Raw genomic sequence first — 230686 nt, forward strand, 5'->3', positions numbered from 1 at the left:
ACGCGGCGAGCATTGCCTTCATAGATCTTCTGGCGCTCTTCAACGTCGACATGCGCGGCTTCGATATAGCGCTTCGTATCGTCGAAATAGTGGCCGGTCTCCGGATCGATGCCGCGCACCGCGCCGATCATTTCGCTGGCGAACAGAATGTTGTCGACGGGGATCACACGCGTCAGCAGATCGATGCCCGGCTGATGATAGACGCAGGTATCGAAGAACACGTTGTTCAGCAAATGATCCTTCAGCAAAGGCTTCTTCATTTCCTGCGCGAGTCCGCGGAAGCGACCCCAGTGATACGGCACCGCGCCGCCGCCGTGCGGAATCACGAAACGCAGCGTCGGAAAATCGCGGAACAGATCCGACGTCAGGCATTGCATGAACGCGGTCGTATCGGCATTCAGGTAATGCGAGCCGGTCGTGTGAAAGCACGCATTGCAACTGGTGCTCACGTGAATCATCGCGGGAATGTCGTATTCGACCATCTTCTCGTAGATCGGATACCAGTAGCGATCGGACAGCGGCGGGCTGGTCCAGTGGCCGCCGGACGGATCCGGATTCAGATTGATCGCGACATTGCCGTATTGCTCGACACATTTGACGAGTTCGGGAATACAGGTCGCCACATCGACTCCGGGGCTTTGCGGCAACATCGCGGCCGGCACGAAATGCTCCGGAAACAGTTGGCTCACGCGATAGCACAACTCGTTGCAAATCGCCGCCCATGTACTCGAGACTTCAAAGTCGCCGATGTGATGCGCCATAAAACTCGCACGCGGGCTGAAGATTGTCAGGTCGAGACCGCGCTCGCGCATCAACCGCAACTGATTGCTCTCGATCGACTCGCGCAACTCGTCGTCGCTAATCTGCAATTCGGACGCCTTCGGCATCTCCGCCGGGCTCTTGATGCCTGCGATCTGGCGATTGCGCCATGTCTCCAATGCTTTCGGCGCCGTGGTGTAGTGGCCGTGAATGTCGATGATCACCGTGATTCCTCAGAAGATGGATTTAACCGGCGGCGCTACGCGAGATTCGCGCGGCGCCGTATTCCCTTTGTCAGTTTCCGTTCGCTAATGCGCGGCATTCGGATAAACGGCCGCCCCACGCTATCGACCGAAGGTACTGTTCGCGACAGGCGTGCTAAAGCACGGGTTAACCATAGGGCTGGCGCGAGTATCCGCATTTTTGCCGTTGTGCATAGCACCGGCGAAGCCGGCCTGATTCGCGTGAAGGCCCGTCGCGAAAGCACTTGCGGCAGACCGACGCGCGCTGAAAGCGGGTCTCGCGCAGGCATGCTTGCGCGCATCCTCATAAACAGAACAGATGCCCTGGGAATGAAGTCGCATAGAACGGATGCAGCGGCATCGCGCGAACGGGCTTGCGTACGCTCGAACTTGCCAGCGCAATTTCCAGGGAAATCACCAAGCCTACGCTGCATCACTTTGCATACAATGTAGCCACTCAATTCGTGATTGACGCCGTCATGACATCGAAACAGAGTGTTTTGCATACAATGCCGGCTTTGCCGGCTCGATCGCCGGACGACGTTTATCTGGCGATCAAGCAGTCGCTCGCCGATAGCCGCTATGGCGCAGGCCAATACCTGCGCGAGGAACAGTTGGCGAAAAGCCTCGGCGTCAGCCGTACTCCGGTGCGCGAAGCATTGCGGCGTCTGGGCGCCGAAGGCTGGGTCGAGATCAGGCCCAACTACGGCGTGCGAGTCAAAGCGTGGTCTTTGCAGGACGCGCGCGAGATATTCGAAGCGCGGATTCTGATCGAGCCGTTTCTGGCCGGTCGCGCCGCGTTGAACATCGGCGCCGCGGAAATCGAGCGGCTCGACGCGCTCGCCGCGCATATGACGGCCATCACGCAACGCCCTTCCACACCCGAAACGCTGGAAGCGTGGTTCGCCGCGAACGGCGAATTCCATTCGATCATCACCGCAGCCGCGGGTAACGCGCGGCTCGACCGTTCATTGACGTCGATGAAGGAAACGCCGCTGATCAAGTGGACGTTCGATTCCTACAGCGACGAACACCGCGCAAGCAGCGCGCGCCAGCATGTGGAAATCGTGCAGGCACTCGCGAATCGCAACGCCGCGTGGGCAGAAGCGATTACCCGTTGCCATATTCTCGCCGCCGAAAAGGCAGTACTCGACCGTTATCAACGAGAACACTCTTCGCCGTAACTCATCGCACTACCAGCACCACCGCACGACCGCACATTGCCGCAACACGAATAGCCGTCCCATAACGACGCAGGAGACGTGAAATGCCGAGCACCGTGAACGCGGGTCCACGACTGGACAGATTGCCTATCTCCGGTTTTCACCGGCGCATCCTCTGGCTGATTGGCGGAGGCATGTTTCTCGACTCGTTCGATATCTACCTTGCCGGCGGCGTACTCGGCGCGCTGGCAAAGAGCGGCTGGTCGACGATGCAACTGAACGCGGCGTTTCTGTCGTCGACGTTCGTGGGCATGCTATTGGGCGCATTCACCGCGGGTCTGCTCGGTGACGCGAAAGGCCGCAAATTTACCTATCAGTTCAATCTCGCGATCTTCGGCCTCGCTTCCGTTGCCGGTGCGCTCGCGCCGAACATGACGTGGCTGATCGTCTGCCGCTTCTTCATGGGCCTCGGGCTCGGCGCTGAAATCGTCGTTGGTTATGGTTCCGTCGGCGAATTCATTCCGCCGGCGGTGCGCGGCAAATGGTCCGCGTATCTGTCGCTGATCACGAACTCTGCGCTGTTCTTCTCGACGTTCATCGGCTATCTGATCATTCCGACGATCGGCTGGCGCGCGATGTTTGCAATCGTCGGCATCGGCGCGCTGATCGTGTGGGTGATTCGCAAGAGGATGCCGGAGTCGCCGCGCTGGCTCGAATCGAAAGGCCGTTATGACGAAGCCGATGCAATTCTTCGCCGGGCGGAAGCGGAATCGCAGACAGCGACAGGTCAGCCATTGCCGTCGTTCATACCGGCGTCTCCCGAATCGGCGGCTGCGACTTCTCGCTCCACTACGCTCGTCGAATTGTTCAAGGGTTCGCAGATTCGCCGCACACTGCTCGCGATTTCCGTGCAGATCGGCGTGAACGTCGTGATTTACGGCTTCATCGTCTGGGTGCCGACGTTCCTGATCAAGCAGGGGCTCGGCATGGCTTCATCGCTCGGTTATACGACGCTGATGTCACTCGGCGGTCCCGCGGGCGCGTTCCTCGGTGTGCTGATTGCCGATCGCGTCGGCCGCAAGAACGGTCTGATCGCGGTCGCCGTGATTGCCGCCGTGGTGGGCTGGGCGTACGGCAATTCGACCAATGTCGCGATGGCCACCGTACTCGGCTTCATGCTATTCACGCTGACCTACCTGATGGTGGCACTCGGCATCGCCACGTATATCCCAGAGCTGTTTGCCACCGAAAACCGCATGCGGGCAAACGGCATTGCAGGCTGCGCGGGCCGTATCGCCGGCATTCTCGCGCCGCAACTCGTGGTCGTCATGTATGCATCGGGCGGCGTCAAGAACGTGCTGTCGGTCATCGTCGGCGTGCTCGTCGTGATGGCGGCGATTCTCGCGATGTTCGGCATCGAAACGAACCGGCGCTCGCTCGAAGATATCGCGCCGCCGCCGACCGTCGATGCGGACACCGCGCTCGCCGCAGCGTCCGTCGCGCGCGAACCGCGTCGTTGATCCGACATCCAGCCGACACATGAGTCGACCTTTCATCGTCATCAAACGGAGATAGCATGAATGCACAGAACAAACGTCAGCAATTGAAGGCACGTCTCGCGCAAACGGAACTCGTTACCGCGCCCGGCATATTCGATCTGATCTCCGCGAAGATGGCCGACTCGATGCAGTTCGACTGTCTGTATATGACCGGCTTCGGTACCGTCGCGTCGTATCTCGGTCTCGCCGATGCGGGGCTCGCAACGTACACGGACATGGTCGATCGCGTCACCGCGTTTTGCGGCGCGACACATACGCCGATGATCTGCGACGGCGACACCGGCTATGGCGGTTTGCTGAATGTCGCGCACACAGTGCGCGGCTATGAACGCGCCGGCGCCGCGGGCATTCAGCTCGAAGATCAGGAGTTTCCGAAGAAGTGCGGACACACGCCGGGCCGCAAGGTGATCGCACTCGACGACATGGTGAAGAAGATCAAGGTCGCGGTCGAAACGCGTGAAGACGCGAACTTTCAGATCGTCGCGCGCACGGACTCGCGCACATCGCTCGGTCTCGACGAAGCATTGCGGCGCGGCGAAGCGTTCGCAAAAGCCGGCGCCGATGTGCTCTTTATCGAATCGCCCGAAAGCGTCGAAGAACTGGAAACGATTGCACGCACATTCGATACGCCGCTACTCGTGAATATCGTCGAAGGCGGACGCACGCCGCAACTGACGCCCGCCGAATTGCAGAAGCTCGGCTTTTCGATTGCGATTTATCCGGCGTCCGGCTTTCTCGCGGTGGCGAAAGCGCTTCAGGATGTCTACGCGCAGATCCACGCGCGGCATGGCACCGCGCATGTGCAAAACAGCATGTATCCGTTCGCGGAGATGTGCAATCTGATGGGCTTTCCCGCAGTCTGGCAGTTCGATCGCGAGCATGCCGAATGAAAGCGCTCTGACAAAATTTTACGTCTGTCGCCAAGGTGATCGCGTAGCATAGCGAGGGCATGTGCTGCGAGCGCGATGCGCTCGCATTTGTCCTCTATCTGCGGAGATCTGGAAATGAGTATTTTCGGTGACATCGTTCACAAACTGTTCGGCAAGGCCAAGCCGGACCAACCTCCCCCCGCCGCGGAACCGACGCCCGATCCGGCCGCCGCGCAAGCCGCGACACCCGACGCACCGGCTGCACCCGCACCGCTGACCGACGTCGACGTTGCCGCCGTGATGGATCAGCTCGTCAGCGAAAGCGGACAAACGCTGAACTGGCGCACGTCGATTGTCGATACGATGAAGGCGCTCGGTGTCGACAGCAGTCTCGATCACCGCAAGCAGCTCGCACAGGAATTGAAGTACAGCGGCGATATGAACGACTCGGCAAGCATGAACATCTGGCTGCACAAGCAGGTGATGCAGGCACTCGCCGCGAATGGCGGCAAGCTGCCGCCGGATCTGGCGAACTGAGCATTTGCTCTTAGGCACGGTTGTCCGGTTGAAGCGCACAACCGTGCATCAAGCGCAGCAACACACAAAAGCCGCGCGTAAAGGTAACACGAGGGCACTTAAATGCCCTCTCGCTTTGCAATTCGGAAGATACGGGAATGCGGCGGCTATTGCGCCGCAGTGAGCTTGAGTCCCGGCCGCAACGGCAGTGCGGCCTCTTGTGGACCCTTGCGTTCGTCCGACACCTGCTCGATACCTTTTCTCGTGACTTCTTCGAGAAAGGTCAGACGCGCACGGTAGTAATCAGCACGCAGTTGTGCGTCGAGCACAAGCTGTTCCGCCTGAAACAATTCCATGCGCAAGTTATTCAACGCGCGCTCGGCCTGTTTCTCGGGAGTAGGAGCATGTTGTGAAGCCCAGTTAGCAAGCCACCTCATCATGGTGAAGCCCTCCTTGGTTCAATGCTCTGCCGTGACAGGCTATCAAATTCCAGGCGGGACGTGTGTTAATTTGTCCCGGGCGTTGCTTATTGCACAAGCGACTGTATTCGAGCGCACCATTTGCATGCCATCGCGCGATACTCGCATTCGCGACTGGGCACTTCCCGATTGATATCGACCGATACCGCGAGATCGCAGAGAAGAAAAAGCCCGCACAGGGAAGGCGGGCCAAAACAACTCTCCGCTCACACGTGTCATGACCTTGACACGCCCAGAGTCTAGCTGTCGCCCGATGCGAACGTCAGTGCGTTTCCGATCAGTTCCGCGCGAATGCAACGATCGTGAACTATCGCGCTAACCTTCGTGAAGCGGCTCGACATTCTTCGCGACGGCTCTCGCGAATTGCGTGATCTGCCGGCCCTGCTCGATCAGATCCATCGCGAGCCGGAACGTCACGACATCCCCTTTATCCGCCAGTTGAAGTTTCGCGAGCACGACCTGACGCGCGGTTGCGGCGAGTTTGTCGATCGCCGGCTTTTCATCGATAACCTTCGCGACTTCCGCCGGATCGGGCTGCTCGATCGTGCGGATCGCCTGTTCGAGATTGCAGATCACCGCATCGGTGAATTGCATGGTGGCAGCATCCCGCAAGCGAAGCAGATCGATCTGTTGCGTCAGTCTTTGCTGGCCCACCGTCATCAGCGTGGTGCGAACAATACCGCTGATGCTCTCGAGGTTGCTCGCGACTTGCGTAAGGCCGACTATCTGCTGACCTTCGTCTTCCGAATGTTGCTGTTGCGACAACTGGCCGATGTAGTGAAGAATTTCGGCCGCGAGCCGGTCGGCTTCCTTGTCCTGATCCAGCAGAAGATTGATCTCTTCCATCGTGCCGTTCGACACCATCTGCGAGCCGCCGCGCACGATATCGAGTACCTGCGCGCCGAGCCGCGTCAATTCGATGCGTATGCGCTGCAATCCCAGCGCGGGCACGGTCAGCGATGCTTCGTCGAGATACAGCGCATCGCCCGCGGGCTTGGCTGCCTGCGCACGCTTCGGCACGATGAATTGCGCGAAGCGTGCGATCGGACCGGTGAACCAGATCAGGATCAGCGTGCTTGCCACACTGAAGATCGTATGGGCATTGGCCACCTGTCGCGGCGCCTCGGCCGCGAGCCGCGCGTTGCCTTGCAGCTCCGGAAAGGACGGCGAGATAAAGCGCACGAAGTCCGCCATTTGCGGAATCAGAAAAATGCCGACCACGACGCCAAACAGATTGAAGATCAGATGCACGATGCCTACCTGCACCGCTTCGGGCGGCTTGCCGATCGATGCCAGCAGCGCGGTACCACAGGTGCCCACGTTCGCGCCGAAAATCAGCGTAATGGCCGCTTCGAGCGGCATCAGACCTTGCCCGCTCAACGCAATCACGATCCCGAGCGTCGCCGCGGAGCTTTGCACGATCGCGGTGAACACCGCGCCGACGATGATGCCCATCAACGGATTGCGCATGTCCTGCATCGCGTCGATAAACGGCTGATACGTGCGCAGCGGATGAGTCGCCTGGCCCATCAGCTGGATGCCGAGAAACAGCAACCCGAGCCCCATGACCACGCGCCCGATCTGTACCAGCAATTCACGGCGGCCGAATGCATGCAGCACGAAGCCGATCGCGAGCATGAACGGAGTCAGCCGCGATACGTCGAACGCGACGATCTGCGCGGTGATGGTCGAGCCGATGTTCGCGCCCATGATCATCGGCACCGCCTGGCCCAGCGTCATCAGCCCGGCGGACACGAAGCCGACCATCAGCACCGTCGTGATGGTCGACGAATTGAGCAGCGCGGTCACCGCGGCGCCTGCCGCCATGCCGCGAAACCGGTTGGCGGTCAGCACGCCGAGCAGCGACTGTAGTTTCGCGCCGGCGATCGCCTTCAGGCCACCGGTCATGAACTCGAGGCCGAGAAGAAACAGCGCAAGGCCGCCGATCAGCAAGCCGCATATCTCGACGAGGTTCAGCCTGACCGGGTCCATCTCTGCCAGATACGAAGTCATCCTGATGTGCCTTTTTAGTGACGTGAAATGCACGGATAGAACTGCGGACGGCTCGACGCCCGGGCCGGTGCTGGCGCAACGAATGGCTGCTGCGCCTGTGTCCTGGGCAGGTACTTCAGTAGATTAAGAAAAAGCGTGCGCCCAGGCAAGGGATCGCGCAGCAAGGCCGGCATCGGATTACCGCGGGCAAACAGCTATCTGACACGTGTTAAGAAAACCCTGAGTTCGTCACCCGCCGACGCGCGTTCCATCGGCGAACACCTGCTTCCAGATCAGGATACGCACCGACTTGCGCAAGCCGGTCGGCCAGAACGGATCATCATGAACGAGCCGCTCGACCTGTTCGTGGGTGTTCGCTTCGACGAGCCATAAGCCGCCGTCCGCGGCACCATCCGCGTGACGCAGCGGGCCCGCCGCGACGATCGCCGCGGCATTGCGTTCGAGGAATTGCAGATGCGCATCCATGTGCCGCCGTCGCAATTCATCGGCGTGTTCGGCATGATCTTCGAATAGAACCGCAAATAGCATTACCGTGCTCCTGTTTCCCGTTGGTTGAGACAGTCGAGCTTAGTGCGGCATCATGCGTGTCTCAAGCCGGAAAACCGCAGCACGGGTCTGCAAAAATGCCTGCATTCGATTGGAACGATCTCCAGTATGTTCTTGCCGTCGCTCGTGACGGCTCGCTCGCCGCGGTCGCGCGGCGCCTGAAAGTCGACCCGACCACGGTCGGGCGGCGGCTGCGCGCGATCGAAGCGGCGCTCGGCGCGAAGCTGTTCGAACGCGATAGCGACGGGCAGATGCGCGCGACCGATGCGGGCCGCATCGTGATCCAGCGCACGCAAACGATCGAAGCGGAGATCGGCAATCTCGATGCGGCCGTCCGCACGCACGACGTTGCGGTACGCGGCACGGTGCGGCTCACCGCGGTGCCGGTGCTGATCAACCGGGTTCTGATGCCGGCGTTGCCGGCGCTGATCGCACGACATCCCGAACTGAACATCGAACTCGTTGCCGACCATCGCGATCTGAACCTGCCGCGTCGCGATGCGGACATCGCGGTGCGTCTCGCGAGACCGGGCAACGAGGCGGGCGAGCGGATCGTCGCGCGCAGGATCGGCATGCTGGCCTATGCGGTCTATGCCGCGGCGAATTGCGCCGACCCTCACGCATTGCCATGGCTGACCTACGAGGCCGGCATGCGCCACCTGCCTCAGGCGCAGTGGATCGCGCGCGTGGCCGACAGCGACGGCGGCCTCGCCGCGGTGGTCGCGAACGACGCCGAAGCACTGCTGCAAGGGGTTCAGGCAGGGCTCGGGCGATCGCTGCTGCCCTGCATCGTCGCGGATCGCACGCCGGGCCTCGTGCGTTTGCCGCACGATCATCACGCGCCGCCCGAGCGCGAAATCTGGACGCTCACTCATCCGGATGTGCGGCCTCTCGCGCGAATCTCCGCGGTGCTGGCGTGGCTCGACGCGATCGTCGCAACGCCTTATGCGATGTCGGCCGCGACGTAGCGAGACACAGCCAATGCGGCCCACGGCGATCGATCTTCAGACACCCTGCTCTGAAGTATTCACTTCGTATTGATGTCAACCGTTGCGCGGTCAATCAACGCTTGTGCTACCGACTCGACTTGGCAGTTAACCCGTAGGTGAAAATGCTCATCGTGCCGCCCGCTGGCGGGTGCCAATAATATCTCCATCCTCCAGACAAACCCGCTCTAATTTCACCCGAAAGAAGGAGGACTTATGGCAAATCGCATTGCCTACGTAACTGGCGGTATGGGCGGTATCGGCACCGCAATCTGTCAGCGCTTGCACAAAGAAAATTTCACGGTCATCGCGGGATGCGGCCCGAACTCGGCACGCAAAGCCCGATGGCTCGACGAACAGAAAGCGCTTGGCTACAACTTCGTTGCTTCCGAAGGTAACGTCGCGGATTGGGAATCCACGGTGAAGGCGTTCGAGAAAGTCAAAAAGGAAGTCGGCGAAATCGACGTGCTGGTCAACAACGCGGGCATCACGCGCGACGGCATGTTCCGCAAGATGTCGCACGAAGACTGGGTCGCGGTGATCGACACCAACCTGACGAGCCTGTTCAACGTGACCAAGCAGGTCATCGAGGGCATGGTCGAGCGAGGCTGGGGCCGCATCGTCAACATCTCGTCGGTCAATGGTCAGAAAGGCCAGTTCGGACAAACCAACTACTCGACCGCGAAGGCCGGCATTCACGGCTTTACGATGGCACTGGCGCAGGAAGTAGCCACCAAGAACGTGACCGTCAACACCGTGTCGCCCGGCTATATCGGCACCGACATGGTCAAGGCGATCCGCCCCGAAGTGCTGGAAAAAATCGTCGCGACAATTCCGGTGCGCCGGCTCGGCACGCCGGAAGAAATTGCGTCGATCGTCGCATGGATCTCATCGGATCAGGCGGGCTTTGCAACGGGAGCGGATTTCTCGTTGAACGGCGGTCTCCATATGGGCTAGTGCAAGCGGCGCCGCACGTCGTGCGGCGCAACTGCTTGCCGTTGCGATGCCCATCTTCAGGTTCACTGATGTCGCGGCCCGGCGCAAGCCGGCCGCGTCAGTATGCTTATGGCCAGAAAAGCGAGCCCGCGTCGCGCGACAGCCGTGAAATCGCCACGGTCAAACCCGAAGGCGATGCAGCAGCCGATCGTACCCGCGAAAGCGGGTGAAATCTCGCTCGACTATCACATGACGCTCGAGGCGCTGCGCAGCGGCGTCGGCAATCAATATCACGTCGGCAGCATGGCGCAGGCCATTTATATGGCGATGCTGCTCAATCAGCGCGGCTATGGCGTGTCGGTACCGGAACTCTTTCGCGACGCGGAAAGCGTCATCCTGCATTGCCGTCAGTCGGGTCTCGAAACCGGCACCTGTGTCGTCGACAACGATGCCTATGCGCTGCTCGGGCAGGTTCTGACGCTGTTCGATCAGCAACTCGCGGCGGTGCCGGTGCGCGAACTGGTCGCGGTCAACGCGAAGTTGAAGCAGCTTTTCACGAGCGCCAATGCCGGATATGACGGCGAGGATAATGCGCGGTAGGGAAGTCGTAGAGCAGAGCCATGGGATTGGCGTGAGTCGTGTGATTCGCGTGTGCTCGCGGTGAGCGCCTACCGTTACGACAGAAGTTGCAGATTGCGCTTACAGGTCCGGCAATACGCCATCGCCCGACCACGCGACACAGGCGCAATAGCCTGCCGATATCTGAAGCCATTGCGCATCCAGTTGCAGGATTGCATTGCCATTGCGTGCATGGTCGTCGCTCAGTGCGACGCTCGGTTCATGCTGACCATCGCCATCGCCGAGCACCGAAAACCATGTCATGCCGTCGCCGATGCCGACGCCGAGCGCCTTCAACAGCGCTTCCTTGGCGGTCCAGACCGCATAGAACGCGTCGGCGCGCAACGACACCGGTAGCGCCGATACATACGCGTTGTCGCGCGGCGCAAACACCGTCGGCGTCAGCCGCTGCCAGTCGATCCCGTTACGGGCGGCCTCGATATCGACGCCGACACGCCCTCGCGCGGCAATCGCAATCAGCGCATGGCGCCCAGAATGCGATACGTTGAAATCGAGGCATACGTCAGGCGCGCCCGGCGTATTCGACAGCGGGTTTCGCAGCGACACGATACGCGGCCGGCCCGCGGCATCCGGCTCGAAATGCAATGCGTCCGGCTTCACGCCGGTTCGTTCGGCAAGCAAGTAACGCAATACCACACGTGTGCCCGCGTGACGCAACGCGTCTTCGTGGCGCAGAAAGCGCGCGGCTTTCGCGCGCTCATCATCGGACAGCACCGCGAAAGCCGGATGCTCGAGACTCATGGCAAAGTCGAACGTAACGCAGAAGATTTCGATACCAGCGGCGCGTGCACGCGGTACATCCAGCACACGTACATCGAAATCAGGGGCAGCGGTTGCGATCATCGAATTCATTTTCAACGTGGTCATGGTGGCCAGCGGGCTCGTACCATTTACCTGAAACGATCGGGCGCGGCAAGCTCGCCGGTAAAAGCGACGCTAGCACACTGCTCGCGTTGCGCGGATAACTCCCGTCAGTAGTGTTCTATGATCTGGTCGACCGGTCCAGTGGTTGCCGTGAGTCGATAGGCGCTGACGGCGAAGCCTGTGATCGCGCGACACCTGTTACACCGTACTCAACGTCAGCCCGGAGGAAAAGCCATGCGCTTGAACATCGTCCCTGGCCGCTACCTCGCCGCGCTGCTGATCGCGCTTATCTTCGCCGCAAGCTTGCAAAGCTGCGCGACCCAGGCCACCGATAGCGTCACGCGCACGGAGCCCTATCGCGTCGAGATCCGCCGTACCGCGCTCGGCATTCCGCATCTGAAAGCGGACGATTGGGGCAGCCTCGGCTACGGTTACGGCTATGTGCAGGCGCAGGACAATCTGTGCACGATGGCCGACGGCTTCGTCACGTATCGCGGCGAACGCTCGCGCTACTTCGGCGCGAATGCGCGGCCCACCGTCGAAGCAAGCTTCGGCCAGCCCGACAATCTCGACGCGGATTTCTTTTTCCGTTTCATCACCGACGACGCGGCCGTTGCGCGCTACCGCAACAGTCAGAGCGCCGACATGCGCGCGTTGATCGACGGCTTCGTCGCCGGCTATAACCGCTACGTCGCCGACCTCGCTCGCGGCGAATTTCCGGGCGCGCATGCGGCCTGTCGCGCGGCGCCGTGGGCCGGCAAAATCACCAGCACGGATATTTACCGGCGCCAGTACGCGGCGAATCTGGCGGGCGGCGCGGCGCGCTTCGTCACCGCGATTGCGCGCGCGCAACCGCCCGCCGCGACGCCGCCGCTTTCTAACGGACTACCCGGAGAAATGCGAGGCGACGCACCGCTCGCTGACGTCGGCGGCCACGCGGGAATCGGCAGCAACGCACTCGCGTTCGGCGCGGACGCGACGCACAGCCGCAGCGCGCTGCTGCTCGCCAATCCGCATTGGCTCTGGAGCGGCCCGGATCGTTTCTATCAGGCGCAACTGACGATTCCCGGCAAGCTCAATGTAAGCGGCGTGTCGTTTCTCGGCGTGCCGCTGATCGTGATGGGTTTCAACGACAACGTTGCGTGGGCACATACCGTGTCCACCGCGAAGCGTTTCGGCCTCTTCCAGCTGACACTCGTACCGGGCGCGCCGACGCATTATCAGGTGGACGGGAAGCCTGAAGCGATGGTACCGACGCAGCTGCACGTCGAAGTGCGCGATACCGACGGCTCGCTGCATACGGTATCGCGCACGTTGTACCGTTCGCGTTTCGGCCCACTCGTCAATCTGGCGACGCTGTCGCCCGCGCTCGCGTGGAATGCACAGCAGGCATTCGCGTTACGCGATATCAATGCGGACAATGTCCGCGTACTCGAGAACTTTGTCGAATGGAATCAGGCGACGTCGCTCGACGATTTCATTCGTATCCAGAAGAACAATGCGGCGCTGCCATGGGTCAATACGATCGCGATCGGCCGCGGCGATCCGCGCGTGTGGTACGCGGATATCGGCGCGGTGCCGAACGTGCCCGACGAACTCGCGCAGCGCTGCACGCCGCCGGCGGGTCAAGCGGTAGCGCGCGCTATGCCGGGCGTGCCGTTTCTCGACGGCTCGCGCAGCGACTGTGACTGGCGCGACGAGCGTGGCGCGGCGCAACACTACGCGCTGCCGGCCGCGCAAATGCCGTCGCTGCTGCGGCGCGATTATGTCGGCAATTTCAATGACAGCTACTGGCTCAGCAATCCGGCCGCGCCGTTGACCGGCTTCGCGAAGATCGTCGGCCCGATCAACACGCCGCAATCGTTGCGCACGCGGCTCGGTCATGCGATCGCCGCGCAATTGCAGAGCGATCCCAACGGCGTCTCCGCCGAGGCGCTCGAACGCGCGGCGCTCGATAGCCGCTCGATGTCGGCGTTGCTATTCAAGCAGCCGGTACTCGACCGTCTTTGCAACAGCGAGGCGATCGCCACATTGCAAGCGACGGAGGAAATCGACGAACGGCGCGCGGCGTGCAAGGTACTCGGCGCGTGGAACGACACGGCCGCCACGACCGCGGTTGGCGCAACGTTGTGGGACGAAACCTGGCGGCGTCTGCTGACGATTCCGCCCGCACAGTTGTACGCGATACCGTTCGACGCCACGAAGCCATTGACCACGCCGGCCGGTATCGCCGCCGATCCCGCCAGGCTCGCCGCCGCGCTGCACGACGCAATCACGGCACTACGGAGCGCCGGCATCGCCATCGACGCGCCTCGCGGCGCCGCGCTCTACGTACAGCGCAACGCCGAGCGCATTGCGTTATATGGCGGCTGTGATGCGGCCGGCTACTTCACCGCTGCGTGCGCGTCGCATCCGTTCGATTCGAGCGGCTATTCGATGAACGTCAATCCGACCGGCGATACGTATCTGCAGGTCGTGTCATTCGACGACACTCAGGTAATCGCGCACACGCTGCTTGCCTCGTCCGAATCCGACGATCCCGCGTCGCCGCACTATGCGGACGCGACGCGCGATTACGCCGCTAAGCGGTGGCTGACTGTGCCGTTCTCGGAACAAGCGATTGCACGCGACTCGGAGTTGGGCGTTCGCACGCTGAGTTCAGCGGATGCAAACGCGCAATAAGCGGGTGATCAGATCAATAAGGATAGCCGCGCAACCGCCTGGCTACAGATCCAGCACGAGCAATGGAGATTTCGCGCGCGAGCAGCACGGCAGGAACTGGTCATTCGCCGCGCGTTCCTCATCGGTCAGATATGAATCCAGATGCTCGGGCTCGCCGGCAATCACTCGCGTGAGGCAGGTACCGCACACGCCCTGCTCGCACGACGTGATGACTTCGATGCCGTTGGCCGCCAGCGCCTGTACGACCGTGCATTCCGGTGGGATGTCGATCGTCGCGCCGCTGCTCGCGATACGCACCTGAAAAGCGCCGCCCGCCGCCGATTGATTAGCAGGCGCGCCGAAGAACTCGTAATGCAGCCGCTCCTGCGGCCATCCATTCGCTCGCGCGGTATCGAGCACGAAGTCCATAAAGCCGCGCGGACCGCACACATACAGATGCGTGCCGGCAGGTGCACCCTTGAGTACCTGCTCGATATCGAATGTCGAGCCGCCCGCATTATCGTCGTGATGAAACTGGACCGACTGCGCAAATCCGGCCTGGGCAATCCGCTCGACGAATGCGGTACGTTCTCTGGAGCGCGTGCAATAGTGCATCGCGAACGACTCGCCGGACGCCGCCAGTTGCTCCGCCATGCACAGAATCGGCGTCACACCGATGCCGCCCGCCAGCAGCAGATGATGACTTGCATCATGCGCCAACGCGAAATGATTGCGCGGCGCGCTGATCCGCAGGCACTCGCCTTCGCGAATCAGATCATGCACCGCCCTCGAACCACCGCGTCCCGCTTCGTCGCGCAGCACCGCGATCGTATAGCGATGCGTTTCTCGCGGATCATTGCATAGCGAGTACTGACGCACGAGACCATTCGGAAGATGCACGTCGACATGCGAACCCGCCTCGAACGCGGGCAAAGGTCCACCATCTTCGCTGCGCAATTCGAAGCTCGCGATACCAGGCGCTTCGTCGCGCCGCCGCGCGACCACTACATTCAGCACGGCCTGATTCATGTGGCCGTCCGCACCGGAATCACGCGTGACACTTCTGCCTGCGGCGCGCCCGCGGATGCGCGCTCCTGCGCGACGAGGCGATCTATCACGCGGCGCGACATCACACCACCCGCATCGATATTGAGTTTGAGCAGATTGCGCTCGGGCCATCTGAGCAGGTTCTGCTGCTGACGTTCGAGCATCTGCAGATCTTCGCTGAAAATCTTGCCCTGCCCTTCGCGAATACTTGCAGTCAGCTCGGCATCGTCGGGGCGGAAATGGCGCGCCATGCCCCAGAAATACCAGATCGACGTATCGGTTTCCGGCGTGATGAAATCGACGACAATCGACGACGCCTTTTTATCTGCCGGCGCATCGTAGCCACCGTGCCCCGCGTGCGCGACTCCGACTTCGATCAGTACATGGCTCGGCGGCGTGAAGTGGCAGATCTGCCAGCGATCGACCGGCACATCGTCGGCCAGACCGTTGCCGCGCAGCGCCATCTTCCAGAACGGCGGCGCCGCCACGTTTTCCATGAAGCGGCTCGTGCGCACCATATCGCCTTCGGCAACCGTTTTCGGTGCGGCTTCATCGATTTCTTTCTGACCGATGCTATTGGCGTGCACGTAGGTTTCGTGCGTCAGATCCATCAGGTTGTCGATCATCAACCGGTAATCGCAGTGGATGTGATACAGACCGCCGCCATAAGCCCATTCAGAACTTTCAGCCCATTCCAGATGATGCAGTTTCGCGGCATCCGCCTGCGCCGCATCGCCCGGCCACACCCAGATAAAGCCGTAACGCTCGATCACCGGGAAGCTACGGATCGCTGGAAAGCCGTTGACGCGCTGCCCCGGCATACCGGTCGCCTTGCCCTGGCATCCCATTTCGAGGCCGTGATAGCCGCATACGAGCGTGCCGTCGCGCACGAAACCCAGCGAAAGCGGTGCGCCGCGATGCGGGCAAAAGTCTTCGAGCGCAACAACCTCGTTGCTCGCGTTGCGATAGAAGACCATGGGCTCGCCGCAGATCTGCCGGCCAAGCGGTTTGTCGGCGACTTCGTCGGGCATACATGCGACGTACCACGCATTCCTGGGGAACATGTCCGTGTCACTCCTGATTGTTTGGCGCGCGTGGATATCGCAACTGCGATTGCAATTGCAATTGCGGCGTTATCCACGCGATGGGAAATTCGCATCATTCCGTACACTCATTGAGATTCAGTGTACTCAATGAACCTTTGATGATTAAATAAAGGTTTTCCCCTGGTCGAAACTTTCAATCAGATAACGCGCGTGTCATTTTCAGCGCGAACAGGCAATCGGCGTTCAGACATCTTTATGGCCACTTCAAGCGATACCAGCACTTCCCCGATCAGCATCGACCTGTATGACCAGCCTGGGCATCTGATCAGACGCGCGCATCAGATCTCCGTGTCCATGTTTCACGATCTGCTGGGACGTGAAGTGACACCGGTGCAATACGCGGTGCTCCGAATGCTGCAGGAATTGCCGGGACTCGATCAGGTCACGCTCGCGCAGCGGGTCGGCCTCGACACCTCCACCACCGCCGATATCGCGGTGCGGCTCGAAGCGAAAGGCTGGATCGTGCGCGAGGTTCTACCGCGCAGGCAGCGCCGTCTTTTGCTGACACCCGCCGGAGAACAACTGCTCGATCAACTGATACCGGGCGTTAATGCGCTGAATCACGGCTTGCTCGACGGGCTCGGAGATGAAGACGCGAAAGAACTATTGCGGCTATTGCGCAAGTTCGTGCATCTGAATAACGATCAAAGTCGCGCGCCGTTGCGCAGCGCGAATGACGATTCGGAGTCGGATTCCGGTTCGAATCCTGTTTCGCGCTGACGCGGAAATGACGCATCACTGAATCACGTCGTTTGCTGTACACGTACAGGAAATGCAGCATCCGATGTACCAAACTCGTGCGGGCGGCTCTTGATCACGCCGCAAAACCCGCCCCCAACGCGAGCCCGCCCACCAGAATCAGACTGGCTGCCCACACCGCGTCGAGATTGAACCAGCTTCGCGACACGAACCTGAGCCCCAGATACCGATACACGAGCCACGCGAGCAAGCCGCCCGCCATCATCATCGCGGCCGCATGAACGGCGGAGACCGACAGCGCCATGCGCAGACTGGCTTCGATCAGCGTGCGCGCCGCGCGATGCTGCGCGTCCAGATCGGCGGCACTGCATAGACCCAGATAGATCGGCACGAGCATCAAACCCGCGCCATGCGCGATCGCCACCGCAAACGACCACAACGCCAGACGCGACGGCGGAATTCTCGCGAGCACGCGCGGATGACGCCGCCGTATCAGCAATGCGATACCGAAGCCGATCACCAGCACACTCGCGCCGATCTGTATTTCGCGCTGCCACACGATCACGCTCGCGAGCATCGCGAACGGCAGCATCATCAGCAGGATTGCCAGCGCATGGCCGGCCGCAAGATAGACGAGCGCAGCGAGCAAAGCCGGCGCGCGGCGCTGCATCAATGCATTCGATACCGCGAGCGGCCACCCCATCGCGGGATTGAGCCCGTGATACAGGCCGCTTGCGAGTACGGCCAGCCACAGGCCGGTTTGCGCCGTCACGACGCCGGTCAAACGCCCACCGACGGGTAGCAGAATGAATCGGTCGAGCAGTCGCCGCCTTCGAGCCGGATCTGGTGCGCGCGATAGCCTTCGGGAAACTCGACCCAGTAATCGTCGGCGAGCGTGAGGCCGCCGTTCGGATCGGCATGCGCCATCACTTGCGCGCCGGGCACGCCGTCCGGATAGAACTGGTCGTCCCACGTCGAATACAGCGAGTTGGTCCAATAGACGCGCTTGCCGTCGCGGCTGATTTCCACCATTTGCGGGCCGCCCGCGAATGCATTGCCGTTGGGATGCGGCGTGCGCCGCACGATTCCGCCGATATGCACGGAGCCCGCGAGCCTCGGCTTGCGCGGCTCGCTAACGTCGTACTGGCGCATCTCGCCGGTGCCCCAGCACGCGACATAGAGGAATTTGTCGTCGATGGAAAGATCGATGTCGGTAACGAGCGGCGGCACCGCGCCAAAGCCCTGCAGCAGCGGTGGAAGCTGATCGGCCGGCGCGGGTTCCGGCGCGATCGTCACGGTCTTTTCGATGTGGAACTGTCCGTTCTCGCGCCACCATGTCCAGATCGAGCCTTCGAGATTGGTCGTATCGACAACCACGCCGATAAAACCATACTCGCGGCTCGGATCATGGGCCGGCCGCACTTCGAGTGCCATCTGATGATTCGCACCGAGGTCGAGTGTCTGCACGTTGCGGCGCCCGCGCAAATCCCAGAAGTGAATGCGATGGCCGTAGCGGTTCGCGAGCAGATCTTCGGGCACGATGCCGTTTTCGAATTGTGGCGGCAACGCCCATTCGCTCGACACCATATAGTCGCGCGGCAGATTCCACCAGAAGTCGTAGTGCTTCTCCTGCAAACCGCGCTCGATCTCCCAGCGGCCGAGTACTTCGAAGCTCTGACAATCCATGATGAAGATACCCGGAGGGCCGTCGGTACCATCCTTTCCCGCGCCGCCGAGCGTGCTCACGTAAATGCCTTCGGGTCCGCAGTGCACGGTGTGCGGGCGCGAATACCCGGTTTTGCGAAAGATCTCTTCCGGCTCGATGATCTTATGAATCTTCGCCTGGGTCGGATGCGGTTTCGTATCGACGATATAGATGCGCGAAGAGCGCATGCCCGGAATGATCAGATAGCGGCGTTCGAGAAACGCGTGGCCGGTCAACGGCGACAGCGCGGACGAACAGGCATTCCAGCCGAAATGATGAAATTCGTCGCCCTTGTACGGCACTGGCACCGTGTGAACGACCTGGCTATAGGTCGGCGAACCGGGCTTCACGTCGATCACCGCGAGCGCATCGGGTTGCGATGAGTCGGGGCTCAGCAGCACCGTGTACGCGTACTCTTCCGCTGGCGCATCCATCGCGAGTTTCGGCGATGCATGAAAGGTAGGATCTGGACGCATTCCCATGGCAGAACTCTCCTTGTCGACTGATCGGCAGCCCGGAAGGTACGCATGCTCCGGCGCTTCCGGCGGGCGCTACGCGCTGTGCGCGATGCGATGCCCGGCGTGGCGCACCTGTAAGCGCCGTGTAGGTTTAGATTTGTAGTTCACGGTCGCGTCGGGGGCAACCAGAAATTTTCTCGCAACGAGAGAGCGATCAGCTAAACGATCCACTAAATATAGCGTTGCGAGCGTGGATGGCCCAACGAAGCAAATCCACTACGATTATCGGCCGCTACGATAAGCACGGTGCTTTAACACCCGGTAGCGCGATAGCGCGTTACAGGTGGCCGCTTACTTGCGCGCCGAGCCGGAATCCACAGCGCGCTCGGCGGCCTTCTCGCGCAACGGCATCACGAATAGCGCGGTCACGACGCCGATGCCGACACCCAGCACCGTCTCCCACAAACGGGCGAACAATACCGGCAGCGAATGCTCGCCGCCTACCGCGAGCGTCACCAGCAGCGTAAAAGCAAACGCGCCGCAGGCGATGTCGTATCGTTCGGGCAGCGCCATCGCGTAGACGACCATCGCGATCGATGCAGCGCACCAGATCAACAATGGCGCATGAGCGACGATCGGCAGGAAGCATAACGCGAGCGGCACGCCGATCAGCGTACCGATGACGCGGCGGCGCCCCCGTTCGAGCGTGCCCGCGGCGGTGCCGCTGACCACATAGACGCACGCGGTAATCGCCCACGCCGACTCGGTCATGCCGAACAGACCGTTCAGCACGACGATCGTCAACGCGGCGCTCGCCGCCTGCACGCCCATCACGAATTCGGCCGGATAACCGCGCGGCCCTGGTGCCGGTACACTTGCCAGCGCGGCCATCAACGCGGGCTTTTCCGCCGGTCCGCTGAGCAGGCGCGGCACCACGGCGGAGACGATCGCAATCAGCGCCGCCACGACAATGGCCTCCGTGTCGAGCACACTCAGCCTGCTCGTGTACGCGGTCAGCTCGCCGATATAGATCTGCGAACCGATGCCCGCACCCAGCACGCCATAGCGCTTCAGAGCGCCGACCGCAAACGCACCGCTGATCAGAATCCATTCGCCACCGGCGTGACCCGTGGCTCCCACCTTCGGCACGCCCGGTGCCATCGGGGCAATTGATGCAAGCAAAGCGAACAGCGCCGCGCCGGCCGCGGCGGCCACGCAAAGCCACACCAGATCGCGGCTCGATTCGTAGCGCGTCGTGCGTGCTTCGGACACGCTTGCCCAGAGTGCGAAGCTGCCCGCCAGACCGCCCAGCGACACCGGTGCGGGCGCGATCGAAGCCAGATCGTGCAGCGTGCCCAACGCCACCGCAATGCCATAAGCGGTGACGAGACGCAGCCCCTTGATGCGTCGATGCGTGCCCGGATCGACCCGGTCGAACCAGTCCGCGACGAGCTTGAACGCATGATGCATAGCGTGCCCTTCGTGTTGACAACCGCCGTATCACCGCAGAGATTACGCCGGATTTGCCATCGCATGTTCACGCTCACTGAACCTGCCCAACGCTTCAGGCCAGCTGCAGTAGGTACTCAGTGCGCAGTGAGCCTGAGTGCTGGCACTTCACCCAAGTCCGCATCGCGGCGCGCGAAGTACTTCCGCATCGAGAGGACATCATTAAACGAAGCTTGTGCCTACAACCGGTGCATTCACTCCGTGGCATGACGAACGAAACAACACAGAAGCTCTGCACCACATATCGGGAAAGATCGGTGAATGTTGCGCTTCATCCGTAGCGCCAACGATTTTTTGCTTTTGCCAATACTGCGCATAGGCGCTGCTGTCACGGCATCGAGCTGACATTGCATGAACCTGAACAGTGAGGCCATCACCGCGTCAGCTTCGCGCCATCTCCAATGCGTATGCTTTGAACGATGAATAGTCAGGAACGCAAATGGACTCTTCTCCGCTTTTCATCGTCGGCTCTCCGCGCTCCGGAACGACCTTTCTGTGTTCCGTGCTGAACGTGCATCCGCTGATCCAGCTGACCAACGAATGCCGGGTCTTTGCGTTGCTCAAACACACGCTGGAGGTGAGCGCCCATCGCCCCGACCTACTCGGCGTAGCCTGCCGCGAGCGCTTTTCCGGCTTCAGCCGGCGTACGCTCGGTCCGTGGGTCGAGCGTTTCTATCGCGAAGAGCTTGGCCTCACCGCGCCGATCTGGGGAGACAAGCACCCGCCTTACGCTGATCCCACGCTGCTGTCCGGCCGCACCGGCTCGCTCGGGCGCGAGCCGCACTCAGGATCGTGTCTGCGCCTGATACGCGAGCTGCTGCCGCAGGCGCGCTTTATTCATATCCATCGCGATCCTCGTCAGGTTGCGAATTCGCTGTTGCACAAGCACTGGATCGGCTCGATCGAAGATGGGATACGCGTGTGGGAACAGTATGTGAGCGAGATCATCGAGTTCTTCAATGAGATTCCGGCGCAGCATCGGCACACCGTTTCGTATCGCTCGCTGATCGAAGATCCCCATGCGACCGCGACAGGCATCGGCCGGTTTCTCGGCATCGGAGACGCGGCGCCGATCAGCGATTTTCTGGTGTCGCAGCGCTGTTGCCCAACGCCATTCAGCGAACCGGTAACCGATATCGCCGATCTTTATCTGGTACCGGACGCTCCAGCGGGCGACGAAAAACTGCTCGCACTCGCCGGAACAGCGGCGACATATCTGGGCTATGCGGCGGCATACGCATAGCACGCCGCGCGCTTGCAAAGCACGCATTGCAACTGGAACAGAAAAGCCCGCGCTCAGAACGGCACGTCGCCTTCGATCGTCGTGCGATAAAGCTTGCGGCGCAGATGATCGGGCGTGCCGGCGGCGAGATGCATCAACGAGCGGTTATCCCAGAACACCATGTCGTGCGCGGCCCAGCGATGCCGGTACAGATGCTCGGGCCGCACGCTATGCGCGAACAGCTCCGCAAGCAACGCATGGCTTTCGTCTTCCGGCACACCGATCACGCGCGTGGTGAAATGCTCGCCGACGAATAGTGCCTTGCGCCCGGTTTCCGGATGCGTGCGCACGATCGGATGCACGACCGGCTTCACCTGTGCGATCTGCTCGGCCGACAGATTCGGGCGCCACGGGCTGCGCTTCTGCAACTCCGCATATTTCGCCAGATAGGTGTGTTCCGCGGCGCGGCCTTCGACCGCGTTGCGCAAATGCGCGGGCAACGTGTCCCACGCGAGGTGCATGTTCGCGAACAGCGTATCGCCGCCCTCGGCGGGCAATTCCTGCGCATGCAGCAACGAACCCAAGCTCGGCTTTTCCTTGTAGGACAGATCGGAATGCCAGAAGTGACCGGCGTCACCGAGACCGATCGGCTGACCGCTTTCGACGATGTTCGACACCACTAGCACCTCGGGATAGCCAGGCAGCTGAAACTGATGCAACACGTGAATCTGCAATGGGCCGAAGCGGCGGCTGAACGCGATCTGTTGATCCGGCGTGATGCGCTGATCGCGGAACACCAGCACGTGATAGTCGAGATGCGCGCGGTGGATGCGGGCAAAATCTTCGTCAGCGAGCGGCTGGCCGAGATCGAGGCCCAGCACTTCGGCACCGAGCGGCGCGTCGAGCGCGCGAATCTCGATACGCTGCGTGGTATGAGCGCGGATAGCGGCGCTGGTCGCGGGGGTAGCGGGCGTGCCGCGCGTGGTGAATACGGTAGTCGTCACAGAGAACTCTTCGTCGGGACGGTTCGGCAGGCGCTCGATGGAATCCGGGTGGCTCTCCATTCAGAGAGCGCGATCAGTCAACGAATTTACCGGTGCCCACGCGCAATGCCAACGAAGCAAACGCTATACGGTTATCTACTGAAGTAATAAACGCGGCACGGCAATGCTCCGAGGGTTGTCACACTGCTGTTACGCGCCGAACGGAAACGGCCATTTGATCTTCTTTGTGCGAGTCTCGACCGCGCGATCGGCACTTGCGCGATGCTTCAACAAACGCGTCGCGCCATATTGCAGCGACGAACAAAGCAGCAGATACACGACCCCGACGAACAGAAAAATCTGCACCGGGTACACCATCAGCCGGCTATTGATCTGATTCGCAAGAAACGTAAACTCGGGCACGCCGACGATATAAGCGAGCGACGTATCCTTGATCAGCGTCACCCATTGATTGACGAACGAAGGCGTCATAATCCGTAGCGCCTGCGGCAATTGCACGTATCGCAACGCCTGCCAGCGCGTCATGCCGAGCGACAACGCGGCCTGAGCCTGCGCGGCGCCCACCGCCGCTATGCCCGCCTGCACCGAATGAGACAGGTACGCGCCGCCGATCAGCGCGAGCGCGCAAATCACGGTTGCGAGGCCGGGCACGTTCACGTGCAACAGCATCGGCATCAGGAAGAAAGTCCAGAAGATCAGCATCAGCACCGGAATCGCGCGAAAGAAGCCGATCACGGCGGTCAGCACCAGATGCGCGGCGCCGCGCGTGATCGACAATGCGATTCCGCCCGCGAGGCCGATCGCCGCCGACAGCAACGCCGACGCGATCGACATCGCCACCGTCAACGCGGCGCCGCCGAGCGGTCCATTGGGAAAAGTGCCGAGCAGCAGATAACGAAGCGACGGCAGCCATTCGAACGCGCTCATCGCTGCCCCGCCTGCCAGACCCGCGCGCTATTGCGCGTGTAGACCGCCAGCGCCGCTTCGATCAACGCGATGATCGCGATATAGAGCACGGTCGCCGCACCGAATGCCTGAAATGTCTTGAACGTCTCGGTATCCACCTGGCGCGATACGTACGACAGCTCGGCGAAACCGATCGTCATCGCCAGCGAAGAGTTCTTCACGAGATTCATATACTGCCCCGCCAGCGGCGGCGTGGCGATACGAATCGCCTGCGGCAGGATCACATAACGGAATGCGGCGAGCGGCGTCAGACCCAATGCCGCGGCGGCCTGATGCTGCGCGCTCCTGACGCCGCGCATGCCCGCGCGAAATTCCTCGCCGACAAACGCGGTCGCATAGCAGGTGAGTCCTACCCACGCGGCGACGAATTCGAACGGCGGCCACGCAATGCTCCAGCGCCCCAGCAAGATTGCGTGAGATGCATTGAGCCATTCCATCCACGGCTGCGGCAACAGCGTCGCGGCGCCGAAATACCAGAACAGTAGTTGCACGAGCAACGGCGAATTGCGAAATGCCAGCACATACAGCGCCGCGATTCGCGCGAGCGCGCCATTGCGTGCATTACGCGCGAGCGCCAGCACGAAGCCGGCGAATGTCGCCGCGATACCCGCGCACGCCGATAACACCAGTGTCAACAGAAAGCCGTGCGCGATCCATCCGAGGTACTTCGGTTCCAGCCAGCCGTTCATGCGGTCCTTCTGTGCTTCCGGTCAGATGCGTGGGTTGCTCGATACGAGCGGCCCGCGATGTCGACACGGCAGGCCGCTTTGCTTATGGACATGTGTCGACTCAGCTCTTCTGCGGATCGCCGATCTTGAACAGACGCGGCAGCGGCGCGCGGCTCGACGGCCCGAACCAGTGGTCGTAGATCTTCGTGGCGGTGCCGTCCGCTTCGAGACCCTTCAGCGTATCGTCGACCACGTTCAGCAGACGCGTTTCGCCTTTCGGGACGCCGACGCCCTCATAGTCGTTGGAAATCGTGAACGGCGCGATCTCGTAGTTCGCCTTGTCGGGTACGTTGGCGAGCAGCGCGACGAGTTTCGGGCCGTCCTGCGTGATCGCCTGCACGTTACCGGCACGCAACGCGGCGAATGCGAACGGCGTGTCGTCATAGGCGACGATCGTGGCGCCCGGGAATTGCGCGCGCACCTGCTGCTCGTTGGTCGTGCCCTTGTCGGCGCCCACGCGCAGGCTGTTCAGTTGCTGCGGCGCCTTCAGCACGCCCTTCTTCGCGATGAACTGCGTGCCCGATGCGAAATACGGCGTGCTGAAATCGACTTCCTTCTTACGTTCGTCGGTAATCGTGAAGTTGGCGAACACGAGATCGACCTTGCCCGACTTCAGAAACGCGATGCGGTTTGCCGGGTTCGTCGGCTGGATTTCGAGCTTCACGCCCAGCTTGCCGGCGACCGCACGCGCATAGTCGACGTCGAGCCCGACGATCTGATTGCTGGTCGGATCGACGAAGCCGAACGGCGCGTTGCTGTCGAACGTGGCGACGCGCAGCACGCCTGCTTTTTTGATGTCATCGAGACGGTCGGCGTGCGCGACGCCGCTAAGCGCGAACAGCAGCCCCATGACTGCCGCGCCGGCATAGTTGATCTTCATGATTGCGCCTTTTTTATCGAATGTTTTGCGCGACTGCGTGCGCCGCATGGTCGATGCGGGCGGCGTTCATTCGCGACTACGAGGCGCGACTTTAGCAACGCGCGGCGCGGCGGCGAACCAACAAATCGTCAGGAGCTAAGCGGCAAAGCTGATATGTGGCGAGTGGGCGCGCGGGGTGGGATCAGCCGCCACGCTCAGTCGAGCGGCGCGCCTCGATGAAGGCCTCGACATAGCGCAGCGCCTGCTCGCACTGCTCGGCCGTCAGCGCGTGGATGTTGGGCGGCAAAGGATCGAAGCCCAGTTCGGTCGACACCCAGCGGATCGCCTTGGCACGAGCCTCGAACGCATTGACGCCGTCGCGGCGCACCTTGCCGGCGACCAGCGGTTCCAGCGCATCGTGCAGGCGGCTTTTCGCGTCACGTAACGCGGCATTCGCGAGACGGCCGAGCGGCACGTTGCGTCTGCTGCGCGCATGGACGCCGATCCATGCCTGACACGCAGTGCAAATCCATAGCGGGCCCTGATCCTTGCGGTAAGGATAGGATTCGTCGCCGTACCGCGCGAGCGATGCACGCGCGCCGCAGTAGTCGCACAACGGCTGCGGCAATGCCTGAACCGGCTTGCCTACGCGCATCGGCGTTGCTCGTGGGCGGATGGGAGGTGAGTCATCGTTCGAGTCTGACTGGCGAAGGGGTAACAACCAGGCAGTTTAATCGAATGCTTGCGCCGAGATGAAAATGCAACACGTGCATTCGTCACTCGGTCAATGCGTGGACGTACATGCGCGACGCTCATCGCCTCGCTCGGCACACCGCTCGCCATTTAGCCCGGCACGACCGGCGCCAGCCGTTCAGCGCCGGCCCGGCAACTGCGGACACGCAGTACGTCATCGATTAGCAACGATCTCCGCCACAACGCGCCTGCGGCGCGCGAATCCCTCCGCGGACCGTTGCCTGACCGTTTCCACCACCGCTCGCGGCGCGACATCCGGATCGCCGGCATCGAACGGCGGAGCCGGCGCATATTCGAGTTCGAGCTGGATAGCCTGCGCCTCGTCCGCGCCGGCCAATTCGGCCGCGACGGTCAAACCGAAATCGATGCCCGCCGTTACGCCGCCGCCCGTAATCAGATTGCCGTCGCGCACCACTCGCGCGCGCGTCGGAATCGCGCCGAGCGGCTCCAGCAGCGAGTGGAATGCCCAATGCGTGGTCGCGCGCCGCCCTTGCAGCAATCCGGCGGCACCGAGCAGCAACGCGCCCGTGCAAACCGACGTCACATAGCGCGCGCTCGCAGCCTGCTTGCGCACGAACTCGATCGTTGACTCGTCCTGCAGCAGATCGGTTACGCCGCTGCCGCCAGGCACGCAGATGACATCGAGCGGCGGACAGCTTTCATACGTGACGTCGGGTGTCAGCACGAGTCCGCTACTGGACACGACGGGTTCGCGCGTTTTCCAGATCAGATGCGTGGTAGCGCCCGGCAACGAAGCGAACACGTCATGCGGGCCAGTCAGATCGAGTTGCTGTACCTGAGGGAACACCAGAAAGCCGATTTGCAGTGCCATGGGCATACCTTGTCGAATGAGAAACCGATTGACACCCGCGACGGATTTCGCAAGTGGACGAATCCATTCTAGGCAGGTAGTCTTTGGCGGTACTGCCAATTGCCCCTTGTTTTCTGCCACCCACCAATCACACCGTTTTTATCGTCATGTCCAGCGAACCCCGCTCCATCGTGCTACTCGCCTTTCGCAACGTGCAGCTGCTCGATGTGAGCGGCCCGCTGCAGGTATTCGCGTCCGCCAACGAACTCGCCGCGCAACACGGCCTTGCGCCGCTGTACGCGCCGCGCGTCGTTGCCGCCGAAGCCGGCCCGGTGACTTCGTCGGCCGGCCTCGCGCTGCTCGCCGGTTCGCTGCGCGCGGCGAAAACGCCAGTCGATACGCTGATCGTGCCTGGCGGCTGCGGCGTAATCGACGCATTGACGGACAAGCGTCTGATCCGCTGGACCCAACGGCACGCACGCGGCGCGCGGCGCGTCGCCTCTGTGTGCTCAGGCGCATTTCTGCTCGCCGAGGCGGGCCTTCTGGACGGCCGGCGCGTCGTCACGCACTGGGCGCGTTGCGACGAACTCGCACAGCGTTATCCGCAACTGTGCGTGGAAACGGATCCGATCTTTATCCGCGATGGCGCGATCTGGACCTCGGCGGGCGTCACCGCGGGTATCGATCTCGCGTTGGCGTTGCTCGAGGAGGATCACGGGCGCGCGATGGCACTCGCGGTGGCGCGTGAGCTTGTGGTGTTTTTGAAGCGCCCCGGCGGGCAATCGCAATTCAGTGCGATGTTGTCGATGCAGAATGCCGATGACCGGTTTGGCGAGTTGAATGCGTGGATGGCGTCGCATCTTGCGGCTGATCTTTCGGTTTCGGCGCTTGCGCGGCGGGTGCATATGAGTGAGCGTAGTTTTATGCGGCACTACAAGATGAAGATGGGGCGCACGCCGGCGCGTGCTGTTGAGTTGTTGCGGGTGGAGGCTGCGCAGCGGTTGTTGAGTGAGACCGGCTGGTCGGTTAAAAGGATCGCTGCGCGATGTGGGTTTGGGAGTGAGGAGACGATGCGGTGTAGTTTTGGGAGGGTGTTGCGCGTGGCGCCGCAGGTTTATCGGGAGAGGTTTTCGGTTTGATTTTTTTCCGCCCCCGCCGCCGCTTCTCACCCCCTGTTAATGCAGAATCTTCGCCAGAAAGTCTTTCGCGCGATCCGACTTCGGATTCTCGAAGAATGCGTCCTTGGCATCGTCTTCGACAATGCGCCCATGGTCCATGAAGATCACCCGATGGGCGACCTTCTTCGCAAAGCCCATTTCGTGCGTCACGCACATCATCGTCATGCCGTCCTGCGCGAGTTCGACCATCACGTCGAGTACTTCGTTGATCATTTCAGGGTCGAGCGCGGAAGTCGGCTCGTCGAACAGCATCGCGATCGGGTCCATCGATAACGCACGCGCAATCGCGACCCGTTGCTGCTGCCCGCCCGATAGCTGGCCCGGATATTTGTCGGCATGCGCGCGCAGGCCAACCCGCTCCAGCAGCTTCAGACCTTTCGCCGCTGCCTCGTCTTTCGAGCGGCCCAGCACCTTGATCTGCGCGAGGTTCAAATTGTCGATGATCGACATATGCGGAAACAGTTCGAAGTGCTGGAACACCATGCCAACCTTCGACCGCAATTTGGACAGATTAGTCCGCCGATCGCCGACCGAACTGCCATTGATCGTGATCTCGCCTTGCTGAAAGGGTTCGAGACCGTTGACGGTTTTGATCAGCGTGGACTTTCCGGAACCTGAGGGACCGCAGACCACCACCACCTCGCCCTTGCTGATTTCGGTGGTGCAGTCGGTCAGCACCTTGAATTGCCCGTACCACTTCGACACATTGCTGATAGAGATCATATGAACACCTGCTTGTGGAAACAATGCGAGCGCGAAGCGTCGATGCCAGGCAATCGAGTCAGTGCCCGATTACCGTCAACACCTGTTTGATTTCCTGGAATGCCGCGAGTCCGAACGGGCCCAGTTCGCGGCCGATGCTGCTCTGCTTGTAACCACCCCATGAGGTCTGCGGAAAAATCAGTTGCGGCGTATTGATCCACACGACGCCGGCCGCCAATGCATCGGCGACTCGTTTGCCGCGCGTCGCATCACCGGTGACGACGGTCGCGACCAGTCCGAACTCGGTATCGTTGGCGGCGTCGATTGCCTGTTCTTCATCGTCGAAGCTGCGCACGCACAGCACCGGCCCAAAGATTTCCTCGCGCCACACCGCGCTATCGGCCGGCACGTCGACGAATATCGTTGGGGTCACGAAATAACCAGGACTGGTCAACGTCTCACCGCCAGTCAGCAGACGCGCGCCATCGCGCTTGCCCTGCGCGATAAAGCGTTGCACCCGCTCGTATTGCGCACGGCTCGTCAACGGCCCCATCTGCACATCCGGCGAAAACGGGTCGCCGACCACCATTCGCGTCGCGCGCTCGGCGAGCCGCGCAATCAGCGCATCGGCGATCGTTCGTTCGACCAGCACGCGCGAGGTCGCCGAGCACATCTGGCCGGCATTGAAGAATGCGCCGCCTGCGACCAGCTCGACGGCCAGATCGAGATCCGCATCCGCGAACACGACGATCGACGACTTGCCGCCGAGTTCAAGGCTCACACCCTTGATCGTTTCCGCCGCGGTCTTCATCACCTGCTCGCCGACCGCGGTGCTGCCGGTGAACGACACCTTCGCGATACGCGGATGCGCGGCGAGCCGCGCGCCGACCTCGGTACCCGTTCCGGTGACGACGTTGAACACGCCCGCAGGCAAACCGGCTTCGGCGACGATCGCGGCAAGTTGCAGCTCGGGCAGCGGTGTCACTTCGGAGGGCTTCAGCACGACCGTGCAACCGGCGGCGAGCGCGGGCGCGAGCTTCCATGCGGTCGTGACCATCGGGAAATTCCACGGCACGATCAGCGCGACGACACCCGCGGGTTCGCGGCGAATCAGCGCGCGATGCTCCGCGCTGGGAATCGCGACTTCGGCCTCACCGGTCTCGTCGAGTTGCTCCGCCAGTTCAGCGTAGTAGTTGAAGGTCGCAACGACATCGCCGATATCGATCTGTGCTTCCGCGAGCGGCTTGCCATTGTTCAGCGATTGAAGCGCAGCGAGATCTTCACGGCGCGCCTCCACGCCACGGGCGATCGCGCGCAGATACGCGGCGCGAGCCGCGCCCGTCGTGTGCTTCCAGTCGCGCAATGCTCGCGTGGCGGCATTGACCGCGCGTTCGACATCGGCGCCGCTGCCCGCCTGGACCTCTGTGATGACTTCTTCGGTGGACGGATTCACCACCGGCAAGCGGCCGCCGCCTTCGCTATCGCACCAGCGGCCATCGATATAGAGCTGCGTGATCAGCGGCTCGTCCCGACGTAACGGCATACGGGTCGTCATACCGGCACCTTCCCGAACCAGTTCGCCTCGTCGATTTCAATGACGGTCGGCACGCCGCGCAACGCTGCCTGCTGCAGCTCCGCTAGCAGACTTCCCGGTTCATCCACGCGGCTCGCCGCGCAGCCGAAGCCGCGTGCCAGCGCGATAAAGTCCGGCGTGTATATATCCACGCCGACCGGCGTGATGTCGCGCTGAACCATGTATTTGCGGATCTCGCCATAGCCGAAGTTGTTCCACAGCAGCACGATCACCGGTACGCGCGCCTCGACGGCACTCGCCAGCTCCGGCATCGTGAACTGCAAACCGCCGTCGCCGATCAGGCAGACCACCGGCCGATGCGGCGCGGCGAGCTTCGCGCCGATCGCCGCCGGCAGCCCATAACCCAAGGTGCCGAAACCGGTCGACGAATTGAACCAGGAACGCGGCGCGGCGGCGTCATGGACGAAGTTTCCGGCATAGACCGGGCTCGTCGAGTCGCCGGCGATGATCACGTCGGGCAGCGCGCGGATGATCGTGTCGATGAAATGCTTTTGCGATCGCGTCGGATCGTCGTAGCCGGCCATCAGCGCGGCCCGCACAGCCGCGACGCGTGGCGCGCCCCAGTCCGCCTGCCGCGACGTCAACGCCCGCTCGTGCAGTCGCGCCGACAGGCTGCCCAGCGCGTGCTTCGCATCGGCCACGATCGCGACGTCGGGACGAAAATTGCGCATCACCTGCTGGGCGTCGATATCGATGCGAATGAGACGGCCGCCGAGCGCAAAGCCGCCATCGAAGCCGACGTCGTAATCGGTTTCCCCCAGCTCGGTGCCGACCGCGAGCACGACATCGGCTTCGCGGATCAGCGTGCGCGTGTCGGGCAGCGACTGTGTCGAACCCAGCGACAGCGGATGCCCGCAAGGCAGCAGACCTTTCGCATTGATCGTCAGCGCGACCGGTGCCTGCAAGCGCTCGGCCAGTTCGCGCAGTTCGACCGACGCCTGCACCGCTCCGCCGCCCGCCAGAATCAACGGGCGCTGCGCGCCGCCCAGCAGATCCGCCGCGCTGGCCAGCGCGCTGGCGCTGCCGGCCGGGCGCTCCGGCAAGGCCGCCGGCGTCAGCGTCATGCCGCTTGCCGATGCAACGATTACGTCGAGCGGAATCTCGATATGCACCGGCCGCGGCCGGGCGCTTTCGAATACGGCGAATGCGCGCGCGAGAACCTGCGGAAGGTCGGCGGCGTCGAGCAGCGTGTGCGAGAACGCGGTGAAGCCCGCGAATACGTCACGTTGCGAAGGCAACTCATGCAGACGCCCGTCCCCGCTCGCCAGTTGCCGCCGTTGGTTCACGCTGGAAATCACCAGCATCGGGATGGAGTCGGCATAGGCTTGCGCCATCGCCGTGGCGATATTGGTCATGCCGGGCCCGGTGATGATGAAGCACACGCCCGGCTTGCCGGTGACCCGCGCGTAACCATCGGCCATGAAGCCGGCGCCCTGCTCGTGGCGCGGCGTGACATGCCGGATCGAAGATGCGGCAAGACCGCGATAAAGCTCGACCGTATGCACGCCGGGAATGCCGAATACGCACTGGACGCCATACCCTTCAAGCAACGTAACGAGCGCCTCGCCACAGGTTCGATCCGGCTCGGCCTGGCACGCTACTGTGTTGGCGCAGACCTCGCCAAGACGGTCTGTGATGTCGGGGAAATTCATCGGTCTTCACGCTCTCGGTTGGTTCGAATCCTGTCGCCGGATATCCGTATCGAAGTCGCCATTCCGGCCGGCATTTGCTGCCGGCGGCTGCGATCAGCGACGCGCCTGAATTCGCAAGCCGGGCGCTTCGCCACGCGCTTGCGTTGAATGAATTCTGGTGGCTGGATATCGGCCGAACAACCGATAATTTTTCATGGCCGGCATGATGAATCCGCATGTCAAAGGGAAAACCCGATCTGAATTTCGCCTGCTGACAAGGGGTTTTGCCGCTTTTGCGCGTGTGCGCGATGACGCAATCTCATGGCGATGCGTCATTGCGATCCATTATTGCGATTCATGGTAATGCGGCGCGGCCGAGCCGCCGCGCGCATCACGCGATCGAAGCCCGGCCAACCGCGCCGCTAGTCGCGACGCTTGACGCCCGGCATCACGCACAGCATCTCGTACGCGAGATTCGCGCCGAGCAGCGCGGTCGTGCCGAATGGATCATAGGGCGGCGCTACTTCGACCAGATCCGCGCCGACCAGCTGCAAACCCCAGCAGCCGCGAATGATCTCCAGCGCCTGCGATACCGTCAGGCCCGCGATCTCCGGCGTGCCGGTGCCGGGTGCGTACGCGGGATCGATTCCGTCGATGTCGAAGGTCAGATAGACCGGACCGCCATCGACACGCTGCCGCACCTCTTCCATCAGCGGTGCAAGCGAGCGGTTCCAGCATTCCTCTGCCTGCACGACGCGGAAACCCTGGTCGCGGCACCAGTCGAAGTCTTCGGCCGCGTAGCCGGTGCCGCGCAGACCGATCTGCACGACGCGTTCGCAGTCCAGCAGCCCCTCTTCGACCGCGCGGCGAAACGGCGTGCCGTGCGCGATTTTCTCGCCCATCATCGTGTCGTTGACGTCCGCATGCGCGTCGACGTGAATCAGGCCGACCTTGCCGTGCTTGCGATGGATCGCGCGCAGGATCGGCAGCGCGATCGTGTGATCGCCGCCGAGCGTGATCGGCTTGACGTCGTGTTCGAGGATCGCGTCGTACGCGGTTTCGATGCGTTTGATCGAATCGAGCAGGTTGTACGGATTGATCGCGACGTCGCCGACATCGGCCACACGCAGCGAATCGAACGGCGCGGCGCGCGTCGCCATGTTGTACGGCCGCAGCAGCACCGACTCGCTGCGAATCTGACGCGGCCCGAAGCGCGCGCCGGTGCGGTTCGAGGTGCCGAGATCGAACGGCACGCCGACAAAGCACGCATCGAGACCTTCGGCCGACGCCACGTTCGGCAAACGCATCATCGTCGCAATGCCGCCGCAGCGCGGCATCTCGTTGCCGCCCATCGGTTGAAAATAGTGCTCCGACATGTTTCATCTCCGGTTTCATTTAGATTGCCGTATCATCGAATCTCGGCATATGTCCATTTGTACGCGGTAAAAATCCAGAAATGAATCTCGAATTTCGAATGTTCACATTGATACATTGCAATGTATCGCCGCGCGCGCCGGAGCCAACGTGCAAGGGAGCCTGACCGATCTGGATCTGCGGCTGATCCGCGTGTTCCTTGCGGTGGTGGATGCCGGCGGCGTCAGCGTCGCGCAAACCACGCTGAACGTCGGTCAGCCGACCATCAGCACCCAACTGTCGACGCTCGAAACGCGTCTCGGCTACCGGCTATGCGAGCGCGGCCGCAGCGGCTTTCGGCTTACCACTCGCGGCGAGCGCTTTTACGAACTCGGCAAGAAACTGTTCGAAGCGGTGGATGAGTTCAGCGGCAATGCGCGGAACATGGACAGGAAGCTGGTCGGCACGTTGAACATCGGTCTGATCGGGCACACGCCGATTAGCCAGAATGCCCGTATCAGCGACGCGATCGCGTCGTTCAGGCAACGCGACGAAGCGGTGCGCTTTTCTATTTCGGTCAGATCGCCGGGCGAGCTGGAAGCGCAGCTTCTGAGCGGGGCCATCCAGATCGCGGTCGGCTATTTCTGGCACCGGGTACCCACGCTCGACTACGCGCCGCTTTTTACCGAGCAGCAGATTGCTTATTGCGGCAAGGGGCATCCGCTATTCGAGCGCGCCGGTCAGCTCGATCCGGCGACGGTCGCCGATTTCGAATGGGCGTGGCGCACTTATCCGTTGCCCGAAGTGCAGTTGTCCACCACACCCGCCAAGGTGACCGCGCAAGCCGACAACATGGAAGCCGTCGCGCTGCTGATTCTGTCGGGTCACCATCTCGGCTATCTGCCGCGACATTTCGCCGAGCCCTACGTGAATCAGGGCCTGCTCGCCGCACTCAACCCCGACGTGCTTCGCTATCAGGTGACGTTTCACGTCGTCACGCAGGCGCGCGGCCGGCAGAGTCCGATCGTCAAGGCGTTCCTCGAAGATCTGACCACCGCGCACCTGCCGGCGGACGACGACTCGTAGCGAGATCGCCGGCGCCGCGTTCAGATGCCGCCGATGCACATGTACTTGATCACGACGTAGTCGTCGATACCGTAGTGCGAGCCTTCACGGCCCAGCCCCGACTGCTTGACGCCGCCGAACGGCGCCACTTCGTTCGAGATCAGGCCGGTGTTGATGCCGACCATGCCGTACTCCAACGCCTCGGCGATGCGCCACACACGGCCGATATCGCGGCTGTAGAAATACGACGCGAGGCCGAACTCGGTATCGTTCGCCATTCTGATCACTTCGTCGTCCGACGAGAAACGGAACAGCGGCGCAAGCGGACCGAAGGTTTCGTCGCTGGCGACCTGCATCGACTGCGTGACATCGGCGAGCACGGTCGGCTCGAAAAAGCTGTGACCCAGCGCGTGACGCTTGCCGCCGGTGACGACGCGTGCGCCCTTGCCGAGTGCATCTTCGATATGCGACTCGACCTTCTGCACCGCGGCTTCGTTGATCAGCGGACCTTGCGTGACGCCATCTTCGACGCCGTCGCCCACTTTCAACTGCTCGACGGCGATCCGCAGTTTGTCGGCGAACGCATCGTAGACCTTGTCGTGCACATAGAAGCGATTGGTGCACACACAGGTCTGCCCGCTATTGCGATATTTCGATGCGATCGCGCCGGCGACCGCCGCGTCGAGATCCGCATCGTCGAACACGATAAAAGGCGCATTGCCGCCCAGTTCGAGCGACACCTTCTTCACGGTCGGCGCGCACTGCGCCATCAGTTGGCGCCCAAGCGGCGTCGAACCGGTGAACGACAGCTTGCGCACGATCGGATTGCCGGTCAGCTCGGCGCCGATCGCATTCGAGTCACCCGTCACGACGCTGAACACGCCGCGCGGCACGCCTGCGCGTTCGGCCAGCACCGCCATCGCGAGCGCGGACAACGGCGTCGCGCCCGCCGGCTTGACGATGATCGTGCAGCCCGCGGCCAGCGCCGGACCGACCTTGCGCGTGATCATCGCGGCGGGAAAATTCCACGGCGTGATCGCCGCGCACACGCCGACCGGCTCTTTCGTGACGACGATGCGCTTGTCGGCCGCCGGCGTCGGAATCGTGTCGCCATAGATGCGCTTGCCCTCTTCCGCGAACCATTCGAGGAAGGACGCCGCGTACTGGATCTCGCCCTTGGCTTCGGCGAGCGGCTTGCCTTGCTCGGTGGTCAGGATCTTCGCCAGATCGTCGGCGTTTTCCTGCATCAGATCGTGCCATTTGCGCAGGATCGCCGCGCGCTGCTTCGCGGTGGCCGCGCGCCATGCGGGCCACGCGGCATTGGCCGAGTCGATCGCGCGACGCGTTTCCGCGCCGCCCATGCGCGGCACCGTCGCGATGGTCTGGCCGGTCGCCGGGTTGCGCACTTCGAATGTCGCGCCGTTATCGGCGGGTTGCCATTCGCCCGCGACATACGCGAGGGTCTTCAGCAGAGTCGGGTCTTTCAGCGTCAGCGTGGTCATGTGTGGGTCAGCTAGTCGAGTTTGAGCGGATGTGTCGGACGTGTGAGGACCGCGCCGTGTGCGTCGAAGCGCACGGCGCGGGTAAGTGGCTTTTATCAGCGAGCTTGATGAGCGCGTTTGATGCGTGCGCTTTATGCCGCGACAGCGACGCTGTCCTTCAGCGCGGCTTCCAGAATCACCATTGCTTCGTCGAATACGGCGTCCGGAATCGTCAGCGGGAACAGAAAGCGCACCACGTTCGAGTAGACGCCGCACACCAGCAGCAGCAAGCCGCGCTCGAGCGCGCGTGCCTGCACCCGCTTCGTGAAGTCGGCATCCGGCTCGGCGCCGCCCGGCTTGCAGAACTCGACCGCCACCATCGCGCCGGGTCCGCGCACGTCGGCAATCTGCGGTATGTCGCTGCGCAGCGCCGCGAGTTTGGCCTTGACCCGGTCGCCCAGCACCGTGGCCCGCTCGCACAGCTTTTCTTCGTCGATGATGTCGAGCACTGCATGCGCGGACGCGAGCGCGAGCGGATTGCCCGCGTAGGTGCCGCCGAGGCCGCCGGGCGCCGCCGCATCCATCACGTCGGCGCGTCCGACCACCCCCGACAGCGGCATGCCGCCCGCGAGACTCTTGGCCATCGTCATCAGGTCGGGCACTACGTCGTAGTGATGCATCGCGAACAGCTTGCCGGTGCGCGCAAAACCCGTCTGCACTTCATCGGCGATCAGCAGGATGCCGTGCTCGTTGCACAGCTTGCGCAACGAGCGCACGAACTCGACCGGCGCCTGGTAGAAACCGCCTTCGCCCTGCACCGGTTCGAAGATGATCGCGGCCACGCGCTTCGGATCGATATCGGCCTTGAACAGATACTCGATGTGCTTCAGCGAATCCGCGGTGCTGACGCCGTGCAGCGGATTCGGGAACGGCGCATGAAACACGTCGGCCGGGAATGGGCCGAAGCCGACCTTATACGGCGCGACCTTGCCGGTCAGCGCCATGCCCATCAGCGTGCGGCCATGGAAGCCGCCGGTGAACGCGATCACGCCCGGCCGGCCCGTCGCGGCACGCGCGATCTTGATCGCGTTTTCGACGGCTTCGGCGCCGGTCGTGAAGAACGCGGTCTTCTTCGGATAGTCGCCCGGCGCGCGCTGGTTGATCTTCTCGGCCAACTCGACATACGACGCATACGGCACGATCTGATACGCGGTGTGAGTGAATCGATCGAGCTGGTCGCGAATCGCGGCGACGATCTTCGGATGACGATGGCCGGTATTGCACACCGCGATGCCGGCGGCGAAGTCGATAAACCGGCGCCCTTCGATATCCCACAGCTCGGCGTTTTCAGCGCGCGCTGCGTAGAAATCGCACATCACCCCGACACCGCGCGGCGTGGCGGCGTCCTTGCGGCTCTTCAGTTCGGCATTGTTCATCGACATCTCCTTCGCTTGCTGTTCTGGACGGACGCCGCGCCCATGGCGCGGTACATGCAGCGACTATAATGAGATTTGGCACTCAAAATCAGAGCCATTTTGATAAAAATATAGGAGCCAATGATGCGCACGAGCGTGCTCTCCGACTGGCTGGCGCAGCGCCTCGATCGCGGCAACGGTCAGCCGATTTATCGCCAGCTGCACCGGCTGCTGCAGCAGGCGATCCTGTCGCGCGAACTGCCGGCGGGCAGCAAGGTGCCGTCGTCGCGGCTGCTCGCACAGGAGCTGGGTATCGGGCGCAACACCGTCACGCAGGTGTATGAGCAACTGGTGCTCGAAGGCTATGTCAGCTCGGCGACCGGGCGCGGCACGTTCGTCGCCGACAGCGCGCCGGACGAAATCGTCGGCGCGCCCGATGCGGCTTCTGCCGGTGCGACTTTCGAACCACTGCCGCAACCGTCGACCCGAGTGCTTTCCACACGCGGCGCGCGGCTGGTTGCGGGCGCGGGCGTGTCGAAGCGTCAGTGGGGGGCGTTCATGCCGGGCGTGCCGGACGTCACGAAGTTTCCGGCGCGGGTATGGAGCCGCCTGCACAACAAGTACTGGCGGCGGCTGCGCCCCGACCTGCTGACGTACGCGCCGGGCGGCGGTCTTGCCGCGCTACGGCACGCGCTGGCCGACTATCTGCGCACGTCGCGCTCGGTACGCTGCACGCCCGAGCAGATCATCGTCACGACCGGCATTCATCAATCGATCGATCTGGCGGTGCGTCTGCTGTCCGATCCGGGCGACGTGATCTGGACCGAGGACCCGTGTTATTGGGGCGTGCGCAGCGTGCTGCACGTATCCGGTCTGCAGGCGCGGCCGATCAGCGTCGACGCCGAAGGTATCAACCCAGGCGCCGACGATCTCGCGCAGCCGCCCAAGTTGATGCTCGTCACGCCATCGCATCAGTATCCGCTTGGCATGGTGATGAGCCTCGCGCGGCGCCGCATGCTGCTCGAGTACGCGCGTCAGCACCGATGCTGGATCATCGAAGACGACTACGACAGCGAATTCCGCTATGGCAGCCGTCCGCTGGCATCGCTGCAAGGACTCGACACATCGGGCCAGGTGATTTATGTCGGCAGCTTCGGCAAGACGCTGTTCCCGGGTTTGCGCATCGGCTATCTGGTGGTCCCGGAGGAACTGGCGGAAAGCTTCGCGACCGCGAGCGCCGAGTTGTATCGCGAAGGACAGTTGCTTCAGCAAGCGATGCTGGCGGACTTCATCGCCGAGGGGCACTTCACGTCGCATATCCGCAAAATGCGCACGCTGTATGGCCAGCGACGCCAGGCTGTGCTCGACGCTGCAGCGCAACGCTATGGGGATGCACTGCCGGCGGTGGGTGGCGATGCCGGGCTGCACCTGGTGATGCAATTGCCGGAGGGCAGCGACGACCGCCTGGTGGCGAGCGCCGCGCTGGAGCGCAACATCATCGTGCGACCGTTATCGGGGTATTACGCGCAACCGTCGCTGGCGTCATCGGGGTTGCTGATTGGGTATGCGTGCGTCGCTGACGAGGATATTGGGCCGGCGTTCGGCAAACTCGGCGATGCGATCGATGCGACGTTGACGATGTTTGCCTCGTGACGTGATGTCATGTCTCTCAGGATGCGTTGTGCGCGCAGCGCAGCATATGTTGTCGTGCGCATCCATCAGATAAGTTCTCTTTTTAATTTCTGTGGTCGTTTCGCACTGCGTTGACAGTTTTTGACTCACTCGCACGGTAGCTCGCGCTAGTTTCTGGGAGATCAAAGCCAGAATAGTCATCAGAGATGAGTCCAATCGAGACAAAGACTCGACAAAGCACTGGGAGCGTCGAAGAGGAGGTCTGCTGTCTTTGCAGCATTACCTATTCGATCTACTCCAATTTCCCCCCAATGCCGTCCGCACAGGCCTTGCACGTCGAGACCGGCGAGTTCTTTCCGTTTGAAAAGGTACGTCGACTGTCCTCCGGTTACGCCATGGCCGAAGCGCTTGGCTATGCGTGGGCGTGCAATTGTCGCGGACGCTCACGCCCGCCGCCGCAAATCCTTGGTAATGCGCAAGCGATTGAGTACACACCGGATGCGGCGAATGGTGACGCGATTGAACTGGCGGGCAGCACGGGAACACCGCGCAACAATCAGGCGCAAAACAAACAGACTGACGATGTCGTCAGAATATTGCGCTTAACCCCCGGTCAATCTCGACAACTTCACGATGAAATTTCGGGCGAAGGCCTTGGCTTCCATGAAATCATGGAGCGCGCCAAAGACATGTTCAACCTGTGGTGACGCACGCAGTACGCGAAGGGAATGATTTGATGATCGACACTCGAAACGAAATCGAACGGCGTCTGTCCGTGCTGCACGGCCTGGAACTGAGCGGAGTGAACCATGCCGCTGACATGCTCACGTTGAGCTTTGGTCCGCTGCGGGAAGTCACCAACTTTAAGGGGGCGTTGAAGTATGTAGGTGTGTGGGCGCTGCACATCCAATGTGCGTGGAGACTCGAGGAAGCGGGCCGCGCCGTGGCAACGGAGGATGATCTGCGCGCGCCGGACGAGAAAGCTCAGGCTGGCACCCAACGTATGCAGGAAGTCTTGCTTGCGAATGGTCGCGCGATAGTTGAGGCAGTGATTGCGGATGACGCTGGCGGGGCGACGCTTTTCTTGTCGCGGGGTTTTTGGTTGACTGTCATCCCGGATGGGAAGGCGGACGAGGAAGACTGGCGATTCTTCGCATCCGGCGTGGATGCGGCGCATCTGGTGATTAAAGGTGGAGCAGTCGCTCCGGAATCATTTGATTAACATGGAATGATTCTGATATTGGTTTTTTCTTGATTTGATTTTTTGCCTTTTCTTGAATTGCTTTTGGTCTATTAGCGTTGCCCCTGTGCGGGGCGGCACCTACTTTCTTTGCGGCTGTGTACAGACTGGAGACATGATTGACACCCGTACGGGGACATCGTTGACACATGATGGTCAGGGTGCGGGCTGGTTCAGGTCAAGTCTGGCGACACGATGATGGGCAAACCAGAACTCGATCACGCCGTCTTCGTCGTCCGTAGGCCGGGCGGCCACGCGTAGTCCTTTGAGTGCAATCGACAGGCGCAGCGCGCGGCCCCTGAAACGCACCAGGCCATTCGAATTGACCTGCAGGACCTCGTCCGTGGCGCTGTATTGCGGCTCGGACAGCGTTGAGGGCATGCTCCGGGGGCTGGGCCGGTAACGGGAGAGCGGCGTGGCCATGGCCAGCGCTTCGTGGGGCCGCTCGTTGTTGTACACGTGACGCCATCGTTCCAGTTGCTGCTGCACGTGGGCGTGCGTGGTAAATGCATGCCTCTGCAACACCTCGGCCTTCAGCGAGCGATGAAACCGCTCGTCCTTGCCATTGGTCTGCGGGTGGTAGGGCCGGCTGTAGCTCACGTGGATACCCAGCCGGATCAGCCACACGGCCAGTTCGGTGAGTTGTCCCGGTGCGCTGGGCGAGCCCCAGGGCGCGCCGTTGTCGGTATTGATACGCGAAGGCAGCCCGTAGCAGCGGAACGCCCGCTCCAGTTCGCCCTGCACGACCTGCGTGGTGGTTCGCGCGCAGGCCGCCAGCACGACGTTAAAGCGCGAGTGATCGTCGAGCACCGTTAGCGCACTGCAACGGCCTGCCTCCAGGGTGGGGAAGTCGCCCTTGAAGTCCATCTGCCACAACGAGTTCGGGTACTCGTGTTCGAAGCGCTGCCAGTGCTGGCGCTGCGCGCGCTCCTGTTCGTCGAGCAGGCCGTGACGGCGCAGGATCTCGGTGATGGTGGCTGGCGCGGGCACCTGCGCGTGACCCAGATCGCGCAGGCGCCGCTGGATCTTGCGCCCGCCCCAGCCGTGCTCGCGGCGCAGTTCGAGCACGAGTGCGACGATCGCATCCGGTGAGCGCGTGGGGCTCTCATGCGGGCGGCGCGAGCGGTCGGCTAGCCCCTCGGGGCCATGCGCCGCGTGGCGTTGCAGCCATTTGTAGCCGGTCTGGCGGCTGATGTTGAAACGCCGGCATAGCTCACTGAAGCTCAGGGTCTGTTCGCTGGCCAGACTAACAAATTCCTCTCGGAGGCTCATGGTGTCTTTTACGTTCCAGGGCATGAATGATTCCGGGCGTTCGATTGCCCAAAAGTGTCAACCATGTCCCCGCACACCTGTCAGCGATGTCTCCAGTCTGTACACCTACTTTCTTTGCAGCACGCAAAGAAAGTAGGTGCCGCCCCGCACAGGGGCAACGCTAATAGACCAAAAGCAATTCAAGAAAAGGCAAAAAAACAAATCAGAAAAAAACAAAAAAACCATTAAAACTTATGCTTAACAATAAGCGTAGCCCCCGTATCATGCGAACGAAAAATGGCCACCCTGGCAGTCCCAGTAAAAACCCAATCATTCACAATCAAAGAAAGCCTCCTCTGAGGCGACTGCCCAATCGACAAAGTCGACCCATTCATCTGCACGATAGAAAGCTGTGGCCCCGTGGCCGAAGTAAAGTGAAGCGGATTAGCGTTCCCCTGAGTGCCGGCCGCAGGCGTAAAACCCGATCCCGTCACCCCCAGCCCCTCGCCCTTCACAGACGCAGCCTCAAACGTCACCTGCCTTCCCAATCCAGAACTATAGAAATCCTGAATCTGCGCATAAAACGGCTTCCCCTGAGTCGCCTGATATTCCATCGCATAACGCTGTTGCTGGAAATAACGTCGCGGCTCTGGAATCGGCGGCACGACCTCAACCGGCATCGGCACGATATTGGCGACCACCATCGTCTCGGGCGAGTCGCCGGTGAGCCCGCCCGCAAACGCGTAGCCACTCAGCATGAAAAGCATCGCACCGACAATCCTTTCGTTCGGGCACGTCATAAGCATGCCTCCCGTGAAGGAGTTGAAACGTCACATGACTCACCGTTTCGACCGCGCAGACTGCCATCGCCGCTTCGTTACATTCACTCATTGTAGTCAGTCATTTGCATATCGAAAGTCCGATATGCGAGGCATCTCGCATGCACGGACATGCACGCGGGCTTTCCCTGGCACCGCTCGTATCGAAGTTGGGATCGAATGACGGATAACGCTTCCTGGAAGCGTTCTCAGCAACACGAGACCGGCAAAAGCGACTGCAACGACGCGCGCGCTTGCAGTCACGCCGGCAAGTCTTGCCAGGCGTTAGCGTCGCTAACGTCGACCGTTGCAACGTCAACGTTTCGAGACTTTATTCGACTCGCGGCGACCGCCCGACCGATATAGGCGCGAGCCGCCGAAACATCGTTCGGATGCGCGCGCATCCATCGCGCAACCACGCCCATACGGCATCGGGCATGAAGCGCACGACCAGCAGCACCAGCGCGAGTAGCGCGGGACACCAGCGCCAATCGGTCGGCACCGGTTCGCGATGAGCGAAGCGCAGATCCAGCAGCGCATTACTCAATGCAGCGGGGTTCAACAGACGTCGATACGCAAGACCGGTTTGCCCGGCCACCGACGCCAGATACTGGCCTCGCAATTCGGAAAGCTCCTCATGCGATTCCGGCTGCGACGCCGCGCCGGGTGGAGTCGGCACCTGAATCACATCGTCGGCCTGCCAGTAGCCGATCCGGTTGCCGTTGGCGTCGCTCTTCGGAATCGCGGCCGGCTGATCGCCGCCCACGCCAATCAGCCAGCCCTTGATTCGCGCGGCATTGATGCCCGGCATCAGCCCGCGCGATGCCGTCAACGGCGGCGCCTCCTGGCCGTCGGTGACGAAGACGATCGCCGCGCCATCGCCGACGTCCTGCGCGACGCGCACCGCCGAATACACGCCGCCCTCGGCGATGCGGCTCCAGTTGGTCCAGCGCATGCGTCCATCGATACCATCGAGCGACACCAGCAGCGCATCGTAGTTGCCGCACACTTCGACGGGCGGCAGCAACAGCAGTGTGCGTTGCCCGGTGAATATGCTCCAGCCCACCTTCGAGCCGCACGGCAACCGCCCCAGCGTATCGCGCATCGCGGCCTGCGCGAACTTCAGGCGGCTGACCGGCGCGCCGTCCAGCGTGACGTCCTCGACGTTCATGCTTTGTGTGATATCGAAGGTGACGATGTAGTCGAACGTATCGCGCGGCAACGTCACCTTCGGCATCGCGACCGCCGCGATCAACGCGACGAGCGCGAGCGGCATCAACGCACCGCGCAGTCTTGCGAAGCCTCGCCCGCGTGTCGCGCCGCTCATGGCAGATCCATGCTCTGCGCGTCGCGCAGCGTGACGTTGTGCTGCTCCTTCACATCCGGCTGATCGAGCCCGCCGCCGCCTTCCGGCGCAAGCCACAGCGCGCGTTCGAGGTTGTAGCGCGCATCCCAGTCGCCGGGCGCCGAGCGCAGCACGAGCCGGTAACGCACCTTCGCCTCGTTGACCATCGAGATCGATCTGAGCATGCGTGCATTACCGTCACCGCTGCCTTGACGCAGATACATATTGCCGAGATCGAACAGCGCCGCGCGGCCGACATCGTCGAGCCGGCCTTCGTGGATCAGACCGTTATAGAGCCGCGCCGCCGCGTCGTAGGCACCCGCTTTCGATAGCGCGGTCGCGCGCGCCAGCCGAATCTGCGGCGCGTCGTCGTCGCTAGCATGGTCTTCATGCGACGCGGCGTGCGGCGCGTTCACCGCGGCAATCGCGCGATTGACGTCCCCCGCATGCTGCAGACGCACCCAGGCGGACACGCCCCAGGCGGCGCAGCAGATCGCGACGGTGCCGAACGTGGCGTGAATCAGTAGGCGTTTCATGCCCAGCTCCTGACCTGCAGCAGGTGCAACAGCATCAGCACGACCGACGCGAACAACGCCACCGCGAAGCAATACGGACTCAGGTCCTGGCGCGGCAAATGTTCGATGAACGTGGTCGGTGCGTTCTGCTGGCGATTGATCTCGGCGATGGCCGCCATCATGCCCTTCTCGTCCTGCGCCTGAAACAGCCGGTACGGCGTTTTCAGCGTCAGAAAATAGCGATGCAGTTCGGCTTCGGCCGAGTCTTCGTGCGCGGGCAGCCGCGCGTTCAGATCGGGACTGAAGATGCTGCTGCGCAGATAGATGAAGTAAAGCGCGACGCGGTTACGCTGCAGGCCGTCCTGAATGCGTCGCCGCACGGTTTCGTCGAGCCGCGCGCCGCCGTCGGAGACCAGCACGATCGCGCGGCGTCCCGACGAAGCGCGGCCTTCGAACTGCTCCAGCGCGGCCAGCATGCCGCGATCGAGCTGTGTGTCGGGCATGCCGCGCCCGATCGCGGTGGCGGCGACCGCCTCCTCGATCACGCGATGGTTGTAGGTGAACGGCATCGCCAGCACCGGGCTGCTGCCGAACATCATGAACGCGAGCTGGTCGTTGGGCCGTTGCTCGACGAAGCTCGTCAACGAAGCGCGCGCCACCTTGTTCTTCGATTCGCCGCGCGGCGCCTCGACGCCTGCGCTACCCATCGGCTCGTCCATGCTCGCGCTGCGGTCCATCAGAATCAGGATCTGCGCGCCGCTGCCGGTGCGCAGCACCTGCCGTTGCGAACGCCCCGGCCCGGCCAATCCGACGACGATCGCCGCGATCGCGAGTACCGCGCTGCCGCGCGCGAGCCATTTGGCCCACTGTCCGATGCGATCGACCGGCAGCCACGCGACACTCGGAAACACCAGCGTATCGCTGCGCCGCGGCAGCACCGGCAACACCGCGAGCGGCAGCAGCACCAGCAGCCACGGAAACGTGAAGTCGAACGGAATGCTCATCGCTGATGACGCCGCTCGGCCCGATACAGCGCGCGGCACAGCGCGTGTAACGGAAACTCGGCGACGCCCGGCGCGGGTTTGAAAAAGCGCTCGGCCGACACCTGATAGAAGTGTTCGAGTTGCGCGCGCAACGGTTGCAGATACGGTGCGCGCGCAAGCAGTCTGGGCAGCGAACCCGCATGCACGACCTGCCCGGCGGCTTCGTTCAACGCCTGATGCAAACAAAACCAGGCGTCGCTCGATGCGGCCGTTTGCGCATCCGGAAACCGTTGCATGCGCTGCCATGCGCGCGCGAACGGTAGCCGCGCCGACTCACGCCGGTTGCGCCAGCCCCACCAGATCGCCCATGCGACGAGCGTCGCGAGCAGCAGGCCGCACGCCCACGCAAGCTGACGGCGCAAGCCGGCGGTGTCCAGCAACGGCGGCTCGCGATCGGGCCGCAACGGCAGCAGGTCGCCGGCCGCGAACGCGTTCGGCGGTGTCAGCGGTCCGACGCTCGCGGGCCATTCGGCGATCTGCAATTGCGTGCCGGTGGCCGAACTCAGCGTCAACGCGGGCAACGTGATTTGCGTCAGCGCCTGTGGCGCGTTGACGACCTGATAGGCGATCACCATCCACCTGCGGCCTTCAGCATCGGTTTCGAGCGACACGGGCCGCCGTTCGAGCCACATGCCGGTGCGGCCGACCGAAGGCGGCGTCACGGCACCGACGTCCTTACCGTCGGCCTGCAGCAGCACGCGCTGCGTCAGCACGTCGCCGAGCACATAGCCGAACGCGCGCGGCTCCTGCACGAACGCAGGCACCGTCGCGGCGGCCGCGCTGCTTGCAGCACCCAGCGCACACATCGCGTACGCAGCACCCGACAGCAGCAACGCAAGCAATACGCGAGACGCGCGCAGCGCGTTGCCGCGCATCGGACCGCCCCGGCGCACGCACGATCTCATGCGGTCATCTCCAGAAAATAGCGCGACATGGCTTCCGGATCGAACCCGCCTTCGACATAAAACGGCCGGATGCCGCGCGCGCCGAATACCTCGCCCAGTTCATCGCGACGGCGCGCGACGCCATCACGCCAGCGCTCGCGCATCCGTTCGCGCAGCCACACCATGCGCTGCTCGCCCGACTCGGCATCGTTGACGGCCAGCAGCGGCGCATGGCGCGGTGGCGAGATTTCCGCGTCGTCCCACACGACGATCGGCACCACGCATGCATGCACCAGCATGTCGAGCACCGACGGCAGTTGCGCGAGCGGCCAGTGGAAATCGGACACGACGAACACCAACGCCTGACGGCCGGCCAGACGCGTCGCGCAGCGCCGCAGCCCTTCGATCGCGCCACGCCCGGCGGCGCGGCTCGCGCACTCGCGCAGCATCGTCGCGAGCAGATTGCCGGTGCCGCGGCCGGTGCGTGCCGGCATGAACAGATCGTCGCGCTCGCTCGCGTCGAAGGCCAGCATGCCGAGCCGGTCGCCGACGCGGAACGCGCTGTAGCCGAGCGCTTCGACGAAATCGGCGGCGACGTGCAGCTTGGTTCGGTGCGAGCCGAATTGCATCGACGCCGACACGTCGGCGATCACCACCACCTGCACCGCCACGCGCTGCAGATGAACCCGCACCAGCCATTCGTCGCGCGCCGCGCGCAGGCTCGCGCGCAGATCGAGACGGCGTGGATCCGGGTAGTCGAACAGACGCCCGTGCATCGCAAATTGCTGACCCGAGCCGAAGCTCGAACCAGGATGCGAGCCGGGCCGCGCGCCCGCGGCGCGCATCGGCAAGCGGTAGCTGAATTCGGCGATGCCGTTCATGATTTAGCGCCCCAGCTTCAGCGAGGCACGGCCACTTTCGCCGTGATCTGCGCGATCAGCGCTTCGGCCAGCTCCTGGCGGCGCAGCTCGTAGATCGGCGTGAAGAACACGCGATGGCCGAGCGCCGGCAGCAGCACCTCGTGGATGTCCTCCGGAATCAGATGCGTGCGTCCGGCCAGCCACGCGACCACGCGCGCGGCCCGCAGCAGCGCGCTCATCCCGCGCGGGCTCGCACCGGCGAGAATCAGCTGCTGCATATCGACGCCATCGAGCGTGATGCCGAAACGCAGCGGCGTTTCGGTGGCCTGCCAGATATCCAGCACGTAACGCTCGATCGCCTCGCTCGCCTGCACCTCCTGCTGGATCGACGCGCCGATACGGTTCAACTGCTCCCACGGCACGATCGACGGCGTCAGTTGCGCGAGCAAGCGGTCGACGTCATGGAACATCGTGTCGAATACCAGCATGCGGCGCGCGTCCTCGTCGGCGGGTGTCGGCATGTTCAGTTCGAACAGGAAGCGGTCGCGCGCCGCCGACGCCAACTCGAAGGTCTCTTCCTTTTCGACCTTGTTGCGATCGGCGAACACGGTCATATGCGGGAAGCGGTGCTCGCGCCCGAACGCCCACACGGAACGCTCGGCCATCGCTCGCAGCAACAGCGACTGCACCTGCGGGCGCGCGCGATTGATCTCGTTGAAGAAGAACGTGGTCAACTGCTCGCCGTGCCGCAACAACGGGCCGGGCTCGATACGCGGCTTGCCGTCGGCATCGACATAGGTGTGATAAACGAGGTCGCCCGGCATCAGATCGATCGTGCCTTCGACACGCTCGAAGTCGCCGCCGACCACGCGCGCGAACGCACGCAACACGGTGGTCTTGCCGACGCCGACGCCGCCTTCGAGCAACACGTGGCCCCGTGCGAACAACGCGACGTTGACGAGCCTCAAGGTTTGCCGCTGGCCGATCACCACCCTGGCCACTTCGGTTTCGATTTGCTGGGCGTGAGCGCGCCAGTCCTGAAGCTGTTCGCCAGAAGTCATCGCTGGGATCCCCTCCTCGTGGCTTGCGTGCGGGCCTGCTTGGGCGTGTGCATGCGTCTGTGCTGGCAGGCTATACGAATGCGTTTATGTGCTGGGCAAGCCGCGCCGCCGATACGCCGAGGACTCGCCAGCATCTGTTGAAGCACGGTTTGTGCCGGTCGCGCGAACGGGCCGGCGTGGTAGGCCGCTTGCGAATAGTTGGCAGCCTGTCACGAGATTCGGGTACACACTGTGCCATCGGTCGTGGCTATAACGCGCTTGTGCGTCACCTGTGCCTCACCTTGCGGCGACGTCATGCCGACGCCGACGCGTCATCGAGGCGAGCCCGCCTTCGCACCATCATCGACGAGCAGGCCGACGAGCGCCGTCGCGCCGCGCCGCCACGACAGGTCCGTATTGCCGCGAATATCGACCGAGCGCTGGAACAGGGTCCTGCCGCTGGCGACGTCCTGCACGCGCAGGTTCATGTTCAGAATCAGATTGCTGACCTTCTGGACCCAGCAGACGCCCACCTGTTCGACGCCCAGTTCGCTGCCGACCTGGCGGGCGCAGCCGTCGCACGAAGTGAGGTCCTGGTTCGCGCCGAGCCGCGCGATCAGGCCGGCGGCACGCTGGTTATCGGCGACGCGGTAGCGCCCGCTCGTGTCTAGCTGAGCGCGCAGCGCGTCGCTGACCATGCCGAGACGAGACGCTTGCGCGCGGTTGGTATCGGCATCGTTATAGGCGGCGTTGTCGTCGATCAGTCCGCAGTTCAGCACGGCAATCGAAACCGGCTCGGCCGATGCCGGCATCGCGCCGAACAGCAACAAAGCCGAAGCGCAAACCGCAGGTGCACCCGCGCGAAGCGGCGCACAAAACGCGAACCCGATCCGCAAAAAGTCCGCTCTCCGCATCTCGCTACCGCTCCACGCCAACCGCCGGCTTCGTGAACACCCCTGCAAACTCCGCATATTCGCGCTCCAGATGCGCGGCTGCATGCTCAAGCAGAAACTGCCGGAACATCACACTGGTCGGCGAAAGCTGCTTCGAGCGCAAATGCACGACCTGCCACGTACGTTCGATCGGCGTGCCGTTCACATCGAGCAGCGCGATCTCGCCGGTACGCAATTCGAGCTGCAACGTATGCAGCGAAATCAGGCTCACGCCCATGCCCGCCATCACCGCCTGCTTGATGGTTTCGTTGCTGCCGAGCGTGACCGTCTTGGCGGGCGTGAACAGATGCTGGCGGAACATCACCTCGGACGATATGCGCGTCCCAGAGCCCGGTTCGCGTAGCAGAAACGTATCGCCGCGCAACTCCTGCAGATCGAAGCGGCGCGCGCCGCGCAACGGATGACTGACCGGCGCGATCACCACCTGCGGATGGCTCGCCAGCGGCTCGGCGGTGGTGTCGAGTTCCGGCGGCGGGCGCCCCATGATCGCGAGATCGATTGCGTTGTCCTGCAGCAGACGCAGCAACGCATCGCGATTGCCGACGGAGAAATGCACGTCGACCTTCGGGTACAGATGCGAGTACTGCGCGAGCAGTTTCGGCGCGAAGTAGGTCGCCGAACTGACGATGCCGACGTTGATCGAGCCGCTATCGGCCTGCTTCAGCGACATCATCGCGTCTTCGGCATCCTTGATTTCGCCGAGAATGCGGCTCGCGTGATGCGTCAGCATCTCGCCCGCCTCGGTCAGCGCCAGCTTGCGCGCGACGCGCTCGAACAGGCGCAGGCCGACCGCGTCTTCGAGCTGATGAATCTGCATCGATACCGCCGGCTGCGTCAGATGCAATTCCTCGGCCGCGCGCGCGAAACTCGTGTAGCGGCTCGCGACGACGAAGATCTGCAATTGCCGCAAGGTCAGCGTGCGAACGAAATTCAGATTGACCCGGTTCGTCGCGAAGCGCGCGCTCTGCATGTGAATTAGCCGCCGCCCGCTTTCAACGGCTGGCCCTCGGCGCGTTGGCGGACGGCTTCGCCGGCGCATTGGCCGGCGGCGACAACTTGCGCACCACCGACTGGAAGCTCATCGATTCGCTATGCGCCGGATGCGCGAAGTCGTTGTTCGGCCCCGGCACGTCGGTGCGAATCTGCACGAGCTGGCCGGGCACGTCGTCGGCGAGCAGGAACGTGTAGCGCTTGCCAATGTATTGCGCAAAGCGCTCCGCATTCGGATCGTTCAGATAGGGCTGCACGACGATGCGGCGCGTGTGGACCGGCTTGCCGCCGACTTCTCCCGGCACGTTCTCGATCTGCGGCCCGGCGGCGAGCGCGAGACGCAAACGCTGCTGGAAATAGCGGCGTTGGCCGCCCGTCAGCCCCTGCATCTCGGCGATGTCGCGTTCGAGAAAATAGATGATCGCCGGATTGCATTGCAGCCCGCCGATCGGCAGATTCACGTTGCCGCTATGGTCCGATACCTGAGCGTCGCCTTTTGCGTTGTCCGGGCTCACCACCAGCACCTTGACGACGTCGGCGCTATGCGACGGCTGCTCGGAATTGATCACCGAGTAGTCGAGTTCGGTCTGCGCATCGACGCCGTGCAGATGATCGGTCAGAAAGATCAGGCGTTCGGCCGGCGTGATGTCGCTGCTGCCCTGCTCGCCCGCCGCCAGCGCAAGCGCGGGCGTCAGGCTCGACACACAGACCACGCACATCATCAGCGTCGACATCAACGCGACGCTGGCCGCGCGTACCCAGCCGCGCGCGCGCGTCATTGCGAAGAATCGCCGGCCTTCGACGCCGGCACGTCGACCGGCTTGAGCATCGGCACCTCGTAGGTGGCGAGAATGCTGTCGATCTTGTCGTGATTCGCGCCGATCCATTGATCCACCTTGTCCTTCCAGTCCTTCTCGCCGTAACGCACGCCCATCGAGATCGTGTAGTCGAAGCGGATGCCGGGCTGCGCGGGGAACGGCACGAGCCTGACCGAATCGCCGGCGCGCTTCGCGAAGTAGCCGGCGATCGGCCCCCACAGGAACACCACGTCGACGTTGCCGGCGCGCAGGTCGTGTTCGATCATCTGGCCGGGGTATTCGGCGGGGTCGCCGCTTTGCACGCGGTACGACACCGCCTGGTCGATCAGGTTGTGACCGAGCAGCCAATCCACCGCGGGGGTCTGCGTGAAGATGCCGAAGCGCAGTTTGTGCAGTTGATCCGGCGGCAGTTTCAGCAGATCGTCAGGCGTCTGGATGCTCGCGAACTCGGGGCGGTTCGGGAACACCATCGCGTAGGTCGAGCGCAGATACGGCTGCGTCGTCGACGTCATGTCGTAACCCTTCGGCACGCCGATGATCAGATCGCACCGGTAGCGCTGGGTGTTTTCCTCTTTCTCGCGCAACGTGTGACGCACGAAGCCCATGCGCTGCGGGAAGTACGTGTATTCGAGCTTGTAGCCGAAATCGCTCGCCATCTGCGCGGCGATCCGGTTTTCATAACCTTCGCCCTTGTCGTTCGACAACGGCATGTTGTTCGGGTCCGCGCACACTCTGAGCACACCGTCCGCGCCGTCGTTATTCGGCAGCGCCGGGCCATCCGCCCTGACCGCCGCGCTTGCGAGCGCCGCGCAGCACAGCGCGGCGGCGATCACGGCGACATGCATGGACATGCTTCTCTTATCGCGCATCGTAAGCCTCCGAGGTATGACGGCCTGCCGGTTTGTTATTGTGCGTCGATGGCGTGCAGATCGCCCGGCTTGATCTGTCCGTCGGAACGCCCTTTCAGATAGGCGTACAGGTTTTCCCAGTTCTTCTGCATCATCTGGCTGCTGCTGAAATCCGGCATGCCTTTATCAACCCGGCCGCCGAACACCGTGCGATGAAACTCGGTCTTGTCGAGCGTCTTGAACGCATCGATCAGCGACGGTCCGACCATCCCCTGCTGCTGCGCGCCATGGCAGCGTTCGCAGGCGAGCGCGCGCCACGTTTTCCATCCCTGTAGCGTATTGCTGTCGACCTTGTTGCCGTCGACTACCTTGAACGCGACCTGCGCAATCGAGGGATTGTTCTGCGCGTAGACGACCGGCAGCAGAACGAGCGTCGCGGGCACCGCCGCGAGCAACAGGATTGATCGGCCTTTCATGCAATTGTCTCCATAATTAGCCGTGCCCCGGTGCGTTTCGTCAACGCATCCGCCAGCGGGCACGGGTAGGTAATTCCGCGGGGTGAATCCGCGTGGCAAATCATCTGACTGGCGAAGCGCTGAAGGCGAAGCCGGTGCGCTCTCGTACCACGAGCGCGCCGGCCACGACCCTTCAGATCGCCATCATTTCAGCGAGCCGTTCAGCTCTTTTCGTTCGGAATCGCGAACACGAACAGCGTGCCGCCCAGCGCGGTGTACTTCGCCAGTTCACGATAGCCGCCGACCGCGCCCAGACCTTCGGTCGACTTTTCCAGACCGGCTGCCATGCCGATGCCGGCCCAGCCGCCGATGCCCGAGTACACGCCGACATACTGCTTGCCCTGATACTCGTAGGTGAAGACGTTGCCGATGATCCCGGACGGCGTCTTGAAGCGCCACAGTTCCTTGCCGTCGCTGATGCGAACCGCCTTCAGGTAGCCTTCGAGCGTGCCGTAGAACGCGATGCCGCCGCCGGTTGCGAGCACGCCCGACCACACCGAAAACTTCTCCGGCTTCGAGTAGACGATCTTGCCTTTGCTCGCGTCCCACGCGATGAAGTTGCCCATCGCGTTGTTCTCGTTCGGACCCGGATACATCGACAGCGTGGCGCCCACATACGGCTGACCGGACACGTAGTCGACATCGAACGGCTCATAGTCCATACAGACGTGGTTGGTCGGCACGAGGAACATCTTGCTGTTCGGATCGAACGCGGCCGGTTGCTGGTCTTTCGAGCCGAGCGCGGCCGGGCAGATGTTCTTCACGTTGTGATCGGAACCGGCTGCCTGGGTGGAATACGCGGCGTTGCGAATCGGCAGACCGCTTTGCAGATCGACGCGATCGGCCCAGTTCACCGCCGGGTCGTACTTCTGCGCAACCAGCAACTGACCGGTTTCGCGATTGAGCGTATAGCCGAAGCCGTTACGGTCGAAGTGAACGATCGCCGGCACCGTCTTGCCGTTGATGTTCAGATCGGACAGGATCATTTCGTTGACGCCGTCATAGTCCCATTCGTCGTGCGGCGTCATCTGGTAGACCCATCTGGCGGTGCCGGTATTCAGGTCGCGCGCGAAGATCGACATCGACCATTTGTTGTCGCCCGGACGTTGCGTCGGGTTCCATGTGCCCGGATTGCCAGTGCCGTAGTAGACAAGGTTCAGTTTTGGATCCCACGCATACCAGCCCCACGTGGTGCCGCCGCCGAGCTTCCACTGATCGCCCTTCCACGACTTCAGCGACGAATCCGCGCCCACCGGCACCATCTTGCCGTCGGTATACGTCATCGTCTTTTGCGGGTCGAGCAGCATTTCGTTGTCGGGGCCCGTGCTGTACGCGGTCCAGGCCGGCTTGCCGGTCTTGATGTCGTACGCGATCAGACGCCCGCGCACGCCGAACTCGCCGCCCGAAATGCCGGTCAGCACCTTGTCGCCGAATACGTGCGGCGCGTTGGTGTTGGTTTCACCCGCCTTCGGATTGCCGTTCTGCGCAGTCCACACCACTTCGCCGGTTTTCGCGTTCAACGCCACCAGCTTGGTGTCGGCCTGCTGCAGGAAGATCTTGCCGTCACCGTAGGCGAGGCCGCGGTTCACGGTATCGCAGCACATCACGGAGACCACCTGCTCGTCCTGCTTCGGCTGATACTGCCAGATGAAGGTCTGATCCTTCAGGTTGATCGCAATCACCTTGTTCGGAAACGGCGAATGGATATACATCGTGTCGCCGATCACGAGAGGCGAACCCTCGTGGCCGCGCAGCACGCCCGTCGACATCGTCCATGCGACCTGCAGCTTGCCGACGTTGTTCTCGTTGATCTGCTTGAGCGGGCTGTAGCGGTGATTCGCATAATCGCCCGCCTGGGCCGCCCAGTTGGCCGGGTTTTTCATCAGTCCATCGAGCTGCGAATCGGCCTGCGCAGCCAGAGAGCTAAAGGCTGCCGATGCGAGGATCGCGAGCCCAAGAACCACAGTGCGTAAGTTCATGTCTCCTCCAGAATTGTCCTGCTGTTCAACTCACGAATGACCCACGCTACCTCGTCGCATCGTGCGCGCCTTCTCGAGTACAGGTAACGATTCAGCGCCCTGGCCCGATTCGATGTCGGGCTCCGCGGCGCATGGAGGGCCAACGCATATTCCATGCCGGAAAGTGGCGGCGAATGCCGTGGCCGTTGCGCGAACCCGCTTGAGCGGCGCGCGCGTCGTATCACAGCCGCTCTCGCGTCGCACGTTCGCTCGCGCGCTGTGGCAACCTTGAACTGGTTGCGCCACCGAACGCGGCACATACTGTGTCACTTCGGTGATACGAATCGTGTCCTTTGCGAATCGTGCGCCGCACCACCGGTCCGCCGCTCGCGGCAACGCCTGGCACGACGGACGATTCCCGCATCCGAGGAGCGACAGTCATGGCAAAGACAGAGCAGGTCTATACGGACGACGAGGTTCAGCAGCGTCTCGTCGGTCCGTTGCAGCACTGGTATCTGGAGGACGGCTGGCTGCGGCGCAAGTACCGCACCGAGGGCTGGAAAGGCACGCTGATGGTGGTCAACACGGTCGGCCATCTGGCGGAGGCCGCGTGGCATCACCCGGATCTGACGGTGTCGTACGCGTTCGTCACGGTGAAGCTCAAGACGCATAGCGCGAAAGGCATCACCGACAAGGACTTCGCGCTCGCGACGAAGATCGAATCGGTGGTCCACTGGCAGCCCGGTCTCGAAGACGGGCCGCTCGAAGGCACGCCGTCCGACGATCAGCGCTTCCGCTATATCAAGTACGACGCGCCGAAAGCGGCAGAAGGCAGCTGAGTGGGCCGCTGAACTGCGAAGAAGCTGGGCATCTCCATGCCTCGCACACCCGGCGCCGAATCCTCGCGACGCCGCGCCGGGTATTTCTGCTTGCGCGCGCCTACGCGCCTACGCGCATGCGCGCCGAATCGCTCGACGCGCAATCGATGCGTCGCCATCCGTGATACACCGTGCGCCGGTGCCGCGATGAAACAGCGCGTGACACAGTGCACCTCCGGCGTCACATAGCGTCCATTCGCGCCCGCAACAGCGAAGCACGCCGCCCGGCATGCAACGCGTGCCGCGCCAGGCGCCAGCGGCCCGATCCCCTCGCCAGCCCCCGCGCCACGCGGTTGGTACGGCTTCTGCTTGAACACCCCCGAGCGTACTGCCGCGTTGGCCCGCGCCGCATTCCCGGACGCCCGGCGTCCTGAGCATTGCGGCGCGCATCGAGCCACACGCAGCGACTCCGACGGACCCGCAAGGACGACACTTAAGGACACGTGAGATGCCGCTTCAGCTCCGCCGCCTCCCGCCGCGCACCGCCGTCACGATCGACGCACCCGCGCGCCTGCATCTGGGTTTTCTCGATCCGAACGCATCGCTGGGCCGCGCGTTCGGCAGCCTCGGACTGGTGATCGACGCACACAGCACACGGATCGAAGCACGCATCGCCGAGCGCGAGCAAATCAACGGCGCGGCCAACGATGCCGAACGCGAACGCATCGCGCTATGTGTCGCGCGCCTGCAGGCCGCTTACGGACCCACGACGCTCGCCATCGACGTGCTCCATGCGCCGCGCGCTCACACCGGCCTCGGCTCCGGCACGCAACTGGCGCTGGCCATCGGCACCGCGTTCGCGCGCCTCGCCGGCGAGCCGGCCAGCAGCGCCGAAATCGCCAGTCTGCTCGGGCGCGGCGCGCGCTCCGGCATCGGCATTCTCGGTTTCGATCACGGCGGCCTGCTGCTCGACGGCGGGCCAGCCGGCGATCTGCGTCGGAGCATGCCGCCGTTGCTCGCGCGCCAGCCGTTTCCGGAGCCGTGGCGCGTGCTGCTCGTCAGCGACAACAGCCGCGAGGGTTTGCACGGCGGCGAGGAACGCCGCGCACTGGCGTCGCTCGCGCCGTTCCCGCAGCGGCTCGCCGCGCATCTGTGCCATCTGGTGCTGATGCAGATCCTGCCGGGCGCCGCCGAACATAACTTCGTGCCGTTCGCGCACGGCCTCACCGAAATGCAGCAGACCATCGGCGAATACTTCGCGAGCGCGCAAGGCGGCGTGTTCGCGAGCCCCGACGTCGAGCGCGTGCTGCGCGCGGTCGCCGCCGAGCGCACCGCCGGCATCGGCCAGACCTCGTGGGGGCCGACCGGCTTCGCGATCGTCGCGAGCGCGCGCGAGGCCGACAGCGCGCTCGCGACCGCGCGCGCGGCGGCACGCGCGATGCCGCATATCGAATGCAGCATCGTGGCGGGCCGCAATAGCGGCGCGGAGATTCGCGACGCCCACGCGCACGCGCCGCATATCGACGCCGCATGATGCACAGCCTCTGCTCCCGGCCTCCGCCACGCGCCACCGTCCGGTCCCTGCCCGGCCGCAGCCGGCAGCGCGCGCCGCATCCGCATCGTGAACCGTGCCGGCGCGGCGCCGTGATGCGCTGCCTCGCGGCGCGGCGTCCTCCCGCGTGGCCCTGAAGCGCCTGAAGCCCCAGAAGCCTGCTGAACCGACCCGAAGCCTGCTCCCGAAGCCCGAAGCCACCGAAACGAGCCCCCGCCATGTCAGAAACCATTGAAAGGCCCTACATCCTGCACATGTTCACGGCCACGCCGCAGATGAGCCCGTTCGACGTCAACATGGCCGCCGACGCGGGCTACCAGGTCATCGTGCCGTACTGCGGCGTCGACGCCGGCATGGTCGCGAACCTGACGCAGGACGCGATCTTTTCGCGCGGACCCAAGGGCGTGTCGCGCACCGGCATCTTTATCGGCGGACGCGACGTGATGCAGGCCGCCGACATGCTCGACATCGCGCGCCGCGCGATGGTGCCGCCGTTCGAGGTATCGGTGTTCGCCGACCCGAGCGGTTCGTATACGACCGCGGCCGCGCTGGTCGCGCTGGTCGAGCGGCATCTGGGCAAACAGCACGGCGTCGAGCTGGGCGGCAAGCGCGTGCTGATACTCGGCGGCACCGGCGCGGTCGGCCGCATCGCGGCGGCGATCGCCGCGTCGCGCGGCGCCGACGTGACGATCGCGAGCCATAGCAACGGCGCGCGCGCGCTTTCCGTGGCGGCCGAACTGAACCAGCGCTTCGGCATCGTCATCAACGGCATCGGCACCACGAACGCCGACGAATTGCGCGGCGCGCTGGCCGATACCGAGATCGTGCTGGCCACCGCCGTCGCCGGTACGCAGGTGATCGGCCGAGACGATCTCGCGCACGCCAGGCGTCTGCTGGTCGCGGCGGACGTCAACGCGGTGCCGCCCGAAGGCATCGCGGGCGTCAACGTGATGAACGACGGCAAGCCGATCGACGGCGTGCCGAACGCGGGCGCGATCGGCATCGGCGCGCTGGCGATCGGCAATGTCAAGTATCAGGTCGAGCATCGGCTGTTCATGCAGATGCGCACCGGCGGCAAGCCGGTCTACCTCGGCTTCCCGCAGGCGTTCGACGAGGCCCGCGCGGTCGCGGCCGGGCTCGGCTGAGGCGGCCGCCGTGAAGCCGCAGCGGCCGCCTCCGCACGCACACACGCACGCGCAGCATGCGCAGCACACGCATGCTCATGCGCCGTTCGTCGCGGTGGCCGGCGTGTCCGCGCGGCTCGTCGCGCAATCGGCGGTGCGCGCGGGGCTGCGCGTCGCCGCGCTCGATCTCTTCGGCGACCGCGACACGCGCGACGCCGCCGAGCTGTGGTTCGACATCGGCTGCGGCGCGCTGGCGGTCGATCGCGTGCGGCTCGTCGATGCGCTGACGCGGCTTGCGCGCCTGCCGGACCTGCTCGGCTGGATCGGCGGCAGCGGGCTCGAACCGCTAATGGCACGGCTGTGCCGCGAACCCGGTCTGCCGCGCCTGCTCGGCAACGCGGCCGACACGCTCGAAGCGGTCCGCGAGCCGCGGCGCTTCTTCGCGCTGCTCGATGCGTTGGGCATTGCGCATCCCTCCGTGTCGTTCGAACGGCCCACGCCGGCCGACGATTGGCTCTTCAAAGATGCGGACGGTTGCGGCGGCACGCATATCCGGCCCGCGGCACAAGTCGACGCGGCGCCGCTGCCCGCGCGCGGCTATTTCCAGCACATCGGCGGCGGCCAGTCGATGTCGGCGCTCTTTATCGGCGCGCGCGGCCGCGCTTATCTGATCGGCTTCGCCGAGCAGTTGAGCTGCCAGATCGGCACGCTGAACTATGTGCATGCCGGCTCGATCGGCCCGATCGCGATGCCGCCGGCGGTGGTTGTGCGCATTCAGGCCGCGCTCGACGCACTGTGCGAACGCACCGGTCTGGTCGGCATCAATAGCTGCGATTTTCTGTTCGACGGCGCCGAGTTCCAGTGGCTCGAAATCAACGCGCGGCCTTCATCGACGATGGCGCTGTACGAAACCGCGTCGCCCGATGCGTGGCCGCGCGGGCTGCTCGCCTGCCATCTCGATGCGTGCCGTTTCGGCCGCGCGCCGTCGAGCGCGAGTCTCGCGCTCGCGCGTGAGCCGCGCTGGTGCGCGGGCCAGCAGGTGCTGTTCGCGCCGACGCCGTTCACCGTATCGCTGGCATTTTCCGACCTGTGCGCGAACGATCCGCAATGCCGCGACGTGCCGATGCCCGGCACCGCGATCGAAGCCGGGCAACCGGTGTGTACGCTGCTCGTGCGCGCGGCATCGGCGAGCGCGGTGCGGTGCGCGCTCGATGACGCGCACACGCGCGTCGCCCTCCGAATCGAAACCTGCGATGAACCCGACTATGCCTTCATCCAATCCCATTTCTGAACCCGCCGGGCTGCCGGCCGACGCGCCCAGCGTCAATGCGCTGAGCGAGCGGCTGGTCGCCCGCCTCGTCGACAATGCCGCGCGCCTCGGCGTCGCGATCACGCGCACCGACAGCGGCACCGTGATCGCCGATGCCGGCGTCGACGCGCGCGGCGGCATCGAAGCCGGCGTGCTGATCGCGCGGATCTGCATGGGCGGACTCGGGCGCGTCGCGGTACGCGCGAACTTCGACGCCGCGCCGCTGTGGCCAACGATGATCGAAGTCAGCACGTCGTCGCCGGTGCTGGCCTGCCTCGGCAGCCAGTACGCGGGCTGGAGCCTCGCGGCGACCAAGGAGCAGACCGGCGGCAAGAAGTTCTTCTCGCTCGGCTCCGGCCCCGCGCGCGCATTGGCCGTCAAGGAGCCGCTGTTCGCGGAACTCGGCTACCGCGATCGCCACGAGCGCGGCGCGCTGGTGCTCGAAGTGGACCGGCTGCCGCCGCAGGTGATCATCGACAAGGTGCTGCACGATTGCGGCCTCGCGCCCGATCAACTGACGCTGATCGTCACGCCGACACAGTCTGTCGCGGGAACGGTACAGGTGGTCGCGCGCGTCGTCGAAGTTGCATTGCACAAGGTGCATGTGCTCGGCGTGCCGCTCGATGAAGTGGTCGAAGGCGCGGGTTCGGCGCCGTTGCCGCCGCCCGCTCCCGACGGCATTCAGGCGATGGGCCGCACCAACGACGCGATCCTGTACGGCGGCCGCGTGCATCTGACCGTGCGGCACGACGAGGTCGCGCGACGGCTCGCCGACGAGCTGCCCGCCGCGACATCGCGCGATTACGGCCGGCCGTTCGCGGACATTTTCACGTCGTTCAATTTCGACTTCTATCAGATCGATGCGGCGCTGTTCGCGCCGGCCGAAGTGTGGGTCAGCAGCCTCGAAAGCGGCGCGACCTATCATGGCGGCCGGCTCGATGGCCGCCTGCTGCAGGACCAGTGGGGCGGCAAGTCCGTAACCGCATGACACTCACGCACAGCAGCCTGCGCGTCGCGATCATGACCGACGAGACCGGCTGGCACACTGGCCGGCTGAAGAAAGCATTGCGCGCGCGCGGCGCCGATGCGCGCTGCGTCGATCTCGCGAACTGCCGCATCGACACCACCTGGCAGCCGCACGGACTCGCGATTCCCGGCTTCGGTCATACGCTGCCGGACGCGGTGTTCGTGCGCGGTATCGCGGGCGGCAGCTTCGAGCAGGTGACGCTGCGGCTCGGCATCCTGCATGCGCTGCGCGAATCGGGCGTGCCGGTCTATAACGATGCGCGCGCGATCGAGCGCAGCGTCGACAAATCGATGACGAGCTTTCTGCTGCATCGCGCGGGCGTGCCGACACCGGCCACGTGGGCCGGCGAATCCGCGGCGTTCGCGCAGCGCGTGCTGATCCGCGAGGCGGCCGCCGGGCGGCAGGTCGTGCTGAAGCCGCTGTTCGGCTCGCAGGGTCAAGGGCTCAGGCGGCTCGGCGCGCGCGGCGGGTCGCTGGCGCCGTTGCCGTCGCTCGCGCGTTATCAGCAGGTCGCTTATTTGCAGCGCTATGTCGCTAGCGGCCGGCCCGGTTTCGACTGGCGCGTGCTGGTGATCGGCGGCCGCGCGGTCGCGGCGATGCGGCGCGTCGGCGGTAAGGGCTGGATTCATAACTTTGCGCAAGGCGCGCGCTGCGAGCCGGCCGAGTTGTCGACGCGGCTTGCGCAGACAGCGGTGCAAGCGGCCGCGGCGCTTGGGCTCGACTATGCGGGTGTGGATCTGATTCCGGATGCCTGCGGCGCTGACGGTGGCGACGCGCTCGATGGCGGCGGCGCCGCGCCGCTGGTGCTCGAAGTGAACGGCGTGGCCGCGTGGCGCGGCTTGCAGTCGGTGACGCCGTTCGACATCGCGACGGTGCTAGTCGACGATCTGCTCGATCGGAAGCTCGCTGTGCATCGGATCGCGAGCGGGCAGGCTGGGGAAGCGGCGGTAGCGGACGGGTTGCCGGAGTTGAGGGCATGAGCGGCGCGCCTGAACACCATCCATGACCGGCCCACCCACCTCCCTCACCCCGTTGCTCGAACGCGCTCGCGCGGCCTTCCTCGAAGCCTGCGCGCTCGATGTCGCGACGCCGAAACCCGGCAACGTCAGCACGCAGAGCCCCGGTCACGGCATGAGCGCCGACCAGTTCGTCGCCAGCGCGCATGCGTCGCTCGACGCGCTGTTCACACCCGGTGCGCGCGTCGGCCAGCGCATTCTCGACGCGGTCACCCGCACGCGCGCGGTAGCCGGCTGCAACACGAATCTCGGCATCGTGCTGCTCGTCGCCCCGCTCGCGGCGGCGCTCGACCAACTCGACGACCGCGGCAACTCCAGCGCCCCGAGCGAAGCCAGCGAAACCAGCGAAAACCACAAGCCCACCCTATCCACTCAAACCTGGCGCGCAGCAGTATCACGCGTGCTGACAAAACTCGATATCGACGACGCCCACCTCGCATACCGCGCGATTGCACTCGCCAACCCGGGCGGACTCGGCGACGCGCCCGAGCAGTCGATCCACGCGCCGCCGACCATCGGCCTGCGCGACGCGATGCGTCTCGCCAGCGAGCGCGACAGCATCGCCCGGCAATACGCAAACGGCTTCGCGGACCTGTTCGACACCGGCCTCGCCGCGTACCGCGAAGCCCCCGCCGAAGCCCCAGCAGATGCCCTCGAAGTCGCAATGCTCAACGTCTTTCTCGCGTTCCTCGGCGGCTGGCCGGACTCTCACATTGTGCGCAAGCACGGCCTTGAGCTGGCGCAGAGTGTCACGCTTGCGGCACGCGAGCAGCAGGCGCGCTGGCGGCAAACAGCAGCCCTGTCGCCGCAATCCCACCGCACCACCGCCGATCCGCAACTCGACGCCTGGGATGCCCAACTGAAAGCGCGCGCGATCAATCCCGGCACCAGCGCGGACCTGGCGGTAGCCACGCTCTTCGTCGCGCGCTGTATCGAAGCTGGCCGCGCGCCTGAGCCCGCCGCGAGCTGAGCACCACGGCATGCACCGCACCCACGCGGCGCGCCCGTATGTATTCCCGATCAAAACTGGCACGGAACCTGTTAGTTAGTACCGCCCGTGCATCCGGCGCCGCGGTGCGACGCAGCATCCGGACGATTACAGGCGGCGTGTCGTCAGCAGGTCCATACCTACTCATTGGAGGAACAGAATGGCCAAGATCAACCGCGTCATGATCGGGGAGTCGCTCGTCGGTGACGGCAACGAGGTCGCGCATATCGACTTGCTGATCGGACCGCGAGGTTCGGCTGCGGAAACCGCGTTCTGCAACGCGCTCACCAACAACAAGGACGGCTTTACTTCGCTACTCGCCGTCGTCGCGCCCAATCTCCTTACCAAGCCGAACACGATCCTGTTCAACAAGGTGACGATCAAGGGTGCGAAGCAGGCAGTGCAGATGTTCGGCCCCGCTCAGCACGCGGTGGCGCTAGCGGTTGCCGACAGCGTCGAGGACGGCACCATCCCGAAAGACGAGGCCGACGATCTGTTCGTGTGCGTCGGTGTCTTCATTCACTGGCAGGCGGACGACGACAAGAAGATCCAGGAGTTCAACTACCAGGCGACGCGCGAGGCGATCAAACGCGCGGTCAACGGCGAGCCGAGCGCCGCCGAAGTGGTATCGAAGAAAGGCAGCGTCGCGCATCCGTTCGCGCCGAACTGAGCGCCCGATGCACACGGGGGAAGAGGAGACGCGGCGCCGTGGCCCGGCCCGGTCTCCTCGCGCTGGATCTCGCGCGATCGCCGCGCGCGGGATGGCGCACCGGTTAGTGAAGCAGGCCCGATGGCCTTGCTCAATGCTCTCCTAGAGGCATGACATGACTCCAACACGGACTCCAGCACGTCGCGCGCTTCTCGCTATTTCGTTCGCTGTTACCGCTGCCGCGCTGGCCGCCCCGCCCGTCTGGGCGGACGGCGATGCGCCCACGTCCGCAGCTCCAGCGGGCGGCTACAACTATCCGACCCAAGGCCGCGTCGAGTACGTGCTCGGTTGCATGGACGACAACGGCCACGATTTCGCCAACGTCTACAAATGCTCGTGCGTGATCGACAAGATGGCCGCGGTATTGCCGTACGACGAATACGTGAACCAGATGACCTTCGCGAAGTACGCGACGCTCGGCGGCGAAGGCGGCGCGGAATTCCGCGTCGATCGCGCGAAGGACCAGACGAAGAAATTCCGCACGCTGCAGACGAACGCGTATCGGGCCTGCGGACTGGGGCCGCAGAACACGACCGCGGCGAAATGAGGCCCGCTCAGTTCGGCACCAGCCCCTCGCCGAGCGACGCGTAGCACGCCACACCCGAAGCAGCACCCGAGGTAACCCCCGCCGCTTGCGCCGGCAGATCACCGCGACGCCGTTCGATCTGCACGCCGACGGCCGCGACGTCATCGAATTTCGCCGGCTTGGCGAGGCAAACGCGTACCCAGTGCGCGCCGAAGTCGTTGATCAACAGGCGCGCGATGGTCTCAGCCAATGCTTCGAGCAGCCGCACGTGATGCGATTCGAATAGCGCGAGCAATGCCTGGCGCACGGCTGCGTAGTTGACCGTATCTTCGATGCGATCCGTCGTGCATGCGCGGATCGCCGGCACGCCGATCGCCAGATCGACGCGCACCGGTTGCGGCACATGCAGCTCGCTGCTGTCGATTCCGATAACCGTCTGACCTATGAAGTTTTCGATGAACACGATATCCATGCGCTCGGGCACCGTGCTGGTCTCGGCGCCGAAGCGGGAAAAAGCGGCAAGGCGAACGGCATCGATACGATCCATGGTGTACTCCGCCGCGGTGCGGCCCAAAGGTTGAACAGCGGTTGAACAGCGTGTCAGCAACGATGCGACGGCGCGCGGCACACTGTGTGCCGAAGCTGCAACAGGCATATAGCGCGCGATATAACGCCGGCGTCGTACAGGCAGAAAAGCAAATTTCGGGCACACTGCAACAACACCGTATGAGTCCCGGTTGTACCAAAGCGGTATCGGGCGTAGAGTTTTAAATCACCACCTGAGAGACGGTTGGTCGCGAGGGCGCAAGCGGACACACGATTCCGCGGCACCAAGGGCATATCGGCTTGATAAAGCGGCATTCGCGGTGCAAATGCGTAGGGCGCGCCCGAAATGACGCAACGGAGACATCCCCCATGTCATTGCTCGCTGACAGCAGCACGCATGTCCGAGAGGTGCTGAACGTGGTCAACCATCAGTTGACCACACGGCCCACCAGCGAATCCGTGGCCCAGTCATGGGCACGCTGCATCAACGAATTCCAGCTAGACCCCGCCCGTTTCGTCCCACCACCTGTTCTTACCGAGTACGAACTCAGCGCGCGCCGTGAAGCGCTCGGCGATCTGATCGCCTGTTCGAAGCTCGAAATGACCACGCTCTACCAGCAACTGGCCGACCCCGAACTGGCGGTCGTGCTGGTCGACTCGGGCGGCGTGATCGTGCATCAGGTGTCGTCGGTGCCATTCGCCGAGGCGGTCGCCGGCGACGGCTTCCGCGTCGGCGCGCTGTGGAGCGAACGCGAAGCCGGCACCAACGGCATGGGCACCTGCCTCGCCGAGCGCGATTGCATCGCGGTGTGCCAGCACGAACATTTCTATCCGCGCTATACGTCGCTCACCTGCTCGGCCGCGCCGATTTTCGACGACAGCGGCGAGATCGCCGGCGTGCTCGACGTGACCAGCCGCTCGAAGCTGCTGCAACAGCACTCGCTGGTACTGGTCGGCATGTCGCGGCAGATGATCGAAAACCGTCTGCTCGACGCGCGCTACCGGCACGCGAACATGATCCACTTCCACAGCCGCCCGGAATTCGTCGGCACGTTGCACGGCGGCAAGCTCGCGGTCGCGGACGACAGCACCGTGCTCGCCGCGAATCGCAGCGCGCTGTTCCAGCTCGGCTTCCGCTCGCTCAGCGAATTGCGCGGACGGCGTATCGAAGAGGCCTTCAACGCGTCGCTCGAAGACATGATCGCGCGCAGTATCCGCGGCTCGTTCCATCCGGTCACCGTCTATAGCGCGAACGCGACGAACCGCTTTTTCCTCGTCGCGCAGACACCGCAGAACAGCGCTGGCCGCGTCGCGCGCGTGCTGGTGCCCGAATACGCGACGCGCAACACCGGCAGCACCAGCGCCGCGAGCAGCAGCGGTAGCAGCAACGGCAGCGCGGCCGACAGGCACACGCACACATCTGCACCGAAACTCGACGAGATCGCTCACCTGGAGTTCGGCGATCCGCGCATGGCCTCGCAGATCCAGCTCGCCGCGCGCGTGATTCAACGCAAGATTCCGATCGTGCTGCGCGGCCAGACCGGCACCGGCAAGGAAGTGTTCGCGCAGGCGCTGCACAGCATCAGCCCGCATGCGGACGGGCCATTCGTGCCGGTCAACTGCGCATCGCTGCCGGAGAATCTGATCGAGAGCGAACTGTTCGGCTATCGCGCCGGCGCATTCACCGGCGCGCAACGCGAAGGCCGGCGCGGCAAGATCGTGCAGGCCAACGGCGGCACGCTGTTTCTCGACGAAATCGGCGACATGCCGCTGGTGTTGCAGGCGCGTCTGCTGCGCGTGATCGAGGAGCACGAGGTCACGCCGCTCGGCGCCGAAACCACGGTCAAGGTCAACTTCCAGTTGATCAGCGCGAGCCACCGCAATCTGCTCGAACTCGTGCAGAGCGGGCAATTCCGCGAGGATCTGTATTACCGCCTCAAAGGTGTCGAGCTGAATCTGCCGGCGCTGCGCGAGCGGGTCGACAAACTGCCGCTGATCCATCATCTGCTCGCCAACGAAACCGATGATCCGCCCGAGCTGACCCGGGAAGCCGAGCACGCGCTGCTGACGTACGCGTGGCCGGGCAATATCCGGCAACTGCGCCATGTGCTGCAGATGGCGATCGCGCTGTCCGACGGTCAACCGATCAGTTGCGAGCACCTGCCGCCCGAGGTCACGCAACGGATGTCGGCGCTCGATATCCCCACCGCGTTGCGGCTCGCCAGCGCCGACATGGACGCGCATCTTGCCGACGACGCCGATATCTCCGCGCTCAACGCGATCCAGTTGAACGAGCGCGAAACCGTGCTGTCGCTGCTCGACGAGCATCGCTGGAACGTCAGCAACGTCGCGAAGGCGCTCGGCATCAGCCGCAACACGCTGTACCGGAAGATGCGCCGGCTGCATATCCGGCTGTCGCACGAGGGCTCGCCGCCCGACGGCATGCCGTTCGATCCCGACGCATGACCTCGACGCCCGCAGACGAGTCCGCCGGCGAGCCCCCACCCGCATCGGCCCCTGTGCCCGCGCGCGATCTCGCCGACTTCAAGGCGGACGCACGCTTCGCGTGGTGCGTGACCGGCTCCGGTCATCTGCTCGAAGAATCGATTGCGCTCGCGCGGCGGCTGCCGCGCGTGGACCTGTTTCTATCGTCCGCGGCCGAGGAAGTACTGCCGCTCTATGGCTGGCCGCTCGATAAACTGCGCGAGCAGTTTCGCGTGCTGCGCGACAACAGCGCGAGCGGCGTGCCGGTCGGCATGCTGTATCACGGCGTCTATCACACGGTCGTCATCGCGCCCGCGACCAGCAACACCGTCGCCAAATGCGCGTATGGCATCTCCGATACGCTGCCGACCAACATGTACGCACAGGCCGGCAAGCAATGCATCCCCGGCATCGTCTTTGCATGCGATACCGAACCGAGCGTCGTCACGCATAGCCCGGACGAATGGGTCGAACTGCGGCCGCGCGCGATCGAACTCGATAACGTCGAGCGCCTCGCGCGCTTCGAATACACGACGCTCGTGCGCTCGCTCGACGAACTGAAGGCAGCGCTCGATCAACGTCTCGCGACTCTCGATCTCGCATGGACCACCTCCTCTTCCTGACCGGCCGGCTCGCCGAGCCGAGCCTGCGGCGCGTGCTCGACGGCATGGCGCCGGCGCCGTTCAGTTGGGAGGTCCGCGAAATCGGCGTACAGGTCGCCGCATTGATGACCGCCGATCTGATTCAACGCCGACTATCCGCGCCGCTCAATGCTCAGCGCGTGATCGTGCCGGGGCGCTGCCGTGGCGATCTGGATGCGTTGAGCGCGCACTATGGCGTGCCGTTCGAGCGCGGTCCCGAAGAAGTGAAGGACTTGCCGCAGTTTTTCGGCCGCAAGGCGAAGCCGTTCGATCTGAGCCGCTACGACACCGAGATTTTCGCGGAGATCGTGGACGCGCCGCGCCACGATCTTGACGGCATCGCCGCGCGAGCACGCGAATACCAGGCGCAAGGCGCGGACGTGATCGACATCGGCTGTCTGCCGGACACGCCGTTTCCGCATCTCGAAGACGCGGTGCGACTGCTGAAAAGCGAAGGCTATCGCGTCAGCGTCGATTCAATGCGTAGCGACGAACTGCTGCGCGGCGGCCGCGCGGGCGCCGACTATCTGATGAGCCTGAACCTCGACACGTTGTGGATCGCCGACGAGGTGCCGTCGACGCCGATCCTCGTCGCGCGCGAACCCGCCGATATGGCGTCGCTCGATGCCGCGATCGATGCGTTGTCCGCACGCGGCCGCGCGTTTCTCGCCGATCCGATTCTCGATCCGATTCCGTTCGGGCTGGCTGCATCGATCGCGCGCTATGTGCGGCTGCGCGAGCGCTATCCGGACATAGCGATCATGATGGGGATCGGCAATGTGACCGAGTTGACCGAGGCCGACACCAGCGGCATCAACGCGGTACTGCTCGGCATGGCGGCCGAGTTGCGCATTGGCGCGGTGCTCACCACGTCGGTGAGTCTGCATGCGCGACGTGCGCTGCGCGAAGCCGACATCGCGCGCCGCGTGATGCATGCGGCGCGCGATGCGCAGGTGCTGCCCAAAGGCATCAGCGGCGACCTCGCGCAGGTCCACGCCAAGCGGCCGTTCCCCTATAGCGCCGACGAAATCGACGAACTCGCGCGTGGCGTGCGCGATCCGAATTTCCGCGTACAGGTCAGCGCCGACGGCATCCATGTGTACAACCGCGACGGCCATCGGCGCGGTGACGATCCATTCGCGCTGTATCCGCAGTTGAATCTGGAAAGCGACTGCGGCCACGCGTTCTATATGGGCGTGCAACTCGCGCGCGCGGAGATCGCATGGCGGCTCGGCAAGCGCTTCGATCAGGACCAGCCGCTCGACTGGGGTTGCGCGGTGGACCGGCCCGAGGAAGATCTGCTCGCGTGGCGCGCGCCGGGTGAGACGATGAAAAAGCGCTGACGTCGGCGCAAAAAGCTTGCGCGCGTGATCACTCCAGCGCCGCGACGCTCGCCTGCTCTTCCACGCCTGCCAGTTCGTCGCGCATCGCGCGAATCGCCTGCGCGCGATCGCTCGCGCCGAACACCGCCGAGCCGGCGACGAACACATCGGCGCCCGCCGCCGCGATGCGCGCGATATTCGACGCCTTCACGCCGCCGTCCACTTCGATCAGCAGCGGCCGCCCGGTGCGCTGCATCGTCGTATCGACCCGTTCACGCAAGAGCCGCAGCTTGTCGAGCGTTTCCGCGATGAACGCCTGGCCGCCAAAGCCCGGATTGACCGACATCACCAGCACGACGTCGAGCATCTCCATCACGTGATCGAGCACCGCGAGCGGCGTCGCCGGATTCAGCGCGAGGCCCGCGCGTGCGCCGTGCGAATGGATCAGTTCGATGGTCCGATGCACATGCAACGATGCCTCCGGATGAAAACTGATCAGGTTCGCGCCCGCGTCGGCAAACATCGCGACGAGCGGATCGACTGGCGTGGTCATCAGATGCACGTCGAACGGTATCGACGCATACGGCCGGATCGCCGAGCACACCAGCGGCCCGACCGTCAGGTTCGGCACATAGTGGTTGTCCATCACGTCGAGATGGAGCCAGTCCGCGCCGGCCGCCGTCACGTCGCGAATCTCGTCGGCGAGGCGGGCAAAGTCCGCCGACAACAGCGACGGAGCAATCAGGAATTCGCGCATCGCGTCCTCCGTGCAGGTGCAAATACGAATGCGGGTGTAGGTGAATAAACTGGTAAATGAGCAGGTGAATGAGCCGCCGAGTGACAGGCGCAAGCGCCTCAGTGATAGCGGCTCGCCATCGTTTCGAGCGGCAGCGGCTTGATGCGGTCCGCCTGGCCCGCGCAACCGAACGCCTCGAAGCGCTCGACACAGATCGCGCTGGCCGCCGCCGTGGCCGCCTTCAACGCGGCGCGCGGATCGAATTCGGCGCGCGCGCTCGCGAGCGACTTGCGCATCGCGCCGCTCATCGCGAGCCGGATGTCGGTGTCGATATTGACCTTGCGCACGCCGTGCGCGATGCCGCGGCGGATCTCTTCGACCGGCACGCCGTAGGTGGCCGGAATCTCGCCGCCGTATTCGCGAATCACCGCGAGCCATTGCTGCGGCACCGACGACGAGCCATGCATCACCAGATGCACGTTCGGAATCCGCGCATGGATATCGGCGATGCGATCGATCGCGAGAATGTCGCCGGTCGGCTCGCGGCTGAACTTGTACGCGCCATGCGAAGTGCCGATTGCAATCGCGAGCGCATCGACGCCGGTCGCGTCGACGAACTGGCGCGCTTCGTCCGGGTCGGTCAGCAAATGCGCGCGCGTCAACGTGCCGGCCGCGCCGACGCCGTCCTCCTCCCCGGCCGTGCCGGTTTCAAGCGAGCCGAGACAACCCAGCTCCCCTTCCACCGACACGCCGACCGCATGCGCGGCGTCAACCACGCGGCGGCTCACGTCGACGTTGTAGTCGTAGTCGGCGGGCGTTTTCTGATCGGGCAGCAGCGAGCCGTCCATCATCACCGACGTGAAGCCGGATCGGATCGCCTGCTGACACACGGCCGGGCTCGCGCCGTGATCCTGATGCAACACTAGCGGAATGTCCGGATGCGCTTCGAGCGCGGCCAGCACCAGATGCCGCAGATACGGCTCGCCCGCGTATTTGCGCGCGCCCGCCGACGCCTGCAGGATCACCGGGCTGCCGGTGATCTCGGCCGCGCGCATGATCGCGTGAATCTGCTCCATGTTGTTGACGTTGAACGCGGGCACGCCATAGTCGTGTTCGGCCGCGTGATCGAGTAGTTGCCGCAGCGTGATGAAGGCCATTTGCTTACTCCGGGAGATGAAATCGTGTTGGCGCGGTGCATCGACGCTTAGCGACCGCCGTGCGCGACGCGGCGTGCTTCGTCGACCAGCGCCTGCGTGTTCAGCTTGAAATACTCGAACAGCGCGGCGGCGGGCGCCGATTCGCCGAACGTATCGATGCCGACCACGCCGCCTTCGAGCCCGACATATTGCCGCCAGAACGCGCGCACGCCTGCTTCGATCGCGACGCGCCGCACGTCCGGCGGCAGCACCGCGTCGCGCCACTCGCGCGGCTGGCGGTCGAACACACTGGTGGACGGCATCGACACCACGCGCGCGGCGATGCCGGCGGCCGCGAGCGGCGCGACCGCATCGAGTGCGAGCGCGACTTCGGAACCGGTCGCAATCAGCACGATCCGCACGGGTTGTTGATGTGCTGAGTCGGCCGCCCAGTCGCGCAGCACATAAGCGCCGCGCGCGATGTCGGCGATCTGCGCGGCCGACCGCGTGACGAACGGCAGGTTCTGCCGGCTCAGCAACAGACACGAAGGGCCGTCCCGCTCGACCGCGCTGATCCATGCCCGCGCGGTTTCGACGGTGTCGCACGGACGCCAGACGTCGAGCCCCGGAATCAGCCGCAGACTTGCCGCATGTTCGACGGCCTGGTGGGTCGGGCCGTCTTCGCCGAGACCGATCGAGTCGTGCGTGAACACGAAGATCGCGCGCGTTTTCATCAGCGCGGCCATCCGCAATGCGTTGCGCGAATAGTCGGAGAACGTCAGGAAGGTGCCGCCGAACGGCAGATAGCCGCGATGCAGCGCGATGCCGTTCATCGCCGCGCTCATGCCGAATTCGCGCACGCCATAGTGCAGATAGTTGCCGCCGCGCAGGCCGTGACTATCGTTGTTCTTGTTGTCACCGTCGTTCTCGCCGTCGACACGAACCTCGACCGCGCCGGGCCAATCAGTCAGGTTCGAGCCGGTCAGATCCGCCGAGCCGCCGAGCATTTCCGGCAGGCTACGCGCGAGCGCGGCGATCGCCTTTTGCGAAGCCTTGCGCGTCGCCACCGACTCACCCGCGACATCCGCATCGCGCAGCAGCGCGTGCACCGTGTCGTGCCAATGCGCGGGCAGCCCGCCCTGCGTGCGCCGCTCGAATTCGGCCGCCTCGCCCGGATAGCGCTTGCGATAGGCATCGAAACGCGCGCGCCAGTCCGCTTCGGCGGCGGCGCCGCGCTCGTTCGCGTCGAAGCGCGCGCGGACCTCGTCCGGAATCACGAACGGCGGATAGGTCCAGCCGAGCGCGCGCCGCGTGCGTTCGACTTCGTCCGCGCCGAGCGGCGCGCCGTGCACGTCGTGCGTACCGGCCTTCGACGGCGCGCCCTGGCCGATCACCGTGCGGCAGCAGATCAGCGTCGGCCGGTCGCTCGCGCGCGCCGCGTGCAACGCGCGATCGACCGCGTCGACGTCGTGGCCATCCACGTCGCGCACCACGTGCCAGCCATAGGCCGCGAAGCGCGCGGGCGTATCGTCGGCGAACCACTGCGCGACGTGGCCGTCGATCGAAATGCCGTTGTCGTCGTACAGCACCGTCAGCTTGTCGAGTTTCAGCGTGCCCGCAAGCGATGCCGCTTCGTGCGAGACGCCTTCCATCAGGCAGCCGTCACCGGCGAACACATAGGTGCGGTGATCGACGATCCGCTGGCCGGGTCGGTTGAATTCGCGCGCGAGCAATGCCTCGGCGAGGGCCATGCCGACCCCGTTCGCGAGACCTTGCCCAAGCGGCCCGGTGGTCGTTTCGACGCCGGGCGTCACGCCCACCTCCGGGTGCCCCGGCGTTTTGCTATGCAACTGCCGAAAGCGCTTCAATTCATCGATGGGCAGGTCGTAGCCGGTCAGATGCAGCAACCCGTACAGCAGCATCGAGCCGTGTCCGTTCGACAGGATGAAGCGGTCGCGATCGGGCCACGCCGGATTACGCGGATTGTGCTTCAGATGCCGGTCCCACAACGCGACCGCGATCTCGGCCATGCCGAGCGGCATGCCGGGATGCCCCGATTTCGCCGCTTCCACCGCGTCGATCGCGAGCATCCGCAGCGCGTCGGCCATCCGGCGGGTGGCGGGATCGGTCAGCGATTGAGCCACTGCACTCATCGAATCTCTCCTTTGCGAAATGAACGTCGGGCATGCATTAGGCGCGCATCGGGCACAACAGCGCGCGGATCTCAGACCGATATCAGGCTCGCGCGCGCCGGTCGATCAGTTGCAGAATCATCGGCGTGAAGATCAGTTGCATCGCGAGTCCCATCTTGCCGCCCGGCACGACGATCACATTCGGGCGCGACATGAACGAGTCGTGCAGCATCGTCAGCAGATACTGAAAGTCGATCCCCTTCGGCCGCGCGAAGCGGATCACGACGAAGCTCTCGTCCGGCTGCGGAATCTCACGGGCGATAAACGGATTCGACGTGTCCACCGTCGGCACGCGCTGAAAATTCACATGCGTGCGCGAGAACTGCGGGCAGATGTAGTTCACGTAGTCCGGCATGCGCCGCAGAATCGTGTCGACCACCGCTTCGTGCGTGTAGCCGCGCATCGTCTGATCGCGGTGCAGCTTCTGGATCCATTCGAGGTTGATGATCGGCACGACACCGATCAGCAGATCCGCGTGCCGCGCGATATCCACCTTGTCGGTCACGGCCGCGCCGTGCAGCCCCTCGTAGAACATCAGGTCGGTGTCGGGCGCGACGTCCTCCCATGGCGTGAAGGTGCCGCCGTCCTGTTTGTACAGCACCGCTTCGCCGGCATCGTGCACATAGTGGCGAAACTGGCCGCTGCCGCTTTCTCCATAGCTCGTGAACAGCGCCTCCAGCTCTTCGAGCAGATTCGCTTCCGGGCCGAAATGGCTGAAATTCGACACGCCGTCGCGTTCGCGTTCCTGCATCGCCGCGCGCATGCCGTTGCGGTCGTAGCGATGGAACGCGTCGCCTTCGACGATCTGCGCGTTGATGTGCTCGCGTCTGAAGATATGCATGAAGCTCTTCATGACGGTGGTGGTGCCCGCGCCGCTGGAGCCGGTCACCGCGATGATCGGATGTTTGACTGACATGCGTTTGTCTCCGGATGACTGTGTTCTGTGCGCTGTCGTTGTCGCATCGGCGAGTGGTGGCCGCGCGAGCGAGCCGTGCTCGATCTCCCGCCGGCCCACTCAACCGCACCGCGCTTCAAGCGGTAAAGTCGGGCAAAAACAGCGAGCGCGTGCCGAATAGCGGCGACGTAAAGGGCTTGTCCTCGCCGCGGTCGTATTCACCGTGATAGCGCGCGATGCGCTCCACCTCGTTCTTCGAGCCGAGGATCACCGGCACGCGGCCATGCAGCGAACGCGGACGGACGTCGAGAATGCGCTCGCGCCCAGTGATCGACAGACCGCCTGCCTGCTCAATCAGAAAGCTCATCGGGTTCGCCTCGTAGAGCAGCCGCAAGCGCCCTTCCATTGCGGGCGTTTTCGAATCGCGCGGGTACATGAACACGCCGCCGCGCATCAGGATGCGATGCACTTCCGCGACCATCGACGCGATCCAGCGCATATTGAAGTCGCGCGCGCGGCAGCCGCTGCGCCCGTCCTTGCATTCCTGTACATAGCGACGCACCGGCGGTTCCCAGAAGCGCTCGTTCGATGCGTTGATCGCGAATTCGGCGGTATCGTCGGGAATCCGGATATTCGAATGCGTGAGCACGAAATTGCCGATCTCGCGCTCCAGCGTGAAGCCGTGCGTGCCGTTGCCGACCGACAGCACCAGCATCGTCGATGGTCCATACACCGCGTAGCCGGCCGCGACCTGTTCGCAGCCGGGGCGCAGAAACGCGGCCTCGCAAGCCGCCGCTTCCATGCCTTCCGCGCATTGGGCCGATTCGCCCACGCGCAGCACCGAGAAGATCGACCCGACCACACCATTGATGTCGATATTCGACGAGCCATCGAGCGGATCGAATGCGAGCAGATACTCGCCGCGCGGGTACTCGGACGGAATCGCGTACACGTGCTCCATTTCCTCGGACACCATCGCCGCGAGCAGCCCGTCCCATTCGCATTGCTGCACGAAGATTTCGTTGGTCGCGACGTCGAGCTTTTTCTGCTCCTCGCCGTGCGTGTTGACGGTTTGCGCGGAGCCGTAGTTGCCGCCGAGCGCGCCTTTGGTCAGCATCGCCGAGATCGATTTGATCGCTGCGGCCACATCGATCAGCAACGCCGACAGTCCCGCCGTTTCCGGCGCGCCGGTGCAACCGGGCTGGCGATCGAGCGTGTCGATCAGGAATTTCGAAAGTGTCGTGCGTCCGTCCTGCATGGCGTTCTCCCTGGAAGATGTTTTGGTTCACGCGGACGGCGCAGTCGCGGTGCGCGCCGCTTCTAACGGCGGCGGCGGCGACGATGACGATGACGACGGCTCATCGAATACGCGGCTCGCGCGCACGTCGGCGGCGTCGATCAGCGTCAGCGTCGCGGCGTCGATCGGCTGGCCGCCCTGCAATGCGCTCGCGAACAAACGGTTCGCCTGGCGCAGCCGCGCGCGGTCGAGCGCGTTGCGCACCGAGCGCGCATTGGCGAAGTTCGGCTGACGGATGCGCCGCGCCAGATAATCGGCGAACGCGCGTTGCGATGCGGCATCGAAGCGGTAATGCATCGTGTCGAGCATGCGCGCGGCGATGTCGAGCAGTTCCGTTTCACTGTAATCGGGGAACGTGATGTGATGCGCGATCCGCGAACGGAAACCCGGATTGCTCTCGAAGAACACTTCCATCCGCGACGCGTAGCCGGCCAGAATCACGACCAGATCGCTGCGCTGGTTCTCCATCGTCTGCAACAGGATTTCGATCGCTTCCTGGCCGTAGTCGCGCTCGTTTTCCGGGCGATACAGGTAATACGCTTCGTCGATGAACAGCACGCCGCCCATCGCGCGCTTCAGTACATCGCGCGTTTTCGGCGCGGTATGACCGATGTACTGGCCGACCAGATCGTCACGCGTGACCGAGACCAGATGATTGCGACGGATATAGCCGAGCCGGTGCAGCACCTCGGCCATACGCAACGCGACCGTTGTCTTGCCGGTGCCGGGGTTGCCGGAGAAGCACATATGCAGCGTCGGCGCGCCGCCGGCGAGGCCGAGCGAAGCGCGCGCGCGTTCGACCAGCAGATGCGCGGCGACCTCGCGAATGCGGGTCTTGACCGGCGCGAGCCCGGCCAGATCGCGATCGAGTTCGGCGAGCACGTCGCTGATACCGGAGTCGCGATACAGCGCGGCCAGATCGACCTGGGGCGCGGGCTGGGATGCCTGCTGCGCGGCACGCGCATCACCGGTTTGCGTGGCGGACGGCGAGAGGGCGTCCGCGATGGCAGTATCGTCTGTCATGGTTCCTCCTTGCGATGCGCCGGCCGTTCGTCAGGTGTCACCTGGCCCGTTGCGAATCGCCGGATGCTGGATGCTTCGCTGAGACCGGCTCGGGTTAGCTGGCCGGGCCGTAACGCTCGCCCGCCGGCCGGTCGCCCGCATAGCTGGACAGGCTGTAGCGCTGCGTGCGCCCCGGCGCGTCCTGGCGCGTCAGACGGAAGCCCGGCTCGACGTCCGGCCGGTTGACGATGAACGACAGCCGCATCGTCTCGAACGTGCGCACCGAATCGAACGCATTGACCTTGATGTAGTACTGCGGACGCGCTTCGCGGCAGGCCTTCACTTCCTGCAACACGCCGGCCGCGTCGCGCAGATCGAACATCGGCAGCCCCCACATTTCCCAGTACGTGTTGCGCGGATGCGGGTCGTCGGTGAATTCGACCGAACATGCCCAGCCCTGGCGCAACGCATAGTCGATCTGCAAGCCGATTTCCTCGTCGGTCAGCTCCGGCAGAAAGGAGAACGTTCCTTGTGTAATGCGCATGACGAACCTCGTTGATGAATATCGCTGGATGTCACTGAATATCGCGGCGAAAAACGGCGTCGACGGTGCCCCCGCGCGATGCCGTTGCATCGCGTTGCGAGTTGCCTTTTATGAAGCTGCTCGTGAAGCTGCCAGCCGTCGCCGCGATTCGATAAAACTCAGGCCGCCGTCGGCGTCACGGCGAAATCGGGCGTATCGGTCGACGCGTAGTTGAACGTCACGTCGCGCCACGTATCGAGCGCCTGCTTCAACGGCGTGCACCAGCGCGCGGCGGCTTCGAGCACGTCGGGCCCTTCGTTGACGATGTCGCGGCCCTCGTTGCGCGCCTTGACCATCGCTTCGAGCGCGACGCGATTCGCGGTCGCGCCGGCCTGGATACCGGCCGGATGACCGATCGTGCCGCCGCCGAACTGCAGGATCGCGTCGTCGCCGAACAGATCGAGCAGCTGATGCATCTGCCCCGCGTGAATCCCGCCCGAGGCCACCGGCATCACCTTGCGCAAGCCGGCCCACGGCTGATCGAAGAAGATGCCGCGCGACAGATCGACCGCGTTGTGCGCGTCGCGGCACACGTTGTAATAGCCCTGCACCGACAGCGGATCGCCTTCGAGCTTGCCGACCGCCGTGCCCGCATGCGCATGATCGACGCCCGCCATGCGCAGCCATTTGGCGATCACGCGAAACGAGATGCCGTGATTGCGTTGCCGCGTGTACGTGCCATGCCCCGCGCGATGCAGATGCAGGATCATGTCGTTCTTGCGGGCCCAGCGCGACATCGACTGGATCGCGGTCCAGCCGATCACGAGATCGATCATCACGATGCACGAGCCGAGTTCCTTCGCGAATTCGGCGCGCTCGTACATGTCTTCCATCGTGCCGGCGGTCACGTTCATATAGTGACCTTTGACTTCGCCGGTTTCGGCCTGCGCGCGGTTCACTGCATCCATCGAGAACAGGAAGCGGTCGCGCCAATGCATGAATGCCTGCGAGTTGATGTTCTCGTCGTCCTTCAGAAAATCGAGTCCGCCGCGCAGGCCTTCGTACACGACGCGCCCATAGTTCTTGCCCGACAGACCGAGCTTCGGCTTCACGGTTGCGCCGAGCAGTGGGCGCCCGTATTTATCGAGCCGTTCGCGCTCGACCACGATGCCGGTCGGCGGCCCCTGGAAGGTCTTCAGATACGCAACGGGAATGCGCATGTCTTCGAGACGCAGCGCTTTGAGCGGCTTGAAGCCGAACACGTTACCGATGATCGACGCGGTCAAGTTCGCGACCGAGCCCTCTTCGAACAGATCGAGTTCATAAGCGATATACGCGAAGTACTGCGGCTCGTCGGCGCGCGAGACCGGCACCGGCTCGACGCGATACGCCTTCGCGCGATACATGTCGCAGGCGGTCAGCCGGTCGGTCCATACCACTGTCCATGTCGCCGTCGACGATTCGCCCGCCACCGCGGCCGCCGCTTCCTCCGGCTCGACACCCGGTTGCGGCGTGATGCGAAACAGCGCGATCACGTCGGTCTCTTTCGGCTCGTAATCCGGTTGCCAGTAACCCATCTCACGGTATTTCATGACGCCCGCCGCGTACCGCTCGCGTGGATTGCGCGGATTACGCTGCTGATGTTCCGGCTCGAGCGCCGGCTGACTGAAATCGTTCATGACGTGTCCTCGAAGGTGGCAAGCGCGCTGCCGGAAGAACGAAGCGCTTGAGTTGCACTGTAGGCAGCGACGCCGCGAAGGGGAATTCACGATTTCATTCGGCAGACTTAACGTATCGGTTATTTCTCCCCTCGACTTGCGCATCGTGATGCGCGCTCCCAGCACGCGCGACGGGAATAGGTGCAGAATGTCCGGTACGGCGATGCGATAAGGGCGTGACAACGCCCACAGGTGCCACGTCCTGCGATGAGACACTTTGCTTCGTTTTCGCCACACCGCGCGGCGGCGTTCGTCTGGTCGGCCGCGCGATCGTCGTGACGGTGCAATTCGGCAGGCGCTGTATTGCCAGCCGGAAAAACACCGTCATTTCGTGCCGTCGGCACACGTGGGCATGGAGCTTGCGTAATGCCGGCTGCCGTCGCAACCCGGCATCATGCCGGGCCGGCGGCGCAACGCTGTTTCAACCTGTGGAGGAAGCACGTATGCAATGGACGACTCCGAGCTATACCGACGTACGCCTCGGTTTTGAAATCGTGATGTATGTCGCTACGCGTTAAGCCCGCGATCGGGCCGCACGCCGCGGCCCCTTCACGGTTGGTTTTTTTCTTCACTTAACCGGTCGGCCCCTCCGCTGTCGGGACACGCGTTACCAGCCATGATCCACGAAACGATCGTTACCACGGCAGCGTGTGATGGCCGTCCACATATCGCGCCGATGGGCGCGCGCTACGAGGGTGAGCGCATCATCCTCTCTCCTTTCCGTCCGTCCACGACGCTCGACAATATCGTTGCGTCGCGCGCGGCGGTTCTGAATTTCACCACCGACGTGCGCATCTTCGCGGGCTGCGTCACGCACTGCGCAACCGACTGGCCGACCGTGGCCGCGAGCCGCGTCGCCAGCGTGCGGCTTGTCGAATCGCTCGCGCATGCCGAGCTCGAACTCGACGAACTGCGCGACGATGCGCAGCGCCCGGTGCTCTATATGAAATGCGTGCACCGCGAAAACCATGCGCCGTTCGCCGGTTTCAACCGCGCGCAATCGGCAGTGGTGGAAGGCGCGATTCTGGTGAGCCGGCTCTTTATGCTGCCGCCGGAAAAGATCGATAGCGAAATGGCGTATCTGCAAATCGCGATCGACAAGACCGCCGGCGAGCACGAGCGCACCGCATGGGGCTGGCTCGTCGCCGCGGTCGCGCGGCATCGCGCGAGTCTCGAAGCGTCGCCCAGTGCTAGCGGGCACGCCGCCGCTGTACATCATTGACCCGTTCCTCGGAGAATCCCGATGACCGCATTGCTCGCGAGCGTTCGCTCGGATGACGAAGCATTCGACGCCGCTCGCGCGGGCGCCGAACTGATCGACCTGAAAGAGCCGAACGACGGCGCGCTCGGCGGCCTTGCGATCGGCGACATCGCGAACATTGCGCGGCAGTTGCGCGCGCGCTATCCGGTCAAGCCGATCAGCGCGGCGATCGGCGATGTGCCGGCCGATGCGGCCGACGAGATCGCCACGCGCGTGATCGAGGTCAGTGACGCGGGCGTCGACTATGTGAAAGTCGGCATCGCGCGCGGACCGGCCGCGCGGCGTTGCATCGAGCAGCTTGCCAGTTTGCCGGCCACCGTCGTGCCGGTGCTGCTGTGCGACGGCGGCATGGACGACGACCTGGTCGCGCACACGGCCGCGCTCGGCTTTGCCGGTGTGATGTTCGATACCGCGAGCAAGGACGGCGGCACGCTGTTCGATCACGTCGATGTCGACACGCTCGCGCGCTGGTTGCGGCTCGCGCGCCAGCGCGGCGCGATGGTCGGCATCGCCGGCGCGCTCGGCTGGGCGCAACTCGCGCAGATCCGCGCGCTCGCGCCCGACGTGGCAGGTTTTCGCACCGCACTGTGCAGTGATGGAAGGCGGTCGCGGCTCGATCCGGAGCGCGTCGCGCAGTGGGCTAGCGCGTTGCATCGGCCGCTGGGTGGGCGTGGCGCGGGTGGGGATGCGGCGGTGGGTGTTGGAGATGCGGCGCGGCGGTGAAGCGATGGATCGATGAGAGGCGCGTCCGTTAGCGGCGCGCCGATCACACCGCTCGCCCAATCATTCAGGCAACCGGAATATTCAGCAACCGGTCGCGCATCAGCGCCACATTATTCTTGTCGAACAGTTCGACCACATAGTTCGCATCGCTCACGTGGTCGACGAACTTGCCGTCGACGACCCCCGCCGCGGCCAGTGTCTCCAGCGGGTCGTCCGCGGCGATCGGGCAGGATTTCACGACGATCAGCCGCTCCGCGTTGAGCATCGTCGACAGCCACGCGGCGAGGCTGTCCGAGGTCGTGTCCCAGTTGCTCATCGCGTCGGGCGTGTCGCGCATCAGCGCGGTCGGCACCCACACGGCGACATGGCCGTCGCGCAGCGTGCGGCGGATCTTCGCCTCGCTCGACGCGAGCACGAGTTCCGGCGCCACCCCCTGCATCAGCAGCGCGTATTGCGTCATCGCGAGCAGACACATGTTGTGCGCGGCGAGATCGTCGAAACGCCATTCATTCTGGTATTGCCGCACTTTGTCCGCGAAATCGCCGCCGCCGGGCACGATCACGACCCGTCCGCCGCCGACTTCGCATAGTTCGCCGAGCCAGTGGCGCAGCGCCGGGTCGTGACTCAGACTGCCTCCGATCTTGACCACCCACATGACTGTTGTCCTCGCGTCCAGTTGAGTGCCCGGCTGGGTTCCGTCATGTTTCAAACCGCGTGCACGCTGCAATTCGCTTATTTCCCACCACACGGTCCTTTGTGCGCGTCCTTTCAGGCGACGACGCTTCGTGGATCGCTTGATACGCCCCGCATAGGTCCTTTCGCACTGCCCCTTCGCACTGCCCCTTCGTATAGCCCCTTCGTATACCCGCTTCGTACAGCCCTTTCGCACAGCCCCTCATTTAGCGCCCTTCCTACAGCCCATCACGCCGCACGCGACCCCACCCGCGCCGCCACCCGCCGCTCACCCCGCCGCCCCACCGGCAACTCACCCGCCGCCAGCAACGCGACCGCGACGCTCGGTGCGCATGTCGCCGCCCACCCGGCGCATTCGTCCGGCACGCCCGCCAGCGCGCCGAAGTCGATATAGCCGCGCGCCTCGTCGCGCGCGAGCGCGGTGACCAGAAACCGTCCGCAGCCGGCGCCGACCAGCGGCGCGCTGACGAGCGCCGGATGCGCGGCCACCACGCGCGCCAGATTCGCGCCGATTTCGCGCAACTGCAGCGCGCGCCAGCGCTGCGCGAAACCCAGCCACGCGCACTCGCTCGCTTCGTGCGCGTCGCGTCCGATCATGCGCGCGATTCGCGCACGACTTGCCGCCGGTGTCTTCGGTCCCTGGTCGGCGCTCGGCTGCACGTCGTGCAGCGGATCCAGTTCGCCGGTCAGCCGGTAGACGTCGGCGGTCGTCGCAAACCATTCGTTCATCACGTTGACCGTGACGCCCGCGAATTCGATGCAATGCGCGACACCGCACAACGGCGTGCGCACCACGCCCTGATACACGAGTTCGCCAGTCGCGAGCCGGCCGGCATCGGTCGTGGCACGCGCGGCCACCTGGCCGTCGACGATCGGAATGATGTCGGTGGTCGTGCTGCCGATATCGATCAGCACCGCGTCCGCCACGCGGGTGCGAACCCAGTTCGCGGTGGCGAGCCAGTTCGCCGACGCGACATCACGCCAGCCGGCCGCGCAGTCATCGGCGGCGAGCCAGCCGGTCTCGCCGGCATAAAAGCGCAACCGCGACGGCGCGCGCGTGGACGACTGCGCGCCAAGCCGCCGCGCGAGCGTGGCGACGATCGCGCGCACGCCATCCGCGCGATCCGCGAACAGATCGACCATCTCGCCGGTCATCGTCACCGCGTGCCGCGCGGTGGCCGCGCGAGCCTGCGGCCAGCGTTCGAAAACGAGGCCGATCGTGGTCTCCAGATGGTCGAGCCCCTGCCACAGCGGACACGCCCATTGCGCGACATCGCGCACCGCGCCGCCATCGTCGGCCAGCGACACCTTCACATGCGCGCCACCGACGTCCCAGCCGAACACCGCCGCGGCGTCCGCAGCGTCGTTAGCTGCTCCACTAGCCGCTCCGGTCGCTGGTCCGTTTGCCGCTTCGTTCGCCGCTTTCACCGTTGCATTCGCCATTTCGTTTGCCACCTCATTGCCACCTCGTCGCCATCTGATGGCCACCTAACACACTCAAGGCCGCAGCTCGGAAGCTCGCCGCAACGAATCGGTCCGCGCCGTCGTGGATCGCCCGACCCGTACGCCGTGCGCGTCGAGCAACGCGCGCGCGAGTGTGCCGCCGCGTGCCGCCGACAAGCCCGCATACGCGACCGTCAGACGCGGATTCACTTCGATCACGACCGGCCCACGGCGCGGATGCCACACCACATCGATACCGACGAAGCCACGCAAGCCCGGTATCGCTCGCGCGACACGCTGCGCGAGCGCATGCAGCACGCGGCCCTGGTCGCTGAGACGATCGATCTGATCGACCAGCACGCCATCGAATTCGACGATTTGTGCCGCGTGATTCTCCATGTGATTAGCCGTGTATTCACCGCTCAAACCGATCTGCTGCCGATTGATGCTGACGAGTTCGGTGCCGCCGTCGCGGCAGATCAGCGACAGGCTCAACGGCTCGCCGTCGACCCACGCCTGCAGCACCGGATTGCGCGCCGCCGCCGCACGCGCGTCGTATTCAGCGCAGGCATCGGCGAAGCGCTCGAATACGATCGTGTCGAGGCCGCCCGCGCCGTCGTCCGGCTTGACGACCCAGCGCTCCGCGTCGTCTTCGCCCGACTCGTCCGGCTCACCCACGAGGCCCGGCTCCAGCGCGGGCGTCGTCGCGATGCCGTGCGTGGCCAGGCACGCGGCGGTCGCGCTCTTGCTCGACGTGACGCGAATCGCCTCCTTCGCGCAGCCGAGCCAGCGCGCGCTGCCGACCGCATCATGAAAACGCAGCAGCAGGCCGTCGCATTCCGGCGCGATGATCCACGCGTAATCGTGCTCGCGCGCCGCGCGCGCGACGAAGGCCGTCATCGATTCGCCGGGCGCGGCCATACAATGGGCGTCACCCGCGCCAAGCGTTTCGAAGCGCGACGTCGCGAACGTGACCTCGACGCCGTCGACTTCGCGCAGATCGGCGACCAGCGCGTCGCGCATCACCCGTCCTTCGACGATCAGCGCGCTCAGGTCGGCGAGACTGCCCGCGCCGGCCAGTTCGGGATCGATGCCGCCGCCGGTGAGATACTCGTAGACAAAGATCTTGGTCAAAGGAACGCGCCCCCACATGCAGGTGATACCGGTTATCGATCTGCTCGACGGCCACGTCGTGCGCGCGGTGCGCGGCGAACGCAGTGCCTATCGGCCGATCCAGTCCCGCCTCGCCGCGAGCAGCGAGCCGCTTGCCATCGCTGCCGCGCTGCTCGAGGCCAGCGGCGCAAGCACGCTCTATATCGCCGACCTCGGCGCGATCCTGCGGCACGGCGCGCATGCGTCGACGCTCGCCGCGGTGCGCGCCGCGCTGCCCGGCGTCGAGCTGTGGCTCGATGCGGGCTTCACCGACTACGCATCGATGCGCGCGCTGTTCGATCGCATCGACGCACATGGCGACGCACACGCCCCCACTGCCCCACAACTCGCGACGCTCGTGCCCATATTCGGCACCGAGTCGCTGCGCGACATCGACGCGTTGCGCGCGTCGCAAGCCGACGGCCTTGCCCCGATCCTGTCGCTCGATCACCGCGCGGGCCAACTGCTGACCGCCGCCGAACTCGACCCTTCATCGGCATGGTGGCCGTCGCGCGTGATCGCGATGACACTCGACCAGGTGGGCAGCTACGCCGGCCCCGATCTCGCCAGCTTCGAACGCATCCGCTCACGTGCCGCCGCGCACACCACGGTGATCGGCGCGGGCGGCATCCGCAATCGCGACGATATGGCCGCCGCGGCCCGCACCGGCGCGACGGCCTGGCTGGTTGCATCGGCGCTGCACGATCGGCACATCGACGCCACGCGCTCCGATTCCACGCCGGCTTGACCATACAATTTCCATGCCACGCGGTAAGTAACCTGCGAATGTAAGCGAACGACAAGCTGCGCGAAATTCGCGTGACACTCTGCTCCAGCTCCGCACACAACCTGTGAGACGCAGCGGCCTTCGAGCCCGCATGTCACGCGCGCGATCGACACGCATTCGCACCCGCGCAACGAATCCGTCATCCGCTTAAACACGAAGCCGCACGACCGTGCTGCGTGTGCGGACTCGCCGTGCCGATGCTGCGCCTGCGCATCGTCATCGCAATCGGCATGGAGCTTGCTAAAAGTGCGCCATGCACCTCTCGCCCAACGATCCATCGCCGCCCAGCACGAGCGCACCGGGCCTCTCCGGCGCGCGCGTTCCGGCCATCACGCGCGACTGGACCTGCCCGTTCTGCACGCTGCTATGCGACGACCTCAGTGCTCACCTGAGCGCCGACGCACAGCACGACGGCGCGCTCAGCGTGGCGGATGCGGATTGCCCACGGCTTGCCGATGCGCTCGCGCGTTACGGCGCGGCGGATGCGCAATGCGGCAGCAGCGTCGAGGGCAACGAGACCGACATTGACGCCGCGCTGACACGCGCCGCGCAATGGCTCGCGAACGCGCGGCGTCCGCTGTTCGGCGGCCTCGCGACCGATGTCGCGGGCGCCCGCGCGCTCTATCCGCTCGCTGCCGCGTGCGGCGCGATACTCGATCATCTGCATGGCGACGCATTGAGCGCCGCGACGCTCGCGCTGCAGGACCGCGGGTCGTTTTTCACGACGCTCTCTGAAGTGCGCACGCGCGCGGATCTGCTGGTGTTTTTCGGCTGCCAGCCGTCGCGGCGTTATCCGCGCTTTTTCACGCGCGTGCTGAGCGGCACGGCGATCGCGCGCGAACTGATGTTCGTCGGCGGCGAGGTCGATCCGGCGGCGCAAGGCTTCGCGCAAACGCGCGTGGAAGCGGTGCTGCCTGATGCCGAGCCGTACGACACGCTCGCGCTGTGGTCGGCACTCAGCGAAGGGCGCGATGCCGCGACGTTGGGCCGCGCCGACGAAGGCGCACGCGATAACACCGGCACGGCGGCAACTGTCGCAACACTCGCATCGCTGCAAGCACGCATCGCAGCCGCGCACTACACAGTGATCGTCTACGAGCCCGCCGCGCTGCCCGGCCCGCACGCGGCGCTGCTGATCGAAGCGCTGAACCGGATCGTCAAGACGGTGAACCGCACGACGCGCGCGGCCTGTCTCGCGCTCGGCGGCGACGACGGCGCGGCGACGGTCAACCAGACCGTGACGTGGCTATCCGGCATGCCGCTGCGCACGCGCGTCGCGACACCCGCGCGCATCGCGCAGACCGCGCCGCTCGATCACGATCCGTATCGCTATCGCACGAGCCGGCTGCTCGCAGAACGCGAGGTGGATGCACTGCTATGGATAGCGAGCTTTGCGCCGGATGCATGGCCCGCGTCGCTCGATCCCGCGCTTCCGCTGATCGTGTTCGGCCATCCGGCGCTCGCCGATGCCGCGAAAGCGCGCGGCGCGAACACGGTGTTTATCCCGGTCGCGACGCCGGGCATCGATAGCGGCGGCCATCTGTTTCGCGTCGACAGTTCGGTCGTGATGCCGCTTGCCGCCGCGCGCGGCGCCGCGCTGGAAACGGTCGCATCGCTTGCTGCGCGCTTGAATGAGCAACTAAATGAACGCTTGAACGACCCGTTGCACGCACAGCCAACCACCCACGAGGCCCACCCATGAGCCTCGTCCGACTCAAAGGCGGCATGCTGTTCGATCCGGTTCACAACGTGAACGGCGAGCGCCGCGATCTGCTGTTCCGCGACGGCCGCATCGTCGACGCCGATGCCAATACGCCGGCCGATCGCGAATACGACGCGACCGGCATGATCGTGATGGCCGGCGGCATCGACCTGCATTCGCATATCGGCGGCGGCAAGACCAATCTGTCGCGGCTGTTGCTTCCCGAGGACCATCGCGCCGACACACCGCGCGATGCCGCGTATGAATCGGTACGGGACGACGCGGGCCGCTATCTGCGCCTGCCGTCTTGCGGCGTGTGCGCGCCCGGCACGCTCGCGACCGGCTTTCGCTATGCCGAGATGGGCTACACGGCCGCGTTCGAGCCGGCGATGATGCCGTCCAACGCGCGCCACACGCACCTCGAAATGGGCGATACGCCGATCATCGATCACGGCGCATACGTGATGCTCGGCAACGACGAACTGTTCCTGCAGATGCTGGCCGCGCGCGACGACTTCGAACGGCTGCGCGACTACATCGGCTGGACGATTCATGCGAGCAAGGCGCTCGGCGTAAAGGTCGTGAACCCCGGCGGCATCTCCGCGTTCAAGTTCAACCAGCGGTCGCTCGATGTCGACGAAGCGCACACGCATTACGGCATCACGCCGCGCGACGTGCTGCGCACGCTGTCGCGCGCGCTCACCGAGCTGCGCGTGCCGCATCCGCTGCATGTGCACGCAAGCAATCTCGGCGTGCCCGGCAATATCGCGTCGACGATCGCGACGATGGACGCCGCCGACGGCCTGCCGATCCATCTGACGCATATCCAGTTTCATAGCTACGGAACCGAAGGACCGCAAAAGTTTTCGTCCGGCGCGCGGCAGATTGCCGACGCGGTGAACGCGCGGCCAAATGTATCGATCGACGTCGGCCAGATCATCTTTGGACAGACCGTCACTGCGTCGGGTGACACGATGATGCAGTTCCGCAACACGCCGCTCGCGCAGCCGCACAAGTGGATAGCCGGCGATATCGAATGCGATGCCGGCTGCGGCGTCGTGCCGTTCCGCTATCGCGAGCAAAGCTATGTGAATGCGCTGCAATGGATCATCGGCCTGGAAATCTTCCTGCTGGTCGACGACCCGTGGCGTGTCGCGATGACCACCGATCATCCGAACGGCGGCCCGTTCACCAGCTATCCGCATCTGATCCGGCTGTTGATGGACAAGTCGTTTCGCGACGAGCAGCTGGCGAAGCTGCATCCCGAAGCGCAGGTCGCGAGCGCCTTGCCGGAACTGAAGCGTGAATTCTCGCTGTACGACATCGCGATCATCACGCGCGCGGGCCCCGCTCGATTGCTTGGCTTGCGCGATCGCGGCCATCTCGGCGCGGGCGCGGCGGCCGATATCGCCGTCTATCGCGACGAGCCGGATCGCGAGCGGATGTTCACGTCGCCGGCCTATGTGTTCAAGGACGGCGAACTGGTCGCGCGCGACGGTACGCTGGTCGCGACGCCGACCGGCGGCATCCATTTCGTCGCGCCGGAGTTCGACCGGGGCATCGAAAAGACGCTTCGCGCGTATAGCGACGCGAACCTGGCGAGCAACTTCGCGCATGCGGCGATCAGCGACGACGAAATCTGCCGCTGCTGCCGAGGCGGGCGTCTGCTGCCCGTCGAATGCCTGGCTCAGTCCTGAGCGAGCGGCCGAACGATGCCAACCGAACCGCCCACGATGAACGCGCCCGCCACGCTCGCGATCAACGGCACCGCAATCGACGCGACCTTCGCGGAAGCCTTTCCGATGAAGGCGACGCGCCTCGTGATCACCGCGCACACGCCGGTGTGGGCGATGCACGCGGCGAATTCGCTGACGGGCTTCGCGACCTCGGTGATCGGCTGCGGCTGCGAGGCCGGCATCGAACGCCTGCTGTCGGCCGCCGAAACACCGGATGGACGGCCCGGCGTCGCGGTGCTGCTATTCGCGGTGTCGTCGAAGGAACTCGCGAAGCAGATCGGCCGGCGCGTTGGCCAGTGCGTGCTGACCTGCCCGAGCACTGCCGTGTTCGGCGGCATCGATACGGCCACGAGCCGCGCGCCGCTGTCCGATCGCGCACCGCTCGGCAGCGGGCTGCGCTTTTTCGGCGACGGCTGGCAGATCGCGAAGATGATCGGCGACACGCGCTACTGGCGCGTGCCGGTGATGGACGGCGAGTTCGTCTGCGAAGACACGGCCGCGACGGTCAAGGCGGTCGGCGGCGGCAACCTGCTGCTGCTCGCGCGCGATCTCGACGCCGCGCTCGCGGCCACCGAGGCCGCGGTCGCGGCAATGCGCCGGCTGCCGAACGTGATCATGCCGTTCCCCGGCGGCATCGTCCGCTCGGGATCGAAGGTCGGCTCGAAATACGCGGGCGCGACCGCGTCGACCAACGACGCGTTCTGCCCCAGCCTGATCGGTCTGTCGCCGCGCAGCGAATTGAGCGCGGACGTGGGCTGCGTGCTGGAGATCGTCATCGATGGGCTCACCGACGCCGATGTCGGCGCGGCGATGACAGCCGGCATTGCAGCGGCCTGCGAATTCGGCAGCGCGGCCGGCATGCTGCGGATTTCTGCGGGCAACTACGGCGGCAAGCTCGGGCCGTATCACTTCCATCTGCATGAGCTGGCGGCGGGGCTCGACGGGAGCCGCGCATGACCACGAACACAAGCACGAGCACGACGTTGCGCGTGAAGACGGCGCCCGGCTTTCGCGTCGATGCCGCCGCGCTGCGGCCGCTTGCGCTGGCGGCGCTGAGCGTCGCCGACATCGAACGCATCGTGCTGCCAGCCGGCAACGAGCACTGTGTAGTCGGCGATGTATTCGACGTGCGGCGCGACGACGGTACGGCTGCGAAGCAGTCAGGTCACGACACCCCCGCGCTGGTGATCGACGGCGCGGCGCCATGGCTCGACCGCGTCGGCGCGGACATGGACGGCGGCTGCCTGACGGTACACGGCTCGACCGGCGACTACAGCGGCTTGCGAATGAGCGGCGGCTCGCTGCAAATCGACGGCGACGCGGGCCACTTCACCGGCTGCGAAATGCGCGGCGGGCGCGTGACAGTACGCGGCAACAGCGGCGATTTCGTCGCGGGCGCGCTGACCGGCGACATGGAAGGCATGAGCGGCGGCACGCTGACGATCCACGGCAACGTGGGCGCGCGGCTCGCCGACCGGATGCGCCGCGGCCTCGTGCTGGTCGGCGGCGATGCGGGCGACTTCGCCGCGTCGCGGCTGGTGGCGGGCACCGTCGGCGTGGCGGGCCAACTGGGCGCGCATTTCGCGTACGGGATGCGGCGTGGCACCTTGCTGCTCGCGCGGCGGCCCGCACACTGGCCGGCGACATTCGTCGGCGGCGGGCAGGGTTTCGACGTATTCTGGTCATTGCTCGTGCGCAATCTCGCGGCGGAAATCGCTCCCTTTTCGCAGTGGCGCACGGACCGCTTGCCGGCCCGTTATTCGGGCGATCTGGCGGTCGACGGTAGAGGCGAAATACTGATCGCCGGCTGAAGCACACAAGGAGACAGGCATGACGACAACGGATTCTCCGCATGTGAAGCCTGGTATTGCAACCAAAGCCGGCGCCAATGCCGGCACCCAGCGCTATGCCGGGCTGATGATCGCGCTGCACTGGCTGATCGCGCTCGGCATCATCGGCATGCTCGCGCTGGGACTCTATATGGTCGGGTTGCCGAAGGGCTTGCCGGTCAAATCGACGCTGATCAATCTGCACAAGTCACTCGGCATGACGGTTTTCCTGCTGGTGCTTCTGCGCATCGGGGCGCGGCTGGTCCTTCACAGGCCGCCGCTGCCGCCGATGCCAGCGTGGCAACGCGCCGCCGCGCGCACTACGCAGGGTCTTTTATACGTGGGCATGGTGGCGATGCCGCTCGCCGGTTATCTCGGCTCGTCGTTCAACAAATACGGCACCCGCTTCTGGGGCATCCTGCTGCCGAAGTGGGGTTGGGACGACCCGCATCTGCGCGAACTTTGCTTCGGAATCCATGCGGTAATCGGCTACGTGCTGATCGCGCTGATCGTGCTGCATGTCGCGGGCGCGCTCAAGCATCAGTTGATCGATCGCGACAACCTGCTCGCGAGGATGCTGCCATGACGCCGCGCACGCCGACGCGAAATCCGCCGCTCGAAGCCGCGACGCTGCGCACACGCGATGGTCATCGCGTGTGGTTCGCGGTGGCCGGCGCGCGCGACGGTGTGCCGGTCGTGGTGCTGCATGGCGGGCCCGGCAGCGGCAGCCAGCTGGGCGTGTTGCGGCTGTTCGATCTGAGCCGCTTTCGCGTCGTGCTGGTCGATCAGCGCGGCACCGGTGAATCGACGCCGCACGGCAGCCTGCGCCACAACAGCACCCGCTATCTGATCGCCGATCTCGAAGCGATTCGCGCGCGGCTCGGCATCGAACGCTGGGGTGTACTCGGCGGCTCGTGGGGCGCGGCGCTCGCGCTCGCGTATGCGGGGCAATGTCCGCAAGCGGTGACGGGCGTTGTGATGCGCGGCCTGTTTCTGACCTCCGCGCGGGAAGTGCGCGGTCTGTTCGTCACGTCGCGCCGGCGCGCGCCGCGTGCGTGGTCGAGGCTGCGCGACGCGGCTCGTTGTGAACACGCTTCGAAACTCGCCGCGCGTTGCTATTCCATGCTGCTGCAAGTCGGTGCGAACGAAACGCGGCAACGTGCAGTCGCGCTCGCGTGGCGCGGCTATGAAAACGCGGTGCTCGCGAGCGCGTCGCCGGGTGGCCCGGCACAGCACGCGCTACAGCGACGCTCGCCCAGTTCAGCGCGCAATGCCCGCAAGCTGATCGGCAAATACCGGATTCAGGCGCACTACCTCGCACATCGCTGCTGGCTCGGCGAAGCGCGTTTGCTGTCGTTGGCCCGCCGCGCGGCGAGCGCCGGCGTGCCGCTTGCCGCGATCCACGGCTCGCGCGATCCGGTGTGTCCGCCGGCCAATGCGCGGCGCCTGTCGCGCGCGGTGCCCGCCGCGCACGTCGACGCTGTGCGCGCGGGTCATCTGGCGAGCGACCCCGCGCTGCATGCGCGCGTCGCGCAGGCACTCGCGGCGATGTTTATCCCGATCGATCAGGAGGGGCGCAGCATGCGTCGTGCGGCATGAAAATCAAGGTACTCGGCTCATCGGCGGGTGGCGGTTTTCCGCAGTGGAACTGCAATTGCCGCAATTGCGACGGCGTGCGTAGCGGCACGCTGAAGGCGACGCGCCGTACGCAGTCGTCGATCGCGGTCAGCTCAAATGGCGAGGACTGGCTGCTCGTCAACGCATCGCCGGATCTGCTCGCGCAGATCGCCGCCAATCCCGAGTTGCAACCGGCGCGCCGCGCGCGCGACAGCGGCATTGCCGCGGTGCTCGTGATCGACGCGCAGATCGACCATGTGACGGGCCTGTTGATGCTGCGCGAACGCGACACGCCGTTGCCGCTCTATGCGACCGATGCGGTATGGCAAGACCTGTGCACGGGCTTTCCGGTCGCGCCGATCCTGTCGCACTACTGCGGCGTCGAGCATCGCCGCATCGCGCTCGATGACGCGCCGCTCAGCGTCGACGCCCTGCCCGGCATCCGGATCGACGCGCTGCCGCTATCGAGCAAGGCGCCGCCCTACTCGCCGCATCGCAACGCGCCCGAACGCGGCGACAACATCGGGCTCGTGCTGACGAATCTGCGCTCGGGCAAGCGCGTGTTCTACGCGCCGGGACTCGGCGCGATCGAAGAGCACGTACTCGCCGCGATGCGCGACGCCGATCTGCTGCTGGTGGACGGCACGCTATGGACCGGCGATGAAATGATCCGCCTCGGCCTGTCGAAGAAAACGGCCGCCGATATGGGCCATCTGCCGCAGACCGGCGCGGGCGGCATGATCGAAACACTGGATTCGCTCGACGCGAAGCGGGCTGACGTGAGCGGCAAAACCAGTGCAATCCGCAAGGTGCTGATCCATATCAACAACACGAATCCGATCCTGGTCGAGGACGGCCCCGAGCGGCGCATGCTGGGCGAGCACGGCATCGAAATAGCCTATGACGGCATGAGCTTCGAACTTTGACGCATCGAATCAAGCATTGAATGAAGCGTTGAATCGGCAACGTGAATGCATGGAAGCGAGGCAGTGTGCAGGTGCGGTAACGAGGCGCGGCAGTGAACGACCCTACAAAAACGGAGACGGCATGAACGCGAAAGACACCCACGACACGACGCCGATGCGCGCCGCGAATGCGACCCGTAGCCCGCACGCGGATCAACCCGCGTGGAACCGCGAGGAATTCGAGGCGCAGTTGCGCGCAAAAGGCACCGCGTATCACATTCATCACCCGTTCAACGTAAAGATGAATACGGGCGGCTGCTCGCGCGAGCAGATTCGCGGCTGGGTCGCGAACCGTTTCTACTATCAGATCAACATTCCGCTGAAGGACGCGGCCGTGTTGTCGAATTGTCCGGACCGCGAAACGCGCCGCCGCTGGGTGCTGCGCATTCTCGATCACGACGGCTATGACGGCGCGGAAGGCGGTATCGAAACCTGGGCGCGTCTGGGCGACGCGGTCGGTCTGAGCCGCGACGAGCTGTGGTCGCTCGAACACGTGACACCTGGCGTGCGCTTTGCCGTCGATGCCTACGTGAACTTCGCGCGCCGCGCGCCTTGGCAGGAATCGGTGTGCTCGTCGCTAACCGAAATGTTCGCGCCGCAGGTGCATAAAGATCGCCTTGCGAGCTGGCCCGAGCATTACCCGTGGATCGAACCCGATGGCCTCGCCTATTTCCGCTCACGCATTTCGCTCGCGCAGCGCGACGTGCAGCACGGGCTCGAAGTCACGCTCGATTACTTCACGCGACGCGAACAGCAGGAACGGGCGCTCGAGATTCTGCAGTTCAAGCTCGACATTCTGTGGACCATGCTCGATTCGATCGAAAAGGCGTTCCCGCAATGAACGATACGACCCGCGCCGAAGATGCCAGGCAAGCCGCCACGCCGCTGACGATCGCGAAGCCGTTCCGTCTGCAATGGGAGGCCGCGCAGAACGCGCATGTGCTGCTTTATCCGGAGGGGATGGTGAAGCTGAATCAGAGCGCCGGAGAAATCCTGAAGCGCTGCGACGGCACTCGCGACATCGATACGCTGGTCGCCGAGCTGGAGCAGGCGTTCAACGCGACCGGCATCGGCGGCGAGGTGCGGGCCTTCATCGCCGACGCGCACTCGCGCGGCTGGCTGGAGTAGCGCGATGACCGATCTTTCCCAGCCAACCTCTAGCGCGCAGTCCGATGTTACGGCCGCCCCCGCCGTGCCGCCGCCGTTGTGGCTGCTCGCGGAGCTGACCTATCGCTGTCCGCTGCATTGCGCGTTCTGCTACAACCCGCTCGACTACACCGATCACAATCGCGAACTGAGTACCGCGCAATGGCTCGACGTGCTGCGCGACGCGCGCGCGCTCGGCGCGGTGCAGCTCGGTTTTTCGGGCGGCGAGCCGCTGGTGCGCGACGACGTCGAAGTGCTGGTGGAGGAAGCGCACAAGCTCGGCTTCTATACGAATCTGATCACCTCCGGCGTCGGACTGACCGACAAGCGGCTCGGCGATCTGAAGGCGGCCGGTCTCGATCACATCCAGTTGTCGTTCCAGGATTCGACGCAGGAACTGAACGACTTTCTGAGCAGCACGCGGACGTTCGATCTGAAGCAGCGCGTTGCCGCTTCGCTGAAACGTCATGGCTTTCCGATGGTGATGAACTGCGTGCTGCATCGCTACAACCTGCCGCACGTCGACAAGATCATCGAGATGGCGCTCGCGCTCGGCGCCGAATATCTGGAACTGGCGAACACGCAGTACTACGGCTGGGCACACGCGAACGAAGCGCAATTGATGCCGACGCGCGAACAGCTCGAAGAAGCCGAGGCGGTGGTTGCGCGCTACCGCCGCACGCATGGCGAGCGCTGCAAGATTTTCTTCGTCGTGCCCGACTACTTCGAGAACCGGCCGAAGCGCTGCATGAACGGCTGGGGCGCGGTGTTTCTCGGCGTCGCGCCCGACGGTGTCGCACTGCCCTGCCATGCCGCGCGCGGGCTGCCTGGCCTCACGCTACCGAACGTCAAAGACACGCCATTGCGCGACATCTGGTACCACAGCGACGCGTTCAACCGCTTTCGCGGTCTGCAGTGGATGAAGGAACCCTGCCGCAGTTGCAACGAAAAGGAACACGACCTCGGCGGCTGCCGCTGCCAGGCCTATCTGCTCACCGGCGACGCGGCTAACGCCGACCCGGTCTGCGACAAGTCGCCGTTTCACGAACAGGTGGTCAAGGTCGTGCAACGCGCGGCGGCTGCGTCCACATCCGCGGCGGCAGCGGCAGCGCGCGAACAGCCGATCCTGTTTCGCAACGACGCCAACTCGCGCAAGTTCACGGCGGCGGGTCGCCAACCCGGTGCCGCTGGCGACAACGGAGGCTCATCATGAGTGCGGAAATTATCTCCGTCCTGCTCGTCGACGACCATGCGGTCGTGCGCGAAGGCTACCGGCGTCTGCTCGAACTGAACGCGGATGTCGAGGTGTGCGGCGAAGCCGGCGACGCCGCGCTGGCTTATCAGCGCTTTTGTGCGCTGCGGCCCGACGTGGTCGTGATGGATGTGTCGCTGCCCGGCGCGAGCGGCATCGAAGCGATGCGGCGCATGCTCGCGCGCGAGCCGGATGCGCGCGTGCTGATCTTTAGCGTGCATGAGGAATCGATCTTCGTGCGCCGCGCGCTCGATGCCGGCGCGCTCGGCTACGTGACCAAGGCGAGCGCGCCCGACGTGCTGGTCGAAGCGGTGCGCACGATCGCGCGGCGCGCCGGTTATCTGAGCCCGGATATCTCGCAGGCGCTGGCGCTGCGCACTGCGTTCAACGAAGGGCCGCCGGGGCGACAGTTATCGGCGCGCGAATTCGAGGTGCTGCGTTTGCTGGTGCAGGGTTATACGCTGCCGAGCATCGCCGAGAAACTCGGGCTCAGTCAGAAGACCGTGGCCAACCATCAATCGGTGATCCGGCAGAAGTTCGGCGCCGACAACGGCGTGCAGCTCGCGCAGATGGCGAGCCGGCTCGGGCTTCAGTTCACCGGCTCGGCCAGCCCCGCCTGAGCGGGCAGACGCGCGCAGAACAGAAAACCGCGCTGCGGCTCGCTCGCGACGTGAAACTCGCCGCCGAGCGCCTCGACGCGCTCGCGCATGCCGATCAGCCCGAGCCCCGCGCGCGGCTGGGTCAGATCGGTGCCGGGGCCGTCGTCGGCCATCGTCACGACGATTTCGTCGATCTGCGTGGGCGTGGCGGTGCCGCAAGCGTTGCTAGCGCCGCTTGCGTTCTGCGCCTCGCGCGGCGCGCGCACCATGAAAAGCTCCACACGCGAGCGGCGCGCGAACTTCGATACATTCGTCAGTCCTTCCTGCACGAGCCGATATAGCGTGATCGTCAGCGTATCGCTGAGGCCGCTGAAATCCCCTTCGATGGTGACCGAGAACGACGCTTCCGGCAGCCGCTCGCGCCAGCCGTCGACGCAGTGTTCGAGCGCGCTCGGCAAGCCGAACTCATCGAGACCGATCGGCCGCAAGCGGCGAATCATGCCGCCGATCTCTCGGTACACGTGAGTCGCGCTGTGAATCACACCGAGCGATATGCGATGAATCTCCGGCTCGCGCTCGCTGGATAAATCGCGGATACGCGCGGCATCGAGCGAGATCGCATTCAGATACTGGCCGAGTTCGTCGTGAAGTTCGCGCGCCATATGGCGGCGTTCGAGTTCCTGCGCCTGCAGCGCCTGGTTGGCGAGGCGCCGGTTGTCGGCCAGCAGCTGCTCGGCCTGTTCTTCGAGCCGGCGTCGATAGCCGAGTTCGCGGCGGGCGTCGCGGTAGCGGCGCCATGCGAACCACGCCAGACCGATCGACAGCACGAACAGCGTGCCCGGCAGTTCGTCGAGCTGGAAGCGCTCCATGCCGCGCGTGAGGCGGTAGGCCCGTTCGCTGACATCGAACGCGGCGCCGAGCACCATCGCCAGCACGGCGGCCGCGATGACCCACGCGAGATCGCGCCATACCGTCGAATGGGACGGCGGGCGGTCTGTGGAAGATGACGTGATCGGGTCGCTCGACATGACGTTTGCATTCTACTCAGCGCGATAGCACACGGCGGACTTTTGTGCGGGGTTTGGGAACGCTTCCCTGGCAGATCGGGAAAAGCTCCCGCGCGGTTTGCAGATGCGTATGCGAAGCTTTATCCATACATCGAAGAACGCGCGCGACGCGCGCATCGAGCCGGCAGGAGACAAAACGATGAGCATGCGATCACAAGCACGCCGCCAACGGCGCTTTCAGCGGCGCGCCGGCATCACACTCTGTTTCGGCGGCACGCTGGCGGCGCTATCCGCGAGCGCGTGGGCGCAGTCGGAGACGCCGGCCGCGCCCCCCGCGGCTTCAGCACCAGCCGCGGCCTCAGAACCAGCGACCGCATCGCCAGGCAACGATAACGCCGCCGCCAACACGACACCGACCACGACCCTTGCGCCGATCGTCATCGTCGGCACGACGCCGCTGCTCGGTATCGGCACGCCGCTGTCGCAGGTGCCGGCCAACGTCCAAACGATCCGCGCGGCCGATATCGAACAGCAGCACCGCCAGACGCTGACCGACTACCTCGCGCAGAACGTGCCGAGCGTCAGCATCGCCGACGCGCAGGGCAACCCGTATCAGATGAACCTGACCTATCGCGGCTTCACCGCGTCGCCGTTGCTCGGCACGCCGCAGGGGCTATCGGTATTCGTCGACGGCGTGCGCGTGAACGAGCCGTTCGGCGACGTCGTCAACTGGGATCTGCTGCCGCAACAGGCGATCGACACGATGCAGATCATTCCCGGTTCGAATCCGACCTACGGCTTCAATACGCTCGGCGGCGCGCTGTCGATCACGACCAAAAACGGCAAGGACGACCCGGTCGGCGAAGCCGAAATAAGCGGCGGCTCGTGGGGCCGCAAAGCGGCGCAGATCGAACAGGGCGGCACGGTCGGCAGCAACCTCGACTACTACTTCACCGCCAACGCGTTGAACGACAACGGCTGGGCCGAGCAGAACGAAAGCCGCATCCGCCAGGCGTTCGGCAAGCTGCGCTACACCGATGCCAATACGACGATATCGTTATCGGGCGGCGGCGCGGACAACGATCTGCATGGCACGCAGACGATTCCGCGCTCGTTCCTGAACAACTTCAAGCAGCCCTACACCTACCCCGACCAGAATCAGAACACGGTTGGTTATCTGACGCTGTCGGGCGATCACTACTTCAACGACCATGTCGAGCTGAGCGGCAACGCGTACTACCGGCACTTCCGCAATACCAACACCAGCAGTAACGTCAACGACGACTACGGCACGATCGACGACGACGGCAACGTCGATACCTTGCAGGCAACCAATGAACAGTCGGTCGTGTCGACCGACAGCTATGGCGCGAGCTTGCAACTGACGCTGCTCGGCAAGCTTGCCGGCATGGAGAACCAGTTCATCGCGGGCATGGCCGTCGATGCCGCCAATTCGCGCTTCCAGCAGTCGTCGCAGGACGCGGCGTTCACCGCTTCGCGCGCGACGATCGGCATCGGTGATTTCGAGCAGCAGACCTACGCGAAGACGCACAACACCAACTACGGCATCTATTTCTCGGACACGCTGTCGCTGACGCATCAATGGTCGTTGACGCTCGCCGGCCGCTATAACTGGGCCGATGCGACGATCGGTGACGAGAGCGGCACGCAACCGAGCCTGGACGGCCATCACACGTTCTCGCGCTTCAATCCGGCGGTCGGCATCAACTGGAATCCGACACCGGCGCTCACCGCGTACGCGACCTACAACGAAGGAATGCGCTCACCGACCGCGATCGAACTGGCCTGCGCCGATCCGGCCGCGCCGTGTTCGCTGCCGAACGACTTCATCTCCGATCCGTCGTTGCAGCCGGTGATTTCGAAAACCTATGAAATCGGCGCGCGCGGCAAGATCGGCTCGAACACGACATGGAGCGCCGCGATGTACAGCACGACGCTCGATAACGACATCGAGTTCATCAGCAGCAATGGCGCGGGAAGTTCGCAGGGCTTTTTCCAGAACGTCGGCCGCACGCGCCGGCAAGGTGTCGAACTCGCGGGGCAAACCAAACTCGGGCCAGTCACGGTGACCGGCAGCTATAGCTACGTCGACGCCACCTACCGCTCGACGTGGACCGAAAGCAGCCCGAGCAACTCCAGCGCCGATGCCAACGGCAATATCACCGTGAACTCGGGCGATCATATTCCGGGCATTCCGGCGACGACCGTCAAGCTGCGGCTCGACTATTCGGCGACGCCGAAATGGCGGATCGGCACCAACCTCACCTGGCGCGGCAGCGTCTATGCACAGGGCGACGAGAACAACCAGGACGCGAACGGCAAGATCTCCGGCTATCTGCTGATCGACATGGATACGTCCTATCAGGTGACCAAACAGCTACAGGTGTTCGCTTCCGTGTCGAACCTGCTGGATAAGCGCTATGCGAGCTTCGGTGCGCTCGGTCAGAACTTCTTTACCGGCCCGGGCAATACCTTCAACGGCGCGAACCCGGTCAACGAGCAATTCGTCGGACCGGGCGCGCCGCGAGGCTTCTGGATGGGTTTGCGCTATGCGTGGAAATAGCGCGAGCGCGTCACGAGTTGCGACAGTGTCGATTCCAGCGAGCACCGCTCACTTGATCGATTCGATCTGATTGGTGCTCAGCTCCCACGTGTGCGGCGGCAGCGGAATGAAATGCACCGCCTCCAGATACGCGGCGTTCTGCTCGGACGGCACGATCGACCATTCGAGGAATTTGCGGATCTCGGCGGCAAGCGCCGGGCTCGGCTGCCGCGTCGACACCACCGCGTATTCGTAGTTGACGAGCGGATACGTGCCGGAAGCCGGCGCGAACACCAGACTCAGACGCTCGTCCGCCGGCGTGCGCGCGCCGAGCGACGCGGCGCCGGCCATGATCGTCGCCTTCGTCGGCAGCACGAACTCGCCCGCGCCGTTCTTCAGCGCGGCGGTGCCGAGCTGCGCCGCGGCGATGTCCTTCGTATAGCTGACGCCGACATAGCCGACCGAGTACGGCGTCGTCTTCAGCGCATTCACCACGCCCGCGTTGCCGGCCACGGCCAGCGCGCCCGGTACGCCCGGCCACGCGATCGTCGTGCCATAGCCGAGCGAGTCTTCCCACGACGGCGTGGAGAACGTCAGAAATTGCGTGAACACGAAGGTGTCGCCGGAGCCTTCGCTGCGCCGCACCGGCACGATGTCGTGATGCGGCAGATGCATGCCCGGGTTCAGCGCGGCGATCTGCGGCGCGTCCCACGCGCGGATCGCGCCGGTATAGATGCCGGCGAGCGTCGGGCCGTCGAGCTTCAGATGGGCGTCGTTCAGTCCGGGCACGTTGTAGTTGATCGTCTGCGCGGCGATCGCGAGCGGCACGCTGATGATCTGCGGGTGTTTCATGGCATCGGCGTCCGACATGAACGCATCGGATGCGCCGATGTTCATGTTGCCGGCGATCGCCTGATCGATGCCGGCCTGCGAACCGGTCGCGCCGACCGACAGACGCACGTCCGGATGCGCCTTCGCGTAAGCGTCGCGCCATGTTTCGAACAGCGGCGCGAGCAGGGTCGAGCCGGTTTCGGTCAGCGTCACCTGTTGCGCGTACGCGTGTGCGCCGAGCATCGCGGCGGCGAGCGCCACGGTGGCGCGAGCTACGAATGAGTTGCGTCGTGCTGCGGTCATCATGTCCCTTGTTGCGTGTCGGACGGCGCGCGCCGTGCGGCGCCGGTGGGGCCGCGCTGCGGCCAATATCGAGCGAAGCTGCGTTACTTGCCGATCTGGTCGAGCCGCACGCCGGTCGTCTCGATCCGGAACAGCCACGTGACGACCGCGCCGAACAGCGACGTGACGACGAGGCAGTACAGCAGCGTGCTGGTGCCGATGCTGACCAGCAGGATCGGGAACATGAACGCGGTCAGGATCGCGCCGATCTTGCCGACCGCCGCCGCGAAACCCGCACCCGCGCCACGAATCGCGGTCGGGAACACCTCGCCCGCGAGCAGGTAGGTCTGCGCATTCGGGCCGACGTTGGTCATGAAATTGAACAGCATGAAGCCCGCGAAGATCAGCATCGTCTTCGTGCTGCCTTCGGCGTTGCCGGACAGCGCCGCGATGAACAGCCCCACCGCGCAGCCGATAAAACCGCCCACCTGCAGTTTCACGCGGCCAACGCGGTCCGCAAGCATCACCGCGAACATGATCCCGACGATCAGCAGCGACGTGGTCAGCGCGGCACCCTTGGCCGCGAGAATGTCGTTGGCGATCAGGTCGCTGACGCTGCGTACGTGATCGGGCTTGCTGCCGAGCGCGACCGCGAGAATCGTCGGCGTGAAGATGCCGATGCCGTAGGTGCCGAGATCCTGCAGGAACCACGGCGCCGACGAGAAGATCGTCGCGCGCAGGTTCTTGCGATTGAACAGTTGCAGAAACATCTTCGGACCGCCGTGGCTCTCGCCGGCTTCCGCCGCGACATGCAGCGAGATGTCGGCCGGGTAAGGCGGATTGCGGTGCAGCAGCCGGCGCGTGGCTTCCTCGGCCCGGTCGAGCTTGCCGCGCACATGCAGCCAGCTCGGGCTTTCGGTGATGAAGAAGCGGCCGACCGTCACGATCACCGCGGGGATGATCGCGGTCGCGTACATCCAGCGCCATGCTTCGAGCTGCGGCATGAACACCAGCACCAGATAGCCGATGCCGGTGCCGCCCAGCGCGCCGAGCGCCTGGAAGCCGAACGCCGCGAGCACCAGCTTGCCGCGGCTCGCGCTCGGGATGCTCTCGGAAATGATCATGTGCGCGGTCGGATAGTCGCAGCCGAGCGCGACGCCGAGGCCGAACAGGCTGATCACGAGCGACGTGAAATTGCCGCAGACGGTAAGCAGCACGAGGAAGCAGCAGAACAGCACCATCTCGACGATGAACATGCGCTTGCGGCCGAAGTAATCGGACATGCCGCCGAGACCGAGCGCGCCGACCAGGATGCCGATCAGGCTGGCGGCCGACACAAGGCCGTTCTGTGCCGCGCCGATGCCGAACTCGCGCGAGATCAACGGCAGCGCGACACCCGTCATGAACACGACGAAGCCTTCGAAGAACTTGCCGGCCGCGGCCAGCGACCAGATCCGCCACTGCATCGCCGTCATCGGCGTGGACAGCAGCCGGGTACCGTCCGGCCAGACTGGGCATTCGTCGATGTATTCCTGCACGGATTTCGCGCTGCCCCGAGCCGCTGCGATAACCGTCGCCGTCTGATCCGCCATGTCAGGGATTCCTTTTGCTATTCGTCACTTGCGGTGCCGACCCGCCTCCGATCTCGCTGCCGCCGCGCGAGGTCATGCTGAAATCCACGCATCCGGTCAACCTGTCAGAGGAATCGAGCGAGAAGCCGATGCCGTGTCGCGACCCGTGCGGGCGCGACGAAGCGCATCGGTATCGAATTCTAGAAATCGATCGATGTCCTGTCTGTGACAGGAAGGTTAGGGAATGTAAGACAGGCGGGTCAGCGCGTCATGGCGGTGCATCGGCGCCGCCATGACGTTGGACCAGGTTGGACCCAAGGTTGGACCCGGCACCGGCGCGGGTGCCGGCAGGTTCGCTCAATGCGATTCGATCGAGCCGTCGCTATGCGGGTAGGTGACGATGCCCCATGCAAGCGGCAACTCGCCGATCTGCTTGATCGGCTGATAGCTCTTCGCGTCGAGCACATAGACCGCGTCGGAGCGGCCGCACGCGACCATCAGCTTCGAGCCGTCCGGCGTGAAACTGAAGTGCCAGCAACGCTGACCGACCGGTACGTCGGCGATATGTTCGTATGTGTGGCCATCGAACACCTGCACCGCCTTGTCGCGCGCCGCCGCAACGAAAAGCCGCTGGCCGTCGGGGCCGAACGCGACGCCGTAGGGGCCGAGCTTGGTGTCGACGGTCTTCGCGACCTGGAACGTATGCGCGTCGATCAGAACGAACTTGCTCAGCGACTCCAGCGTGACCACGTAGTACTTGCCATCCGGCGACAGGCGGATGCCGCGCGGCCGTCCGCCGGCCGCGAGCTTCACCGTGCGGATCGGCGCGCCGGTGCGCGCGTGATACACCGACACCGTGTCGTCGCCTTCGTTGGTGACCAGCATCTCCTGACCGTCGCGCGAGAACTCGATGCCTTCGGTTTCGTGACCGCTCGTCACCGAGCGGATCACACGCCAGTCTTTCATATCGACGATCGCGATTTCGGCCGGCGGCTTGTTCGCATCGTCATCGTCGCCGCCGGGTTTGCCGTCCGCCGCCTTGGCGTCGGGTTTTCCATCGGGTTTGCCGTCCGGCTTCGCTCCCGGCGGGCCGCCGTCTTCGCCGGGTTCGTAGGTCACGTACGCGTAGCCGTTATGCACGCGCACATACTCCGGGTTCTTGCCGATCTTCACGCGTTTGACGACCTTGCCGGTGGCCGTATCGATCACCGCGAGGTCGTTGGTGTTCTTGTTGGCGACCAGCAAACGGGTGCCGTTTGCGTTCAGGCTCAGGCCGCGCGGGCCGTCGGCACCGACCGGAAAGGTCTGCGCGAGCGTCATCTGATCGAGATCGATCACGCCGACGCCGGCCTTCTCGCTCGTCACATAGGCAAGCGGCGCGGCGGCCGCATGCGCGGCGCTCGCGGCCAGCACGAGCGCGCCGGCTATTGCGAGGCCATAGCGTGGTTTCGGGGTGGACATGCTGCGGGTGGGAATCCGTGTCTCCGGCATTGTTGTACTCCGTGTTGAAATCGCGGCGCGCGATGATTCGCGTCATCCATTCAAAGTAGCCCACCGGGCGATTGTTTGACAACGCGGATCGGGCGGGAGAATTTCCCGAATTGACGCAGCCCGCCCGGCGCGGGTTCTAAAACGCCAGGCACGGGGTGACAATGACCTCGGAGGTGCAGTGATGCAAACCGCCATGGCAAACCGCGCAAACGCTATGCATGCCGCGACCGGCTACCGGCGCGCGGGCATCGTGCTGGGCGCCGTGATCGCTGCGCATCTGGCGTTGCTCGCGCTGATGCTGGTGGCGCGCGATAGAACCATCGAGCGCATCGTCGAACCGCGCACGATCACGGCACTGCTGTTGAGCCCCGAGCCCGCACCCGCAACGCCCGCGCCCGCGCCTGTCGCCGCGCCACCCACGCCGGCACCGCGCGCCGCTGTCATTCCGCCGACACCGCCCGCCGCCCGTCCGCCCGTGCGCGTCAAACCGGCGCCGCCGCGCCCACATGTCGCGCGCAGTGAGCCGACGCCCGCGCCGGTCCCTGCGCCCGAAAGCACGGCGCAGCCCACTGCCGCGCCGCCGGTGTCGGCTCCCGCTGCCGCGCCTGCTGCTGCCCCGTCGACGACGCCCGCCCCCGCGGTCCAAGCCGCCGCGCCCGCGTCGACCGAGCCGAGGAACGTATCGCATGTCGATTGCTCGATTCCGAAGCCCGACTATCCGGACATCTCGAAGCGGCGCCGCGAAAACGGCACGGCCGTCGTGCGTTTCGTGGTCGGGCTCACCGGACGGATCGAAACCGCGCAACTGCAAAAGAGCAGCGGCTACGACCGCCTGAACGACGCCGCGCTCGCCGCCGTCCAGGCTGGCACCTGCCGGCCCTACCGCGAAAACGGCACGGCGGTGCGCGCCGCGTATTCGCAGTCGTTCGTGTTCGGGCTGAGCGAGTGAGCCGGCATCGATGAATGAGCACCCGGCGCTACGCGCCGATCAAAGGACCACGAATCACAGAACGAAGGAAACAGTCATGCAACACTACGGAATCGCAAACGTCTGGCAATCGGGCGATCTCGTCACGCGCTGCATTCTGAGCGTGCTCGTCATCATGTCGGTGATGTCGTGGACGGTGATCATCGTCAAGCTGTTGCAGGTGATACGCCTGCGCCGAGTGACCCGCCAAAGCGATGCGCGCTTCTGGAGCGCGGATCGCTTCGACGACGGCCTGCGCAGCCTCGGCCATCCGGACACGGACCCGCGCGACAATCCGCTGCTCGCGCTCGCGTTGGCCGGCCATGAAGCGGCCACGCATCACCGGCAAACGCAGCAGCATCTGCACGACCGCATCGACGTGTCCGACTGGATCACGCGGCGTCTGCAGGACACGATGGACGAAACGATCGCGCGGCTGCAAAGCGGCCTCGCGATTCTCGCGTCGATCGGCAGCACCGCGCCTTTCGTCGGACTGTTCGGCACCGTGTGGGGCATCTATCACGCGCTGATCGTGATCGGCGAGACCGGCCAGACGTCGATCGATCACGTCGCGGGGCCGGTCGGCGAATCGCTGATCATGACCGCGTTCGGCCTGTTCGTCGCGATTCCGGCGGTGCTCGGCTACAACGGACTGGCGCGCGCGAACCGCACGATCGTCGCGCGCCTGAAGCGCTTCGCGCACGGTCTGCACGCGTACTTCGTGACCGGCTCGCAATTGCCGTCGAGCGCGGGCCCGCAGATGCGCGTCGTGCCGCGCAACGGCAACACAACCCGCGACGGAGACCTCGGATGGCAATGACACCCTTCTCCGACGACGACGATCAAGGTCTGATGAACGAGATCAACATGACGCCGCTCGTCGACGTGATGCTGGTTCTGCTGATCATCTTTCTCGTCACGATTCCCGCGATGCAGCATGCGGTCAAAATCGATCTGCCGCATGCGAGCAGCCAGCCCGAAGCGGTCAAACCCGCGCACGTCGATGTCGCGGTGCAGGCGGACGGTTCGATTCTGTGGGACGGTCAGCCGGTCAGCGACGACGGTTTGCGCGCGCGCATCGCTCAGGCCGCGCTTGCCACGCCGCAGCCGGAGCTGCATCTGCGCGCCGATCGCAAGGTGCCGTATGAACGGGTGGCCGCGGTGATGTCGGCTGCGCAGAGCGGCGGGCTGACGAAGATGGGGTTCGTGACGAATCCGCAGCCGGGGAAATAACGTCGCGCGGCTTGATGCACTTAAAGAGCGGCTTATCCGCGGCGAAAGAATCTCTGAATTCAAATCGGCGGACGGCTCGGCTATCGTGGTGCGTGTCTGAACACGCGAATCACAGGCCAGGGACCGGACGATGCACACGCCGCTGCAAGCTCTTATTTTCGACGTCGACGGCACGCTCGCCGACACCGAGACCGCGCATCTGCATGCATTCAATGCTGCGTTCGCGGAAGCCGGGCTCGACTGGTGCTGGGACCAAGCGCTCTATACGCGGTTGCTGAAAGTGGCCGGCGGCAAGGAGCGTCTGTTGCACTACTGGCGCACGATCGAGTGGGAGGAAGCCGAAGGCGTGCGGGCACTCGAAGTCGTCGACGCATTGCACGCGTTGAAAACCCGCCACTACACCGAGCGAATGCGCGGCACCGGCTTGCCGTTGCGTCCCGGTATAGTGCGTCTGTTCGATGAAGCGCACGCGGCCGGCATCCGCCTGGCCATCGCGACGACCACGACGCCGGCCAATCTCGACGCATTGCTGCAAGCGCATTTCGGCATGCACTGGCGCACGCGCTTCGCGGTCATCGGCGATGCCGGCACTACGCGCGCGAAGAAGCCCGCCCCCGACGTCTATCACGACGTGCTAGCACAACTCGATCTGCCGGCGGCGGCGTGCCTCGCATTCGAGGACTCCGGCAATGGCCTGCTCGCGGCGCTTGGCGCACGCGTGCCGACCATCGTCACGCCGACCGCGTACACGTCGCGCGATTGCTTCGACGGTTCGCTCGCCGTGCTGCCTCATCTCGGCGATCCGCACACGCCGCTGGTTCAGCCGGTGCGCGGCGAACCGCATCGCTGGATCGATCTGACGACACTGCGCCGCTGGCGTCGCGACGCCATCCATCAAGCCGAGCCGGCCGCACAGAGTCCATTGAACGCGAGCGCGCAATGACCACGAACCTGCACCACGACGCACTGTTGATCGATCTCGACGGCACGATGGTCGATACCGCGCCCGATATCGTCGCGGCAGTCAGCCGCATGCTGACGGACCTCGGCGCGACGCCGTTGCCGTTCGATACGGTGGCCGGCTTCATCGGTAAAGGCGTGCGCAATCTGGTGCGGCGTTCGCTGGAAACCGCGGGCATCGGCGAGTGGTTCGATATCGACCATGCGCAGCCGATGTTCGAGCGCCACTATGCGGCGACCAACGGCCGACTGGGCCGCGTGTTTCCGGGTGTGATGGCCGGATTGCACGCGTTGCGGCAACGCGGATATCGCTGCGCGTGCGTGACCAACAAGCCGCAAGCGCTCGCGGCGTCGCTGCTGGAGATGACTGGCCTCGCCGCCTATCTGGAGGTGCTGGTTGCGGGCGACATGCTCGCGAGCATGAAGCCGTCGCCCGAACCGCTGTGGCACGCGTGCCGTCTGCTCGATGCCGACCCCACGCATTGCACGCTGATCGGCGATTCCGCCGTCGATGTCGCGGCGGCACGCGCCGCCGGTGTGCCGGTGGTTCTCGTCAGTTACGGCTACGGTGGCGACGGTGGCGCCAACGCATTACGTGGCGATGCGCTGATTGACTCGTTCGAAGCGTTGCCGGCGATTCTCACTGCGTGGCGACAAGGTGCAAAGGCGAACGCGGGAGCGGAAACGAATTCGCCCGCGAAATAAGCGCCTTCCCATCGCCGCGCAATCGCACCGCTATCCCGCCGACAGCAACCCCGCCACGTGTGCCGACTTCGTCTGCACCGCGATATCTTTCGCGGTCATGCCGCGGTTGTCCTTCAACGCCTGGTTCGCGCCATGCGCGAGCAGAAACTGCGCGGTCTCCTCGCGATCGTAGCCCGCCGCCCACATCAGCGCGGTCAGATCGTTCTTGTAGATCCGGTTCACATCGATGCCGGCGTCGAGCAATTTGCCGACGACCTTCGTTTGCCCCTGCCCCGCCGCGTATTCCATCGCGGTCTTGCCGACCCGGTCGGTCGCGAGCGGATCGGCGCCATGCGCGAGCAGCAACGCGACGATGTCGTCGAAGCCGCCGTACGCGGCGGCCATCAACGGCGTGACGCCCGGCGCGCTCGCATGTTGCACGTTCGCGCCGTGCTCGATCAGCGTTTGCGCCATCGCGGTATCGCCCTTCTTGCACGCGGTGATCAGCGCGGTGTCGCCGATCCGGTTCATCGCGTCGACCGACGCGCCGCGTTGCAATGCAGCGAGCAGCGACGGCTGGTCGTCGTCTTTCGCGGCGGCCAGCAGTTGCCGGTTGGTCTCCCCCTGATCCTGCGCCGCCGCGGGCCCGCATACGCCGCATAAAGCGGCGCATGCGACGGCCAGCGCGAGCGGGCGCAGCAACGTTGCTTTGGTCATGTCTGCTCCGTGCTACTGCAGATTGTTGATATAGGCGGCCAGATTGCGAATGTCTTCGTCGCTCAGGTTGCGCGTCACGCTGGCCATATTGCCCGCGTCGTTGGTCCGGGTGTGCGAGCGGAAGTCCTGCAACTGCTTGACGATGTACTGATACTGCTGACCGGCTACGCGCGGAATCTCGTTCTGTCCGGAGAAGCCGCCCAGGTGGCACATCGTGCACAGCACCTCGGCGGCTTTCTTGCGGCCCGCCTCGATGCTCGCGCCATCCGCGTTGTACGGCACCGGCACGAGCTTTTGCGCGGCGAAGTAATCGGCGAGATCCTGCATGTCCTCGCGCGACAAGTTCGCCGCCATCGGCGACATGCGCGGATCGCTGCGGCGTCCTTCCTTGAAGTCTTTCAGCTGAAGGTACAGATAGCGCGAGGTCTGCCCGGCCAGAATCGGATAGTCCGGCGTCGTCGAATTACCCATCGGACCATGACAGGCCACGCACACCTGCGCTTTTGCCTTGCCTGCCTCGGCGTCGGCGCACGCGCTCGACGGCAGCCCCGCGACGGCCAGCCAGCCGCCCAGCAGGGCCATCCATAGTGCGCGCGTCGAACCCAGCGTTACCCGTAGCGCTGGCCTCATGGCAACGCGAAGACAACCACGCTATTGCCACGCTTGAAGTCGAGCTGCGTATTGCCGCCCGCCGCGACCGCGATGTATTGCTTGCCGTTCACCGTGTACGACACCGCCGGTGCATTGACGCCCGCGCCGCACTGGAACTCCCACAGCTTCCTGCCGCTCGCGGCATCGAACGCGCGGAACAGGCCATTACCCTCGCCGTTGAACACGAGACCGCCGGCGGTTGCGAGCACGCCGCCGATCAGCGGCTGATCGGTCTTGTAGTCCCACGCGATCTTGCCGGTGTCGATGTTCACCGCCGACAGCTTGCCCCACTGCTGCTCGCTCGCTATCACCTTGAACGCGCCGCCGAGCCACAGTTTGCTGCCGCCCGGATAGGCGGCTTCCTCGACCTGATAGGTCATCGGCTGATGCAGGTTGGCCGCGTAGACGAGGCGTGTTTGCGGATCGAACGCGATCGGCGACCACTCGACCCCGCCGTTCGCGCCCGGCAGCATGCGCGCGCCCTGCGCGGTCGGCAGCGTCCACATGTTCTCCTGCGGAATCATCGCCTGCGAGAAGCGGATCAGCCTACCGGTCGCGCGATCGTGCACGTACACATGACCGGTTTTGCCCGCATGCACGACGCCCGGAATCATCTTGCCGTCGGTGTCGCGCACGTCGACCAGAACCGGCGGGCTCACCGCGTCGAGATCCCATACGTCATGCGGCACGTACTGGTAGTGCCATTTGTATTTGCCGGTGTCCAGATCGATCGCGACGAGCGAATCCGTGTACAGGTTGTCTCCCGGCCGGATCGCGCCATACAGGTCCGGCGACGGATTGCCGACGACGAAGAACACGGTGTGCGTTTTCCGGTCGATCGCCGGTGTCATCCACACGCCGCCGCCGAGCGTCTTGTAGAAGTCGCCGCCCTTGTCGGCCAACTGCTTTTTCTCCGCGGCGATATCGCGCTTTTCGTCGCGACCGGTCGCGTCCTTGGTTGCCCATACACCTTCCTGGCCGCTGTCCGGGATCGTGTAGAAAGTCCACAGCAGTTGCCCGGAATTCGCGTCGAACGCTTTCACGAAGCCGCGAATGCCATACTCGCCGCCATTCGTGCCGATCAGCACCTTGCCGTCGACGACCGTCGGCGCCATCGTTTCCGAGTAGCCCTCGTCGGGGTCGGCGATCTGGCTTTGCCACAGCACGTTGCCGGTTTTGGCGTCGAGCGCGACGAGCTTCGAGTCGAGCGTACCCATATAGAGCCGGTCACCGGAAATCGCCACGCCGCGATTGTTGGGCCCGCAACAGAACGTCGTGACCGGACCCATCTTGTGCTTGTAATGCCAGAACTCCTTGCCGGTGGTCGCGTCGATCGCGTACACGTGGTTGAAGGACGTGGTCAGGAACATCACGCCGTTCGACACGATCGGCGCCGTTTCCATCGACTCGCTCACGGCCGTCTGAAAGATAAAGGCCGGTTTGAGTTTCGCGACGTTCGTTCTGTTGATCTGCGAGCCGGGGTAATAGCGCGTCTGCGTGTACGAGCCGTTCGAATGCAACCAGGCCGCCTGGGTACTGGCGGCCCGGTCGAGTTGCTCCTGGCTGACGGGCTGAAGCGTCGACGGCACGGGCGAAGCCGTGGTCGTCGAACTGTTCTGAACTTCGTCGGCGGCATGGGCGAGCGGCAAGCCGAATGCAACGGCCAGCAAAGGCAGACCGACAATTCCTTGAATGCGGGTGAATGGCATGAGCGTCTCCGTGCTTTTTATTGTTCCTATGAATTGCAGCGCCGGGGCGGCAATCATTCACGCGGTCAGCGAACCAACGGCGTAAAAAGCACGATCGCGCAACCCTCGCAGACAACAAAAGCGTACGACTTCAAACCGCTGATAGCTTTGTCAGGACGGGTCGGCTTCGCAGAGTGGGGGACGTGTTGCACGGGCCTGCGGAAAACCGGCTCGATTAAATGTAGGTGATGTGGTGGGGATTTTCTAGAGCTTCTGTGGAGTTTTGTGGACGGTGTCGAACAATGAGTTCGATCGATGCGAGCGGCTGTGCGAAGTGCTTATTTAAACGTATCGACAGCGCCCGCTTGCCACTGCGGATTTGAGGGCATTCCTGCATTGCGTCAGACGCGAACTCCCAACATGCCCGTCACGACGACTGCGGTCCAGATCGAGCAGGCGGCAATCAGCAACCAGCAGAACCGGTTCGCGCGCTGCACGCTAACGCCGTGAGCGAGCATCACGGTTCGGACACCGCAGGCGATATGCGACAGGACCAGCAGCACGCCGAGCGAATAATGCGGAATCAGCCGGACGTCCCATGCATCGCCGATCAGGCCGGTCGGCGCGCCCGTTGCCCACGCGTAGTCGGTATCCGTTCCGAAGTATCGGGCGAGGATGAATACCGAATTGACATGCGACGCAATGAACACGACCAGATAAGCACCGGATGCGGTCTGCAGCGATTCGAGCGTGCCCTGCCTGCGGCTCAGTTTCGGCATCAACAGCACCATGCCGCTGACGATCTGGAAGAAGAACAGGCCGATCAGAATCGGCTCGAGCCAACCCGCGCGATAAACGTGGCGCAGCACCAGCATGACGGCCTTGTGCACATCGGTGCCGAAAATGCCGACAGCGTGATTGCCGAGATGCGGAAACAGAAAGACCGCAATGATCGCAACCGATGCGACGCCGTGCAGCACACGTACCGGACCGGTATTCGGAATCGACGGCGACCGGCTCGTATCGCTTCGTTCGATCGACAGCGCCAGCATGCTTCCAACGATCACACACGCCCAGATCCCGAGCCATACTTTGCCGTCGGCGCCGTTTATCTTCATCAGATAAAGCAGCACGCCGACGATAACGAACAGCGGCGGCGACGCGAACGTGAAGTGCGCAAGACGCCTCAAGATAACGGCTTTGCCCTCGCTGCGTTCGAGCCGCGCCAACGACAACAAGCTGAAGAACGCGCTCACGGGCACCGCGAATACCAGTGCCACCGCGAACAGCGCGCCCATCACGTGATGATTACCGGCTTCATCGTAAAACCGCGCGAGATACCATGGATAACCCAATGCCAGTACGGTCGGCGCAAAGTGCCAATACAACGACGCGGTTCGATTAGCTTGAGCAACCGTAGAATTCATAGCAGGTTCCGGATCTGTCGAAAGCTCGCGGGCAACAGGCAATGCCGCGCGCAGGTAATGAATATCGAGTTTATGATCGGGCCGCGTGGCACGTGGGCCGAAATTGCTCGCACGAATTGGGCCGTATCGAAGTCATTGCACGTACAACCGCATGCATCGGGAAGGAGAACATGTGCGAGATCTTTTGATCCGACTGGACGGAACGGGTCCGATTCAGCAACAGGTGTATGGCGGCATCTACGCGGCGCTGGAAGACGGCCGGCTCGCGCTCGGGCAGCGCTTGCCGGCGTCGCGGACGTGGGCGCTGCAACTCGGCGTATCGCGCAACACAATCAGAGAAGCCACCGCCGCGTTGATCGCGGAAGGCTGGCTCGAAACGCGTGTCGGTGCCGGCCTGTTCGTGCGGGCCATCCCCGCGCCGGTCAGCTCGCCGGCCAATTCCGCCGCCGCGCCGTTGCGTCTGTCCGAATGGTCGGAGCGCCTGCCCGTCAGCACATTCGTATTGGCACGCAAGGATGTCGATGTGGATTTTCGTCCTGGTGTCGTGTCCAACGACGCCGAACAGTTATTTCGCCGCAAACGGCTGGCACGCTGGCCATCCGATCTGGAGCCCGCGGCGCTTTCCGAATATGGACCACCCGAAGGCGACATCCGTTTGCGCGAGCGCATTGCGGCCTATCTGCGGCAATCGCGCGCGGTACGTTGCACGGCGGCGGATATCGTCATTACCACCGGCACTCATCAATCGCTGGATCTTCTGTCGAGACTGTTGCTGGGAGCGGGCACGACGTTCGCGATCGAAGATCCCGGCTTTCCCGTCGTCGCGGAGATCATGCGCTTATCCGGTTCTGAGCTGGCATCGCTTCAGGTGGACGACCAGGGCATTAACGTCGATGACATTCCACCCGGAATCGCCGGCCTTTATTGCACGCCGAATCATCAGTTTCCGTTGGGCGTCACGCTGTCGCCGCAACGGCGCAAAGCCCTCATCGCGCGCGCGGCAAAAGAAGGTTTCGTGATCATCGAAGACGACTACGACTGCGAGTTTTACTACGGCACGATGCCATCTCCATGCCTGCAGTCGGAGGACGAGAACCAGCGTGTGATTTACCTCGGCTCGCTATCGAAAACGTTGGCACCGGGCTTTAGGCTAGGCTTTATCGTCGCGCCGCCGTGGCTGCTCGACCGGCTCAAATGCGCGAAATGGATCGTGGACCGGCAAACCTCAACACACGTGCAGAACAGTCTGCTGCAATTCATCGTCAGCGGCGACTTTGCTTCTCATCTCAGCAGCATGCGGCTGGAGTACGAGAAGCGACATACCGCGCTGCTCGAAGCGATTCGCGAGCGTCTTCACACGTGGCTGACTCCACTCAGCTCGACATGCGGTCTGCACATTTCGACGCGGGTCAATGACGGCTTCGATACCAATGCATTGTGTCGCATCGCGGATGAAGAAGGCGTCGGCATTTATCGGGGCGACACCTTTTCATGCCACGGACGCGCGTCCGACATTCTGGTGTTCGGCTTCGGCGGCACCTCTACGCAGCAGATTATGAAGGGCGTCGGACTACTCGCGGCGGCCTGGCAAGGCGAAGATCAGGCAGTGCGTCTGACGTGAAATAGCGGCGCGCAATGCGCCGCGTTCCGCTGCCGGAACATGATTTCCCGCCAGGCGATCCTCGTCAGAGGTCTTTTCGCACGATCATAGATATCGTCAAGATACCCGCGCGAATGCGGACCCGACACAATAATCTGGAGACTTTTATGCAAGCAGCTGCCCCGCCCTCGACAGCGTACGGAGCCGAAACCGGCACGCGCGGATTTCGTTGGATCGTGTTGTTCTTTGCGTGGGCCGGGCTCATGCTCAGCACAGTTTGCCGCCTCGCGTGGGGCACGCTCGCACTGCCCGCCGGAGAATCGCTGGGGCTTCCGATTGCGGCACTCGGTGTATTCGTCACGGCGTTCTATGCGGGCTACGTGCTGTCGAATATCTTTGGCGGCGTCGCTACCGATCGCTTCGGCGGTCGCATCACGTTGACCGCATCGCTACTAGGTCTGGCAGTCGCAACATTCTGCTTCGGCTTCACTCCGTCCTTATTCGTCGGACTCGTGCTGCAATGCCTGATGGGCCTCACCGCCGGCGCCGACTATGCGGCGGGCGTCAAGCTCGTCTCCACATGGTTCGCCAAAACCGAGCGCGGGCGCGCGGTCGGTCTGCTGATGAGCGCGTCGTCGATTGCCGTTATCGTCACGAATGCCGTGTTGCCCGGCCTCGTTGCGAATCTGGGCTGGCGCCATACGTATCATCTGCTCGGCGCAGCGGCGCTGATTCTCGCGGCGATCGTCGCCGTATGTGTGCGCAATCGTGCCGTGGAGGCACCGACAGGGCCAATCCAAAGGCCGCCGCTACGCACGCTTTTCACGCGTAATTTCCTGTTGCTGTCGATCGCCGGTTGCGGCGCATTCTGGGGCACGCTCGGCTTCGCGTCGTGGGCGATCTCGCTGATGGTGAAGGGCTATCACCTGTCGCCGGTTAGCGCGGGCATCGTCGTCGCGATCGCGGGCGCCGCGGGTCTGGTCAGCAAGCCGTCGGTCGGCTGGCTCTCGGACCGCCTGGGCGGACGCCGCAAAGCGCTGACGATCGCTTCGCTGCTGTTCTTCTGCGCGACGTTGCTGGTGTTCGGCCAACTGTCGAGCCTCGACGCATTCACCATCGCGGCACCGTTCATCGGCGTCGGTGCATTCGTGTATAGCCCTTTGCTCGTCACGCTGGTGGCCGAGCAAAGCGGTATCGACCGATCCGGTTCGGCAGCCGGCATCGCCAATGCGATCTGGCAGTCCGGCTCCGCTATTTCCCCGGCTATCGTCGGCTTCATCTTTCAGATCAGCCATTCGTTCTCGATGGCATTCGCCGCGTTGGCACTCGGCCCGCTACTCGGCGCGATCTGCATGCTGTTCATCAAAGAACACGCTCATCACTAAACGCCCGTATCACGCTATCAAGGAGAAAACGGAAATGCAGCACGTCACCCACACTTTCGACACGCCATGGCGATCGCACCAGATCGAAGGATCGCGCGGCTATGAGTTCATTTTCAACATACTCGGGACCGAATATACCGACGCGTACAACATCGATATCGCGAAAGTCGCGCCGGGCGGCTATTCGCCGCTGCATATCGATCAGGACAATCACGCGTTCTATATTCTCGACGGCGAAGGCGAAATCGATATCGCCGACAAGTGCTACCAGGTGTGGTCGGGCTCCGTTGTACGGGTTCCGCGCGGCGTCGTGCACGCGATCCGCAATACCGGCAGTGGCTGGTTGATGCTGCTCAGCATTTACGATCCGCCGCGTATCCGTCAGCAGAAGGTCGCCGAGGCGGCCTGATGAACGAGGCCCGGTAATGTACGCAGGCTGCGTACATTACCGGGCCTCTTGAGAGCTTCTACTGTTCCCAGACGCGAATCTAGAAGTAGTGACGAATACCGATTGCGGCAACACCCTGAGAACTGCTGGAACTCAGCGACATACCGAATAGTTGCGCGGGACGATTGCCGCTCGCATGCTGGAAAACATACGTCGCGTAGATATCGGTCGCCTTGCTGAGCCGGTAATCATAAATCAGGCCATACGTGCTGCGGATACTTGCATAGAACACGTTTTTCGGCCCGTTGTTCTTGTCGAGAAACGTGTATTCGATGCCGACGACCTGAAACGGCGAGATGTTGTAGCGCACGCCGACGTCGTAGATGCTCGCTACGTCGCCCGTCAGCGTCCAGCGCGAGTTGGTGTACAGCGCGTTGACGATGAATGGGCCGACCGTCGCCGTGCCGCCTACGCCGAGCGTGCGTAACGTGCTCGGCATCGGGTTGTCCTTGCGCGTCGTATACACCGCGCCGACCAGCGATGACTTCGTGGTCCACGTCGCGCCATAGCTCTGTGTGCTGTTCGGCGAACCGATCCCCGGTGCGTCGCCGAAGCCGTACATCGCACCGACATGCAACGATTCGATGGGCGCCCATGTCGCCCGGACCGAATTGTCCACTTCCCCGCCGCCGATTCTATCCAGCGATGGATTGCTGCCGTTATTGCCGAAGAAATTCGCGTTGATCGCCGGGTGAAATTCGAGCGACGTGCCGTACCAGGAGTTGGCCGTTGTTTGCAGATAGTCGAGCATGAAGTCGGTCTGTCTGCCGAGCGTCACCTGCGCGACGTCGTTTGCCACGCCAACATACGCGTAGCGGCCGAAGATGCGCTGCGCGGTTGCACTGCTCTGCCCCAATGCGCCGGTACTCGGTGAGAACCCGCTTTCGAGCTTGAAGATAACCTTCAGGCCGCCGCCGATATCTTCGACGCCGCGAAGTCCCCAGCGATTGCCGCGCATCATGCTGCTGGCCTCCTGCACACTCGCATGACCGCCCTGGTTCGACGTGTACTGCACGCCGATATCGAGAATGCCATACAACGTGACCGAGCTTTGCGCATGCGCCCCTGTAGCGATCGTTGCCGCAATAGCCGCAATCGCTGGATATACCGTCGACTTCATTGTCTCCCCTTGTACGTATCGTCGCGAAAGTCGCGAAGCACGCGACAACCAGCAGCGCCGTTTAGCGAATGCCGCTTGTCCCGAACTCCGCGGAATGGCTAAAAAGTGCATGGCCATTATTTGACGCACAAGGTGCAGGGATGGAACACGATGTCCTCAAACTGGTTATCCGGGTTTCTACGATATGAAGGTGGGCGAACTGGCGGCGAATCGCCGAACGAATCGTCGAATGCGCACGCGCACGCAAGCATGCGAAGGAAACCCAGATGAACACGAAGCGGCAGCGACGTGCCTTTACGAGCCAAAACGCTCGGCGAGAAAGTCGATGAAGGAACGTACTTTCGGTGTCAGCGTGCGGTGACGCGGAAATACCGCGTGGATGTCGCGCTGGCCTCGTTCCCAGTCGGGCATCACGTGCACGAGTTTGCCTTCGGCGATGTCCTGCCGGCACAGATAGTCCGGCAGCCACGCGAGTCCCGATCCGCCGAGCAGGACCCGGCGGATCGTGCTCGTATCGTTGGCGAAGAAGCGCGGGCTGACGGGCACGCTGACGAGTTCGCTGCCGCGCCGCAACGGCCAGACGGAAGGACCATCGGCGATATCGAGCAGAAACTGACTCGCCAGATCCGCGGGCGACTGCGGCACCCCGTGTTCGCGCAGATAGGCCGGCGTCGACACCAGCATCAGCTGCGCGCAACCGAGCTTGCGCGCGACGAGCCGCGAATCCTCCAGCTCCCCGGTGCGAATCACGACGTCGATGTCGTCGGCGAGCGGCGCGACCCGGCTGCTCGTCAAAGCGAGCGACACCTGCACGTCGGGGTAAGCCGCCAGATAGTCCGGGATCAGCGGCGCGATCATGAACTGTCCCGGCGTGACGGGTGAACTGACGCGCAGCAAGCCGCGCGGCGTAAGCCTGACCTGCCCGACCTTTTCTTCCGCGTCCTCGACCTCGCTCAATATCTTTCTCGCCGACTCGGCAAATAGCAGCCCGGTCTCGGTCAACGCCAGCTTGCGATTGGAGCGGATCACGAGCGCCACGCCGAGATGCTCTTCGAGCCGCGCCAGCGACCGGCTGACCGACGATTTAGGCATGCCCAGCACACGCGACACCGCGCTGAAACTGGTCAATTCGGAAAGCTTGGAAAAAACGCGGATATCGGTGAGTTCGATCATGAGTGTGCGGAGCGCGGCCGTCGTCGCGAGCCGCTTTGTTGGGCCGTTTTAGTGGGCCTTCGCGGCGAACCTTGCTCGATTTGTAACGGCACGGCGGGTCGCTGTCAAACGGGGATTTCCTGCATTCTCATGCCAGGCGCGGCGCCGGGGGTTTGAGCAGACGATTGAATCGGGTGTTCCAGCCGGGGAACGCGACGTTTCATCCCGCTGCCTTGAACTCTGCGCTCACAGGTGTGACGATGGTCGCCAATCCGCGCAAATCGATGCGCGTTCCCCCTTTTCCCTCGATGAGGTGAGTGTTGAAAATCGACCCCGAAGAGTTCCGCAAAGGACTTCGAGCGTTTACCACCGGCGTCACGGTCGTCACGATGCCGGACGGCGACGGCGGCATGCATGGGATGACCGCCAGCTCGTTTGCCGCGGTATCGGTGAATCCGCAACTGGTGGCGGTCAGCATCGCGAAGACGGCGAAGTCGCACGCACTGCTTTCCGGCGACAACTGCTATGCGATCAATATCCTCGGCGAGAGTCAGAGCTTTCACGGCAACTACTTCGCGAACCGGATGCCGGAGCGTTGGGATCCGCCGCATCATTGGGTGGACGGCACGCCGATCCTGACCGGCACGATGGGCTGGTTCCTGTGCCGCCGCTGGGCAGCCTACGAAGGTGGCGACCATACGATTCTGGTCGGCGAGGCGTTGAAAATCCATCGCACCGACGACCGCCCGCTGGTATGCAATCGCGGCGTGTTCTACTCGCTCGGCCCGGCCGTCGAAGCGGTGCGCCCCGAACGGCAGCGCAGCCATGCCGCGCTGCGCGAGCACAGCGAAAGCCCCTCCGTTGCGAACGAACAGCGAGCGTAATTCATGGCCAATACGATTGTGATCGTCGATAACGGTCCGATGAAGCTGACCGGCGACTTCGAATTGCTCGACGAAAAAGGGGATGGAGTTCGCGCACGCCGGCTCTATATGATTTGCCGGTGCGGCCTTTCCAACCGGCTACCGTTTTGCGATTCCACGCATGAACGGGTGGGCTTTTCGAGTTGTCCGAGAGCGCCGCAAGATGCGGCCGACACACGTTGACGCGCGTACTTCGGGATAAACACTGCTATGTCAATCGTTAAAGGTCAGATCATCCCTGGCGGGCCGCTTCATGTCGTCGGCGAATTCGAAATCGTCGACGCATTGGGCAACCGCTTTCCCCATAGCGGCATTTTCAGTCTTTGTCGCTGCGGGCATTCGCAAAGCAAGCCCTATTGTGATGGCAGTCATCGTGCGCAGCGGTGGACCGGCTGTCCGGCAGCGGACGCAACGGAAGGGATGCAGACTCCCGCCACGTCGACACAGAAATAACGCATGCACCCCCGCCCACCGCGCGCCGCTCAATCACACTCACCGCGCAATATCATCGAGCGCAAGACCCGTGGTGCGCGGCCCAAACAACGCAACCGCAATCACGACGATCGCCATCGCACCGCCGATAAACGCGAACACGCCCTCGACCCCGAACTCGCGCAGGAAGAACGCGATAAAGAACCCGACGAAGATCGACGACAGCCGGCTCCACGAATAAACAAAGCCCACCGCGCCGGCGCGCATGCGAGTCGGAAACAGTTCCGCCTGGTATGTATGCACGATCGTCGAAAGCCAGTTGACGACCAGCGTCTGCACGATACCGACCGCAATCAGCCAGCCAGGCGCCTTCAGCATCGAGAAGATCACGCCGATCACCGCCACCGAGATCGCACTCCAGACGAGCTGCCATTTGCGCTCGAAGCGGTCCGCGACCAGCATCACGACGAACGGCGCGATCGGATAAAGCAGCACGATCAGAAACGTGTATTCGAGGCTGCGCGTCACCATGATGCCCTTGGCGATCAGCAGTGTCGGAATCCAGCTGACGAAGCCGTAGTAGCCGATCGTCTGGAAGAAATTGACGACCACGAGCATCAGCGTGCGGCTGCGATATTGCGGGCTGAACGCTTCACGCAACGTGCCCTTCTGCTCTTCCACCTCGACCGTCTCGGCGGGCGGCGGCAACTCCTTGCCGTATTCGTTGCGCACGCGGGTTTCGATCATCTGCATCACTTGCTCGGCTTCGTCGACGCGGCCCTTTTGCGCAAGCCAGCGCGGCGATTCCGGCAGACGCAGCTGCAGATACCACACCAGCAATGCGCCCGCCGAACCGAGCGCGATCACCCAGCGCCAGCCGTCGAAACCGAGCGGCGCGATCGGCACCAGCACCCATGCAAGAAACGCGATCAGCGGCGCGCAGATCTGCGCGACCCCATACACGAGTCCAAACGCCATACCGCGCGCGTGACGCGGCGTCAGCTCCGATACGTAGGAATCGATCGTCACGTACTGCACGCCCACGCCGATGCCGCAGATAAGACGCCATACGTTGAGGCCGAGCGCGGTGTCCTGAAACGCAATCACGATGGTCGCGCCGCAGTACCACAGCATCGATGCGGCGAACACGCGGCGGCGGCCGAAGCGATCCGCGAGACCGCCGAAAGCGATCGTGCCGATAAAGAGGCCAATGAACAGCGAAGCCAGAAAACCGGCGAGGCCATTCATCGCGAAGAAGGTCGGTGTGGTCGGCGTCAGAATGCCCGCGTGAAACAGGCCGGGCGCGATATAGCCGGCGAAGTACACGTCGTAGAGCTCGAAGAATCCGCCGAGCGCGACGAGCGCGAGCAGCTTCCATAGCGTCGCGGTCATCGGCAACCGGTCGAAACGCGCGGTCACGGCGCCGGTCGTAATAGGACGTGACGGATAGTCCGCCCTGTCGAGCGAGCCGACGGCATCCGCGCCGATTGCCCTGTTTGGGGTGCTCATCGTGTCTTCCTCCTGTGCGGCCTCTGGATGGTCGCTCAATGTCGAGCCTGCGTCGTTACAGGCGTGAATGTCGTGATGCTGATTATTTGTGTTCGAGACGCGGTGACAGTGACATGAGCCCAGCGCAAATCGGAGTACGTGACGCACGCCTATTCGGTTCACCAGTCGGCCGCTATTTCCTTTCAGCATTCAGTCAAGGCCAGTCTAGTGACGCGCGCGATGGCCCACAATACTTGATCGTTGAATCAACTTGACCTGATTTGAGTGCCGACACGACGGGCGCTCAATACGCTCGACATCGGGCCTACGCTGCTACAGCGGATAAAACGAAAACGGCCCTCACGGGCCGTTTAAACGGTGACAGCCAGACTTAGAGATCAGGACGGCGAGCCCATCGCCAGCATCGTCGGGTCGACTGACAGCAGATCTTCCGCGCCACCAGACACCGGACCTGCCTGCAGATAATCCGCGCGCGGACGAATCAGCGCGCCGGACTTGCGCTGCTCGACGATATGCGCGACCCAGCCCGCCAAGCGGCTAATGATGAACAACGCGAAGGCGCTGCGCGGCGGCAAGCCCAACGCGATCGTCAGCAACGTCAGGCCGATTTCGAGGCTCGGCAGACAACCGTACCGCGCGGCGATATCGAGTGCCGCGTACAGCGGCTCGACGGACGCATGACGGCCTTCGAGCCGCCGCGTCACGTCGATCAGATAGCGCGCACGTGGGTCGCCTTCCGGGTACAGCGGATGGTTGAAGCCCGGCAGATTGCGGTGCGCCGCGTAGTGCTCGTCGAATAGTCGCTGCGCCTGCGCGGTCGTCTTGCATGCGCGCAGCAGATCTTCGGTGGCTTCGTAAGAACGCGCGGACGTGAGCCCCGTTTGCGTCAGGATCGCGGCCGCCACGCATTCGCCGACATCGGCCCCGGCCGATGCCGCGATGCGCGCGACGAAGGTGGCCTGCGCGAGTTCGTGATCGGCGCACAACACGAGCGCCGCATCGAGCGCGGCGATATGCTGCGGCGAAACCGTACCGCCCAGCACGGCAAGCAGCGTCGCCGACAGACCGCCACCGCGTTTACGGACAACGGTCGCCGCCGCGCCATCGTGCGAGCGGCGCAGATGCACGAGACAGTGTGCCATCGTTGCGATCATGCGGCTCGCGGCGACGAATTGCGCATCCGCCGAACGCGCGCCACGCAAATGTTCACCGCCGAAGCGCAACGCGATGTCGGCGAAAAAGCGCACCAGTTCGCGCCGTGGCTGCAAATCGGCGATACGTGGCCATGCATCGGCAAAGCGCAGCGTCCGCGCGCAGGGTTGCCACGACAACGTCAGTTCGTCGCCGGTATCCCATAGCGCTTTGACGGCGGCTTCGAATGGCTGCCCTTCGCGAGCCATATCGAGCGCCGCGACGCCGCGATAGCGTGGCCCTTGCGCGGTGATTTCGGTCAGCGTGCTGGAGATGATCGGCTCGCCCCAGCGCATCGCAGCGGCCGCCACGGGCGCATGACCGCTGCGCGCATCGGCGCGCGACTTCATGCGTTCGACGTCCTGGCGCGCGTACAGACGGCGCCCCTTGTCGCCTTGCGGGACACTGCGAATCCAGCCGCGGCTGACGTACGCATACAGCGTTTGCAGCTTGATCTGCAGCAGCGCGAGCGTTTCGGCGCGCGTCAGGTAATCGCCGCCGGGCGGCGGCGCGAGCCCCGCCGCGCCGTCTTGTCGGTTCCGTTGCACCTCGGTCTCCTTGACGGCGCAGGGACGCCGTATGGGGGCACAGTGACCGACAAGATAATCGAATGCCTGAGCGCTCACAATCCGGTTATGCCAGTAGCCGTTCGCACGCGCACTCAGGCATAGAACTGCGCCTGCGCGCGATACGTCTTCGGAATGCCCGCCTTCGGCACCTGCCCGTACATCGGCTCGCCGGGCAAGCCTTCGTGCAGCATGTCGCGCGCGGCGATCAGGCGGTCGAGGTCGATCCCGGTGTCGAAGCCCATGCTCTCCAGCATGAATACGAGGTCTTCGGTGACGATGTTGCCCGACGCGCCCGGCGCGAACGGACAGCCGCCGAGGCCCGCCAGCGCCGAATCGAATGAGCGGATGCCCTCTTCCAGTCCGGCCAGCGCATTGGCGAGCCCGAGTCCCATCGTGTCGTGCAGATGCAGCTTGGTCAGCTTGTCGCCGATTTCGGCGCGCACCGCCTTCACCATGTTGCGCACCTGCGTCGGATTGCCGTAGCCGACCGTATCGGCGAGCGCAATCGCATCGACGCCCGCTTCGGCCAGCGCCACCGCTGTTTCGATCACTTTCCGCTGCGCAATGACGCCGTCGATCGCGCAGCCGAACGCGGTCGCGCAACCGGGCTCGATCGCCATCGGCCGCTCCTGTTCGCGGACCCATTCGACGATGCGGCGCACCTCGGCGACCTGTTCCATCGTGCCCTTGCGCGTGTTCGAGCGGCTGTGGCCTTCGCTGACCGACACCGGCACGCCGACCCCATGCGCACCCGCCGCATACGCGGCCTGCGCGCCGCGCAGATTGGGTACCAGCGCCATCACGCGCAAGCCTGGCTGATGCAGCGCCGCCTTGACGATCGCTTCGGTGTCCGCCATCTGCGGCACGAGCTTCGGCGGCACGAAACTGCCGACTTCGATCTCGCCGACACCGGCGTGCGCGATGGCCGCGATCCAGCGCGTCTTCAGCTCCGTCGGCATGATGTCGTGCGCCATCTGCAGGCCGTCGCGCGGGCCCACTTCACATACCGCTACTTTCTCTTTCATGTCACCGCTCCTTCAGTTCTTCGGATAGATTGCCCGGCGGGCCGGTGCGATCATCGCGCTTGTCGCGTTCATCAGCTCAGTACGCGTCAGCGCAACACGCCCGCTTCCGTCAAGCTTTCGACTTCGCCCGCATCGAGTCCCAGCAGCTCGCGGAACACGTAGTCGTTGTGTTCGCCAAGGCGCGGCGGCGGCGCGAAATCGCCACGAAAACCGTCACTATCGCACCACGGCAGCGCAATGCTGCGCGAGCCGTCGGCCAGTTCGGGAAACAAGCCTCCCTGCGCGAAATACGGGTCTTCCATCACCGCGCCGATATGCCGCGAACGCGCGGCCGGCACGCCACGCGCCTGCAGCGCGTCGAGCGCCCGCGCGGGCGGCTGATCCGCGAGCCAGGCGGCTAGCAGATGGTCCGCTTCCGAACGGTGCGCGGCGCGCCCGCGCGCGTCGGCGAAGCGCGCATCCGCGGCGAGTTCGGGCTTGCGCATCGCGTCGCACAACGCGCGCCACTGCGCGTCGTCGCACACGGATACCGCGAGCCACGCGTCGTCGCCCGCGCAGCGAAAGCATCCGGACGGCGCGGCGCTCCACTCGCGCGCGCCGCTCGCGGACGGCGTATCGCTGCCCAATGCTTCGCGAAACAGCAACTCCGGTAGCAGCGCGACGGTGCTCTCCAGCATCGAAAGATCGATGAAAGCACCCTCGCCCGTCATACGCCGATGACGGACCGCGGCCAGCACCGCGCAGCATTCCCATAGCGCGGTGATCGGATCGGTCCACGCCGGCAGAATACCCATCGCCTCGACCCGCTCGTTGGGCGTACCGACCACGCTCGCGCGGCCGCTATAGGCCTGCAATAACGAGCCGTACGCGAGCGCATCGCGTTGCGGCCCCTCGCGACCGGTGCCGGACGCGGACACGAAGATCAGATCAGGCCGGATCGCCGCCAGCGCCGGATAGTCGAGCCCGAACTTCGCGAGCACGCCGTTCGAGAAGTTTTCGACCACCATATCGCTCTGCGCGATCAGACGGCGAATCAGTTCAGGCCCTTGCGGCCGGCTCAGATTGATCGTGCAGCTCTTCTTGCCCGCATTCACGACCGCCCACCAGGGCTGACGCTGCGTATGTTCGCGCCGCGTCGACGATTCGATCTTGATGACTTCCGCGCCCATGCCCGCGAGCATCTTGGTGGTCATCGGGCCGGCCAGCACCCAGCTGAAATCGATGACTCGCAGACCGGACAACGCGTTGGGTTTTGTTTGCGTCATCACACCACTCCCTGCTGGCGCAAGGTTTCCAGTTCACCCGGCGAAAGCCCGAGGCGCCCCGCAAATACCGCGCGATTGGCGGCGCCCAGGCGAGGCGACATCACATCGCGCCCGCGCGGCAGCTCGGCGCCGGAACTCGTGCGCAAACCGAACGGCAGGCCCGGCATTCGCAGCGTTTCGCTGCCCGTGCCTTGCCAGCCGTCGAAGAAGCGTCGTGCGTTCAGTTGCGCGTTTTCCAGCAGATCGCGCGCGCCGCTGACAGGAAAGCACGCGACGCGCGCCGCCTGCGCGCGCTCGAACACATCGGCGCGCGTGTGCTCGCGCGTCCATGTCGACATCTGGTCCTGCAGCACCATCCAGTTTTCGTTGCGCGCGCTACGTTCGCCGCACAGCGCGATATCGCGCGACCACGGCGGATTGCCGAGCAATTCGACCCAGCGTTCCCACTGATGCTCCTCGCGCGGCGAAATCATCACGAAGCCGTCCTTGCACGGCAATAGCCAGATCAGCCCGCCCGCGACTTCGGTGCCTTGCAGTTCCTCGCGCAGCCGGCTGAAGGTGCGCTCGCCACGGCCGTAATCGGCGACCGGCTCGATCAGCAGATGGGCGATCACGTCCAGTTCCGCGCATTCGATACTGCGGCCCTCGCCGTGCAATTGCGCTTCGAGCAGTCCCCATAGCGCGGCGTTCGCGGCCGCGACGCCGGTCGCGAGCGCCACTTCGCGATCCGCACAGGCAACGGGTGGCTGCTCGTTGGGCGCATGCACCGGCCGCGCCTGATGAAACGCGTAGCCCGCGTGATGCGTGAGCGTGAAATCGGTGAAGGCGGTAAGCGGGTTCGCATCCGCGTGCTCCGTCGACGCATGTGGCGCGAACGATGTGCCGAATGGCGTGACCGCGAGCGACACCAGCGCGGGCTGGATCTTTCTCAGCGTATCGCCGTCGAGCGCGAGTTCGGCAAGACGCGGCGCCGGGACGGACGTGATCAGCAGATCGGCCGACTCGATCAGGCGCGTGAACAACGCGGCGCCCGTCGGATTCGAAGGGTCGAGCGTCGCGCTCTCCTTGCCATGATTCAGATAGGCGAACAGCGCGCCGTCGTCGCCATAGCTTGCGTGCGTCGCGAACGGGCCGGTATGCCGCAACGGATCGCCCGCGCCCGGTGGCTCGAGCTTGAGCACGTCGGCACCGAGATCGCACAGCACGCGCGCGCAGAACGACGCCGACATCGAGCCGCTCCATTCGATCACCCGCACGCCGGCAAGCGGCGCGGCGAGCGGAGCGCCGCTCGCACGCGGCAGCATGGCGGCGGTACTCACGCGGCCTCTTCGAGCACGGCGGGATCGAACGGATACGGCACGGGCGCGCCGTGACGCAACGGCAGGATCACCGTCGCGGTGCCCGGCGTGCTTTCCTTGCCGTCCTGATTACGCAGGCCGATCTCCAGATGCACGAGCCCATAGCCGCCGCGCTGCTCGCGTGCCGTTACGCGGCCCCACGCGGTAATCACATCGCCCGGCACGTTCATGCCGCGAAACTGGAAGTTCAGCTTCCATGCCCAGCCGCTCTCGCCGACCCAATCCGTCAGCAGTTGCAGCATGATGTGCTGCTTCCACGAACCGTTGACCATCACGTCGGGCAGCTTGTCGTGGCCGGTCGCGAAACGCCAGTCGTAGTGGATGCGATGCCAGTTCTCCATCGAAGCGGACCAGCGCATGATGTGCGCGGTGGTCATCGGACCTTTGACGACATGCGGAATCTCCATGCCGACTTCGACGTCTTCGAAACATAGTGTGCGCATGACAGTCTCCGCCTAGCGCATGATCTGCGTATTGGTGACCTTCAGCAGCTTTTCGCCGGCCTCGGTCGTGTAGGTTTCCTCGATGATGACGAACACCATCGGACCGCTCTTGCCGTCGCGCTGCACGATGTCCTTGTAGCGCGCCTGACGCAGTACCTTCTCGCCGACGCGGGCATAGCGATACAGTTCGTATTCGTAGCCGCCGTTCAGATCGCGCGGCAATTCCACTTCGACCGCGGGCAGGCCGCTGAAGCTGCGGCTCAGGCCGTCGTAGTCCGGCTTGTTCATATCGTCGAGTGGATCGCCTGACTCGGGCGCGCGGCGAAACGCATGCACCGGAAAGCCCGGCGGCGCGACCACGCTGCCATAGCGGCTCGTCGCGGCCCAGTCTTCGTCCCAGTAGCGGCGCGCGTCGTCCATCGTTGCGTGATGAAAGCGGCGCACTTCGCTTGCTTCGACAGGATGCGTCGACACGACCCAGTCGGTCTGCGCGCCGATGATGGCTTTCACCTTGTCGGTGATGTATTCGTTGCTCACAGGTGTCCCCTCTTCTATCCCGGTCGCCGTCAGCGAGAAGATGCAGCAGGCACTGTGCTGCATCGGCGAGGCCAGTCTAGGTGAGCCGCAGTGCAGCGCACAATACTTGATCGTTGAATCAACGTCTTCTCAGCGTTTAAGCGATCGACTATCGTCCGTGTCATACCGCAGACGACATCGACAACGGGAGACATCGCAATGGAACCGATCCGCTACGGCGCAAGCGCGCTGCGTGACTATGCCCGCAACGTGCTGGCCAACGCGGGGCTCGCAACCCGCTATGCGGACGATGTTGCGCGCACACTCGTCGAAGGCGATCTGCTCGGACACGACACGCATGGACTCGCGCTGTTGCCCGGTTATGTCGCTCAACTCGAAGCGGGCACGATGACGCGCGAGGGCAAACCGCAAGTCGTATCCGATCGCCCCGCCGCGTTGCTGTGGGATGGCCGGCGTCTGCCTGGGCCCGCGCTCGTTCACGCCGGCATCGATGCATTGATACCGCGCGCGCACGAACTCGGCAGCGCAACGCTGGTGATTCGCCGCAGTCATCACATTGCGTGCCTTGCGGCCTATCTGTTGCGCGCGACCGAGTCGAATCTGGTGATGATGCTGGCAAGTTCCGACCCGAGCGTGCAAAGCGTCGCACCGTTCGGCGGCACGCGTGCGTTGTTCACGCCGAATCCTATCGCGCTCGGCGTGCCGACTTCGAGCACACCCGTTCTGATCGATATCTCCGCTTCGTTGACGACCAACGGCATGAGCGCGCGCCGCCACGCGAGCGGCCAGTTATTCGACGAACCGTGGATGCTCGATGCGCGCGGCGACGCGACACGCGACCCCGGTGTGCTGTTTGCCGACCCGCCCGGCACGATATTGCCGCTGGGCGGATTGTCCGCGGGTCACAAGGGCTTTGGTCTCGCGTTGCTGATCGAAGCGCTGACGGGCGGCCTCGCCGGCTTCGGCCGCGCCGATCCTTCAGAGGGCTGGGGCGCCACCGTATTCATCGCGCTGTACGATCCGGCCGCGTTTGGCGGCATCGACGCATTGCGACGGCAAATGGACTGGCTAGGCGATGCGTGCCGCAGCAATCCGCCGCGCGTACGGGACGATCCCGTTCGCTTGCCGGGCGAGCGCGCGATCGCGCGACGCACTGAGCAACTCGCGCATGGCGTACTTCTGCATCCGACCATCGTCGCGCCACTCGAAGCATGCGGCGCGCGGTATGACGTCGCGTTCCCCGTGACGTGCGATGTATGAGCGCCGTCGCTTTGAATTTTCCGACACTACTCGTTCGATCGCTTTGCGCGACGCGAAGCCGTGGAAGTAGTCTGCATCCGTTGACATCTACGCCGAGGCCATCCAATGCGCGCGCCCACCGAAATTGAAACCACCGTTGCGGTATCGACAGAGCCCGTGATCCGGCTGCATCGCGATGACGATGTCGTGATCGCGCGGCATCAGCTGGTTGCGGGCACACGCGTCAGCGGCGATGTCACGGTCCGGGGCCTCGTTCCGCCAGGGCACAAGGTCGCGGTGCGCGCCATCGAAGCCGGCGCGCCCGTGCGGCGCTATGGGCAGATCATCGGCTTCGCGACGCGGGCTATCGCGCCGGGCGAGCACGTGCACACGCACAACGTCGCGATCGGTACGTTCGAACGGGACTATGCGTTTAGCAGCGGCGTCCGGCCGACGGTGCCCGCGCAACCGTCCGCGCAGTTTCAGGGCATCGTGCGTGGCGATGGCCGCGTGGCGACGCGCAACTACATCGGCATACTCACCTCCGTGAATTGCTCGGCCACCGCTGCCCGCGCGATAGCCGACTACTTCCGCCGCGACGTCAACCCGCAAGCGTTGGCCGATTACCCGAACGTAGATGGCGTGGTCGCGCTCACGCATGGACAAGGCTGCGCGATCGACTCCCACGGCGAAGCGCTGGATGTACTGCAGCGCACGCTCGCCGGCTACGCGCGTCATCCGAACTTTGCCGCGGTGCTGATGGTGGGTCTGGGCTGCGAGACCAACCAGATCGACGGGTTGATCGAAACGCAAGGTCTGTCGGGAAGCGCCACGTTGAAGACGATGACGATCCAGAGTAGCGGCGGCACCGCGCGCACTGTAGCCGCCGGCATCGAACAGATCGAGGCGATGCTCGCCGACGCCAATCGCGTGCAACGCCAGGCCGTCGATGCCCGTCACCTGGTGGTGGGACTGCAATGCGGGGGCTCCGATGGCTACTCGGGCATCAGCGCGAATCCCGCGTTGGGCGCGGCGGTGGATCGGCTGGTCGCGCATGGCGGCACGGCGATTCTGTCGGAGACGCCGGAGATCTATGGCGCCGAACATCTGCTTACGCGTCGCGCGGTGTCACAAGCAGTGGGTGAAAAGCTGGTCGCGCGCATTCGCTGGTGGGAAGCCTATTGCGAGAGGATGAACGCAAGTCTCGACAACAACCCATCGGCGGGCAATAAGGCCGGCGGCCTCACGACGATCCTCGAAAAATCGCTCGGCGCGGTAGCCAAGGGCGGCACGACGAATCTGGTCGACGTGTATCGCTACGCCGAACCGGTCAACGCTCACGGCCTCGTGTTCATGGATACACCCGGCTACGATCCCGTCTCCGCGACCGGACAGGTTGCGGGCGGCGCGAACCTGATCTGCTTCACGACAGGACGCGGCTCGGCCTACGGCTGCGCGCCGTCGCCTTCACTGAAGCTCGGCACGAACACCGCGCTGTGGCAACGGCAGCAGGAAGATATCGATCTGAACTGCGGCACGATCATCGACGGCACGCAAAGCATCGACGAGTTGGGCGAAGCCATCTTTCAGCTGATGCTGGCGACTGCTTCCGGCCACAAAACGAAAAGCGAACTGCATGGCTATGGTCAGAACGAGTTCGTGCCGTGGCAGTTGGGGGCTATTACGTAAGTCGGCGGCTACCGGGTACCGCCGTGGCTATTCAAAACTTTGTCTGAATTGCGGCCGCCCGCACGAAAAAAAGCTCGCATTCCAAAGAATGCGAGCTTTCTGAAAGGCACCGCGCTTCGCCCGGTGCCTCCAGTGCCGCCGCTTATCGGCTGGTCATCGTCACGCCGCGCAGCGCCTGACCGTACGGCGCCGTCTGCATCACGGTGAAGCCCGTGGTCGTCACCGTCGTGCCGCTCACGCTCAGCGTGATCTTCACGAGCTGGTTCGAATCGGCGCCCGCGTCGAACGTCGTGCCCAGGCTGTTGTTGGCCGTCGACGTGACCGCGTAGATCGTGAACGAACCATCGCTGTTAGTCAAACCCGTGAGGTTGCGCAGGCCATCCGCCGTAGTCGTGTAGTGGGCGCCGGCCGTGCCGTACGTGCCTTTGGTATCGGTCACGGTGTACGCCTGGCCGAGATTCAGACCCTGGGTCACGTGAGCGATCGCCGTCCACGTGCTGCCGGACTTCTGATAGACCCACAGACCGCCGCTGCCGATCGCCATGTCGGCCGGATCGCCATCGCCTTCGTCAGCGACGAACATCAGGTCCGTGTTGGCCTTCGGCATCCACATACCGAACGGGAAGCCGGTGTTCCAGCTCAGCGGCCACGACGTCGCGCTCGCGGCCGTCAACGCCGCGGTCAGCGTCGTGTTCGATGCCGGTTCGTTGCTTGCCGCCGGCGCGCCCGACCATGCGGTCGTCGGTGCGCTGAACAGCGGCGTGATTGCGACGTTCTGCAGGTTGCTGAACTGCGCACCGTTCGCGAGCGCGCCCGTCGTGCCGACCTGGAACACCGTGTTCACGCCGTTGCTGCCGCTGCCCTTCGACACGTACATCGTGCCGTCCGGCGCCAGGAACAGACCCCGGAAGTTGCCGTCCTTACCGGTCTTATCGAACGCCTGGCCGATCGAGGTCAGCGTGAAGCCGAACTGGTTACCGCCGGCGTTGGTCTTCTTCGCAAACACCGTGCTCGACAGCGCGTCGGTGATCGTACCGAGACCGCACACCGTCGGTGCCACGTAGGTGCTGCTGTTGCCCGAGAAGAACGTGCCGACCGGCTGCGAGAATGCGCAGCTGCTGCCGGCGGCAATCGTCTGCACGCCGGTGTTCATCGTCAGCGAGTCGAGCTGACCATAGGTCGGGTTCGGCGACGAGCCCGAGTTGCCGGCGTTACCGACAATGTAGTACTGACCGCCAGCCAGCACCGACGCGCGGCCGTTGTTGCCCGAATAGGCATTGGTGTTCGTGAACTTCAGCGCCTTGGTGGTCAGGTTCAGTTCGCCGACCGTACGGAACGTCGCCGTGGCGATGTCGGTATTGGTCGGATCGACCACGCCAGGCGTATTCGAGTTCGAGCGATCGATCGAGTCGACCGGCGCGTTGTAGCCGTTGAACGTAATCGCGGTGCCGTCCTGCGACAGGTTCATCGCGAGTTCCGACTTCGACGCGAAGCTGGTCGTGAAATCGAAGCCGTTCTGCTTCGCGGTCGCCGTCACGTCGAGGTATTGGGTCGGGCTGGTGGCGCCGGCGGCCCATTGATCGATGACCATGTCGGAGGTCACGCCGAAGTTCGCGTCATTCGTCACGCCTTCAGTCGTGAACACGTTCGGATAGGTGCCCGGCGTGACGGCGGTCACCGGCGCGGCATTGGTCGTTTCCGGCGTGGCATTGAACGGCAGCGTACCCGTGACCGTGAACGTCGGGTCATAGACCGCACGCGAAACCAGCAGTGACGGTTGCGTGTTCGCCTGGGTGCCCGATGCCGGAGCCGGCGCGGAGGCGCCCGACGACGGGCTCGCACCGGTCGTCGGCGTGCTGTTGCCGCCGCAAGCCCACAGCATGGACGTCATCGCTGCGATCGGCAGCAGGCGAAATGCGGTACTTTTCATGCAAACCCCTATAGTTTTTGGATCGGGAATAAGTGTCGCCACATAGCAGGATCAGCTATGCCGGAAACGGATATACGTGGCTAATCCGGCCGGCCCGCATTGCGAATGCCAGAGCCGGGCCGAAAGACCAGATACACGATTTGCTACATGAGAAAAACTGCGGAGGGACTTTAGTAACGACGCGTGGCAACGCTATTACGCGAGTCTTGCATTCATAAACACTGTCAGCGAATTGCCAGAACGTGTCGCCGCCGATGCGGGGTCCGCATGGGGGTCCGCAAATCGCCTTAAGGTACAGATAAGGAAGACGAATATATTATCCGCGCGCGCAGGGGAGAAATAGCTTTCATTCCTTATTTTAAGCTGCCGTTTTTGAAGGCCGGATGAATGAATACGGAAAATATTATGAAAATATATCGCCGGTGGATCGTCAAGCATTGCGAGGTTTCGTCGACCGCGGACAACCGGCCAGGCAAGCGCCAAGTCAAGCGGTGAGCGATATGTCCGAGGGCAAGTCCCGAATTCTGGTCGTCGAAGACGATCGCGGCGCGGCGTTGGAAGTGACGGCCGCGCTCGAAGACTACGGCTTCGACGTGGAATGCGTCGCCACCGGTCATCAGGGCCTGTTGCACGCCGCCAACGGCACATTCGACGCGGTGGTACTCGACCGCATGCTGCCCGACCTCGACGGCCTTTCTATCCTTGCAACGCTGCGCAACATCGGCAAACAGATACCTGTGCTGATCCTGAGCTCACTCGATGCGGTCGACGAACGCGTACGCGGCTTGCGTGCCGGCGGCGACGACTACATGGTCAAGCCATTCGACGGACTCGAACTGACCGCGAGACTCAACGCGCTGCTACGGCGCCGTCACGCCGGCGACGACGCGCTGATGGCCGGATCGGCTTTGCGGGTCGACGATCTGACGATCGATTCGATCGGCCGCACCGTTCAGCGTGCCGGACATCGGGTCGAACTGAAACCGCGCGAGTACAGCCTGCTCGTGTTTCTGATGCGTCACGCAGGGCATGTCGTCACGCGTTCGATGCTGCTGGAGTCGGTGTGGCACACCCACGCCAGTACCCAGACCAACGTGATCGACATGCATATCAGCAGCCTGCGCCGCAAGATCAGTCTCGAAGGCCGGCTTTCACCCATGATCGTAACGGTGCGCAATGCGGGCTACATCCTTCATGCAGCTGGCTAGGCGCGACTACCGTGTTCGCGTTGGCGCGATCGGCTGGCTGCTCGTATTCGTCATTTCATCGGTCGCGCTGTTTGCGCTGCTGTACTGGCTGACGAGCACCTATCTGCTTCGCGAGGTCGACGAGCGGCTGAAAGGCAAGCTGTCCGAATTCCACGCGATCGATCGCGACCAGGCGATCTCGAACATCGACGAGCTGAGCCGCCGCGATATCGCGAGCACACGCCCCTATGGCGTGTTCGACGCGAGCGGTACGTGGCTTGCCGGCAATGTGCACAGGCTTCCTCATGAACAGGATCGCGTGCCGTTCAGCTATACGCAAACGGTGGATGACGGAGGGGCCCCATCGACCGCGCACTTTCGCGGCATCATCATCCCGGCCGCGAATGGACTGCGCATCGTCGTCGGCCATTCGATCGACGGCGTATTGCGCTTCGATCAGACGCTCGTGCAAGCGTTGTGCGCGGGCGTGACACTATCGATCCTGCTCGCTGTCGCCTGCGGCGCGATGCTCAACAGTCTGTCGAACCGACGTATCCGCGCGGTCGGTGAAACGGCACGGGAAATCATGGCCGGCAAGCTCGGCCAGCGTCTGCCGACACGCGGCACCAACGACGATCTCGACCGGCTGAGCGTGATCGTGAACACGATGCTCAACGAGATCGAACACCTCGTCGACGAAGTTCGCTGCGTTTGCGCGGGCGTCGCCCATGATCTGCGCACACCGATGACGCATCTACGCGCCGGTCTCGAACGCGCGAGCCGCCGGACCAGCTCGACGGCCGACTACGCACGCGCAATCGATGACGCGATCAACCAGTCCGATGCCGTGCTCGCCCGGTTCTCCGCGTTGCTGAGAATTGCGGAAATCGAATCGGGCAGCCGGCGTTCGAGCTTCCGTACGATGTCGCTCGATACCGTGTTGCGTGATGTGGTCGAACTCTACGAGCCGCTCGCCGAACAGCGCGGAATCTCGCTGACATTGAACGCTTCAGCGCCTGTGCAGATAGCCGGCGATTACGATCTGCTGTTCGGTGCGATCGAAAATCTGCTCGACAATGCGTTGAAATTTACGCCCTACGGTGGCGCGGTCACCGCGGACGTGTACATGAATGGCACACAGGCGGTACTGCGGATAGCCGATAACGGACCCGGTATTGCCGACGTCGAGCATCGCGCGGTACTGCGGCCGTTTTATCGCGGCGACACCGACGCAACCCGCTCGACGCCGGGGCACGGCCTCGGCTTGAGTCTCGTGGCAGCCATTGCGCAAGTGCATGACGCGTCGCTCGAAATACATGACAACGCGCCGGGCTGCCGGATGATGCTGCTCTTCCCCGCTCAAACCGGCCTCGCCGGTACCGTCGCGGCAGTTGCCGTGCAGTGACGAAAGACACCTGACGACGTCGCAGCGCCGATCCTAACGGCCAACGCCCGGCGCCGAAAATATCAACGCGACGATCAGGTGCAGAAAGCCCCACGCGAACAGCAGCGATAGCGGCACCGCCGCGATCACGATCAACCTGTTCCAGCGTATCCATGAGCCTCGTGCGCCCGCGCCATCGACAGTCCGGCGCATGAGTGCCTTCACGTCCCGCAGTGACGCTTGAATGGTTGCCTGCGATCGCATGTATTGGTCTTCCCCGAAGAAACGTTGCTGGCCTGCTATCCGCCACTCTATCCGCGCCGCGAAGCCGCGTTGTCAAACATGGTGAACGACGGAGGACCATGCAAATTCAAACGGTCCGGAGAGAGCGTGAATAAACAGAGGCATCGCGATGACAAGCCGGTGAAATTCGGCAACCGTTTCCGCCAGTCGCGTATCGGCCCGGAAAATCAGACCGGAAAAACGCCTTTAACACGCAATGCAATCAGGCAATGTAATTGGAAAGAAAGATCAATGAAAGAATATTTCATTCACTTGAATACCACACTTTTATAAGAATAAAAATAGAATTAATTCAACCAGAATGCGAAGTCATATTGCGCGAATGAAAACGACTTGCATTCTCCATTTTTTTGATTTAGGCATGTCATTCGCCTGACATTCGCCAATGACTAAATATCGCCCGTGCTGGCCGTACCGGCACGGCGCCGTGCCAAATGCATCTCGCGCAAGCGAATCGCCAGCACATCTCCACAATCAGGGGCGGCAGACCTGACCAATGATTCCCCACGAATCCAATTTGGCTATTCTGTTTTGATTATTTGGAGGAATAAAATGAGTCGTAATAGTAATTTAATCCAGGCCGGATTAGCATTAGGCATATTCGCCAGCTTTACGGCGTTTTCGGCTCCGCAAGGCAACATGGAGCTTTTGCCTACTGGCCAGTTCATTTCACCGAAGGCAATTCCGGGTGCAGTCCAGCAGTTGCTGAACCCGCAAATCGCGGCGAAGCCGACGCAAGTCGTCAGCGGCGCGATCAAGTCGCAGCTCAGCCCGGACGGCAACACGCTGGCTGTGATCACCGCCGGCTACAACACGGTCTACACGGGCAGCAACAACGCCACGCTCGACAAGGCCGATTCGACCCAATACATCTTCATCTACGATGTGTCGGGCGCGAACCGGGCCAACCCGAAGTTCGTCCAGGCGATCCATCAGAACAACGCGTTCGATGGTCTAGTGTGGAACGGCAACCAGACGCTGTACGGTACGGGCGGTGCTGACGACAAGGTCTACGTGTACAGCCGCTCGTCGGCCGCACCGTCGGCTCAATGGGCTCAGACCAACGCCATCGCGCTGAACCACGCGAAGGGTATCGGTTCGGGCGTGAAGCCGAACGCCGGCGGCCTGGCTCTGTCCGCCGACGGCCGTACTCTCGTTGTCGCCAACAACTACAACGACTCGATCACGCTGATCGATACGACGTCGAACACGATCACGTCGGAGTACGACCTGCGTCCGTTCAACACGTCGGGTCAGAATGGCGTCGCCGGTGGCGAATACCCGTGGGCGGTTTCGTTGAAGTCCGACGGCACCGCGTTCGTTTCGTCGGTTCGTGACCGTGAAGTCGTGGTGCTGAACCTGTCGAACCCGGCCGCGCCGCAGTTCATCAAGCGCATCGCGCTGCAGGGCAACGCGTACGGCATGGCCTTCTCGCCGGATCAATCGAAGCTCTACGTCGCCGTGTCGAACGCCGACCAGGTCGCTGTCATCGATACCCAGCGTCATAACGTCGACAAGACGATCGACCTCGCCATCGCGGACGAAGACGACAACGGCAACGGCAATGGTCATGGCCACGGCGACGACCACGGCTTTGGCGGCTTTGGCGGCTTCGGTTTCGGCAACGACCACGATCACGGCCATGGCAATGGCAACGGTCATGGCAACGGCAATGACGACAAGAAATACAGCGGCCGCGATACGGTCAACGTGACGGTGTCGAAGGATGGCAGAACCATCTACGCGGTCAACAATGGCGACAACTCGATCGCCGTGATCGACCACGACGGCAACAACGGCTACCACGTGGCCGGCTTCATGCCGACCGCCTACGCGCCGAAGGACATCACGCTGAGCGCCGACGGTTCGCAGATGTACATCATCAACGGCAAGTCGAACACCGGCCCGAACCCGCTGTACACGCCGGGCGGCAGCTCGGCCCAATACCAGTTCGGTCTGGAGCAGAGCAGCCTCGTCAGCGCACCGGTGCCGCGCGACAACACGCTCGACCGCTTGACCAGCCAGGTAGATGAAAACAACCACTACTCGGTCAAGGAAGCGCAAAGCGATCGCCAGACGATGCAGTTCATGCACGATCACATCAAGCACGTGATCTATATCGTCAAGGAAAACCGCACGTTCGATCAGATCCTCGGTGACCTCGGCAACGGTTCGAACGGCGATCCGACGCTGACGATGTACGGCAAGGCCACCACGCCGAACTTCCACAACATCGCCGGCAACTTCGTTACGATCGACAACTTCAGCGATCCGGGCGACGGTTCGATGGACGGCTGGTCGTGGGTGCAGCACGCACACGTCACGCCGACCGAGGAAGTGTCGCAGCAGGAAAACTACGCCGGCGTCTCGCGCGGTATGTCGTATGAGTCCGAAGGCGCGAACCGCGGTCTGCCGGTTGGCCTCGCGACGACTGCCGCGCGCGATGCCGCGTCGAACGGCGGCTTCACGTCCGCGACGTCGTCGCTGCCGGGCGGCGCCGCCAACGCGCTGCCGGGTATCGCCGATATCTCGGTGCCGGATGCTCCGTTCGGCTACCAGAAGGCGAACATCTACGACGCGGTGCTGCAAGCCGGCGGTACGTTCCGCGATTACGGCGGCATGGTCAACAACGCCGGCTCGATCGGCACGATTGCCAGCCCGCTGCTCAATCCGTTTGCCGCGAACAACGTGCAGGTTTATCCGGTCAAGCCGACGCTCGTCAATCTGACGGACCCGTACTACCGCGGCTTCGACCAGTCGTACCCGGATACCTTCCGCGAACTGGAATGGAACCGCGAGTTCCAGAGCTATGTCGCGCACGGCAATCTGCCGTCGTTCGAACTCGTTCGTATGGGTGCTGACCACACCGGCAATTACACGACGAACGTCGGTCAGATGGGTTCGGCCGAGCAGGAAGAAGCGGATAACGACTTCGCCGTCGGCAAGCTGGTCGAGACGGTCGCGCACAGCCCGTACGCGAAGAACACGCTGATCGTGGTGGTCGAGGATGACTCGCAGGCCGGTTCGGATCACGTCGACTCGCACCGCGCACCCGCCTATGTGATCGGCGCGTACGTGAAGCAGCACGCCGTCGTCAGCACGCCGTACAGCCAGATCAACGCGATCCGTACCATGGAAGACGTGCTCGGTACCCAGCACATCGACCTGAACACGGCCTACGCGAAGCCGATGGCTGACCTCTTCGACACTCGCTCGAATGGTTCGTGGACGTACACGGCCGTGGCATCGACGATCCTGAAGGGGACGAACGTGGGCAATGTCGCCACGGGCTCGGTCGCGACCGGTAACGACGGCAACCAGTACGCACAGGGCGCGGACATCCATCCGCTGCACGACGCGACCTACTGGGCGAACGCGACGAAGGACTTCGACTTCTCCAAGGAAGACCGCGTTCCGCCGGACCTGTTCAATCGCGTGCTGTGGAAGGGCGTGATGGGTGACAAGCCGTATCCGGTGCCGCATTCGATCTACACGAAAGTTGCCGACGAAGGTGCGAAAGAAAGCACGAAAACCGTCGCCGCAACGGACGATGACGATGATTGAGTGGGCTGCGTTGTTCGGCGTTAGCGCAAATGGGCGCGTATTGCTCGATGCGTTACACGCCAGGTAGCTGGTAAGGGGCGGGCGGCTGTCTGCGTGGGCGGCCGCCCGCCTTGTCGATTCGCTGATTACATACATCAGTCAGTTGTTGGGCATCGCATTCCAATCGATAAACCCCGCCAATAACATGAAATCAGAAAGACACCACCCCTCCAGAATCGCCATTGCCGTATCCATTGCCTTCACTACCCTGCTGGTCGCAAAGACCGCGAAAGCCCAGGAGAACCCACCCCCGGCAGTTCAACAGACTCAAGCTCCCACCACCCTGAACGCCATCACCGTCGATGCAACCAGACCGACGAGCGCGCCCGACAACGTCAACGATCCCGATCAAACCGCGAACGTCAGCAAGACCGGCACGCCGATCGGCGACCTGCCGATGAGCGTGCAGGAAGTGCCGCGCGGCATTCTCGACGAACAGGGCGCGACGTCGTTGCAGGAAGCGATCCGCAACGGCAATATGTCCGGCGTGAATTATGGCGGGACCGATTCGAAAGGCTTCACCGATCACTTCATGATCCGCGGCCTGCAGGCGCAAACCTATGACGACGGCTTCTCGGACGGCGACCAGGTCAACGGGCCGACGCATTCGCTGCTGGGTGTCGAGCGTATCGAAGTGCTCGAAGGGCCAGGCTCGGCGCTACTTGGCAGCGGGCCGCCGGGCGGCTCGATCAACCTGATCCACTACACGCCGTCGGCGCAATTTCACTGGGGCGGCGATCTCCAGGCGGGCTCGTTCGGCACCGTCAACGCGACCGGATATGTGACGGGTCCGACCGGCATAGACGGACTGAACTATCGTCTGGATGCGGGCGCCGGCCGCTCCGACGGCTATCGCAGCCTCGGCTCGTGGAACAAGGAAATCCGCCCCGATCTGCAATGGAAAATCGGCGACCACAAGATCGAATTCTCGCTCGACGCGCAGGATTACATGGCCACGCCCGATTCATACGGGCTGATCTACTACCAGGGCGCACCGATTCGCGGCGTCCCGTTCAACGCCAAATATTCGACGCCGTTCGCCAACGCGCACGGCAACTATCTGCGCGCGACGCTCTCCGACGAGTGGCGTATCACCGATTATTTGACGATCAACAATCGTCTGTCGTACATGCATCACACGCTGGACTTCTACAGCAACGGCGACAGCACGCACGCGAAGGTCAAGGGCGACACGTTCACCGGCCGCCAGTTGCGCGATCAGGAAGATTCGCTCGACACGCTCGACTACCAGCTCGAGCCGGTCTGGAAATTTTCGACGGGCACCGTTCACCATACGCTGCTGACAGGCTTCGAATATCTGAACCAGGATCTCAACAGCACAAAGGCCACGGCCGACCTGCCGAACATCGACGACATCTTCGCGCCGGTGCCGCTGGAAACCTCGATCGCGGATCTGAACTTCCAGTGCGCGCCGTCTCACTCGTGCCAGAACGACCATGTGCGCGCGAACTTCTACAGCCTGTACGCGACCGATCAGGCGGATATCACGGACAAGTTGAAGATCCGCGCGGGCGTGCGTAAAGACTGGTTCGATACGTCACTGGCGCTCAATCCGTTGCCGGGCGAGCCGAACCGTACCGCCAACGACGGCATCACGTTGATCCAGGGCAATACCTACACGCGCCATGATGCGCCGACCAGCTGGAACGCCGGCGTGCTGTACAAGGTGATGCCGTGGATGACGCCGTATTTCGGCGTGTCGCGCAGCTACCTCGCGAATTTCAACTCGGAAAACACGGCGTTTTCCATCGGACCGCCCGAATCGGCGCTGCAATACGAGGTGGGCGTGAAGTGGTCGTTCGAGGATGGGCTCTACGTGCTCAACACCGCGCTGTTCGATGTGAGGCGGGAACACGTGGCGACGCCGTTCGGCGACGACCAGCTCGCGTTCGATTCGCAGCGTACGCGTGGCGCCGAGGCCTCGTTTGACGCGGATCTGACGTCGCAGTGGCATATGTACGCGAATTTCACCGCGCAGCACGCACGTATCACCTATAGCCCGGACACACCTGGCGCGGTCGGCACCGCTCCGCAGGGCGTGCCCGCCTATATGGCGAACCTGTGGACGACGTATCGCTTCAGCCTGTTCGGCAAAACGGGCTTTCACGCGGGTGTCGGCGTCAACTACATGAGCCGGATGACGAACGGCTTCGCCAATGGCTATGACTGGGCGCCCGCGTCGCTGATCGAGAACCTGCAGTTCGGTTATGCGGAGCATCACTGGGGCGTCGATCTGAACATCGACAACGTCACCAACCAGCGCTACTTCATCGCCACCAACGTGGTCGGGGCGTATCTCGGCTCGCCGTTGGCTGCTTATGTGCGGCTGCATGCGGACTTCTGATCGTTCGTCAACAGTCTGAAACCGGTCACCGCACGCGGTGACCGGTTCCAATCCATATATACCCCCTCCCCCTATAGAAAATTCGGCATAATGCAGTCCGTTACGCATGGGAACGGATATGAGCCATACCATCAAGGAAAAACAGAAGCTGCTGAACCGGGTTCGCCGCATCAAGGGGCAAATCGAGGCCATCGAACGCGCACTGGAAGATGAACTGGGGTGCGATGAAGTCGTGCAACGCGTCACCAGTTGCCGCGGCGCGATGAATGGTCTGCTCGCCGTCGTGCTGGAAGACCACATCCGCACACACCTGGTCGATGCACCGGGCAATCGCGATCACGATGGCGGTAGCGCGACCGAACTGCTGGTCGACGTCGTCCATAGCTATTTCAGGTGAGGTGCCGGTATGAGCAGGTTTAGCAATACCGTACCCGGCGCCGGGCACGAACATGTTTTCCTCGGCTCGGCCCATCGGGAGAACGAGCGGCGTACATGGACAGTCATTGCGCTATGCAGCGCGATGATGGTTGCCGAAATCGTCGGCGGCAGCGTATTCGGCTCGCTGGCGCTAATAGCCGACGGACTGCATATGTCCACCCACGCGGGCGCGATGCTGCTTGCCGCAATGGCGTACACCTATGCGCGCAAACATGCAAACGACCCGCGCTTCGTGTTTGGTACGGGAAAGCTCGGTGATCTTGCGGGATTCTCGAGCGCCATCGTGCTCGCAATGATTGCGCTGCTGATCGGCTATGAGGCCATTTCGCGTTTTCTGGCACCGGTGCCCATCCGTTTTGAAGAAGCCATTTTCATTGCGGGGCTCGGTTTGCTGGTCAACCTCGCGAGCGTATGGCTGCTGAGCGGCGATCATCACGGTCATGGCCACGGTCACGGTCACGGTCACGGTCACGGTCACGGTCACGGTCACGGTCACGGTCACGGTCACGGTCACGGTCATCAGCATAGCCACGATCAGCACGACCCTGAATTCAGCGGACATGCGCACGACAGCCATCACGATGCAGCCCACCGGGACCACAACATCAGATCGGCCTATGTGCATGTGATCGCCGATACCGCCGTGTCGGTGCTGGCGATCATTGGTCTGGTACTGGCGCGCGCGTTTGGATGGCTATGGATGGACCCGCTGGCGGGCATCATCGGCGCACTGGTGATCGCGAACTGGGCTTACGGACTCATCCGCGACACGGGTGGGATCCTGCTGGACATGAGCCCTGATCGGCGGCTCACCGAAAACGTTCGCCGGCGTATCGAGGCATGCGGCGATAACATAGTCGACCTCCACGTCTGGCGCGTCGGCCCCGGACATATGAGTGCAATCGTGTCGGTTGCGACCCGGCAGACGGAGCGGGATTCGCGTTTCTATCACGCCATTCTCGAGCATGTCGACGGACTGTCGCACATCACGGTCGAGGTGTTGCCGCCAGCCGCACCGGCTTGATGCACTGTCGGCCGGTAAGCCCAAACAAGCCCCATGCAGACCAGACCGCCAACCCGTGTTCTCCGCGAGATCCCACGCACGGTGTGGGTGCTGGGCTGCGTGAGCCTGCTGATGGATATTTCGTCGGAGATTATCCATAGCCTGCTACCGATGTTCCTGATGGCGGGACTCGGCGCGAGCGCGACGACGATCGGTCTGATCGAAGGGATCGCGGAAGCGACCGCACCTGTCGTCAAGGTCTTTTCCGGCACGCTGAGCGACTATCTCGGCAATCGCAAGTGGCTCGCGGTCGCCGGATATGGGCTCGGCGCGCTGAGCAAACCGCTGTTCGCGATCGCGCCGACGATCGGCGTCGTCGTCACCGCGCGGATTCTCGACAGAGTCGGCAAAGGCGTGCGAGGCGCACCGCGCGACGCGATGGTGGCCGACGTCACGCCAGTACAGCTACGCGGCGCGGCATACGGACTGCGGCAGTCTCTCGACACCGTCGGCGCGTTTCTCGGACCGTTGCTGGCCGTCGTCATCATGCTGGCGTGGGCCGACAATTTCCGGCTCGCGTTCTGGCTCGCCGTCATTCCGGGCGTGATGGCAGTCGCATTGCTCGCGTTAGGCGTCGCAGAGCCCACGCGCACCACCGGCGCGAAGCGCGTCAATCCGCTCCGTTGGGACAACCTGAAGCAGTTGGGCGCGAACTACTGGTGGGTCGTGCTCGTCGGTGCCGCTTTCGCCTTGGCGCGTTTCAGCGAAGCGTTCCTCGTGCTGCGGGCGATGGGCAGCGGCGTCCCTATCGCGCTGGTTCCGCTCGTGATGGTCGCGATGAACGTCGCGTACGCTTTATCCGCGTATCCGGCGGGCAAGCTCGCCGACACCACCAGTCATACCCGGCTGATGATCGCCGGTCTGGTGTTGCTGATCGGCGCCGATGTCGTGCTGGCCCAAGGTTCGCACTGGAGCGTCGTGCTGATCGGCGTGACGCTGTGGGGTCTGCACATGGGGATGACTCAGGGTCTGCTGGCCACGATGGTGTCGCATGCCGCGCCATCCGCGCTGCGCGGCACGGCGTTCGGCTTCTTCAATCTGCTGACCGGTATCGTGACGCTCGTGTCCAGCGTCGTTGCCGGCGCGCTATGGGACCGGGTGGGTGCGGCAACAACGTTCTATGCTGGCGCCGCGTTCAGCGCGGCAACGATCGTGTTGCTGATGATGCGCGTATCCGCGAACCGCCAGCGATAATCCAACGACCACCCTCGCCTGTCCGACTTTTTCTTCGCGGCAACGATCCGCTCATGAAAGTACTCATCATCGAAGACGACGCGGCCATTGCCGCGAATCTTTACGACTATCTGCAAAACCGCGGCTTCGACGTCGATGTCGCGGGCAGCGGCACCGCCGGCCTGCGGTTCGCGATTGCCGAACCCTGGGACGCGATCCTGCTGGACCTCGCGCTGCCGGGCATCGACGGCCTGACGCTATGCCGCAAGCTGCGCGACGAAGCCCATCGCGACACGCCCGTGCTGATGCTGACCGCCAGAGACACGCTCGACGACAAACTCGAAGGCTTCGGCCACGGCGCCGACGACTATCTCGTCAAGCCGTTCTCGCTGAAGGAGGTCGGCGCGCGTCTCGACGCACTGATCAAACGCTACCGCGGGCAAGTGACGCGTCAGGAACTGCGCTGCGCGGGCGTACGCTTCGACCTCGCGACGCTCACTGTCGAACGGGCCGGCCGCGCGCTCAAACTTCAGCCGAAATGCCTGCATCTGCTGCGTATCCTGATGCAGTCGCCGCATCGTGTGCTCGGGCGGGCCGAACTGGAAGAACAGGTGTGGGGCGCGGAACTGCCGGACAGCGATACGCTGCGCGCGCACATCTACACGCTGCGCAAGGCACTGACGCAGCCCGGCGAAAAGGAGTTGATCCAGACGGTTCACGGACTCGGCTATCGCTTCATCGCGGGAGACGACGATGCGACGTAGCCTGCGCTTCAAGGTCGCGGTCGTTTTCTCGGCCCTGACGATCGTGCTTCTGATCGCGCAGGCGCTCGGCGTCAGGTTGTTTGCCGAGGCGCAGGAAGAACGCCTGATCGCCGCGCTGATTCACGACGACATCGTCAGCGTATTGCGCGGCTACGACGCGAATCCGGCGCTCTGGCCGCCATTCGACGAGCGCATGCACGGTTACGTATCGACCACGGACAAGCCGCCCGTCACGCTGCCGGCTTCGGCCGCGTCGCTGCCGAACGGCACGCACGAGATCATCGTCGACGGCCGCGAGATTCATGTGGCGGTCGTGCCGTTCGGCGGCTCGCGTCTTTATCGCGTCTACGATTTCAGCGCGTACGAAAAGCATTTCAAGACCGTGATCGACGCGCTGATGGCCGGCACCGGCGCGTTCGCGCTGCTGACGATCTGGCTCGCGTATGCGTTGTCGGGCTTGCTGGTGCGCCAGGTCGCCGGTCTCGCGCGGCAGGTCAAAGCGCTGCGGCATGAGCGCTCGGCCTCGATCAATCCCGGCAAGTTCGATGAAGCGGAGCTGGTCGGGCTGGTCGACGCGTTCAATGACTATCATCGGCAAATGTCCGACATGATCCAGCGCGAAAAGGAATTCACCGGCGACGTCAGCCATGAACTTCGCACGCCGCTGACCGCCATCAAGACGAGCGTCGAATTGCTCGGCGACGATCCGGTGATCGGCGACAAGTCTCGCGCGCGGCTCGCGCAGATCGAGCACGCCGCCGATCACATGCGCGATATGGTCAACGCGCTGCTGTTGCTCGCGCGCGAGGAGTCGCCGGAACACACGCAATCGCAACCGCTTGCCGCGTTGGTTCGGGAGGCGCTGCAACCGTTCGCCGGCACACTCGCGGCCAAGGGCGTAAGCGCCACCGTCGATATCGATGGCGCAGCGCGGGTCGATGTGAATGCGCACGCGCTGCAGATCGTGCTATCCAACCTGATCGACAACGCCACGCGCTACACGACGAGCGGCAGCGTCCGCATCGGATGGAGCGGCATGCAGTTGCGGATCGACGACACCGGCGCGGGCATCGCGGCACAGGCACTGCCTCACGTGTTCGATCGCTTCTATCAGGCTGATCAGGCTGCCGAGTCGCGCTCTCAGGCACGCGGTTATGGGATCGGGCTCGCGATCGTCCGCAAAATCTGCGCACGCCATGGCTGGACGATCACGATCGACAGCGAACCCGGCCGCGGTACCTCGGTGTCGCTTGCACTGCCGTGTACGGCCACGCCTCGCGCCGGCCAGTCGTTGACGAAAATTTCACAGGCTGGTGCGTAGCATCCAGGTCCGGTGCCGTCCCAACGGACGGCGGCTCGACTCACGGATGCCCGAATGCGCTACACGCCGCTGCTTGCCTTGATACTGCTGACGGGTTGCGCAACCTACCATGCGCAACCGCTCGCACCAGACGAACTCGCCCGCCAGTTCGAAGCACGTTCGCTTACGAGCGCCGAACTGCATGGCTGGTTTTCGCGCGAACTCGGCCACGACGTCGAACCATGGCCGCCGGCACATTGGGACCGGACCTCGTTGACGCTCGCCGCGTGGTACTACAGCCCCGCGCTCGACGTCGCGCGCGCACAGTGGAGCACGGCGCGAGCCGGCATCGAGGTCGCCGATGCGATTCCGAACCCGGTGTTGCAACTGCCGTTCGAATATACGACGCCCAATCCCGGTCCGGGTTTGCCCATCACGACCGGCCTCGCACTCGATATCCCGATCGAAACCGCCGGCAAGCGCGGTTACCGCGTCGATCAGGCGTCGCATCTATCCGAATCGGCGCGCCTGAATATCGCCAACGAAGCATGGAAAGTGAGCGGCCAGGTACGCGATGCGATGCTCGCGCTGTACGCCGCGCGCGAACGGGAAACATGGCTTTCGCGCAAGGCCGATGCGATGCAGGCTATCGTCGCGATGGTGCGCAAGCGTCGCGCGGTCGGCGAGAATGCCGGTCCTGATGTCGATACCGCATTGGTCGCGGAGACTACGGCGTTGAGCGATCTCGCGTCGGCCCGCATCGCAACGCAGGACGCGCAGGCCCAGCTCGCTGCCGCGATCGGCGTGCCGGCGGCCGCGCTCACCGACATCCCGATCGATTTCGGCGCGCTTGCGACGATGCCCGCAGCCCCCTCCGATCTCGACGCGCGACGCGATGCGGTCCTTCATCGCGCGGACCTGCTTGCATCGCTGGCCGACTACGCGGCCGCCGAATCGGCGCTGCAACTCGAAGTGGCGAAGCAATACCCGGACCTCCATCTCGGTCCCGGCTACACGTACGACACCGGCACGAACCGGATCGCGTTCGGCATGGCCGGCATCACGCTGCCCATCTTCGACCGGAACCAGGGCGGCATTGCGCAGGCCGACGCGAAGCGCAAGGAAGCGGCCGCGCGCACCGCGGCGCTACAGAACGGAATTCTCGGCGAGCTCGACCATAGCCTCGCGCGTTATCGTGCGAACCTCAACGCGCTGCCGGTCGCGAAAGCGCGGCTAAGCGCGGCACGCAAACTACGCGATAGCGATGCGGCGGGGTTTGCCGCCGGCACCGTGGATCGTCTGAGCGACACGCAAGCGAATGCCGACTATACGGCCAGCGAAATTGCGTATCTCGATGCGCTCGTCGCCGCGCGGCAGGCAGCCGATGCGCTCGAAGACACGATGCAACTTCCGCTTGCTGCCGAAGACCGCGTGCCAAACGCGGCGCAAATCGAACGGGGGGTACGGAAATGAGGCACCGGTTGCGGTATTTCCTTACGCTAGTGGTCGTGCTCATCATCGGCATCTGCGTGTATGCCTATAGCGCGTTCGATGCTTCGGCGTCTGCGCGGGCCGACTCGCCGACAGCGACAGTTGCAGCGCAACCGTCGGTGCAGACCGTCAACGGCGAGACCGTCGTGGTGGTTAGTCCGGACGCGCAGCGCGCGAGCCATATCGAGGTGTCGCCGCTCGCGACCAGTCGCGTCGAACACACGCGTTCCGCCTACGCGACGGTTGTCGATCTGCAACCGCTGTTCGATCTGCGCAACCGGCTGGCATCCGCGCGCGCGGATGCCGAATCGCTCGCGACGCAGGCCAGCAATGCCCAGGCGCAATACGCGCGCAGCCGCGCGTTGTTCGACGACGATCGCAACATGTCGCGCAAGAGTCTGCAAGACGCGCAAACGGCGATGCAAGGCGACGACGCCCGGGCGCGTTCGGCCCACTCGATACAGGAAGGACTCGACGCGATGCTGCGTCAGCAGTTCGGCGACACGCTCGCGAATGCGGCGAGCGCCACGGCATCCGATCTGTTCGAGCGTCTGCTGATGGGTCGTGCTTCTATCGTGCGCGTTACATTGCCTGCGGGTGCAGCCGGTGAAGCAGGCGAGTCTGGCGAAGCCCCACCGAAGGTCACGGTCGATGCACCCGATGGACAACGTATCGCCATGCAATGGCTATCCGCTTCGCCGACGGCCGATCCGGCGGTGCAGGGACAGGCGTGGCTATACACGACCGCTCGCGCGCTTCCGGTCGGCATGCGCACGACCGCTCATCTGCCGACAACGCAAGAGCCAGCGACATCGCTAGTGATCCCGGCGCGCGCGGTGCTGTGGTATGGCGGACAAACATGGGTCTATATGAAAACCGCCAACGATCGCTTCACACGCCGCTTCGTGTCCGCATCGACCGACGACGATCAAGACGTTGCGGTCACCACAGGCTTCCATGCGGGTGACGAAGTCGTCACGCAAGGCGCGCAACTGCTGCTCTCGGAGGAACTGAAACCGCAAGGCATCGCGACGGTCTGCAAGGACCCGCCCGAGTGCGACGACTGATCGCACCGCCCTACTCATCCCGTCACTCATGCTCAACGCGATCATCCGCTTCTCGCTGCGCTCGCGCGGCGTCATCTATGCGCTCGCCGTGATGGCGGCCGGTTATGGCCTTTACTCGCTGACGCACGCGCGGCTCGATGTATTTCCAGAATTCGCGCCGCCGATCAGCATCGTGCAGACCGAAGCACCGGGCCTCACCAGCGAGCAGGTCGAAACGCTGATCACGCAACCAGTCGAAAACACGCTCGCCGGGCTCGTGGGCCTGCAATCGATGCGCTCGAAATCGATGCAGGGGTTGTCGGCGATCACGCTCGTGTTCAACGACCACGCGAGCGTGATGCAGACGCGTCAGCTCGTTTCCGAACGGATCAGCGCACTAGCAGGCACATTGCCCGCCGGCGTCCGAGCGCCGACGCTGCTGCCGCTGACGACCGCGACCAGTGTCGTACGTACGATCGGCCTCACGTCGAAGCATCGCTCGCTAACCGAGCTGTACGACATCGCGCAATGGACGTTGCGGCCGCAATTGCTCGGCGTGCCCGGCGTCGCCGATGCGATTGTGTTCGGCGGCGACGCACGACAGATGCAGATCCAGGTCGAGCCGGACAAGCTGATGCGATACGGACTGTCGATTGGGGATGTTGTCGCGGCGGCCCGTCAGTCGACCGGTGTGCGGGGTGCCGGCTTTATCGAAAACGCCAATCAACGCATCGCGATCGATGCCGATGGCCAGTTGACGACCCCCACCGCGCTCGCCGGCATCGTGCTGCGCTGGAGGAATGGCGCGGCGGTGCGTCTCGGCGATGTCGCGACCGTCACGTGGGCGAGCGCGCCGCCGGTCGGCGCCGCGTCCATCATGGGGCGCCCTGGTTTGATGATCGTGCTGGAAAGCCAGTACGGAACGAATACGCTCGCGGTCACGAAGAACATCGAAGCGACCATCGGCCAACTCGCACCCGTGCTGGAAAAACAGGGGGTACAGCTGGACGCCGATGTGTTTCGTCCAGCCAGTTTCATCGATGCATCCGTGCGGCACCTGCGCACCGCGCTCATGATCGGCGCGGTGCTCGTGATCGCGGTGCTGTTTCTGTTTCTGCTCAACGTCCGCACAGCGTTGATCTCGGCCGTTGCGATTCCGCTGTCGCTGCTCGTCGCGATCATTGTGCTGACCTCGTTCGGCGTGAGCCTGAACACGATGACGCTCGGCGGACTCGCGATCGCGCTCGGCGAAGTTGTCGACGACGCAATCATCGACGTCGAGAACATCTATCGACGCTTGCGCGAGAACCGCATGCTCGCCGCGCCGCTGCCGGCGTGTCGCGTCGTGCTGCGCGCGTCGCTGGAGGTACGCAGCGCGGTCGTATTTGCCACCTTTATCGTGATGCTGATCTTTCTGCCGGTGCTGACGCTGGGCGGCGTCGCGGGCAAACTCTTTGCGCCGCTCGGCATCGCATACATGCTGTCGGTGCTCGCGTCGCTCGCGGTGGCGCTCACGCTCACGCCCGCGATGGCGCTCGGGCTGCTCACACGTGCGCCATTGCCCGCGCACGAGCCGCGCTTCGTCGCCAGCCTGAAGCGGCGCTACGTGGTGCTGTTGCGCGCAATCGAGCGGCGCGCAAAGACGGTCATCGCGATCGTCGCGGTGATGTGCACTGTGGCGCTTGCATCATTGCCGTTGCTGAGCGGCGATTTTATTCCGCAACTGCGCGAGGGGCACTACATCGTGCACATGGGGCTCGCGCCTGGCACATCGCTCGCGGAATCGATGCGCATCGGTACGCAGGTATCGAATGCGCTGATGCGGGTGCCAGGCGTACGACTCGTCGCGCAACGCGCGGGCCGCGCGTACGGCGTGATCGATCCGACCGGCGTGCAGCTGTCTGAATTCGAAGTGGGCCTCGCACCGAGGAGCGCATCGGCACAGGACGACGTGCTGCGCCACATACAACGAACGCTCGCTCGATTCCCAGGATTGACGACGTCGGTCAATACGTTTCTGGTCGAGCGCATCGACGAGACGATCTCCGGCGTAACGGCGCCGGTCGTGGTCAACGTATTTGGCGACGATCTCGACGTGATCGACCGCAAGGCGCAGGAAATCGCGCGGCTACTGGGCACGATTCGCGGCGCCGCGAGCGTGCGAGTGGAATCGCCGCCCGGTATTCCGGAGTTGCAGGTCAAGTTGAACGCCGCATCGATGAGCCGTCTGGGCTTTCGGCCTGGCGATGTGCTCGACGCGATCGAAACGGCATTTCAGGGTACATCCGTTGCGCAGATTCATGACGGCAGCCGCAGTTGGGATGTAACGGTGACGCTCGCCCCCGACGCGCGGCGGCGCCTCGATGACATCGGCGCATTGATGCTGCGCAATCCGGAAGGACTGGCGGTGCCGCTGCGCGAACTCGCGACGATTCGCGAAGTGTCCGGGCGCTACCAGATCTCGCACGACGGTGGACGCCGGATGCAGACGGTGTCGATCAACCTCGGTAGCCGCGCGGTCAGCGATTTCGTCCGCGATGCGAAGGCGCGTGTGCAGCGCGAGATCGTGATGCCGCCCGGCACCTATGCGGTGTTCGCGGGAGAAAGCAAGGCACGCGCACAGTCGCAGCACGATCTGCTCGCCTATGGCGCGATAGCGCTCGCCGGCATCGTACTGCTGCTGTTCGTCGCGATGAAGAGCCGGCGCGCGGTCATGCTGGTTCTGTTCAATCTGCCGTTCGCGCTGGTGGGCGGCATCGCGAGTGTGTTTGCCGGCGGCGCCAATCTGTCGCTCGGCAGCATGGTGGGTTTCGTTACGCTGCTCGGCATCTCGCTGCGCAATTCGCTGATGCTGATCAGCCATTACGAGCATCTTGTCGAAGCGGACGGCTTGCCATGGGATGTCGACACCGCCGTGCTCGGTGCGTCGGAACGGCTGGTGCCGATCCTGATGACCGCGCTGGTGACCGCGCTCGCACTGGCGCCACTCGCGTTGACGAGCGGCGCGGCGGGCAATGAGATCGAGGGGCCGATGGCGGTTGTGATCCTTGGGGGGCTGGTGACGTCGACGGTGTTGAATTTGTTGGTGTTGCCGGGGTTGGCGGTTCGGTTTGGGCGGTTTGGGGGTGGGGGGTGATTGGGGGCTGGTTGATGGGGAGATGAGGGGTGTTGTTGTTTGGGGGAGAGGTGGGTGCGGTGTTTTCTCCTCTCTCCTTTGAAGCTTTGATGCTTTGATGCTTTGATGCCTTGTTGCTCGCTGTTCAACGCGGGCTCTGTTTGCGGCGTTCGGGTTTTAGCATGGAATAGTTGCGAGTCAGGATAACGGCCATTAAGACCGCTGTTTTGAGCTCGTTCTCATCCGCAGCCATTGGATCGGGGTCGCCGAACGCCAGCTCCACGTCTACTGTGAAACGGCTCGTCGGCTGATCTGAAGCACGATAGCGATAGCCATGTAGCCGAACCTGTGGAGGCGTTGCTCCGATGTCATTGCCGGAGCGCCGGTTGCCACGGCTGTCGATCCAGTATCCGATGTCGAGAGGGAACAAGTCTTCCAGGGTCGAGCGGGAGATTCCCTCCATCAGCGGACTGAACCAGATCGTGAAGCTGGTCGGGACCTGCCTGACCTTAGTGGGGGCGGTTGTGTAATCGAGTGGGTCGGCCGTTACGAATAGAGCAATATGTGCACGCGGAAAAGCGGGATTCTCGAAAGAATACTTTGTACTCGTGGACCCTCTACGAGGGGCGGCGGCAAAGTTCAACCCGAATATCGTGTGTGCGGGATCGAACGACTGGTCATCCCGGAGGATCGCAATTGCCGTTGTCAGTATCCTGAGTGCCATGTCGCGCTGTGCGTCGGTAACTGTCTGTGTCATGTCAATCTCTTGCTCCGACGAGCTTGAGGGCGTCGACATACTGGGCTGTGCATGTACCGGGATTGCGAACGAGAGGATTATCAACGTTCTGCCAGTAAGCCTGGACCACTTCCGCGCAAGCGTAGGCGTCGTCTTCATAGAATTGGCTCTTGTAGCGGCTTCAGAACTGGCCTGGTTGCAGGTTCATTGTCCCGCTCCCCAACACGCTGCTGCTCGCTGCTCAACGCCGACCTTGCTCTCGGCGTTCAGGTTTGAGCGCGGAATAGTCACGACTCAGGAGAACGTCCATCAGCACTGGCGTTTTGCGTGCGTTCTGCCTCAGATCCTGGGGGTCGGGATCGCCGAAAGTCAGCTCCACGTCTACTGGGAAACGGCTTGTCGGCCGGTTCGAAGCACGATAGCGATAGCCGTGCAGAAGGATGTGCGGCGGTACCGCCCCGATGTCATTGCCGGCTTGTCGGTTGCCGTCGCCATCGATCCAGTATCCGATGTCAAGTGGAAACAGGTCTTCCAGCATTGAGCGCGTGATCCCCTCCATCAGTGGACTGAACCGGATCGTGAACGCCGTTGGAACCCGTTTGGCCTTCATGGGATCCGTTGTGTGGTCGAGTGGGTCGGCCTTTACAAGTAGAGTGATGTGCGTACTTGGAAATGCTGAATTCTCGAAGGAATATTTCGTACTCGCGGAACCTTTTCGACCGATCGCAGCAAAATTGAGGCCGAATATCGTTTGTGCGGGATCGAACGGTTGATCGTCGCGCAGGATCGCCATCGCTGTCCCCACTATCCTGAGCGCCATGTCGCGCTGTGCGTCGGTAACTGTCTGTGTCATGTCAGCCCCTTGCTCCGACGACCTTGAGGGCGTCGACATATTGGGCTGTGCATGTCCCGGGATTACGAACGAGAGGATCACCAGGGTTCTGCCAGTAAGCCTGAACAACTTCCGCGCATGCGTAGGCATCTTCTTCATGGAATTGACTCCTGTAGCCAGTTTCGAATTGCGCCATTTTCTGTGCAGTTTCCGGAGAGACATTGAGCAGGCCACATACCTTCTTCTGAGCGACGGGTATATCTCGCTTGACAAACTCCCAATCTGGCTTGTCCTGAATGTAAGAAATCAGCCAGTAGTAATGAAACACCAGCATCCTGTGTAGACCGGTGTGAACGCGCAGATCGTCCGGTAGGGAGATGCTTCCCGCGACCGCGAAAGCACTCTTGAGTGTTGTCGACGAGTACACCTTCTGGATGTTCGGCATGTCCCTGTAGTCTTCCGGGAAGTGTTGAAGGAGAGAAAACATCCAGAAGTACTGCTGGCAGTGACGGGCCTCGTGATACAGCGTGTCGGCAAATGCTCTGAGGCGCTCTTCAAGAGCGCCAGGGTCGCTTTTACGTTCGATGATGTGCGCAATTTCGCTGTCGTTGATTGCGATGACCCAGGAGTTGCTCACAAACGCCGCGCTGACGTCCTTCCGCAGGTTGTACTGCCTTGCGCGATCTGAATTTGCGATCACAATTTCGGGTAAGGAATCGTCATCGTCCGATCGGACGGAAACTTGATGCCGCAATCCAAATGGTCCGGAGCCAAGTGCACTCACTAATGGCTTCTTGATCGCTTCCTCAATCGTGCTTCTCATGCTGGAACTCAACGGCCAGGTAAATCGCGACCAATCAATGCCCTTCAACGCTGCCTTTATTGCAGCCGTATATGCCTTGGTCACCGGGTATTCAACGCCCTTGCGCATCGACATACCCGCAGGCGCATCCCCCTCGCGCGCACCGTTGATGAAGTGATGGAACCGCAACCCGAAGTTCATCGGATCGCATGAGACGAATTCGGGCGGCTTGTCTTCTGTCGTTGCGCCCTGACTGGGTGTTGCGGTGAGCTTTCCCGCGACCTGGGCACTGCGCTTTTCAGCGTTGGGGGCGGCACCGCTGAATGGCTCATCTGTCTCCCGGATGACTGCACCTTTACTGAGTGCAATCACCTTATCCGGATCACTCGCCGCGAACAGTTCGACTGTCGCGAACCCGGGCAAATTGCTCGTGACCAGACGCGTTTCCCCAAGCGCATTGGTGACACCCCTGATCACCTGACCATCATCCATCGTGATCCGGTACGGTTGGCCTGCAAGTGCGAAGCCGGTATCGTGTTCGACCAGCACGTAATGCGCGGCGAGCCGGCCGGGCTTCTCAGGTGTCACCGGCATGTTGACGGGTATGGCCACCGGCACATCCGTCTGATGACTCGCCGCATGGACCCGGTGCTCGCCCTCCGTATAGACCCGGTATCCCTGCGCATTGATCACCACCTTCGTGGTGCCGGCCTGGAACACGATCTCGTTGCTGGCGATCAGGTTGATCGAGTCTGTCCTGCTGATGATGCTGACAACACGCTGCGCGATGACCTCGACATCGTCGTTTTGCGCCTCGATCAGCACCTTGCCCGCTGCCGCTTTGATCCTGATGGCAAGGTTCTGAGCGAACACCCGCACGCCATTGACCGCCGATGCCAGTAGCGATTTCAGCGCTGCGATGCTGACATGCTCGCCTGCCGTGAGCGCAACGTGTTCAGCACTCGCCAGATGCGCGCTTTGTGCAGCCGTGATGCCGACACCCGCCGCACTGGCCAGCACAATGTCCGGCCTCGCGAGTTGTGGAAACGGCGCGCTTTCGTTCGGTACAGCCCCGCGTATCGCATCGTTCTGCGCCCCGATCGCATCCGATACATCGCCCTGACTGGTCTTCGGTTCCTGCGCCTCATACCGTCGCGCGAGACCGGCAAGACCCTCATGGATATCGCGCGCCTGTGTGAGCCGTGCGACGGCCTCGCTCAGATCCTTCGCGGGCGCGTTGGCACAGTCGCGTGCATCGCTGGTAATCAGCAAGCCCGATTGGCCCGCGCGACACCCCACGCACCGGTCGCCAGTTCCCACCCTTCGCCGCGCGCTTCCTGCCGGCCGGCTTTACGCACGATGCGCGTGTTGTAACCAAGCACGAGGCGCGACTGCGCGTGATCGCTGGCAAGCTGGACCTGAAGCTGCTTCGGCGTGTCATCCAGCACGAAGTGATTGGACTGGCCGTGATATCCGCATTCGAGATCGCGGCTGACGATGCCTGAGAGCGCCCGGTTATCCGGCAGCTTCCAGGGCGGCTGGTTCCATGCGTTGACCATCCGGTCCGAGACGTACGGCTTATCCGGATCGCCCTCGTGATAGCTGACGGTGACTTCCTGACCGGTACGCGGCAGGTAGATTGCACCGAACCCGTTGCCCTGCCACGGTGATGAAACACGCAGCCAGCAGCTGGCGTTCTCGTCTTTCGGGCCAAGCCGGTCCCACACGAAGCGGACCTTCACACGCGCGTATCCATCGACCCAGATGCGCTGATTTTCCGGGCCGACGACGATGGCCGTTTCGCTGGCACAGTGTGGCTTCTTCTTCGGGCGGTTCCTGAAGAATGTATTGGTGGGTTGCAGTACGAAGCTGGTCACGCAGTGGCGAGATTCATCGCTCGCTTCCTGACTACCAGACTCCGTGCTCTGCGCCGGATTACGGATATCAAGCGTCGTCGACACAACCAGATACTCGGCATTGACCTCCCGCTGCGGATGCTCATCGAGCCAGAACGTCTTCCCCGTTGTCAGCCCGCGCAGATTGCCGCGTCCCTTCAGACGCAGGCCACGGCTGCGCATCGCATCGACGCGCACGCTCGCAAGATAGCCGGCTTCGTCCTGACAGTTATTGGGCGACCCCGATAATCCCGCCGCACCGGCGAGCGGCTGCGAAAAATCACCCCATCCGTGCTGTTCGATGTTGTCGTGCGCGCTGTCGCTATGGTCTGCAAATCCGCCGTCGAGTTGCGCACCAGGACGCGTGTAGTCGTAATCGGTCAGGCTGATCCTGCCTGCCGTGATGCGGCGTGAGACCTGGAGCCGGTAGATATGCTCTTCGTCAACGTGACGACTGTCGGGCGCACGATAGCGGATCCGGTCGTACACGTTGCCGTGCCTTTTGTGCGAGCCAGGCGAATCGCACAGCACCAGCGTCATGCCGTCGAACAGGTAGTAGATGCCCCATTCCTGCCAGATCCGCGTGAGGAAGTCGAAGTCGGATTCCCACATCTGCCGCACGTAATCGCGCTTCGGATAGCTGGTCCCCATCCCGGGACCACCAATCTCCATCACGACCGGCCACGGATAGCGTGCGCTGAGCAGCCGGTCGGTGATGTCGACGACGCTCGCATCCTGGAAGATCCGGCTCTCGCAGTTCTTCGTGGCGAGCCACAGCCAGGGGCGCACGGTGAAGCGGTAATAAGCGCGCCGGGCGTCGGTGCCGGTCAGCGTGACGTCTGTGATGAGCCCGGAAATCGTGCGACGGCATGTACCCTCATCGACTGCCTCGCCAGCTTTCAGCACCTCGCCACCGAAAAATCCGCCATCCGCAAAATCAATCGAGACATCAACAACCTGCCCAATCAGCCGATCCGGCACAACAAGTTCCTGCGCCTGCCATCGCGACAGCGTCGGCCGCTCGACCGTCACGACATCAAGCGCATATCGATAGAGGTGCCCAAGGGCTTCAGTACCACGCAGACGCATCGGCGCCAGCACAGGCTCACCGCCCCAAGTCGGCAGGGCGTCTCCAGAAATACCTAATGTGCGGTGCTGTAATGGTTTGAGCATGCGTACGTCGCGTAACAGGACGAACGCCAGTATCGAAAGCTCACACTCCGTTGTCTATCGGATTTGGACTAAAATTTAGCCCAAATGAGAAAAATTATTTTGGGACTCATTTTGAGACTACGACGCGTGAAATCGAGATAAGGCCGCCCTGTCACGAACCAGCGCCGCGATTTCGTCCACCGAGTCTATGAGGTTGACGTCAAAGTCAAACGTCGCGAAATCAATATCGAATTCCGCCTCCAGATTGGAAACGAGCATCAGCATCGACAGTGAATCGAGCCGGCCGCTGATAAAAAGCGACTCGTCATCGGCAAGCTCGTCGTTGTCGCCGCGATCACGCAGTGCGTTCGCAACGAACGCGCGAATCTGTACTTTATGTGCGTTGTCCATCAATCGACTCCAAAAAGACTGGCCATGAATGTGATGCGCTGTTCGAGCGTATAGAACCGTGTTTCATTACCGAACGGATGAAGGCAGATGATGAACAGCCAGATCCCAACGAACGCTGCCACGCGGGCCGAGCGCGTGCGCGGTCCGCGTCGGCCGGCAAGTGAACGGACTTGTGAAATGCCGATTCCCACCGCCAATACGACGCAATAAAACGCGTAGCTCGTAAATGTCTCGACCGTGGCCTTGAGGCCGATCACGGCGACGAGTCCGATATCTCGAACGAAGTGGTAGATCGCGTTGCCGACGCCCGCGGCCATGAACGTCGCGAAGAAAATCCGCAAGCGCGGATGCTGCCGGAATGTCCGCAGAAAAGTCGGCAGAAAAAAGAAATCGACCAGCAGTTCCTTGAAATAGTAGTAGTACCGATTCCAGAAATCCGCGAGCGAACGCGATTCGAGTGGGCGCCATGTATTGCGTGGCAGACGATAACCAGCAAGGCGCGCCACCGCGATCGCCTGATGTCCCGCGGTAGCGAGCGCCAACGCCGAGAACACGACATCCAGCACGAGTGCTATCCAGCCCATCGCAATCGGATAGGGCCGATGCTGAAAATACGCGGCCTGTACACCTTCGAGCGTGGGAATCCGCAGCACCGACATACCAATCCAGTGCGCGGCCGCGTTGATGTACAGCAAAATGCACGACCAGATGAGCAGCTTGACCGCTTTGAGCTGCGTCACCGCGATATCCCGGCGCGTGGTCGACTGAGCTTTGCGCAGGAATGCGGCGCCCTTCCCCCAGGGTGTCGACGTCGAACCCCAGAATGGATGAAACAAACCTAGCTGGTGCAGCATCGGTCCCGGCGCGCGCGAACGCTGATCGACTAGCGCATAAGCGAAAAACCACATATTCGGCGTCGCGATAGCCAGAAACGCCCATACGCCAACTTTCAGCCATCCGTGAACGAACGGCATGCACGCGAGGCCGCACAGCACCGCTTCGATAGCGAGCAGCGTCAGGACCGGCCGACGAGCGACGAACAACTGATTGTCGCGTCGAACCGCGCTCAACGTGAGCCACGCGACCAGCACGAATGCGATCAGCGCCGTGTACGCCAGCGCGGCCGCGGACACGCCCGCGATCCGTTCTTGCGTCATCGCTGCAGTGATACTGTCGAGCGAAAACCACAGGCCGCCAATCGGCAGCAACGCGAAGCTGGCAACGAAGGTGGCGAGGCCGCGAAAACGCGGCACGTATGCCGATAATGCAGCCGCTCCGCACGCGATCGACATCGGCCAGCCGTTTAACCCTATCAGCAACAGCGTAAATAGCGTGACGATCAGCAGCCGGCCACGCCGGCTTTGCGCAAACTCGATGATGGGTTCGCGTCTATCGATCGCGATGGTCTCGTGGAACGTCAGCCTGCTTGCGCCTGCAACGGTCCGCGGATTCGCAGTCCCAGCATCGACGATCAATTCGGCGTGCTCGCTCATCAGCAGCTTTCCGTTTCGAGCCGATCGAACAGTGCACGCCGGTCGACCTTTCCGTTGCGATTCAGCGGCATGTCGGGCAACGCGACGACCCGCGACGGCACCATATACACGGGAAGACGTCGCGCGAGATCCCGGCGCACCTGGGCGGTATCGACGCTATCGCCGGCGACAAACGCGACGAGACCGCGCGTTGTGCCGCCATCGACTGGCCAGCCCACTGCGCCGACCAGATCGGCACTCGCGACAATCCGCAGATGGGCTTCGATTTCTTCGAGTTCAATGCGATATCCGAGCAGCTTCAGTTGATTGTCGACGCGCCCCAGGTAATGCAATGTTCCGGCTGCATCGCGTACGACTCGATCGCCGGTCAGATACCAGCGCGTGCCCGCACGAGTCGGAAAGCGCTGCGCCGTAAGCTCTGGCGCATCCAGATAGCCGATCGCAAGTTGTGGACCGCCAATTCCCAGTTCGCCGGCTTCGCCGTCCGCGACCGTTGCCCCTGCTTCGTCGAACACGGCCGCGAGACTTCCGGGCAACGGCCTTCCGATCGCAACCACGTCGCGGCCCGACGTCAACGGCGTGGGCGTGCCGACCCTCTCGCTCATGCAATAGACGGTCGTCTCGGTCGGCCCGTAGAGGTTGTAGATCGTGCTGTTGGGTGCAGCGGCGCGCCACGCGTCGACGATCCCGGCGGACAACTGCTCACCGCCGAAAGCAGCGATGCGAATATCGGGCAGCACGTCGGGACGCAATGATTTCAGTTGCCGCAGCATTCCCACCAGCGACGGCACGGAGTTCCATACCGTGAGCCGCGCTTCGCGTGCCAGCTTGATCGCATTCATTGCCTGATGCTTCGGAAGCACATAGAGCGATGCTCCGGCTTCCCACGTCGAAAACATGTTGTGCACCGATGCGTCGAAAGACGGCTCGGCGGTTTCGAGCACTCGGTCATCGGCGGTCAACCGCAATATCGCGGAGATCGAGTCGATATAGTGGCGTACAGCACCCGCCGGAATCACGACGCCCTTCGGCGTGCCGGTCGTGCCAGACGTGAAGATGATGTAAGCCGGGTGTGCCGCACCGACCTGCGTCGGCTCCGATAGCCGGATCGACGGCAGCGTATCGGACGACACTACGTTGCCGGCACAATCACTCAACTCACTCGACCCGCTCAATGCATGTCGATCGCAAGCGACGACAAGCGGCGGACATACATGGCGCGGCCCCTGCGCGAGCAAGGCTGCACCATGTGTGTCCACCACGATCGCGGCAAGGCCGCTGCGCGCCAGGATGTCGGCAATCCGCTCGGGCGGAGCGCTCGTGCTGATCGGCACATAGGTGCCGCCCGCCCAGCACATGCCGGGCAGTGCCACATACGCGTCGATGCTCGCCCGCGCGAGCACGCCAACGCGCGGCGGATGCCCGGTGCTTGCATGCCACGCCGAACTTTCATGCAGCAGGTGAGCAAATCGAGCGGCCCGTTGTGCAAGTTCGGCATAGGTCAGCGCGCGGCCATCACAACAAATGGCGATCGACTCGGGCGTCTCGATACTGTGACGGTAAAGCGTCGAAGCCAGATTATGGTTGTCCATACATCGCTCAGCTATTGTCGATTTTCGTTGGGCTGAACCGGAAAGCCGGCCGACAATAACGCGCGTAGATGCCTTCTTTTACAGTGCCTGGCGTGGCGTTCAGCGCAATGCGATTACCAATCAGACGAGACCCGCTTCCGAGCAATGCAATCGTTAGCGCGCTGAGCAGCAATCCCGCGAATACGTCGGTCAGATAGTGGCCTCCCTGCGTCGGCGTCGACAGAATCATCATCACGTTGAGCGGGATCCACAACAGCAATACGCGCGGCAGGCCACGAAGTGCGTAGACGAATAGAACTGCAAGCGTCGTGTGAAATGAAGGCATCGATACCATGCCCTGCCATGGCGCCACGTCGAACACGCGGAGCGTGCCATTGCGCAGCAAATAGAAGTCCGACACGGAAGACGCCGTATTAGGGTTCGTGATACCGAAATGCAGAAATGCGCTCGATGCGGGAATTGGCGTTGAAATCAGAAGAAGCAGAACTCCAGAGAGCATGAAGAGAAATACGAATTCCGATAGCTCTCTGACGCGGCCGGTCACGCCAAGAATGACCAGAACCGCGGGCCCCTGAATGAATATGCTGCAGTAGGCAACGCCAAGGATAAGCTGAAGTACCGGATGCGCTCGCACCCAAAGATAGACCGGCAACCAATGAAAACCAACAACGCCATCCAATTCCACGAGACGTTGATCGATAAGCGGTGCATTCACCGTCGCACAGAGGTACTGCAGCAAGTCGTAGACCGACACGAACGACGCCAGCAGCGTGAACCACGCGAACGTGGAAGCTACGCGGCTCAATCGGATCGTCCCGGTCAATGGCTTGTAACGGGGAATACGTGCCACCCCGAAAAGCAAAACGGCCAGTGACGCAGATATCGCCACAAACTTCAACAGAGCAATGACACTGCTTTCCCGGACCGAATAGCCGCAGACGGAAATCCAGATCCAATCAGTCATTGTGACCATTAGCACGACAGCCCATCCGATCACATATCGATTCAGGTACGTTGCCCCACGCCGTTTGCCTGAGCGTTCGTCGTTGTGGCTACCCATCATGAGTATCCCCCGTCTGTCGGCGCGGCATCCGTGACGATTGCCAGGCGCTCGACTACCACTGATTTTTTAGGTATTGGATCTGCACCGGAGTTTTTCCAGCCGTAAACGCTTACGCAATTGTGATGCCAAGGCTCTGCCAGTGGTGCTCTCCATCTGTACGCGAGATCTTTGGCGGAGAACGAGAGGTTGTCTGCCCAAAACGTCTCAACCTTAAGACGCATTCAGGCCGGAATACGCTTTCCGACCCGAGCAATAGCGTTTTATATGCACGCCAGCCTGGTTCGAAGCCGCTAGATGCGGTTCAAGCAGAAGCGCAACGCGTCGTCATTCCCACTGTTTCCGTCCGGGATGATTCAGTTTTGAAATTTTGAAACCGGCGACGACACTGAAATAACGCCCCCCGCGCTATCCCCTGTTGAACATACTGAAAACACGCGAGATCGTTTTCGCTGCCAGCACCAGCAGAGCGCCGGAGACGTTGTAGTCGACGCGATGCATCACGTCGGCCAGATAGAACACGGATAACGCAATGATCGGGTGGTAGATCGCACGGTTTATCAGGCTTTTCATCGGTATCTCACGCTATTGCATTTGCGCGAAGCGGTGAGTCACTGGGTGTGAACCGATTCGCTCAAGTTGGGCAACGCTCCGGGTTTGCAGAGTCCGAGGAAGGCTTGATGACGAAATACGGATGACGCTGATCCGTGCTGTTCCTTCCTGCGTTGCACTGTGCCCGTGGCAACCCGTGGCCGTCCTGCCCGCGCGTCGATCTTTTTTGACCGATCGTCCGCTTCTCGTCGATACGCTGCGAGCGCATTGCCGCGTGTCCACCAAGACCGCCCGATGATCCAATGAAACATGCGCTCCGTCGGTTGTGCATTTGCATGGCAAAGCCTTCGGACACGCAAAGTACTTCATTAAGCAGCATGAAAAACAGCAGTAAGGAAATCGTCATCTATCAGGGTTGCGGGTATAACATGAAGCCCTTGGCCATCCTGACGAGTACCCGAGTAAGCAACGGCCAGATTTATCGCCCGGGAAATCGCATTTGACGCGAGCGATCCATGGATGCAGTCTCTGATGTTCTGCGCGCGGTTCGTCTGAGCGGCGCTGTGTTTCTGAACGGGACCTTCACCGCGCCGTGGTGTCTGATCGGCCGTACCGATGCCGCGCTGTGCGGCGCTTATTTGCCGCCTTCCGAGCGCGTCGTTTCCTATCATCTGGTCATCGAGGGGAGCTGTTGGGCGACGCTGGCCGACGATCCCGGCTCGGCTATTCACGTCCAGGCCGGCGAACTGCTCGTCGTACCTCAAGGCGAAACGCACATCATGGGCAGCGCGACCGATCTTTGCCCGGTGCCGTCGGAGTCGCTACTGGCCGCGCAAATGGCGGTCGCACCTGGTGAAGTGATGACGCTGTCCCATGGTGGTGGCGGCAGCGCGACGCGTATCGTGTGCGGCTTTCTGGCCTGCGACGATACGTTGAGCAATCCACTGCTCTCCTCGCTGCCGCGACTCTTCAAGATCGATATGCGCCACGATCCGCGTGCTGCGTGGCTCGAGTCATCGCTCAGACTTGCAGCCGCCGAAGCAGCCGAATCGCGCGCGGGCGGCACGATCGTGCTTGCGCGGCTATCGGAACTGCTGTTTGTCGAAGCGATCCGCAACTGTATTGAAGCGCTACCAGAGAACCAGACAGGATGGCTCGCCGGTGTGCGCGACCGCTACATCGGCCGCGCGCTTTCATTGCTTCATACGCAAGCGGCGCATCCGTGGACCGTCGATGAACTCGCGCGCAAAGTGGGCCTGTCGCGCTCCGCATTGGCGCAACGCTTTACCGATCTTCTCGGACAGCCGCCGATGCAATACCTCGCGAAATGGCGCATGCAGATTGCCGCGCAAGAACTTCTGATCGGCAGCAAGCCGCTCAACGCCGTGGCGGAACAAATCGGCTATGAGTCGGAAGCTGCGTTCAGTCGCGCATTCCGGCGCGAATTCGGCATGCCGCCCGCCGGCTGGCGTAAAAGCAAGGCGAAGACGAACGGTGTGGCTGCATCGGCATAGCCCGTGCTGTGGCGCTGGCGCGCTCGCTACAACGTGGCGCCAAGCGACTGAAAACATCGTCCGCGGAAAGTCTCGTCCCGCGTAGGGCTCGGCTAACACGCGACAAGCGCGCATGTTGTTCAGCAGAACCTGCATTACTGCCTTTTCCATCCTAGTCTTGATCTCATGATCCTGGCCGGCGCGCGGTGAGTAATGTGCAGAACAATGACCTTGGCGTAGCTGCTTATCTTCGGCAACACCGTGGACTGTTGACGCGCCGGTGGCTCCGGGCGGTGCGGCAGCAGATGCAGATTCACCCGGATTGCAATGAAGCGGTAGTCGGCCTGATCAACCAGCTGCCGCTGCTTTTTGACGAGTTGTGCGCGGTGTTGGCGAATACCGCTGCGCCAGGCCTTGCAATCCATGCCGCGAAGGATGCGCGCTCCCACGCCAGGGAACGCTGGCGGCAGGGTTTCGCGCTCGAAGAACTGTACATGGAGCTGGATCTGTTGCAGCGCTGCGTCAACGCAGCGGTACGCGAGTACTTTGCCGAGATCAATTCCCGTACGGCGCAGCAGGAAGTTCATGAAGCGATCGACCGGTTCTTCAGCGCCGCTACCCGCAATGCGATCCGTCAGTTCCGTTCAGAACAGGAGCGGCACGTCGCCGACGCGCTCGCCGAACGGGAGCGGGCTCTTGCGGCACAGCGCAAAAGCGATGAACGTCTGAGGATTGCCGCGGAGGCCGCCGGTCTGGGCATTTTCGAATGGGATCCGCGAACCGACTGTGCCGTTTGGGAAAACGCCCGCATGTACGAAATCACCGGGCAACCCAAAGAGCTTGGCCCAATGAGCGCCAGGCAGTTCATCGACACACTCGTTCATCCCGACGATAGGCCCAGGGTCAACGCCGCAATGCATGCGGCGACCTCCGCCGCGGCCGATATCCACGAGATCTTCAGAATTCGCAAGCTGCAATCCGGTACGCAGCGCATGATCGAAGCATCCGGACGATTCGTGCCTGAGGTATCCGGGACCGGATGTGTGTTCGTCGGCACGCTGAGGGACGTGACGGCGCGCGTAGAAGCGGAAGAAGCACTGAAACTCGCCGACCGACGCAAAGACGTATTCCTCGCCACGCTCGCGCACGAGTTGCGCAACCCGCTCGCGCCGGTCGTCAATGCAGCGGCGCTTTTGCAGCGGCCAGGCATCTCTGCCGACAAACTGCTATGGGTACACGGGATCATCGATCGCCATGCGAGTCATCTGGCGCATCTGATCGACGACCTGCTCGATCTTTCGCGAATCGCGGCCGGAAAAATTACGCTGCGCGAACAACCATTCGACCTGAAGACCGCGGTCGACCAATCGATCGAGATCAACGCGCCGACGGCCGCGCAACGCGGGCACCGGATCGAAGTCATCGACACGTCGCCGCTGCCGCTCTATGTGAATGGCGACCTGACACGGATCACGCAGATCATCTCTAACCTTCTCGACAACGCAATCAAATACACGGCCAATAGCGGACATATCCGGTTGAAAGTGGGACGCGAAGACAGCTATGCGTCCATCTCGGTTGAAGACAACGGCATCGGCATGGACCCCGATCTGATCCCGTCGCTGTTCGAGATGTTCGAGCAGGAGCCCGCCGCGCCGACAGGACGCAAATCGGGCCTCGGCATAGGGCTGACTGTCGCGCGCTCGCTCGTCGAGATGCATCATGGAACGATCGTCGCGTCCAGCGGCGGCCGTGGACACGGTAGCTGCTTCACCGTTCGGCTACCGTTGTGCGATGCCCCTGAAGCAGCCATCGCCGGCATGGCGCCGGACCCGTCCGCAGCAAAAGAAGCTCGCCGCGTGCTGATTGTCGACGACAACGTTGACGCGGCCACGTCGCTAGCCGTGCTGCTCGACGATCAAGAGGTACGTGTGGCATTCAACGGACAGCAGGCACTCGAGATTGCGCGGGACTTCGATCCCGAGATCGTGCTGCTCGACCTTGGCTTGCCCGATCTCACCGGCTATGAAGTCGCCAGACGTCTCAGAGAGGAATATGCCGGCAAGAATATGTTCATCGCCGCGCTGACCGGATATGGGCAACCCGAAGACAGGGAACGCACGCAACGCGCGGGGTTTGATCAGCACATCGTCAAGCCCGCGCGCCCCGAGGAAATCATCGCGCTGATTCGAACCGCGTAGGCATTGCGCTCGTCAGGGAATTCGAAACAGACGACGTGTCGACGACGCCAACGTCCCAAACATGCTTCCCTGCCCGTCGCCTCGCTGCGCGGCGATGCCGAGTGCCGCTCTTGTCGTCGCGAGTCCACTCGCAGTGACAGCGTCGCGGCCGAAACTCTCCGCGACCGTGAGATCGACGATACGCATCGCAGCTTTGTCGCGCATCCGCGATTGAGCGCTACTCTCGTTTGCGTCGGTACTTAGACTCAATGTTGCCTCGACGAGCTTGTTCGTCCACAGCGACAGTGCCTCGGCGGGAACGCCTGCGTCGCGCACGAGTGTTCTGCCACATTCGATCGCCGCGACATGGATAGCCGCGCCTTCCGTCACACCGAGCGCGCAGCGACGACCCGCCGCACCGCCTGAACGCGCGGAACGCAGCGACGGCGTCAGCCCAGTCGTGCGCGCTATCCAGTCCTCGACCGCGCTCAGATATGCACGCGAGCCCATCGCCAGATCGCAATCAAAGACTGCATCGGCGTGCGTCACCGCATGCCTCAACGTAAGCAGCCAGTATCCGACGAAAGCGCGATAGGCCTCGGCCGGCGTGATGCGGGAGACGTGTGCCTTGCAGACGGCGAGACAGCCGTCGATCGTCAGTTCGTCGATCGACTGAAGCTCGCGCGGCAAAACGATCTGCAGGCTCGCGAGTACCTGTTCGACGAGCGGCACGCGCCGATTGAGCGCGAGCACCATAAACGGCAGTGCGACGAAGTGAGCGTTGCGATGCAGCGCGAACAGATCCCAGCACGACTGCCACTGCAACAGCGGGCTCTTTGCGACGACGACATGCACCACGTCCGGGAAGGTTTCACGAAACCACGCGAGCCGGCCGAGCGAGCGGCAGAACTTGAAAACCGGTACACGTTGCCGCTCAGATGCGCGAGCGATCAACATGCGCAGGTATTGCTCGATTCCGGCCGCGTGCTCAGGCTTCGCGTCCGCGAACCGGTCGATCGAAAACGCCGCGTCGAATCCAGCGATGCCGCGTCCGCCAGACTCGATCAGATCGGCGAACTCCGCGAAATACGGTGCGTCGAGCCGTGGATGACCCGAGCGCCAGCTGTTCGACGTACTGCTCGCGAGCGTCGCCGCGTCGATCGACGCAAGCATTTCATGCAAAGGCTCGTAGTAAGCCAATACGCCGTCCAGCGCGCGAAAACACGACCATAGCCAAGTGCCGGCTGTCCGGTATCCGGTGTGCAGAAACACCGCTTGAGTTGAAGTCATCGGAATGGCGAAATCATTGAATGCGACGGGTCGCTAACGCGTCAGCGCATCAGCGCATCAGCGCGTCAGCGCGCCGTCGACGCTTGAAGCGCTATCGTCGCGCACGATGCTCCTGAAGGCCGCCATCACGCGGCTGCAGGTCAGCGTTTGACGCCAGAAGCGTTCCTTGAGCCCCGCGGTTGGCACCCACTGCCACGGCAGCACGACCCTGACGGTGCCCCACGCGGGACGCCAGCGTTCGGAGACCCCGCGACGTCTGAACAGGCTGATCGTCGGCACCCGCAGATTGGAGGCAAGATGGCCGACACCCGAATCGTTGCCGATGAACCAGCCCGACTCGTAGAGCCAGCTCGCGAGTGCATCGACACTATCGAACTCGGGCATCGCAATGCCCGCACGCTCCAGTGCGCGCCAGCGTTCACGCTCATGCGGCGCAATCACGAAATGCACTTCATAGCCGCGCTTGCTCAACTGCCGCGCGAGGCGAATAAAACGCGCCGCCAGCCAGCGCTTGTCTTCGGTGCTCGCCTCCGGATGAATCGCGACGCGCCGCTGATGGATACGATGCCGCAGCGTGGCCGGCGGCGTAATTCCATTTCCGGTCACGACTTCGCGCAAGCCGAGCGAGTCGCGGCAGAAGTCCGCGAAGCGCTCCGCCATGCAACCGGGACGATCGCCAAAGATCACGTCATCGAGATCGCGCACGTTGGGATGGACATCGCGCAGATGCGCCAATGGCTGGTGCCGGTGCATCTGCAGCACGACGTCATACGGCGCGAATGCAGCTCGTGCGTCGGTGCCATGCGGCAGCGGGTAAATTGCAATACGCGGAAACCACTGCCGCAGCGCATGCGCTTGCGAGCCGAAGACCGTCACGTCGACGCCGGCCTGATGCAGGTTGTACGCGATCGTCATCAACACCAGTGTGTCGCCGAGCGCGTTCGACATCGATATCGCGATTCGTCCGTGATACTGAGCACCGTCGTCACGCGACGCCGGCTCGCTCATGACGCGCTCGCGTATAAACGCTCGAATGCCTGCATGACCGTGCCGACGGTCAGCATATATTTCCAGTAACGTTCCTTCAGATAGCTGGTCGGCAAATAGTTGCTTCCGACCAGCACGTGACCAACGCCCCAACTGGGCCGCCACGTGCGCGCAAGCCCGTTGCGCATGAACAGCGACAGCGTGGGCACGCGCAGATTCGAAGCCAGATGGCCGACACCCGAGTCGTTGCCGATGAACCAGCCTGATTCGTAGATCAACGCGGCGACCTCGGCGAGCGAATCGAGCTTCGGCACCGACAGGCCGCTTCGTTCGAGATGCGCCCACTCGGTACGCTCCTGCGCCGCGACGACGAACTGCGGACTGAAGCCGCGCTCGCGCAGCACTTGCGCGAGCTGGATGAATCGCGACGCGAGCCAGCGTTTATCCGACGTGCTCGCCATCGGATGAATCGCGACCCTGCGCATATGCTTGCGATGCTGCAGCTTGAGCGGCGCGCAGATGCCGTTGTCCTTGCCGGCCTCACCCAGGCCGATTTCTTCACGACAGCAGCGCGCGAGCCGCTCCGCCATCGCCTCATGCGAATGCGCCCGGCAAACATGATCGAGCAGCATCACGTTGTGATGTCGCCGGTCGAGGTCCGCGAATGGTCGATCGCGATGCAGCTGAATTACCAGATCGAAGTCGCGGAGTTGTTCGTCCAGATCCTTTTCATCGAGCTCATGCCGTATATCCGTGTTCGGGAACCAGTCTTTCAGATACACCGCCTGACGACCGAATACCGTGACCTCGATGCCGCTATTTCGCAGGTTGCGCGCGACCGTCATCATCAGCAGCGAATCGCCCAACGCTGGTGACAGCACGATCGCCACACGCGAACTCACCGGAATAACACGTCGCATCAAACTGCTCCACGGATATTGCGCGCATTGCCGGACGACCCCGATTGAACGGAGAACCCCTTGCGTCGAACACAGCGCAGTCTATATTTCGGAGCAGTTACTTGAGTTACGAACCTCGTTACGGATATTTACGACGGAATGCCAATGTCAGGAACTGTACGTCGAATCGAGCTTCGCGCCGATCGCCGCATTGACATCGCCATCGACACGGCGATAGCGAATGCACAACGAACAGATCAGCAACAACACCCCTGACATTGCGAAGAACGTCAGCGCATACGAATACGAACCTGTTTCCTTGATGATCAGGCCGATCAGAATAGTTGTTATCGCATTGAAAGCAGTGGCGCCGAAATTCATCGAACCGCCGACCAGACCAATCTTTTCCGATGCGACGAGCATCGTTGGAATAGCCCAATACAGATTGCTCCAGCGCGTAAAGAACAATGCAACCGCCAGAACGACGACGATCGTGGTGATGTCGTGAAGATGCGCAACCGCGAACAGCGCGGTAGTAGCGATGACCGCTGAAATGCCGAAAACGATGCGGCACGCTACGCCCCGTGACACGTTGCGACGAATCAACAGATCCAGCACCGAGCCGCCGACGATTTCTCCGACAAAGCCGGACAGAAAAATAATGAAAGAAAAGCCGCCCACCGCGCTAATTTCGAGCTTCTGGGTATTGGCCAGATAGCTCGGCATCCACGAAAGCAGGCCGACCCACATCGTGTTGCAGCAGATCCAGCCGATGAACATCAACCAGATCGAAGGGCTGCTGAAGATCTGTTTGTTGGTGACCGGACGGTCCGTCTTCGTGTCGTAATCGTCGCGCTGGCCTTCCGTAATGTAGGCGCGTTCCAGTTCGTTGACGCGCGGGTGGGCCTGCGGCGTATCGCGTATGTACCACCACGCAAATGCGCCGCAGGCAATCGTGCCAAGACCCGCGATCAGAAAGGCAAGCCGCCACGATCCAAGCGCCGATATCAGCGCGGCGATGATCACCGATCCAAACGCGGCGCCAAGCGGCGCGCCGCCATCCAGCAGTGCTGCGCCGCGGCCGCGTTCCTTCAGCGGCATCCATGTTGCGTTGAGCTTGCTCGCGCACGGATAAACGGGTCCTTCGGCCGCGCCTAGTCCGAGCCGGCTGAACGCGAGCATCGCGGAGCTGGTCGCGGTCGCGCCCAGACACTGAAATAGCCCCCATATCATCGCGGCACCGGCAATCACGATACGAGGTTTAAGCCAGTCAGCCAGCACGCCGCCCGGAATCTGCATCGCGCAATAGGTCCAAAAGAATGCGCTCAACAAAAAGCCCTGTTGCGCGGCGGAAAGCTTGAACTCCGCGCTAATGACAGGAAGTGCGACGGACAGCGATGCCCGGTCCACATAGTTGATGCTGACCAGTAGCAAAAGCAGAAAGAAGATCCGCCAACGCACGCCGCTGCGGCGCGGCAGCACCGACGGGTTATCTCCATGAGCATTCATTTGTCTCTCTCCATTTCCAGATGGAAACCTGTGTGCGCGGGCGCTTATAGTGGGCCTCGTCGCGTTGGCTGTTGCTGCGGCTGCTGTGGTCCGCGTAAGCGTTGCCTGCGTTGGGCGGCGTGATTCTTTTTATGTACCGCCCAGACGCGACTTCATCGTCAGGCTGGCAAAACAAACGGCGTGAAGAGCTTCGAGATATCGTCCAGATTCTCGAAGTCCCACAGCAGTGCGAGCGCGGCGTTCGCCTGCTGCGCGCCGATCACATCATCGGCGTTCTTGTGGAACTTGACTTCGAAGTCCGCGCGAGTCATCGGATGCGTCGCAAAGCCCGGCACGTCGTCGACGCGCTTGCTATACGTCTTACCGTTGTCCAGCGTCGCGGTGACCACGGTGACGTAATACTTGGGAAACAGCTTTGTAAGCTCGGGATCGGCGACGACGGTCGTGCGCTTCATCAACGCGAGCGCCTTAGGATCGTGCAGTGCTTCCTGCCGGTAACTGTTCAAACCGATATCACCGTCCAGCATCGCCCGAACGGTGACATAGGGCAGGCTATGGTCCGCCGTCTCACTCGATGCGGGCGCCCACTTTTCCTTGTCCAACCCCGCGGTAAAGCGTCCCTGCTGCGACGTCCTGATTTCGATAGCTGTGATGCGACTCAAGTCGCCCACCTGCTTCGCAACGTCAATGCCGGCGATGATCGCCGTTTGCGTCAGAACCTGCGCGGGATAGAACTTCACGGCGCAGTCGCGGATCTTGAAGCGTTGGGTCTTGTTGCCGAAGGCGGACGTATCCACCGTGAACGGGCCCGTCACCTGTTTGAATAGCCCAGCCTCGCCCTCGAATATCGGCGATGGTCCAGTGATGCCGCCGCGCGCTAGTTCGGCCGCGAACACGCCGTTTCGGGTCGCGTCCGCATCGGCGAGCCCTTTCCAGTTCGACATCGTTTGCACTCGCGTCTGGTTCAGCGCGATATGACCGTTGATGGCGATATTCACGGCCTGCGTCAATTGCGCGGGCGTCAGCTTCATCAGCTTGCCGCTCGCGAGAGCGGCGGCCGGCAAGCTGTAGATCGGGTGGTCCCAACCGCGCGAACTCGCGGATGCACCGTCCATTAAGCGGCAATCGATCTCATAGGCGATCGCGATCGCCAGAATCACATCGCGGCCATGCGCCTTCTGCGCTTCGCCTTGCGCGAGACATGCCGTCGCGTTGTCGCTCGGGTGTCCGATCTCTTTGCCCGCATAGACATCGTTGAGATCGTAATAGCGAATCGCGGCGCCGTTAGCGAATGCGGCCAATGCGGGCGAGGTTCGCGCCGACGTCCCCATTACGGTGGATGTCCCGTTACCGCCGGAATCAGCCAGCGCGACCTCGCGCGCAATTTCTACCGGGCGCTGTTTCAGCGCCGCCACGCCGCAGCCTAATGCGTCGGCGAGATGTGTTTTGACTGCTTCGATGGTTGCCGGATCGAGATCGTCATACGTCAGCGAGTACGTGTAGTCGGCCAGACGCTCGGCAATGTTCTTCGTTTCTTCCGCTCGCAGCGCGGTCATTGGAAACCCCAGCCCGCTTGCGGCCAGAGTGGAAAGCATCGATACGAAACTCCTACGATTCATCGGTTGTCTCCGCCGTTCTTGTAGTTGAATTCACTGTTGAACGATGGTATCGACAACCTCTTCGCGGAAAAACAATCGTAACCTTGCTTCAATACATAGATCTTCTATCTTCCGGGCGGGTCAATACGTGCCTTATTACACGTTACATAACAAAGCGCTTACGTCTCTCCACTTACGTTTCCTCGCTTACGTTTCATTCCGCAATGCCTCATGCGCGGCCTTGATCAAACCAGCAATCAAGCGCATATGAGCGGAACTGCGTGGCCAGATCATGCCGAAACGCCGCTGTTCCACTTCGTCCGGCAGCGCGATCGAAGTGACCTTCAGGCGCTTCGTCAGCGGCGACGAAGTATCCGGAATGATCGACACGCCCAGCCGCCGCTCGACCATCATTGCAATCGCAACGAGAGAACTCAATTGGAATCGCTCGCGAGGCACGATGCCATGCTTGCGCAGATACAGGTTCGCCTGCTTCTCTCCACCAAGGGCGCTGCGGTAGCGAATCAACGGTTCGTTACGCAACAACTCATGCGGATCCCGCTCTCGCCAGGCAGTGGGGGCGAGTACCATCAAAGGCTCTTCGCGCAGTTGCTCCCATTCGAAATCCTTGGTCAGATCGAAAGAAGGATGCAGACAGACGGCCAGATCCAGTTCACCGCTTTCCACTGCCCGAAACAGGCGCACCGACGTATCGAAGTGAATCGACACATTGACGTTCGGGTATTGCACGGAGAACGACGCCATCATGTCCGGAATGATGCTGTGCAATGCGGTATTGATCGCGCCAACGCGAATTTCTCCCGCGGTTTGCTCCTGATTGACGTGAAGTTTCAAACCATCGATTTCCTGAAGGAGCGGCCGGCACCGCTCGATCAGCCGATAACCCGCTTCGGTAGGCCGCACCGTGCGTCCCGCTCGCGCGAGCAACCGGGTGCCGAGTTCCTTTTCGAGCGCGTGGATCTGCTGGGCCACGCCAGCCGGCGTGAGATCCAGACGGCGAGCGGCTTCGGCTATCGAACCGGTGTCGACCACCAGAAGGAAATGAGAGAGAAATTTGCTTTCCATAGCCCCATAGAAACTATCGATTGAATCTAGATTTTGTCAGTTTATTTTTCGATTCGATAGTCCCAGACTGGCTGCATGAAAAGCAAACTCTTCGTTCCCGGGTCACGGCCCGAACTCTTTCCAAAGGCACTGGCGAGCCAGGCCGACGGACTTTCTTTCGACCTCGAAGACGCCGTTGCCCGGGACGCCAAACCTCGGGCACGTGCGCACTTGCAGGAGCTTCTGCAAAGCGGCGCGACTCGTGAGTCAGGGAAAACCATCGTCGTGCGTGTCAATGCTTTCGATACGCCCTACTTCATCGACGACGTGCGCGCGGTGGTGCGAAATGGCGTGGACATGATCAATCTTCCCAAGCCGGATAGCCCCGAGCAGATACGCCAGGTACTCGCCGAGATCACATCAGCCGAAGCAAGCAATCGGGTCGATCGCCCCATCAAACTGCTGCTCAATATCGAAACGCCGAGGGCGTTACGTATCGCTTACGAGCTGGCCAGCGCGGATCTTCGGGTCGCGGGCTTGCAACTGGGCATGGTCGATCTGTTCGAACCGAACGACATCGATCGAAGCAATAAGTCGATCGTGCAGCACGTAATGCTCGCGGTGAAGATGGCGGCCTCCGAAGCAGGCATATTCGCCTACGACTCGTCTTTCGCCGACATTCAGGATCCCGAGGGCTTTCGAGCCGAGGCAGCGTTTTCGCATGGCCTCGGCTACCTGGGCAAGAGTTGCATCCATCCGAGTCAGATTGCGCTTGCCAATGCAACATTCCGCCCGACCGACGCGCAGATTGCTCACGCGTTAAAAGTGGTCGAGGCCGCGGCGGTTGCGGAACGAAATGGCGTCGGCGCTTATAAGGTAGACGGCAAGATGGTCGATGTGCCCATCGTGATTCGCGCGCGCGCGATCGTCGCGGCCGCAAGTGCAAGCGGATTGCTGAACAACGATACGGTCGACGAGGAAGTCACCAAATGAGCGGCCGCCAGCCTGAATCGGCCACGCTGCCCTGGCAGCGCAAAGGCCCCGAAGGTCCGCTCTCCGGGATTCGCGTGCTGGATCTGAGCGCGTATATCGCGGCGCCTTATGCATGCACGTTACTGGGTGATCAAGGCGCGGAGGTCATCAAGATCGAGCCGCCCAAAGGGGACAACCTGCGGCACTATCCGTCCACGCTGGAGTCCGAAAGCCGGGCTTTTATGGGCATCAATCGCAGCAAGGTCAGCATCGTCCTCGATCTGAAACAGCCGGCGGACCTTGCAACGCTGTTGAACATCGTGCGAACCGCCGATGTACTCGTCCATAACTTCCGTCCTAGCGTAGCGCCGCGTCTTGGCATCGGCTACGACGCCTTAGCCGAGTTGAATCCTCGTCTGATCTACTGCGCTATCTCGGGTTATGGCGAACAGGGTCCGCTCGCGGAAAAGGCCGGGTACGACCAGGTTCTGCAGACGATGACCGGTATGTGCCACTTCCAGGGCAAGTCGGGCGAGAAGCCGCAGATCATCTATGGCTCCGTCGTCGACTATTACGCCGCCGCGCTGCTGGCCGGCGGGGTCGCTTCGGCTCTCTATGAAAGAGAGCGCAGCGGTCGCGGTCAATACGTGGGTGTTTCTCTGCTACGCGCTGCCCTTACGATGCAATCGGCCCGTATGGTGTGGGTTGACGGCGAATCGCGTGACGTCGGTCGAGAGATGCGCTCGGGCGGCATAACCGGCATTCATCCGACCGGCAACGGCTATCTATACATCTCCGCGAACACGCCGCATTTCTGGACCTCGTTGTGCAACAAGGTCGGTTTGCCCGAATTGGCGGAGAACGAACGATATAACACGGTGCGCAAACGGGCATCGCATGAAAAAGAACTCGTTGCGCTGCTACGTGAAGCGCTAAAGGCGCGCTCGGCCGCGGAGTGGGAAGTATTGTTCGGCGAAGAAGTGCCCTGCTCCCGCGCGGCGACGCTGGAAGACATGTTCGATTCGCCACAGGTTCAGGCGGAGAACATGATCGCTGACTTTGAGCATTCGGTCGCCGGTCGTTATCGAGGATTCGCGCGAGCCATCAAGTTCGGTCGCACGCCCGGCCCACAGCCATTTTCCGCGCCGACGCTGGGCGAGCACTCAGAAACGGTTCGCGCCAACTTTACCGACGAAGTAGCCGCTGTCGAGCATCCCGGCAACACATAACGATGCTCCAGGTGGCATGCGGCTTTTCCACTGAGGAACTCCCGATGAGCAACGCAGCACCGCGGCCGCACGGCGTCTATTCGCCGGTGGTGACGCCGTTCCATGCGAATCTGCAACCCGATTACGAGCGCTATGTACGCCACTGCCGCTGGCTGGTCGCGCAGGATGTCGGGCTCGCGGTGTTCGGCACCAACTCCGAAGGCAATTCGCTGTCCGTCGGCGAGAAAAAGCACTTGCTGGATGCGTTGATCGACTCTGGCATCGCACTCGAACGATTGATGCCGGGCACTGGTTGCGCGGCACTCAGCGATTCGGTCGAGCTGACTCGCCACGCGCTGCAGCGCGGCTGCCATAACGTGTTGATGCTGCCGCCGTTTTACTACAAGGGCGTCAGTGACGAAGGACTGTTTCGCAGCTACGCGGAGATCATCGAGCGGGTCGGTTCGACCGATCTGCGTATCTACCTGTATCACATTCCGCCGGTATCGCAGGTGCCGATCAGTCTCGCGCTGATCGAACGATTGCTACACGCGTATCCCGGCGTCATCGCCGGCATCAAGGATAGCTCCGGCGACTGGAACAATACTCGTGCGATGCTCGAACGTTTTCAGCCGCATGGATTCGATGTATTTGCCGGCAGCGAGAACTTTCTGCTCGCGACGCTGCGCGCGGGTGGCGTCGGCTGCATCACGGCGACGGGCAACGTCAATCCGGCACGTATCGTCGAGTTGTATCGCCACTGGCAGGACGCCGATGCCGATGCACGTCAGAAGGCACTCGATGCGACGCGCGCCGCGTTTGCGCGATATCCGATGATCCCCGCATTGAAGGCGGCCATCGCGATCTATTCGAACGATTCGGGATGGGGCACGGTGCGCCCGCCGTTGGTCGAACTCAACGAGACCGACCGCGCGGCACTCGGCGACCTGCTGAACGCGTCGGGCTTCACGATGCCCGGCATCGAGCAGGTCGCGGCGACAGTCTGATCATCCTTTACCGAGTGGCGGCCGGCCAGGAAACCCCGCCATATTGCTCAGTTGCGCCAGCTCGTTGGCCGCGTCGCGCAGCAGCACCGAGTACTCGTGAATCTTCTCGGCAGTCAGCCGCACACGTGGACCGGCCAGACTGATCACGCCGACGCAGCGCGAGCCGCTGACCACCGGCGTCGCCACCGCTGACATGCGCGGCGCAAACACCTCGTCGATCATCGCGTAACCCCGTACGCGCGCTGCGTGCAGAAAACCCAGCAGCGCTTTCAGCGTCGTCGGCGCATTGGGGCCGAACTCATTCGGCTGCCCGAAACCCTGCTTCAACACGAGGGCGATTGCCTGTTCGTCGGTCATCGTCATCAGCCACGCGTGTCCGGTCGACGTGCATGAAAGCCGCGCCGCCTGACCCATGTCGGGATCGTAGCGAAAGCCGACGCGCTGTCCGTCCGCCTTACCCACCCAGATAATCGCCTCGCCGTCGACCAGCGATAGCCGCGCCAGCTCACCGGTCTGCGCGGCAACGCGTTCGATGATCGGTTGAGCGATATCCGCGATGCCGGTCAGGCTCAGGAATTCGAGCCCGTTCGACGTCATGCGCATGGTCAGAATGTAACGGCTGTGGTCGACCAGTTGCCTGACATACCCGCCTTCGACGAGTTCGTTGAGCACGCGGTGGCACGTGCTGCGCGGCAACGACAACGCGTCGGCAATGGCCACGAGGCCCGCGCCCTCACCTTGCGACGCCAGGAAATCGAGAATCCTCAGGCCGGTTTTAAGCGACATTTCTCGTTGTTCTCACAATATAAAATGCAGTTCCGCTGCGGAACGCCCCTCCTTTACAGCGCAAACAATAGCACTTGTTCGTCGCCAGAAACGAACGTTTCAACATATCGAGAATTGGAGACAACATGTCATTTTTTGCTGACTCAGACCTCGCCGCTGAAGAGCAGTCGGCGCAGGCCCACTTGATGGCGCGTCGCGCGGTTGCAGGGGCAACCGTCGGTACGGCACTCGAATGGTTCGACTTCGCGCTGTATGGCGTGGTCGCGGCCACGATCTTTCCTAAGCTGTTTTTCCCGTCGCTGGACCCGACCGCCTCGCTGCTCGCATCACTCGCGAGCTTTTGGGCCGGGCTCGCCGCGCGCCCGCTCGGCGCGGTGATCTGCGGGATGCTCGGCGACCGTTGGGGGCGCCGCAAGCTGATGCTGGTCACCGTATCGGTGATGGGTGCGTCGTCGTTCCTGATGGGCTTGCTGCCCACCTACCACCAGGTTGGCATCCTCGCGCCGACGTTGCTGGTCTCGCTGCGGATCATCCAGGGTTTCGCGCTCGGCGGAGAATCGACGGGCGCGCAACTGATGGCGGTCGAACATGCGTCCGCCACGCGACGTGGATGGTATTCGGGCCTGCTCGGCATCTGCTCGCCGCTCAGCCAGATTCTCGCCAATTTCGCGCTCTTCACGTTGGCCGCGCTGCTTTCGTCGGACGACTTCGATGCGTGGGGATGGCGAGTCCCGTTCCTCGCGAGCTTCGTGCTCGTGCTGCTGGGCATCTATATCCGCAGGAAGGTTAGCGAGACGCCGGCGTTCGAAGCGCTCGGCAAGAGCGGTGCGCGAACCCGTGCGGCTAATCCGCTCGGTATCGTCTTCAAGTATCACTGGCGCACCGCGCTGCGTCTGACGCTGTTCTTTTGCGGACCGGCCGCGCTGTTCTATCTGATCGTGGTGTTCTCTCTCAGCTATCTGACGAAACATCTCGGCGTGCCGAAGCAGACGGGTTTCATGCTGTTGATGGTCGCCAATGTGTGCGCGATCGTCGGCGCGCTGGCGGGCGGCTATCTGAGCGATCGGATCGGACGCAAACGTGCGCTGATGCTCGGCTCGTTCTGCACGCTGATCTGCTGTCTGATCTATTTCCCGATTCTCAACCAGAACTCGATCGCGATGACGATGGCCGTGATGGGCGCGTTCCTCGGCTTCACACAGTTCCAGAGCGGCATCCAGCCGGTATGGTTCGCCGAGTCCTTTCCGACCGAGGCGCGCTACACCGGCTCCGCGCTGTCGTACTCGGGCGCCAATCTGCTCACCGGCGGCCCGATGCCGATCGTCGCCGTCGCGCTGCTCAATGCTTTTAACGGCTCCCCGTGGGCGATCGTAGCGGTCTGCGGCTCGCTGAATCTGCTGTCGTTCCTGATGATCGCGATATCCCGTGAAACTCGCGGCACGGCCCTGGAACGCTCTTCGACACATTGAAACCATGACTCGCAAACTCTACATCCTCAACGGCTCCAACCTGAATATGCTGGGCGTCAGGGAGCCTCAGCTTTACGGCAGTACCACGCTGAAGGACATCGAACAGAACTGCCTGACGCTCGCCGATGCGCTGAAATTCGATTGCGTATTCCGCCAGACCAACAGCGAAAGCGAGTTGATCGACTGGATTCAGGAAGCGTTCCTGCAGGACGCCGCGCTGATCATCAATCCGGCTGGCTTTTCATTCGGTCGCATTCCGGTGCTCGACGCGGTCAAGCTCATTCGCCGGCCGGTCGTGGAGTTGCATATCACCAATATCCACAAGCGCTCGGAAGAATATCGGCACTCGACGATTTCGGTGGCGGCCACCGCGGTGATCTGCGGCGCGGGAGCGAACGGATATCTGCTCGCGATTCGTGCGATTGACGATTTGTGGGGCAGTCAGAGTTGAGGCGGTAAAGCACGCGCCGGACGTGGGTCGGTCCGGCGCCATTCCCGAAGTACGGCTCGGCGCCACGATCGCACCCAGCCCAACACAATCGAGCACGACCTCCAGAAACCCGACGCAGCTCGAACATCCATCCCCCACCCGCCACCCAACAGCCCCGATACAGCGGGGCTTTCAGGCCTTCTGCAGCCGATTCAGGAAAGCGACATCACGTAAGGAATAAAACGTTTGCCAGGGCGTTCTGGAATTGTCTCGGAACTCAAATCGCCCCAAGGACACATTGATGAAAGTCGCCATCCTGACCCGAAGCGCCGCTTTATTCCACTCGATCAAAGAATTTTTCGAAACCCGCGATCAGTTCACCTGCGTGCAATGCGCGGACCTGCCGGCCGTGGCATCGCTTAGCCGAGGCGACCTCGCGCTCGTCATCGTGGATTCCGGCAATGACCCGCGCTTGTATATGTCGCTGTTGTCGTGGCGAATCTGCCATTGCCTCTTCACCTTGCCGTGTATCGTGATCGGCCATTGCTTCGACAGCGCCAGCATGATCGATGCGTTCAGCGCAGGCGTCGACGATATCGTCGTCGGGCCGTTGAACCTGACCGAACTGTACGCGCGCTCCATCAGCACGCTGGATCGCTATCGCAGCGTCAACACGCAAAGGCCCGATCGCATCGATTTCGGCCCGTATTCGCTGGACAAACAGGCCGGCACCGTCACACGCGACGGCATCCTAATCGCTCTGACTGCATTCGAATTCGCGGTGACCTGGCTGTTCTTTTCCAATCCGGGCAAAGTTCTCACGCGAAACTATATTGCGCATGCGATCTGGGGCAAGGACCTCGACCTCGTGTGGCGAACCCTCGAACAGCACATCCATAAGATGCGGCGCAAGCTGAAGCTGGGTAATGCCAGCGACGTACGCATCAAAACGGTCTACTCGCTCGGCTACCGTCTCGAATTCGACGACAACAGCGAACACGCTGAAGCGATCAAAAGTGATTCGGCCGGATATGGTCGAAACAGTGCAAATTCAGTACATCTTCGCCAGGATATGTTTGCTCGAATTCGACCCGTTAATCAAAACCATGTAGGGCAGCATTCGATCTCCTGAATCGCCAGCACGCTATAGCTACCTCTCTACTGACCGTTACACACATCGATAGGCCCATGGCTCACGAGCTGCGAAGCTCGTATTCCTCGATGTCAACTCATTGATTCAGGCCTTGCTCAGCACGAGCAATGCAATCAGCGCACTGCGTCGTGCGCCGACCGTGTTCGTCTTCGAGATACGTAGCCATGCCAATTTAAATTAAGGCTAATAGAAGGAATAAAGAGCGCTTCAACGACATGCAATCAGTCCAATAACGTTCGACAGATTTTTCGGAATAAACGCAAAAGGCAAGGCGTTTTGCGTAGGCAACAACGAATCGACCCATCACCCACCAATCAGGAATTAACATGCGCACACTTGCAACCGCTCTTTCACTTGCAGCCGTTACGGCATTCGGTCTCTCCGCGTGCGGCGGCAGCAGTTCGGATTCCAATCCACCGCCGCCCGCCTCCACCGCCGGCACGTTCAAGGAAACTGTTCTCGTCTCCGACGGCAGCGTCAGCGCACCGAACATCGATCCCAATCTGAAGAACGGTTGGGGCGTCGCGTTCAATCCGACCGGCACGTTCTGGGTCGCGGACAACAACACGCAGAAGTCGACGCTCTATGACGGCAATGGCGTGGTCCAATCGCTCGTCGTCACGATTCCGCCCGCTGCGAGCGGCAAGCTTGCAAGCCCCACCGGCATGCTGTTCAATAGCACGCCCGACTTCTCCATCACCGCGAATGGCGCCACCTCCAACGCGGTGTTCATGTGGGCGACACTCGCCGGCACGATTGCCGCATGGTCGCCGAAGGTACTGCCGACCCAGGCTGTCACCGTGCATGACGACGGTGCAGGCGCGGCCGAATACACGGGGCTCACCATTGCGAGCAACGCGGGCGCGAGCACGCTGTACGCCGCCGACTTCCACAATGGCAAAGTCGATATGTTCGACAAGACGTTCACGAAGCTGTCGGTTGCGGGTGCCTTCACCGATCCGACTATTCCGGCCGGCATGAACCCATTCGGTATTCAGGCGATCGGCAGCACGATTTTCGTGTCGTACGCGAAGCTCGGACCGGACGGTCTGAAGCAGCAGAACGGCGCGGGCAACGGTATCGTCGATGCGTATGATCTGTCGGGTCATCTGCTTCGCCGCATCGCCAGCGGTGGCGTGTTGAATTCGCCGTGGGGCATGGCTGTCGCGCCGGCCAAATTCGGCGCTGTCAGCAATGATCTGCTGATCGGCAATTTCGGCGACGGCACCATCAATGCGTTCGATCCGAATACCGGTGCACCGAAGGGCGCGCTCACGCAAACGGACGGAACCAAGGTGACGCAGCCGGGCCTGTGGGGTATCGAGTTCGGCAACGACGTCGATAATCAGCCGTCCAACACGCTGTTCTTCGCGGCAGGCCCGACGCCGACAACCGGTGTGTTCGGTCGCATCGATAGCTCGCAATAACATCGTTCGATAAGAAAAAGCGCCGGGCCAGAAGAAGTTCTGACCCGGCGCTTCATGACGTCATCAAACCGCGGCAAGACTGCGGCAGCGAAGGTCTTTAATGTCCACTCATGCCGGCAACCGCCTCTTCACGCGTGCGGCGCTCGTACGACACGCGATATGTCGCGGATCGCGCGGCAAGCAGCGGATCGGCGGATGGCGCGATGCCGTCGGGCAGCATCGTCGGATCGAACACGATATCGCGGCACGGACCATCGACTTGTGTCTGCGCCCGCTCGATAACCAGCGTGCCCACGTCGATGCGTGGCCGCCGCGACGTTGTCGCCCATTGTCGTGTCGAGTCATCGATCACGTCGCCCGGCATCGCAATGTTCAGCATCAGATGCCAGCGCAACGGGCCGTTAGAAAGTTGCGCCATCAGGCCGTAAAGCAGGAAGTCCGGATCGCGTCGCTGCTGTGCATCGGCGGGAACATAGGCATTGTCGGGCACCACCTCCCAGCGCACGAAGCGATTGATACCGTGCACGTCGGTCATCCGGAACGCGCTGATGCCGTAGTACGTCGCGTTGTCGTAACGGGATGACGGCGGATGTTGATCGACGAACCGATCAAACGCGCGGACCTCCGGATGGCTGTTCAGAAACGCCTGCATTTTCGCGGGGTCTGCACGACCGGTCCGCGGATCGCGCGCGTCCGCGTTCAGTTGCTCGAACAACGCCTGCGGCGTGCGTACGGCGAAGATCGGTACGGAGTTCATCGCGAGGCGCCAGTCTTCGCCGCGCGGTAGCGCCATACGCAGCGCAAAGCTGCGCACCGCGCCGTTGCTGTCGTTTTCGCGGGGATCGCTGCCGGGCATCGACAGCCGCCCGACCACCGGATAACGGCCGCGCACGAACGCACTGGCGCGCGACACCAGTTCGCCCTGTCCATTGCTGTCGAAATAGCCGCTTACGCACACGCCTTTCGCGTGATTGCGCCGGAAGCCGGGATGCGGTGTCGTGGTCGCCTCGAACGCATCGACGATGCGCGGCGCGCTCAGCCGTGATGAAAACCATCCGCCACACCAGACGAACAGCGCGGCGAGCGTCGCGGGTACCCCGACGACTACGAACCATCGCAGCGCCAGATCAAACCGTTGAGCGCGGGGCGCCAACTCGCGCGAGCGCCCGGCCTTCATCGGGCCCGCGTGGCCGGAGATCGAAGCTCGCGGCAACGCGGCATCGGCGTTGCGAGTCGACATGAAACGCAACGTTGAACGCAACGTGGAATGCGACGACGTGCCAACTGATCAATAGCCCGGTACATGTGCTCGACGCCGGCCGGATCAGCCCCGGCGAATGTCGTTACGCGCGTCGTTGCTGCTGACGGTGGCCGACACTTCGCCGTTGTACAGCTGCTTGCCGAGCGCGCCGAGATCGGCGGCAGCAGGCTCGCTAATCAGCGCGTAGCCGAGTTGCCCGCGACGCCACGTGACCACCTTCATGCCGTCGACGCTGGTACTCGACGGCGCCGCGTCGGCCTTCGCCTCTTTCAGCACGCACAGCGCGACCGGATTGCCCTTCTCGGGCAGATAGACGATCTGCACCAGCGGCTTGCCGTGAAACCGCAGCCGCTGTACGCGCTTGAACGTCAGACCCTGACTGCTCAGATCGGGAATCTGCAACGCGAGATTATCGACCTCGCGAATATCGGAGACCGTGCGCGCGGTCACCTGCGAATCGGGTTGCAACTGCGCGATCGTATCGCGCGTGTAAAGCTGCTGATAGGCCGCTGCCGCGCTGACCCACGGCGACATGCCGGAATCGTTCGACGCACTGATGAAGCTGCCGCCACCCGCCAGTTGCGGCACGAGATGCAGTCCGATGCCGGCGCAGAATGCACCGGCAACGAACGCCACCGCAAGCTTCGGCCACGACAGCCGCGGCAGTGATCGCGCGCGCGGCTTGAGCCGATGCACATTGGCGCCGGCGCTGGAGAGTTCTTCGGCGTCGCCATCATTGCTGGCGTCGTCCATGCGTTGCACCGGCTGAGCCGCTTGAGCTGGCTGAGCTGGCTCTGCGGACGCGCGCGCCAGGTGTTGACGAATCAATTCGTCGACGCTGCGGCTCAAGGACTCGGGCACAGGCGGTATCACCTGTTGCCCGAATGCTTCGTCATAGGGGAGTTGCGACGCGCGCAGCATCGACACCCGCGATGCAATTTCGTCGGATTCGCGGATCGCCGCCTCGACTTGCGCGCGTTCGTCCGTCGACAGCTCGCCGTCGACGTAGGCCAACAGATTGGCGTCATCGATCATCATTGCGTTGCTCGCTGGGTTCTGACGGCCCGCGCCGCCGGGGCGTCGCGGGTTTCGAATTGCGCGCCGATGGTTTGCCGCGCGCGGGACAGCCGGCTCATGATCGTGCCGATCGGCACGTCGAGTACTTCGGCTGCTTCGGCATAGCTCAATCCTTCGACCGCGACCAGGATCATCACCGTACGTTGCGCTTCGGGCAGGCGCTCGACGGCCGCGATGATTTCCGTGTTGATCAGCGTCGTTTCAGGATTGCGCGCACCAGGATCGGGCACGGTCTCGAGAAAGTTGTCGTCCCATTCGAGGCTCGAACGCATGCGCACGCTGCGCGCGCGCAACTCGCTGATCCAGGTGGAATGGACGATGGAAAACATCCAGCTCAGCGGTGAAGTGCCCGGCTGCAATTGATGAGCGCGTTCGAGCCCGCGCACGCAGGCACGCTGAACGAGATCCTCGGCGTCGTGCTGATTGCGGCACAAGCGCAGAGAAAATGCCCAGAGCCGTGGCAGCATATCCGGCAGAAGACTGGGCAGATTCTCGACATCTGCTGTTGACATGATTGACTGGCTAAAAGCAGGAATTGCCGGCCGGCCCGCCGACCGAAACTTGGCCAATACTGCAGAGTAAGAAAGCCCGGCGATTGTACAGCGAACGTTAAATATTGTTCTGCCGCAATAACAAGGCGAGGTAGGCCCAACATAAGCAATTTCCATTGCAGTCACAAGCGCGGAGCCATCGTGGCAAGGCCCTTCACGCGACTTTGCCAGACGCGGTGCGCACCAGAAAAATTGTAAGCAAATGCTAGCGGGTTTATTCCTGAAGCGGGACTGTCTAAACGAACGGATTTCCGACGCTAAACAAATTAACGAAAAGCTTTCAATGAGTCTTTATCTCCGGCATTAGCCATAGCCGGAAAAGAACATAGCGTCGGCAATCCACGCACCGCCCAACGCTCCAGGCGACACCGGTACTCCGCTTTGCAGCGAATAGCGCGAGATCTTTGCGGCGACTCGAACGATCGCGCGGAGTCGCCGTCAACTTGGTCCGCTATTTATAGAACACATATTCCGCGAGGTAGGGAGAGCTGCCGACCTCATCCGCCGTCGAGCACGCTTGCGACGGCATCACGCCGCCCATCGTGTTCACCCGTTGTACATAGCGCACCGACGACAGTATTCCGTTTGCGCCGGTGCTATGGGTTTCGAGCAAGAGTTGCGGCACGCTTGCTTTTGTGCTGCTCGGCCACTGCGCGATTGCATGCCCGACAATGCGGCTGCCGTCTTCCGCTTTCCATGACGGCCCCGCTGAATGCGTAACCACCGCGCGGCCGCTCGCGTCGTATAGCGTCGCCTGCGGGCTCCTGAACACCCATTCAGGATGATGTTGCGCGTCGAACTTGCACACATAGGTCTGTACGCCGGATGCGACCAGTGTCATCGCGCGCTCGGCTCCGGGCGGATCGATGGCGGACGACGGCGCGACGGCGGGCGTCATCGCACAGGCACTTAATGTCAATGCGAGGGCAATGATCGACACGCCCGATTGCAGAAGATTCGTGGACATGGATTTCTCCTTGAATGGATGGCGAAGAACACGCAATACGGTCCGCGCCGGATCAGACACGCTCGAAGTTGGCCGATGCAAACGCCCAGTTCAGATGACTCGAAACGGTTGCCACGAGGTAATCCGGACGGCGATTCTGGTAGTCGAGGTAATACGCGTGTTCCCAGACGTCGACGGTCAATAGCGGCACCAGACCGCGCGTAGTCGGCGTTTCAGCATTCGTCGACTTGATCACTGCAAGCTCGCCGCGATCGACGACGAGCCATCCCCAGCCGCTGCCGAATTGCGATGCCGACGTCGCCACCAGAGCTTTCGACAGTGCTTCCATAGAACCGAATTTGCGTTCGATCGCCGCTTGCAGTTTTGCGCTCGGCGCGGTCGCGGCGGGACTCAGCGAATTCCAGTAGAAGTTGTGATTCCATGCCTGCGCGGCATTGTTGAATACATCGGCCAGCGCCGGCTGATCGTGCGACTGGATAATGATCTGCTCGAGCGACGCCTGCTGCAGCGGCGTGCCCGCCAGCAGCTTGTGCAGATTGTCGAAGTACGCCCGATGGTGCTTGCCGTAGTGAATCGCGACCGTGCGAGCCGAGATCGCCGGTTCGAGCGCATTCTCCGCGTAAGGCAGCGGCGGCAGTGTTTGCGGCGAAGCGCCGAGATAGGCGGGAACGACGCTTACCATCGGCTTCGCGCCGGTTTGCGGCGAAGCCGCTGAATCCTGCGTCGTAGTGGCGAGTGCAAACCTGGAGAGCGCGGCACCGGCTGAAGACAACAATCCGGTTGCAATCAGGCGACGGCGCGAAATAAGCGTTTTAAACATGGCGAGTCCGTAGGTGTGGGGAGAATGCGGCCACCGTTCCATTGCCGGTTGGCCGAGGCTGCACCCACATAACGCCGGACTCGCGCGTCTATTCCCTGTTATTTCGACACCCGTGATCTGCTCGCGTAGCCGACGAAACATGACAGCACAATGACAGCCTGGTCGCACAAAGTACTATTTCGTAAGCCAAGGGCCGAGCGCAGCGATGCTGCCTCGGCCCATTAGCGTCGAGAAGTCCCTTACCAGTCGCGGCAAGAACCGGAACTCGCTCGCGGGTCTGGTCAGAACTCGATAACCCGCGGCGTCAGCAACACGAGCCGTTGCATATGGCTATCCGAACTCTGGTGATAGCGGAACAACGCACCGAGCACGGGGATCTTCGACAGCCCCGGCACGCCCGACACGCCGTTTGTATTGCTGTCGACCTTATAGCCGGCAATCAGCAGGCTCTCGCCCTGATAGATCACCGCTTCGGTATTGATGCTGCTGGTGGTGACCACCGGAATCTTCGACACCTCTTCGCCGGTGATATGACCGTCCTCCACCGCGACTCGCAGCTTGATCTCGGTCTTGTCGCCTTCGTTGACGATCATCGGCATCACGCGCAACGACGTGCCGACCGACACGCTATACAGATCTCCCGACGTATATCCCTGCACCGGAATGAAGAAGCGCGTCTTGCTATCCATCGTCGCCTCGACATTGTCGAGCGTCGCGACCTTGGGGCTCGAATCGATCTTCGCGAGGCTCTGGCTTTCGAGCGCGCTGATATTGGCGAGGAAGAACCTGCCGCTATTGCCCAGCACCGCGCTGAAATTGGCGCCCGGTGCGTTCGCGAAACCCCCGCTATTGATCGACGTCAGCGACACGTCGCCGCTTTGCGCATGCCAGTCGACGCCGAGTTGCTTCAGTGCGTTGTCATCGATCTCGATGATATGTGCTTCGATCTCGACCACCTGGCGTTTCACATCGAGTCGGTCGACGAGCTGTTGATATTCGCCGATACGATCCGGCAGATCGCGAATCAGCACGGTATTGGTCTGCGCATCCGCCTGGATCACCGGCAACGAGCCCGCGCTCTTCGGCACCGCACCGGTGCCCGCGCTCGCGTCCTGGCCGCCGCTTTGTCCCTGGCCGTTGCCGTAGCCGCCATAACCGCCGTCGCTATTGGCCCCGTTGGCACCACTCAAGCTGCCCGGCAACGGCGGCAGAATGCCGCCGCCCTTGCCGCCGAACGGCCCGCCGCCGCCGAGCAGACCGCTTGCGTCCGGCATCGGCGGCACGCGGTCGGTGCCCGTCGCGGCCAGATTGCTGGCGTCCTGCCGCGAGGCGGTTTGAGCATCGGTATCGTTGGACTGCTGGTAGAGGCTTTGCAGAATATGCGCAACACCCGGCACCCTGACGGACTTTCCGTCGATCATCACATCGTGATCCGCGGCCCAACCGTGCTTCAGATGAAACACCCGCACCTCGCTGCCGGTGCGGCGATCGGCGTTCTGGTCGATACGGTGCGCGAGATCGCTGACCAGCGACACGAAGCGCTTCGGCCCGGTGACGAGCGCAGTGCCCTGCGTCTCGTCGTAGGAGATCGGGAAACGGCCGTCGTCGATGCCCATTTCCTTCAGCGAACTTTGCAGCGTGTGGATGTTGGCGAAATCGAGCTTGATCAGCTGGCTGGTCACGTCGTTGGCGCTGCTGATGGACAGCACGGTGCCGTCGAAGAACCAGACGAAGCCGAAGGTGGCCGCCAGCGTATCGATGAACTTGCGCGGCGGCAGGTCGAAGGTGCCCGACACCGTACCCTGCACGTCGGGCGCAATCGTCGTGACGATGCCCTGACTGGCGGTGAAGTCGCGCAACACATCTTTCAGGTCTTTGGAATCGACGGTCAGATGCACCGTCATATGACGCCAGGCGACCGGCGCGGCATGCGCCGGGTTCATCGCGAGGCAGAGGGAAAGGCCGATGGCGCCCAGGCCGGCTTTGAGTTTCATAGTGGCAGACTTGCGAAGAAGATGAGAAGGAATGAATCAGCGTTTGATCGTGTCGGACGGCGCTTCGTTGAACTGGCGTCGATACCCGTGGACCAGCGTGGAGCGGCTTTGCACACCCCATTTGTTGGCCACGTCGAGCACGCCCTGATCGCCTTGCGCGTCGTTGCTTTGCAGCGCGGCATGAATGCGCTCCATGCGCTGCTGACGGATGATCTCGGTGGGCGTCGCGCCCAGACTGTTCTTGAATGCGCTCTGCAACGCGCGCTCGGTCACGCCGATTTCAGCCGCGACTTCGCGCACCGACAGATCGCTGCGTTCGAGGTTGTCCAGCAGATAGCGATAGGCGCGGCGATATTTGGCCGGCAGGCGCGCGGCCACGTCGTCGTCGAGCACGTCGGTCTGGTGACGGCAGCGTTGCGTGTAGGCCGCGAGCGCGCGCGAGGTATCGCGCAGGCATTGCATCGCGGTCAGCGCGTAGCGGCTGTACAGCTCCATCGAATCGTGGCTGCGGCCCTGCATCTGGCGAGTCTTCGCGGTGCAGTACAGGTACTCCAGATGACGATGACCGTGCGCGATGCGGCCGTCGCCCGCGAGCGGCGCCAGCACCGTCTCCGACATCTGCGCCGCGCCACCCGCGAGGCACGCGAGCGAGATCTCCGTGCGCAGCGTGCGCTGATAGGCGACGAGGTTATTGTTGATCGCCCACTGCAGATGCGCGTTCAACCCTTGCATCGCACTGCGCTCGCCGGCGGCCACGCGGCGCAGGTTTGCCAGAAAGTCGATGCGGCCGCGCAGCAGCGGCGAACGGATGCCGGCCGCCAACGTTGCGATACGCCGCGCGTGGCCGCATTCCGCCGGTGCGAGCAGACCCGGCTCGCTCGCGAGACTCGATTGCCAGTACACGTGGTCGCCGAGTTGCGGGTTCGAGCGCAGTTCGCGCTGCGTCGCAAGGTCGACGCGCAACGTGTCGATCAGTTCGTGCCAGTCGCCGGCTTCCGGATATTGATCGAACGACGCCACGACATCGGCTTCGATTGCATCGAGCAGGCTGACCGCGTCGCGCAGATGACCCAGTTCGAACAGCACGCACAGCATGCCGAACATGCCCTCGACGCGCCGCCGCGGGTCCACGCCCGGTTCGTCGACGACACGCGTGAAGCACGCCATCGCGGTGCCGAAGCGATGACGCTGGAATGCCTGCCATCCGGTATTGCGCGACGATGCCACGCGCACTTCGCGCTTGCTCGCGCGCATCAGCTTTTGCGACTGACGGTACGCGTCTTCGGCATCGAGTTCGAGATTGACCGACAGTTGCAGGTCGGCCTGCAACTGCACCGCGAGCGGCAAGCTCGCTTCGTCCTCGCAGGTATCGGCGAAGCGGCTCGCGCAGGTGAGCGCCGCGCTCACGCGTGCATCGCGCAGCATCGACGTCAGCCCCTCGGGCGCGGCTGTCGACGCGAGCGCCGAAATAAATGGGAAATACAGGCTAGCGAACATGAAATCCTCTCATCCAGGCTATCGGGTAGGCGCGAGAAGGAGATCGGTCAGCTATGCCCCTGCCTCGCGCAAACTGCTGTCGCATTGCAAGGCGGTCGGTATTTCGATCCGCGTGCCGCGACAGACGTCTGTGAGTAATCTACGCAACGGGCGGACGCGAATTCTCAAACAAACTGACGAAACCAACAGATTTGAAAACTGTTGAGAATCGGGGGTGCCGGTGTTGAGAATCTTTGAGGAATGGATTGGCGGATAAGCAGCGGATAAGTGTCAGGGGGACGGTTTGGTGGCCTGCGGGGGCGTACTTTCGGGCACGCTTTGCCGCAACGCATGCTGTGGCTGCTGGGCAATCTGGCGAATCTGCTCGGGAAACAGCCGCAAATCGAGCTGGTCGCGCACGTTGTTGATGAACACACCGCACGCGGTCGCCAGCATCAGGATCGCGACCGCGCCCTTGATCGGCTGGCTCAACGAACTGAGTTCGAGCTTTTGCGCGGACTTCGACGCGAGGTTGACGCCCATATCGATCAGCAGCAACACGAACAGCATCGGCGTGGCCAGCTTCGCGATCGTTTCCATCAGCGTATCGGTCTCGCGCAATACGAATACTTCGAGAAAGTCGGTGGACATCGGTGTCGACGACGCCACCGGCCACCAGCGATACGATTCGTACAATCCGCCGAGCAGAAACTGCATGCCGCCGAGCGTCCAGAACGCGACGATCGCCAGTTGGCTCAATAACGTCGACGAAGGCGTTGCCTGCTGCTGATCCATCGGATTCGAGATCTGCGCATTGTTGAAGCCGGTCAGATTGTCGAGATAGGTGCCGGCGCCCTCGGCCACCCAGAAAACGCTCGAGGCCGCGAAACCGAGCACCGTACCGATCAATGCTTCGCGCAGCCCGACCGTCAGAAGTGTCAGTCCGGTCAGCGATTGCGCGAACGACGCCGGCTGCGCGGCGGCAATATAGGCGCTGAACATCAACGCGATGCCATTGCGCAGCGTGCCGGTCACGACGCTCGATCCGGTGGGCGGAAATAACGTCATCACCGCATAGAGCCTGATCGTGCAGATGCCGAGCACGGTGAATTGCTGGATCAGCGTGGGGCCGTAGAGGCTCAACAGTTCATTCATGTGCGACTCGTTTTTGGCTTATTTGCAGGCTCATTTGCGGCTCATTTTCTACTCAGGCGCGCCAACGCGATCTCCTCGGTCTCCTCATCCTGCGCATCCGCGTCGAGCGCGTTGAGCCTGGTTTCGATTTGCCGGATGCGCTCGTTGCAGATATCGATGCGCCCGCGGTTCTGCGCAATGCCACGGCGCGTCTGCCGGATCTGCTCGTCATTGCGCGCGAGTGCGTCGCGTTGCGTCTGCAGTTCGGCGCACGCATTCTGTTTCAGCAGTTCGGTCGCATCGATGTAGTGGCGGCAGGCTTCGAACGTATCGATAGAAAACGCTTCGCCACCGCTCATCATCGAACCGATGCGCTGCCGGTAAGCGTCGATGGTCGCTTCCAGCTCCGCGACGCGCGCCATCCATGCCTTCTCCTGCGCAACGATGCCGGCACGTTCGCTCTGCCATTGCCGCAGCTCGGCGCGCAGCGTTTCCTCGATCTTTTCGCGGCGTGCGCCGGAACGCTTCAGCGCGATGACCTGCCGGTTCCCGGCAGCCATCACGAACCGTTGCGCGCGAGCTGTATCATCGCCGCGGCGGTTTCCTCGGGGTCCGCGTACGCGTCGGTCGCCTGCGAAAGAAAAGCCTTCAACGCATCGATCTTGTCGATGGCCTCGTCGGCGAGCGCGTTGGTGCCTGCCTGGTATTCGCCGATCTGCAGCAGCATTTCCACTTCGCGGTGCTTGGCCAGCAACTGCCTGAGACGCGTCGAAGCTGCCAGATAATCGCGCGACACCACCTGTGGCATCACCCGCGACAAGCTTGCCAGCACATCGATCGCCGGATAGCGGTTCTGCGCCGCGATGTCGCGCGACAGAATCAGATGGCCGTCGAGAATGCCGCGCACTTCTTCGGCGATCGGGTCGCTGCCCGAATCGTCTTCGGCGAGCACCGTATACAGCGCGGTGATCGAGCCTTTCTCGCCCATGCCGACGCGTTCGAGCAGGCGCGGCAATTCGGCAAAGATCGACGGCGGAAAGCCACGGCGCGCCGGCGGCTCGCCGGCTGCCAGACCGATCTCACGGCCGGCGCGCGCAAAACGTGTCAGCGAATCCATCATCAACAGCACGCGCTTGCCCTGGTCGCGGAAATGCTCGGCCACGGTCGTCGCGACATAGGCCGCTTTCGAGCGCTCGCTCGACGAGCGATCCGACGTCGCGCAGATCACCGCGGTACGCGCCATGCCGCTCGGTCCGAGAATCAGCTCGACGAATTCGCGCACCTCGCGGCCGCGCTCGCCGATCAGCGCGATTACGTTGACGTCGCATTGCGCGCCTCTCGCCAGCATGCCGAGCAACGTGCTCTTGCCGACACCCGCCGGCGCGAAGATACCCATGCGCTGACCTTCGGCGAGCGTCGTCATCGAATCGATCACGCGCACGCCGGTCGCCATCGGCTTCTCGATCATCTTGCGCGTCATCGGACTCGGCGGATCGGCGAAAATCGGCCGCATCTCGTCGATGTCGATCGGCCCGAGCCCATCGATCGGTTCACCCAGGCTGTCGATCACGCGGCCAAGCAGCTTGTCGCCAACCTTGATCGACAACGGCCGGCCGAGGCCGATCACCTGGGTCGATCGCGAGATGCCCGACAATGCCGAAAACGGCGACAGCAACGCATAGTCGCGCGTAAAACCGACCACTTCGCCCTGCTGCAGCAGACGCCCGGCCGGCGTACGCAGCTCGCACAGTTCACCGAGCTTCAGATCGATGCCGCCGACCTTGATCAGCGTGCCGATCACCTCGATGACCTTACCGGTCTGCCGAACGTGCAGGTTCGACAGGATTTCGCGTTCGATCGCATCGGTCAGTCGCCGCAAGCCACTGCCGCTCGCCGACGGCACGCCTTCGACAAGCTCGCTCATCGCTGCTCCTCCTCGATTGAATCGCGCAATGCGCGCGAGACCGCGCTTTGCATCGTGCGCAATTGCGTCGAAATGCTCGCATCGACAATGCCGAGATCCGATTCGCACACACAGCTGCCGGGTTCGAGCCGCTTGTCCGGCACGACCGACAGCGGTATCGGCCGGCCCAGCTCGCGCCAGCGCGCGGCCAACAGGTCGAAGGCACGCTGCGCGGCGGCATGCTCGTCGGGATGCGTGGAGACCCGCAAATAGGTCGCGCCTTCGATGATCCGGTCGACCACGCTGAGCGCACGCTCGAACAGCCCGTCGACGTTTTCGCTGCGCACGATCTGCCCGACCGCGGCCATCACGATCTCCGCCATGCGCTCCCGCATTCGCAGCTGGACCCGATGCGCGTCGTTTCCCGACATCGCAAGCCGGTCGAGCCATTGCGCCAAGCCGCGCGCCATGCCTTCCTGAAAGCCCTGTTCGGCCGCGGCTTCGTGTTCTTGAGCAGCCGCTTCACGTAGACGCGCGGCATCGGACTGCGCGTCCGCGACGATGCGCGCGGCCTGTTGACGCGCCGCTTCGAGCAACGCATCGCGATCGGAGCGCGCGCGGGCATGGGCTTCGGCAAGTTCGACCAGCGTGCCGAAAGTCTCTCGCGGCACGATGTCGCGATGCACGCCGAAACGGCTGGACGTGCCGGCGCCATCGCTGTCGTTGCTGCGGTCGCTGCCGTCGTATCCCGCCTCGCGCGAATGGCTCAACCAGATAACCATGGCCACTCCGGCAGTAGTTCAGCGAGATGTGTGATCAGCCATGCGGTACCGTCGGCATCGATACCCGGCGCCACCCGGTCGAGCCAATGCCCGCGCGAGGCCAGAGATTCACGTGGCAAAGCGATACGCAGCAGCGGGCACGGCGAATGAGCGACACCCAGGTCGCGTTGCAACAGCGCGTGTCCTTCCAGTGCTAGCACCTCGGCATCGACCATCGCGAGCGGTGGGATCGCGGTCTTCGCGGCAAGCCTCGCGATGTCGGGCGCGCTCGACGCTTCCTGCGTCGCGTGGCTGACTCGGGTCAGTCTGTCGAGCGGCATGCCGAGCCATTCGGACAAACGCACGCGGCTGTCCTTATCGATCAGGCGACGCACTTCCGCACGCCGGAATTGCAGCGCGCGCATGCGCAGCACGCCGAGACCGGCTTCAGGCGGCAGCGCATCGAGTTGCGCGACACCCGTCTTGCCGAGTGCGTCCAGCGTGGGCATCCGCAGTTTGAGCAGGCGCAACAGCGCCGACGAGCAGGCTTCGAGCGCGTCGGTCTGGCTACTCTCCGCCGGCAAGCTGCAGATGCGCGCGACGATGGTTGCAGCCGCATCGTCCCGAATCGCGAACATCGACGCGAGCCATGACGGGTGAGCCCAACGTATCGCCGTGCGCGCATTGTGCTGATAGCCACCCAGCACCGCCGACCAGCGCGACGCCACATCGTCACCCGCGCGAGAAACAGCCGCACCGTATTCGATCAGCGCGCTCATGTGGTCTGTTCGCTCTTACGAGCACGCGCGTTGAGCTTTGCCAACCACGGCGCCAGCAACGGCTTGATGCGGTTCCTCAACACAAACAACGCGCCGCCCAGCAGCAGCACGACGCCACCAAGCACCCATGGCAGCAATGACGGCCGACGCGCGAGCGCGGTGACTTCCACCTGGTCGGCCGGCACAGCAGTCACGCTGACCTGCTCATACGACAGGCCTTCAACGCTGTGCACCACGAGGTTCTTGATCTCCGGCACCAGCGTGCTGACATCGGAATCCGGCCGGTATTTGATGAACACCGACGCCGACGACGGTTTGACCATCTGCGCCAGCGGATCATTGTTCGGCAGCACGATCTGCACGCGCGCGACCAGCACGCCGTCGATGCGCGACAGCGTCGCCGACAACTCCTGCGACAAGCCGTAGATAAAGCGCACCCGCTCCTCGGTCGGCGTCGACACCAGGCCATCCTTCTTGAACAGCGTACCGAGATCGTCGAAGGTTTTATGCGGCAAGCCGTTCGCGCGCAGCACTTCCATTGCGCGGACCATGTCGTCGCTGTCGACTTCGAGTGAGAACGTCTTGCCGCCATCGGCGGTCGTCTTGTCGGCGCTCACATTCTTTTCGAGCAGCGCGACCGCCATCTCGTTGACGTCCTGCTCGTTCAGGCCGCTATACAGCTCCTTCTTGCAACCGGCGAGCAGCGCGCTTGTCATCAGCACCACGATCATCGCTGTGCGGCGAACCGCAACGGAGCGGTGTGGCATGCCGCCGGATCGGACAGGCAGCGGCTTCATCACTGATTCTTCATCAAGGTTTCGGCGGCCGACTTCGACGCATCGACGATACCCATCTTGGCCTGAAAGTCGAAGTTGACGCTCGCAAGCTCCAGCGAGATTCGCGACGACTCGCCGATCGCGTCGAGCGGATTCATCGAGCCGATGTTCTCGCTGAACGTCTTCATGTCGGTCATTGCCTTGTCGGCCGCGGCATCATGTTTCGCGACGATTTCCTGCACCTGGTTCAGACCGGTGTCCTGCGCCGATACCGGCGGGCTCGGCTGCGCGTTGTTCATCAGCGCCTGAAACCTGTCCGCGGCGCCCGGTTGCACGCTCGCACCACCGCCACCGCCGGCTTCGAGCGCTTCGGGCATCACGCTGTTGATCGCTTGAGTACTCACTGGAATGGTCATCGCAATCCCTCAACTTGAACTATGGACTTTCACGCACGCAGGTAGCCCAACTGCGGCTCGGGTACTTCGGCCGCGCGCTGCGTCGGCGAAGCAACCGCCGAAGCGGTTGCCTTTTCTTCGGCCGCGGCGGTTTCCTCCGCAAGCGCACGGCACGACTCAGGGACCACGAACTCGCCACCGCGATAGTCCATCTTCGCGAACAGCAAGTCCTCGCGCGCCTCCAGTGCACGGATCAGCGAGCGGGTCTCGCGGCTCGCGCCATTTGCCACCGACTCCGCGGCCCATTGACGCCAGTCCTCGGTGCCCTTGGACGCAAGGCAGTAGGCCAGCATCGCCTTCGCGTAATCGAATTCGGGTGCAAGCGCAATCACTTCGCGCAGCTTGTGCATCGCTTCGTCCCAGCGGCCATGCACGATGTGCAATACGCCATCCAGCATGCCGATTTCAGGTACCTTCGGACGGAACACGTGCAGCGCATCCATCACGACTTCGACATCGAAGGTGTCGCCCGCGGCCTTCGGGAAATGACTGAAAAGCGCGGTGGAGACGGTCTCGATCAGCCCGCCGACCACTTCGTCACTGCATTGCATATGGGCTGGCACAGCCGGGGGTTGCGACGATTGCGATTGATTCGCGAGCATGACGTGTACTCTCTCCGTGGATATCAAAGCCGGCCAATCGAGCGTTGTCCGCACGGCCGCTCGACGCGACTCACTGTCCGGCAACGCCGCCGTCCTCGCTGACACCGCGCATCGGCGGCACAGCACGGAAGTGACGATACCAGGCAGCCCATCTACCGCCCCCTGCCCTTACGAAGCTTTTGGCGAATAAACGAAGCCACCGTATCCCTTCGGTTCAACACCCACCGCTTCGGATCGAACGGATTTCGCGCGCGTGAGTACGGCTATCGTTGGCGACACGAACCAGCTGATCGCCGAGCCTCCGATGAGTGACGATAAAACCGAAGAACCCAGTGACAAGAAGCTGAAAAAGGCCCGCGAAGAAGGACAGGTATCGAAGAGCACCGACATCGTCGACGGCGTGGTGCTGCTGTCGGGCGTCGTTGTGATGATTGCCTTCGGCAACACGATGGTGGACACGATGCGCTCCGCGCTGAACATCACGTTGCGCTTCGTCGCCGGCCAGCACGATATGCGCTCGTTGCAGGTCGCATTCGATCAGATCGCCGTGCAGTGCGTGAGCGCGATCGCGCCGGCGCTCGCCGCGGGCGTGCTCGCGGTCGTGATCTCGCTGATGCCGCAAGTGGGCTTCGTGTTTTCGACCAAGGCCGTGTCGTTCAACTTCGGCGCGGTCAGCCCGGTCAGCGGCATCAAGAAACTGTTCTCGCTGAAGACGATCGTCGATCTGTTGAAGACCGTGCTGAAGGGCGTGCTCGTATCGCTGGTGATGTGGCAAACCATCGAAGGATTGCTGCCGCTGATCATTGGTTCGCTCAGTCAGCCGGTACCTCAGTTGTCGAGGCTCTTCAGCCAGTTGCTGATCAAGCTGCTGGAAATCGCGGCGGGGCTCTTTATCGTGCTCGGCGCGGCCGACTTCAAGCTGCAGAAATTCCTCTTTCTGCGTGGCCAGAAGATGAGCAAGGAAGAGGTCAAGCGCGAATACAAGGAGTCCGAGGGCGACCCGATGTTGAAAGGCCAGCGCAAACAACTGGCCCGCGAGATCGCCAACAGTCCGCCTCGCCAGAAGGTTGCGGGCGCCAACATGCTGGTGGTGAACCCGGTCCACTACGCGGTCGCGGTGCGTTATGCGCCGGAAGAAAACCCGTTGCCGTTCGTGATCGCCAAAGGCAGCGACAAGCTGGCCGCCACGTTGAGACGCGAGGCCGAACTCGAAAACGTGCCGATCATCGGCAACCCGCCGATGGCGCGCGCGCTCTACAAGGTGAACCTCAACGAAGAGATTCCGGAGGAACTGTTCGAAGCGGTCGCCGCGATTTTGCGCTGGGTCGACTCGATCGGCCTGTCGCCATCGGAGCGTGCCGCGCGGCCGCCCGCCTGACGTTCTGACTTCCATTCATTGACCAGCACTACGTCGCTGCCTTTCGGGCCGCGACGGCCGAGCCGAGACACGCCCATGTTCAAAAGCCTGAAGATACCCGCCGGCGGGGAGATCGGGATTCTCTTCGTGATCATCGCGATCCTGTCGCTAATGATCCTGCCGCTACCCACCTTCCTGATCGATATCCTGCTCAGCTTCAATATCGCAATGAGCGTCACGCTGCTGATGATCACGCTGTACGTGCCGAGCATCGTGTCGCTGTCTTCGTTCCCATCGCTGCTGCTGTTCACGACGCTCTACCGGCTGTCGCTGAACATTGCGTCGACCAAATCGATCCTGCTGCATGCGGATGCCGGCGAGATCATCGAGAGCTTCGGCAAGCTGGTGGTGGGCGGCAATCTCGTCGTCGGGCTCGTCGTGTTCATGACGATCTCGCTGGTGCAGTTCATCGTGATCGCGAAAGGCTCGGAGCGCGTTGCCGAAGTCGGCGCGCGCTTCACGCTCGACGCGATGCCCGGCAAGCAGATGAGTATCGACGCCGACCTGCGCGCCAATATCCTGACCGGCGACCAGGCACGCCTGAAACGCGCGACGCTCGCGCTCGAAAGCGCGCTGCACGGCGGCATGGACGGCGCGATGAAGTTCGTCAAAGGCGACGCGATCGCCGGTCTGATCATCACGATGATCAACATCGTCGCGGGGATCGCGGTGGGCGTCACGTACCATGGCATGACGGCGGCCGAAGCGATGAACCGCTTCTCGATTCTGTCGATCGGTGACGCGATGGTGTCGCAGGTGCCGTCGCTGCTGCTGTCGGTCGCGGCCGGCGTGATGATCACGCGCGTGGCCGACGAACGCGATGAGAAAGCGTTGTCGCTCGGCGCCGAAATGGCCCGCCAGTTGATGACCAATCCGCGCGCGCTCGCTTTCGCCGCGATTCTGCTGCTCGCATTCGCCGCCGTGCCGGGCTTTCCGTGGTTCCTGTTCCTCGCGCTGTCCGGCGTGCTCGGCTTCGCGTCCTATACGCTCGGCAAGCGCAAAAAGCCGCTCGATGACGTGCACGACGGCGAATCGGTGAAGTCGATGCAACGTGCCGGTTCGAAAGTCGGCACGCCCGCGATCTCGAACCAGGCGCCGAACTTCACCTGTCCGCTCGGCGTGCGGATTTCGCCGGACCTGGTCGACGTGTTCGGGCTCGATGCGTTGAATACATCGTTTGCCGGCGAGCGGGCGCATCTTCAGGAAGAACTCGGCTTGCCGTTTCCGGGTATCGCGATCTGGACTTCAGATCGACTACCACCCAGGACCTGCGAGATTCTGATGCACGATGTGCCGTACAGGAAAATCGAACTGCCGGCGGACAAAGTGATGCTGCCGGCCTTCGGCGACTATGTACCGCACGTTGCGTCTGCCGACGACGCGGCCGCGATGACGGCGTTGAAGGAGCGCTGCGAGCAGCGCGAGCCACTCGATAACGCGAGCGGCCCCACCTATTGGCTCGAAGAAAAGGGCTTGCCCGCCAAAACGCCAGTATGGCGCGCGGAACAGGTCATCGCGCACGCGTCGGTGTGTCTGCTGCGCCGGCATGCGGCGCTATTCCTCGGCGTACAGGAAGTGCAGTGGATACTCGAACAGATGAGCGCGGAATATCCGGGCCTCGTCGCGGAAGTGCAAAAAGTACTGCCGCCGCAGCGAATCGCCGACGTGCTGCGGCGCCTGCTCGAAGAAAACATCTCGATTCGCAATACCCGCAACATTCTCGAAAGCCTGATTGCGTGGGGTCCGAAAGAGAAAGACATGCTGATGCTCACGGAGTACGTGCGCGGCGATCTCGCGCGCTTCCTCGCGTACCGCGCCGCCAAGGGCGAAAAGCAGTTGTCCGCGGTACTGTTCGACATGCCGGTCGAGCAGCACGTGAGGCAGGCGATCAAGCAGACACCGACCGGCAATTTCCTCGCGCTGCCGCCCGACGAAGCGAGGTTTCTGGTCGACAGTATCGAAGCGTTCGTGGGTACGACGCCGCGCGACGACGTGGCACTCGTTACGTCGATGGACATTCGCCGCTACGTGCGGCGGATGATCGAATCGCGGATGGAATGGCTCGCGGTTTACTCGTACCAGGAGCTGAGCGGCCACGTCGACCTGCAGCCGCTCGGCCGCGTGACGATCTGACGGGCCGCGCGTGTCGAGGGTGAACCATCAGGTGGTGCGGGTGATCGCTGCTGCAGACGGCACGGATGGCGTGGGCCCACAGTCGGCGAGCGGCGGACGGCGCGGTCGGCGTATCGATTACGCCGCGCTGCTGCGCCGTGGTCGCACGCCACAGCCTCAACCGCGCGAGGACGCCGGCGGTGAAGCGAACGGCGAGACCTCTCAACAATGCGACGTGGCACCTGAGTCCGCGCAATCGACACCCAACGAAGGCTGGCATCGCCAACACGCGCCTGGCGATACGCTCGCTGACCGGATCGGCACCGTCAGCTCGCCGATCATCGAAGCGGTCTATCTGCAGCAGCAGCATTTTCTCGATTTGAGCCGACGCATCGCCGGCGAGATCGCTGCCTTCTGCGGCAACCGCTCGATCTCGCAGGCGGGCACATGGGACGTACGTATGCCGCTCGATCCCAACGTATTGCCTCGCACGCTGCTTCTGCTGTCGCTTTCGCCGGTATGTCTGTCGCTTCGCTTCGACGTCAATGACGTGCATACCCAGCAGCTACTCTTGCATCACTGCGGTCTGCTCGAACGCGAGTTGATCTCGCTGCTCGACGCATGGGGCGCGCCACGTCAGGTGGACATCACCATCTGGTGAGCCGCACTACTGTTTCCAACCCACTAGCAGGCTTTCGATGCACGAAGCGCTGGACAACCGTCCTTCAACCAACGAGCCCATCGACGCGAGCGCCGCCGCGCAACCGCGTTCGCTAACGGATGCGCTGACGTTTGTTGCGCCGAATCGAGCGCTCGCGTCGCGCGTGCTGTTCAACGCTCACGCGGACGCATTCCTGCGCGGCCTCGCCGACATGCAAGCATGGGATGGTCTCGCCTCTCCATCCGAGGCCGAGGATCCGGGGCTGATCACGCTCGACAGCATTGCCGGATCGTTGCATGTCGCGATCGATCTGGCCGCCTATCCGGCGTTGCAGATCGTCGCGCACGCAAGCGCCTCGGCAACCGCAAACAAGCTGCGCAACGCGATCGCCAGCGCGCTGCTCGCGCCGCTGCTGGACCAGATAGCGCTGGCCCGTATCGGTGCGTGGCGTGTCACCGCGATCGAACGCGGTGCCGGTAGCGAGCGGATCGCCAATGTCGCGTTGACCTGGCACGGGCGCCGGCATCAGGTCGGCATCAGTGCGCCGGAAAGCACGCTCGCGATGTTCGCGCAGCGCGTCGATGCGCTGACGCGTGAGGCGGGCGACCACGGCCATGAAGCCTGCACCCGCTTCGGCTCGTTGCCGCTCCCTGGGCGCGTAACCATCGGCAAACGCAGTGTGCCGATTGCCGCGCTGCAAAGACTCGAACCGGGCGATGTGCTGTTGCGGGTGCTGACACCCGCCACGGCCGCGGCGCTGCAGTCCGGCGACGACATCGGTTTTCGCGCCCACGCGCGCTGGGGCACGCCGGGCATGACCCGGCTGGCGGCCGCGGTGTGCATCGAAGGTCTCACACTTACCATCACCGAGGAACCGTTCATGACGGATCAGCTTGAACAGGCCGACGACGATCAGACGCCGTTGGACCATGACTTTCCCGATCAGCACGACGAAGACGCCGCGGCGGATCAAAGCGGCGCGACCGATGACCGTGACGACACGTTGAGCGACGACATGCGCACGTTACCCATCGGCGAACTGGAGTTGCCGCTGCAATTCGAAATCGACACCGTAGCGATGCCGCTCGCGCAATTGGCCGCGCTGCGGCCCGGCTACGTGATCGAGCTTCGAACCCCGGTCAAGGACGCGCGCATCCGCCTCGTCGCGCACGGCCAGACGATCGGACATGGCGAGTTGGTGTCGCTCGGCGAACACCTCGGTATCCGTATTCTGCAAATGGCGCATGGCGATGGCTCAATTCAGTGATATCACCGGCCTGCTGCTGGTCGTTCTCGCGATCAGCGTGATCCCGTTCGTCGCGATGGTCGTGACGTCCTACATGAAGATCGTGGTGGTGCTCGGATTGCTGCGCAATGCGCTCGGCGTGCAGCAGGTGCCGCCGAACATGGTGTTGAACGGCATCGCGATCCTCGTTTCGACCTACATCATGGCGCCGGTCGCGATCTCGGCGATGAACAACATGCAGCCGGGCGCGGGCGCCAACGGCACGTCGCAGACAGTGATCGAGAGCTTTGCCGCCGCGCGGGAACCGTTCCGACAGTTTCTGGAAAAACATGCGCAGGAACGCGAAAAGCGCTTCTTTCTGCGCTCGGCCACGGCGATCTGGCCGAAGCAGCAGGCAAGCCAGTTGAAGGAGACCGACCTGATGGTGCTCGCGCCGGCGTTCACGCTGACCGAGCTGACCGACGCGTTCAAGATCGGCTTTCTTCTTTACATCGCGTTCATCGTCGTGGACCTGATCATCGCCAACGTTCTGCTGGCGATGGGCTTAAGCCAGGTGCAATCGAGCAGCATCGCGATTCCGTTCAAGCTGCTGTTGTTCGTCGCGATGGACGGCTGGTCGACGCTGATCCACGGCCTCGTAATGACCTACCGATAACGACAGATACGTAATAGCGCGGGAGAACCTTGAAATGGACTTAACGACTCTGACCGGATTCGCCACGCAAGGCATGATCCTGTGTCTCGATGTAGCCATGCCGATCGTGATCGTCGCGGCGGTAGTCGGGCTATTGGTGTCGTTCCTGCAAGCGGTTACGTCGATGCAGGACCAAACGGTGTCTCAAGGCGTGAAGCTGGTGGCGGTGGTCATCGCCATTGCAATCGCCGCGCCGATCTCGGGGGCCGCCGTGCTGCGCTTCGCCAATCAGGTGCTCGCGGCGGCGGCGCCACAATGAGCCCGGTTGGCGTACACACCCCCGCTTCGGCGCAACAGACCGCGGCGACAACGCATGTCGAGCGCGCTCGCGCGGAAAATGCGCAGCCGCAAAAACGCGCGCATTTTGCCGCGCTCTATAAAGGCAAGACCACCTTCGCTCATTCGCGCGCGCAGCGTCTCGCGACGCGCAAAGCGCAAGCCCACCGGCTCGCGCAGAAGCTCGGCGCGCGCAAGCCGGGGATCGCGAAAACGGCCCGCTTCACGCACACCGCGAAAACCGTTTCGCGCGCGGGCAGAGAGGCAGGCAAGGCCAGCACGTCCGGCAAGGGCGAACATCGCAAGGTCAGCCGCGAGCAGGAACGTCGTGGTCGAAATCAGCAGAAGGAACAGCAGGACCGTCAGCAGGGACAGCAAGGGCAGCAAAAAAAGCAGCAGCGGGAAGAACAGTCACGCGAGAGTCGGAAACGGCACGATGGCGCGATGATCGGCGTGCAGGCATCGAATGAACGGAAGCTGCCGCCGTGGCTCGCCGACGCGGCTGCTCTGCCCGCTGGGCCGGAGCGCGATAGTGCCATCGCTGACGCGTGTTGCGAGGCGTTGCTGTCGTTGTGTCGGCAACTCGGTGCGCCATCATCTCCGGCCAACAGTGCCGGCCTCTACCAGCATCTTCGGCAGATGCACGATGTGCGCTCGGTATTCGGCGCGTTGCCGGCCAGTGGCTTCGGTGCGGTGCGTCAGCGTCTGATAGACAGCGCCGCGCGTCGTGCCGGCGCTGCAACATCGGCGCTTGCAGCAGGCACGCAAGCATCGCCGGCAGAGGCCGCCGACGTCGCGTCGCGCGAACGGCTGCGCAGTTTCAATCTGCTCGCGCCGCTAATGATGCTATCGAGCGAACGGCCAGTGACGGCGCTCGCCGACACGCGCGCGGCGGCCATCATCGGTTCGCTCGAAGCGCGGCAAGACACACCGACGGAAACCGGCGCGGCGTCGTAAAGCCTCGATTCGATGCTTCGCCGCGATGTCCGCCGCTTCGCCTCGCACGCGGTGCGCGTGAGGCCGGCCGCTACATTAGCCCTAACGGGGCGATCCGCGATTGCCGATATCCTGGCCCCGACGGTGATTCGATATGAAACAGCTACGCATACTAACGGGTAATCATGCCGGCGCTCAGGTTCGCCTTGCGCCGGGTACACACCGCGTCAGCGCGGATGAGGATGCGGATATCCGCATCCTCGACTGGACCGGCAACGACGTACTGCTGGCGGTTGACGCGGCCGGCATCACCAGTGCGCGACGCGTCGCGAACGATGCGCGCGAGCCGGGTGATGCGGCATCTAATGTGGCATCTGATGTCGCATCTGAACAGGCCGCCGCTGAAGACAGCACGCCAGCGACCGAACCAGGCGTCGTGCTGATGATCGACTACGTGCCGATGCCCTTCGACGACACCGTGCTTTGCGTGGGCATCGAAGGCGCCGCATGGCCGAGCGACCTCGCACTGCTGTCGACTCTGCTGACCCGTACCGGCGACGACACCACCGATGCCGGAAGCCGTACTCGCGAGGGACTCTTGAAGCGCATGGGCACACGGCGCCTGCTAACGCTCGGCGCATGCGTGCTGGTCGGCGCCGTCGCGCTGGGCGGCATGCTGCGCTTCTCCCTTGAAAAGGCCCGCGCGAACGAGCCTCCGCCCAGCGTCGTCATCACCCAACACGCGAACCGCGCGTTCGCCGAAGCGGGCCTGACCGAATTGCACGCCGCGACCGACGGCCGTGGGGGTGAGATCGTCACAGGCATGGTGCGTTCGCAGAGCGAGGACTACGCGGTGCGGCAAATGCTCGGCAAGATCGCGCCGAATGGTGTCACGCGCCAATACGGCATTGCCGACGATACGGCTCGCAGCATCAACGAAGCGCTCGGCATCGAAGGCACGCAGGTCGCCTATCAGGGCCACGGCGTGTTCGCGGTTACCGGCACGGTAGCCAGTACATCGGCGGTAAAGGATGCGCTCGCGCGCGTGCGCGGCGATCTCGACAGGAACGTGAAGAACGTCGAAGTCAACGTGGTGGGCCGCGACGACGGCAAGGACGCCGTGCCCGCTATGCCGCAAGGCTCCTACTCGGTGCTGGTTTCATCGGGCCGCGTCCAGTACACGGAAACACCGGACGGTGTGAAGCATATCTACTCGTCCGGCGCACCCAGTTCGTCCAGCGATACAGCCGCGAGCGATGAAGACAGCGCACCACTTACGCCGCAAAACGCATTGAATACCGACACCAACAACGATGTCGCCAACGCGACGATCCGTCAATTCAAGGAGCAGCCCCATGTACGAGTCAATTGAACGACATGCCGCCGATTTCAACAACTTGCAGCAGTTGCTGGCCGACCGCGGCGCCGAAGCACGTATCGCCACCTTGTGCCGTGCGCTGGAAGACAGCGCGCAGCAGGTCGGCAATGCGCAAGGCGGCACCGATATCGATCGCAGCAATCGCGCGAAGATCTACCGCGGCCTGCTCGCCGCGCGCCGTATCGTCGCGCAATTGCGCGAGCGCGAAATGATGAAATGACGCGTTGCCATTTCGCGTTTTACGCGCGTCAACCCGACGCACGGCGGCACCCTATTCCCATTATTCCCATGCTCGTCATGGGATCACGCAAACGTGCCGCATCCGTGTGAGCACAGCGTTTTAACCACCCCGCTCGACGACGGGAGCAACCTTCATGCTCTTCAGACTCGGGCACCTCTTCAAAGGAGTCATTCCATGTCCAGCATACTTGGCGCGATTGGTAGCCAGGGCGCGAGCGATGCGTCCAGCACGAGCGCAATCACCGACCAGATCAACCAGAATGCGCAGCAAAGTCTCGCTATTTCGGAAGCGCAATCGCAGGCAGCCGTGACACAGGCGGCAGGTCAGGCATTGGCGAGCGGTGCGGCCGGCATCAAGGATGCGGCTAAGACCGCGTCGTAATATCGAACCCGGCCGCGATCGTTGCGGGCAGCTTGCCGCTCGCAACGATCGCGGCCTTGCCTTGCGTCCCTCTTCAACTTTTACGGCCTTCCAGTGAGCGCGGATCAATACGTCTATCTTGTCGAGTCCCTGTGCCAGAGCGTCGGTCTGCCCGATGTCGATCACGTGTTGGAGATGCGTTCAATCGAGGTGGAAGGCTTCGATGTTCGGCTCGATCATTTCGACACCGACGAAGGCGCGATTTACCTCAATTTCGACTATGGCGCGGTGGCGGCCGGCCGAACGCTGACCGTGTTTCGCCTGATGCTCGAGGCAAACCTGCTGATCTATGCGCAAGACCAGGCGCAGCTCGGACTCGACGTCGAGACCGGCGGCATTGTGCTGGTGGTACGCGTGGAAATGACCGACGATCTCGACGGAGAAATGCTGGCCGATCTGCTGTCGCACTATGCGGAGCATGGTCGCTACTGGCAGAAGAATATCGTCGAATCGAGCGATCAGATGCTTGATGGTATCGCTGCTGGGGAGTTTGTTTGGTTGCGGGCTTGATGCGAGGGTTAGGTGGATTTGGGACTTGTGCCGTTGAGTGCTTCTGGATGCTGCTGATCGTCTGTGGGCACGCATGTTCTGTGTGGAAAGCCGAGCGGCGTTGACGCGCACCAAATCGAACAGCTGATAGATCGTCGGGCTCGTGACTGAGCGAATATACGAATGAGAGGGTCGCGGCTGATCGCCGGCTGCTGAGACTGCTGGTGTGTGTTCATATGGCGCGACGACGGCCACCTTCGCGCACACGACACGCTCAAGCGACACCTCGTTGAAGCGAGCAGGCTACTCTGCCGAAAGATGCGCGCGCAAATAAGCCCGTAACAGATGCGATGTTCCGCCTGGCTCTTTCGCACTCGCGGGACAGCATCCGTACGGCTTTAACTGCCGCGCAGATGCCATCCCCGTAGTTCAACTCGTAGGAGTCGATAGCCGACGTGCCCGCCGGCTATCGAACCTCGTCACTCCTTGTCCGCCGCCGGCGGCGGCTGCAGCGCGGCGGCGACCTCCGGATATGACTTGCCGCTCGCCAGTTCCGCCATCGCTTTCTGAGGCTCGCGATAGACACCATCCATGATCTGGCCGGCCGTGGTGGGCGATGGCGGTGGCGAATCCGATTTATTCGGCGCGGGCTGCGGATTGGTGACGATTTTGCCCTTGCCTTTCAGCGGCTGATGATCGAACGTCTTCCTGCTGTCGAACGGACCGTTTCGGCCATAGCGCTGCTCACTTCCCTTCGGCACCTCCTGCCTCGTGCGCAAATACGAGCCGCCCTGGCTGTGATCCACCTCGCCCGGGTAGTTGGAATGGATGCCGCCCGCCGGGTGATATTCGATTTGCCCCTTGAAGAAAGTCTTTTCCTTGTCGGGATCGAGCGGCTGCGGCTCCTTGCGCTTGCTATTCGGATTCGCCGCCATCGCGCTGTCGTAGCCGGCCTTCTTCTTCTGGTAGTCGGTATCGATTTCCGCAGGCGTGAGGCGGCGCCTTTCTTCTGTCGTCACGTTGAAACCACCGCCCTGGTCGAGCGGCAAATTCGGGTGACTACTGCTCTTCGGGCCGAGCCCGTCCGTCACGTGGCTCCTCGGGTCGGCCTGCGCCGTCTTGAACAGCCGGTGCGCGGTCGTGCTCGGGCTCTGCGGTTCGCCGTCGAGCGGCTTGCGCGGTGCCCGCTCCGCCTGCATCCTCGCCGGCGCTTCCTGAGCATGATCGGCGGAACTGGTGGAACCGGCACCGCCGATTGAGCCGCCGTGCTTGCCAGCGGCTGGCAATGTCGTCGAACGGCGTGGTGCGCGCGGCGACCTCGCGATGTCGCTCAAGCCACCCAGCTTGCCGCCAGGCGCCGCGAGCGCCGATTTCGGTGTGCCGCCCGGGCTTTTCGACGGCGAGTTGGTGGCGTTTTCCGTGACATGAGTGGGCCTCGATGTCGATATGCGCAGTCCTCCTGGCATGACTTATTCCTCTCGATGGTGATGGCGGCAAAGCCTGGTTGAAGCTGGCGTGCGATGAAGAAGAACGTTCAAACGTAGGCGCCCGACCTCATCGATTCGGTAATGCGGGTCGCGACGTCGTTCAGATGAGCACTTTCGTCCGCCTCGTGAAGGTTCAGGAAACGCGCGACGATCGCCATGCTGGTGGCGTCATCGCTTTCGATTACCGCGTCGACGCAGCGGCGCCATTCATCGTCGCCGAGCATCTTCAGACACAACGCACGTAGTGCCCATACGATCGGCGATCCATCGCCCTGTTCGTCCAGTTGCAACAGAATCCGGGCGCCCTCGGACCAGTCGCCGTCGCGAATCTTCATCCGCGCATCGCATAGCTCGATGAACGCGCCGGGTGCCGTCAGAGTGCGCAACGCAAGCAACAGCTCCTCCGAATCGGCACGTGCATTGATCTGGATGCCGCTGTAGAAAATCGACAGAAGGACTTTCATTACGGCAGGACTGCATCCGCTATTTGACATGACAGTTCTCGCAAACGCTGTGGGTTCGTTTCGGATAACGCGCTGTTTCATCTGGAACGCTCGCGCCGGATCGCATCGCCCGATGCGTGCGATGCAGTGACGCAAATCACGTTGATCTCCAGACCGGATTGTCGTGCTTCGACAGCGTGGATGCGGTGCGGGAGCGAAGCGCCCATTAATCGGGCGAAGCAGTGTTCGTGTCGTTCAGACACACACCGGCAAGCCGATGGCGCAGATTGGTTCGGCAAGCGCGGAACCCAGGGAAACTTCCGTGGATGACACAGGACTTCGCATATCCGCGGCGGTTGGTCGAGATTTAGCCGATCTTAGCAACCTGGTCGTGCTCGCGAATGCTGTTCAATTCGCGTTTTCCTTAAACAGCCAAGGAGAGGTTCGAATGTTTAATGTCGGTTCCAATTACACCACCACTACCACCACCACCACGGAGCAACAAGGCGTTACGTCTCCGCAGAATGGCTTTTCCAGTCCCGCTGCTTCGGGCTCCAGCCAGCAGAATCAGATACTGTCCGATATCGAGAAGCTCCTTTCGGACGTCAGCGGTCAGGGCATGGAAGGCATGCAGCAGCCCGCGATGCAGGGCATGCAGCAACCGATGATGCAAGGTATGCAGCAGCCGATGATGCAGGGTATGCAGCAGCCGATGATGCAAGGCATGCAACAGCCCATGATGCAAGGCATGCAACAGCCCATGATGCAAGGCATGCAACAGCCCATGATGCAAGGTATGCAGCAGCCCATGATGCAGGGTATGCAATCGCCGATGATGCAAGGCACGCCGACGCAGAGCACGGCGTCGCTGCCGAGCGGCAATAACCTCACGCAGATCGGTTCGGCGCTACAGCAAGGCGGAGCTCAGCAGGCAATGGCGGATTTCAAGAACAACGATCCCGCGGCCTTCGAGTCCTTCCAGGCCTCATTGGCCAAGGGCGACGGCAACTCCGCCGCGAACACGCTCGCATCGGCGATCTCGAGCGGGAAATTGAGTCAAGCGGACGGCGCTGCCATCGGCGCACAACTGCAACAGACGGCCAACGCGAACGGCGGCGGCAAGATCAACGGCCAGGCGAGCGGCGCGCTGTCGTCGGCGCTCGGCGGTCAGAATGTTCTGACTCAAGGGCATGAAAGAAGTCTTGGTCAGGTGATCAGTCAGGCACTCGCTTAAGGTCAAGTTGCAGTAGACCTGCCACGGTCGTTGTGAGGCCGTGGCAGGCCTGATTGCTTCCGATTCTAATGACACTTCTGCGATTGCACTGGGCGATATTTCGGTGCCTGACCGATAGTGATGAGGCAAAGAAGTACCCGCTGCCGGCTTCGGCAGCTCTTGAGATTGGCAACGTGCGTTATCGATCTCTGAATGAGGACTTACCCTGCTTGCCAGCAACGCCATAGGCGATTCATCTATTAGTTTTTCTTCGCCTGATAGCGCGCATTGCCGGTGCCAACAGATAAGTGATCTTGTTACCGTCGACGGAAAGCCTGGGCCAGCCGTCGTGCGTCATGAATTCAATGCAAACGGCGTTGTCGGCGTCTACCACCGCCAGCACTTGCGGGGCGACGCGGAACAGCCAGTCCAGCGCCGAATCCCAAAGAGTCGCCCAACGCCCGTGAAATTCCGGCAGCACGGCGAGGTGAACATACCCGCGATCGAAGATCAGCCCGCCAATGTGCGTATCGCCGTACATGAAACCGAGCGACGGGCAATCGCTGTAATGCGCGATGAACGATGCCTTGCTGACGATGCGTAGCGTTTCCGCTCGCTCTCCACGAAAGAAACTGGCGTCCGCGTCGTAGAAAGTCGCGAGATCGGCGCGCGTCGATAGCTGGAATCGTGTCATCACGCAGAATCAAAAGGCGCCCGCTTCCGCATCCAGACCGAGTAGTCCTCGCATTGCTTTGCGAATACGAGGATCGGGATGATCTTGGTCGGCAACGGCATAGCCATGCCACAACGGATCGCCGAGCGCGTGCAGGCACAGTGCTTTTAGCCCGGGGCTATCGTCATCATGCAAGCCGTTGACAATCTGCCATGCGTCCTGCACGCGGCCTCGACGAATTGCAATCGAAACGGGAAATATCAACAGCTTCCCCGCCTCGGGATGAACATTGCAAAGCCGCTCCCAGAGCGTTTCGGCATCGTCGAGCCGATCTTGCCTTATACAGTCGACGATCGTCTGACCCAATTGCTCGACATTGTCGGCTTCATTCGCTTGCATGACGGTACCCCCTATCAACAGAACAGACTCACGACCCGTTGTTTCCGCTCGACTGAGGAGCCAGCGAGCTGACAGCGGATTCGAGCATCTGCATCATGGCACTCGCTTCTGACGCCGCCGCCCCAGCGGGCGTAGCGTTAGCGGCTCCGGTTTTGGCAGCGCCTTCCAGCGCCGGCGCGACCTTCTCTGCGATAGCTGCAATTGCACCCATATCGTTCTCCCGATGTAAAAGTTGACGTCAACCGATGCGACCTTTGGCAAATTCGATTGCTTCGGATCGCAACGCTCAGCATAGAGGCACTGAAATCACATGATTTCAATCTGCCGAATCAACGTCGTACAAAGCGAACCGCAGCTTCAGGGCGTGGGTCTTCTTCCGGAAGAACCCGCCATTGCCGCAGGATCTCGGCGATCTGACGCGCGTATTGATCGCGCAACGCGGGCGTCGCGGAATGATAGGCACCGACCGCGGCCCACGTATTGCCGTATTTGATGACCTGGCGACGCAGCTGCCATGCCGCGATATACACGTTCTTGCACGGCGACATCAGCGCGTCCTTGCCGATGCCGTAGCGCTCCAGTGCAGGCAAATGAATTGTGTTGATCTGCATCAGCCCGTAATCGACCGAACCGTTTGCATTGACGTGTACCGCATCCGGATGATTGCGCGACTCCTGCCATGCAATCGCGCGCAGGATCAGCGGATTGACATGCTGGTACGCAGCCGCATCATCGAAGCAGTTTGCGTACGCAAATCGCGTTGCACTCAAGCCGCAAACGAACACGAGGCAGCCTATTCCGATGCGGGCAGTTTTCATGGAGGAAGGAAAGAAGCAGAAAAGAACCTGAGCGGCCAACAAGACACGCACACGTTTCGCCGTGGTCATCAACCGCTCGACCGACGCCGCGCGTCAACGTGACATTAACGCGTTTGAGCCGTTGAAAACAGCGCTCAACGCATGAGTCACTACATCGGATACGGGTTTCACTACATTCCTTCGTGACTTCGCGATAGCTGTCGACCCTGCCTGGCGACAATCGCACTCGTCATCCCGTCTTCAACTTCTACGTCACGACCATGCTCAACGCGCTCACACTCCGCCGCGCTTTCGCCGCCACACTTCTTTCAGGTCTTTCTGTGATTGGCTTCCATGTCGAATCCGCCCAGGCCGCAGGGTGTAGCGGCCGCGTGTATTGGGACTCGCATTTCCGTGGTGAAGCACAGCACTTGCGGGGCGATGCATCCTATGTCGGCGATCGCTGGAATGACCAGATCTCGTCGATCGCGATCTACTCCGGCGTTTGGCGCTTCTATCGCGATGCCGAATTCAGGGGTGATTATCTGGAACTCGGTCCAGGCAACTATTCATTCCACGCCGGCGACGCATGGAACGACCAGATCAGTTCGCTACGCTGCGTGCGGCCGACCTACTGATTCCATGCGATTGCCGACCGGTCAATCGCCGTGGTTCTCGTGAATACCGGTCACGTCAATGCAAGCGAGTTCCGGTCTTGCAATACCCCTATGGATGAACACATCCATTCTCATTCACCGAGATTTCCCTTGAAGCCGCCGGTCCCTTTATAGTCTGGAACGTCTTTAGCCGGCCCTTCCAACTGCCCTCGCAAATCTTCCGCGAAGTGTTCCTTGATCGTCGTTTTCCCGCCGCTTTCGAGTGTTGGCCTTTCCCTCTGATTCCACGTGCTGCTTTTGAACCTGTCACCTGAAAAATAAGGATCGTCCTTCGAGGCGGCGTGAATGACGTTGACGTTGCCTTCCGCCTGCCTCGCATATCGTACGGACAGCGTGTCCCACATCGCACCCGCCGCCGAATGCGGACGCCCCGCCGGCGTGAACTCTTTGCCGTTGGCATCTTTCGTTGTAAGTCTGTCGTGCAGGGCCGGACCCATTTCGTTTCTGATGCTGGTATTGGCCATCGCCGCGCCCTTCATCAACAACGCTTCACGCGTTGACTGGGCTGCGTCCCTATCGGTTTCCGCTGTGTACTCGAAACGGTTTGCCAGATAGCCGAAACTCTGACCGTGCCCGGCGTAATTTTCGAGCCTCTTTCCGCCCTCGGTCTGCTCGACCGCGGCCCCGCCGTTTTTGCGCGCAAATGCATGGGCCGTGTTCATCGCGCTTGCGGTGACATTGCCTTTCGCATCTCGCTGATCGCCACTCCAGAACACCGCCCCATTCTTGGGCGTCGTCACATCGGCTGAAACGGTGAACGCGGAAAGATTCTTCAGTTCGTTGTTTCGATGAATGACGACGCTGCCGGCAGTGCGGAACATATTTTTCGCCGCGGTGTGTCCGGCAGCCTCATCACGGGTGTCGTGGGCTGTGTTCAGATTGGCGTGCTCTGTCCTGAAGTTCGCCTGCGCCTTATCGGCCAGCTTGCCTGAGGCCTGCGCGGAAGACATGAAATCGTCCGCCGATCGACTTTGCGATGTCGTCGCGGGCTTCCTGCTACCCAGCGCAGACAGCGGACCCGCAACGGTTGATCTGGGTTTCGCGCTCCCTTTGAGGGAATCGGCGCCCGCCTCAGTGGACGACGGACTTGCGTTAATGACTGGAGCTTTCGACGTGACTTTGAATGGCATGGACCTGGCGCGCTTGCATGGAAGTGACGATCGCCATGAGTTTCATCCGATTGCCCGGTCCGCGAACGACAGCAAGCGAAGCGGAATCTTCGGTTACGAAGCGCATGCAGCCGGCTTTCGCAGGCTCTCCTGACTGACAGCTTACAGCGCCCCGCAACCATTCGCGATTTTGCGCAACGCCGAAACAGATGTAGTCGACGGATACATTGTCATAGCCGGCCAGCGGTTGCCCGAAGCGCAGCGGATCGTTATGCTTCCCGCTGAAGACGAAGTTTCATGCACAACGATGTCGCCAGAACCATCAAAAACTGGCGTACATATTCAGGGCTCGATATGACGGAAATCGACGATACGTTGCTGATGGCCTATGTCGATGGCGAGCTACCGCCACAAGACCGCCGGGAAATCGAAAGCAGCATCGCGGCATCGCCGGATCTGGCCGAGCGTGTCGCGCTGTTTAGCGCGTCGCGCCTGCCGTTTCGCGAAGCATTCGCGCAACAGAAGCTGCCGCCGGTTCCCGACAGCCTGAAGAATACGATCGAGCAGATGGCGCGCGCGCACGCCGCACAACCCGTCGACAGCAGCGCCAATGACGCCCGCATCAATCACGACGCGCAGTTGCCGCCGTCGGCGCCGGTGCGCTCGCGCCTGCGCATTGCACCGGCGTGGCTGGCGGTCGCCTTCGTGGCCGGCGCGTTCTGCTTCGGCGCGGTGCTGCGATTCGCACCGGGGATCGCGCCCGGCGTGAATGTCGGCGGCGATAGCATGGCGTCCGTTGCGACGGGCGCGTCGCCGTGGGTCCAGGCGGCGGCCGGCTATCAGCAACTCTATGCGCGCGAAACCATCGCGCAGATGCCGGTCGATGCCGGCACGTTGCCGCAATCCATCGAGCAGATTCGTCGCGAAGATCAGCTTGCACTGCGCATCCCCGATCTGAGCGAAGCGGGCCTGACGTTCAAGCGCGTGCAGCGGCTTCGTTTCAATGGCCGCGCGCTGATTCAGATCGAGTACCTGCCCGAAAACGGAGCGCCGATTGCGTTGTGCGTGATCAAGGAAGCGAAGCCGGATCAGGCGGTGGCTTCGCAGCGCGTCGGCGATATGGATGTCGTCACATGGCGGCAGGCCGAACTCGGCTACGCGCTGATCGGCAATAGCCAAGGCGTCGATCTCGCGGCGCTCGGCAAACGGATTGCGAATCGCAGCGTTGAGCAGTTGTTTGGCGCGGTCAATGGCGAGGCTTCTGTCCGGCCGATTGGTTGATAGGTTTTCGCTCGCATAGGTAGCGTCGTGAGCCGCGCGTGCTGGTGATCCGCGTGGCCGCTCTCGGTCCTCGAACGCCACCGCGTCGCAAAGTCACGAGAAGCTGGTCGAAATTCACGGCACCGCTGTAGCCATCACGAGCATCGCGACCATATCCGCATCCCCTCTTCCGGGTTGATCCGGTCGATCACACGCGCCGCGTATAGCCAACACCAAACGGCAGCGCAAACAGCCCCACACCCATCGCGAGAATCGCGATCATCGCCTGGCAGCGAACCCCTCCAGCAGACCACTGAGCGCGACAAAGAACCCGCGCACATCGCATCAAATCCAGCCGCAAAACCGCGCAGCAAGCGCCCCGCTAAACAGCCCGCCAACCAACACATTCATCCCCGCCCCCCAGCGGATGAGATTTTCTCATGGGCTCCTGAGATTTCATCCTTTGCCCGCCCCCACGCGTTCTCCTAACCTCTGTCGGACGGCGACGACGTCCGTGCCTCGTCCGCGCGGTACGCGCAGTGCCCGCTCGCCGCCACACATAACAAACATCCGGAGACAGTCGCCATGAAAACGATGGAGCTCAGCGCGGCAGCGCCCGCGACGCGACGACGTTGCATCGTCTACGTACTCGTTTTTGGCATCGCGCTGATCAACTACTGGGACCGCGCCGTGCTGTCGATCGCGATCCCGGTGCTCACCCGCGAGTTCCACCTGAGCACGGTCACCGCGGGCTATCTGTTGTCGGCTTTCGTATTGACCTACGCGATCGCGCAGTTGCCGGCCGGCATCGTGCTCGACTGGGTCGGCACGCGCCGCGCGGGCGCCGGCTCGCTCGCGGTATGGTCGGTCGCCACCGCGTTGACCGCGTACGCAACCGGTGTCGTCAATCTGTTTCTGACGCGCCTGCTGCTCGGGCTCGGCGAATCGGTCACGATGCCGCTGACCGCGCGCGCCGTGCGCGAATGGGCGCCCGTCAGGGAACGGGGCTTTGCGCAGGCATTCGTGCATTCGGGCCTGCCGGTCGGCACGGCGATCGCCAGTATCGTGGTCGGCGCAACGGTCGGCGCGCTCGGCTGGCGCACGGCGTTCGTGCTGTCGGGCGCAATAGGACTGCTGTGGGCCGTGATCTGGTTCGCCGTTTATCGCGAGCCGCTGACGTGCCGCTGGCTCGCCACACCCGAACGCGAACTGATTCTGGCCGACCGGCCAGCCGTGCCGGCCAATGCCGCCGCCAATCCGCTGCGCGGCCTCGGCCGCCTGCTGAAGAATCGCACGATGTGGGGGCTCTTTCTGACGCAAGGCTGCGTCAACTACGCGAACTACTTTCTGCTGAGCTGGCTGCCGAGCTACTTCATTCACGCGTACGGTATCAATATCAACGGCTCGGGTCAGGCAACCGGAATCGTCTATTTCTCAGCCGCGATCCTGATGATCTGCTTCGGTGTCGTCTCCGATCGCGTGACGCGCCGCTATCGCGTCGAATCGGGCAAGCGCCGCTATGTGGTCGCAGCGCTCGCGCTCGGCGGCAGCGTGATCGGTCTGACGCCGTTGTTGTCGTCGCACGTTGCGCAGCTGACGGTGATGGCGATCTCGACCGGCTGCGTGTTGAGTGTATTCGCAAACAACGTATCGCTCGCCAACGACCTGCTCGACGACCCGCGCTATGTCGGCACCGCGGTCGGCTGGCTTCAGTTGGGCGGCAATCTGTTCGGTCTCGCCGCACCCGTTGCGACCGGCTATATCGTCGCGCACACCGGCGGCTACAGCGCGGCGTTCGGCGTAGCCGGCGCACTGCTGCTCGCGGGCGCGCTCACCGCAATCACGATGACGCGCCGCCCGGTTTCCGGCCTCTGAGCGATGAGCCGCGCCGTCATGACATTCGATGATCCGCGTGGCGATGACCGCACCGCTCGCCTACGCTTCCGCCCTTGCCGCTGTCAGCAACCAATCGCGCAGCCGCACGATCTTGTCCTCATCGGCGCGCTCGGGCGGACACACCAGGTGATAACCGCGCGCGCGGCGCAACACGAATGGATGCGGCGTAATCAGCCGTCCCGCGGCCAGATCGCGAACCGCATATTTGCGCTGCACCAGCGCCACGCCGAGTCCTTCGAGTGCAAAGCCGAACACGATGCTGACGTCCTCGAAGAACATGTCGTGCGCGCCGAGACTGCGCTCGCCACCCACCGCGCGAATCCAGTCGCTCCATTGATCGCGCAGCCGCGAGTGCAGGAAAGGCAGCGCGAACAGACTGTCGAGCGAGCGCTCGGCATTGAGCCGCACCGCGAGTTTCGGCGCGAGAACAGGGATCAATTCGTCGCTGAAGATCAGATCGTGACGCCAGCCGGGCCCGCTGCCGTCGCCATACACGATGCCGAGATCGACGTGGTCGTGCCGGAAATCGACGGGCTCGACACCGGACGTCAGACGCAGCTTGATGTCCGGATGAGCGCTCTGAAAATCGGCGAGCCGCGGAATCAGCCATTGCGTAAAGAACGTGCTGTAGCCGCGCAAATTGAGAATCTGATGCGGTCCGGTCGCGACCAGCTCCTGCGTCGCGACCGCGATCCGCGAAAGGCAATGAGTCAGCGTCGCGCCATACACCGAGGCACCGGGCGTCAGCGTCAAGCGGCTGGCGCTCGCGCTGCGCTCGAACAGGCGGAAGCCCAGCCACTCTTCGAGCGATCTGATCTGGTGACTCACGGCGCTTTGCGAAATGTTCAACTCGTGCGCGGCCTCGGTAAAGCTCAGATGGCGCGACGCGCATTCGAAGACTCTCAACGCTTTGAGCGGGGGAAGTTGATTGTTCATGCAGTCAGTGACCTGAATCAGAACCCAGAGCGCAATTTACCCGATTGAATCGGTCATTTCACTTCCATACGGAACAAACAGAAAGGAGAAGCGATGTTATTTCTGGTGATCAGCACACCGCGTGCCGAACATCCGTCGACGCTCGTCGGCGACCGGACCCGTTACTGGGACTGGATGCGTCCGTTGCTGAACGACGGACTCGCGCGCTCGGTCCATGCGCGCGTCGGACGCGGCGCGGTGGCGCTATTCGACGTGCCGTCGAACGAAGTACTGCATCGGCTGTTGAACGAATGGGCGGACATCATTGCCGCGCATTTCGACGTTTATCCATTGCTCGACGAGGACACGGCGAAAGCGTTCCTGCGTACGCAGTAAGCGCCGCGCTCTTTCCTGGAGAAACCAGTCGATGAACTACGATATCGATTTCCCGTCCTTGCGCGACGAAGTCAGCGCGCAGGAATGGCAAACCCGCGTAACGCTCGCGGCGTGCTACCGGCTGCTGGACCGGTTCGGCATGACCGACCTGATCTACAACCACATCACCGCGAAGATTCCCGGCACCGACGATCATCTGCTGATCAATCTGTACGGAATGACGTACCGCGAAATCACCGCGTCGAGCCTCGTCAAGATCGACCTCGACGGCAATATCCTCGCGAAGCCGCCCACCGATTACGGCATCAACAAGTCCGGCTATGTGATTCACGGCGCGATCCACGCGGCGCGTCCCGACGTGAACTGCGTGATTCACACGCATACCCGCGCGGGCATGGCGGTGGCCGCGATGAAACAGGGGCTGCTGCCGTTGACGCAAACCGGCATTCGCTTCGTCGGCCATCTCGGCTATCACGACTACGAAGGCCCGGCGATCGATCTCGCCGAACAGCAGCGGCTGGTCCGCGACCTTGGCCCGCACAACGCGATGGTGTTGCGCTCGCATGGTCTGTTGACCTGCGGCCCATCGGTGCCGCAGGCATTTAACACGATGTATCAACTGGAGATGGCGTGCCGCGCGCAGGTCGATGCGATGTCCGGCGGCGCCGACTTGAACATCCCATCGGACGAGACGCTGGCGCGCACCGCGCATCTGTATCAGCCGGGCACGCGTCGTCCGTACGGCGAACTCGAATGGCCGGCGATGCTGCGGCTGCTGCGGGCCGGCATCGTCGCCGGCGGTGCCGATGACTTTGCCCGTTGAACAACGCGCCACGGTGACTGCATGAACGACCTTTCCTCTCTGCCGATCGCGCTGCCGGCAGCGCCTCTATTGCCGGGTCCGCTGGACGACATCCGCGCTCCCGGCGAGCGCTTTCCCGCCGGTTCGTGCGACTGCCACGCGCATGTGTTCGGCCCGGACCATCTGTACCCTTACATCGGCAACGCCGCGTACCGCTTCCCGCTGACCACCGTCGAACGCTTCGAGGCGATGCTCGCGACGCTCGGTTGCACGCGCGCCGTGCTGATTCAGCCGAGCGTCTACGGCACGGACAATCGCTGCATGCTCGCGGCGCTGCGCGCGCGGCCCGACACGCTGCGCGGTGTCGCCGTGGTCGACCCGGACATCAGCGACGCCGAACTGCTCGAACTCGACGCGGCGGGCGTCAAAGGCATCCGCATCAATGTGTCGTCGAAAACCTCGGTGCTGCGCATCGACGACGCGCCGCGGCTCGCCGCCCGTATCGCGCCGCTCGGCTGGCATCTGCAGTTCTTCGCGAAGCTCGATCAGATGCCGGAACTCGGCGAGCGGCTACGCGCGCTGCCGGTGCGTTGCGTGATCGATCACTTCGGTCATATCGACGCGAACGACGGCGCGAGCGGCGCGGGCTTCAGGCAACTGCTCGAACTCGCGGCACTCGATCACGTCTGGTTCAAGCTGGTGGGGCCCTACCGTCTATCGACGCGAGCGCCGCGCTTTCCCGACGTGACGCCGCTCGCGCGCCGCCTGATCGACACGGCACCGGAGCGCTGCGTGTGGGCGAGTGACTGGCCGCACCCGAACGCATCACCGATGCCGAACGACGGCGACCTCGCCGACGCGCTGTTCGACTGGGCACCTGATCCGACGATCCGGCGACGCATCCTCGTCGACAATCCGGCGCAGTTGTACGGTTTCGACGCTGCCGCGGCTTCGCGCGCGAGCTGAACGCGTGAACTGAACACATGAGCTGAACGCACCAGCGCAACACCACGCCGTGGCGCGTACGCGTGCCGCGGCCACAACGACAATAATCGGAGACAACGATGTGGAAGAACCTGAACGCGCTCGAAAAGCGCACCATGATCGGCTGCTTTGCCGGCTGGTCGCTCGATGCGCTCGATGCCCAGGCCTACAGCTTCGTGATGCCAGCGCTGCTCGGCCTGTGGGGCATCAGCCGCGGCCAGGCCGGAATGCTCGGCACCGTCACGCTGCTCGTGTCCGCGTTCGGCGGCTGGTTCGTCGGCATGTTCAGCGACCGTTACGGCCGCGTGCGCGTGTTGCAGATCACCGTCGTCTGGTACGCGGTCTTCACGTTTCTGAGCGGCTTCACGCAGAACTTCGAGCAGTTGTTCGTCTGCCGGGCGCTGCAAGGCCTCGGCTTCGGCGGCGAATGGGCGGCGGGCGCGGTGCTGATCGGCGAAGTGATCCGCGACGAGTATCGCGGCCGCGCGGTCGGCATCGTGCAAAGCGGCTGGGCGATCGGCTGGGGCGCGGCGGCGCTGTTGTTCGGCGTCGTGTTCTCGCGGTTTCCCGACGCGCTCGCGTGGCGGATCATGTTCTGGACCGGTCTGCTCCCGGCGTTCGGCGCGATCTGGATGCGCGGAAAGCTGCGTGAGCCCGAAGCGTCCGCGCCGGCCCGGCAGGCCGCGCGCAATACCTCGGTCGCCGCGCAGATCGGCATTATTTTCACGCGCCCCTATCTGGCGACGACGATCAAGGCAGCCGCGCTCGCCACGGGTGCAACCGGCGGGTCGTACTCGTTCGTCGTATGGCTGCCGACCTATCTGAAAACGGTCCGACATATGTCGGTAATCGGCACGACCGCTTTCACCACTGTGCTGATCGCCGGTTCCTTCGTGGGCTTTCTGGCCGGCGCGTATCTATGCGATGCGATCGGACGGCGCCGCACGTTCATGGTCAGCACGATCGGCTCGGCGATCATGCTGGTGCTGTATATGGGCATCTCGCTGCCCGACAACCTGATGCTCGTGCTCGGCTTTCCGCTCGGCTTCTGCGCGTACATGATGTTCTCGCCGATGGGACCTTATATGACCGAGCTGTTCCCGAGCGCGATCCGCGGCACCGCGCAGGGCTTCTGCTACAACTTCGGCCGGGGGATAGGCGCGCTGTTTCCCGGTGTGATCGGCTTGCTCGGCTCGATGCTGCCGCTTGGCGGCACGATCGTCGCGTTCGGTGTCAGTGCGTACGCAATCATGCTGATCGCCATCGCGTTGCTGCCGGAGACGGCCGGCCGCGCGCTCGATGCCGGGGCGCCGTCCGTGCCGGCCAGCGAGTCCGAAGAATCCTATCGTCGGGAGCTAAGCACCGATAGCCGATGACGAGCACCCCGCTTTGGGGCCGACGGCGCCGCCGTCAGTCCCCGAACGGGTTGATGCTCTCCTTCGCTTCAGTACGAAGGTTGTATTCCGCGCGCACGGCCTTGAGCACATCGTCGATGCCGCGCTCGAAGCCGGCCGCGTTACCGAAGTGCTTCATGGTCCAGTTGCAGCCGGTCTTGTCCTCGTCCTGCAATTGCGGCCGCAGCACACGAATCTTCACACCATCATCGACGACTTCCTGCAATCGATGAATTCGCCGATCGACCTCCTGCTGTAGCTGCGAAGCATTGAGCATCTTGCGGATCATCCGGGTCTCCTTCCATTGTTCGAGCCAGTCCGGCATCAGTCAGGCGCCGCGCGGCCGGTGGTGGCCGGTGGCGGCCTGTTGCGCCTCCATCATACGCACGTCATGGACCGGCGTTATTTACCGGTAACTCGCCGGCGCTAACGCAAGCGCTAACATAGACGGCGAATAGTTAAGCCAAATGCTGGCGCGTGAACTTTGCCCGCACTATGCTGACAAATAAAAACATCGTAATCCGGACCTGGTCATGCCAAGCGTACTACTGGTCGATGATGATGCGCAGACGCTCGAAGCGTGGGCCGCCCTGTGCGCCGCCGATGGTTTCGAAGTGACGAGCGCAAGCGACGGCCAGTCGGCGCTGGCCGCGTTCATGGAATCCCCGGTGGATGTAGTTGTTGCCGACTGGCGCATGCCGGTCATGTCGGGCAGCGAACTCTGTCACCGTTTGCGCACGGTCCCCGGCTTGCCGGATGTCGCCTTTATCCTGATCTCGGGAGAACCGTCGCCCCCCGCCTTTGTCAGCTACGACGGGTTTCTGCGCAAACCCGTTGACGGCAGCGTGCTGCTTGCCACGATGCGGCGTCTGCTGGTCGAACGGGTCACGCATCGGGGCTCGCGGGGCTCGCGGAACAGCAAAAAAACCTGAGCCGGCAGCGTCGTTCACGCGGCGAGCGCCGCTGCAGCGGCGCTACGCGTCGAACGAATTAACCGGACCAATGAAGTCCATCTTCCCCAAGTCGACGCCATTCGCACGCAAGATCGCGTAAGCCATCGCGACATGGAAGTAGACGTTCGGAATCACGATCTGCAGCAGATAATTTTCTCCGGTCAATTTGCCCGGCACCCACGACACCTTGACGACCTGGCCCGCAGCATCGGCATACCGTTCGGCCGCCACGCTCTCGGCGAACTCGATCGTCTTGCGCAAGCGCGCACGTGCGTCTTCGAGCGTTTGCTCATTGTCCTCATGTCGCGGAGGTTGCTGTCCCGACAGCCACGCGGCGCCCCCCTTCAGATAGTCGCAAGCGCTTTGTATCTGATAGAGCAAGCCGGCCATGTCGGGCGCGAGACGCGTCGACAGCAGAACATCGACATCGAACTTCTTTGCGTTCGCGAAGCGCTCGGCCTTGTCGAGATACGTTTCCATCGATCTGACTGCCTGCACGCATTGCGCGATAGCCTGTGCATACATTGTGGGTCTCCAAACACTGATGTTTTCGCAACATAACGCAACTGCGTGACGATGCGAACGTTTGATTAAAGGGCATTCTTAACAGGCATTCGCTACTGCGCCCGCCATCGCGAATTCCGGCCCCGGCGAGCCGTTTCCCCCTACAATACTGCGACCTGATTTCACGAGAGAGCGAACGCGTTGGACCGACTAGAAGCCATGCAGATGCTGGTGACCGCGGTGGATGGGGGAAGCCTGTCGGCCGCCGCTCGCGAACTGAAGATCCCCGTCAGCACACTCACCCGCAAGGTTGCCGATCTCGAAGAGATGCTCGGTACCCGCCTGCTGATACGCACCACGCGCAAGCTGACCTTGACCGATGCGGGCATGTCGTACGTCGCGGCGGCGCGGCGCATTCTCGACCTCGTGCGTGAACAGGAACACGAAGCCACCGGGGAGTTCGCCACGGCAAGAGGCGAACTGGTCGTTACTGCACCTGTGCAACTCGGCCGCCTGCATGTTTTACCGGTCATCAATCAGTTCCTCGCGCAGTATCCCGACATCACCGTTCGACTGCTGCTGTCCGACCGCAACATCGACCTGATCGATGCGCACGCCGATCTCGCGGTGCGCATCGGCGAGTTGCCGGACAGCAATCTGATCGCGACGCGTATCGGTTCATTGCGGCCGATCGTCTGTGCGAGCCCAACGCTGCTTGCCGGACACGCGCTTCCGCGCGAACCCGACGACCTCGTCAAGTATCCGTGCGTCGTGTTCAATAGCCCGTATCTGTCGCCGTGGCGCTTCCGTCTGCCCGCGAGCCACAAGACCTACCTGCTCGAAGTGAAGCCGCGGCTCGAAGTCACTTCGCCCGACGCCGCCGTCAGCGCCGCGATCGACAACGCGGGCATCACCTTCGTGTTCGAACACGATGCCGATGAAGCATTGCGCAACGGTCAACTCGACGTGCTGCTGACGCAGTTCGAGATCGAACCGGTGCCCGTGCATCTGGTTCATGTGTCCAGAAACCTGATGGCGATCAAACTGCGGCATTTCATCGACTTTGCAGCGCCCAGGCTGCGGGAATCGCTGTCCAGGTTCGGCAAGCAGAAGCGTTCGTAGCTTTTCGCTTCTTTCTTCGGGCACGCCGCCAATACAACGCCAGGCTGCATGCCCGCAATCGCCAGGCTGCCATCTATCGGCAAGCAACAACGTTCACGACTCGTCCTCGGCCTGGTCCCTCAGCACCCGGCCATTCCGATTCCCGATCACGTCCCGTGTCTTCTTCGTCGCCCCCGGGCCGGCGGCAAACCGAACGTCCTGATAACCGAGCGGCTGCCCATCCGCGCCACGCACTTCCAGCTTCTCGACAGGCCGCCCGCTCGCATGCTCGACGAGCTTGATATGCGGCTTGCCGTCCGGCGCGAGCCACTTGTCGCCCCATTGCATCAGCGCGACCAGCACCGGATATAAGTCCCGCCCTTTCGCGGTCAACCGGTAACCGAACGTATTCGCGCGTTCCGCGATCGGGAAGCGTTCGAGAATCTCCAGTTCGGTCAGGCGTTCGAGCCTTGCCGTCAGAACATTGCGGGCAATGCCGAGCCCGCTCTGGAATTCGTCGAAGCGGCGACTGCCCTGCGTGCACTCCCGAACGATCAGAAGCGTCCACCACTCGCCGACCTCATCGAGGGCACGAGCGATCGAACAGTCCATTCCATCGAAGCGTTTTCTGTACATGATGAAACGCATCCTAACTCAAGTTTCGTCACGCAACTTAACCAGTTTGCGAGCAACAGCTTCCCGGTTTTGGCCCGTACCGCGACGCCATCGCGCTCCCTATAGTTGCGTCACGAAACTTAGCGCGGTCTTTCCGGGGATGCCCCAACCGCTGCCACTTTCCGGATTATCGCGCCGTGCAGAGCTGAGACGGCGACGCAACCTGTTCACCTACCTGGGAATGCGATGAGTAGCGAAATTGAGCAAATTGAGCAAATCGAGGTCAGAGCCGCGGCTCCAGCGAGCCCGGCGGCGCCCGGCCCTATACGATGGATCGGCAAAGGCGTCGCGGCCGCTGTTGTCGTCGCGGTGGCCGCAACGGCATTTCATCTGCACCGCTCGGGCGCCGCGCCGGTTGTCGCGCCGCCGCCTCCGTCGGTGAGCGTCAGCGCGCCGTTGCAACGCGATATCGAAGGGCGGCTCGGATTTCTCGGCCAGTTCTCGGCGGTGAATCGCGTCGAATTGCGTGCGCAGGTCGGCGGCACGCTGGTGCGGATCGACTTCAAGGACGGCGACATCGTGCATAAAGGCGATGTGCTGTTCGAGATCGATCCGGAGCCCTATCAGATCAAGCTGAGCGAAGCGACAGCCGCGCTCGAATCGGCGAATGCCCGCCTGGCGCTCGCCACGCGCGAGCTTGCGCGGGCCCAGGAGCTGCAGCGTGCCGAGGCAGGGACGGTCGAAAACGTCGATCAGAAAGTGGCCGAGCAACGCGCCGCGCAGGCAGCGTTGGATAACGCCAATGCGCTGGTTCGCGACGCCAGGTTCGATCTGGATCGCTGCAAGATCACCGCGCCGTTTACCAGCCGCATCGGCACGCACCTCGTGTCGACCGGCAACCTGGTGTCCGGCAACCGCGCCGGCAGCGGTCCGACGACGCTGCTCGCCACCCTCGTTTCGCTCGACCCGATCTATCTGGATTTCGACATCAGCGAAAACGACTACGCGGCGTTCCAGCGTGCCCGTGCCAACCGCAGCGGGCCGCTCGCCGACGCGGTAACGATCTCGCCGACCGGCGACAGCGGCTTCTCGCGCAGCGGCACGCTCGACTTCATCGACAACACACTGGACCGTTCGAGCGGCACGATCCACGCGCGCGCAACGATTCCGAACAGTGACCTGTCGCTGACGCCCGGTGGCTTCTCGCGCGTGAGGCTCGCGACGACCGCGCCGCAACCGGCGTTACTGGTCCCCGATGCAGCCGTCCTCGAAGATCAAACGGACCACATGGTGTACGTGGTCGGCAACGACAACGTGGTCACGCCCAGAAAAGTGGAAGTCGGCGACCTTCGCGGCGGTCTGCGAGTCATCCGCTCCGGACTGGCCGCGACGGACCGCGTCGTGATCGACGGTATCCCGTCCGTGCGCCCCGGCTCGAAGATTTCCCCGCATGCCGGAACGATCCAGTTTTCGTCGGAGCAACACGACGATGGAGCGAAATCATGAGACTCACTCACTTCTTTATCGAGCATCCGCGCTTTGCCGTGGTGCTCAACGTCTTCGCGCTGCTCATCGGCCTCGCGACGATGGTGTCGCTGCCCGTCGCGCAGTATCCGAACATCGTTCCGCCGACGATTCAGATCACGACCTCGTATCCGGGTGCGTCGGCCGATACGATCGCGCGCACGGTCGCCACGCCGATCGAGCAGTCGGTCAACGGCGTCGAAAACATGGACTACATTTCGAGCCAGTCGACCGGCAACGGTCAGCTGACGATCACGGTGATCTTCAAGGTCGGCACCGATCCGAATACCGCGCTGCTGCTCACGCGCAGCCGGGTCGAAGACACGCTGTCGCGTCTGCCCGTCGATGTGCAAGCGCAAGGCGTGCAGGTGAAAAAGACCATCCAGGCGCTGCTGCTCGGCGTGCACGTCTATTCACCCGATGGCTCGCGTAGTCCGGAGTACCTGTCGAACTACATGCTGAAGGTGCGCGATCAGATAGCGCGTTTGCCGGGCGTATCGGACTTCCAGCTGTTCGGCGAGCGGCAGTACGCGATGCGAATCTGGATCGATCCGGACAAGGCCGCCTCGTACAACATCAGCGCCAGCGAAATACTCGCCGCGCTGCGCGCGCAGAACGCCTCCGTGTCCGCCGGGGTACTCAATCAACCGCCGGTTGCGCACAACGGCACGGGCGCCTATCAGATCAACGTCGATGCACTCGGCCGGCTGAGCACGCCGGAACAGTTCGGCGATGTGGTCGTCAAGTCCGATTCGCAGGGACGTGTCACACGCATTCGCGATATCGGCCGTGTCGAGTTGGGTTCGGTCGACTATGGTTCCAAGGCATATGCGGACCGCTACGCGTCGACGCCGTGGTTCGTTATTGCCACGCCCGATGCGAACGTGGTCAAAGTCGAAAATGAAGTGTGGGACAAGATGGCCGAGCTGAAGAAGAGCTTCCCGCCCGGCATCGACTACATCAAGATCTACGACCCGACGACCTTCGTGTCGCAGTCGATCCACGAAGTCGCCAAAACCATTTTCATCGCGATTCTGCTGGTGGTCGGCGTCGTGTATCTGTTCTTGCAGAACTGGCGCGCAACGATCATCCCGGTCGTTGCGATCCCGGTGTCGCTGGTCGGCACGTTCACGATTCTTTCGCTGTTCGGCGCGTCGATCAACAACCTGTCATTGTTCGGGCTGGTTCTCGCGGTCGGCATCGTGGTGGACGATGCGATCGTGGTAGTCGAGAACGTCGAGCGAAACATGGCGCTCGGCATGTCGCCACGAGAGGCCGCGCATCAAACGATGAACGAGGTGTCGACCGCCATCATCGCGATCGCACTCACACTGTGCGCGGTGTTCGGACCCACTGCATTGATGTCCGGCATCTCGGGGCTGTTCTTCAAGCAGTTCGCGATCACGATCGCGGCATCCACGGTGATCTCGTGCTTCGTGTCGCTGACGCTGAGCCCGGCTCTGTGCGCGGTATTGCTCAAGCCGCACGAGATGGAGAAGTCGCACGGCGGCTCGACTGCGCTGGGCCGCTTTCATCATGCGATCTTCGGCCGCTTCAATACGTCGTTCGAATGGCTGTCGTCGCGCTACGGCAAGATGACGGGCCGCTTCGTGCGCGCCACGTCGGTGATGCTGCTCGTGTATGCCGGTCTGATCGGCGCCACCGCGCTGCAGATGTCGAGAATGCCCACGGGCTTCATCCCCGATCAGGACATCGGCTATCAGGCTGTGATCGCGTTCCTGCCGCCGGGATCGAGTCTCGAGCGCACCGACAAGGTGGTTCGCGAAATCAACGATATCGTGCTCGATACGCCGGGACTTAAAGGTGTCACGCACACGTCGCCGGTGTCCGGCTTCGACGTGACGACCGGCACGATTGCGCCGAACGTCGGCACGCTGTTCTACGGACTGCCTTCGCTGTACGGCAAGCACGTTGCCGGCGTCAACGCGGCGTCGATGCTGGTCGAACTGCGCAAGCGGGTCGCGACCGTCAAGGACGCCGTGGTCGTCGTGGTCAATCCGCCGCCCGTGCAAGGACTCGGCGCGGCAGGCGGCTTCAAGCTGATGCTCGAAGACCGCGGCGGACTGGGCCCGCAGGCACTCGCCAGCGCAGCCAACACGCTCGTCGCGGCAGCCAACAAGGACAAGGTATTCGGCGGCGTATTCACGCTGTACAACGCGGGCGCGCCGTCGGTCTATGCGGACATCGACCGTTTGAAGGCGGAGAAAATCGGTCTCACGCCGACGGACGTCTTCTCCACGATGGAGCTTTACCTCGGCTCGCAGTATGTGAACGACTTCAACTTCATGGGACGCACGTATCAGGTCCGCGTGCAGGGCGATGATGCATTCCGCCGCACGCCCGACGACATCGGCAGATTGAAGGTGCGCAATGCGACCGGCGATATGGTGCCGATCAGCAGCGTGGCGACGTTCAAGAGCACGACCGAGCCGTATCGCGTGCCGCGCTACAACATGTATCCGGCGGCGGAAATCATGGGTGCGGCCGGCCCCGGGTTCTCGTCGGGCGAAGCGATCGAGCACATGGAACAGCTCGCCGCGCAGGTGCTGCCGAACGGCATCACCTACGAATGGACCGACCTTGCGCATCAGCAGAAAGAGCAGACGATGTCGCCGCTCGTGATCTTCGCTGCGTCGGCGCTGTTCGTGTTCCTCGTGCTCGCCGCGCAGTATGAAAGCTGGAAGACGCCGCTCGCGATCGTGCTGATCGTGCCGATGTGTCTGCTCGCGGCCGCCATCGGCCTGAATGTGCGAGGCATGCCGATCGACATCCTCGCGCAGATCGGCTTCGTGGTGCTCGTCGGGCTTGCGGCGAAGAACGCGATTCTGATCGTCGAGTTCGCCAAACAGCGGCAGGACGAAGACGGTGTCAACGCGGAGGATGCGGCCACCCATGCGGCCCATGTGCGGCTGCGACCGATCCTGATGACGTCGTTCGCGTTCATCGCCGGCGTGGCACCGCTCGCGATCGCCAGCGGCGCCGGCTCGGAGATGCGGCAATCGCTCGGCACGACGGTGTTCTTCGGCATGCTCGGCGTGACGATCTTCGGCCTCGCTTTTACCCCTGCGTTTTATGCATTCGTTCGCAAGCTCGGCATCAAGCATGCGCCTGCGTTACCCCGCGCACTCAGCCGTGGAGAAGTGAAATGAACAGCTTCGTATCCAGAACCGCGAAAGCGCTCGCCGGCAGTCTGATCGTCAGCGCGTTCCTCGCGGCCTGTGCGGTCGGGCCGAACTACGTCGCGCCCGACGCGCAGATGGCGCCGTTCCACAACGCGCAGATCGTCGCCGACCGCCACACCACGCTGCCGGCACCGGATCTCGACAACTGGTGGACCGGCTTCAACGACCCGGAACTGGTCAAGGTCGTGCAGCGGGCACTCGATCAGAACCTGAGTCTTCAGGCCTCGATTGCCCGCGTCACGCAAGCGCGCGCGGCGGCTCAGGCGGCGGGCGCGCAACTGCTTCCGACCGTCGATGCCAACGCGTCGTACTCGGCGCAGCACCAGAGCCTGCAGAGTCCATTGGGTAGCCTTGCAAGCGCGTTTCCGAACTACAGCCGCGACCAGAAGCAGTATGTTGCCGGTGCAACGGCCAGTTGGGAGATCGATCTGGCCGGCGGCCTGCGACGCGCGCACGCGCAGGCCACCGATGAAGAACAGGCCGCCGAGGCCACGCAGATGGGCACGCGCGTGACGGTGGCGGCCGACGCAGCCGACGCTTACCTGCAGATTCGCGGGCTGCAGGCCGAACTGGCGGTCACCCAGGATCAGGTCGATACCGATGCGCGCCTGCTGGAACTCGTGAAAGCGCGCAAGCAGGCGGGGGCGTCCGACGAACGCGAGGTGGCTCAGGCCGAAGCGTCGTTGCGCCAGGCCCGTTCGACCGTTCCGAGCTTGCGCATCGCGCTCGAAGCGCAACTGAACCGGCTCGACGTGCTGATGGGGGCGCAGCCCGGCACCTATGCGGCCGAACTGGGCGCAAACGCCGGCGTCGTACCGGACGTGCCCGCGATCGGCAGCGGAGATCAGCCGGTCGACGTGCTGCGGCGGCGCCCCGACATCATCGCGGCGGAACGGCATCTTGCGGCGTCCAACGAAGCGATCGGCGTGGCGCTGGCCGACTACTATCCGAAGATTTCGCTGTCCGGCGCACTGGGATTCGACAGCATCAGCGCCAGTCACTTCCTGAGCGCGAAGTCGTTCGAGGCCGTCGGCACCGGTGCGTTGCAGTGGCGTCTGTTCGATTTCGGCAAGGTGGATGCCGAGGTCAAGAATGCACGCGGCTCGTATGCGGAGGCGCTCGCGCAGTATCGGGAAGCGGCGCTCAAAGCGACCGAGGACGTCGAAGACGCGTTGATGACGCTGTCGCAAACCGAGATTCGCGCGCGGGAAATCCAGCAGGAAGTCGACTCGTTGACGAGGGCGCGAGATCTGTCGGAGAAGGCGTATCGCGCGGGCTCGATCACGCTGACCGATGTGCTCGACGCCGACCGGCAACTGCTGGTATCGCGTGATGAACTCGATGCGACGCGGGCGGACGCCGCGCGTGCCGCCGTGAGGACGTTCCGTTCTCTCGGCGGCGGCTGGGCGGCGCCGGCGCCACGGCAGCAGGTCGCGCGGGTTAACTGATTGCGGCGCGGGGTTATTTACGCGCTTTCGTGGGCTGAGGGGCGCTTAGGGGAGCTGACGCGCGCCCTTCTCCGACAGAGCCGACGGCTCAACGCGGCGCCCCGCCCGGCCGGCGGGGACCTACTCACGCGCAAGCCAAGCGACTTCTCCAGTTTGTGAGCAACAGCTTCCCACTTCCCCCCGGTAGTGCGATCAGATCGCCTCTCCTATAGTTTCGTCACGCAACTCAACCGCCTTCCTTCTGGAGCAGCCGACATGGATCGCCGTCTTCTCACACTCGCACTCGGTATGTTCGCGCTGGGTACCGACAGCTTCGTCTTCGCGGGCATCCTGCCCGAAATCGCACATTCGTTTAACGTCAGCATCGGTGCCGCCGGCCAGCTGATCAGCGTGTATGCGCTCAGCTATGCGCTGCTTGGCCCGACCATCGCGGCGCTGGCCGCCAACGTCGGACGCAAGCGTCTGCTGTTGAGCGGTATCGGCCTGTTCGTGATTGCCAACCTCGGCACCATCGTCGCGCCGAACCTCGGCATCGCGTTGGCCACACGCGCTTTCGCGGGCCTCGGCGCCGCGATGTTCTCACCGACCGCCAGCGGCACCGGCGCGTCGCTGGTCGCGCCGGAACGCCGCGGCTACGCGTTGTCGATCATCGTCGCCGGTCTGACGACCGCGACCGCGCTGGGCTCGCCGATCGGCGCCGTGATCGGCGGCCTCGCGGGCTGGCACTGGACCATGGTGCTGGTCGCCGCGCTCGGTGCGGCCGCATTCGTCGGCATCCTCGCGTTCATGCCCGAAGTACCGCTGCCGCCGGCGATCTCGCTCAGCCAGCGCCTGTCGCCGCTCACCGACTCGCGCGTCGGACTGACGCTCGCGACGACGGTGCTCGCGCAGATCGGCACCTTCATCATCTTCAGCTACTTCTCCGTCGTGTTCGATCGTGCGACCGGCCATAGCGCCACGGTGCTGGGCGGCCTGCTGGTGCTGTGGGGTCTGGCAGGAACCTTGTCGAATCTGCTGACCGGACGGATTCTCGATCGGATCGGCTCGCACAAGGTCGTGATGATCAAGCTGGCGATCGTTGCACTCGTCATCGTCACGATGCCGATCACCAGTGCACATCTGTGGAGCGCGGCAATCGCGGTGACGATCTGGGGTGCGTGTGCATGGGGCGTGCTGGTGCCGCAACAGTTCCGCCTCGCCAGCCTGAATCCGCCGATGACCTCGGTGCTGGTTGGGCTGAACACGTCGGCCACGTATGTGGGTGTATCCATCGCCGGCACGCTTGGTGCCGCGGTGATCCCGACGATCGGCAGTCACAACCTGGGTTACCTGTCCGCGATTCCCGTTGTGATCGCAATCGCAGTGTCCGAACTGGCGACGCGCCGTATCGCATCGTTTGCCAACACATCCAAAAGCGCGGTAGCGGCCTGATTCCGGTCATCACGCTTTGCACCTGTCATCTATTGAAGATTCAAGATACGAGGAAACAGTCATGTCTAACGCAAACACATTCCGTCAGTTGCACGACAATTCGACGCCGCTGCGATTGCCGAACGCCTGGGACGCCGGTAGCGCCCGCCTCATCGAAGCGCAAGGCGCACCGGCGATCGCGACGACGAGTGCCGGCTTTGCCTGGGCGCTGGGTTATCCCGACGGACGCGCCCTTCCGTTCGATGAAGTCGTCGCGTCGGTTCGACGCATCATCCGCGTGCTGAACGTACCGTTGTCGGTCGATGTTGAACACGGCTACTCCGACGATCCCAACACGGTTGCGAACCACGTGATGCAACTGGTGGACCTCGGCATTGCCGGCATCAATATCGAAGACGGTCCGGACGCCGCATCGCTTCTCGCCGCGAAAATCGAGGCGATCAGGAATGCCGTTGCCAAGTCGGGTTCGGACCTGTTCGTCAACGCACGTAGCGACGTGTTCCTTGCGAGCCTCGTCGACAAGGCGAAGCAGCCGCAAGAGGCCATTGCTCGCGGCGAGCTGTACGCATCGGCCGGCGCGGATGGTCTTTTCCTGCCGGCGCTTGTGCAGCCGGCTGACATCGAAGCGATTACGAGTGCAACACGACTGCCTCTGAACGTGATGGCGCTGCCGGGCCTCGCCGATGCGACGACCCTCGGCAAGCTCGGCGTTCGGCGGCTCAGCGCGGGCAGCGGCATCTCGCAGATCGTGCTCGGCAAGACGAAGACCCTCGCGCAGGACTTTCTGAAGCACGGTCGTTCCGAAGCGCTCGACGACCAGCCGTTACCTTACGGCGAGATTCAAGGTTTGTTCGCCTGATTTAAAAACCTGTAAGTAGCAGGCACGTCCCGAAGCGTGTCTGCTGGTCGTTCGTCTATTTATGTGTCGATCAACACAAAAATAGATTGACGCTCCGGCATGCTCGCTTCTACTATTCTGTATCAATCAACACACAATGGAGAGTATCATGGTGCTTAAAGGAAAACGCGCTCTGGTTACCGGCGCAAGCCGCGGTATCGGTGCTGCAATTGCGAAGGCTTTGGCCGCGGCCGGCGCGGACGTCGCGATTACGTATGAAAAGTCGGCGGAGCAAGCCGCGGGCGTCGTGAAGACGATCGAAGCCGAAGGCCGCCGCAGTGTCGCGATTCAGGCGGATAGCGCGAATGCATCGGCGGTTCAGGCTTC

At 63.1% G+C, this 230686-nt stretch carries 214 protein-coding genes and 1 pseudogene (2 of these 215 cut by a window edge); 106 read left to right on the top strand and 109 right to left on the bottom strand.

The features are described 5' to 3' along the window. Positions 1-983, bottom strand: partial view of an amidohydrolase family protein gene (locus L0U82_RS28180; RefSeq protein ID WP_233836257.1) — the 5' portion only. 43 nt of this gene lie to the left of the window's left edge; the window shows 983 of its 1026 coding nt (coding positions 1-983); its start codon is at positions 981-983; the stop codon falls past the left edge of the window. 497 nt (positions 984-1480) lie between these two features. On the opposite strand from L0U82_RS28180, the gene L0U82_RS28185 reads away from it, so the two are divergent. The 4 genes from L0U82_RS28185 (at position 1481) to L0U82_RS28200 (ending at position 5129) form a co-directional block, all read left to right on the top strand. Then, complete coding sequence (locus L0U82_RS28185; RefSeq protein ID WP_233836258.1) at positions 1481-2185, top strand: GntR family transcriptional regulator; 705 nt, start codon at positions 1481-1483, stop codon at positions 2183-2185. Positions 2186-2268: 83 nt separating this feature from the next. Next, positions 2269-3684, top strand: coding sequence for an MFS transporter (locus L0U82_RS28190; RefSeq protein WP_233836259.1), 1416 nt, complete (start codon positions 2269-2271; stop codon positions 3682-3684). A gap of 56 nt (positions 3685-3740) precedes the next feature. Further along, positions 3741-4613, top strand: coding sequence for an isocitrate lyase/PEP mutase family protein (locus tag L0U82_RS28195; RefSeq protein ID WP_233836261.1), 873 nt, complete (start codon positions 3741-3743; stop codon positions 4611-4613). 114 nt (positions 4614-4727) lie between these two features. Continuing rightward, complete coding sequence (locus L0U82_RS28200; protein WP_233836263.1) at positions 4728-5129, top strand: DUF3597 domain-containing protein; 402 nt, start codon at positions 4728-4730, stop codon at positions 5127-5129. Between the two features lie 146 nt (positions 5130-5275). On the opposite strand, the gene L0U82_RS28205 is transcribed toward L0U82_RS28200, so the two are convergent. From L0U82_RS28205 to L0U82_RS28215, 3 genes are all read right to left on the bottom strand, one after another. Further along, positions 5276-5548 carry a hypothetical protein gene (locus L0U82_RS28205; protein WP_233836264.1) on the bottom strand — a complete coding sequence of 91 codons (273 nt, stop codon included), beginning with the start codon at positions 5546-5548 and terminating at the stop codon, positions 5276-5278. A 354-nt stretch (positions 5549-5902) separates the two neighbouring features. Next, a complete protein-coding gene (locus tag L0U82_RS28210) occupies positions 5903-7600 on the bottom strand; it encodes a Na/Pi cotransporter family protein (protein ID WP_233836265.1) in 1698 nt (565 codons plus the stop codon). A 228-nt stretch (positions 7601-7828) separates the two neighbouring features. Beyond that, complete coding sequence (locus tag L0U82_RS28215; RefSeq protein WP_233836266.1) at positions 7829-8128, bottom strand: YciI family protein; 300 nt, start codon at positions 8126-8128, stop codon at positions 7829-7831. A gap of 95 nt (positions 8129-8223) precedes the next feature. Between L0U82_RS28215 and L0U82_RS28220 the strand changes: the two genes are divergently transcribed. The 3 genes from L0U82_RS28220 (at position 8224) to L0U82_RS28230 (ending at position 10668) form a co-directional block, all read left to right on the top strand. Next, positions 8224-9114: a LysR family transcriptional regulator gene (locus L0U82_RS28220; RefSeq protein ID WP_233836267.1), complete on the top strand. Its 891-nt coding sequence runs from the start codon at positions 8224-8226 to the stop codon at positions 9112-9114. 234 nt (positions 9115-9348) lie between these two features. Next, positions 9349-10089: a 3-ketoacyl-ACP reductase gene (locus L0U82_RS28225; RefSeq protein WP_233836268.1), complete on the top strand. Its 741-nt coding sequence runs from the start codon at positions 9349-9351 to the stop codon at positions 10087-10089. 174 nt (positions 10090-10263) lie between these two features. Then, positions 10264-10668, top strand: coding sequence for a Fis family transcriptional regulator (locus L0U82_RS28230; RefSeq protein ID WP_233836269.1), 405 nt, complete (start codon positions 10264-10266; stop codon positions 10666-10668). Between the two features lie 99 nt (positions 10669-10767). On the opposite strand, the gene L0U82_RS28235 is transcribed toward L0U82_RS28230, so the two are convergent. After that, entirely contained in the window at positions 10768-11574 is an 807-nt protein-coding gene (locus L0U82_RS28235; RefSeq protein WP_233836270.1) for a 4'-phosphopantetheinyl transferase family protein, read from the bottom strand. Positions 11575-11805: 231 nt separating this feature from the next. On the opposite strand from L0U82_RS28235, the gene L0U82_RS28240 reads away from it, so the two are divergent. Further along, complete coding sequence (locus L0U82_RS28240) at positions 11806-14253, top strand: penicillin acylase family protein (RefSeq protein ID WP_233836273.1); 2448 nt, start codon at positions 11806-11808, stop codon at positions 14251-14253. Positions 14254-14295: 42 nt separating this feature from the next. Here the strand turns inward: L0U82_RS28240 and L0U82_RS28245 are convergent, their stop codons facing one another. Further along, the gene (locus tag L0U82_RS28245) at positions 14296-15261 is read right to left on the bottom strand and encodes a PDR/VanB family oxidoreductase (protein ID WP_233836275.1); all 966 of its coding nucleotides are present in this window, start codon (positions 15259-15261) and stop codon (positions 14296-14298) included. Then, positions 15258-16343 carry an aromatic ring-hydroxylating oxygenase subunit alpha gene (locus L0U82_RS28250; protein WP_233836277.1) on the bottom strand — a complete coding sequence of 362 codons (1086 nt, stop codon included), beginning with the start codon at positions 16341-16343 and terminating at the stop codon, positions 15258-15260. The genes L0U82_RS28245 and L0U82_RS28250 overlap by 4 nt, the downstream gene beginning before the upstream one ends. A 237-nt stretch (positions 16344-16580) precedes the next feature. Here L0U82_RS28250 and L0U82_RS28255 point away from each other — a divergent pair, with 237 nt between their 5' ends. Then, complete coding sequence (locus tag L0U82_RS28255) at positions 16581-17105, top strand: MarR family winged helix-turn-helix transcriptional regulator (protein ID WP_233836278.1); 525 nt, start codon at positions 16581-16583, stop codon at positions 17103-17105. Between the two features lie 94 nt (positions 17106-17199). On the opposite strand, the gene L0U82_RS28260 is transcribed toward L0U82_RS28255, so the two are convergent. The 3 genes from L0U82_RS28260 to L0U82_RS28270 all read right to left on the bottom strand — a co-directional run bounded on the left by L0U82_RS28260 (position 17200) and on the right by L0U82_RS28270 (position 20717). After that, the gene (locus L0U82_RS28260) at positions 17200-17868 is read right to left on the bottom strand and encodes a hypothetical protein (RefSeq protein ID WP_233836279.1); all 669 of its coding nucleotides are present in this window, start codon (positions 17866-17868) and stop codon (positions 17200-17202) included. Continuing rightward, positions 17865-19271, bottom strand: coding sequence for a selenium-binding family protein (locus tag L0U82_RS28265; RefSeq protein ID WP_233836280.1), 1407 nt, complete (start codon positions 19269-19271; stop codon positions 17865-17867). Before L0U82_RS28265 ends, L0U82_RS28260 begins: the two co-directional genes overlap by 4 nt. Positions 19272-19598: 327 nt before the next feature. Next, the gene (locus tag L0U82_RS28270) at positions 19599-20717 is read right to left on the bottom strand and encodes an FUSC family protein (protein ID WP_233836281.1); all 1119 of its coding nucleotides are present in this window, start codon (positions 20715-20717) and stop codon (positions 19599-19601) included. Positions 20718-21195: 478 nt separating this feature from the next. Between L0U82_RS28270 and L0U82_RS28275 the strand changes: the two genes are divergently transcribed. After that, positions 21196-21999, top strand: a complete 804-nt coding sequence (locus tag L0U82_RS28275; protein ID WP_233836282.1) for a sulfotransferase family protein — start codon at positions 21196-21198, stop codon at positions 21997-21999. 53 nt (positions 22000-22052) lie between these two features. Here the strand turns inward: L0U82_RS28275 and L0U82_RS28280 are convergent, their stop codons facing one another. The 6 genes from L0U82_RS28280 to L0U82_RS28305 all read right to left on the bottom strand — a co-directional run bounded on the left by L0U82_RS28280 (position 22053) and on the right by L0U82_RS28305 (position 27120). Further along, complete coding sequence (locus L0U82_RS28280; RefSeq protein WP_233836284.1) at positions 22053-23042, bottom strand: TauD/TfdA dioxygenase family protein; 990 nt, start codon at positions 23040-23042, stop codon at positions 22053-22055. A 129-nt stretch (positions 23043-23171) separates the two neighbouring features. Further along, complete coding sequence (locus tag L0U82_RS28285; protein ID WP_233836286.1) at positions 23172-23909, bottom strand: amino acid ABC transporter permease; 738 nt, start codon at positions 23907-23909, stop codon at positions 23172-23174. Beyond that, positions 23906-24637 (bottom strand): amino acid ABC transporter permease, encoded by a 732-nt coding sequence (locus L0U82_RS28290; protein WP_233836287.1) that lies wholly within the window; start codon positions 24635-24637, stop codon positions 23906-23908. The genes L0U82_RS28285 and L0U82_RS28290 overlap by 4 nt, the downstream gene beginning before the upstream one ends. A 100-nt stretch (positions 24638-24737) precedes the next feature. After that, positions 24738-25556 carry an ABC transporter substrate-binding protein gene (locus tag L0U82_RS28295; protein ID WP_233836288.1) on the bottom strand — a complete coding sequence of 273 codons (819 nt, stop codon included), beginning with the start codon at positions 25554-25556 and terminating at the stop codon, positions 24738-24740. A 181-nt stretch (positions 25557-25737) separates the two neighbouring features. After that, the gene (locus L0U82_RS28300) at positions 25738-26190 is read right to left on the bottom strand and encodes a zinc-finger-containing protein (RefSeq protein WP_233836289.1); all 453 of its coding nucleotides are present in this window, start codon (positions 26188-26190) and stop codon (positions 25738-25740) included. A gap of 252 nt (positions 26191-26442) precedes the next feature. After that, positions 26443-27120 carry a DJ-1/PfpI family protein gene (locus L0U82_RS28305; RefSeq protein WP_233836290.1) on the bottom strand — a complete coding sequence of 226 codons (678 nt, stop codon included), beginning with the start codon at positions 27118-27120 and terminating at the stop codon, positions 26443-26445. Between the two features lie 146 nt (positions 27121-27266). Between L0U82_RS28305 and L0U82_RS28310 the strand changes: the two genes are divergently transcribed. After that, positions 27267-28238 carry a GlxA family transcriptional regulator gene (locus L0U82_RS28310; protein WP_233836291.1) on the top strand — a complete coding sequence of 324 codons (972 nt, stop codon included), beginning with the start codon at positions 27267-27269 and terminating at the stop codon, positions 28236-28238. Positions 28239-28274: 36 nt separating this feature from the next. Here L0U82_RS28310 and L0U82_RS28315 read toward each other — a convergent pair whose 3' ends face one another. The 4 genes from L0U82_RS28315 to speB form a co-directional block, all read right to left on the bottom strand. Beyond that, positions 28275-29054 carry an amino acid ABC transporter ATP-binding protein gene (locus L0U82_RS28315; protein WP_326489779.1) on the bottom strand — a complete coding sequence of 260 codons (780 nt, stop codon included), beginning with the start codon at positions 29052-29054 and terminating at the stop codon, positions 28275-28277. 4 nt (positions 29055-29058) lie between these two features. Then, the gene (locus L0U82_RS28320; RefSeq protein ID WP_233836294.1) at positions 29059-30534 is read right to left on the bottom strand and encodes an aldehyde dehydrogenase family protein; all 1476 of its coding nucleotides are present in this window, start codon (positions 30532-30534) and stop codon (positions 29059-29061) included. Continuing rightward, positions 30531-32225: a 5-guanidino-2-oxopentanoate decarboxylase gene (locus L0U82_RS28325; protein WP_233836295.1), complete on the bottom strand. Its 1695-nt coding sequence runs from the start codon at positions 32223-32225 to the stop codon at positions 30531-30533. The genes L0U82_RS28320 and L0U82_RS28325 overlap by 4 nt, the downstream gene beginning before the upstream one ends. Before the next feature lie 401 nt (positions 32226-32626). Then, positions 32627-33580, bottom strand: coding sequence for an agmatinase (gene speB / locus L0U82_RS28330; RefSeq protein ID WP_233836296.1), 954 nt, complete (start codon positions 33578-33580; stop codon positions 32627-32629). 148 nt (positions 33581-33728) lie between these two features. On the opposite strand from speB, the gene L0U82_RS28335 reads away from it, so the two are divergent. Then, positions 33729-34643, top strand: coding sequence for a LysR family transcriptional regulator (locus L0U82_RS28335; protein WP_233836297.1), 915 nt, complete (start codon positions 33729-33731; stop codon positions 34641-34643). Positions 34644-34663: 20 nt separating this feature from the next. On the opposite strand, the gene gabD is transcribed toward L0U82_RS28335, so the two are convergent. Together gabD and L0U82_RS28345 are read right to left on the bottom strand one after the other, a co-directional pair. Next, on the bottom strand, positions 34664-36124 hold the full coding sequence (gabD, locus tag L0U82_RS28340) for an NADP-dependent succinate-semialdehyde dehydrogenase (protein WP_233836298.1): 1461 nt from the start codon (positions 36122-36124) through the stop codon (positions 34664-34666). A gap of 131 nt (positions 36125-36255) precedes the next feature. Then, the gene (locus L0U82_RS28345) at positions 36256-37539 is read right to left on the bottom strand and encodes a 4-aminobutyrate--2-oxoglutarate transaminase (protein WP_233836299.1); all 1284 of its coding nucleotides are present in this window, start codon (positions 37537-37539) and stop codon (positions 36256-36258) included. 123 nt (positions 37540-37662) lie between these two features. On the opposite strand from L0U82_RS28345, the gene pdxR (L0U82_RS28350) reads away from it, so the two are divergent. The 3 genes from pdxR (L0U82_RS28350) (at position 37663) to L0U82_RS28360 (ending at position 40372) form a co-directional block, all read left to right on the top strand. After that, positions 37663-39171 carry a MocR-like pyridoxine biosynthesis transcription factor PdxR gene (gene pdxR, locus L0U82_RS28350; RefSeq protein WP_233836300.1) on the top strand — a complete coding sequence of 503 codons (1509 nt, stop codon included), beginning with the start codon at positions 37663-37665 and terminating at the stop codon, positions 39169-39171. Between the two features lie 185 nt (positions 39172-39356). Then, positions 39357-39857 (top strand): hypothetical protein, encoded by a 501-nt coding sequence (locus L0U82_RS28355; RefSeq protein WP_267929712.1) that lies wholly within the window; start codon positions 39357-39359, stop codon positions 39855-39857. A gap of 29 nt (positions 39858-39886) precedes the next feature. After that, the gene (locus L0U82_RS28360) at positions 39887-40372 is read left to right on the top strand and encodes a hypothetical protein (protein WP_233836302.1); all 486 of its coding nucleotides are present in this window, start codon (positions 39887-39889) and stop codon (positions 40370-40372) included. A gap of 174 nt (positions 40373-40546) precedes the next feature. Here the strand turns inward: L0U82_RS28360 and L0U82_RS28365 are convergent, their stop codons facing one another. The 14 genes from L0U82_RS28365 to L0U82_RS28430 all read right to left on the bottom strand — a co-directional run bounded on the left by L0U82_RS28365 (position 40547) and on the right by L0U82_RS28430 (position 54249). Next, positions 40547-41686: an IS481 family transposase gene (locus tag L0U82_RS28365; protein WP_233836304.1), complete on the bottom strand. Its 1140-nt coding sequence runs from the start codon at positions 41684-41686 to the stop codon at positions 40547-40549. 200 nt (positions 41687-41886) lie between these two features. Then, positions 41887-42408, bottom strand: coding sequence for a hypothetical protein (locus tag L0U82_RS28370; RefSeq protein ID WP_233836306.1), 522 nt, complete (start codon positions 42406-42408; stop codon positions 41887-41889). A gap of 382 nt (positions 42409-42790) precedes the next feature. Further along, positions 42791-43786 (bottom strand): MxaL protein, encoded by a 996-nt coding sequence (locus L0U82_RS28375; RefSeq protein ID WP_233836308.1) that lies wholly within the window; start codon positions 43784-43786, stop codon positions 42791-42793. Then, a complete protein-coding gene (locus L0U82_RS28380; protein WP_233836311.1) occupies positions 43783-44340 on the bottom strand; it encodes a tetratricopeptide repeat protein in 558 nt (185 codons plus the stop codon). Before L0U82_RS28380 ends, L0U82_RS28375 begins: the two co-directional genes overlap by 4 nt. Then, positions 44337-45323, bottom strand: a complete 987-nt coding sequence (locus tag L0U82_RS28385; protein ID WP_233836313.1) for a vWA domain-containing protein — start codon at positions 45321-45323, stop codon at positions 44337-44339. Before L0U82_RS28385 ends, L0U82_RS28380 begins: the two co-directional genes overlap by 4 nt. Beyond that, on the bottom strand, positions 45320-46267 hold the full coding sequence (locus L0U82_RS28390; RefSeq protein WP_233836315.1) for a calcium incorporation protein MxaA: 948 nt from the start codon (positions 46265-46267) through the stop codon (positions 45320-45322). Before L0U82_RS28390 ends, L0U82_RS28385 begins: the two co-directional genes overlap by 4 nt. Continuing rightward, positions 46264-47127 carry a DUF58 domain-containing protein gene (locus L0U82_RS28395; protein ID WP_233836317.1) on the bottom strand — a complete coding sequence of 288 codons (864 nt, stop codon included), beginning with the start codon at positions 47125-47127 and terminating at the stop codon, positions 46264-46266. Before L0U82_RS28395 ends, L0U82_RS28390 begins: the two co-directional genes overlap by 4 nt. A 17-nt stretch (positions 47128-47144) precedes the next feature. Beyond that, a complete protein-coding gene (locus tag L0U82_RS28400; protein WP_233836318.1) occupies positions 47145-48167 on the bottom strand; it encodes an AAA family ATPase in 1023 nt (340 codons plus the stop codon). A gap of 311 nt (positions 48168-48478) precedes the next feature. Then, complete coding sequence (locus L0U82_RS28405; protein WP_326489763.1) at positions 48479-48976, bottom strand: DUF3280 domain-containing protein; 498 nt, start codon at positions 48974-48976, stop codon at positions 48479-48481. A gap of 88 nt (positions 48977-49064) precedes the next feature. After that, on the bottom strand, positions 49065-50069 hold the full coding sequence (locus L0U82_RS28410; protein WP_442793673.1) for a LysR family transcriptional regulator: 1005 nt from the start codon (positions 50067-50069) through the stop codon (positions 49065-49067). A gap of 22 nt (positions 50070-50091) precedes the next feature. Further along, positions 50092-50868: a hypothetical protein gene (locus L0U82_RS28415; RefSeq protein WP_233836319.1), complete on the bottom strand. Its 777-nt coding sequence runs from the start codon at positions 50866-50868 to the stop codon at positions 50092-50094. After that, positions 50865-51758 (bottom strand): substrate-binding domain-containing protein, encoded by an 894-nt coding sequence (locus tag L0U82_RS28420; RefSeq protein ID WP_442793674.1) that lies wholly within the window; start codon positions 51756-51758, stop codon positions 50865-50867. Before L0U82_RS28420 ends, L0U82_RS28415 begins: the two co-directional genes overlap by 4 nt. A 53-nt stretch (positions 51759-51811) precedes the next feature. Further along, positions 51812-52231 (bottom strand): c-type cytochrome, encoded by a 420-nt coding sequence (locus L0U82_RS28425; RefSeq protein WP_233836321.1) that lies wholly within the window; start codon positions 52229-52231, stop codon positions 51812-51814. 200 nt (positions 52232-52431) lie between these two features. After that, positions 52432-54249: a methanol/ethanol family PQQ-dependent dehydrogenase gene (locus L0U82_RS28430; RefSeq protein ID WP_233836322.1), complete on the bottom strand. Its 1818-nt coding sequence runs from the start codon at positions 54247-54249 to the stop codon at positions 52432-52434. Positions 54250-54668: 419 nt separating this feature from the next. On the opposite strand from L0U82_RS28430, the gene L0U82_RS28435 reads away from it, so the two are divergent. From L0U82_RS28435 to L0U82_RS28475, 9 genes are all read left to right on the top strand, one after another. Then, entirely contained in the window at positions 54669-55067 is a 399-nt protein-coding gene (locus L0U82_RS28435) for a 4a-hydroxytetrahydrobiopterin dehydratase (protein WP_233836324.1), read from the top strand. Positions 55068-55554: 487 nt separating this feature from the next. Further along, positions 55555-56580 (top strand): beta-ribofuranosylaminobenzene 5'-phosphate synthase family protein, encoded by a 1026-nt coding sequence (locus L0U82_RS28440; protein WP_233836326.1) that lies wholly within the window; start codon positions 55555-55557, stop codon positions 56578-56580. A 236-nt stretch (positions 56581-56816) separates the two neighbouring features. Then, complete coding sequence (locus L0U82_RS28445; protein WP_233836328.1) at positions 56817-57743, top strand: NAD(P)-dependent methylenetetrahydromethanopterin dehydrogenase; 927 nt, start codon at positions 56817-56819, stop codon at positions 57741-57743. A 94-nt stretch (positions 57744-57837) separates the two neighbouring features. After that, positions 57838-59013 (top strand): ATP-grasp domain-containing protein, encoded by a 1176-nt coding sequence (locus tag L0U82_RS28450; RefSeq protein WP_233837536.1) that lies wholly within the window; start codon positions 57838-57840, stop codon positions 59011-59013. After that, on the top strand, positions 58988-60019 hold the full coding sequence (mch, locus tag L0U82_RS28455) for a methenyltetrahydromethanopterin cyclohydrolase (RefSeq protein ID WP_233836330.1): 1032 nt from the start codon (positions 58988-58990) through the stop codon (positions 60017-60019). Before L0U82_RS28450 ends, mch begins: the two co-directional genes overlap by 26 nt. Then, positions 60016-61038, top strand: a complete 1023-nt coding sequence (locus tag L0U82_RS28460) for an ATP-grasp domain-containing protein (RefSeq protein ID WP_233836332.1) — start codon at positions 60016-60018, stop codon at positions 61036-61038. The genes mch and L0U82_RS28460 overlap by 4 nt, the downstream gene beginning before the upstream one ends. 22 nt (positions 61039-61060) lie before the next feature. After that, complete coding sequence (locus L0U82_RS28465) at positions 61061-62044, top strand: triphosphoribosyl-dephospho-CoA synthase (protein ID WP_233836334.1); 984 nt, start codon at positions 61061-61063, stop codon at positions 62042-62044. A gap of 178 nt (positions 62045-62222) precedes the next feature. Then, positions 62223-62732 carry a formaldehyde-activating enzyme gene (gene fae / locus L0U82_RS28470; RefSeq protein ID WP_233836336.1) on the top strand — a complete coding sequence of 170 codons (510 nt, stop codon included), beginning with the start codon at positions 62223-62225 and terminating at the stop codon, positions 62730-62732. 154 nt (positions 62733-62886) lie between these two features. Then, positions 62887-63318 carry a hypothetical protein gene (locus tag L0U82_RS28475; RefSeq protein ID WP_233836338.1) on the top strand — a complete coding sequence of 144 codons (432 nt, stop codon included), beginning with the start codon at positions 62887-62889 and terminating at the stop codon, positions 63316-63318. 7 nt (positions 63319-63325) lie between these two features. Here L0U82_RS28475 and L0U82_RS28480 read toward each other — a convergent pair whose 3' ends face one another. After that, positions 63326-63844: a dihydroneopterin aldolase gene (locus tag L0U82_RS28480; RefSeq protein WP_233836340.1), complete on the bottom strand. Its 519-nt coding sequence runs from the start codon at positions 63842-63844 to the stop codon at positions 63326-63328. A gap of 368 nt (positions 63845-64212) precedes the next feature. On the opposite strand from L0U82_RS28480, the gene L0U82_RS28485 reads away from it, so the two are divergent. From L0U82_RS28485 to L0U82_RS28495, 3 genes are read left to right on the top strand one after another with little or no spacing between them, the layout of a single operon-like run. Beyond that, the gene (locus tag L0U82_RS28485; protein WP_233836342.1) at positions 64213-66309 is read left to right on the top strand and encodes a sigma-54-dependent Fis family transcriptional regulator; all 2097 of its coding nucleotides are present in this window, start codon (positions 64213-64215) and stop codon (positions 66307-66309) included. After that, positions 66306-66950 (top strand): flavoprotein, encoded by a 645-nt coding sequence (locus L0U82_RS28490; protein WP_233836344.1) that lies wholly within the window; start codon positions 66306-66308, stop codon positions 66948-66950. Before L0U82_RS28485 ends, L0U82_RS28490 begins: the two co-directional genes overlap by 4 nt. After that, positions 66929-68311, top strand: a complete 1383-nt coding sequence (locus L0U82_RS28495) for a DUF6513 domain-containing protein (RefSeq protein WP_233836346.1) — start codon at positions 66929-66931, stop codon at positions 68309-68311. The genes L0U82_RS28490 and L0U82_RS28495 overlap by 22 nt, the downstream gene beginning before the upstream one ends. A 28-nt stretch (positions 68312-68339) precedes the next feature. Here L0U82_RS28495 and rpe read toward each other — a convergent pair whose 3' ends face one another. From rpe to L0U82_RS28535, 8 genes are all read right to left on the bottom strand, one after another. After that, positions 68340-69047: a ribulose-phosphate 3-epimerase gene (gene rpe / locus L0U82_RS28500; RefSeq protein ID WP_233836348.1), complete on the bottom strand. Its 708-nt coding sequence runs from the start codon at positions 69045-69047 to the stop codon at positions 68340-68342. A 98-nt stretch (positions 69048-69145) separates the two neighbouring features. Further along, positions 69146-70183, bottom strand: a complete 1038-nt coding sequence (gene fba, locus L0U82_RS28505; protein ID WP_233836350.1) for a class II fructose-bisphosphate aldolase — start codon at positions 70181-70183, stop codon at positions 69146-69148. A 47-nt stretch (positions 70184-70230) separates the two neighbouring features. Beyond that, on the bottom strand, positions 70231-72315 hold the full coding sequence (gene tkt / locus L0U82_RS28510; RefSeq protein ID WP_233836351.1) for a transketolase: 2085 nt from the start codon (positions 72313-72315) through the stop codon (positions 70231-70233). Positions 72316-72397: 82 nt separating this feature from the next. Then, complete coding sequence (locus tag L0U82_RS28515; protein ID WP_233836352.1) at positions 72398-73270, bottom strand: phosphoribulokinase; 873 nt, start codon at positions 73268-73270, stop codon at positions 72398-72400. Positions 73271-73385: 115 nt separating this feature from the next. Then, the gene (locus L0U82_RS28520; protein ID WP_233836353.1) at positions 73386-74507 is read right to left on the bottom strand and encodes a class 1 fructose-bisphosphatase; all 1122 of its coding nucleotides are present in this window, start codon (positions 74505-74507) and stop codon (positions 73386-73388) included. A 27-nt stretch (positions 74508-74534) separates the two neighbouring features. Continuing rightward, positions 74535-75569 (bottom strand): CbbX protein, encoded by a 1035-nt coding sequence (gene cbbX / locus L0U82_RS28525; protein WP_233836354.1) that lies wholly within the window; start codon positions 75567-75569, stop codon positions 74535-74537. 94 nt (positions 75570-75663) lie between these two features. Beyond that, positions 75664-76092 carry a ribulose bisphosphate carboxylase small subunit gene (locus L0U82_RS28530; RefSeq protein ID WP_233836355.1) on the bottom strand — a complete coding sequence of 143 codons (429 nt, stop codon included), beginning with the start codon at positions 76090-76092 and terminating at the stop codon, positions 75664-75666. 158 nt (positions 76093-76250) lie between these two features. Beyond that, positions 76251-77750, bottom strand: a complete 1500-nt coding sequence (locus tag L0U82_RS28535) for a form I ribulose bisphosphate carboxylase large subunit (protein ID WP_233836356.1) — start codon at positions 77748-77750, stop codon at positions 76251-76253. A 482-nt stretch (positions 77751-78232) separates the two neighbouring features. On the opposite strand from L0U82_RS28535, the gene pqqA reads away from it, so the two are divergent. The 3 genes from pqqA (at position 78233) to L0U82_RS28550 (ending at position 79773) form a co-directional block, all read left to right on the top strand. After that, positions 78233-78307: a pyrroloquinoline quinone precursor peptide PqqA gene (gene pqqA / locus L0U82_RS28540; RefSeq protein WP_113062024.1), complete on the top strand. Its 75-nt coding sequence runs from the start codon at positions 78233-78235 to the stop codon at positions 78305-78307. Between the two features lie 98 nt (positions 78308-78405). Continuing rightward, entirely contained in the window at positions 78406-79011 is a 606-nt protein-coding gene (locus tag L0U82_RS28545) for a DUF447 domain-containing protein (RefSeq protein ID WP_233836358.1), read from the top strand. Positions 79012-79032: 21 nt separating this feature from the next. Continuing rightward, a complete protein-coding gene (locus L0U82_RS28550) occupies positions 79033-79773 on the top strand; it encodes a (5-formylfuran-3-yl)methyl phosphate synthase (protein WP_233836360.1) in 741 nt (246 codons plus the stop codon). Between the two features lie 64 nt (positions 79774-79837). Here the strand turns inward: L0U82_RS28550 and L0U82_RS28555 are convergent, their stop codons facing one another. From L0U82_RS28555 to L0U82_RS28565, 3 genes are all read right to left on the bottom strand, one after another. Next, positions 79838-80428: an amino acid kinase family protein gene (locus L0U82_RS28555; RefSeq protein ID WP_233836361.1), complete on the bottom strand. Its 591-nt coding sequence runs from the start codon at positions 80426-80428 to the stop codon at positions 79838-79840. A gap of 266 nt (positions 80429-80694) precedes the next feature. Further along, positions 80695-81909, bottom strand: coding sequence for a hydantoinase/oxoprolinase family protein (locus L0U82_RS28560; protein WP_233836362.1), 1215 nt, complete (start codon positions 81907-81909; stop codon positions 80695-80697). A 54-nt stretch (positions 81910-81963) separates the two neighbouring features. Then, entirely contained in the window at positions 81964-83043 is a 1080-nt protein-coding gene (locus tag L0U82_RS28565) for an ATP-grasp domain-containing protein (protein ID WP_233836363.1), read from the bottom strand. A 16-nt stretch (positions 83044-83059) separates the two neighbouring features. Between L0U82_RS28565 and L0U82_RS28570 the strand changes: the two genes are divergently transcribed. The 12 genes from L0U82_RS28570 (at position 83060) to L0U82_RS28625 (ending at position 94715) form a co-directional block, all read left to right on the top strand. Continuing rightward, on the top strand, positions 83060-83809 hold the full coding sequence (locus tag L0U82_RS28570; protein WP_233836364.1) for a HisA/HisF-related TIM barrel protein: 750 nt from the start codon (positions 83060-83062) through the stop codon (positions 83807-83809). Positions 83810-84101: 292 nt separating this feature from the next. Beyond that, positions 84102-85550, top strand: coding sequence for a formylmethanofuran dehydrogenase (locus L0U82_RS28575; protein WP_233836365.1), 1449 nt, complete (start codon positions 84102-84104; stop codon positions 85548-85550). Further along, complete coding sequence (locus L0U82_RS28580; protein WP_233836366.1) at positions 85547-87247, top strand: formylmethanofuran dehydrogenase subunit A; 1701 nt, start codon at positions 85547-85549, stop codon at positions 87245-87247. Before L0U82_RS28575 ends, L0U82_RS28580 begins: the two co-directional genes overlap by 4 nt. 36 nt (positions 87248-87283) lie before the next feature. Next, positions 87284-88243, top strand: a complete 960-nt coding sequence (gene fhcD / locus L0U82_RS28585; protein WP_233837537.1) for a formylmethanofuran--tetrahydromethanopterin N-formyltransferase — start codon at positions 87284-87286, stop codon at positions 88241-88243. Then, a complete protein-coding gene (locus tag L0U82_RS28590; protein WP_233836367.1) occupies positions 88240-89097 on the top strand; it encodes a formylmethanofuran dehydrogenase subunit C in 858 nt (285 codons plus the stop codon). Before fhcD ends, L0U82_RS28590 begins: the two co-directional genes overlap by 4 nt. Positions 89098-89116: 19 nt before the next feature. Then, the gene (locus L0U82_RS28595) at positions 89117-89701 is read left to right on the top strand and encodes a cytochrome b (RefSeq protein WP_233836369.1); all 585 of its coding nucleotides are present in this window, start codon (positions 89117-89119) and stop codon (positions 89699-89701) included. After that, positions 89698-90714: an alpha/beta fold hydrolase gene (locus L0U82_RS28600; RefSeq protein WP_233836371.1), complete on the top strand. Its 1017-nt coding sequence runs from the start codon at positions 89698-89700 to the stop codon at positions 90712-90714. The genes L0U82_RS28595 and L0U82_RS28600 overlap by 4 nt, the downstream gene beginning before the upstream one ends. Beyond that, positions 90711-91658 (top strand): pyrroloquinoline quinone biosynthesis protein PqqB, encoded by a 948-nt coding sequence (gene pqqB, locus L0U82_RS28605; RefSeq protein WP_233836373.1) that lies wholly within the window; start codon positions 90711-90713, stop codon positions 91656-91658. Before L0U82_RS28600 ends, pqqB begins: the two co-directional genes overlap by 4 nt. Positions 91659-91779: 121 nt before the next feature. Then, positions 91780-92538, top strand: coding sequence for a pyrroloquinoline-quinone synthase PqqC (gene pqqC, locus L0U82_RS28610; RefSeq protein ID WP_233836374.1), 759 nt, complete (start codon positions 91780-91782; stop codon positions 92536-92538). Then, positions 92535-92825, top strand: coding sequence for a pyrroloquinoline quinone biosynthesis peptide chaperone PqqD (pqqD, locus tag L0U82_RS28615; RefSeq protein WP_233836375.1), 291 nt, complete (start codon positions 92535-92537; stop codon positions 92823-92825). The genes pqqC and pqqD overlap by 4 nt, the downstream gene beginning before the upstream one ends. Before the next feature lie 4 nt (positions 92826-92829). Next, entirely contained in the window at positions 92830-94056 is a 1227-nt protein-coding gene (pqqE, locus tag L0U82_RS28620) for a pyrroloquinoline quinone biosynthesis protein PqqE (protein ID WP_233836376.1), read from the top strand. Further along, positions 94053-94715, top strand: coding sequence for a response regulator (locus L0U82_RS28625; RefSeq protein WP_233836377.1), 663 nt, complete (start codon positions 94053-94055; stop codon positions 94713-94715). The genes pqqE and L0U82_RS28625 overlap by 4 nt, the downstream gene beginning before the upstream one ends. Here L0U82_RS28625 and L0U82_RS28630 read toward each other — a convergent pair. Continuing rightward, positions 94685-95722 carry a histidine kinase gene (locus L0U82_RS28630; protein ID WP_233836378.1) on the bottom strand — a complete coding sequence of 346 codons (1038 nt, stop codon included), beginning with the start codon at positions 95720-95722 and terminating at the stop codon, positions 94685-94687. The two genes, L0U82_RS28625 and L0U82_RS28630, sit on opposite strands and share 31 nt — an antisense overlap. 178 nt (positions 95723-95900) lie before the next feature. On the opposite strand from L0U82_RS28630, the gene L0U82_RS28635 reads away from it, so the two are divergent. Then, positions 95901-98285, top strand: coding sequence for a TonB-dependent receptor (locus L0U82_RS28635; protein WP_233836379.1), 2385 nt, complete (start codon positions 95901-95903; stop codon positions 98283-98285). Between the two features lie 48 nt (positions 98286-98333). Here L0U82_RS28635 and pstS read toward each other — a convergent pair whose 3' ends face one another. The 3 genes from pstS to L0U82_RS28650 all read right to left on the bottom strand — a co-directional run bounded on the left by pstS (position 98334) and on the right by L0U82_RS28650 (position 102439). Further along, entirely contained in the window at positions 98334-99401 is a 1068-nt protein-coding gene (gene pstS / locus L0U82_RS28640; RefSeq protein WP_233836381.1) for a phosphate ABC transporter substrate-binding protein PstS, read from the bottom strand. Between the two features lie 80 nt (positions 99402-99481). Next, positions 99482-100969: an MFS transporter gene (locus L0U82_RS28645; protein ID WP_233836383.1), complete on the bottom strand. Its 1488-nt coding sequence runs from the start codon at positions 100967-100969 to the stop codon at positions 99482-99484. 336 nt (positions 100970-101305) lie between these two features. Continuing rightward, positions 101306-102439, bottom strand: coding sequence for a YVTN family beta-propeller repeat protein (locus L0U82_RS28650; protein WP_442793676.1), 1134 nt, complete (start codon positions 102437-102439; stop codon positions 101306-101308). A gap of 193 nt (positions 102440-102632) precedes the next feature. On the opposite strand from L0U82_RS28650, the gene L0U82_RS28655 reads away from it, so the two are divergent. The 5 genes from L0U82_RS28655 (at position 102633) to gph (ending at position 106304) form a co-directional block, all read left to right on the top strand. Continuing rightward, positions 102633-103388, top strand: a complete 756-nt coding sequence (locus L0U82_RS28655) for an energy transducer TonB (RefSeq protein ID WP_233836387.1) — start codon at positions 102633-102635, stop codon at positions 103386-103388. Between the two features lie 76 nt (positions 103389-103464). Then, a complete protein-coding gene (locus L0U82_RS28660) occupies positions 103465-104226 on the top strand; it encodes a MotA/TolQ/ExbB proton channel family protein (RefSeq protein WP_233836389.1) in 762 nt (253 codons plus the stop codon). Then, a complete protein-coding gene (locus L0U82_RS28665; RefSeq protein WP_233836391.1) occupies positions 104217-104639 on the top strand; it encodes an ExbD/TolR family protein in 423 nt (140 codons plus the stop codon). Before L0U82_RS28660 ends, L0U82_RS28665 begins: the two co-directional genes overlap by 10 nt. Positions 104640-104781: 142 nt before the next feature. Then, the gene (locus tag L0U82_RS28670) at positions 104782-105582 is read left to right on the top strand and encodes an HAD family hydrolase (RefSeq protein WP_233837538.1); all 801 of its coding nucleotides are present in this window, start codon (positions 104782-104784) and stop codon (positions 105580-105582) included. Further along, the gene (gene gph / locus L0U82_RS28675; RefSeq protein ID WP_233836393.1) at positions 105579-106304 is read left to right on the top strand and encodes a phosphoglycolate phosphatase; all 726 of its coding nucleotides are present in this window, start codon (positions 105579-105581) and stop codon (positions 106302-106304) included. The genes L0U82_RS28670 and gph overlap by 4 nt, the downstream gene beginning before the upstream one ends. 30 nt (positions 106305-106334) lie before the next feature. Here the strand turns inward: gph and L0U82_RS28680 are convergent, their stop codons facing one another. The 4 genes from L0U82_RS28680 to L0U82_RS28695 form a co-directional block, all read right to left on the bottom strand. Then, positions 106335-107000 carry an ankyrin repeat domain-containing protein gene (locus tag L0U82_RS28680; RefSeq protein ID WP_233836395.1) on the bottom strand — a complete coding sequence of 222 codons (666 nt, stop codon included), beginning with the start codon at positions 106998-107000 and terminating at the stop codon, positions 106335-106337. Between the two features lie 12 nt (positions 107001-107012). Next, a complete protein-coding gene (locus L0U82_RS28685) occupies positions 107013-107582 on the bottom strand; it encodes a c-type cytochrome (protein ID WP_233836396.1) in 570 nt (189 codons plus the stop codon). Positions 107583-107626: 44 nt separating this feature from the next. Then, complete coding sequence (locus tag L0U82_RS28690) at positions 107627-109360, bottom strand: pyrroloquinoline quinone-dependent dehydrogenase (RefSeq protein ID WP_233836397.1); 1734 nt, start codon at positions 109358-109360, stop codon at positions 107627-107629. A gap of 380 nt (positions 109361-109740) precedes the next feature. Beyond that, complete coding sequence (locus L0U82_RS28695) at positions 109741-110766, bottom strand: hypothetical protein (RefSeq protein WP_233836398.1); 1026 nt, start codon at positions 110764-110766, stop codon at positions 109741-109743. 172 nt (positions 110767-110938) lie between these two features. Between L0U82_RS28695 and pdxR (L0U82_RS28700) the strand changes: the two genes are divergently transcribed. From pdxR (L0U82_RS28700) to L0U82_RS28710, 3 genes are all read left to right on the top strand, one after another. Beyond that, positions 110939-112387 (top strand): MocR-like pyridoxine biosynthesis transcription factor PdxR, encoded by a 1449-nt coding sequence (gene pdxR / locus L0U82_RS28700; RefSeq protein WP_233836399.1) that lies wholly within the window; start codon positions 110939-110941, stop codon positions 112385-112387. A 242-nt stretch (positions 112388-112629) separates the two neighbouring features. Continuing rightward, entirely contained in the window at positions 112630-113751 is a 1122-nt protein-coding gene (locus L0U82_RS28705; RefSeq protein ID WP_233836400.1) for an MFS transporter, read from the top strand. A 34-nt stretch (positions 113752-113785) separates the two neighbouring features. Continuing rightward, complete coding sequence (locus L0U82_RS28710) at positions 113786-114160, top strand: cupin domain-containing protein (protein WP_233836401.1); 375 nt, start codon at positions 113786-113788, stop codon at positions 114158-114160. A 79-nt stretch (positions 114161-114239) separates the two neighbouring features. On the opposite strand, the gene L0U82_RS28715 is transcribed toward L0U82_RS28710, so the two are convergent. Next, on the bottom strand, positions 114240-115319 hold the full coding sequence (locus L0U82_RS28715; RefSeq protein ID WP_233836402.1) for a porin: 1080 nt from the start codon (positions 115317-115319) through the stop codon (positions 114240-114242). Between the two features lie 294 nt (positions 115320-115613). Beyond that, complete coding sequence (locus tag L0U82_RS28720) at positions 115614-116492, bottom strand: LysR family transcriptional regulator (protein ID WP_233836404.1); 879 nt, start codon at positions 116490-116492, stop codon at positions 115614-115616. Positions 116493-116791: 299 nt separating this feature from the next. Between L0U82_RS28720 and L0U82_RS28725 the strand changes: the two genes are divergently transcribed. The 3 genes from L0U82_RS28725 to L0U82_RS28730 are packed head-to-tail and all read left to right on the top strand — an operon-like array spanning position 116792 to position 117847. Continuing rightward, positions 116792-117355, top strand: a complete 564-nt coding sequence (locus L0U82_RS28725; protein ID WP_233836406.1) for a flavin reductase family protein — start codon at positions 116792-116794, stop codon at positions 117353-117355. Positions 117356-117394: 39 nt separating this feature from the next. Then, a complete protein-coding gene (locus L0U82_RS40020; protein WP_442793702.1) occupies positions 117395-117577 on the top strand; it encodes a CDGSH iron-sulfur domain-containing protein in 183 nt (60 codons plus the stop codon). A gap of 27 nt (positions 117578-117604) precedes the next feature. Next, entirely contained in the window at positions 117605-117847 is a 243-nt protein-coding gene (locus L0U82_RS28730) for a CDGSH iron-sulfur domain-containing protein (RefSeq protein WP_233836408.1), read from the top strand. Positions 117848-117886: 39 nt separating this feature from the next. Here L0U82_RS28730 and L0U82_RS28735 read toward each other — a convergent pair whose 3' ends face one another. The 7 genes from L0U82_RS28735 to L0U82_RS28765 form a co-directional block, all read right to left on the bottom strand. Beyond that, entirely contained in the window at positions 117887-119335 is a 1449-nt protein-coding gene (locus L0U82_RS28735) for an MFS transporter (RefSeq protein WP_233836410.1), read from the bottom strand. Positions 119336-119712: 377 nt separating this feature from the next. After that, entirely contained in the window at positions 119713-121074 is a 1362-nt protein-coding gene (locus L0U82_RS28740; protein ID WP_233836411.1) for a citrate synthase, read from the bottom strand. Between the two features lie 113 nt (positions 121075-121187). Further along, the gene (locus L0U82_RS28745) at positions 121188-122120 is read right to left on the bottom strand and encodes a hydroxymethylglutaryl-CoA lyase (protein ID WP_233836412.1); all 933 of its coding nucleotides are present in this window, start codon (positions 122118-122120) and stop codon (positions 121188-121190) included. Positions 122121-122206: 86 nt separating this feature from the next. Continuing rightward, positions 122207-123385, bottom strand: a complete 1179-nt coding sequence (locus tag L0U82_RS28750; RefSeq protein ID WP_233836413.1) for a CaiB/BaiF CoA transferase family protein — start codon at positions 123383-123385, stop codon at positions 122207-122209. Continuing rightward, on the bottom strand, positions 123385-124704 hold the full coding sequence (locus L0U82_RS28755) for a CaiB/BaiF CoA transferase family protein (protein ID WP_233836414.1): 1320 nt from the start codon (positions 124702-124704) through the stop codon (positions 123385-123387). Before L0U82_RS28755 ends, L0U82_RS28750 begins: the two co-directional genes overlap by 1 nt. Then, the gene (locus L0U82_RS28760; protein ID WP_233836415.1) at positions 124701-125186 is read right to left on the bottom strand and encodes a MaoC family dehydratase; all 486 of its coding nucleotides are present in this window, start codon (positions 125184-125186) and stop codon (positions 124701-124703) included. Before L0U82_RS28760 ends, L0U82_RS28755 begins: the two co-directional genes overlap by 4 nt. Positions 125187-125198: 12 nt before the next feature. Then, positions 125199-125786 (bottom strand): FAS1-like dehydratase domain-containing protein, encoded by a 588-nt coding sequence (locus L0U82_RS28765; protein ID WP_233836416.1) that lies wholly within the window; start codon positions 125784-125786, stop codon positions 125199-125201. 135 nt (positions 125787-125921) lie between these two features. On the opposite strand from L0U82_RS28765, the gene L0U82_RS28770 reads away from it, so the two are divergent. Both L0U82_RS28770 and L0U82_RS28775 read left to right on the top strand, forming a co-directional pair. Beyond that, positions 125922-126983 (top strand): Ldh family oxidoreductase, encoded by a 1062-nt coding sequence (locus L0U82_RS28770; RefSeq protein ID WP_233836417.1) that lies wholly within the window; start codon positions 125922-125924, stop codon positions 126981-126983. 105 nt (positions 126984-127088) lie between these two features. Next, positions 127089-128651: a UxaA family hydrolase gene (locus L0U82_RS28775; protein ID WP_233836418.1), complete on the top strand. Its 1563-nt coding sequence runs from the start codon at positions 127089-127091 to the stop codon at positions 128649-128651. A 142-nt stretch (positions 128652-128793) separates the two neighbouring features. On the opposite strand, the gene L0U82_RS28780 is transcribed toward L0U82_RS28775, so the two are convergent. Further along, positions 128794-130581, bottom strand: coding sequence for a hypothetical protein (locus L0U82_RS28780; protein WP_233836419.1), 1788 nt, complete (start codon positions 130579-130581; stop codon positions 128794-128796). A gap of 500 nt (positions 130582-131081) precedes the next feature. Here L0U82_RS28780 and L0U82_RS28785 point away from each other — a divergent pair, with 500 nt between their 5' ends. Together L0U82_RS28785 and L0U82_RS28790 are read left to right on the top strand one after the other, a co-directional pair. Beyond that, positions 131082-131789, top strand: coding sequence for a response regulator transcription factor (locus L0U82_RS28785; RefSeq protein ID WP_233836420.1), 708 nt, complete (start codon positions 131082-131084; stop codon positions 131787-131789). After that, positions 131776-133173 (top strand): sensor histidine kinase, encoded by a 1398-nt coding sequence (locus L0U82_RS28790; protein ID WP_233836421.1) that lies wholly within the window; start codon positions 131776-131778, stop codon positions 133171-133173. The genes L0U82_RS28785 and L0U82_RS28790 overlap by 14 nt, the downstream gene beginning before the upstream one ends. A gap of 33 nt (positions 133174-133206) precedes the next feature. Here L0U82_RS28790 and L0U82_RS28795 read toward each other — a convergent pair whose 3' ends face one another. Then, positions 133207-133365, bottom strand: coding sequence for a hypothetical protein (locus L0U82_RS28795; RefSeq protein ID WP_233836422.1), 159 nt, complete (start codon positions 133363-133365; stop codon positions 133207-133209). A gap of 177 nt (positions 133366-133542) precedes the next feature. Here L0U82_RS28795 and L0U82_RS28800 point away from each other — a divergent pair, with 177 nt between their 5' ends. The 11 genes from L0U82_RS28800 (at position 133543) to L0U82_RS28850 (ending at position 149834) form a co-directional block, all read left to right on the top strand. Further along, a complete protein-coding gene (locus tag L0U82_RS28800; protein ID WP_233836423.1) occupies positions 133543-133728 on the top strand; it encodes a hypothetical protein in 186 nt (61 codons plus the stop codon). Positions 133729-134094: 366 nt separating this feature from the next. After that, positions 134095-137019 carry a bifunctional YncE family protein/alkaline phosphatase family protein gene (locus L0U82_RS28805; RefSeq protein ID WP_233836425.1) on the top strand — a complete coding sequence of 975 codons (2925 nt, stop codon included), beginning with the start codon at positions 134095-134097 and terminating at the stop codon, positions 137017-137019. 184 nt (positions 137020-137203) lie between these two features. Then, positions 137204-139423, top strand: coding sequence for a TonB-dependent receptor (locus L0U82_RS28810; RefSeq protein ID WP_233836426.1), 2220 nt, complete (start codon positions 137204-137206; stop codon positions 139421-139423). Between the two features lie 118 nt (positions 139424-139541). Next, positions 139542-139820: a metal/formaldehyde-sensitive transcriptional repressor gene (locus L0U82_RS28815; protein WP_233836427.1), complete on the top strand. Its 279-nt coding sequence runs from the start codon at positions 139542-139544 to the stop codon at positions 139818-139820. 9 nt (positions 139821-139829) lie between these two features. Further along, on the top strand, positions 139830-140885 hold the full coding sequence (gene dmeF / locus L0U82_RS28820) for a CDF family Co(II)/Ni(II) efflux transporter DmeF (protein WP_233836428.1): 1056 nt from the start codon (positions 139830-139832) through the stop codon (positions 140883-140885). Between the two features lie 33 nt (positions 140886-140918). Further along, positions 140919-142118: an MFS transporter gene (locus L0U82_RS28825; protein ID WP_233836429.1), complete on the top strand. Its 1200-nt coding sequence runs from the start codon at positions 140919-140921 to the stop codon at positions 142116-142118. A 53-nt stretch (positions 142119-142171) separates the two neighbouring features. Continuing rightward, positions 142172-142861: a response regulator transcription factor gene (locus tag L0U82_RS28830; RefSeq protein WP_233836430.1), complete on the top strand. Its 690-nt coding sequence runs from the start codon at positions 142172-142174 to the stop codon at positions 142859-142861. After that, on the top strand, positions 142851-144182 hold the full coding sequence (locus tag L0U82_RS28835) for a sensor histidine kinase (RefSeq protein ID WP_233836432.1): 1332 nt from the start codon (positions 142851-142853) through the stop codon (positions 144180-144182). The genes L0U82_RS28830 and L0U82_RS28835 overlap by 11 nt, the downstream gene beginning before the upstream one ends. Positions 144183-144236: 54 nt before the next feature. After that, entirely contained in the window at positions 144237-145634 is a 1398-nt protein-coding gene (locus tag L0U82_RS28840; RefSeq protein ID WP_233836434.1) for a TolC family protein, read from the top strand. Continuing rightward, positions 145631-146719 (top strand): efflux RND transporter periplasmic adaptor subunit, encoded by a 1089-nt coding sequence (locus tag L0U82_RS28845; protein ID WP_442793677.1) that lies wholly within the window; start codon positions 145631-145633, stop codon positions 146717-146719. Before L0U82_RS28840 ends, L0U82_RS28845 begins: the two co-directional genes overlap by 4 nt. A gap of 28 nt (positions 146720-146747) precedes the next feature. Beyond that, positions 146748-149834: an efflux RND transporter permease subunit gene (locus L0U82_RS28850; RefSeq protein ID WP_233836438.1), complete on the top strand. Its 3087-nt coding sequence runs from the start codon at positions 146748-146750 to the stop codon at positions 149832-149834. Between the two features lie 124 nt (positions 149835-149958). Here the strand turns inward: L0U82_RS28850 and L0U82_RS28855 are convergent, their stop codons facing one another. The 10 genes and pseudogenes from L0U82_RS28855 to L0U82_RS28900 form a co-directional block, all read right to left on the bottom strand. Further along, a complete protein-coding gene (locus L0U82_RS28855; protein ID WP_233836440.1) occupies positions 149959-150570 on the bottom strand; it encodes a hypothetical protein in 612 nt (203 codons plus the stop codon). Positions 150571-150790: 220 nt separating this feature from the next. Beyond that, entirely contained in the window at positions 150791-151402 is a 612-nt protein-coding gene (locus L0U82_RS28860; RefSeq protein WP_233836442.1) for a hypothetical protein, read from the bottom strand. Between the two features lies 1 nt (position 151403). Continuing rightward, the gene (locus tag L0U82_RS28865; RefSeq protein ID WP_442793703.1) at positions 151404-153203 is read right to left on the bottom strand and encodes a DUF2345 domain-containing protein; all 1800 of its coding nucleotides are present in this window, start codon (positions 153201-153203) and stop codon (positions 151404-151406) included. A 195-nt stretch (positions 153204-153398) separates the two neighbouring features. Next, positions 153399-155251: pseudogene (locus L0U82_RS28870) on the bottom strand (type VI secretion system Vgr family protein); the annotation flags it as partial. Positions 155252-155368: 117 nt separating this feature from the next. After that, positions 155369-155641 (bottom strand): acyl carrier protein, encoded by a 273-nt coding sequence (locus L0U82_RS28875; protein ID WP_233836448.1) that lies wholly within the window; start codon positions 155639-155641, stop codon positions 155369-155371. Further along, positions 155641-157134, bottom strand: coding sequence for a hypothetical protein (locus tag L0U82_RS28880; protein ID WP_233836450.1), 1494 nt, complete (start codon positions 157132-157134; stop codon positions 155641-155643). Before L0U82_RS28880 ends, L0U82_RS28875 begins: the two co-directional genes overlap by 1 nt. Continuing rightward, on the bottom strand, positions 157134-158726 hold the full coding sequence (locus L0U82_RS28885) for an amino acid adenylation domain-containing protein (RefSeq protein WP_233836452.1): 1593 nt from the start codon (positions 158724-158726) through the stop codon (positions 157134-157136). The genes L0U82_RS28880 and L0U82_RS28885 overlap by 1 nt, the downstream gene beginning before the upstream one ends. Before the next feature lie 7 nt (positions 158727-158733). Beyond that, entirely contained in the window at positions 158734-159789 is a 1056-nt protein-coding gene (locus L0U82_RS28890; protein WP_233836454.1) for a phosphatase PAP2 family protein, read from the bottom strand. Between the two features lie 405 nt (positions 159790-160194). Then, positions 160195-160359: a hypothetical protein gene (locus L0U82_RS28895; protein WP_233836456.1), complete on the bottom strand. Its 165-nt coding sequence runs from the start codon at positions 160357-160359 to the stop codon at positions 160195-160197. A 61-nt stretch (positions 160360-160420) separates the two neighbouring features. Beyond that, positions 160421-160744 (bottom strand): hypothetical protein, encoded by a 324-nt coding sequence (locus L0U82_RS28900; RefSeq protein ID WP_233836458.1) that lies wholly within the window; start codon positions 160742-160744, stop codon positions 160421-160423. 109 nt (positions 160745-160853) lie between these two features. Between L0U82_RS28900 and L0U82_RS28905 the strand changes: the two genes are divergently transcribed. Together L0U82_RS28905 and L0U82_RS28915 are read left to right on the top strand one after the other, a co-directional pair. Continuing rightward, positions 160854-161852: an AraC family transcriptional regulator gene (locus tag L0U82_RS28905; RefSeq protein WP_233836460.1), complete on the top strand. Its 999-nt coding sequence runs from the start codon at positions 160854-160856 to the stop codon at positions 161850-161852. A 272-nt stretch (positions 161853-162124) separates the two neighbouring features. Next, a complete protein-coding gene (locus L0U82_RS28915; protein WP_442793678.1) occupies positions 162125-164032 on the top strand; it encodes an ATP-binding protein in 1908 nt (635 codons plus the stop codon). Positions 164033-164044: 12 nt separating this feature from the next. On the opposite strand, the gene L0U82_RS28920 is transcribed toward L0U82_RS28915, so the two are convergent. From L0U82_RS28920 to L0U82_RS28945, 6 genes are all read right to left on the bottom strand, one after another. Then, positions 164045-165301, bottom strand: a complete 1257-nt coding sequence (locus tag L0U82_RS28920; protein WP_233836462.1) for a hypothetical protein — start codon at positions 165299-165301, stop codon at positions 164045-164047. A gap of 57 nt (positions 165302-165358) precedes the next feature. Next, entirely contained in the window at positions 165359-166309 is a 951-nt protein-coding gene (locus tag L0U82_RS28925) for a glycosyltransferase family 9 protein (protein WP_233836463.1), read from the bottom strand. After that, entirely contained in the window at positions 166306-167208 is a 903-nt protein-coding gene (locus L0U82_RS28930) for a glycosyltransferase family 9 protein (RefSeq protein ID WP_233836464.1), read from the bottom strand. Before L0U82_RS28930 ends, L0U82_RS28925 begins: the two co-directional genes overlap by 4 nt. Before the next feature lie 147 nt (positions 167209-167355). Then, positions 167356-168696, bottom strand: a complete 1341-nt coding sequence (locus L0U82_RS28935) for an MFS transporter (RefSeq protein WP_233836465.1) — start codon at positions 168694-168696, stop codon at positions 167356-167358. Between the two features lie 158 nt (positions 168697-168854). Continuing rightward, complete coding sequence (locus L0U82_RS28940) at positions 168855-170315, bottom strand: MmgE/PrpD family protein (protein ID WP_442793679.1); 1461 nt, start codon at positions 170313-170315, stop codon at positions 168855-168857. Between the two features lie 186 nt (positions 170316-170501). Further along, positions 170502-171380 (bottom strand): LysR family transcriptional regulator, encoded by an 879-nt coding sequence (locus L0U82_RS28945; RefSeq protein ID WP_233836467.1) that lies wholly within the window; start codon positions 171378-171380, stop codon positions 170502-170504. Positions 171381-171455: 75 nt separating this feature from the next. On the opposite strand from L0U82_RS28945, the gene L0U82_RS28950 reads away from it, so the two are divergent. Genes L0U82_RS28950 through L0U82_RS28960 form a run of 3 tightly spaced genes read left to right on the top strand, consistent with a single transcriptional unit; the run spans position 171456 to position 174546 of the window. Next, entirely contained in the window at positions 171456-172352 is an 897-nt protein-coding gene (locus L0U82_RS28950; protein ID WP_233836468.1) for an HpcH/HpaI aldolase/citrate lyase family protein, read from the top strand. Beyond that, positions 172349-173560, top strand: coding sequence for a CaiB/BaiF CoA transferase family protein (locus L0U82_RS28955; RefSeq protein WP_233836469.1), 1212 nt, complete (start codon positions 172349-172351; stop codon positions 173558-173560). Before L0U82_RS28950 ends, L0U82_RS28955 begins: the two co-directional genes overlap by 4 nt. Before the next feature lie 44 nt (positions 173561-173604). Beyond that, positions 173605-174546, top strand: coding sequence for a dihydrodipicolinate synthase family protein (locus L0U82_RS28960; RefSeq protein ID WP_233836471.1), 942 nt, complete (start codon positions 173605-173607; stop codon positions 174544-174546). Here the strand turns inward: L0U82_RS28960 and L0U82_RS28965 are convergent, their stop codons facing one another. Next, positions 174547-175332, bottom strand: a complete 786-nt coding sequence (locus L0U82_RS28965) for an IclR family transcriptional regulator (RefSeq protein WP_233836473.1) — start codon at positions 175330-175332, stop codon at positions 174547-174549. 125 nt (positions 175333-175457) lie between these two features. Between L0U82_RS28965 and L0U82_RS28970 the strand changes: the two genes are divergently transcribed. The 4 genes from L0U82_RS28970 (at position 175458) to L0U82_RS28985 (ending at position 179811) form a co-directional block, all read left to right on the top strand. Beyond that, positions 175458-176801, top strand: coding sequence for an MFS transporter (locus L0U82_RS28970; RefSeq protein WP_442793680.1), 1344 nt, complete (start codon positions 175458-175460; stop codon positions 176799-176801). Between the two features lie 4 nt (positions 176802-176805). Continuing rightward, the gene (locus L0U82_RS28975) at positions 176806-177252 is read left to right on the top strand and encodes a type II 3-dehydroquinate dehydratase (protein ID WP_233836474.1); all 447 of its coding nucleotides are present in this window, start codon (positions 176806-176808) and stop codon (positions 177250-177252) included. A gap of 280 nt (positions 177253-177532) precedes the next feature. Continuing rightward, positions 177533-178363, top strand: coding sequence for a response regulator transcription factor (locus L0U82_RS28980; RefSeq protein WP_233836475.1), 831 nt, complete (start codon positions 177533-177535; stop codon positions 178361-178363). A 347-nt stretch (positions 178364-178710) separates the two neighbouring features. Then, the gene (locus tag L0U82_RS28985) at positions 178711-179811 is read left to right on the top strand and encodes a TIGR03118 family protein (protein ID WP_233836476.1); all 1101 of its coding nucleotides are present in this window, start codon (positions 178711-178713) and stop codon (positions 179809-179811) included. Positions 179812-179908: 97 nt separating this feature from the next. Here L0U82_RS28985 and L0U82_RS28990 read toward each other — a convergent pair whose 3' ends face one another. From L0U82_RS28990 to L0U82_RS29060, 15 genes are all read right to left on the bottom strand, one after another. Next, positions 179909-180988: a catalase family peroxidase gene (locus tag L0U82_RS28990; RefSeq protein WP_442793704.1), complete on the bottom strand. Its 1080-nt coding sequence runs from the start codon at positions 180986-180988 to the stop codon at positions 179909-179911. 147 nt (positions 180989-181135) lie between these two features. Continuing rightward, on the bottom strand, positions 181136-182110 hold the full coding sequence (locus tag L0U82_RS28995) for an anti-sigma factor (protein WP_233836478.1): 975 nt from the start codon (positions 182108-182110) through the stop codon (positions 181136-181138). Next, complete coding sequence (locus L0U82_RS29000; RefSeq protein ID WP_233837543.1) at positions 182107-182661, bottom strand: RNA polymerase sigma factor; 555 nt, start codon at positions 182659-182661, stop codon at positions 182107-182109. Before L0U82_RS29000 ends, L0U82_RS28995 begins: the two co-directional genes overlap by 4 nt. A 490-nt stretch (positions 182662-183151) precedes the next feature. Beyond that, complete coding sequence (locus tag L0U82_RS29005; protein WP_233836479.1) at positions 183152-183667, bottom strand: DUF3455 domain-containing protein; 516 nt, start codon at positions 183665-183667, stop codon at positions 183152-183154. Positions 183668-183719: 52 nt separating this feature from the next. Beyond that, positions 183720-184349: a superoxide dismutase gene (locus L0U82_RS29010; protein WP_233837545.1), complete on the bottom strand. Its 630-nt coding sequence runs from the start codon at positions 184347-184349 to the stop codon at positions 183720-183722. Positions 184350-184768: 419 nt separating this feature from the next. Continuing rightward, positions 184769-186481 carry a type III secretion system outer membrane ring subunit SctC gene (sctC, locus tag L0U82_RS29015; RefSeq protein ID WP_233836482.1) on the bottom strand — a complete coding sequence of 571 codons (1713 nt, stop codon included), beginning with the start codon at positions 186479-186481 and terminating at the stop codon, positions 184769-184771. Between the two features lie 36 nt (positions 186482-186517). Then, positions 186518-187978, bottom strand: a complete 1461-nt coding sequence (locus tag L0U82_RS29020) for a helix-turn-helix transcriptional regulator (RefSeq protein ID WP_233836484.1) — start codon at positions 187976-187978, stop codon at positions 186518-186520. 270 nt (positions 187979-188248) lie between these two features. Beyond that, positions 188249-189112, bottom strand: coding sequence for a type III secretion system export apparatus subunit SctT (sctT, locus tag L0U82_RS29025; protein ID WP_233836485.1), 864 nt, complete (start codon positions 189110-189112; stop codon positions 188249-188251). A 41-nt stretch (positions 189113-189153) separates the two neighbouring features. Further along, positions 189154-189651: a type III secretion protein gene (locus L0U82_RS29030; RefSeq protein WP_233836486.1), complete on the bottom strand. Its 498-nt coding sequence runs from the start codon at positions 189649-189651 to the stop codon at positions 189154-189156. Further along, on the bottom strand, positions 189651-191015 hold the full coding sequence (gene sctN, locus L0U82_RS29035; protein ID WP_233836487.1) for a type III secretion system ATPase SctN: 1365 nt from the start codon (positions 191013-191015) through the stop codon (positions 189651-189653). The genes L0U82_RS29030 and sctN overlap by 1 nt, the downstream gene beginning before the upstream one ends. Beyond that, the gene (sctL, locus tag L0U82_RS29040; protein ID WP_233836488.1) at positions 191012-191776 is read right to left on the bottom strand and encodes a type III secretion system stator protein SctL; all 765 of its coding nucleotides are present in this window, start codon (positions 191774-191776) and stop codon (positions 191012-191014) included. The genes sctN and sctL overlap by 4 nt, the downstream gene beginning before the upstream one ends. Next, positions 191761-192534 (bottom strand): type III secretion protein HrpB4, encoded by a 774-nt coding sequence (locus L0U82_RS29045; RefSeq protein ID WP_233836489.1) that lies wholly within the window; start codon positions 192532-192534, stop codon positions 191761-191763. Before L0U82_RS29045 ends, sctL begins: the two co-directional genes overlap by 16 nt. After that, complete coding sequence (sctJ, locus tag L0U82_RS29050) at positions 192531-193301, bottom strand: type III secretion system inner membrane ring lipoprotein SctJ (protein WP_233836490.1); 771 nt, start codon at positions 193299-193301, stop codon at positions 192531-192533. The genes L0U82_RS29045 and sctJ overlap by 4 nt, the downstream gene beginning before the upstream one ends. A gap of 29 nt (positions 193302-193330) precedes the next feature. Then, a complete protein-coding gene (locus L0U82_RS29055; RefSeq protein WP_233836492.1) occupies positions 193331-193726 on the bottom strand; it encodes a type III secretion protein HrpB2 in 396 nt (131 codons plus the stop codon). Positions 193727-193755: 29 nt separating this feature from the next. Continuing rightward, entirely contained in the window at positions 193756-194367 is a 612-nt protein-coding gene (locus tag L0U82_RS29060; protein WP_233836494.1) for an HrpB1 family type III secretion system apparatus protein, read from the bottom strand. A gap of 304 nt (positions 194368-194671) precedes the next feature. On the opposite strand from L0U82_RS29060, the gene sctU reads away from it, so the two are divergent. The 11 genes from sctU (at position 194672) to L0U82_RS29115 (ending at position 204258) form a co-directional block, all read left to right on the top strand. Then, entirely contained in the window at positions 194672-195745 is a 1074-nt protein-coding gene (gene sctU / locus L0U82_RS29065) for a type III secretion system export apparatus subunit SctU (RefSeq protein WP_233837547.1), read from the top strand. A 75-nt stretch (positions 195746-195820) separates the two neighbouring features. Then, positions 195821-197917: a type III secretion system export apparatus subunit SctV gene (sctV, locus tag L0U82_RS29070; RefSeq protein WP_233836496.1), complete on the top strand. Its 2097-nt coding sequence runs from the start codon at positions 195821-195823 to the stop codon at positions 197915-197917. 10 nt (positions 197918-197927) lie between these two features. Continuing rightward, complete coding sequence (gene sctP / locus L0U82_RS29075; protein WP_233836498.1) at positions 197928-198557, top strand: type III secretion system protein SctP; 630 nt, start codon at positions 197928-197930, stop codon at positions 198555-198557. A 37-nt stretch (positions 198558-198594) separates the two neighbouring features. Continuing rightward, entirely contained in the window at positions 198595-199824 is a 1230-nt protein-coding gene (sctQ, locus tag L0U82_RS29080; RefSeq protein WP_233836500.1) for a type III secretion system cytoplasmic ring protein SctQ, read from the top strand. After that, entirely contained in the window at positions 199808-200458 is a 651-nt protein-coding gene (gene sctR / locus L0U82_RS29085; protein WP_233836502.1) for a type III secretion system export apparatus subunit SctR, read from the top strand. The genes sctQ and sctR overlap by 17 nt, the downstream gene beginning before the upstream one ends. Before the next feature lie 34 nt (positions 200459-200492). Next, on the top strand, positions 200493-200756 hold the full coding sequence (gene sctS / locus L0U82_RS29090; protein ID WP_233836504.1) for a type III secretion system export apparatus subunit SctS: 264 nt from the start codon (positions 200493-200495) through the stop codon (positions 200754-200756). Continuing rightward, positions 200753-201730 (top strand): hypothetical protein, encoded by a 978-nt coding sequence (locus tag L0U82_RS29095; protein ID WP_233836505.1) that lies wholly within the window; start codon positions 200753-200755, stop codon positions 201728-201730. Before sctS ends, L0U82_RS29095 begins: the two co-directional genes overlap by 4 nt. Positions 201731-201863: 133 nt before the next feature. Then, positions 201864-203081 (top strand): secretion protein, encoded by a 1218-nt coding sequence (locus tag L0U82_RS29100; RefSeq protein ID WP_233836506.1) that lies wholly within the window; start codon positions 201864-201866, stop codon positions 203079-203081. Beyond that, positions 203065-203307, top strand: a complete 243-nt coding sequence (locus L0U82_RS29105; RefSeq protein ID WP_233836507.1) for a type III secretion protein — start codon at positions 203065-203067, stop codon at positions 203305-203307. Before L0U82_RS29100 ends, L0U82_RS29105 begins: the two co-directional genes overlap by 17 nt. Positions 203308-203502: 195 nt before the next feature. Then, positions 203503-203709 carry a hypothetical protein gene (locus L0U82_RS29110; protein ID WP_233836508.1) on the top strand — a complete coding sequence of 69 codons (207 nt, stop codon included), beginning with the start codon at positions 203503-203505 and terminating at the stop codon, positions 203707-203709. Positions 203710-203802: 93 nt separating this feature from the next. Then, positions 203803-204258: a CesT family type III secretion system chaperone gene (locus L0U82_RS29115; protein WP_233836509.1), complete on the top strand. Its 456-nt coding sequence runs from the start codon at positions 203803-203805 to the stop codon at positions 204256-204258. 458 nt (positions 204259-204716) lie between these two features. Here L0U82_RS29115 and L0U82_RS29120 read toward each other — a convergent pair whose 3' ends face one another. Together L0U82_RS29120 and L0U82_RS29125 are read right to left on the bottom strand one after the other, a co-directional pair. Continuing rightward, positions 204717-205703 carry a hypothetical protein gene (locus tag L0U82_RS29120; RefSeq protein ID WP_233836510.1) on the bottom strand — a complete coding sequence of 329 codons (987 nt, stop codon included), beginning with the start codon at positions 205701-205703 and terminating at the stop codon, positions 204717-204719. 68 nt (positions 205704-205771) lie between these two features. Next, positions 205772-206269: an HrpB1 family type III secretion system apparatus protein gene (locus L0U82_RS29125; RefSeq protein WP_326489765.1), complete on the bottom strand. Its 498-nt coding sequence runs from the start codon at positions 206267-206269 to the stop codon at positions 205772-205774. A gap of 220 nt (positions 206270-206489) precedes the next feature. On the opposite strand from L0U82_RS29125, the gene L0U82_RS29130 reads away from it, so the two are divergent. Beyond that, positions 206490-207401: a hypothetical protein gene (locus L0U82_RS29130; RefSeq protein WP_233836512.1), complete on the top strand. Its 912-nt coding sequence runs from the start codon at positions 206490-206492 to the stop codon at positions 207399-207401. 232 nt (positions 207402-207633) lie between these two features. Here L0U82_RS29130 and L0U82_RS29135 read toward each other — a convergent pair whose 3' ends face one another. The 3 genes from L0U82_RS29135 to L0U82_RS29145 form a co-directional block, all read right to left on the bottom strand. Beyond that, positions 207634-207921, bottom strand: a complete 288-nt coding sequence (locus tag L0U82_RS29135) for a hypothetical protein (RefSeq protein WP_233836514.1) — start codon at positions 207919-207921, stop codon at positions 207634-207636. Between the two features lie 162 nt (positions 207922-208083). Then, positions 208084-208452 (bottom strand): HrpB1 family type III secretion system apparatus protein, encoded by a 369-nt coding sequence (locus L0U82_RS29140; RefSeq protein WP_233836516.1) that lies wholly within the window; start codon positions 208450-208452, stop codon positions 208084-208086. A gap of 329 nt (positions 208453-208781) precedes the next feature. Further along, positions 208782-209270 (bottom strand): lytic transglycosylase domain-containing protein, encoded by a 489-nt coding sequence (locus L0U82_RS29145; RefSeq protein WP_233836518.1) that lies wholly within the window; start codon positions 209268-209270, stop codon positions 208782-208784. 260 nt (positions 209271-209530) lie between these two features. Between L0U82_RS29145 and L0U82_RS29150 the strand changes: the two genes are divergently transcribed. Next, a complete protein-coding gene (locus L0U82_RS29150; RefSeq protein ID WP_233836520.1) occupies positions 209531-209887 on the top strand; it encodes a beta/gamma crystallin-related protein in 357 nt (118 codons plus the stop codon). Positions 209888-209997: 110 nt separating this feature from the next. Here the strand turns inward: L0U82_RS29150 and L0U82_RS29155 are convergent, their stop codons facing one another. Next, positions 209998-210876 (bottom strand): hypothetical protein, encoded by an 879-nt coding sequence (locus L0U82_RS29155; protein ID WP_233836522.1) that lies wholly within the window; start codon positions 210874-210876, stop codon positions 209998-210000. Here L0U82_RS29155 and L0U82_RS29160 point away from each other — a divergent pair. The 3 genes from L0U82_RS29160 to L0U82_RS29170 all read left to right on the top strand — a co-directional run bounded on the left by L0U82_RS29160 (position 210875) and on the right by L0U82_RS29170 (position 214170). Further along, complete coding sequence (locus L0U82_RS29160; protein WP_233836523.1) at positions 210875-211189, top strand: hypothetical protein; 315 nt, start codon at positions 210875-210877, stop codon at positions 211187-211189. The genes L0U82_RS29155 and L0U82_RS29160 overlap by 2 nt on opposite strands. A gap of 200 nt (positions 211190-211389) precedes the next feature. Further along, a complete protein-coding gene (locus L0U82_RS29165) occupies positions 211390-212316 on the top strand; it encodes an anti-sigma factor (protein WP_233836525.1) in 927 nt (308 codons plus the stop codon). A gap of 564 nt (positions 212317-212880) precedes the next feature. Continuing rightward, complete coding sequence (locus L0U82_RS29170; protein ID WP_233836527.1) at positions 212881-214170, top strand: MFS transporter; 1290 nt, start codon at positions 212881-212883, stop codon at positions 214168-214170. 60 nt (positions 214171-214230) lie between these two features. Here the strand turns inward: L0U82_RS29170 and L0U82_RS29175 are convergent, their stop codons facing one another. Beyond that, a complete protein-coding gene (locus L0U82_RS29175; RefSeq protein ID WP_233836528.1) occupies positions 214231-215127 on the bottom strand; it encodes a LysR substrate-binding domain-containing protein in 897 nt (298 codons plus the stop codon). A gap of 93 nt (positions 215128-215220) precedes the next feature. Between L0U82_RS29175 and L0U82_RS29180 the strand changes: the two genes are divergently transcribed. The 4 genes from L0U82_RS29180 (at position 215221) to L0U82_RS29195 (ending at position 218664) form a co-directional block, all read left to right on the top strand. Continuing rightward, positions 215221-215502: a DUF3303 domain-containing protein gene (locus L0U82_RS29180; RefSeq protein WP_233836529.1), complete on the top strand. Its 282-nt coding sequence runs from the start codon at positions 215221-215223 to the stop codon at positions 215500-215502. 31 nt (positions 215503-215533) lie between these two features. Further along, positions 215534-216325 carry a class II aldolase/adducin family protein gene (locus tag L0U82_RS29185; RefSeq protein WP_233836530.1) on the top strand — a complete coding sequence of 264 codons (792 nt, stop codon included), beginning with the start codon at positions 215534-215536 and terminating at the stop codon, positions 216323-216325. 21 nt (positions 216326-216346) lie between these two features. After that, entirely contained in the window at positions 216347-217270 is a 924-nt protein-coding gene (locus L0U82_RS29190; RefSeq protein ID WP_233836531.1) for an amidohydrolase family protein, read from the top strand. A gap of 98 nt (positions 217271-217368) precedes the next feature. Beyond that, positions 217369-218664 carry an MFS transporter gene (locus L0U82_RS29195; RefSeq protein WP_233836532.1) on the top strand — a complete coding sequence of 432 codons (1296 nt, stop codon included), beginning with the start codon at positions 217369-217371 and terminating at the stop codon, positions 218662-218664. A 34-nt stretch (positions 218665-218698) separates the two neighbouring features. Here the strand turns inward: L0U82_RS29195 and L0U82_RS29200 are convergent, their stop codons facing one another. After that, positions 218699-218971: a hypothetical protein gene (locus L0U82_RS29200; RefSeq protein WP_233837549.1), complete on the bottom strand. Its 273-nt coding sequence runs from the start codon at positions 218969-218971 to the stop codon at positions 218699-218701. A gap of 244 nt (positions 218972-219215) precedes the next feature. Between L0U82_RS29200 and L0U82_RS29205 the strand changes: the two genes are divergently transcribed. Next, on the top strand, positions 219216-219614 hold the full coding sequence (locus L0U82_RS29205) for a response regulator (protein ID WP_233836533.1): 399 nt from the start codon (positions 219216-219218) through the stop codon (positions 219612-219614). Between the two features lie 42 nt (positions 219615-219656). On the opposite strand, the gene L0U82_RS29210 is transcribed toward L0U82_RS29205, so the two are convergent. Continuing rightward, positions 219657-220160, bottom strand: a complete 504-nt coding sequence (locus tag L0U82_RS29210) for a DUF1993 domain-containing protein (RefSeq protein WP_233836535.1) — start codon at positions 220158-220160, stop codon at positions 219657-219659. Positions 220161-220340: 180 nt separating this feature from the next. On the opposite strand from L0U82_RS29210, the gene L0U82_RS29215 reads away from it, so the two are divergent. Next, the gene (locus L0U82_RS29215) at positions 220341-221261 is read left to right on the top strand and encodes a LysR family transcriptional regulator (protein WP_233836537.1); all 921 of its coding nucleotides are present in this window, start codon (positions 220341-220343) and stop codon (positions 221259-221261) included. Between the two features lie 93 nt (positions 221262-221354). Here L0U82_RS29215 and L0U82_RS29220 read toward each other — a convergent pair whose 3' ends face one another. Then, a complete protein-coding gene (locus L0U82_RS29220; protein WP_233836539.1) occupies positions 221355-221876 on the bottom strand; it encodes a winged helix-turn-helix transcriptional regulator in 522 nt (173 codons plus the stop codon). Positions 221877-222101: 225 nt separating this feature from the next. On the opposite strand from L0U82_RS29220, the gene L0U82_RS29225 reads away from it, so the two are divergent. The 6 genes from L0U82_RS29225 to L0U82_RS29250 all read left to right on the top strand — a co-directional run. After that, a complete protein-coding gene (locus L0U82_RS29225) occupies positions 222102-223361 on the top strand; it encodes an efflux RND transporter periplasmic adaptor subunit (RefSeq protein WP_233836541.1) in 1260 nt (419 codons plus the stop codon). Then, positions 223358-226549, top strand: coding sequence for an efflux RND transporter permease subunit (locus L0U82_RS29230; protein ID WP_233836543.1), 3192 nt, complete (start codon positions 223358-223360; stop codon positions 226547-226549). The genes L0U82_RS29225 and L0U82_RS29230 overlap by 4 nt, the downstream gene beginning before the upstream one ends. Further along, positions 226546-228030 (top strand): efflux transporter outer membrane subunit, encoded by a 1485-nt coding sequence (locus L0U82_RS29235; protein WP_233836544.1) that lies wholly within the window; start codon positions 226546-226548, stop codon positions 228028-228030. Before L0U82_RS29230 ends, L0U82_RS29235 begins: the two co-directional genes overlap by 4 nt. Positions 228031-228285: 255 nt before the next feature. Beyond that, on the top strand, positions 228286-229461 hold the full coding sequence (locus tag L0U82_RS29240) for an MFS transporter (RefSeq protein ID WP_233836545.1): 1176 nt from the start codon (positions 228286-228288) through the stop codon (positions 229459-229461). Positions 229462-229522: 61 nt separating this feature from the next. Then, positions 229523-230320 (top strand): isocitrate lyase/PEP mutase family protein, encoded by a 798-nt coding sequence (locus L0U82_RS29245; RefSeq protein WP_233836546.1) that lies wholly within the window; start codon positions 229523-229525, stop codon positions 230318-230320. Positions 230321-230468: 148 nt separating this feature from the next. Then, positions 230469-230686: the 5' end (the start) of an SDR family oxidoreductase gene (locus tag L0U82_RS29250; protein WP_267929716.1), read on the top strand. Its footprint extends 520 nt past the window's final position; only the first 218 of its 738 coding nucleotides appear in the window; the start codon lies at positions 230469-230471; its stop codon lies off the right edge, out of view.

The organism is Paraburkholderia sp. ZP32-5 (assembly GCF_021390495.1).
Lineage (GTDB): Bacteria > Pseudomonadota > Gammaproteobacteria > Burkholderiales > Burkholderiaceae > Paraburkholderia.

Coding starts and splice junctions, on each gene's coding strand:
- L0U82_RS28555 (WP_233836361.1), bottom strand. CDS start 80,428: ATGTGGGTGGTCAAGATCGGAGGCAGTCTGAGTCACGACCCGGCGCTG.
- L0U82_RS28930 (WP_233836464.1), bottom strand. CDS start 167,208: ATGCGACGTGTTATTCCGGTGAGTTCGCGTGTGGCGATCGTGCTGTCA.
- tkt (WP_233836351.1), bottom strand. CDS start 72,315: ATGAGTGCAGTGGCTCAATCGCTGACCGATCCCGCCACCCGCCGGATG.
- L0U82_RS29220 (WP_233836539.1), bottom strand. CDS start 221,876: ATGTACAGAAAACGCTTCGATGGAATGGACTGTTCGATCGCTCGTGCC.
- L0U82_RS28880 (WP_233836450.1), bottom strand. CDS start 157,134: ATGAGCGAGCACGCCGAATTGATCGTCGATGCTGGGACTGCGAATCCG.
- L0U82_RS28895 (WP_233836456.1), bottom strand. CDS start 160,359: ATGAAAAGCCTGATAAACCGTGCGATCTACCACCCGATCATTGCGTTA.
- L0U82_RS28745 (WP_233836412.1), bottom strand. CDS start 122,120: ATGAAAGAGAAAGTAGCGGTATGTGAAGTGGGCCCGCGCGACGGCCTG.
- pqqD (WP_233836375.1), top strand. CDS start 92,535: ATGAACGATACGACCCGCGCCGAAGATGCCAGGCAAGCCGCCACGCCG.
- L0U82_RS28535 (WP_233836356.1), bottom strand. CDS start 77,750: ATGAACGATTTCAGTCAGCCGGCGCTCGAGCCGGAACATCAGCAGCGT.
- L0U82_RS28380 (WP_233836311.1), bottom strand. CDS start 44,340: ATGAAACGCCTACTGATTCACGCCACGTTCGGCACCGTCGCGATCTGC.
- L0U82_RS28300 (WP_233836289.1), bottom strand. CDS start 26,190: ATGCGCGTAGGCAAGCCGGTTCAGGCATTGCCGCAGCCGTTGTGCGAC.
- L0U82_RS28990 (WP_442793704.1), bottom strand. CDS start 180,988: ATGAAGGCCGGGCGCTCGCGCGAGTTGGCGCCCCGCGCTCAACGGTTT.
- fhcD (WP_233837537.1), top strand. CDS start 87,284: ATGAACGCGCCCGCCACGCTCGCGATCAACGGCACCGCAATCGACGCG.
- L0U82_RS28660 (WP_233836389.1), top strand. CDS start 103,465: ATGCAACACTACGGAATCGCAAACGTCTGGCAATCGGGCGATCTCGTC.
- L0U82_RS28730 (WP_233836408.1), top strand. CDS start 117,605: ATGTCAATCGTTAAAGGTCAGATCATCCCTGGCGGGCCGCTTCATGTC.
- L0U82_RS28900 (WP_233836458.1), bottom strand. CDS start 160,744: ATGACGATTTCCTTACTGCTGTTTTTCATGCTGCTTAATGAAGTACTT.
- L0U82_RS28715 (WP_233836402.1), bottom strand. CDS start 115,319: ATGAAGTCGACGGTATATCCAGCGATTGCGGCTATTGCGGCAACGATC.
- L0U82_RS28760 (WP_233836415.1), bottom strand. CDS start 125,186: ATGCGCACACTATGTTTCGAAGACGTCGAAGTCGGCATGGAGATTCCG.
- L0U82_RS28985 (WP_233836476.1), top strand. CDS start 178,711: ATGCGCACACTTGCAACCGCTCTTTCACTTGCAGCCGTTACGGCATTC.
- L0U82_RS28240 (WP_233836273.1), top strand. CDS start 11,806: ATGCGCTTGAACATCGTCCCTGGCCGCTACCTCGCCGCGCTGCTGATC.
- L0U82_RS28955 (WP_233836469.1), top strand. CDS start 172,349: ATGAGCGGCCGCCAGCCTGAATCGGCCACGCTGCCCTGGCAGCGCAAA.
- L0U82_RS28685 (WP_233836396.1), bottom strand. CDS start 107,582: ATGGCCCTGCTGGGCGGCTGGCTGGCCGTCGCGGGGCTGCCGTCGAGC.
- mch (WP_233836330.1), top strand. CDS start 58,988: ATGCCTTCATCCAATCCCATTTCTGAACCCGCCGGGCTGCCGGCCGAC.
- rpe (WP_233836348.1), bottom strand. CDS start 69,047: ATGCGCGAATTCCTGATTGCTCCGTCGCTGTTGTCGGCGGACTTTGCC.
- L0U82_RS29230 (WP_233836543.1), top strand. CDS start 223,358: ATGAGACTCACTCACTTCTTTATCGAGCATCCGCGCTTTGCCGTGGTG.
- L0U82_RS28305 (WP_233836290.1), bottom strand. CDS start 27,120: ATGGCACTGCAAATCGGCTTTCTGGTGTTCCCTCAGGTACAGCAACTC.
- L0U82_RS28475 (WP_233836338.1), top strand. CDS start 62,887: ATGACTCCAACACGGACTCCAGCACGTCGCGCGCTTCTCGCTATTTCG.
- L0U82_RS28790 (WP_233836421.1), top strand. CDS start 131,776: ATGCAGCTGGCTAGGCGCGACTACCGTGTTCGCGTTGGCGCGATCGGC.
- L0U82_RS28360 (WP_233836302.1), top strand. CDS start 39,887: ATGATCGACACTCGAAACGAAATCGAACGGCGTCTGTCCGTGCTGCAC.
- L0U82_RS28650 (WP_442793676.1), bottom strand. CDS start 102,439: ATGCCGGAGACACGGATTCCCACCCGCAGCATGTCCACCCCGAAACCA.
- L0U82_RS29200 (WP_233837549.1), bottom strand. CDS start 218,971: ATGATCCGCAAGATGCTCAATGCTTCGCAGCTACAGCAGGAGGTCGAT.
- sctR (WP_233836502.1), top strand. CDS start 199,808: ATGGCTCAATTCAGTGATATCACCGGCCTGCTGCTGGTCGTTCTCGCG.
- L0U82_RS28485 (WP_233836342.1), top strand. CDS start 64,213: ATGTCATTGCTCGCTGACAGCAGCACGCATGTCCGAGAGGTGCTGAAC.
- L0U82_RS29160 (WP_233836523.1), top strand. CDS start 210,875: ATGAAATCGTCCGCCGATCGACTTTGCGATGTCGTCGCGGGCTTCCTG.
- L0U82_RS29180 (WP_233836529.1), top strand. CDS start 215,221: ATGTTATTTCTGGTGATCAGCACACCGCGTGCCGAACATCCGTCGACG.
- L0U82_RS28345 (WP_233836299.1), bottom strand. CDS start 37,539: ATGAACAATGCCGAACTGAAGAGCCGCAAGGACGCCGCCACGCCGCGC.
- L0U82_RS28415 (WP_233836319.1), bottom strand. CDS start 50,868: ATGACGCGCGCGCGCGGCTGGGTACGCGCGGCCAGCGTCGCGTTGATG.
- L0U82_RS28770 (WP_233836417.1), top strand. CDS start 125,922: ATGGAACCGATCCGCTACGGCGCAAGCGCGCTGCGTGACTATGCCCGC.
- sctV (WP_233836496.1), top strand. CDS start 195,821: ATGTTCAAAAGCCTGAAGATACCCGCCGGCGGGGAGATCGGGATTCTC.
- L0U82_RS28190 (WP_233836259.1), top strand. CDS start 2,269: ATGCCGAGCACCGTGAACGCGGGTCCACGACTGGACAGATTGCCTATC.
- L0U82_RS28255 (WP_233836278.1), top strand. CDS start 16,581: ATGGCCACTTCAAGCGATACCAGCACTTCCCCGATCAGCATCGACCTG.
- sctT (WP_233836485.1), bottom strand. CDS start 189,112: ATGAATGAACTGTTGAGCCTCTACGGCCCCACGCTGATCCAGCAATTC.
- gabD (WP_233836298.1), bottom strand. CDS start 36,124: ATGACCACGCTGACGCTGAAAGACCCGACTCTGCTGAAGACCCTCGCG.
- L0U82_RS28935 (WP_233836465.1), bottom strand. CDS start 168,696: ATGAATGCTCATGGAGATAACCCGTCGGTGCTGCCGCGCCGCAGCGGC.
- L0U82_RS29190 (WP_233836531.1), top strand. CDS start 216,347: ATGAACGACCTTTCCTCTCTGCCGATCGCGCTGCCGGCAGCGCCTCTA.
- L0U82_RS28595 (WP_233836369.1), top strand. CDS start 89,117: ATGACGACAACGGATTCTCCGCATGTGAAGCCTGGTATTGCAACCAAA.
- L0U82_RS28245 (WP_233836275.1), bottom strand. CDS start 15,261: ATGAATCAGGCCGTGCTGAATGTAGTGGTCGCGCGGCGGCGCGACGAA.
- L0U82_RS28220 (WP_233836267.1), top strand. CDS start 8,224: ATGCCTGCATTCGATTGGAACGATCTCCAGTATGTTCTTGCCGTCGCT.
- L0U82_RS29145 (WP_233836518.1), bottom strand. CDS start 209,270: ATGAAAACTGCCCGCATCGGAATAGGCTGCCTCGTGTTCGTTTGCGGC.
- L0U82_RS28490 (WP_233836344.1), top strand. CDS start 66,306: ATGACCTCGACGCCCGCAGACGAGTCCGCCGGCGAGCCCCCACCCGCA.
- L0U82_RS29205 (WP_233836533.1), top strand. CDS start 219,216: ATGCCAAGCGTACTACTGGTCGATGATGATGCGCAGACGCTCGAAGCG.
- L0U82_RS28995 (WP_233836478.1), bottom strand. CDS start 182,110: ATGATGATCGATGACGCCAATCTGTTGGCCTACGTCGACGGCGAGCTG.
- L0U82_RS28480 (WP_233836340.1), bottom strand. CDS start 63,844: ATGGATCGTATCGATGCCGTTCGCCTTGCCGCTTTTTCCCGCTTCGGC.
- L0U82_RS28385 (WP_233836313.1), bottom strand. CDS start 45,323: ATGAGCATTCCGTTCGACTTCACGTTTCCGTGGCTGCTGGTGCTGCTG.
- L0U82_RS29010 (WP_233837545.1), bottom strand. CDS start 184,349: ATGGTAAGCGTCGTTCCCGCCTATCTCGGCGCTTCGCCGCAAACACTG.
- L0U82_RS29185 (WP_233836530.1), top strand. CDS start 215,534: ATGAACTACGATATCGATTTCCCGTCCTTGCGCGACGAAGTCAGCGCG.
- L0U82_RS29225 (WP_233836541.1), top strand. CDS start 222,102: ATGAGTAGCGAAATTGAGCAAATTGAGCAAATCGAGGTCAGAGCCGCG.
- L0U82_RS29020 (WP_233836484.1), bottom strand. CDS start 187,978: ATGTTCGCTAGCCTGTATTTCCCATTTATTTCGGCGCTCGCGTCGACA.
- L0U82_RS28860 (WP_233836442.1), bottom strand. CDS start 151,402: ATGACACAGACAGTTACCGACGCACAGCGCGACATGGCGCTCAGGATA.
- L0U82_RS28975 (WP_233836474.1), top strand. CDS start 176,806: ATGACTCGCAAACTCTACATCCTCAACGGCTCCAACCTGAATATGCTG.
- L0U82_RS28205 (WP_233836264.1), bottom strand. CDS start 5,548: ATGATGAGGTGGCTTGCTAACTGGGCTTCACAACATGCTCCTACTCCC.
- L0U82_RS28355 (WP_267929712.1), top strand. CDS start 39,357: ATGAGTCCAATCGAGACAAAGACTCGACAAAGCACTGGGAGCGTCGAA.
- L0U82_RS28780 (WP_233836419.1), bottom strand. CDS start 130,581: ATGAAAAGTACCGCATTTCGCCTGCTGCCGATCGCAGCGATGACGTCC.
- L0U82_RS28430 (WP_233836322.1), bottom strand. CDS start 54,249: ATGAACTTACGCACTGTGGTTCTTGGGCTCGCGATCCTCGCATCGGCA.
- L0U82_RS28520 (WP_233836353.1), bottom strand. CDS start 74,507: ATGCAGGACGGACGCACGACACTTTCGAAATTCCTGATCGACACGCTC.
- L0U82_RS29005 (WP_233836479.1), bottom strand. CDS start 183,667: ATGTCCACGAATCTTCTGCAATCGGGCGTGTCGATCATTGCCCTCGCA.
- L0U82_RS28435 (WP_233836324.1), top strand. CDS start 54,669: ATGGCAAAGACAGAGCAGGTCTATACGGACGACGAGGTTCAGCAGCGT.
- cbbX (WP_233836354.1), bottom strand. CDS start 75,569: ATGACAGACGATACTGCCATCGCGGACGCCCTCTCGCCGTCCGCCACG.
- L0U82_RS28735 (WP_233836410.1), bottom strand. CDS start 119,335: ATGAGCACCCCAAACAGGGCAATCGGCGCGGATGCCGTCGGCTCGCTC.
- L0U82_RS29195 (WP_233836532.1), top strand. CDS start 217,369: ATGTGGAAGAACCTGAACGCGCTCGAAAAGCGCACCATGATCGGCTGC.
- L0U82_RS28840 (WP_233836434.1), top strand. CDS start 144,237: ATGCGCTACACGCCGCTGCTTGCCTTGATACTGCTGACGGGTTGCGCA.
- gph (WP_233836393.1), top strand. CDS start 105,579: ATGACCACGAACCTGCACCACGACGCACTGTTGATCGATCTCGACGGC.
- L0U82_RS28200 (WP_233836263.1), top strand. CDS start 4,728: ATGAGTATTTTCGGTGACATCGTTCACAAACTGTTCGGCAAGGCCAAG.
- L0U82_RS28850 (WP_233836438.1), top strand. CDS start 146,748: ATGCTCAACGCGATCATCCGCTTCTCGCTGCGCTCGCGCGGCGTCATC.
- L0U82_RS28925 (WP_233836463.1), bottom strand. CDS start 166,309: ATGAGCGAGCCGGCGTCGCGTGACGACGGTGCTCAGTATCACGGACGA.
- sctC (WP_233836482.1), bottom strand. CDS start 186,481: ATGAAACTCAAAGCCGGCCTGGGCGCCATCGGCCTTTCCCTCTGCCTC.
- L0U82_RS28580 (WP_233836366.1), top strand. CDS start 85,547: ATGAGCCTCGTCCGACTCAAAGGCGGCATGCTGTTCGATCCGGTTCAC.
- L0U82_RS28785 (WP_233836420.1), top strand. CDS start 131,082: ATGTCCGAGGGCAAGTCCCGAATTCTGGTCGTCGAAGACGATCGCGGC.
- L0U82_RS28320 (WP_233836294.1), bottom strand. CDS start 30,534: ATGACGACCCGTATGCCGTTACGTCGGGACGAGCCGCTGATCACGCAG.
- L0U82_RS28440 (WP_233836326.1), top strand. CDS start 55,555: ATGCCGCTTCAGCTCCGCCGCCTCCCGCCGCGCACCGCCGTCACGATC.
- L0U82_RS28545 (WP_233836358.1), top strand. CDS start 78,406: ATGATCCACGAAACGATCGTTACCACGGCAGCGTGTGATGGCCGTCCA.
- L0U82_RS29140 (WP_233836516.1), bottom strand. CDS start 208,452: ATGCAAGCGAATGAAGCCGACAATGTCGAGCAATTGGGTCAGACGATC.
- L0U82_RS28645 (WP_233836383.1), bottom strand. CDS start 100,969: ATGGCGGATCAGACGGCGACGGTTATCGCAGCGGCTCGGGGCAGCGCG.
- L0U82_RS28890 (WP_233836454.1), bottom strand. CDS start 159,789: ATGATGGGTAGCCACAACGACGAACGCTCAGGCAAACGGCGTGGGGCA.
- L0U82_RS28235 (WP_233836270.1), bottom strand. CDS start 11,574: ATGACCACGTTGAAAATGAATTCGATGATCGCAACCGCTGCCCCTGAT.
- L0U82_RS29235 (WP_233836544.1), top strand. CDS start 226,546: ATGAACAGCTTCGTATCCAGAACCGCGAAAGCGCTCGCCGGCAGTCTG.
- L0U82_RS28875 (WP_233836448.1), bottom strand. CDS start 155,641: ATGGACAACGCACATAAAGTACAGATTCGCGCGTTCGTTGCGAACGCA.
- L0U82_RS28630 (WP_233836378.1), bottom strand. CDS start 95,722: ATGTCGAGCGACCCGATCACGTCATCTTCCACAGACCGCCCGCCGTCC.
- L0U82_RS28560 (WP_233836362.1), bottom strand. CDS start 81,909: ATGGCGAATGCAACGGTGAAAGCGGCGAACGAAGCGGCAAACGGACCA.
- L0U82_RS29100 (WP_233836506.1), top strand. CDS start 201,864: ATGAAACAGCTACGCATACTAACGGGTAATCATGCCGGCGCTCAGGTT.
- L0U82_RS28810 (WP_233836426.1), top strand. CDS start 137,204: ATGAAATCAGAAAGACACCACCCCTCCAGAATCGCCATTGCCGTATCC.
- sctJ (WP_233836490.1), bottom strand. CDS start 193,301: ATGCCACACCGCTCCGTTGCGGTTCGCCGCACAGCGATGATCGTGGTG.
- L0U82_RS28690 (WP_233836397.1), bottom strand. CDS start 109,360: ATGCCATTCACCCGCATTCAAGGAATTGTCGGTCTGCCTTTGCTGGCC.
- L0U82_RS28945 (WP_233836467.1), bottom strand. CDS start 171,380: ATGGAAAGCAAATTTCTCTCTCATTTCCTTCTGGTGGTCGACACCGGT.
- L0U82_RS28625 (WP_233836377.1), top strand. CDS start 94,053: ATGAGTGCGGAAATTATCTCCGTCCTGCTCGTCGACGACCATGCGGTC.
- L0U82_RS28390 (WP_233836315.1), bottom strand. CDS start 46,267: ATGAGATCGTGCGTGCGCCGGGGCGGTCCGATGCGCGGCAACGCGCTG.
- dmeF (WP_233836428.1), top strand. CDS start 139,830: ATGAGCAGGTTTAGCAATACCGTACCCGGCGCCGGGCACGAACATGTT.
- L0U82_RS29155 (WP_233836522.1), bottom strand. CDS start 210,876: ATGTCTTCCGCGCAGGCCTCAGGCAAGCTGGCCGATAAGGCGCAGGCG.
- L0U82_RS28920 (WP_233836462.1), bottom strand. CDS start 165,301: ATGACTTCAACTCAAGCGGTGTTTCTGCACACCGGATACCGGACAGCC.
- pqqC (WP_233836374.1), top strand. CDS start 91,780: ATGAACGCGAAAGACACCCACGACACGACGCCGATGCGCGCCGCGAAT.
- L0U82_RS29175 (WP_233836528.1), bottom strand. CDS start 215,127: ATGAACAATCAACTTCCCCCGCTCAAAGCGTTGAGAGTCTTCGAATGC.
- L0U82_RS28590 (WP_233836367.1), top strand. CDS start 88,240: ATGACCACGAACACAAGCACGAGCACGACGTTGCGCGTGAAGACGGCG.
- L0U82_RS28965 (WP_233836473.1), bottom strand. CDS start 175,332: ATGTCGCTTAAAACCGGCCTGAGGATTCTCGATTTCCTGGCGTCGCAA.
- L0U82_RS28400 (WP_233836318.1), bottom strand. CDS start 48,167: ATGACTTCTGGCGAACAGCTTCAGGACTGGCGCGCTCACGCCCAGCAA.
- L0U82_RS28280 (WP_233836284.1), bottom strand. CDS start 23,042: ATGGAGAGCCACCCGGATTCCATCGAGCGCCTGCCGAACCGTCCCGAC.
- L0U82_RS28600 (WP_233836371.1), top strand. CDS start 89,698: ATGACGCCGCGCACGCCGACGCGAAATCCGCCGCTCGAAGCCGCGACG.
- speB (WP_233836296.1), bottom strand. CDS start 33,580: ATGTCGGAGCACTATTTTCAACCGATGGGCGGCAACGAGATGCCGCGC.
- L0U82_RS28410 (WP_442793673.1), bottom strand. CDS start 50,069: ATGCAGAGCGCGCGCTTCGCGACGAACCGGGTCAATCTGAATTTCGTT.
- L0U82_RS29150 (WP_233836520.1), top strand. CDS start 209,531: ATGCTCAACGCGCTCACACTCCGCCGCGCTTTCGCCGCCACACTTCTT.
- L0U82_RS28195 (WP_233836261.1), top strand. CDS start 3,741: ATGAATGCACAGAACAAACGTCAGCAATTGAAGGCACGTCTCGCGCAA.
- L0U82_RS28805 (WP_233836425.1), top strand. CDS start 134,095: ATGGAGCTTTTGCCTACTGGCCAGTTCATTTCACCGAAGGCAATTCCG.
- L0U82_RS40020 (WP_442793702.1), top strand. CDS start 117,395: ATGAAGCTGACCGGCGACTTCGAATTGCTCGACGAAAAAGGGGATGGA.
- fae (WP_233836336.1), top strand. CDS start 62,223: ATGGCCAAGATCAACCGCGTCATGATCGGGGAGTCGCTCGTCGGTGAC.
- L0U82_RS28265 (WP_233836280.1), bottom strand. CDS start 19,271: ATGGGAATGCGTCCAGATCCTACCTTTCATGCATCGCCGAAACTCGCG.
- L0U82_RS28960 (WP_233836471.1), top strand. CDS start 173,605: ATGAGCAACGCAGCACCGCGGCCGCACGGCGTCTATTCGCCGGTGGTG.
- L0U82_RS29045 (WP_233836489.1), bottom strand. CDS start 192,534: ATGAGCGCGCTGATCGAATACGGTGCGGCTGTTTCTCGCGCGGGTGAC.
- L0U82_RS29125 (WP_326489765.1), bottom strand. CDS start 206,269: ATGAAACAGCGCGTTATCCGAAACGAACCCACAGCGTTTGCGAGAACT.
- L0U82_RS29105 (WP_233836507.1), top strand. CDS start 203,065: ATGTACGAGTCAATTGAACGACATGCCGCCGATTTCAACAACTTGCAG.
- L0U82_RS29055 (WP_233836492.1), bottom strand. CDS start 193,726: ATGACCATTCCAGTGAGTACTCAAGCGATCAACAGCGTGATGCCCGAA.
- L0U82_RS28515 (WP_233836352.1), bottom strand. CDS start 73,270: ATGTCAGTCAAACATCCGATCATCGCGGTGACCGGCTCCAGCGGCGCG.
- L0U82_RS28980 (WP_233836475.1), top strand. CDS start 177,533: ATGAAAGTCGCCATCCTGACCCGAAGCGCCGCTTTATTCCACTCGATC.
- L0U82_RS28495 (WP_233836346.1), top strand. CDS start 66,929: ATGGACCACCTCCTCTTCCTGACCGGCCGGCTCGCCGAGCCGAGCCTG.
- L0U82_RS28815 (WP_233836427.1), top strand. CDS start 139,542: ATGAGCCATACCATCAAGGAAAAACAGAAGCTGCTGAACCGGGTTCGC.
- L0U82_RS28365 (WP_233836304.1), bottom strand. CDS start 41,686: ATGCCCTGGAACGTAAAAGACACCATGAGCCTCCGAGAGGAATTTGTT.
- L0U82_RS28775 (WP_233836418.1), top strand. CDS start 127,089: ATGCGCGCGCCCACCGAAATTGAAACCACCGTTGCGGTATCGACAGAG.
- sctN (WP_233836487.1), bottom strand. CDS start 191,015: ATGAGCGAGCTTGTCGAAGGCGTGCCGTCGGCGAGCGGCAGTGGCTTG.
- L0U82_RS28705 (WP_233836400.1), top strand. CDS start 112,630: ATGCTCAGCACAGTTTGCCGCCTCGCGTGGGGCACGCTCGCACTGCCC.
- L0U82_RS28465 (WP_233836334.1), top strand. CDS start 61,061: ATGACCGGCCCACCCACCTCCCTCACCCCGTTGCTCGAACGCGCTCGC.
- L0U82_RS28665 (WP_233836391.1), top strand. CDS start 104,217: ATGGCAATGACACCCTTCTCCGACGACGACGATCAAGGTCTGATGAAC.
- L0U82_RS29120 (WP_233836510.1), bottom strand. CDS start 205,703: ATGCCAGGAGGACTGCGCATATCGACATCGAGGCCCACTCATGTCACG.
- sctQ (WP_233836500.1), top strand. CDS start 198,595: ATGCACGAAGCGCTGGACAACCGTCCTTCAACCAACGAGCCCATCGAC.
- L0U82_RS28765 (WP_233836416.1), bottom strand. CDS start 125,786: ATGCAGCACAGTGCCTGCTGCATCTTCTCGCTGACGGCGACCGGGATA.
- L0U82_RS28295 (WP_233836288.1), bottom strand. CDS start 25,556: ATGAAGATCAACTATGCCGGCGCGGCAGTCATGGGGCTGCTGTTCGCG.
- pqqE (WP_233836376.1), top strand. CDS start 92,830: ATGACCGATCTTTCCCAGCCAACCTCTAGCGCGCAGTCCGATGTTACG.
- pqqB (WP_233836373.1), top strand. CDS start 90,711: ATGAAAATCAAGGTACTCGGCTCATCGGCGGGTGGCGGTTTTCCGCAG.
- fba (WP_233836350.1), bottom strand. CDS start 70,183: ATGGCCTTCATCACGCTGCGGCAACTACTCGATCACGCGGCCGAACAC.
- L0U82_RS28940 (WP_442793679.1), bottom strand. CDS start 170,315: ATGAATCGTAGGAGTTTCGTATCGATGCTTTCCACTCTGGCCGCAAGC.
- L0U82_RS28270 (WP_233836281.1), bottom strand. CDS start 20,717: ATGCATCATGCGTTCAAGCTCGTCGCGGACTGGTTCGACCGGGTCGAT.
- pdxR (WP_233836300.1), top strand. CDS start 37,663: ATGCGCACGAGCGTGCTCTCCGACTGGCTGGCGCAGCGCCTCGATCGC.
- L0U82_RS28695 (WP_233836398.1), bottom strand. CDS start 110,766: ATGAATTCTACGGTTGCTCAAGCTAATCGAACCGCGTCGTTGTATTGG.
- L0U82_RS28575 (WP_233836365.1), top strand. CDS start 84,102: ATGCACCTCTCGCCCAACGATCCATCGCCGCCCAGCACGAGCGCACCG.
- L0U82_RS29000 (WP_233837543.1), bottom strand. CDS start 182,661: ATGTCAACAGCAGATGTCGAGAATCTGCCCAGTCTTCTGCCGGATATG.
- L0U82_RS29060 (WP_233836494.1), bottom strand. CDS start 194,367: ATGCTCGCGAATCAATCGCAATCGTCGCAACCCCCGGCTGTGCCAGCC.
- sctS (WP_233836504.1), top strand. CDS start 200,493: ATGGACTTAACGACTCTGACCGGATTCGCCACGCAAGGCATGATCCTG.
- L0U82_RS29135 (WP_233836514.1), bottom strand. CDS start 207,921: ATGTACGGCGATACGCACATTGGCGGGCTGATCTTCGATCGCGGGTAT.
- sctL (WP_233836488.1), bottom strand. CDS start 191,776: ATGGTTATCTGGTTGAGCCATTCGCGCGAGGCGGGATACGACGGCAGC.
- L0U82_RS29110 (WP_233836508.1), top strand. CDS start 203,503: ATGTCCAGCATACTTGGCGCGATTGGTAGCCAGGGCGCGAGCGATGCG.
- pstS (WP_233836381.1), bottom strand. CDS start 99,401: ATGATGACCGCAGCACGACGCAACTCATTCGTAGCTCGCGCCACCGTG.
- L0U82_RS28460 (WP_233836332.1), top strand. CDS start 60,016: ATGACACTCACGCACAGCAGCCTGCGCGTCGCGATCATGACCGACGAG.
- L0U82_RS28530 (WP_233836355.1), bottom strand. CDS start 76,092: ATGCGCATTACACAAGGAACGTTCTCCTTTCTGCCGGAGCTGACCGAC.
- L0U82_RS28855 (WP_233836440.1), bottom strand. CDS start 150,570: ATGACACAGACAGTTACCGACGCACAGCGCGACATGGCACTCAGGATA.
- L0U82_RS28830 (WP_233836430.1), top strand. CDS start 142,172: ATGAAAGTACTCATCATCGAAGACGACGCGGCCATTGCCGCGAATCTT.
- L0U82_RS28275 (WP_233836282.1), top strand. CDS start 21,196: ATGGACTCTTCTCCGCTTTTCATCGTCGGCTCTCCGCGCTCCGGAACG.
- L0U82_RS28970 (WP_442793680.1), top strand. CDS start 175,458: ATGTCATTTTTTGCTGACTCAGACCTCGCCGCTGAAGAGCAGTCGGCG.
- L0U82_RS29210 (WP_233836535.1), bottom strand. CDS start 220,160: ATGTATGCACAGGCTATCGCGCAATGCGTGCAGGCAGTCAGATCGATG.
- L0U82_RS28210 (WP_233836265.1), bottom strand. CDS start 7,600: ATGACTTCGTATCTGGCAGAGATGGACCCGGTCAGGCTGAACCTCGTC.
- L0U82_RS29245 (WP_233836546.1), top strand. CDS start 229,523: ATGTCTAACGCAAACACATTCCGTCAGTTGCACGACAATTCGACGCCG.
- L0U82_RS28420 (WP_442793674.1), bottom strand. CDS start 51,758: ATGTCCATGCATGTCGCCGTGATCGCCGCCGCGCTGTGCTGCGCGGCG.
- L0U82_RS28285 (WP_233836286.1), bottom strand. CDS start 23,909: ATGAGCGCGTTCGAATGGCTGCCGTCGCTTCGTTATCTGCTGCTCGGC.
- L0U82_RS28835 (WP_233836432.1), top strand. CDS start 142,851: ATGCGACGTAGCCTGCGCTTCAAGGTCGCGGTCGTTTTCTCGGCCCTG.
- sctU (WP_233837547.1), top strand. CDS start 194,672: ATGAGTGACGATAAAACCGAAGAACCCAGTGACAAGAAGCTGAAAAAG.
- L0U82_RS28425 (WP_233836321.1), bottom strand. CDS start 52,231: ATGAAAGGCCGATCAATCCTGTTGCTCGCGGCGGTGCCCGCGACGCTC.
- L0U82_RS28795 (WP_233836422.1), bottom strand. CDS start 133,365: ATGCGCCGGACTGTCGATGGCGCGGGCGCACGAGGCTCATGGATACGC.
- L0U82_RS28250 (WP_233836277.1), bottom strand. CDS start 16,343: ATGTTCCCCAGGAATGCGTGGTACGTCGCATGTATGCCCGACGAAGTC.
- L0U82_RS28325 (WP_233836295.1), bottom strand. CDS start 32,225: ATGAATTTCCCCGACATCACAGACCGTCTTGGCGAGGTCTGCGCCAAC.
- L0U82_RS28680 (WP_233836395.1), bottom strand. CDS start 107,000: ATGACCAAAGCAACGTTGCTGCGCCCGCTCGCGCTGGCCGTCGCATGC.
- L0U82_RS28710 (WP_233836401.1), top strand. CDS start 113,786: ATGCAGCACGTCACCCACACTTTCGACACGCCATGGCGATCGCACCAG.
- L0U82_RS28885 (WP_233836452.1), bottom strand. CDS start 158,726: ATGGACAACCATAATCTGGCTTCGACGCTTTACCGTCACAGTATCGAG.
- L0U82_RS28445 (WP_233836328.1), top strand. CDS start 56,817: ATGTCAGAAACCATTGAAAGGCCCTACATCCTGCACATGTTCACGGCC.
- L0U82_RS28225 (WP_233836268.1), top strand. CDS start 9,349: ATGGCAAATCGCATTGCCTACGTAACTGGCGGTATGGGCGGTATCGGC.
- L0U82_RS29030 (WP_233836486.1), bottom strand. CDS start 189,651: ATGGCTGCCGGGAACCGGCAGGTCATCGCGCTGAAGCGTTCCGGCGCA.
- L0U82_RS28375 (WP_233836308.1), bottom strand. CDS start 43,786: ATGAGCGGCGCGACACGCGGGCGAGGCTTCGCAAGACTGCGCGGTGCG.
- L0U82_RS28655 (WP_233836387.1), top strand. CDS start 102,633: ATGGCAAACCGCGCAAACGCTATGCATGCCGCGACCGGCTACCGGCGC.
- L0U82_RS28550 (WP_233836360.1), top strand. CDS start 79,033: ATGACCGCATTGCTCGCGAGCGTTCGCTCGGATGACGAAGCATTCGAC.
- L0U82_RS28290 (WP_233836287.1), bottom strand. CDS start 24,637: ATGAACGGCTGGCTGGAACCGAAGTACCTCGGATGGATCGCGCACGGC.
- L0U82_RS28395 (WP_233836317.1), bottom strand. CDS start 47,127: ATGAACGGCATCGCCGAATTCAGCTACCGCTTGCCGATGCGCGCCGCG.
- L0U82_RS29240 (WP_233836545.1), top strand. CDS start 228,286: ATGGATCGCCGTCTTCTCACACTCGCACTCGGTATGTTCGCGCTGGGT.
- L0U82_RS28570 (WP_233836364.1), top strand. CDS start 83,060: ATGCAGGTGATACCGGTTATCGATCTGCTCGACGGCCACGTCGTGCGC.
- L0U82_RS28720 (WP_233836404.1), bottom strand. CDS start 116,492: ATGATCGAACTCACCGATATCCGCGTTTTTTCCAAGCTTTCCGAATTG.
- L0U82_RS28370 (WP_233836306.1), bottom strand. CDS start 42,408: ATGCTTTTCATGCTGAGTGGCTACGCGTTTGCGGGCGGGCTCACCGGC.
- L0U82_RS28845 (WP_442793677.1), top strand. CDS start 145,631: ATGAGGCACCGGTTGCGGTATTTCCTTACGCTAGTGGTCGTGCTCATC.
- L0U82_RS29095 (WP_233836505.1), top strand. CDS start 200,753: ATGAGCCCGGTTGGCGTACACACCCCCGCTTCGGCGCAACAGACCGCG.
- L0U82_RS28215 (WP_233836266.1), bottom strand. CDS start 8,128: ATGCTATTTGCGGTTCTATTCGAAGATCATGCCGAACACGCCGATGAA.
- L0U82_RS28635 (WP_233836379.1), top strand. CDS start 95,901: ATGAGCATGCGATCACAAGCACGCCGCCAACGGCGCTTTCAGCGGCGC.
- L0U82_RS28950 (WP_233836468.1), top strand. CDS start 171,456: ATGAAAAGCAAACTCTTCGTTCCCGGGTCACGGCCCGAACTCTTTCCA.
- L0U82_RS28230 (WP_233836269.1), top strand. CDS start 10,264: ATGCAGCAGCCGATCGTACCCGCGAAAGCGGGTGAAATCTCGCTCGAC.
- L0U82_RS28825 (WP_233836429.1), top strand. CDS start 140,919: ATGCAGACCAGACCGCCAACCCGTGTTCTCCGCGAGATCCCACGCACG.
- L0U82_RS28905 (WP_233836460.1), top strand. CDS start 160,854: ATGGATGCAGTCTCTGATGTTCTGCGCGCGGTTCGTCTGAGCGGCGCT.
- L0U82_RS28310 (WP_233836291.1), top strand. CDS start 27,267: ATGTCCAGCGAACCCCGCTCCATCGTGCTACTCGCCTTTCGCAACGTG.
- L0U82_RS29165 (WP_233836525.1), top strand. CDS start 211,390: ATGACGGAAATCGACGATACGTTGCTGATGGCCTATGTCGATGGCGAG.
- L0U82_RS28185 (WP_233836258.1), top strand. CDS start 1,481: ATGACATCGAAACAGAGTGTTTTGCATACAATGCCGGCTTTGCCGGCT.
- L0U82_RS29170 (WP_233836527.1), top strand. CDS start 212,881: ATGAAAACGATGGAGCTCAGCGCGGCAGCGCCCGCGACGCGACGACGT.
- L0U82_RS28750 (WP_233836413.1), bottom strand. CDS start 123,385: ATGACGCAAACAAAACCCAACGCGTTGTCCGGTCTGCGAGTCATCGAT.